This is a genomic window from Variovorax sp. UC74_104, from assembly GCF_044055375.1.
Lineage (GTDB): Bacteria > Pseudomonadota > Gammaproteobacteria > Burkholderiales > Burkholderiaceae_C > Variovorax.
Window position 1 is genome coordinate 1,128,294 of record NZ_CP171978.1, and the last position, 228,482, is coordinate 1,356,775.

The following is a 228,482-nucleotide window of genomic DNA, read 5'->3' on the forward strand; positions in this document are numbered from 1 at the left end:
AAACACTTTGGTTTGCAAACCGGGCTTATTCGGTAAGGCAAAGCGGGTAATTCCCTATGCACTGAGGCGGTGCGTGCCCCTAAAGTCTGCGCACTCGCGAACGGGCCCTGCTCGTGTGCCGAGGGTCCGAGGAGACAAACCCCCCAAGCAACAATAAAAATTCTTCAAAGGCTCCGTACGAGATGCCTGTCCAAGCTTGAAAGGCGCCGCTGGTCGGCGCCTTTTTTATTTGCGCGGGGCTTGGGGCATCGGCCTTTCAAGCTACTTTTTCGATAGCACCGGGGTGAGACAATCCACGCCCTATGGAAATGCTGGTGGTCACGGGCGCCTCTGCGCTCGCGGGTTTTGTCGATTCGATCGTGGGCGGAGGCGGGCTGATCCTGGTGCCTGCGCTGTTCGCCGTTTTCCCGGGTGCACCGCCGGCGACCCTGCTGGGCACCAACAAGAGCGCTTCCATCTGGGGCACGGCCGCCGCCGCGGCCCAGTTCAGCCAGCGGGTGCAGATGCGCTGGGGCGCGCTGTGGCCGGCCGCGCTGCTCGGCTTTGCCGGCTCGATGCTGGGCGCCTGGGGCGTCACCATGTTCCCGGGCGACTTCCTGCGCAAGGCGCTGCCGCTCATCCTGCTGGGCGTGCTGCTCTACACGCTGGCGCGCAAGGACATGGGCCGCATGCACGCGCCGCGCTTCTCCGGCCACGCCGAGACGCTGGCGGCCTGCACCATCGGCCTTTGCATCGGGCTGTACGACGGCTTCTTCGGCCCGGGCGCGGGCAGCTTCCTGGTGTTCCTCTTCGTGCGCTGGATGGGCTACGACTTCCTCAACGCCTCGGCCTCGGCCAAGATCATCAACACGCTGACCAACGCCGCCGCGCTGATCCTGCTGGCGGCCAAGGGCCACGTCTGGTGGCATTACGGGCTGGTGATGGCGGTGGCCAACGTGGCCGGCAGCGTGCTGGGCACGCGGGTTGCGCTCAAGCACGGCGCGGGCTTCGTGCGGGTGGTGTTCATCGTGGTGGTGAGCGCGCTGATACTGAAGACCGCCTACGACGCATTCCTGAAATAACGAAGCAAGAAAGAAAGTCGCCCGATGTCCTCTCCCCAAGATCCCGTCGAGCGGCCCGCTCCCGTCGGCTTCTGGCAGGCCTTCGCCTACTGGCTCAAGCTGGGCTTCATCAGCTTCGGCGGCCCGGCCGGGCAGATCGCGCTGATGCACCAGGAACTGGTGGAGCGCAGGCGCTGGATCTCGGAGAAGCGCTTTCTCCACGCCCTCAACTACTGCATGCTGCTGCCCGGCCCCGAGGCCCAGCAGCTCGCCACCTACATCGGCTGGCTCATGCACCGCACCTGGGGCGGCATCGCAGCGGGGGTGCTGTTCGTGCTGCCCTCGCTCTTCATCCTGATCGCGCTCTCGTGGATCTACATGGCCTACGGGCAGGTGCCGGCGGTGGCGGGGCTGCTGTACGGCGTGAAGCCGGCGGTCACGGCCATCGTGCTGTTCGCGGCCTGGCGCATCGGCTCGCGGGTGCTGAAGAACCCCTGGCTCTGGGCGATCGCCGGCGCGGCCTTCGTGGCGATCTTCGCGCTGCAGCTGCCATTTCCGCTGATCGTGCTGGCAGCGGCGGCCATCGGCTACGTCGGCAGCCGGGTGGCGCCGCATCGCTTCGCGCCGGGCGGCGGCGGGCATGGCGCGGCGGGGGCGGCGGCCATCGGCCCGGCGCTCATCGATGACGACACGCCGACGCCCGCGCACGCGCGCTTCGGCTGGGGCCGCTTCTGGCGCGTGCTGGGCGTGTTCCTCGTACTGTGGCTGGGCGGCATGGGCGCGCTCATGGCGCTGTACGGCTGGCAGGGCACGCTCACGCAGATGGGCTGGTTCTTCACCAAGGCGGCGCTCATGACCTTCGGCGGCGCCTACGCGGTGCTGCCCTACGTGTTCCAGGGCGCGGTCGACCACTACGGCTGGCTCGGCGCCACGCAGATGATCGACGGCCTCGCGCTGGGCGAAACCACGCCGGGGCCGCTGATCATGGTGGTGTCTTTCGTGGGCTTCGTCGGCGGGTGGAACCAGGCGCTCTTCGGCGCCCACTCGCTCTTCGCGGCGGGTGCGGTGGCGGCGACGGTGGTGAGCTTCTTCACCTTCCTGCCGTCGTTCCTGTTCATCCTGCTGGGCGGACCCTTCATCGAATCGACGCACGGCAACCTGAAGCTCACCGCGCCGCTCACGGCCATCACGGCGGCGGTGGTGGGCGTGATCGTCAACCTCGCGGTGTTCTTCGCCTGGCACGTGCTGTGGCCCAAGGGAGCGGGCGGGGGCTTCGACGCGGCATCGGCGGCGATCGGGCTGATCGCCGCCGTGGCGCTGTTCCGCTTCAAGGCGGGGGTGATCCCGGTGGTGCTCGGGTCGGCCCTGATGGGGCTGGCGTGGCAGCTGTTGCTGCTGCCTTTGTTCGTGAGCTGAAGAGGATCAGTCCTCGACGAAGGCTTCTTCCCGCTTCGCCTTGATCGCCGGCAGCAGCACGATGCCCAGCAGCAACGCAGCCGCGACCAGCAGCCCCGCCGACAGCGGCCGCGTGACGAACACGCTCCACGCCCCGCGCGACAGCAGCAGCGCCCGGCGCAGGTTCTCTTCCATCATCGGCCCCAGGATGAAGCCCAGCAGCAGCGGCGCGGGCTCGGTGCGCAGCTTGATGAAGAGGTAGCCGATGAAACCGAAGGCCGCCACCATCCACACGTCGAAGGTGTTGTTGTTGGTCGAGTACACGCCGATCGCGCAGAACAGAACGATGGCCGGGAACAGGAACTTGTAGGGCACCGTCAGCAGCTTGATCCACATGCCGATCAGTGGCAGGTTCAGGATGATCAGCATCGCGTTGCCGATCCACATCGAGGCGATCAGGCCCCAGAAGAGCTCCGGATTGCTGGTCATCACCTGCGGGCCCGGCTGGATGTTGTGGATGGTCATCGCGCCCACCATCAGCGCCATCACGGCGTTGGGCGGGATGCCCAGCGTCAGCAGCGGGATGAAGGAGGTCTGCGCGCCGGCGTTGTTGGCCGACTCCGGCGACGCCACGCCGCGGATGTTGCCCTTGCCGAAGGGCACTTCGCCGGGGCGCATGCGGATCTTCTTTTCCAGCGCGTAGGAGGCGAAAGAAGCCAGCAGCGCGCCGCCGCCCGGCAGGATGCCCAGCGCCGAGCCCAGCGCCGTGCCGCGAAGCACGGCGGGCAGCATGCGCTTGAAGTCGTCCTTGGTGGGCCACAGGCCCTTGACCTTGTGCGTGAACACCTCGCGCTCGTCGTCGGGCTGCGAGAGATTGCCGATGATCTCGCCGTAGCCGAACACGCCCATGGCGATGACCACGAAGCCGATGCCGTCGGTGAGCTCCGGAATGTCGAAGCTGTAGCGCGCCACGCCGGAGTTGACGTCGGTGCCCACGATGCCCAGCAGCAGGCCCAGCACGATCATCGCCACCGCCTTCAGCAGCGAGCCCGAAGCCAGCACCACGGCGCCGATCAGGCCCAGCACCATCAGCGAGAAGTATTCGGCCGGGCCGAACTTGAAGGCCAGCTCGGTCAGCGGCGGCGCGAAGGCGGCCAGGATCAGCGTGCCCACGCAGCCCGCGAAGAACGAGCCGAGGCCGGCGGCGGCCAGCGCCGGGCCCGCTCGGCCCTGCCTGGCCATCTGGTAGCCGTCGATGCAGGTGACCACCGAGGACGACTCGCCCGGCAGGTTCACCAGAATGGCCGTGGTGGAACCGCCGTACTGGGCGCCGTAATAGATACCGGCCAGCATGATCAGCGCCGATACCGGCGGCAGCGCGTAGGTTGCCGGCAGAAGCATCGCGATGGTCGCAACGGGCCCGATGCCCGGCAGCACGCCGATCAGCGTGCCCAGAATGCAGCCGATCAGGCAGTACAGCAGGTTGGTGAAGGTGAACGCGACGCCGAAGCCGGTCGCGAGGTTGTTGAAGAGTTCCATGGCTGTGTTCTCCTCAACCCGAGATGAAGGTGGGCCAAACCTGGATCTGCAGCTTGAGCGCCCAGATGAACGCCACGTAGCTGCCGGCCGCCAGGATGGTCGCGAGGATCAGCACGTCGCGCAGCTTGAAGTGCTCGCCCGCCATGCTGGAGATGATGGTGAGCGCGTAGATCGCGATGATCATCCCCATGGCCGGCAGCCCGATGCTGGGCAGCCCGCCCAGCAGCACGCCGAAGGCCAGGTTCGCGCCGAGCACGAAGGCCAGCGGCTTCCAGGCCCACTTGCCGATCGGGTCGCCGTCGGTGGTCTCCACCACCATCGCCTGGAACATGATGATCGCGCCCAGCACCGCCAGCAGGATGCCCAGCATGAGCGGGAAGTAGCCCGGCCCCATGCGCGCGCCGTCGCCGATGGTGTAGGTGGTGGCGCCGATGGCGAAGGCGCCGCCCACGGTGGTGAACATGACCCCTGAAAAGAAGTCGGCCTGACTCTTTATGCGCATGTCTCGCTCCTCTTGTTATGGAGGAAGGAGGGTCGATCCGCGGGCCTGACCGTTGGCTGACCAGCGCGGTACGAACAAATGCGTACCGCAGGGCAAGGGTTCTTCCCGGTTCGCGCGTTTTCCCCAATGAAAAAAGCTCCCGAAGGAGCTTTTTTCATTCAAGGGCCCGAAGGCCCTGGAGGCAGGAGGGGAGGGCTCAGTAGCCGCCGCGGCCACCGCCGCCGTAGCCACCACCGCCGCCGCCGTAGCCGCCGCCACCGCTGCGGTCGCCGCCGTAGCCACCGCGGTCGCCGCCGTAACCACCGCCGCCGCTGCGGCCGCCACCACCGTAGCCGCCGCCACCACCGCCGCCGCCGTAGCCGCCGCCACCGCTGCGGGGGGGACGGGCTTCCATCGGACGGGCTTCGTTCACCGTCAGGGCGCGGCCCTGCAGGGGCTGGCCGTTCATGGCTTCGATGGCTGCGAGTGCTTCGGCATCCGTGCCCATTTCGACGAAGCCGAAGCCCTTCGAACGGCCGGTGTCACGTTCCATCATGACCTTTGCGCTGACGATCGAGCCGAATTCGCCGAAGGCTTGCTCCAGATCGTTGTCGCGGATCGAGTAGGCGAGGTTGCCCACATAAAGTTTCTTGCCCATCAAGGGACTCCTATCAAACCAACAAAAAAACAAAAAGCGATGGAGTCCCAGAATCACAACAAACAAGAACTGCGCTGTGGCGCGAAACTGACCGATCACCGAATTACGTGCACGGGAGCCGCGGGGGCCCACTGACACGTAGCAACGATTATCCCGCCCGAATTGCAAAAATTGCGGCGAAATCTTGCGTCATCGGGTAACTCCCGGGTCGGAAGGGCGGTTTCGCAACGGTTTCAGCAGGCCGGAAAGCCCGTTGTGGTCTATTTCATGCATCAGCGCGAGCAATCGGCCAATTTCTCCCGAGGGAAAACCCTCGCGTGCAAACCAGCTCAGGTAATTGCCGGGCAAATCGGCAATCAGCGTGCCCTTGTACTTGCCGAAGGGCATTTCGAGCGTCACCAGCCGCTGCAGGTCTTCGGGGTTCATCGCGTGCTCAGCCTCCCGCGCGCTTGACCGTGTGGCCCAGCTTCGAGAGCGCGGCGATCACCGTCTCGCGGTGATCGCCCTGGATCTCGATGACGCCGTCCTTCACCGTGCCGCCCGTGCCGCAGGCCGTCTTGAGCTGCTTGCCCAGCGCCAGCAGCGCCGCCGCGTCGAGCGCCACGCCCTTGACCACCGTCACGCCCTTGCCTTTTCTGCCCTTGGTCTCGTGCGATACACGCACAATGCCGTCGGTGGCCGGCGCGCGGGCCTGGCTCGCGAGTTCCTTGCAGCGGCATCGGGCCACGGGCTCGCCGCAGCCGGGGCACATGCGTCCGCCGCCGTCGGTGGAATACACCAGGGTGCTGCTGCCGGCCTGGCCGGCGCGCTGCTGTTTCATCGTCGACATCCGATACGCCTCTTCGTACTTTCTTTCGCTGGTTCCTGTTCTTCGCCCGCCGCGCTCATCAAACACATGTCATTCGATTCACTGGGCCTGTCCCCCGCGCTCGTGCAGGCTGCCGCCCGCCGCGGCTATGCCGCGCCGACCGCCATTCAGGCCGCGGCCATCCCCGCGATTCTGCAGGGCCGCGACCTGCGGGGCTCGGCGCAGACCGGTTCCGGAAAGACGGCCGCATTCTCCCTGCCGCTGCTGCAGCGCCTGGTTTCGGAGCGCCCGCAGGGCGCGCGCCGCGTGCGCGCCCTGGTGCTCGTGCCCACGCGCGAGCTCGCGGCCCAGGTCGGTGAGACTCTGCACGACCTGGCCCGGGACCTGCCCGAGCGCCCGAAGATCGTCACCGCCTACGGCGGCGTGTCGATCAACCCGCAGATGATGAGCCTGCGCGGCGGCGCCGACATCGTCGTCGCCACGCCGGGCCGGCTGCTCGACCTGGCGGACCACAACGCGCTGAGGCTCGACGGCGTGGCCATGCTCGTGCTCGACGAGGCCGACCGCCTGTTCGACCTGGGCTTCGCCGACGAACTCGGCCGCATCCTCGAACAGCTGCCGAAGCGGCGCCAGAACCTGCTGTTCTCGGCCACCTTCCCGGGTGCCATCCAGGCGCTGGCCGACGGCATGCTGCACGAGCCGGCCCTCGTCGACGTGCAGGGCGAGCCCGGCACCGCGCCCGACATCGTGCAGCGCGTGATCGAGGTCGACCCCGGCCGCCGCACCCAGCTGCTGCGCCACCTGCTCAAGCAGCACGAGAACGAATGGGGCCGCGTGCTGGTCTTCGTCGCCACGCAGCACGCCGCTCAGACCGTGGCCGAGAAGCTCTACAGGAACGGCATCTACGCCGTGCCCTTCCACGGCGACATTGCGCAGGGCACGCGCGCCGACATCCTCTCGCAGTTCAAACAGAGCCGCTGGGACGTGGTCGTCGCCACCGACCTCGCGGCGCGCGGCATCGACATCGCGCAGCTGCCGGTGGTCATCAACTACGACCTGCCGCGCTCGCCCGCCGACTACATCCACCGCATCGGCCGCACGGGCCGCGCCGGCGAGAGCGGCCTGGCCATCAGCTTCGTGAGCGCGTCGACGCAGGCGCATTTCAGGGTGATCGAGAAACGCCACGGTCTGAAGCTGCCGCGCGAGCGCATCGAAGGCTTCGAGCCGGTGGAGGTGGCGCCGCCGCTGGTCGACGCGTCGGGCACGGGGGGCATCAAGGGCAAGCGGCCGAGCAAGAAGGACAAGCTGCGGGCGGCGGCGAAGGCCGCGCAGCCGCACGACGGCGAGGAATCCTGAAGAAATCCCTCGTCGGGCGTCAGCCGATTTGGAAGGACGCCGGCGGATGCTTTGCCAGTTCCGCGAGGAGCAGCGTCCATGCCCGCGTCCCTTGCCGGATCGACGCCAGCCTGAAGAACTCGTTCGGCGCGTGCACGTCCTCGTCGGGCAGGTTGAAGCCGAACATCAGCGTGTCGATGCCCAGCATCTCCTTGAAGATCGACGTCACCGGCACGCTGGCGCCGAGCCGCACGTGGATGGGGCGACGGCCGCTCTCGCGCTCCAGCACCGCCTCGGCCGCGCGCACCAGCGGATGGTGCGGCGCGAGGGTGGAGGCGGGCGAGCCGTCGTTCATTGCCACCACGTCGAGCGTGCAGCCCGGCGGGCAGTGCCGCTGCAGGTGGCGCAGCACAGCGTGGATCACGGCGCGCGGGTTTTGCCCCGCGACGACGCGCGTCGTGAGCTTGGCCTGCGCCTCGCAGGGCACGATGGTCTTGCCGCCGCCGCCCGTATAGCCGCCCCACAGGCCGTTGACGTCGAGGGCTGGGCGCAGCGTGATGCGTTCGCGCGCCGTGTAGCCGGGTTCTCCATGCGCGCTGCCGCCGACGTCCGAGAAGAACGCGGCCTCGTCGTACGGGAACGCAGCGGTGTCCGCGCGCTGTCTTTCCGTGGGCGGCGCGGCGCCGTCGTGGAAGCCCTCGACCGCCACGCCGCCGTCGGCATGGTGCAGCGACGCGACCAGCCGCGCCATCTCGTGCAGCGCGTTGCGCACGCCGCCGCCGTAGCGGCCCGAATGCAGGTCCTTGTGGGCGGTGCGCAGCCGCACCTCCAGCTGCGCGTTGCCGCGCGCGCCGGTGTTGATCGTCGGCACCTCCGCGCTCGCGCGTCCGCCGTCGGCGGACAGCACCGCGTCGCAGCGCAGCAGCGCACGATGGCGCTCGACGATGGTCCGCAGCGAGGGACTGCCCGTTTCCTCCTCGCCTTCGAGGAACACCTTGATGTTCACCGGGCAGCGGCCCTGCACCGCGAGGAACGAGGCGATCACCTCGAGCGCGATCGCGGTCGAGCCCTTCACGTCGGACGTGCCGCGCCCGTAGAGGCGGCCATCCACCTCCGTCGGCTCGAACGCAGGCGTGCGCCACTGGTCCAGGGGATCGGCCGGCTGCACGTCGTAATGGCCGTACACCATCAGCGTGGGCCGGCCGGGCGCGCCGTTCCATTCGCCGTAGACGGCGGGCTCGCCGCCGCCGTCGAGCAGGCGCACGCCCGACAGGCCGATCCGCTGCAGCCGCTCGACGAGGAAGCGCCGCGCCTCGTGCATGTGCGGCGCGAAGGACGGGTCGGCGCTCACGCTCGGGATGCGCAGGAAGGCCTTGAGCCAGTCCACGATCTCAGGCTGGCGGGCGTCGAGATGGTCGATGACGTGTCGTTCGTTCATGGGCGGGTCGATGCGGTTCGTTCTTCGGTCAGTACAGCGGTGGGAACACGTCGGGCCCCCACAGCGTGTCGCACTTGTGGGTGTGCTCGAACGCGTTGCTCGATGTCCTGACGGCGGGATAGGTGAACTCCATCAGCGCGCGGTCCGAAGGACCCATGGAGCGCGGCCAGCGCGTCGCGACGCTGCGGCCGTCGCCGTTCGGGTCGCCGTTCTTCGCGAAGTTGAGCAGGTACGCGACCATCTGCGCCGACAGCGCCTTGCGCTGCGCCGTGGTGGCCGCGTCGGGCGCGGCACCGCCCGGGTCGAAGTAGGGGTAGGTGGGCAGCGAGTCGACCGTGCCGGTCAGGTAGTAGCTGTCCATGCCGTGCGCCGTGCCGTAGTAGAAGGCCGCGGGATTCGACGGAAACGACAGCTGCGGATCGGTCATTTCCCAGCCGTACACCGGCACCCAAGCCGCGAGCGCGTCGCGCCGCGCGCTGTTGCCGCAGGCGTACATCGCGTCGCCCATGGCTCGCGCGATGCCTTGCGCCGGCACGGCGTAGTTGCCGATCGGATAGGCCGCCTCGATGGCCGTGGTGTCGTAGCCGGCCGGCGCGAGCCCGCGCAGGTACAGAGGGTAGTAGGCCGCGCTCAGCTTCATGTCGACGAACAGCGTGCCCTCGTCGTACACGCCGCCGATCATCACCGGCACCTGGTTGAAGTTGCCGGTCGCGAAGGCGCGCGCGGGCACCTGCGTGATGACCTGCGCGTCCACCGTGGGACGCCACTTGAGCCCGCCCTGCGCGAGCAGCGCGGACACCGGCAGTGCGCGCAGGCAGGCCACCACGTCGGCGGCGCCGCCGCATCCGAGGTTCTGCACGGCAGTGTCTCCCGCCGCCAGCGAGGTGTCCATGCTGGGGTTCGAATACTCGGCCGCGCCGCCGCTTTGCATCACCGCGCGCTGGAACAGCCCCTTGGCCCTGGGCGATTGCAGCAGCGAGAAGCTCTGCGTCGCGCCCGCCGAGGTGCCCCACAGCGTGACGTTGCCCGCGTCGCCGCCGAAGGCCGCGATGTTCCTCTGCACCCAGCCGAGCGCGGCAAGCTGGTCCATCACGGCGAAGTTGCCGAGGCTGCCGTCCTTGTTGGCCGCGCGCAGCGCCTTGTTCGCGAGATAGCCGAGCGCGCCGAGCCGGTAGTTGATGCCGACCACCACCACGCCGCGGCTCGCCAGCGGGCTCGGGCCCATCTCGCCCGAACCCAGCGTGAACGCGCCGCCGTGGATGTAGAAGATCACCGGCAGCCTGTCGCCTGCCTTCGTGCCGGCCGGCTTCCACACGTTCAGATAGAGACAGTCTTCGGCGATCGGCGACGACACCGCTCCCGGTGCCTGTGGGCATGCGTTGCCGAAGGCCTTCGCCTGCAGCGTCGCCGCGCGGGCGGCCGGCGGTTGCGGCGGCGCCCAGCGCAGCGCGCCCACCGGCGGCTGCGCGTACGGAATGCCCAGGAACGACACGAGGCCGTTGCCCGCGTTGCCGGCGACCTTGCCTTCCGTGGTGACCGCGACCGTGGGGTCGTCCTGCGCGGGAGCGGGGGCCGGTGCCGGCGCGGGGCTCGCGGCCGGCGGCAGCCCGATGCCGCCGAAACCCGCACCGCCGCCGCCGCCACCGCCGCATGCGGAAAGCGACAGCGCGATCGCCAATGCCAGTGTGTTGATCTGTCTCGTCTTCATGGATGCACCTCTTCTTCCGAAAGGAAACGGGACTCAGGGCGACTCGTAGCCGATGGTCTTGACAAGGTCGCGATAGCGCGCGATCTCGGCCGCATAGAACTTCTCGCCGGCCTCCAGGCTCATCGGCTCGAAGACGGTCTTGGCCTGCGACTCCAGCTGCGCGCGCGCCTGCGGGTTCTTCAGCGCGGCGGCGATCGCGGCGTTGAGCCGCTCGGCCACGGGCCTCGGCGTGCCCTTGCGCACCATGTAGGAGGTCCAGATGCCGAAGTCGAAGTCCTTCATGTCCTTGCTCTGCGCGCTGGTCTGCAGCGTGTCGAAGGGCGCGGGCAGCCGCCTGCCGGGCGACAGCGAACCGATCACGCGCAGGCGGCCCTGCTTCACGTAGTCGGCGTAGAAGGCCTGGTAGGGCATGAATGCGAAGTCGATCTGCCCGCCGATCAGGTCCTGCAGGATGGGCGCGCCGCCCTTGTAGGGGACGTGCGTGACGGTTGCGCCCGTGCGCCTGGTGAAGAGTTCGCCCAGCAGGTGGTAGAGCGTGCCCGGGCCCGGCGTGCCGTAGCTCAGCGGCGCGTCCCTGCGCGAACGCGCCAGTGCCACGAACTCGTCGAGCGAATGGGCCGGCAGCTGGCTGTTGACCACCAGCACCAGCGGCGAGGTGGCCACCGGCGCGATCCACTGGAAATCCTCGGGCTTGTAGCGCGTGCTCCTGTTGACCAGCCCCGACAGGATCAGCTCGTTGGGCGATCCCTGGAACAGGTAGTGGCCGTCGGCCGGCGCGGCCAGCACCTTGGCCGCGGCAATGGCGCCGCTCGCCCCTCCGATGTTCTCGACGATCACCTGCCCGCCGAGCTCCTTGCCGACCAGGTCGTTCAGCGCCCGCGCAGTGAAGTCGCTGGCTGCGCCCGCCGGGTAGGGAACCATCATCGTGACGACCTTCGAGGGATAGGGCGCCTGTGCCTGTGCCACGGTGCCGCAGCCCAGGAAGACCAGCGTGCAGAGCCATCGATCGAACCGCTTCATGGGGAAATTCCTTGGTCCAAAGTAGTACGCGATGGATGCTAGGAATCGGGGTTCTATCTGTCCAATGCATTGTTTTTGTAATTACCATGAGCATCACTCATGCACATGACGAACACAGCCAGCCATGAACCTCCAGCAACTCGACCACCTGCTCGCGCTCGCGGAAACAGGCTCATTCAGCCGCGCGTCCGAGAAAGTGCACCTGACCCAGCCGGCGCTCAGCCGCAGCATTCAGATGCTCGAGCAGGAACTCGGCATGCAGCTCGTCGACCGCGTCGGCAAGCGAAACGAGCTGACGCCTTTCGGCGCGATGGTGCTGGCGCGCGCCAAGCGCATCTCGATGGAGACGCACGAGCTCAGGCGCGCCGCCGCGCTGCTGGCCGACGGGCAGGCGGGCGTGGTGCGGCTGGGGCTCGGCGCGGCGCCCGGGGCCTTGTTCTCGTCGCCGCTTCTCATCCACATGCTGCGAAACCATCCGCGCGTGGGCCTGCAGCTGCACGGCGGCGGGCCCGAGCTGCAGCTGGCGGCGCTGCGCGCGCGCACGCTCGATGCGCTGGTGCTGACCTACCGGGCGGTGTCGCCACGCGAGGACCTGCACATCGACGTATTGCCGACGCTGCGCTCGGGATTCGTCTGCAGGCGCGGCCATCCGTTGCTGGCGTCGCGGTGCGGCAAGCCGGTTCGCTTCGACGAGCTCGTGCGCTATCCGGTGGTCTCGACGATGGTCAGCGACGACGTGGCGCGCATCCTGGTGGAGCGCTACGGCAGCGATGCGAGTCCGCAGCGCTGGCTGCACGTGTCGTCGGAAGACATCGGCGCGCTGATCGAGGCCGTGCGCAACACCGATGCGGTTTTCCTGGGAGTGCTCGCGGCCACCCGGGCGCTGCAGGACAGCGGCGATCTGGCCGAGCTCGAGGTGGAGCCTGCGGCGGGGCTCAGCGCGCAGTTCGCCTTCGTCACGCTCGAAGGCAGGACCGAGGCGCCAGCGCTGCGGCTGGTGCGCGAGTTCTGCGTCGGGCTCGCGAAAGCCGGGGCCGATCAGTCGGACGCGTAGTCCACCTGATGCCGCGCGATCCGCAGGTCGCCCAGTTCCTCGCGCACGCGCAGGTGCGCGGGATGCTTGGCATAGCCGTCGAGCGAGGCCTGGCTGTCGAATTCGCTGTAGAGCACCACGTCGCAGGCGTAGTCCACGCGGCTCGAATCGACGCCGACTTCGAGGTGCAGCAGGCCGGGGATCTGGCCGCGCAGCGATTCGAAGCTGTGCTTCAGCAACTGCACGGCCTGCGCCTTTTCCTCGGCGGAGTCGCCGCGCAGGTTCCACATCACGATGTGCTTCAGCATCGCGGTCGCACGCCTGCGGCAGGCTCGCCGGAAAGAAGAGGAATGAAGGTCACGCGGGCTCCTGCTGCTTGGTGCGACCGATGGTAAGCACCGTACCGGGCGCGGCGGGCTGCGCCGGTGAAGAACAGTTTTCCGTTTTCCCTTCTTCTTCTTTTTCTCCTCCTCCTCTTCCTCTTTCCTCTACAGCCATCCCATCTGCCTGGCCGCCAGCTCCTTCATGATCTCCTCGGCCCCGCCGCCGATCATCATCACCTTCACCTCGCGGTAGATGCGCTCGCTGGCGGTGCTGCGCATGAAGCCCATGCCGCCGAGGATCTGCACCGCCTGGTCGGCGCAGAACTGCATGGTCTGCGTCGCGTGGTTCTTCAGCATGCAGATCTGCGCTACCCATTCGGGCGCGTTGTGGCGGCCGGCCGCTTCGAGCGCATCGCCTTGCGCCGACACGGCCTCTGTCCACGCTTCGGTGGACGCGATGCGCATCTGCATGTCGACCAGCTTGTGGCGCACCGCCTGGTGCCCGATGAGCGCGGCGCCGAAGGCCTTGCGCTCGCGCGCCCAGGCCAGCGCCTCGTCGAGGCAGGCCTGCGAGAAGCCCAGCGCACCCGCGGCGAGGCCGATGCGCTCGCCGTTGAAGTTGCCCATGATCATGCGGAAGCCTTCGCCTTCGTGCCCCAGCAGGTAGCGCGCGGGCACGCGCACGTTGTCGAAGTGCAGGGTGGCGGTGTCGGAGCACAGCCAGCCCATCTTCGACAGCCGCGTGCGCGTGAGGCCCGGCGCGTCGCCCGGCACCAGCAGCATCGAGATGCCGCCCGCGCCGCGGCCTTCGCCGGTGCGCACGGCCACGGTGATCCAGTCGGCGCGCATGCCCGAGGTGATGAAGGTCTTCTCGCCGTTGACGACGTAGTGGTCGCCGTCGAGCCGTGCCGTCGTGCGAAGGGCAGCCACGTCGGAGCCGCCGCCGGGCTCGGTGATGGCGAGCGCCGCGATCTTCTCGCCGCGCAGCACCGGCGGCACGACCTCGCGGCGCACCGCGTCGCTCGCGTGCAGTACCACGGGTGGCAGGCCGATGTTGTGCGAGAACAGGCTCGCGAGCACGCCGCCGCTCTTGCCGTGGCGCGCGAGCGCGACCCATGCTGGCAGCTTGAGCGCATACGTGGCGGGCGTACCGCCGAGCTCTTCCGGATAGCCCAGGCCCAGCAGGCCGAGCTCGGCGGCGCGCGTGTAGAGCTTGCGCGGAAACTCGCCCGCGTCGTCCCATGCCTGCACGTTCGGCGCGATCTCGGTTTCGGCGAAGCGTCGCACCGTGTCCGCGAGCGCGGCGCGGTCGGCTTGCAGTTCGGCGTCCATGCAGTGTTCAGCCGCGCGGCGGCCGCTTGGCGATGCCCATGGTCTTCGCGAGGATGCCCAGCATCACCTCGTCGGCGCCGCCGCCGATGGAGCCCAGGCGGCCGTCGCGGTACAGCCGCGAGACGCGGTTCTCCAGCGTGAAGCCCATGCCGCCCCAGAACTGCAGGCAGGTGTCGGCCACCTGGCGCGTGAGGCGGCCGGTCTTGAGCTTGGCCATCGAGGCGAGTTCGAGCACGTCCTCGCCCTTCACGTGCAGGTCGCAGGCGCGGTAGGTGAGCGCGCGCAGCGCCTCCACCTCGGTCTTGAGCTCGGCGAGCTTGAACTGAACCCACTGCTGGTCGGCCAGCGTGGAGCCGAACATGCTGCGCTGCTGCGCCCATTCGATGGTCTGCGCGATGCAGTCTTCCATCGGCTCCAGCGAACTTGCGGCGGCCCAGAGCCGTTCTTCCTGGAACTGCTGCATCTGGTAGACGAAGCCCTGGCCCTCCTCGCCGATGCGATAGCGCTGCGGCACGCGCACGTTGTCGAAGTAGATGAGGCCGGTGTCGCTGGAGTGCATGCCGATCTTGCGGATCTTCTTCGCCTTCTCGATGCCGGGGCTGTCCATCGGCACCATCACGAGCGACTTGTTGCGGTGCACGGGGCCGTCGCCGGTGTTGACCAGCATGCACATCCAGTCGGCCTGCAGGCTGTTGGTGATCCACATCTTCTGGCCGCTGAGGAGGTAGTCGCCGCCGTCCTTGCGCGCATGGCTCTTCAGGCCCGCCACGTCGCTGCCCGCGCCGGGCTCGCTCACGCCGATGCAGCCGACCATGTCGCCCGCGATGGCGGGCGCGAGGAACTCGCGGCGCAGCTCGTCGCTGCCGAAGCGTGCGAGCGCGGGCGTGCACATGTCGGTCTGCACGCCGATGGCCATCGGCACGCCGCCGCAGGAGACGTGGCCCAGCGCCTCGGCCATGGCCATGGCGTACGAATAGTCCAGGCCCGCGCCGCCGAAGGCCTCGGGCTTGTTCAGGCCCAGCATGCCGAGGTTGCCGAGCTTCTTGAAGACTTCGTGCGCGGGAAAGATCTCGGCTTCTTCCCACTCGTCCACGTGCGGGTTGATCTCGTCGTCGATGAAGCGGCGCAGGGTCTTCTGGATCTCGAGGTGTTCGTGGCTGTACTGCATGAAATGGTCTCCGATCGTTCGTTCTCTACTTGTCCTGGAACACGCGCGGCGCCTGCGCCAGGTGGAAGCCGTCGAAGGGCTTCACCGCCGCACGCTGCTGCGCCTGCGCATCGGGAATCGCCATCGGCCAGCCCATGCGCACCTGCGGGCGCGCGCCGTCCACGCGCAGCACGCTGCCGCTGATGAAGCTCGCGGCCGGGCCCAGCAGGAAGACGATGGCGGCCGAGGTCTCGGCCTCGTTGCCGAAGCGCCCGGCCGGCACGGTCTTGCGCATGGCGCGCAGCATGTCGCCGGCCTCGGGCGGGTAGTGGTCCATGCCGCTGGATGCGATGTAGCCCGGCGCCACCGCGTTCACGCGCACGCCGCTCGCGGCCCATTCGAGCGCGGCGGTCTCGGTGAAGCTCACCATGCCCGCGCGCGCCGCGCCGCTGTGGCCCATGTTGGGCATGGAGCCCCACATGTCGGCCACGATGTTGACGATGGCGCCGCCATGGGCCTGCATGCTCTGCAGGTAGCACTCGCGCGCGACCAGGAAGCCGCCCGTGAGGTTGGTGTGGATTACCGCCTCCCAGCCCTTGGCCGTGATCGCATGCAGCGGCGTGATGTACTGGCCGCCCGCGTTGTTGACCAGCCCGTCGATGCGGCCGTGCGCGGCAACCACGGCGGCGATGGCCGCGCGCACCGCGTCCTCGCTGCGGATGTCGAAGGCCTGCGTGGAGGCCTTGCCGCCGGCGGCCTCGATTTCGGCGCGTACCGCGTCGAGCTTCTCGGGCTTGCGCCCCACCAGCACCACCTGCGCGCCCAGCGAGGCGAGCTCGTGCGCGGTGCAGCGGCCGATGCCGGAGCCGCCGCCGGTGACGACGACGACCTGCCCGTCGAACAGGCCGGGAGCGAAGACGGAACGGTAGTGGGAAGAGGATGAAGTCATGCGGTTGGCTCTGGTAAGGATGCGGGGCCGGTCCCCGTCATGCATCGGCGACCTGTGCGACGACGTGGCGCGCCGCCACCTGCGTGCCCACCGCGACATGCAGGGCGACGCGTCCGGCACGCGGTGCGCAGTGCACGTGCTCCATCTTCATCGCCTCCAGCGTGACCAGCGGCTGGCCCGCGGCGACGGCCTCGCCCTCGGCCGCCAGCAGCGCGATCACGCGGCCGTTCATGGAGGCGCGCAGCAGGCCGTCGCCTCCGTCAGCATCGGCGCGGGTGGTCGGCAAGTGGGTGAGGTCGTCGAGGCGGTGGGCTTGTCCGTCGTGGTGGAAGAAAACACGGCCGTCGTGCCGCGCGACGAAGGCTTGCGCGGAAAGCCCGTTGCACGAGAAGCGCAGGCTGCCGTCGCCGGGCATGCCGAGCAGCGCGAGCTGCTCCGGCTCCTGGCCGTCCAGCGCGATGTCGAAGCGGCCGGCGCCGCGCGGCGTCACGCGTGCGGCGTGCACCGTGCCGTCGAGCTCGAAGCGCAGGGCATTGGGCAGCGTATGCGCCAGCGGCGAAGGCCAGCCGCGTTCGCCGAGCTGCAGCAGCAGCGCGGCGATCAGCGCGGCCCGGTCGCGGCCTGCTTCGTCGGTGGCGAGCAGCGTGTCGATGTGGTCGGCCACGAAGGCGGTCGTCGCCTCGCCGCTTGCGAACACCGCGTGCGAAAGCGTGCGTTCCAGCAGTCGCTGGTTGGTCGGTATGCCGAGCGCGACGGTGTCCTGCAGGCCGGCCAGGAGCCGCTGCCTCGCGTCCTCGCGCGTGCGGCCGTGGGCGACCAGCTTGGCGATCATCGAGTCGTAGAAAGGCGGCACCTCGGCACCGTCGCGCAGGGCGTGCTCGGTGCGCAGCGCGGCAGAAGGTCGCCAGGCCGCCAGCGTGCCGCCCTGCGGCATGAAGCCCTGCTGAGGATCTTCGGCGCACAGGCGCACTTCGATCGCGTGGCCTGAGAAGCGCACGTCCTGCTGCGCGACCGGCAGCGGCTCGCCGGCCGCGACGCGCAATTGCAGCTCCACCAGGTCGAGGCCCGTCACCGCTTCCGTCACCGGGTGCTCCACCTGCAGGCGCGTGTTCATCTCCATGAACCAGTAGCGGCCCTCGGCATCGAGCAGGAATTCGAGCGTGCCCGCGCCTTCGTAGGCGATGGCCTTCGCCGCGGCGACGGCGGTGGCGCCCATGCGTTCGCGCAGCGCTTGCGAGACGGCGGGCGAGGGCGCTTCCTCCACCACCTTCTGGTGCCTGCGCTGCACCGAGCAGTCGCGCTCGCCGAGGTGGATGGCGTTGCCGTGCCGGTCGGCGAACACCTGCACCTCGACGTGGCGCGGCGCGACGATGGCGCGCTCCAGGATCACGGTGGCATCGCCGAAGGCGTTGAGCGCTTCCGACTGCGCGCTGCGCAACTGCTCGGCGAAGTTCGCGGGCGAGCTGACGAGCCGCATGCCGCGCCCGCCGCCGCCGGCCGTGGCCTTGATCATCACCGGCCAGCCGATGCGCGCGGCTTCGGCGGCGAGCGTCTTCTCGCCCTGGTCCTCGCCCTGGTAGCCCGGAATGCAGGGCACGCCCGCCGCCTGCATCAGCCGCTTGGCGCCGGCCTTGTCGCCCATCGCACGGATGGCCTCGGGCGAAGGGCCGATGAAGACCAGGCCGGCGTCGCGGCAGGCCTGCGCGAAGGCAGCGTTCTCGGCGAGGAAGCCGTAGCCGGGATGCACCGCGTCGGCGCCGCTGGTGCGCGCGGCCTCGACGATCGCGGCGATGTTCAGGTAGCTCTGCGCCGGGAGCGGCTCGCCGATGTGTACCGCCTCGTCGGCGAAGCGCACGTGCTCCGAGGCTGCATCGGCAGTGGAGTAAACGGCCACGGTGCGAAAGCCCATGGCGCGCGCGGTGCGCATCACGCGCACGGCGATCTCGCCGCGGTTGGCGACCAGGATCTTCCGGAACCTGGCGATGGTGGTGGTGTTGCTGCTGCTCATGGACGTGCCACCCCGAACTGCATGGGTTGCGTCGTGCGCGTGTCGGCGTCGCGGCAGATCGAGAGAACCTCGGCCAGCACGGCGCGGGTGTCGCGGGGGTCGATCACGCCGTCGTCCAGCAGCAGGGCGCTGGTAGTGAACACGCTCATCTGCCGGTCGAAGCGCTCGACGACCTGCTGCTGCATCGCGTCGATCTTCGACTGGTCGACCGCGCCCTTTCGTGCCATGCCGGCCTCCATCACGATGGCCATGGTCTTCGCCGCCTGCTCGCCGCCCATCACGGCGGTGCGCGCGTTGGGCCAGCTGAAGCAGAAGCGCGGCGCGAAGCCGCGGCCGCACATGCCGTAGTTGCCCGCGCCGTACGAGGCGCCACACAGCAGCGTGACCTGCGGCACGGTGGCGTTCGACACCGCCTGGATCATCTTCGCGCCGTGCTTGATGATGCCGGCCTCCTCGTGCGCGCGGCCCACCATGTAGCCGGTGATGTTCTGCAGGTAGACGATGGGCGTGCGCGACTGGCAGCAGGCCTGGATGAAGTGCGTGGCCTTGGTGGCGCCGTCGGAGTCGATGGGGCCGTTGTTGGTGATGATGCCCACCGCGTGGCCTTCGAGCCGGATGTGGCCGCAGACGGTGGCGCTGCCGTAGTGCTCGCTGAAGGCCAGGAACTCGGAGCCGTCGGCGATGCGCGCGATGACCTCGCGCATGTCTACCGGCCGCTTGCCGTCGCTGGGCATGATGCCCAGCAGTTCCTCGGCGTCGTGGCGCGGCGGCGCGAAGCTGCGCGGCGCTTCGTCGCGCCCCCAGTCGATGCCGCCGAGGATCGTGCGCGCGATGCGGATGGCGTCGCGGTCGTCCTCCGCGAGGTAGTCGCCCAGGCCCGAGACGTGGGTGTGCATCACCGCGCCGCCCAGTTCTTCTTCCGTGGCGATCTCGCCAGTGGCGGCCTTCAGCAGCGGCGGCCCCGCGAGGAAGGCGCGCGTGCGGTCGCGCACCATCACGATGTAGTCGGAAAGGCCGGTCTGGTAGGCGCCGCCTGCGGTGGAGGAGCCGTGCGTCACCGTCACCACCGGCAGCCCCGCGGCCGACAGCCGCGCGAGATTGCGGAAGATGTTGCCGCCGCGCACGAAGTCCTGCACGCGGTACTGCATGAGGTTGGCGCCCGCGCTTTCCACCAGCTGCACGTAGGGCAGCCTGTTCTCCAGCGCGATCTCCTGCACGCGCAGCTGCTTGTCCAGGCCCATGGGCTGCAGCGCGCCGGCGTCGATGCCCGAGTCGGAGGCGTTGACCATGCAGCGCACGCCCGCGACGTAGCCGATGCCGGAGATCAGGCCGCCGCCGGGCACGCTCCTGGAAAGATCGGGGTTGTCCTGGCCGAGGCCGGCGAGCGAGGCCAGCGGCAGGAAGGGCGCGCCGGTGTCCAGCAGCAGCGCGAGGCGCTCGCGCGGCAGCAGCTGCCCGCGCCTGGCGAAGCGCTCGGCCGAGGCCGCGGAGGCCGCGACGGCGCGGGCCTCGTGCTCGCGCACCTGGCCGAGCAGCGCCAGCATGCTGGCCCGGTTGGCCTGGAAGGTGTCGCTGGCCGCTTGCAGCCGGGATTCGATGACTGGCATGAAAAGAGTCCGTGCAGATCGCTTGTTTCTTCGCCCTGCACGGACTCTAGGTCGCGGGCGCGGCGCCCGCTTGCGCTGACTGGCTGATGCCTGCCGGCAGCTCCAGCCCGCTCAGCCCGCGCGGGCGCGCCGGGGCGCAGCGACCGGGGCGTCGAGGCTGCTGCCCGTGACCACCCAGTAGATGAAGATCAGCACCGCGCCGGCCGTGCCGAACACCGTCAGGCCCATGTAGCTGCCGCCGATGGCCAGCGCATCGACCGGCGCCGCGGCGGTGCAGACCATGCTGGCCGCGCTCATGCCCACGTAGTGCATGGTGCAGACCGCCACGCCCATCACGGCGGCGGCCGCGACCTTGTGCGTGAACCTGCGCAGGTTGAAGGCGAGCCAGAGGGCGGCTCCGGCTGCCGTGACGGCGATCAGCACCGACAGCCCGACCGTCGCCAGGTCAAAGTTCATCGAGGCGCGCATGTTCATCGCGAACATGCCCATGTAGTGCATCACGCACACGCCGATGCCCGCCAGCAGGCTGCCCGCGAGCCAGCCCGGCTTGCTGAACTTGCGCCGCCCGCCCGCCATGTACAGCGCGATGCCCGAGATCAGGATCGCCGCCACCAGCGACACCACCGTGAGCGGCATGTTGTACGAAATGGCTACTGGCAGCCGGTACGCCAGCATGCCGATGAAGTGCATCGACCAGATGCCGATGCCGCCCAGCGCCACAGCCGCGCAGGTCACGACGGCGAGGTTGGGCTTGCCGTCCGCGCCGACCATTCGGCCGGCGCAGATCAGGGCCACCAGCGAGCCCGCGAAGGAAATGAGGAAGGAGAGCGCCACCATGCCCAGGGAGTACTCGGGCGACAGGATCTGGCCTACGACGAGCGGAGTCATGGGATGTCCCTTTCAGGTCAAAAGAGCGTTTCGCGGACCCCCGGTCGCCGGATGCGAGCGGGACGCCGCAAGACGTCCCGCGCAGTCTGTAATGTTTGTTTGTAAAAGTAAACCGAAATTTACACTTATTGTTACCCTACCTTACGGGGCGGATTCGATATATCGCATTGTTGCGGTCGGCCGCCATGTAGATCGTGCCGTCGCCGCCCACGGCGACGCCCGTGACCACGTATGGCGGCGGCAGACCGGGGCCGGCCGGGACGCCGATCGGCAGGTTCTCGGCGATGGTGCGGCGGCTGCCGTCGGGCACGATTTCCACCAGCCGGCGCGCCGCGCTCTCGGCCACGACGAAGCTGCCCCAGGGCGTCTGCGCCACGCCCTCGGGCAAGGCCAGCCCCTCGGCCACGGCGCGCAGCGGCGAACTGGCGTCCAGCGGAATGCGCAGCAGCCGGCCGGCCGCCTCGGTCACGTAGAGCGCGCCGTCCTGGCCGACGATCATCTGCACCGGGCCGTTCAGGCCGCTGGCGAGCACTGACTTTTCTGCGAACTTCGGCCCGCTGGCGCGCGTGATGCTGCCGGTGGCGATCTCGGCGTAGATCACGCTGCCGTCGGGCATGGGAATGGCATCGAAGGGCGTCTTCAGGCCGTGGATGGTCTCGACCGTCTTCAGGGTCCGGCGGTCGACCAGCTGCACCGTGCCGGTGAACCACGAGCTCAGCGCGAAGAGCTTGGGCGACAGGCCGACCGCGAACGGGTAGTCGAGCTCGGGGTCGCGCTGCATGCGGAACACGTCGCGCACCTCGCCGTTGCTCACGTCGACCTGGCGGAAGCCGAAGACGTCGGCCACCCAGAGGTCGTTGCCGTCGATCTTCATGCCGGCGGGCGCCGCCACCTTGCCGCTGGTGAGCGTGCGCAGCTCGCCGGTGGCGGGGTTGAAGGCCTGTACCTCGTTGTTGGCCATGTTGGAGACGTAGATGGTCCCGTCGGGCGTGTCCTTGGCGATGGCCAGGTTGTCCAGGGACGGCCGCAGCTGCTTCGCGACCGTCTTGCGGCCGGTGGACAGTTCCACCCGCACCAGCTCGCCGCTGCGCGTATCGACCACCCACAGGTTGCCCTTGCCGTCGAGGTTGGCGGCCGCCGGGATCTTGAAGCCGTCGGCGATCACGGTCATGTTGCCGTTGGCCGGGTCGATCTTCACCACCTGGCCCTTGAACCACAGCGGCCCGTAGAGCATGCCGTCGGGCCCCACCTCGAAGCCGTTGAAGCCGCCCATGTCCTTCTTGATGAGCCTGGGCGACTTCTGGCCCTCGCGGTCGATCTCCCACAGCGCGTCGCCCAGGAACACCTGCGAGGCGTAGAGCCGGCCGCTGCGGCGGTCGAAGTCGAGCGAGTTGATGCCGGGCAGGTCCTTGGCCAGCACGCGCATCGGCGCGACGTCGCTCTCCCGGTAGCGCACGATGCCCATCAGGTAGTTGGTCCAGGCGAGCTCGCCCTTTGGCCCCACGGCGATGTCGTCCGCCTGGCCTTCGGGCGCGTCGACGAACACCTTCGCCGCGCCGGTATTGCGGTCGACCTCCCACATCGTGTTGCCGAGCACGGAGCCCGCCAGCAGCCGGCCCTTGGCGTCGATGGCCAGGCCGTGCACGCCCATGAAGGCCGAGGGCGCGACCAGCGCCTCGGGCGCCGCCCAGGAGGCGGGCCGCGTGGGGGGCTTGGTGGACGTTGGCGGCGCGAGGCTGCCGCAGGCGCCCAGCAGGGCGAGGGTGGCGGTCAGCGCAATGGCGCCGAGACTGCTTCGACGGGGCATGGTTGGCGTCTCCTCTTGTTGATGCGCGAAGCAGTCTAGGAGCGCGGCCGGGCCGCCGAGTCCCGCCGGGGACAGGATGCGGACTTTCGTCCGCTGTGGATTACCCGCGGCCCTCAGGCGGGGTTTTCAGCCGCGCAGAAGCTGCGTCGCCGTATGGATCAGCAGCCCCACCAGCCCGCCCACCAGCGTGCCGTTGATGCGGATGAACTGCAGGTCGCGCCCGATGTGGCGCTCAAGCTCGACCGTCATCTCCTGCGCGTTCCACTCGCCCACGCGCTCCTCGATGTAGCGGCGGATGTCCTCGCGGTAGCGCTCGATGGCCAGCGGCGCGGCGGCCTCGATCTGCTCGTTGATCCAGCGGCGGATGGCCTCGTCACCCTGCAGCCGCGCGCCCAGCGCGCCCGCCATGGCCGCGATGCGCCGGCGGATGGTCGAATCGCCGCGGCCCAGGTCGTCGTGAAGCCACGCGAGCAGCTCGCCCCACAGCCCGTGCAGGTAGTCGCCCAGCGCGGGGTGCGCCACCAGCTCGGCGCGGATCTGCTCGCCGCGCTGCTGGAACTCGGGGTCGAGCTTCAGGCGCACCACGAAGTCGTCGACGAAGTGGTCGAAGCGCTTGCGCATCGGATGGTCGGGCTCGGCCGCGAGCTCGCCGATGGTGCGCGCCACGGCCGCGACGATCTTGCGCGTGGCCAGCTTGGCAGCCACCTGGTCGAGGCCCACGTAGCGCAGCGTCTTGATCTCGCGCGCGATGGCCTCGGTGATGTGCGCCTGCACCTCCTCGCCTTCGAGCAGGCCGGCCACCTGCTGCAGCACGTCGTCGAGCAGCGCCTGGTGGCGCCCGCCGGCGGTGAGTGCGTCGAGCGCCTGGCCGGTCAGGCGCGAGAGGTCGATCTTCGCGAGGCCGGCCGCGACGGCGCGGCCCATGAAGTCGCGCACGCGCTCGTCGTCGAAGGCCGAGAGCCCGTAGCGCGTGGCGGCCACGCCCCATTCGCCCAGCTTCTCGCCGCTCGCGGGCCGGGCCAGCCAGTCGGCGATGCGCCCGGCCGCGTCGAACTGCCGCAGCTTGCCGAGCACCTGTTCGGTGCTCAGGAAGTTGTCGCAGATGAAGCCCGCGAGCTTGGCGCCGATGCGGTCCTTGTTGCTCGGGATGATGGCCGTGTGCGGAATCGGCAGGCCCAGCGGATGGCGGAACAGCGCCACCACCGCGAACCAGTCGGCGATGGCGCCCACCATCGCGGCCTCGGCGAAGGCCGCCACGTAGCCCCAGGCCGGATGTTGCCCATGCAGCACGCTCGCCACCGCATAGAGCAGTGCGGCGGCGCACAGCAGGCCGAGCGCGACGCGCTTCATGCGCCGCGATGCGTCGTCGTTGGTGCCGGCTTCAGCCAATGCTCGGCGTGGATGCCAGGCGCTCCATGAACAGCTCGCAGCGCGCGAGCTGTTCGAGGCTCACGTACTCGTCGGGCTGGTGCGCCTGCTCGATGCTGCCGGGGCCGCACACCACGGTGGGGATGCCGGCGTTCTTGAAAAGACCCGCTTCGGTGCCGAAGGCCACCAGCGTGGTGCGCTCCTCGCTCGCCAGGCGCTGGGCCAGCAGCGTGATGGGGTCGTTGGCTGAGCCCAGGAAGCTGGGAATCTCGCAGATGGTCTCGAAGCTGAAGCCCGCATCGGGCGCCACCTTCTTCATCGCAGGCTCGAGGCCGCCCGCGTAGGCGACCACCTCGGCCTGCATCTTCGCGGCATCGGCGGTGGGAAGGTCGCGGAATTCATAGCGGAACTCGGCGTCGCGCGGCACCACGTTGTCGGCGATGCCGCCGTGGAACTGGCCCACGCTCGCGGTGCTGAAGGGCACGTCGAAGCCCTCGTAGCGCGGCTCGCTGCGCTCGAAGCCCTCGGCCATGTCGCGCACCTTGCCGATCACGCGCGCGGCCATCTCGATGGCATTGACCGACTTCGGCGTGAGCGAGGAGTGCGCCTCCTTGCCGCGCACGCAGCACTTGTAGCGGTACACGCCCTTGTGCGCGATGGCGGGCACCATGCTGGTGGGTTCGCCCACGATGCAGGCCAGGGGCTTGATGCCGGCGTCGCGCATGTCGGCGATGAGCTCCTTCACGCCGAAGCAGCCGATCTCCTCCTCGTAGCTGAAGGCGAAGTGCACTGCGAAGGGGGAGTCGCTCTCAAGGAAGCGCTTCGCGTTCGACAGCGCAATGGCGATGAAGCTCTTCATGTCGGCCGAGCCGCGCCCGTAGAGGCGCTCGTTCTGGACCACGGCGGAGAGCGGGTCGACGCTCCAGTCCTGCCCGTCCCAGGGCACCGTGTCGGTGTGGCCCGAGACGATCACCCCGGCCGGCTTGCCCTCGCCCAGCGTGGCGAAGAGGTTCGCCTTGGTGCGTTCGGCGTTGTAGGTGATGCGGCTCTTGACGCCCAGGGCCGCGAGGTGGCTCTGGGCGAAGTCGATCAGTTCGAGGTTGCTGTTGGCGCTGACGGTGTTCATGCGCACCAGCGTCTGGGCCATCAGCAGGCTTTGGGGGGAAAGCGTATGGAGCATGCAACACATTCTCCCGGAAGTCGGCGCCGCGCGTGCATGGATGTCCAAGCTGTCACGCGAAACGGGTACCCTGCGCCTCTTCATTCCGGACGGAGAACCTCGACCATGCGCACCTCTCTTCAGATCGCCCTGACCGCCACCGCAGCCCTTGCACTGGCAGCCTGCAGCAGCACCGGACCTTCCGGCGGCAACAAGCTGCTGACGCTGGACGGCAACCCGCCGCTGGTCATTGCCCATCGTGGTGCATCAGGCTATCTGCCGGAAGAAACGCTCGAGGCCTACACGCGCGCCATCGAACTCGGCGCCGACGTGATCGAGATGGACCTGATCTCCACCAAGGACGGCGTGCTCATCGCCCGCCACGACCCCAACCTCGCCATCAGCACCGACGTGGCGAAGCACCCCCGCTTCGCCTCACGCAAGAAGACCATCAAGGTCGACGGCGAAACGCAGACCGGCTGGTTCAGCAACGACTTCACGCTGGCCGAGATCAAGACCCTGGGCGCCATCTCCACCGACGCCGAGCGTCCGCAGGAATTCAACGGCAAGTACAAGGTGCCGACCTTCCAGGAGATCATCGACTTCGCCAAGGCCAAGTCGAAGGAAACCGGCCGCACCATCGCCATCTACCCCGAGACCAAGAACCCGACCTACTTCCGCGAACTCGGCCTGCCGCTGGAAGACAAGGTCGTCGCCGCCATCAACGCGGCCGGCTGGAACAGCAAGACCGCGCCCATCTACGTGCAGTCCTTCGAGCCGGGCAGCCTCAAGTACATGAAGAGCAAGGGCCTGAACACCAGGCTCATCCAGCTCATCGACGGCGACAGCGTCGACCTGAAGACCGGCGCCGTGACCTTCGCCGTGCCCAGCGACCGCCCCTACGACTGGACCAAGGCCGGCGACAAGCGCAACTTCGACGCCATGGTCACGCCCGCGGGGCTGGCCGAGATCAAGACCTACGCCGACGGCATCGGCCCCTGGAAGCGCTACATCGTGAGCATCAAGGGCACCATCGGCGCGGACGGCAAGCCGGTGGACGTCAACAAGGACGGCAAGATCAACGACGCAGACGCCACCTCCATGGCGCCCACCTCGCTGATCGCCGACGCGCACAAGGCCGGCCTCTTCGTGCACCCCTTCACCTTCCGCAACGAGCCGCGCCGGCTGGCCTCCGACTACAACAAGGACGGCAAGAACGAATACGGCGTGTACTACAAGCTCGGCGTGGACGGCGTGTTCACCGACTTCACCGACACCGCGCTGGCCGCGCGCGCCGACTACCTCAAGAGCATCGGCCGCTGACCGGCCCGGGTTATCGTCCGCGCATGACCACCGACGACCTCTCCCCGCGCGACCTCGAACTGCTTCGCATGGCCATCCGCCTGTCGGACGAATCGAAGGCGCGCGGGCGCCATCCCTTCGCCGCGCTGGTGGCGAACGAGCACGGCGAGGTCGTCGTCACCGCGGGCAACAACTCGATGCCGCCCGAGGGCGACCCCACGCAGCACGCCGAGCTGGTGGCCGCCGCGCAGGCCGCGCGGCTCCTCGGCCCCGAGGAACTCGCGCGCTGCACGCTCTTCACCAGCGCCGAGCCCTGCTGCATGTGCGCGGGCGCGATCTACTGGACCAACATCGGGCGCGTGGTCTACGCGCTCTCGGAGCATGCGCTGCTGGGCCTGACCGGCGACCATCCCGAGAACCCGACCTTTTCGCTTCCCTGCCGCGAAGTCTTCGCGCGCGGGCAGCGGCGCGTCGAGGTGGTGGGGCCGCTGCTCGAGCAGGAAAGCCGCGGCGCCGCACCTGGGTTTCTGGACCGGCGCGCACTGAGGAACCGAGAAAGGGCCCCTGCAGCCACTCGGGCTGCGTGCTTTCTGGGGTGCCTCCCGGAGCCAGAGTGGATAGACTGGCGTTTTGAGACGGTCCATCCCCCATGAAACTCATCGACTCGATCGTCACGCAGGCGGCCGGCATCGCCGCCGTCCGACGTGACCTCCACGCACACCCCGAACTCTGCTTCGAAGAAGTCCGCACCGCCGACGTGGTGGCAGGCAAGCTCACCGAATGGGGCATCCCCATCCACCGCGGCCTGGGCACCACCGGCGTGGTGGGCATCGTCAAGAACGGCACCAGCAACCGCGCCGTCGGCCTGCGCGCCGACATGGACGCACTGCCCGTCACCGAGCTCAACACCTTCGCCCATGCCAGCAAGCACCACGGCAAGATGCACGCCTGCGGCCACGACGGCCACACGGCCATGCTGCTCGCGGCGGCGCAGCACCTCGCGAAGCACCGCAACTTCGACGGCACCGTCTACCTGATCTTCCAGCCCGCCGAAGAGGGCGGCGGCGGCGCCCGCGAAATGATCAAGGAAGGGCTCTTCGAGAAATTCCCCATGGATGCCGTCTTCGGCATGCACAACTGGCCCGGCATGAAGGCCGGCCAGTTCGCGGTGAGCCCCGGCCCGGTGATGGCCTCGGGCAACAAGTTCTTCGTCAACGTGGTGGGCAAGGGCGGCCACGCGGCGCTGCCGCAGACCGGCATCGACCCGGTGCCGATCGCCTGCGAGATCGTGCAGGCCTTCCAGACCATCCTCACGCGCAAGATGAAGCCGACCGATTCGGCCGTCATCTCCGTCACCACCATCCACGCGGGTGAAGCCAACAACGTGATTCCCGACAACTGCGAGCTGTCGGGCACGGTGCGCACCTTCTCCATCGAGGTGCTCGACATGATCGAGGCGCGCATGAAGCAGATCTGCGACCACATCTGCGCCGCGCACGACGCCACCTGCGAGTTCCGCTTCGAGCGCTACTACCCGCCCACCATCAACACCGAGGCCGAGGCCGACTTCGCCCGCCGCGTGATGGCCGGGGTCGTGGGCCCCGAGAACGTGCTGAAGCAGGAAGCCGCCATGACCTCGGAAGACTTCGCCTTCATGCTGCAGGCCAAGCCGGGCGCCTACGCCTTCATCGGCAACGGCGACGGCGCGCACCGCGACGTGCACCATGGCGAGGGCCCGTGCACGCTGCACAACGCGAGCTACGACTTCAACGACGACCTGATCCCGCTGGGCGCGACCTGCTGGGTGCAGATCGCGGAGCAGTTCCTCAAGCCCGGCGGCAGCGCCGCCTGATCGCCGCCGCCTGATCCACCGAGAGAGGTCCCGCGCCACATGATCGGAATCGCCGAAGCCTTTTCGCCGCGCTATTCGCAGGCGCGCCAGAAATTCCTGCAGGGCTGCGTGAGCGCCGGCCTCACGGTCGAGCCGCATGCGCACCCGCTCAAGGGGCGCGAGGGCGAGGAGCTCTCGATGGACGTGGCGCTCGACGGCGCGCCCGACGCGCAGAACCTGCTGGTTGTCAGCAGCGCCTGCCACGGCGTCGAAGGCCACTGCGGCAGCGGCGTGCAGGTGTTCGCGCTGCACGACGCCGAGTGGCGCGAGAAGGCGAAGGCGCAGGGCGTGGCGGTGCTGTACGTGCATGCGCTCAACCCGCACGGCTTCTCGTACGGCCGGCGCGTGACGCACGAGAACGTCGACCTCAACCGCAACTTCATCGACTTCTCGAAGCCGGTGCCGGTCAACGAGGCCTACGCGAAGCTGCACGAGCTGCTGCTGCCCGACACCTGGCCGCCCACGCCCGAGAACCAGGCGGCCATCGAGAAGTGGATCGGCAAGCACGGCACCACCGCCTACCAGGCCGCGGTGACCAGCGGCCAATACCAGTTCGAAGACGGCCTCTTCTACGGCGGCAAGGCGCCGACCTGGAGCAACAGGACCATCCGCGAGGTGCTGCGCCGCCATGCGGGCCGCGCGAAGCGCATCGCCTGGATCGACCTGCACACCGGGCTGGGCCCGAACGGCCTGGGCGAACGCATCTTCGCGGGCCGCGACGACAAGACCGCCTATGCGCGCGCCAACGGATGGTGGGGCACGCCGGCTGCGCCCGTCACCTCCATCTACGACGGTTCGTCGACCTCGGCACTGCTGCGCGGGCTGATGTGGGATTCTGTGTACGAGGAGTGCCCGCAGGCCGAGTACACCGGCATCGCGCTCGAATACGGCACGCTGCCCATCCTCGAAGTGACCGGCGCGCTGCGCGCCGACCACTGGCTGCACAAGCATCCGCAAGCGCCGGCCGACCTGGCCGACGGCATCCGCGCGCGCATGCTGGAGGCGTTCTACACGGACACCGACGCCTGGCGCGGGCAGATCGTCAGCCAGGCGCGCCAGGCCATGTTCCAGGCCGTGGACGGCCTGACTAGCTGAGGCCGCAGCCGAAGAAGCTCAGGTCCTGACGCGGCCGTCGCCCGTCAGCATCGAGAGCTCGACGAACTTCGAGCCCACGTGGTTCCTGGCCGAGAACGACACCTCGAAGCCGCCGAACTGCTGGCGGTCGATGCTTTCCAGGCCGGCAACGATGCTCTCGCGCGTGGGCTTGCCCGGCGCCTTGCGCAGGCCTTCCACCAGCACCTTCGCGGCCAGGTAGCCCTCCATGCTCGAGAAGTTGATGCCCATGGTGCCGCCGGCCTTGCGCGCCGCCTCGGCGAACTCGCGCGCCAGCGCGTTGGCCTGGTTGTAGGGCGAGGGCACCACCTGCGTGATCATCACGCCGGCCGCGTCCTTGCCCAGTTCGTCGGCCAGCGCCTGCGTGCCCACGAACGACAGGTTGAAGAAGGTGCCGCCGAAGCCGGCCTTGCGCGCCTCGCGGATGAAGGTCGCGCAGGCCTTGTACGCGCCCACCTGCACCACGGCGTCGGGCCGTGCCGCCACGATGCTCTTCACCGCCTGCGCCACGTCGGCCGAATTGCGCTCCACAGTGGCCAGCGCGACCGGCTTGAGCTGCTGCTCGGCGAGCGCCAGCGTCACGCCGTCGAGGCCGGCCTTGCCGTAGGCGTCGTTCTGGTAGAAGACCGCGATCTTCTTCAGGCCCAGGTGGGTGAGCTGCTTGACCATCAGCGCCGTCTCGTCGTTGTACGAGGCGCGCAGGTGGAACACGTTCTTCTGGAACGGCTCGCGCAGCGACATCGCGCCGGTGAAGGGCGCCACGAAGGGCACCTTGTCCTTCACCGCCAGCGGCAGCGCGGCCAGGCTGGTCGGGGTGCCGACATAGCCGAACAGGGCGAAGACATCCTCCTCGATCAGCTTCTGCGTGTTGGCCGCGCAGCGGTCGGGCTCATAGCCGTCGTCCAGGTTCTTGATGACCACGTTGCGGCGGCCCGGCTGGGCGTTGTACTGGTCCAGGAACAGCTTGGCGCCCTGATTGAACTGGATGCCCAGCTGCGCCGCCGGCCCGGTGAAAGGCGCCGACTGGCCCAGCACCAGCGGCGTGTCCTGCGCCCGGGCGATGCCGAAGCCGCCCAGCGTGGCGGCCGCACCGGCGGCCAGGGAAAAACGACGTCGATTCAACATGATGAAAACCCACTCCCGCGCTCTGATTCGCGCACAAATTAGACTTGTCCGATGGCCCACGCACCGGATACCTCGCTCGAAGAAGCGCCCTCCCAGCCCGCAACCAGCACCGTTCTGGGCGCATGCCCGCACGACTGTCCGGACACCTGCGCGCTGGTCACCACCGTCAGGGACGGCGTTGCGGTGAAGCTGCAGGGCAATCCCGCCCATTCGCACACGGGCGGGGTGCTGTGCACCAAGGTGTCGCGCTACATCGAGCGCAACGACCATGCGGAACGGCTGGTTCAGCCTCTCAGGCGCGTCGGCCCCAAGGGAAGCGGCCAGTTCGAGCCGGTGAGCTGGGATGCCGCTTTGGACGACATCGCGGCGAATCTTCAAGTATTACAGGGAAAACCCGAAGCTATTGTCCCCTATAGCTATGCGGGCACCATGGGCCTGGTGCAGGGCGAGTCGATGGACCGGCGTTTCTTCCACAAGCTGGGCGCCAGCCTGCTGGACCGAACGATCTGCTCCATGGCCGGCGGCGAGGCCATGCTCTACACGCTGGGCGGCAAGGTCGGCATGCGCATCGAGTTCTTCGCCGAGGCGAAGCTGATCCTGATCTGGGGCAGCAACTCCATCGCCAGCAACCTGCATTTCTGGCGCCACGCCCAGGCCGCCAAGCGCGCCGGCGCCCGGCTGGTGTGCATCGATCCGCGCAAGACCGAGACCGCCGACAAGTGCGACGAGCACATCGCGCTGCTGCCCGGCACCGACGCCGCGCTGGCGCTGGCCCTGATGCACGAACTGATCGTGCACGACTGGCTCGACCACGACTACATCGCGAATCACACCCTGGGCTGGGAGCAACTGCGCGAGCGCGCGCTGCAATGGCCGCCGTCGCGCGCGGCGCAGGTCTGCGGCATTCCGGAGGAACAGATCGTCTCGCTCGCCAAGGCCTACGGCACCACGAAGCCGGCGGCCATCCGCCTGAACTACGGCATGCAGCGCGTGCGCGGCGGCGGCAATGCGGCGCGCGCCGTCGCCTGCCTGCCGGCGCTGGTGGGCGCCTGGCGCGACCGTGCCGGCGGCCTGCTGCTGAGCAGCTCCGGCCACTACCCGGTGGACCGCGCAACCCTGCAGCGCCCCGACCTGCTGGCCGGGCGCAAGCCGCGCACCATCAACATGAGCACCATCGGCGACGCGCTGCTGGACACCGCCAACCCGGTGAAGGCCATCGTGGTCTACAACAGCAACCCGGTGGCGGTGGCGCCCGAGTCGGCCAAGGTGGCGGCGGGCTTCGCGCGCGAAGACCTCTTCACCGTGGTGCTGGAGCAGTTCCGCACCGACACCGCCGACTACGCCGACTACCTGCTGCCCGCCACCACGCAGCTGGAGCACTGGGACATCCACTGCAGCTACGGCCACACCGACGTGCTGCTGAACCGCCCGGCCGTGGCGCCGCGCGGCGAGGCCCGCAGCAATGCCTGGGTGTTCCGCGAGCTCGCGAAGCGCATGGGCTTCACCGAGCCCTGCTTCTCCGATTCCGACGAGACGCTGTGCCGCACCGCCTTCGCCGAAGGCAACATCGACTACGCCGAGCTGGTGGCCCAGGGCTTCAGCAGCCTGAAGCTGCCCGAGGCGCCCTTCGCCGAAGGCCGGTTCCCCACGCCCTCGGGCCGCTGCGAGTTCTTCAGCGAGCGCCTGCAGGCCATGGGCATGGACGGCCTGCCCGACCACGTGCCCAACTGGGAGCCGGCAGGCAGTTCGACCGAATTCCCGCTGGCCATGATCTCGCCGCCCGCGCGCAACTTCCTCAACTCGACCTTCGTCAACGTGACCAGCCTGCGCGCCATCGAGGTCGAGCCGCTGCTGGAGATCCACGAGGCCGACGCCGCCGCGCGCGGCATCGAGGACGGCGCCACGGTGCGCGTGTTCAACAAGCGCGGCGAGCACCGCTGCCGCGCCGAGATCTCGCGCCGCGCACGCCAGGGCGTGGTGCACGGCATGGGCATCTGGTGGCGCAAGCTCGGCATGGACGGCACCAACGTCAACGAGCTCACCAGCCAGCGCCTGACCGACATCGGCCGCGGGCCGACCTTCTACGACTGCCTGGTCGAAGTCGAGAAGGTGTGAGGCGCTTTCGCTTTCTTCCGGGCCTTCCGGTCCTTGCGCTGGCCGGCTCGCTGCTCCTGCTCACCGGCTGCGCCGACCTCGGCTACTACTGGCAGTCCGCGAGCGGCCACATCGGCATCATGCGGGCCGCCAAGCCGGTGCCCGAGTGGCTCGCCGACCCGTCGGTTTCGGCGGCACTGAAGGCCAAGCTCGAGCTCACGCAGCGCATCCGCCGCTTTGCCTCGGCCGAACTAGGGTTGCCGGACAACCCCAGCTACAAGTCGTACGCCGATCTGCACCGCCCCGCCGCCGTGTGGAACGTGGTGGCGGCGCCGCACTATTCGCTCACGCTCAAGAGCTGGTGCTTCCCAGTGGCGGGCTGCGTTGGCTATCGCGGCTACTACAGCGAGGAAGCGGCCAAGGCCGAGGCCGAGGAGCAGAAGAAGCAGGACCTGGAAGTGGCCGTGTACCCGGTGCCCGCGTACTCCACGCTGGGCTGGATGAACTGGGCCGGCGGCGATCCGCTGCTGTCGACCTTCATCGGCTACCCCGAGGGCGAGCTCGCGCGCATCGTGTTCCACGAGCTCGCGCACCAGGTGCTCTACGTGGCGGGCGACACGGTCTTCAACGAGTCCTATGCCACCGCGGTCGAGCGCATCGGCGGCGCGATGTGGCTGCAGCGCGAGGCCGGCGATACGGCGCGTCGCGAGTACGCCCAGTTCGACGCGCAGCGCCAGGAGTTCCGCGCGCTGGCGCTGGACACCCGCCGCGCCCTGACCAGGGTATATGAGTCGCCCGAAGCCAAGGCCGGGGACTGGACGAAGGTGGAAGCCATGAAGCAGGCCGCCATGGCCGACTTCCGCGAGCGCTATGCCAGCCTGAAGGCCGGCTGGTCAGGCCCGCGCCAGAACGCCTACGACGCCTGGGTGGCGCGCGCCAACAACGCGGCCTTCGGCGCGCAGGGCGCCTACGACGACCTCGTGCCCAGCTTCGAGAAACTCTTCGAGCGCGAAGGCCGCGACTGGCCGCGCTTCTATGCCGAGGTGCGGCGCATCGCGAAGCTGCCGACCTCCGAGGAACGCCGCGTCGCCCTGCAGGCAGCGACGGGTATCCTCCAGACCCAGACCACACCTGAACACGACAAGACCGGAGATCGCGGTGCCTGACATCCACATCGAACGCAACCACACACTGGGCATCGCACGCGCGCGCGTCGTCGCGCGCAAGTGGATCCAGCAGGCCGAGCAGGAGTTCGGCCTCGAATGCGTCTACACGCAGGGCGATGGCTGCGATACCGCCACCTTCACGCGCGCCGGCATCGACGGCACCGTCGAGGTCACCGACACCACCTTCAAGCTCGAGGCGACGCTGGGCTTCCTGTTCAGCAGCTTCAGCGAAATGATCGAGCAGAAGATCACGCGCAACCTCGACGCGATGCTCGAATCGTCTTCCCGGGGCGGCACCCGCCTCGCCTGAGCCCACGCTCTTGCCCTCGCTGCGCCGCGCCCGCCGGCTCAGACGATGGTGTAGCCGCCGTCCACCGGCAGCGCCACGCCGCTCACCATCGAGGCGCCATCGCCCAGCAGGAAGAGGATCGGCGCCACCACCTCATCCACCTGCGCGAAGCGGCCCAGCGGAATGTTCTTCAACGCGGCCGCGCTCTTTTCCGGATCGGACCAGGCCTGCTCGGCCATCGGCGTGAGCGTGACGGTGGGGTTCACGCTGTTCACGCGGATGCCGTGCGGGCCGAACTCCAGGCACAGCGAGCGCGTGACGGCGTCCATCGCGGCCTTCGAGGCGCAGTAGCAAAGGTGCGCGTCGAGCGCGACCAGCGAAGCCTGGCTCGACACGTTGACGATGCTGCCGCGCACGCCGGCCGCGATCATCGCCTTGCCGCAGCGCGAGGCCACCAGTGCCGCCGCGCGCGCGTTGACGGCCATCACCGCGTCGAAGCTGTCGGCCTGCATCCCGGCGGCCGGTTCGAGCAGCGCGATGCCGGCGCAGTTCACCACGAGGTCGAAGGCGGGCAAGGCGGCGAGCGCGCGCTCCAGCGCCGGCGCATCGGCCACGTCGAGCACCAGCGGCGTGCAGCCGGCTTCCGCGTGCAGCGCCGCCAGCGCCGCGGCATTGCGCCCGATGGCAGTCACTCGCGCGCCCGCCTGCGCGAGCCGCACCGCCACCGCGCGGCCGATGCCGCTGCTCGCGCCGGTCACGAGGGCGCGGCGTCCGGAGAAATCGAAGGAGGTCGTCATGTCAGCCGCTGCATCGCATCGCGCAGCGCGGGGTAGAGCGATTTGTAGATCTTGAAGCGCTCGCGGTACACGGCCTGCGCGCGGGGCTCGGGCCGCGCCCGCTCCACCAGCGTGACCCAGCCGCGCTCCGCGGTGGCCGCATCGACCAGCCCGGCGCCGAGCGCCGCGAGCATCGCCGCGCCGAGCGCGGCTTCCACTTCCTGCTCGATGGTGAACACCGGGTAGCCCGTGATGTCCGCCACGATCTGCATCCAGAGATCGGAGTGCGCCGCGCCGCCGACCACGATCAGCCGCTCGTCCAGCGGCTGGCCGCTACGGCGGCCGGCCTCGATGTTGTGCTGCAGCGCGAAGCTCACGCCTTCGAGCACCGCGCGGTAGAGGTGCGCTCGGCTGTGCGCGAGCGAAAGCCCGATGAAGGCGCCCTTGGCCTGCGCGTCCCAGATCGGGCTGCGCTCGCCCATGAGGTAAGGCAGGAACACCAGGCCCTCGGCGCCGGGCGGCACGTCGACCGCCTTGCGCTCGATGAGTGCGTGCGCGTCCTCACCGGTGCGCGCGGCTTCCGCGATCTCGGCCTGGCAGAAGGCCTCGCGGAACCAGGTGACGGCGGCGCCCGCGGTGATCGCGCCGCCGAACACGTAGCTGCGGTCGGCGCCGCGGTACACGTGCGGCATGCTGATGAGCCTGTGCCGCGCATCGAACGTGGGGCTCACGAAGCCCCAGCACATGCTGGTGCCGATCATCGCCACGTGGTCGCCGCTGCCGGTGACGCCCGCGCAGAAGGTGGCCACCGCCGCATCGACACCACCGGCCATCAGCGGCATGCCCGCGGCGAGGCCCAGCTTCGCGGCCCACTCGGCGCCCAGCCCGCCGACCACGTCGCTGGCTTCCACCAGGCGCGGCGGCATCATGCGCGGCGGAATGCCGAGCATCCCCATCGCTTCTTCCGACCATTGCCGGCGCGCCGCGTCGTACACGCCGCCGATGTTGCCGGCCGAGCTGTGGTCCACCGCCAGCTCGCCCGTGAAGCGCCAGTTGATGTAGCTGTTGGGCGGCAGGAAGTGGCGCGTCTTCGCCCACACCTCGGGCAGGTGCTCGCGCACCCACAGGATCTTGGTGAAGCCGTAGTAGCTGTCCACGCCGTTGCCGGTGATGGCCTGCAGCCGCGCCACGTCGACGCTGGCGTTCACCGCATCGACCTCGGCGGTGGCGCGGCGGTCCATCCATATCAGGCAGGGGTGCAGCGGACGCATGGCCTCGTCGACCGGGATGCCCGCGCCGCCGTAGAGGCTGCTCACGCACATCGCGGCGATCTCCGACGGTGCGACGCCGCTCTTCGCCACGCAGGCACGCACGCTCTCGCACACCGCGTCGAACCACACCTCGCAGTCCTGCTGCGCCCACAGAGGCTTCGGCGTCTCCGGCTGGTAGGCCACGCTGTGCTGCGAATGCACCTTGCCGTCGATGCCGACGAGCAGGCACTTGGTGCTCTGCGTGCCGATGTCGACGCCGATCACGTATTTCATGATGTCCTCTGGCTGGTTGTCTCTCGGGATCGGGGCTGCGGTCTCAGCAGCACCTTGATGGAATCCAGCGAGTTTGCCAGCGCGAAGGCGCGCTCCCATTCGGTCAGCGGAAAGTCGTGCGTGACGATGCCCTTCGAGGTGACCAGCCCGCGCGCCAGCAGGTCGATGGCCACCGGATAGCAGTACGGCCCCAGGTGCGCGCCGCGCACGTCGAGCTCCTTGCGGTCGCCGATGATCGACCAGTCGGCGCTGGTCTCCGAGCCGAACACGCTGAACTCCACGAAGCGGCCGAGCTTGCGGATCATTTCCAGGCCCTGCGTCACGCCTGCGGGCACGCCGGTGGTCTCGATGTACACGTCGCAGCCGTAGCCGCCGGTCAGGCCCTTGACGACGGCATCGGCGTTCTCGGTCTTCGGATTGACGACCACGTCCGCGCCGTACTGCTTCGCGAGCGCGAGGCGTTCGGGCACGAGGTCGATCACGACCAGCTTCCTGGGCGTCTTCAGCGCCGCCACCTGCACCATCATCAGCCCGAGCGGACCGGCGCCAGCGATCACCACCACGTCGTCGAGTTGGATGTCCCCGCGGTTCACCGTGTGGATCGCGCACGACAGCGGCTCGATGATGGCCGCGTCTTCCAGCGGGATGCCATCGGGAATCCTGTGCACGCGCGCGGTGGGCGGCAGCCGCATGTAGTCGGCCATGCCGCCGTCGGCCACGATGCGCTGGAAGCCGAAGATGTTGTGCACCTCGCACATCCAGTACTTGCCCGAGGTGCAGAAGCGGCACTTGCCGCAGGGCACGATCTGCTCGGCGATCACGCGGTCGCCCTTCTCCACGCCGAAGTGCTCCGCCGCGCCTTCGCCCAGCGCCTCGACGTAGCCGAAGAACTCGTGGCCCGGAATGACGGGCGCCTTCACCCACGAGGGCTGCCCGTCGCCGCCCCAGAACATCTTCGCGCCCGAGTGGCACTTGCAGTCGGAGGCGCAGATGCCGCAGGCGGCGATGGAGATCAGCAGCTCGTTCGGACCGACGGCGGGCATGTCGACCGTCTCCAGCCGGTAGTCCCTGGGGCCGTGGCAGACGACGGCCTGCATGGAGGCGAGTTGCGAGATGGCGCCCGAGGGGCCGGGCTGGAGCTTTTGATAGGACACGGGATTCCTTGAGGTCTTGGAGGGGAACGAGGGGGCAGGCGACGGGGAAGTCAGCGCTTGGCTTCCCGGCTGATGAAGATGGCCAGCAGCACGATGCCGCCCTTGATGATCAATTGCAGGTACGGCGACACGCCGATCATGTTGAGCCCGTTGTTCAGCACGCCCAGCAGCAGCGCACCGACCAGCGTGCCCACGATGGCGCCGCGTCCGCCTGCGATGGAGGTGCCGCCCATCACCACCGCCGCGATGGCGTCGAGCTCGAAGCCCACGCCCACGCCGGGCTGCCCGCTGGTCACGCGCGAGGCCTGCACGATGCCGGCCACCGCGGCGGTGAAGCCGCTGAGCGCATACACCAGCAGCTTGTAGCGCGACACGCGCACGCCCGAGAGCCGCGTGGCTTCCTCGTTGCCGCCGATGGCGTACACGTAGCGGCCGAAGGGCGCCATGTTCAGCAGCACGTAGGCCGCGAGGTAGGTCGCCAGCACGAGGAGGATCGGCACCTTGATGCCCGCCAGCACGCCGCCGCCGAGGAAGGCGAACGAGTCGGGCAGCCCGTCGATGGGATAGCCGCCGGTGTAGATCAGCGCGATGCCGCGTGCGATGCCCATGGTGGCCAGCGTCACGATGATGGGCGGCATGCGCAGGTACGCCACGCAGTAGCCGTTGAACAGGCCGATCACCACGCCCACGCCCAGGCCCAGCGGCACCGCGAGCATCGGCGGCAGCCCGAACTGCACCATCAGCCCCGAGGCCAGCGTGCCCGACAGCGCCACCACCGCGCCCACCGAGAGATCGATGCCGCCGGTGAGGATCGCCGCCGTCATGCCCACCGCGATGATCGCGTTGATGGACGACTGCAGCGCGATGTTCTGCAGGTTGCCCCACGAGAGGAAGTTGTCGGTCGCCACGATCATGAAGACCGAGATCGCGACCAGGCCCACCAGTGGAAGAAAGGCCGTGGAGCGGCGCAGCCGGGTGAGGAGCCCGCCGGCGGGAACCGGCGGCACGGGATGGGTGGCGGTGGCGCTCATTGCAGGCCCCCTCTGGTTGCGTGGCGCATGATGTCGCCGGAGTTGATGGAGTCGCCCTCGAGCGTGGCCACGATGGCGCCGCCCGAGAACACCGCGACGCGGTCGCACATGCCGACGATCTCGGGCAGCTCGCTGGAGATCATCACGATCGATTTGCCCTGCCTGGTGAGCTCGCGCATCAGCCCGTAGATCTCGGCCTTGGCGCCCACGTCGATGCCGCGCGTGGGCTCGTCGAAGATCAGCACCTCGCAGGCGTGCCCGAGCCAGCGCGCGATCACCACCTTCTGCTGGTTGCCGCCCGAGAGCGTCGCCACGCGCGTTTCGATGCCGGGCGCCTTCACGCCCACGCGGCGCGAGAGCTCGGCGGCCGAGCGCTCTTCCGAGGCCCTGTCGACCAGCCCCGCGCTGCGGTGCCTGTCCAGGTTGTTCAGCGAGATGTTGAAGCGGATCGTGAAGTCGGTGATGAGCCCTTCCACCTTGCGGCTCTCCGGCAGCAGGCCGATGCCGTTCTCCAGCGCCTGCGTCGGGTCGTCCAGCCGCACGGGCACGCCGTTGCGCAGCACCGTCTTGCGATGGGTGCGGTCGGCGCCCATCACGCCCAGCGCGAGCTCGGTGCGGCCCGAGCCGACCAGTCCCGCGAAGCCGAGGATCTCGCCCTCGTGCAGGTCGAAGGCGTTGACCGGCCCGCCCCTGGAAAGCTGGATGTGCGGCACCTCCAGCACCTTGCGCCCGCGCGGCGCGGGCTGCGGCTTCGGCGGAAAGCTGTGCTCGATGCGGCGGCCCACCATCATCTCGACCAGCGCGTCCACGTTCGTCGCGCCCACTTCGGCGTGTCCCGCGTTGGCGCCGTCGCGCAGCACGCTGATGCGGTCGCACACCTCGAAGATCTCGTCGAGGTGGTGCGAGATGAAGATCATCGCCACGCCCCTGGCGCGCAGCTCGCGCATGATGCCGAACAGGTGCGCGGCCTCGTTCGGCGTGAGCGTGGCGGTGGGTTCGTCGAGCACCAGCAGGCGCGCCTTCAGCGACAGCGCCTTGCCGATCTCCACGAACTGCTGCTGCGCCACCGAGAGGCGGCAGATCGGCGCGCCGAGGTCGATGTGCACCCCCAGCTCGTCGAACAGCTCGCGCGCCGAGCGCTTCATCGCCGCCCGGTCCATGAGCCCGAAGCGGTTCTTCAGGTAGCGGCCGAGGAAGATGTTCTCCACCGCGTTCAGGTACGGGATGAGGCTGAACTCCTGGAAGATGATGCCGATGCCCGCCGCGATCGCGTCGTTGTAGCCCGCGAACCGGCGCTCCTCGCCCTCGATGAGGATGCGCCCCTCGTCGGCCTGGTGGATGCCGCCGAGGATCTTCATCAGCGTCGACTTGCCCGCGCCGTTCTCGCCGAGCAGCGCGTGCACCTCGCCCCTGCGGATCGAGAGGTCGATGCCCGAGAGCGCCTTCACGCCGGGAAAGCTCTTCGAGACGCCTTCGAGCCGCAGCATTTCGGCGGTGTCTTCCATGGCCATGCCTCGCTCCGGATGCGCCTTACCAGCTGAAGGTCTTCGCGCCTTCGGCGTCGATCAGCTTCACGTCCACCGGCACCGCGGCCGGCACGTTGGCGCCCCACTTCTTCGCGAGCGCGATGCCGATGGCCAGGCGGATCTGGTCGCGCGGGTACTGCGCGGTGGTCGCGATGAACTTCGAGCCCGGCTTCTGCATCGCCTTGATGGCCTCCGGCGCGCCGTCCACGCTGGCGAGCTTCACGTCCCTGCCGCTGGCCTCGATGGCCGCGAGCGCGCCCATGGAGCCGCCGTCGTTCACGCTGAAGATGCCCTTGAGCTCCTTGTTGGCCTGCAGGATGTTCTCGGTCACCGTGAGCGCGGTGGCGCGCTCCTGCTTGCCGTTCTGCGTGCTCACGACCTTGATGCCGGGGTACTTGCCGAGTGCTTCGCGGCAGCCCTTCACGCGCTCCAGGATCGGCACCACCGGGATGCCGTCGAGGATGGCCACGTCGCCCTTCTCGCCGATGTTCTTCGCGAGGTAGTCGCAGGCCAGACGGCCGGCGTCGGTGTTCTTGGAGCCCACGAAGGAATCGACCGGTCCCTGCGCGTTGGCGTCCACCGCCACCACCACCAGGTTCGCCTTCTTGGCCGAGCGCACGGCCGACTGCACGCCGGTGGAGTCGGTCGGGTTCAGGAGCAGGATGTCGACCTTCTTCTGGATCATGTCCTCCACGTCGCCGATCTGCTTGGCCACGTCGTGCCGCGCGTCGGTGGTGACCACGGTCGCGCCGATGCTGGCGGCGGCCTCCTCCAGCGCCTGCTTCATGGTCACGAAGTAGGGGTTGTTGAGCTCCTGGAAGGTCATGCCGATGCGCAGCGGCTGCTTTGCCGGCTGGGCCTGCGCCTGCGCGGCCGAGGTGCCGCAGACCAGCGCGGCGATGCATGCGGCGAGCGCGGCGGCTTTGGGAAGGTTCGTCATGGTGGCTGTCTCCTTGAGGTTGTCTGGCTGTCGATGAAAAACGCTGGCAAAGGTCCGTCCCGCGCGGCGCCTCGGTGCGCCGCGCCGGAAACGACGCGGGGAAAACGGGTGGTGGCGGGCGGTGCCGTGCGCTACGGCGGACTGGCCGCGCGCGAGGCGGCTGCCTGCATTCGGTGGAACTGGCGGAACTTGGTCGGCGGCATGCGCTTGTGCAGCAGGAACTGCCGGTTGAAGTTCGACACGTTGTTGAAGCCCACGTCCATGCAGACGTCGAGCACGGGCTTCTCGCTGCTGGTGAGCAGCTCGCAGGCGCGGCTGATGCGCAGCCGGTTCACGTAGCGCACGAACGACTGGCCCGTGTGCTTGCGGAACGAGCGCGAGAAGGCGCTGGGGCTCTGGCCCACCAGCTCGGCCAGCATCGGCTCGCGCAGGTCGTCGCCGAGGTTGGCGGCGATGTGCGCCAGCACGTTGTTGATGGCGTGCGACATGAAGGCCTTGGGGTCGGGCCTGAAGGCCGGGCTCGCGAGGCGCTGGCGGTCCTGTCCGTCGGCCAGCAGCTCGAGCAGCGACAGCAGCAGCACCACGCGCCGCAGGCCGCGCGCCTCCAGCAGCGATTCCATGATCGGCTTGGCCGCGGCGGCGGTATCGGCCGAGAACAGGAGCCCCGAGCCCGACTCAGCCAGCAGCGGCGCGACGCGCTCGAACTCGGGGAAGGTCGCGGCCATGCCCTGCACCAGCGAGGCCGGGAACTGGATCACGATGCCGCGCCGCTCCACGCTCTGGCCGGCGGGCACGTCGCTGATCCAGTTGTGCGGCAGGTCGGGGCCCATCAGCACCAGGTTGCCCGGCTCGAAGTGGCCCACGTGGTCGCCCACGAAATACACGCCCTGGGTCTCGACGATGAGCTGGATCTCGTACTCGGGATGGAAGTGCCAGCGCACCGTGCGGTACGGGTAGCCGTGCGCCCAGCAGGTGAACGATTCGTCACCTCGGACTTCGACGATTTCCAGGTCGGGTTGCATGGGGCGGACTGTACGAACCGCTCCCGACGCCAACAACCAGAGATAGCGCCCGGAATCGATACTTTCTTGACCTTGCCGGAGGCCGTGGAGATCGATGCCGCGGGCCGCATTGCGCCGCAGCAAGACCCTTTCTCCCCGAGGAAGGAGGCGCGTGACAGCGCCGATTGCTGCACTGCGGCGCAGGCAGGGCCGGCGGCGTCAAGAATTCATAGGTGTTTTCCCTTCCCGATGCGGCGGGCGGCACACTCTGGCGCCATGACGACGACCACAAGCACACCCTCATCCACCCCGGCCGGCCCGCTGGCCGGCCTCAAGGTCATCGAGCTCGGGCAGCTCATCGCCGGGCCCTTCGCCGCGCGCACGCTGGCCGACTTCGGTGCCGAGGTCATCAAGATCGAGCCGCCCGGCGCGGGCGATCCGCTGCGCACCTGGCGGCTGCTGAAGGACGGCACTTCGGTCTGGTGGCAGGTGCAGTCGCGCAACAAGCGCTCGCTGGCGCTGGACCTGCGCGAGGCCGAGGCCCAGGCGGTGGTGCGCAAGCTGGCGGCCGAGGCCGACGTGCTGATCGAGAACTTCCGCCCCGGCGCGATGGAAGGCTGGGGCCTGGGCCCCGACGAGCTGCTGGCCGCCAACCCCGCGCTCGTGATGCTGCGCATCAGCGGCTACGGCCAGACCGGCCCGTACCGCGACCGTCCCGGCTTCGGCGTGGTGGCCGAGGCCATGGGCGGGCTGCGCCACCTCACGGGCGAGCCGGGCCGCGTGCCGGTGCGCGTGGGCGTCTCGATCGGCGACACGCTGGCCTCGCTGCACGGCGTGATCGGCGTGCTGATGGCGATGCAGCACCGGCATGCGACGGTGAGCGCCGAATATCCGAAAGGGCGCGGGCAGGTGGTCGACGTGGCGCTGTACGAGGCGGTCTTCAACTGCATGGAAAGCCTGCTGCCCGAATACAGCGCCTTCGGCGCGGTGCGCGAGGCGGCCGGCAGCGCGCTGCCCGGCATCGCGCCGACCAACGCCTACCGCTGCGCCGACGGCGGCTACGCCATCGTCGCGGGCAACGGCGACAGCATCTTCCGCCGGCTCATGGAATGCATCGGCCGGCCCGACCTCGCCGCCGACCCGGCACTGGCCGGCAACACCGGCCGCGTGGCGCAGGTGGGGATGCTGGACGCCGCCATCGGCGACTGGGCCGCGCAGCGCACCGTGGGCGAGGTGCTGGCCGCGCTCGACGCGGCGCACGTGCCGGCCGGGCGCATCTACACCATCGCTGACATCGCGGCCGATCCGCACTACGCCGCGCGCGGCATGCTGCAGCGGGTGCGCATGGCCGACGGCAGCGACCTCGCGGTGCCCGGCTTCGTGCCCAAGCTGTCGCTCACGCCCGCCAGCCACCGGCACAACGCGCCGGCGCTGGGGGAGGACACCGATGCGGTGCTGAAGGAGATCGGACTGAGCGCGCAGCAGATCGCCGCGCTGCGCGAGCGCGGGATCGTGGGATAGCTCCGCAGGGACTATTCACCGGGGTGAAACCGTCCTCATGCGATAAACCGGCAATAAGGAGAGAGTCCATGGCTGCAGCAGCGAACGAGCGACGCGAGGCACCGAGGCGTATCCAGCACCAGCCCGTGAAGAGCGAGCTGTCGAAGTCGGACGAGCAGAAGCTGGAGCGCCTGCTGCAGGAGCTGCGCCTGCGCCGCATGGCGGTGGAGCCCAAGTTTTCCGACGACGTGATCGTCTGGCCCCCGCGCAGCGCAGCCGCCGACGGCGCCGAGCTGGCGACGCTGAGCGCCATCAACCTGGGCAATCCGGCGGACGCGATCGGGCAACGGGTGGAAGGCCGTGGCATTCCCCGGATGAAGCTTCTCAAGCAGGTCGAGGGCGTGTCGGTGATGAGCGCCAACTCGGCCGCGCTGCTGGCGATGCGGCGCAACACGCCCGGGCTGCGCATCGCGCCGGCCGCGTGGGCGTATCTCCAGTACATCCGGCCGCTGGGCGACGAGCTGGAAACCAGCGCGATCCAGGTCGCGGCGGGAACCAAGGTCAAGCGCTTCGAACTGCGCCTGGCCGATCCGCAGGGCAGGCCCGTGGCGGGCGTGCGGGTCAAGGCGCTCGTGGACTGGGACGGCGCGCACGTGCCGGCGGTGACCGACAAGGAGGGCATCGCGAGCATCGGCGTTCCCGTGCTCTATCCGCGCGTGGAGATGATCCTGGTCGAGCCGGAGCACACGCACTGGTCCGTCTTCCTCAAGGGATTCGAACGGACGGCTGCGCCGAAGCGGCTGGACGTGCGGGCGCTGCCGCTGGCGCCCGATTCGTTCCGGCTGCTGTCGCACTACGCGCCCTACGACCCCCAGGCGGGGGCGGGCGTGACGGTGGGCGTGATCGACAGCGGCGTCGGGCCGCATCCGGACGTCGCCGTGGCCGGCGGCGGCTGCTTCGTCACCGGCGAGAACCCGGCCGACTTCCTGGACAACGGCATCGGCCATGGCACGCACGTGGCCGGCATCATCGCGGGCCGGATGGCGGAAGGTACCGGCATCCACGGCCTCGCGCCGGCCTGCCGGCTGATGGCCTACCGCGTCTGCCCGAAGAGCGGCGAGCGCGGGCGCGCCAAGTCGACCGACATCGCCAGCGCGCTCGACCGCGCCATCGCCGACGGCTGCCACATCGTCAACATCAGCATGGGCAGCCTGGAGCCGATGCCGGAGATGCCCGACATCCTCGAGAAGGCGCGCAATGCCGGCGTGGTGGTGTTCGCGGCCACCGGCAACGACGGCCAGCCGCTGCTGCGTTTTCCCGCCCGCTACAGCCACACCCTGGCCGTGGGCGCGCTGGGGCGCGACGGCACGTTCCCGGCGGACTGCCCCGAGAGCTTCCAGGAAAGCGAGATCCGCCGGAAGAAGGAGTTCGTCGCCGAGTTCTCGAACCACGGGCTTTCCACCGATTTCATCGGCCCCGGCGTGGCGGTGCTGTCGACCTTTCCGGGGGGCAGGTACGCGATGATGTCCGGCACCTCGATGGCCACGCCGTACTCCTCGGGCATGGCGGCCCGTCTGTTGTCAGGGAATCCGAAGCTGCTTACCATGCAAAACGGCCCTGAAAAGGCCGACGCCATCGTCAGGATGCTGTCGCAGACGGCGCAACGGGTGGGTTGGCCGGCCGAGTACGAAGGATTTGGAGTTCTGAAGTGACCAGCGTCGTGTTGACCTACACAGGCAGCCCCGGCAAGAAGTTGTCGGCGAAGGCGCGGCTGCGCCGCCGCGTGCCGGGCGTCGTCCTAACGGCCAAGACCAGCACCCTGCTGGAAGCCCAGGTCGACGAGGAGCAGCTGGCCGCGCTCGAGCAGAACCCCGAGTGGGCGGTGTCCCAGCCCAGCTTCGCGGAAATCCGCAAGCCTGCCTTCAACCTGAAAAACGCGCGCGCCAAGCTCGCGAAGTAGTCGCGCAGCACGCATTCACCGGGGCCGAAGACGGCCCCGTCGTTTTTCTGGAGGAAGCTTTTCCATGTCCGACGCAGACATCCAGGTCGTGAGCAGTTCGTGGGCCGGCATCCAGCGCGTTGCCGCGACGCCGAAGCCGCCGGAGTTCTTCGAGGGCCGCCAGGGCTATTCGGCCGGTTTCCTGGGCCCGGACGCGCACGTGGCGCTGCCGGCCATCGGCGAGCCCGTTTCCATGGACGACATCGCGAGGCTCGAAGACGGCTCCTTCGAGCTCAGGTATCAGCACTTCAGCACCGTGCAGTGCATCTCGCGGCGCGTGCCGCTCTATTCGGCCTGCAACATCGACGGCGGGAAGTCGAAGAACGTGCCGCGCCACGACACCTGGAACTACGACGGCCGCATCAGGAAGGAATACCAGATGCTGCGCGAGGCCTACGGCCCGGGGCAGGAAGGCAAGTTCTCGCGCGGCCACATGACGCGCAGGCAGGACCCGAACTGGGGCCCGCTGGCGACGGCCCGCAGGGCCAACATCGACACTTTCTTCGCCACCAACGCCTGCCCGCAATGGCAGCCGTTCAACGAGGGGCTGTGGGGCGACCTGGAGGACTACGTGCTCGGCAACGCGCAGGGCGACGACAAGCGCATCAGCGTCTTCACCGGCCCGATCCTGCGGCCGGACGACCCGGAGCGGTTCGGCATCCGCATTCCGCGCGACTTCTGGAAGGTGGTCGCCTTCGTCAGCGAGGCGACCGGCGAGCTCAGCGCGATCGCCTACCTGATGAGCCAGGGCACCTGGCTCGATTCAGGCGTGGCGCGCGACCTGGAAGACTTCGGCACTTCGCAGCGCCCGCTGGCCTTCATCGAGGCCGAGACCGGGCTGCGCTTCGAGAGCCTGCAAGGCCGCGACGTGCTCGACGGCGCGGACCTCGCCTTCGTGCAGCCCATTCGGCGCTTCGCCGACACGAAGCTGCCGGCCTGATTCGGCCCGGTGGCTTGCCGGACGGTCAGCCGCGCAGCGAGTCGATCAGGTCGATGTACTTCTGCTTGGCCTCGTCGGCGCTCAGGCCCTTCTGGGCCGTCCATGCGTCCCACTTGGCGCGCGCGACGATGTCGCTGAAGCTGGGCTTCTTGGCGGTGTTGTCGCCTTCGGTGGCCTGCTTGAACAGGGCGTAGATCTTCAGCAGCGTCGGGTTGTCGGGGCGCTCGGCGAGCAGCTTGGAGTTGGCCTGGGCGGCTTCGAACTGGGCGTTGAGATCGGACATGGCGGTCTGGGGGATGTGAAGCGGAAAGCCCGCATCTTAAGTCCTGCGGTACACGGTCGTACCGATACCCCACCGATACTGTTCAGTCCCGCAATCCGGCCCGCGCCAGCTCCACGTCCAGCCGCTCCCGCGCGTCCGCCGGCTTGAGCGCCGCCGCCTTCTCGTAGAGCCGCGTCGCCTCGGCCATGCGGGCCTCGCCGTGCAGCATCAGCTGCGCGCGGGCGTACTCCATCAGTCCGGCGGCCGAATGGGGGTGCAGCTCGAGCCCGCGCTCGAACAGCTCGATCGAGGTTTCTGAGCGCACGCCGTAGGTCATGCGCCCGACCAGCGCGCCCACCTTGTCGATCACCTCGGCGTGGAAGGAGGCCAGCGCGAGGTGCGCGTCGGCGTGCCGCGGCTGCAGTTCGATCACCCGCTCCAGCGCGCCCTTGAGCTTGCTGCCCAGGCCCTGCGCCAGCGCGCGCGCCACGCTGATGCCCTGGCTGTAGCGGCCCAGCGCATACGACTGCCAGTAGAGCGCCTGGCAGTTGTCCGGCTCTGCGGCCGCCTGCGCGCCCGCGCGCTCGATCACCTGGCGGAACATCGCGAGCCGCACCGATTCGCGCGGCTCCAGGTAGTTGGCGTAGATCGCGGTCGCCTGGTTGGCCAGCGCCATGCCCTCGGCGCCATGCTGCAGCCCGATGGCGGCGGCGCGTTCGAACTCGCCGCTGTGGTACAGCGCCCAGCCTTCGGCGAGCGCCGAGCCCTCGGCCGGCGGCGGCAGCTCGTGGCCGGCGTGCAGGCGCGGCCAGTGGGGCAGCACGCTGCGCGCGTCGTAGCGGGGGGAGTCGGCCCAGGGCAGGGGGGTCCAGGGTTCGGTGCCGGCGCCGGGGTTTCCGTTGGCCGCACCGGCGGACATCAGCGAGAGCGGTTTGAAATCGGAATGGGGCATGGTTCTAGACCGCCATGTCGACAGGAGTGGCCGCGGCGCCGGAGTCTTCGCCGTTGTAGGCATTGCCCAGCGCCAGCAGGTGCCGCCGCTGTTCAGGGCCGAGGTAGGGCGCGAGCAGGTGCAGGGCATGGAGCCCGCCGCGCATCAGTGCGCCCTGCGCATGCCCGGGCTCCAGCGCCTCGCGCGGGTTGCGCACGTATTCGTAGCTCAGCCAGTAGGTCAGCACCACCACCATGCTCTGCGCGAGCGTGTCGACCTCGTGCACGTCGATCTCCAGGTGGCCCGCGCGGCTCAGGCCGGCGATCAGCTGGCGGATGGCGCGCGCCTTGTTCTTCAGCACCAGCTGGAACTGGGTCTCCAGCCGGCGGTTCTTGCTGAGCAGGTCGTTGAGGTCGCGGTAGAGAAAGCGGTAGCGCCAGATCAGCTCGAACAGGCTGTGCATGAAGAACCACGCGTCCTCCACGTCGTGCACGCCCTCGCTGGCGTGCAGCAGTTCGTCGAGTTCGGCCTCGTAGGCCTCGTAGAGCTTGTTGATCAGCTCTTCCTTGGCCGGGTAGTGGTAGTACAGGTTGCCCGGGCTGATGTTGAGTTCGCCCGCCACGAGCGTGGTCGAGACGTTCGGCTCCCCGAAGCGGTTGAACAGATCCAATGCGGCTTCGAGGATGCGTTGCGCTGTTCGGCGTGGCGCCTTCTTTGCCATGCTGGTGCCCCCGGATGTCTCGTGATCTCTTGGGAGCACTCTAGCGTATGTGCACCGCACCATGGACGGTGCGGGACATGTTTTGCGGCGCCGATTTTCTTGTGCAGCGCCGCAATGCGGGCCGCTCAGCCCGCCTTGCTGCGGCGCAGGGTCTTCTCGGCCGCGGGCGCGGCCGTCTTGCGGGCGGTGGCCTTGCGGGGCGCGGCGGCCTGCTGCGATTTCTTCAGCTGGGCCTCAAGAGCCTCCACGCGCGCCTGCAGCGCGGCCATGTCGGCGGCGCTGGGCGCGCCGAGCTTCTCCATCGCGCGTGCCACGCGCTCCTCGAAGATGTTCTCCAGCTTGCCCCACTGGCCGGCGGCCTTGGTGCCGAACTCGCTGGCGAAGCCCGCCATGCGCTGCTGGGCCTGGGCCAGGGTTTCCTCGGCGGCCTGCTGGGTCTTCTTCTGCATGCCGGCGCCGTCCTTGACCAACGCCTCGAAGGCCTTGCTGCCTTCCTGCTGCATCTTGGCGAAGGCACCGAGGCCGGCAAGCCAGATCTGCTGGGCGGAATCCTTGATGCGGTCGGCGGCCTTGCCGTTGCTGTCGTCGTCCTGGGTAGCCATGCGATTTCTTCCTTTGCTTGCAAACGATCGCCTGACTCTAGCCGCCCGGCGCGCTCTTCATTAGAGCTTCGCGTCTATGGGGCGAAGCTCCCCGGGCGGGGCTCAGGGCGTGTTGCCGGCCGCGCGGCTTGCGTCCAGATGCGTCTTGGCGCGCTCGGCCAGCGCCATTTCGCCAGGCGTGCCGGGCACGTACGGCACGACCGGCAGCGGACGTCCGTGCGAGTCGACCGAGACGAACACGATCAGGCATTCGGTGGTCTTTTCCATCGCGCCGCCCTTCATGTCGCCGCTGCGCACCTCGACCGAGATGTTCATGCTGGTATTGCCGGTGTAGGCGAGGCGGGCCTCCACCTCGACGAGGTCGCCGATCATGATCGGCCGGTGGAAGCGGATGCTGCCGATGAAGGCGGTGACGCAGTAGCGCTTGGCCCAGCTGGTCGCGCACGCGTAGCCGGCCTCGTCGATCCACTTCATGACGGTGCCGCCGTGGACCTTGCCGCCGAAGTTGACGGTGTTGGGCTCGGCGAGAAAACGCAGGGTGATCGAGGACATGGGAGGCCGCCTTTGGTGGTGAATGTGGCTGTGACTATGGAGTGGGGAGCCGCGATTATGCGAGCGGGCACCCGCTTGCGGATGCCGCCGGTCGCCCCGGCGCGCACGCTCGGCTAGCTGCCGCTGAACAGCTGCGCCAGCGTGCGCCGCAGCCAGGCATTGCCCGGATCGGCATGGAAGCGCTCGTGCCAGTGCTGCTTCACCGCGTAGTCCGACAGCGCGAAGGGCGGCTCCAGCAGCTTCACCGGCTCCTGCGTGGCCAGCACCTTGCCCAGGATGCGCGGCACCACCACCAGCAGCTCGGTCTGCGCCACGATGCGCGCCACGCTCAGAAAGCTCGACAGCCGCACCACCACGTTGCGCTTCAGCCCCAGCCGCGCGAGTGTGGTGTCGACGATGGCGTGCCCCGTGCCCGAGGTCGACACCACCGCATGCGCCTCGGCCTCGAAGCGCTTGCGCGTGAGCTTCGTGCCGATGCGCGGATGGTTGCGCGCCGCGAGGCACACGAAATTCTGCATGAAGAGCGTCTGCTGGTAGAAGCCCGCGTCCAGCTGCGGCATGAAGCCCACGGCTAGGTCGACCTCGCCGTCCTGCAGCCGGCGGCCGCTGAGCGTGGAGATGATCTCCGTCTCGATGTGCACTCCCGGCGCCGCCTGGCGCAGGTGGTCGAGCAGGCCGGGCAGCAGCACCACCTCGCTGATGTCGGTCATGCAGATGCGGAAGCGCCGCTGCGCCTGCGCCGGGTCGAAGCTGCTGCGGTTGCCCTGCGCCTGGGCGATCTGGGCCAGCGCCTCGCGCAGGTTCGGGTAGATGCGCTCGGCGTGCGGCGTGGGCTGCATGCCCTGCGCGGTGCGGGTGAACAGGCGGTCGTCGAAGTGCGCGCGCAGCTTGTTCAGCGCGGTGCTGGCCGCGGCCTGCGCCATGCCCAGCCGCTCGGCCGCCTTCGAGACGTTGCCGGTCTTGTAGACCTCGTCGAACACGGCGAGCCATTCGAGATCGAGCTTCGACATGCGAGCCTCCTGTCTGCTTACGGCGAAAGGCACCATTATCGAAATTTCGAATTCCGTGTATTGGCTGTCGGTCTTGAGGAAATAGTGGTGCGGGCCAACAATGCCGCCAACGGAGACAACCGCCCCATGAAACCCGCCCCCTCGAATGCGGCCGAGCGCCGCGACTACTACGACCGCATCCGCCCGCTGCACCTCACCCCGCTGTGGGAATCGCTGCACGCGCTGGTGCCGCGCGAGCCGCAGACGCCATGCGTGCCCGCCCTGTGGCGCTACGACGAGATCCGCCCGCTGCTGATGGAGTCGGCCGACCTCATCACCGCCGAGGAGGCCGTGCGCCGCGTGCTGGTGCTCGAGAACCCGGCGCTGCCCGGCAACTCGTCGATCACGCAGTCGCTCTACGCGGGGCTGCAGCTCATCATGCCGGGCGAGGTCGCGCCCTCGCACCGTCACGTGCAGTCGGCGCTGCGCTTCATCGTCGACGGCAAGGGGGCGTACACCACGGTGGGCGGCGAGCGCACCACCATGTACCCGGGCGACTTCATCATCACGCCCTCGTGGGCCTGGCACGACCATGGCAACGAGGGCATCGGCGGCAGCGTGGAGCCGGTGGTGTGGCTGGACGGCCTCGACATCCCCATGCTGCGCTTCTTCGACGCCGGCTTCGCCGAGAACGACGACTCCAAGGTGCAGCACGTCTCGCGCCCCGAGGGCAACAGCCTCGCGCGCTTCGGCCACAACATGGTGCCGGTGCGGCACGACCACGCATCGGCCACCTCGCCGATCTTCAACTACCCCTATGCGCGCAGCCGCGAGGCGCTGGCGCAGCTGCAGAAGCAGGAAGCGCCCGACGCCTGGCTGGGCCACAAGCTGCGCTACATCAACCCGCTGACCGGCGGCTCGCCGATGCCGACCATCGCGACCAACCTGCAGCTGCTGCCCAAGGGCTTCGCCGGCAAGGCGCACCGCGCGACCGATGGCGCCGTCTACAGCGTGGTCGAGGGCCACGGCACGGCCGAGATCGGCGGCCAGCGCTTCGGTTTTGGCCCGCGCGACACCTTCGTCGTGCCCTCGTGGGCAACGCTGAAGCTGTCGTCGCCAAGCGAAGACGCCGTGCTCTTCAGCTTCTCCGACCGCCCCGTGCAGCAGGCCATGGGCATCCTGCGCGAAGCCTTCCTCGAAGACGCCTGAAGCCCGGGCGCGCAGTTCCGATTCTTTTTTCTTTCTGACCGTGTGCCGCCGCGAGCGGCAGGAGCCTTCCATGTCCTTCGTCTTCACGCCTCCTTCCATCGTCGGCCTGCCCATCGTCGGCTCCGACCAGCAGTTCCCCGTGCGCCGCGTCTACTGCGTGGGCCGCAACTACGCCGCCCATGCGCGCGAGATGGGCTTCGACCCCGACCGCGAGCCGCCCTTCTTCTTCTGCAAGCCCAACGACGACGCCTCGGTGGTGCCGGTGCCCGACGGCAAGGGCGCCTCCATTCCCTATCCGCCGCTCACGAGCAACTACCACTACGAAGCCGAGCTGGTGGTCGCCATCGGCAAGGGCGGCGCCGACATCCCGGTCGAGCAGGCCGCCAGCCACATCCACAGCTACGCCGTGGGCCTGGACATGACCCGCCGCGACCTGCAGATGAAGATGCGCGAGCAGGGCCGCCCGTGGGAGATCGGCAAGGCCTTCGACTTCTCCGCGCCCATCGCGCCGCTGCGCACGCTGGCCGACGTGGGCGAGATCAACGCCGGCGCCATCGTGCTCGAAGTCGACGGCGAAGTGCGCCAGAAGAGCGACATCACGCACCTGATCTGGTCGGTGAACGAAGTCATTGCCAACCTCTCGACCCTCTTCACGCTGCAGCCCGGCGACCTGATCTTCACCGGCACGCCCGAGGGCGTGGGCGCGGTGAAGCCGGGCCAGACCATCAAGGTGAGCATCGAGCGGCTGCCGTCGCTGACTGTGCATATCGACTGATCTTCTTCACCGCACGGGCCCGCCATGACTTCATCGAAGAACCCTCCCACCGTGCTGCTGGTCGGCGGCGGCATCGGCGGCATGGCCGCCGCGCTGGCGCTCGCGCGCCTGGGTGTTTCCATCGACCTGCTCGAGCAGAGCGCCACCATCGGCGAGATCGGCGCCGGCCTGCAGCTCGGCCCCAATGCCTTCGCGGCGCTCGACGCCCTGGGCGTGGGCGAGGCAGTGCGCCGGGGCTCGGTGTTCACCGACAGGCTGGTGATGATGGACGCGGTCGACTGCAGCGAAGTGGCCTCGGTGCCGGTGGGCGAGGCCTTCCGCGCGCGCTTCAGGAATCCGTATGCGGTGAGCCACCGCGCCGACCTGCACGGCGCGATCCACGAGGCGGTGAAGCAGCATCCGCTGATCCGCTTCCACACGTCGGCGCAGGTGGAGTCCATCGACCTGGGCGGGCAGGGCGTCACCGCAACGACGCGCGACGGCCGCAGCTTCAAGGCCGATGCCATCGTCGGTTGCGACGGCGTGAAGTCGGTGGTGCGCAGCAGGCTCATCGGCGACGCGCCGCGCGTGTCGGGCCACGTGGTGTACCGCGCCGTGGTGCCCGCAGCCGACATGCCCGCCGACCTGCGCTGGAACGCGCCCGTGGTCTGGGCCGGCCCGAATTGCCACCTGGTGCACTACCCGCTGCGCCACGGCGAGCAGTACAACCTGGTCGTCACCTTCCACAGCCGCGAGAAGGAAGAGTGGGGCGTGACCGACGGCAGCAAGGAAGAAGTGCTCTCGTACTTCGAAGGCGTGCATGCGCGCCCGCGCCAGCTGCTCCACCGCCCGACCTCGTGGCGCCGCTGGAGCACCGCCGACCGCGACCCGGTCGAGCGCTGGAGCGAGGGTGCCGCCACGCTGCTGGGCGACGCGGCCCATCCGATGATGCAGTACCTCGCGCAGGGCGCGTGCATGGCGCTGGAAGACGCCGTGACGCTCGGCGAGGCGGTGAAGGCCTGCGGCTTCGACATGCCCGCCGCCTTCAAGCTCTACGAGGCGGCGCGCGTCGCCCGCACGGCGCGCGTGGTGCTGTCGGTGCGCGAGATGGGGCGCCTCTACCATGCCAAGGGCGTGGAGCGCCTGGTGCGCAACAGCCTGTGGCCGGGCCGCACGCCCGAACGCTTCTACGATGCGGTCGAGTGGCTCTACGCCTGGCGGCCCGAGCGCTGCCTGGACGATGCGCCCGAGTCGCTGCGTCCTTCGGCCGCGGCCGTCACCGAAGCCGCGGCCGTGCTTTCGCGGCATTGAGGCAGTTTTCCTTCAGCATTCACAACCACAGAGGCGGCCATTCAGGTCCATGCCCAGGAGACAAGAGAAATGAACTTTTCGCGCGCACTGCTGACGGGCCTGCTGGCCCTGACGGCCACCACCGGGGCACTGGCACAAGCAGCCGACTATCCGAGCAAGCCCGTGACCCTGGTCACGCCCTTCGCCGCCGGCAGCGGCCCCGACGCGGTGCTGCGCCTCGTCTCCGACAAGCTCTCGCGCCTGTGGAACCAGCGCGTGGTCATCGACAACCGCCCGGGCGGCGGCGGCTTCATCGCTATCGACCAGGCCCGCCGCGGCGCGCCCGACGGCTACACGCTGCTGCAACTCGACAGTGAACACATCGCCGCGCTGCCGCACCTGTACAAGTCGCGCAACTTCGTGACGCTGCAGCATTTCGACCCGGTGGCCTCGCTGTTTCGCACGCCCTTCTTCGTGGCGGTGGGCACCGACTCCAAGTGGAAGAACATGGGCGACCTGATCGCCGCGGCCAAGGCCAACCCCGACGGCATCGTCTACGGCTCCTGGGGTGTGGGCAGCCCGGGCCACCTAGGCGCGCAGCAGCTGGAGGCGCTCACCGGCATCCGTATGCGCCACGCGCCGTACCGTGAGGTGTCGCAGCTCTACTCGAACGTGGGCACCAGCGAGGTGCCGTGGGCCTTCGCGAGCATTCCGTCGAGCCAGGGCATCTACAAGGCCGGCAAGCTGCGCTACATCACGGTGGCGGCGACGAAACGCATCCCGCAGATGCCCGACGTGCCGACCATGGCCGAAGCCGGCGGACCTGCATCGCTGGAGGTGAACTCCTTCGTGTCGCTGCTCGCGCCCAAGGGCGTGCCGGCGGCCATCAAGGCGAAGATCAATGCCGACGTGGCCAAGGTCATCGCCGACCCCGAGATCCGCGCCCGCTTCGATACCTTCGCCTTCGAGCCGCTCGCATGGTCGCCCGAGGAAATCGAGCGCAACGCCGAGGCCAAGTCGAAGGTGTACGGCGAGCTGGTGCGCAGGGGCAACATCAGCCTCGAATAGCGAGGGCACGCCGGACTTCGGTCTTGCCCGCCGTCTTGCGCGGCAGTTAAGCTGGCCCTCTTTGGTTTTTTGACGACTTTTTCACACTTTTTCTCCATGCACGCCACCAAGAGAGCCCTTTTGATCGCCTGCGGCCTGGCCACCGCCGCCGCCATGCTGCCGCTGAGCGCCAACGCAGACAACGCCGCCTGGCCGACCAAGCCGATCCGCCTGCTTGTGGGCTTCCCGGGCGGCTCCACGCCCGACATCGCCGCGCGCACCATCGCCGAGCCGCTGGCGAAGGCGCTGGGCCAGCCGGTGGTGGTCGACAACAAGGCCGGCGCCTCCGGCAACATCGCGGCCGACCAGGTGGCCAAGGCCACTGACGACCACACGCTGGGACTCGTCATTAACGGCAACCTCACGTCGTCGAAGATGCTGTATCCCAAGCTGCCCTACGACCCGGCCAAGGACTTCACGTACCTCTCGCTGATCGCGACCGCGCCGCTGGTGCTGGTGGCGCAGAACAACCTGCCCTCGGGCGCCGCCTTCTTCGACGAAGGCCGAAAGGCCGGCGACAAGTGGAACTACGGTTCGGTGGGCATCGGCTCCGTCGGCCACCTGGGCATGGAGCTGCTCAAGACCCGCGTGCCCGGCTTCAAGCCCGAGCACGTGCCCTACCAGGGCAACCCGCAGGTCATCACCGCGATGCTGGGCGACCAGGTGCAGATGGGCCTGATCCCGCCGGGCGTGGCCATGCCGCAGATCAAGGCCGGCAAGCTCAAGGCCATCGGCCTTACGGGCGGTCGCAGCGCGCTGGTGCCCGAGATCCCGCCGCTCGCCGATGCCGGCGTGAAGGACTTCAACCTCGAGGTGTGGGTGGCGCTGCTGGGGCCGGCCAACCTCTCGAAGGTGGCGCAGGCGCGCATCAGCCGCGAGCTCGAGATCGTGATGAAGAACCCGACGTGCGCCGCAAGCTCTTCGAGCAGGGCTGGCAGGCCGTGGGCACTTCGCCGGACGGCATGCGCACGCGCGTCAATGAAGAGGCCGCGATCATGACCAAGATCATCTCGGCCCGCGGTATCAAGTTGCAGTGATGGCAGTCCAGACATTGAGCGAACCGGCGCGCGCGCTGCCGGTGTTCGGCGAATACGACGTGGTGGTGGTCGGCGGCGGCCCCGCCGGCATCGCGGCCGCCGTGAGTGCTGCGCGCCACGGCGCCAACACGCTGCTGGTGGAACGCTACGGCTTCCTCGGCGGCATGGGCACCGCAGGCGGCGTCACCAACTTCGCGGGCCTGTACGGCAAGCGCAAGGGCGAGATGACGCAGCTGGTGCGCGGCGTGGTCGACGAGCTCATCGACCGCATCGCCGCGCTCAACGGCATGAACCAGCCGCAGAACGGCATGGGCGGGCGCATCTGCGTGCGCTCGTACGACACCTCGGCCTACAAGCTCGCCGCCGACCAACTGCTGGGCGACGCGGGCGTGAAGCTGCTGTTCCACGCGCTGGCCGCGGCCGTGGTGCTCGACGGCAAGCGCATCGCGGCGCTGGTGGTCGAGACCAAGTCGGGCCGCCAGGCGATCCGCGCCAATGCCTTCATCGACGCCAGCGGCGACGCCGACGTGGCCGCCTTCGCGGGCGTGCCCTTCGAGGTGGGCGACGGCCACGGCAGCGGGCTCTTCCCGACCACCATGTTCCGCATCGGCCAGGTGGATGCGCCGGCCGCGCTGGAGGCGGTGGGCGAGTTCAAGGCCATCAACGACTTCATGGCGCGCGCCGAGCAGCACAAGCCCGGCGTCTACAGGTTCCCGCGCGAGGGCGCGATCCTGCGCCCCAACAAGGACCCGCGCGAGTGGCGCGCCAACGTCACGCAGATCCGCAATTCGCAGGGCCGCGCGATGAACGGCGTCGATGCGCGCGAACTCTCCGAGGGCGAACTCGAAGGCCGCCGCCAGATCGGCGAGTACTTCAGGTTCCTGAAGGCCGAAGTGCCGGGCTTCGCGCAGTCGGCCATCGTCGAGATCGCACCGCAGGTCGGCATCCGCGAGACGCGGCGCATCCAGGGCCTGTACGCGCTCGGTCGCGAGGACATCCTGGGCTCGGCCAAGTTCGACGACAACATCGGCCTGAACGCCTGGCCGATGGAAATGCACGCCGACGGCCGCATCGAGTGGGCCTTCCCGCGCGACGAAGCCAACGCCTACAACCACCTGCCCTGGCGCATGCTGGTGCCGCAGACGCTCGACAACCTGCTGGTGGCCGGGCGCTGCGCGTCGATGACGCACGAGGGCCAGTCGGCCGCGCGCGCGAGCGGCGGCTGCTTCGTCATGGGGCAGGCCGCGGGCACGGCGGCGGCGTCGCTGGGCGCGGCCGCGTTCGCGGCGGTCGACATCCCGGCGCTGCAGAAAAAGCTCGCCGCCGACGGCGTCGACCTCGACCGCTGAGCGCGCGCAGCGTGCGGGATGGCGCTAGAGTCCGGGGCTTGATGAACTCGAACCCCGGACGAAACGTGCACTTCCCCTCGCTGTCGACACCCGCGACACCCGCGCGCCGCACCCTCCTGGCGCTGTCCTGCGCCGCCATCGGCCTCTCGCTGGCCGGCTGCGCCAGTACGCCCGAAGGCGAGCCGGTGCACGGCAAGGACCGGCTGCTGAGCTTCCTGGCGGCCAAGGACGGCCGCAAGGTCGCCATCGCCGGCGAGAACTACCACTACGTGTTCGACGGCGATCCCTCCGTGGCGGCGCTGCTGCGCTGGGAAGGGCGCACCAAGGTCACGCCCGCGCTGCTGGGCGAGTTCAAGGTGGCGCGCAACCAGAGCTTCGAGGGCCAGTACGTGCTGATGGCCTTCGACGCCGACCTGACGCCCGAGGAGAGGGCCTTCCTGATCCAGACCGGCTTCGCCAGGACCGACGCGAAATACGGCGACCGGCCCGGCCCGTCGCTGCGCTACTTCGGCACCGTCTACGGCAAGCGCTACGCGGCGGTGCCGCTGAAGTCGGCCGACACGGTCGACTTCTCCCGGCGGCAGTACCTGGGCTACGTCGAGCAGGAAACGCTCAGCGCCCCCTTCAGCAAGGCCGCGCCTTCGCCGCTGGTGTATGCCGACGACGGCTCGCTGCTGCTGGCCGGCGTGCCGGTGCGCGTGGTGCAGGGCGGCACCGACTACGGCTGCCGCGCCCGCCTCATGGGCGTGTGCTTCTACAAGTAGCGGGAGGCTGCTGACAGGCCCGCGACAGCCTTCGGGCGCGGGCTTTGCTATGGTCGAGGGCTGCCTCCTTTCGACAGTTCTGCCTCCCTTCCCGATGACCACCGATCCCGCCACCGCCTCCCGCCTCGTCAACGAACTCGTCGCGCTCATGCAGCTCGAGCCGCTGGGCGGCGACCGCTTCCTGGCCCAGAGCGAGGACATCGGCACGCCCGCCGTGTTCGGCGGCCAGGTGCTGGGCCAGTCGCTGATGGCCGCGAGCCTTACCGTGGGCGCCGAGCGGCCGGTGCATTCGATGCACGCCTACTTCCTGCTGCCGGGCGAGCATGCGCCCATCGAGTACAGCGTCGACCGCGTGCGCGACGGCCGCAGCTTCACCACCCGCCACGTGGTGGCGCGCCAGCAGGAGCGCATCATTTTCGAAATGTCCGCCTCGTTCCAGACCGTGGACGAGGGCGTCGAGCACCAGTTCGACATGCCCGAGGTGGAAGGCCCCGACGGGCTCGTCAGCGAGCTCGACCAGCGCATCGCCCTGGGCGACCGCCTGCCCGAGCCCTGGCGCACCAAGGCGATCCAGCCGCACGGCATCGAGTACCGCCGCGTCGATCCCGAGGACCTGATGGCGCCGCTGCCGCGCCCAACCTCGGCGCAGAGCGCCATCTGGATGCGCGCCATCGCGCCGCTTCCCGACGACCCGATGGTGCACCGCGCGCTGCTGGCCTACGCCTCCGACCACGGCCTGCTGCGCGCCGCGATGCTGCCCCACGGCCTGAGCTTCATGAGCGGTCAGGTGCGCCCGGCCAGCCTCGACCACGCGATGTGGTTCCACCGCGACTTCCGCATGGACGACTGGCTGCTGTACGTGCTTGACTCGCCCAGCGCGGGCGGCGCGCGCGGCCTGTGCCGCGGCAGCCTCTACTCGCGTGATGGCCGGCTCGTGGCCTCGGCGGCGCAAGAGGGCATGCTGCGCATCCGGCGCAAATAAGCAGGCAAGCGAGCAAGCAAACAACCAACCCCGGGACGTCGCACCATGCAGATCTTCTTTTCCCCCGCTTCCCCCTTCGTGCGCAAGTGCATGGTCGTGGCCCACGAACTGGGCATCGCCGACCGCATCGAGAAGCTGCCCAGCGCGGCCGGCCCGGTGAAGCGCGACGCCACCATCATCCCGAAGAACCCGCTCGGCCAGGTGCCCACCTTCATCACCGACGACGGCCAGGTGCTGTTCGACAGCCGCGTGATCTGCGAGTACCTGAACGCCGCGCAGTCGGGCAAGCTCTTTCCCGCGGACGGCAATGAACGCTGGGCGCGCCTCACCGAACTCGCGCTGGCCGACGGCATGACCGGCGCCGCATTGCTCGCACGCTACGAGAACGTGCTGCGCCCCGAGGAACTGCGCTGGGCCGACTGGACCGACGGCCAGCTCGCCAAGGTGCGCACCGGCCTCGAGTGGCTGGAGGCCGCCGCGCCTTCCTTCGGCGACCGCGTCGACATCGGCACCATCGCCTTCGGCTGCGCGCTGGGCTACATGGACTTCCGCTTTCCTTCCGTCGACTGGCGCGCCGAGGCGCCGAACAGCGCGAAGTGGTTCAAGGCGTTCAACCAGCGGGCTTCGATGCAGGCGACCTTGCCTGTAGCCTAATTTCCGTTCGATTCTTTTCGGGCGCGATCACGCCGACGGGGTACCTCGCTCCGCGAATGTCCCCCGGCCTGCGGCCTCCTCCTTTATTTCGCTGCGCAAGGCACCCCATCGGCGTGATCGATGGGCACTGCGGTCGAACCGCCGGCATGAGCAGAGCGTCCATGTGCGAATGGCACCGGGTGCTCCCCGCAGCGAAATAAAGGAGGAGGGCCGCAGGCCCGGGGGACATTCGCGGAGGGGAGTACCCGGTGCCATTCGCACGCGCCCGAACCGGAATGCAAATCCCCGCTTGGCAGCGGAAGCGATTCCTTGGCTAAATGCGAGGCTCCGCATGAACGAACCAAGGAACCAAGCATGTCTTCCGAAGAAAACAAGAAAGTAGCCATCGTCACCGCTGGCGGCAGCGGCATGGGCGCCGCCGCGGCACGCAAGCTCGCGGACGACGGCTTCCGCGTGGCCATCCTGTCGTCCTCGGGCAAGGGCGAGGCGCTGGCCGCCGAACTCGGCGGCATCGGCGTGACCGGCTCCAACCAGTCGAACGACGACATCAAGCGCCTAGTCGACAAGGTCGTGGCCCAGTGGGGCCGCGTCGACGTGCTTGTCAACAGTGCAGGGCACGGGCCGCGCGCGCCCATCCTCGACATCACCGACGAGGACTGGCACCGCGGCATGGATGTCTACCTGCTGAGCGCGGTGCGCCCCGCGCGGCTCGTCGCGCCGCTGATGGTGCAGCAAGGCGGCGGCGCGATCATCAACATCTCCACCTTCGCGGCCTTCGAGCCCGACCCCGTGTTCCCCACCTCGGGCGTGTTCCGCGCAGGCCTCGCGGCCTTCACCAAGCTCTTCGCCGACACCTACGCCGCGAAGAACGTGCGCATGAACAATGTGCTGCCCGGTTTCATCGACAGCCTGCCCGAGAAGGCCGAGTTCCGTTCGCGCATTCCGATGGGCCGCTACGGCAGGAGCAGCGAGATCGCGGCCGTCATCGGCTTCCTGGCGTCGGAAGGCGCGGGCTACATCACTGGCCAGAACCTGCGCGTGGACGGCGGCATCACGCGATCGGTGTGAGGCCTCCATGAAGATCCCCGCACAGGCGCTGGAGAACGCGCGCCGCACCATCCAGTCCTACGACGCGCATGCCCGCGAGTACAACGCGATCGTGGCGGAGCATCCGCTGCAGCCCGAGATCGCGGATTCGATGCGGCGGATGATGGAGTACGTGCCCGCCGGCGGCAGCGTGCTCGAGATCGGCTCCGGCCCGGGGCGGGACGCCGACTTCGTCGAGTCCCTGGGCGGCGTGGTCCGTCGCACCGATGCCGCGCAGGCCTTTCTCGATCTGCAGGCGCAGCGGGGCAAGAAGGGCGAGCTGCTCGACGTCGTCACCGATGCGCTGGGCGGGCCCTACGACGCGGTCCTCGCGATGTGCGTGCTGATCCACGTCGATCGCGCGCAGGTCGCCCCGGTGCTGCGCAAGGTGTTCGATGCCCTTAGGCCCGGCGGCGTCTTCCTGGTGTCCATGCGCGTCGGCGAAGGCGAGAAGAACGGCGACTACCACACGGTGTGCTGGAAGAAGGACCGGTTCGCCGCGGCGCTCGTGGCGGCCGGGCTGCATCCCTGCTGGGAGATGGAGCGCGTCGGCCGCAACGACGAGGCCTGGGTCTACTTCCTGGCGCGCCGGCCGCAGCAGCCGTGAACCGGCGGCGAATCTTCTTCTACACGCCCAGGTAACGCGTCCACAGCGACCGGTCGGCATTCAGCGCTGCCGAGTCGCCCTGCCAAACCACGCGTCCGCGTTCGAGGATCACATGGCGGTTGGCCAGCGGCAGCAGGCGCTGCACGTACTTGTCGACTACCAGGATCGCCTCGCCCTCCGCCTTGAGCGTGGCGATGCAGTTCCATATCTCCTCGCGGATCACCGGGGCTAGGCCTTCGGTGGCTTCGTCGAGGATCAGCAGGCGCGGATGCGTCGACAGCGCGCGTGCGATGGCCAGCATCTGCTGCTCGCCGCCCGAGAGCTGGTTGCCTGCGTTGGCCTTGCGTTCGGACAGGCGGGGGAACAGGCCGTAGAGCGCATCGAGGGTCCAGCGCGGCGCGCTGCCGGGACGTGGCCTTGCGAAGGCGCGCAGGTGCTCGTCGACGCTGAGGTTCGGAAACACGTGCCGGCCCTCGGGCACGATGGCCACGCCGCGCCGAGCGATGGCGTCGGGCTTGTGGCCACCGATGGCAGCGCCGCCGAAGTGCACGCTGCCGCGCATCGGCGGGAGCGTGCCCGTCAGCACCTTCAGAAGGGTGCTCTTGCCCATGCCGTTGCGACCGAGCAGCGCGAGCACTTCGCCGGGGCGGATGTCGAGGTCAATGCCGAACAGCACCTGGCTTGCGCCGTAGCCGGCTTCGATGGATTTCGCTTCGAGCAGCATCTCAGTACCTCGTCGCACTCTGAAGTACGAGGTGGGTGTTTCCGATTCGTGGAACACCGCGGAGCCGGCTTTGCCGGGCCGCAGGTGTTGCCCCCGGAAGGGGGTTGGCGAAGCCACACGCAGTGCGCGCAGCCTGGGGGGCGAGTCATGTATGCCCCTCTGCTTCGGTGCCGAGGTAGACGGCCTGCACGTCGGGGTGGCCCCGCACTTCGTCGGCGGTGCCGCTCATCAGCACCTTGCCTTGCACCAGCACCGTGAGCCGGTTGGCGAGGCGGAACACCGCGTCCATGTCGTGCTCGATCAGCAGGATGGCCATCGACGCGCGCAGCGATTCGATGAGTTCCACCATGCGCGCCGATTCATCGGGGCCCATGCCGGCCATCGGCTCGTCGAGCAGCAGAAGCTTGGGTTCGGCCGCGAGCGCCAGCGCCACGTCGAGCGCACGCTGCGCGCCGTGCGGCAGAGTGCCCGCGATGCGTGCGCGCTCGGCGCCGAGGCCGACGCGGTCGGCCAGCGCCATCGCGCGATCGACAAGGTCGCGCTCCTTCGCGCGCGGCGCCATGAAGCGCAGGCTGCTGCCTGCATGGGCCTGCGCTGCGAGCATCAGGTTGTCGTGCACGGTCTCCTTCGGGAACACGCGCGTCACCTGGAAGCAGCGCGACATGCCGGCGGCCACGCGCTGGTGGTCCTTCAGCCTGGTGATATCGGCCTCGTCGAGCAGGATGCGGCCGGCATCGGCCTTCAGCAGGCCGGTGATCAGGTTCACCAGCGTGGTCTTGCCGGCGCCGTTCGGCCCGATCAGCGCATGCACTTCGCCGCGCTCCACGGTGAGGCTCACATGGTCGGTCGCCAGCAGTCCGCCGAAGCGCTTGACCAACCCTTCGATTCTGAAAAGGCTCATGGTGCTTTGCTCCCTGGCCCCTGCGGGGAGAGGGTCGGGGTGAGGGGCAGGCGTCGCCTGTACAGGGCGGCAAGGCCTTTAGGCGCCCACAGCGCCACGGCGATCAGCAACAGCCCCAGCGGCATGTGCCAATGCTCCGTGTGCTGCTTCAGGGCCTCCTCGAGCACCAGCCAGACGACGGCGCCCACCGGCCCGCCCCAGCTGCGCCCGAGCCCGCCGATGACCACCATCACCAGCAGCGTGGCCGACTGCGTCCAGTGCATCGTCGCCGGGCTCACGAAGCCGTTGCCGCCCGCGAGCAAGGCGCCGGCCAGCCCCGCGATGGCGCCCGCGATGGCGAAGGCCACCAGCTGCAGCCGGAACACCGGATAGCCCAGCGCCCGCATGCGCGTCTCGTTGTCGCGGATGCCCATCAGCGCATGGCCGAAGCGCGAACGCGTCGCGCGGTGCAGCCACCACAGCGCGAGCGCCACGATGGCCAGCACCACCCAGTAGAAGTTGGCTTCGTTGCCCAGGTCCAGCTCCGGTAGCAGCGTGGGCCGCGACATCAGCGTGTAGCCGTCGTCGCCGCCATAGCGGCGCAGCGACACCACCACGAAGTACAGCATCTGCGCGAAGGCCAGCGTGGTCATGATGAAGTACACGCCGCGCGTGCGCAGCGCCACCGTGCCGATCAGCGCAGCGACGAGGCCGGCCACCAGCGCCGCGGCGGGCCACATGATCCAGCCCGACATCACGCCCGCGTCGCTGAGCGCCACCATCGTGTACGCCCCCACGCCGATGAAGCCCGCGTGCCCCAGCGCCACCATGCCGCCGAAGCCGAGGATGAAGTTGAGGCTCGCGGCCGCCAGCGCCACAATGAGCACGCGCCGCACGAAGCCGATGTAGAACTCGAGCCCGAAGATGGGCGCGACCAGCGGAAACGCCGCGAGCAGCACGAGGAGCAGCCCGAGGCCGATGTAGCTTGAGGATGTCTTCATGACCGTGCTGAGAAGAGCCCCGAGGGCCGGAAGATGAGGACCACTACCATCAGCGCGTACATCGCGACCTCGGCGAACAGCGGGCCCAGGTCGGCCGCGGTTGCCGGCGGCAGCGTGGCGCGCAGCAGCATCGGCACGAAGGCGCGGCCCACGGTGTCGACCACGCCCACGAGCAGTGCGGCCACGAAGGCGCCGCGCACCGAACCGATGCCGCCGATCACCAGCACCACGAGCGCCGGGATCAGGATGGCCTCGCCCATGCCGACCTGCACCGCGACGATGGGCCCCATCAGTGCGCCCGCCAGCGCGGCCAGCGCCGCGCCGAGCAGGAACACGCCGTTGAAGATGCGGCCCACGCGCACGCCCATCAGCTCGGCCATGGGCCGGTCGGAGGCGCCCGCGCGCACACGCATGCCAATGCGCGTGTGGTTCACCAGCAGGTACAGCGCCAGCGCAACCAGCAGGCCGCCGACGAGGATCACGAGGCGATAGGCCGGGTAGGGTAGGCCCTCCACCAGGTCGATCGGGCCCGAGAGCGCGGCGGGCGTTGGCGCCATCACCGGCGAGGGGCCCCAGGCCATCTTCACGATGTCGTCGGCCACCAGGATCACGCCGAAGGTGGCGAGCACCTGCGCGAGATGATCGCGCGTGTAGAGCCGCCGCATCAGCAGCACCTCGAGCAGCAGCGCCACCACCACCGTGACCGCCACCGCGATGACGATCGCCGCCGCGAACGAGCCGGTGCGCGTGTGCGCCTCGGCCGCCACGTAGGCGCCGGCCATGAAGAGCGAGCCGTGCGCGAGGTTCAGCACATCCATGATGCCGAACACCAGCGTGAGCCCAGCAGCCAGCAGGAACAGCATCAGCCCGTAGCCGAGGCCGTTGAGCAGCTGCTCGAGAACAAGAATTCCACTCATAGAAGAACCAACAGGTGTGCCCGCGTTGTCATTCGAGAAACACCGAGGAACCGGCTTTGCCGGGCCTCAGGTGTTGCCCCCGGCAGGGGGGAGGAGAAGCGGACACGAAGTGCCGCGAAGCCTGGGGGGTTACTTCAGCCCGCACTTCTCGGCGTAGCTGTCGCCGTAGTTGGTCAGCACCGTGTTGATCAGCTTGTTCGTGACCTTGCCCTGCGCGTCCTTGCCGATCACGCGCAGGTAGAAGTTCTCGATGGGATAGTGGTTGTTCGCGTACTTGAAGCTGCCGCGCGTCGATGCGTAGTTGGCCTTCTTCAGCGCGGCCACCACGGCCTCGCGGTTCTGCGCGTTGCCGCCGGCCTGCTTCACGGCGGCGTCCATCGCGAGGATCGCGTCATAGGCCTGCGCCGCGTACACCGACGGGTAGCGGCCGTTGTATTCCTTGCGGAACGCGGCCACGAAGGCCTTGTTGGCGGCGTTGTCGAGGTCGTGCGCCCAGTGCGAGGTGTTGAACAGGCCGAGCATGGGCTCGCCCACGGCGCCGATCACGTCCTCGTCGGCCGAGAAGCCGCTGGTCACGAGCGTGATGTCCTTCGACAGGCCCGCGCCCACGAACTGCTTGATGAAGTTGATGCCCATCGCGCCGGGCAGGAAGAAGTAGATCGAGTCCGGCTTGGCCGCGCGCAGCTGTGCGAGTTCGGCCGCGTAGTCGATCTGGCCGAGCTTGGTGTAGAGCTCGTCGGCCACCTGGCCCTTGAACTGGCGCTTGAAGCCGCCCAGCGCGTCCTTGCCGGCCGGGTAGTTGGGAGCGATCAGCACGATCTTCTTGAAGGCACGGTCCTGCGCGAACTTGCCGGCGGCCTCGTGGAACTGGTCGTTCTGGTAGGCGGTGCCGAAGAAGTAGGCATTGCACTGCGCGCCCGCGAACTGGCTCGGGCCGGCGTTGGCCGAGAGGTACGGCACCTTGGCGTTGAAGAGCGTCGGGCCCACGGCCAGCGCCACGTTGGAGCCGATGGGGCCGCTGAAAAGGTCGATCTTGTCGCGCTGGATCATGCGGTCGACCAGCTGCTTGGCCTGGTCGGGGCTGCCGGCCATGTCGGCCTGCAAGAACTCGACGTCCTGCCCGCCGAGCTTGCCGCCCAGCTGCTTGATGCCGAGCGCGAAGCCGTCGCGCGCCTCGGCGCCCAATGCCGCGAAAGGCCCGGAGATGTCGAGGGCCAGGCCCACCTTGACGGGGGCGGCGGTGGCGGACACCGCGGCAGCGAGGGCCGAGCCGCAAAGCAGCAGCGAGAGCAGGGTGCGCGGCAGCGCGGGCGACTTCGGGGGCAGGTGGCGCATGGATTCTCCGGCGGGAAGGATGCAGACAACGCACCGGCACCGCCCCATGCGGCACCGGCGACATCAAACCGTTGATAGCTAAATACTTTAGCTGTAAACAATTTGGTGTCAACAGTGCTAGCACGAATGGTGCCAAAGCGCCGTCCTGTTCCTGCTCAGCCGAAGGGGTTGGCGGTCGCGAACCACAGGCCGATGCCGGTGGCGATGATGAACGCGCCGTCGGTCACGCCCGCCACCAGGAAGAACTTGGTCTGCAGCGTGTCGACCAGCTCAGGCTGGCGCGCGGTGCTCTCCAGGAACTTCTGGCCGACCAGCCCGATGCCCAGGCACGAGCCGAGGGCGGCGACGCCGATCAGCAGGGCCACTGCGAGGGGAAGGATGTTGAAGCCGGTCATGTGTTTTCTCCTGGTTGGTTGGTGAATCGAGGCACTGGTTGCTTCCTCGATGGACGTACTTTCCCAGAGCGCCTGCGCACGGTCCATGACGTGAGAGGTCATGGCCGGTGCGCAGCCGATACGGCGTCACGGAAAAAAAAGCCGCCCGTGAAAACGGGCGGCTCCTTCGTGGAACACCGCCGGAACCGGCTTCGCCGGGCCGCAGGTGTTGCCCCCTGCAAGGGGGTTGGCGCAGCGACACGAAGTGCGCGAAGCCTGGGGGTTTACTGAAGCTGCGTCCAGTTCTGGTTGTTGCCCCCGTTGCAGGTCCAGGTGATCAGCGCCGTGTCCTGCGTCGTCGCGTTGTTCGGCACGTCCAGGCACGAGCCCGAGGCCCGGTTGCGCAGGGTCGAGCCGACCAGGCTCCACTGCGTGGTGTTGCCGGCCGAGCAGGCCAGCTGCACCACCGCGGCGTTGGTCGTCGCGGTGCCGCTCTGCGCCAGGCACAGGCCGCTGTGCTCGACCTTGAACTGCACGAAGCCGTCGCCGGTCTGCGTCATGGTGAAGCGCTCGTTGCCGGCGTTGCCGCACGGCCACTGCACCACCGTCGCGCCGCTCGCGGTCGAGGCGCCCTTGACGTTCACGCACAGGTTGCTGTGGTTCGAGCGGATGCGCGAGACCACCGGCGTCGGGTCGTTGTCGAGCGAGCGCACGTATTCGCGCAGGGCCACCACGTCGTTGGCCGGCAGGCTGGAGGCGTTGCCGTGGCCGCCGGTGAGAACGTCCTGCAGCGTTGCCGCCTGGCCGTTGTGGAAGAACGCGGTGGTGTTCCAGGTGCCCAGCAGCGTCGGCGTGTCGAAGCCCACGCCCGCCAGCGGCTGGTTAAGGCCCTTGCCCGAGGATGCCTGGATCGTGCCCACGTCATGCCGCACGCCGTCGCGGAAGGTGGCGCCGGTGTGGCAGGTCGCGCACTGCGCCGTGTTGAACACGGTCTGGCCGCGCGCCGCGTCCACGCTGAGGCTGCCGTCCGCCGCACGCGCCGGGCTGCGCATGTACTTGGTCAGCGAGCTCAGGTAGGCCGCGAGGTCGTCGAGCTGAGGGCTCTTGCCGGCCTTGGGCGCGCCCAGCGGGTCGGAGGTGGCCGCGAAGTCCGCATTCGTCAGGAAGCCGGTGCCGCCGAACTCGTTGCGGATGTCGTTCTCGAAGTCCTGCACCTCGTCGAAGTTGGCCGTCCAGTGCAGCTTGCCGTGGCCCAGGCCGCGCCGGCCCTGCAGGCTGATGGTGCGGCGCAGGCCCTCGCCGCGCTGGGTGAAGTCCCACACCATGCCGTCGTCGCCGCCGTCCGCGTGGCAACTCGCGCAGGAGATGTAGTTGTCCTTGCTCATGCGGCGGTCCGATGCGTTGTAGAACACCTGCTTGCCGCGCAGCGCCGCTGCCGACATGGGTTCCGCGGCCACCGTCGACACGGTCTGCAGGAAGGTCGGCACATTGGTCTCCGACGACAGCACTGTCGCCACGTCGTGCACCGTCACCGAGCGCGCCAGGAAGTTGTTGACGAAGAGGCGCTTGCGCACCGCATCGAGGTACAGGCCGTGCGGCGCGCTGCTGGCGTTGATCTCGCCGCGTACCGCGCGGCTGTACGGATCGACGATGGCCACGCGGTTGCCTTCCATCTGCGCGACGAACAGGTAGTCGCCCGAGGGGGAGAAGAGCGCCGCACGCGCCGGTGCCCGGTCGTCGAAGTCGATCTGCTCGCCGAACACTTCCGCCGCCGTCTGCAGGTTGACCTGCGACAGGATGGAGCGCACCGTCTGGTCGTGCACCAGGTTGTTGCCGTCGCGGAATTTGCCGCGCACGATGTTGTCCTTCTTCGAGGGCAGCACGGCACGGGCGCCGTCGGGCGAGATCACCACCTGGCTCAGGTAGTTGGCCACGCCGCGCGCACGGTTCTCGGTGTCGATGGTGGTGGTGTCCACCGGCAGCGCGATGGTGCTCATGGCGCTCATGCTCTGCAGGTTCACTTTGTGCAGCTGGCCGCCCGTCATTTTCGACTTGAAGCGCGTGACGTAGGCCACCTGCGAGCCCGACTCGACCGCGATGCCGCGCAGCGCGCCGTCGAGCGCGACCGCGCCGGTGGTGGTGCCGTTGCTCGGGTTGAAGCTCATCAGCACCGACTTGCTTTCCATCGTCAGCAGGCCCTTGGTGCCGTCGGGCGTGAAGGCCACGCCGTAGGGGCCGCTGCCGTAGGCCAGCGGCACGGTGGCCGAGAGGCTGCCGTCGGCGGCGTTGAGCACCACCAGCTTGTCCTCGCCCTGCACCGTGACCCAGATGCGTCCGTCGGGGCCCACGGCCAGCGTCTTCGGCTCGTCGCCCACGCGCACTTCCCAGCGCTTGACCAGGCTCTGCGAGTCGATGGCGGCGACCGTGCCGCTGTCGGGGTTCACCGAGTACACCGAGTTGGCGTCGCCCGCGATGTTGGTGCTGTGCGTCGGCGCATTCGGCGTCACCGGCATGATCACCGTGAGGTTGTAGGTGTAGAAGGTCTCGCGGCCGTTGGCGTCCTTCACCGTGAGCGTCACCGTGAAATGGCCGGGGCGCGTGTAGGTGTAGCTGTAGTTCGCCTGGTTCGAGTAGGCCGTCTGCGTGCCGTCGCCGAAGTTCCAGCGGTACTGCGCGCCGCTGCTGCCCAGCGTGGCCGGGTTGAACACCAGCTGGCCGTTGACCAGCTTCGGACCGCCGCCGATGCCGGGGTCGCCGATGACGGCCTGGCTGCGCAGCGTGCTCACGTCGGTGTCGCTCAGCACGCGGCCGTAGACGCGCACTTCCGCCAGCGTGCCCTTGAAGAGCGCCGCGTTGCCCTGGATCTGGCCCAGCAGCGCGAACTTGTTCGACAGGCCCTTGTTGCCGGTGGGGCCGGTGGAGGTGGTCTTCGCGCCGTCGACGTACAGGGCCTGCGCGCCGGAGGCGGCATCGCGCGTCATCACGACGTGGTGCCAGGTGCCGTCGTTCACCGCCGCGGTGGAGGCGGTGCCGGCGTCGTTGCCCACCGAGAGCTTGATGCGCCCGCCGTTGTCGAGCCAGCCCCAGAACACGTCGTCGGCGCCGGCAGGCTGGTCGCGGCCGAAGATGCCGGGTGCCGTCCAGGAGTTGGCGCCGCCGGCCTGCGTGGTCTTCATGTAGAAGCTCACCGAGGCGCTGCCGCCGAGCACGGTGGCCACGGTGTCGCTCTTCAGCGTCACGCCGGCCGTGCGGTTCGCGAAGTTCAGGCCGATGCTCTCGAAGGCGTCGCCGGTGGCGGGCGTGCCGTTGTTGGCGCTGATCTGGTCGGAGAGGTTGCCCGCCAGCGTCCAGTAGTGCATCAGGCCGATCTCGGCGGCGTTGCCGGTGTGGAACACCGACTTGTAGTCCGCGCCGATGGCGTTGCCCGCATAGTCCTTCACGCCGTTGGCCGGCAGGAACACCTCGTAGCTGGTGCCCGGCTGCAGCGGCTGCGCGGGGTGGAAGTTGATGATGCCCAGCTGCACGCTGTAGGTGCCCGCCAGCGTGTTGCCGCCCACCGGGCGCACGATGAAGGTGTTGGAGTTCACGCTCTCGGACCGGATGCTGTCGCTCATGCCCAGGCCGATGCGCGAGGTCAGCGCCTGCTGCTTCGCGTTGTTGGCGGGCGAGACTTGCCGCACTTCCGGCTTGGTGGTGTCGGGGTCGACCTGGTGCACCACGAAGCCGCTGCCGGAGCCGTGGTCGTTGCCCACGAAGATCAGGTTGCCGAAGGCGGCGACCTGGCCGTTGTCGGAGTGCGAGAAGTTCGGGTCGTCCTCGCGCAGGATGCTGCCGCGGCCCACCTCGACGTGGTTCAGCGGATTGCTCACGTCGACCTTGTGGATGTAGGTCTGCGCGCCTTGGATGACGTAGTTGTCCTGCGTGGCGCAGTAGAGCTGCTCGTCGATGACGAGGCGGTTGTCCTCGGCCACGAACTTGGAGCGGTCGCTCAGGTCGTAGCTGTACATCTTCGCGCCGCCGCCGCGCGCCGATGCGTGCAGGGTCTTGCCGTCGAAGCAGGTGGCGTAGTAGTTGGGGTTCGATCCGATGGCGTCCAGCACCTTGGGGTTGAGCGGATCGGAGATGTCGAGGCTGGAGAAGCCGGCGGTGTTGTCCATCGAGGTCAGCACCATGTGGTTGCCGATGGTGAAGATCGGGCCGACGCGGAAGCCGCCGAGCTCGCCCGTGGGCACCGGATTGGGCTTGTTGGCGCCGCGGTTCGCCACCACCGCGTTCACGGGGTCGGTGGCGTCGACGATGAAGATGCCGCGGCCCGCCGAGGCCACGTACAGGTAGGGCGCCTGCCACCAGAGCTGCCAGGCCACGTTCTCGTAGTCGCCGCCGTTGACGCCGGGCAGCGCGAGCTTCTTGACCTGCTTGATGTCGTTGACGTCGGTAAAGTCCCAGAACTCGACGCCGTTGATGCTGGGCAGCACCACGTAGGTCTTGCCGCCGATCTTCGCGGTGCCGAAGGAGTGCGTCTCGCGGAACTCCTGCGTGCGGCCCTCGGGCTCGTAGATCTTCTTCACGAGCTTGATCTGGCGCGGGTTCGAGATGTCGTACAGCAGGAAGCCGCCCGGGCCGAGGCCGCTGTCCGGCGCGAAGGAGGTGAGGAAGTAGCCGTTGACCATGATGCCGGCGTTCATGCCGTAGTCCTTGCGGCCCGGGTAGGTGGCGGGCACCTCGCGCGACTCGTAGGCGCTGCTGTGCGCCGGGTCCAGCGGATGCGCGGCGCTGGTGATCATCGACACGGGCTTGAACAGCTCGGCCGAGGTGTAGGTGAGATTGCCAAGGCCCGGCCCCTGCAGCGGCAGCGGGTCGGCCACGGCTTCGGCCATTGCCGTCGCCATGTTGTTCAGGGTCGTCATCGGACTAACCCCGGTGATTGCCGCGTGCGTCAGCAGCGTGACGAACGGCAGCAGGAACGCCATCAAGTAATACCGGATTTTCATCGTCGCCTCCAGGTTGTTTGAAGTCCGCAGGGGAACCGTTTTCTTCTCGGCCAACTAACTCCGTGTTGCTCTTGTCGCTTGTCTCTCTCGTCTCTTCCTTGCCTGCCTGCGCGCGTGGCAGAAAACGCGCGCGCAGGACGCACCCCGGCGGGCGACGCATCCGCCGCCCGCCGTGAGCTCTCTTCCTTCTTTTTTCCCTCCTAGAGAGGGCGCGTCTTCGTCATGTCATTTCGCGCCACCCGATTCGTAGATGTCCCATGCCTCCTTGGCGCTGGCGCCGCGGTGGATCATGGCCATCAGCGCGTCCACCACCGCCGACGGATTGCCGTGCTGGTAGACGTTGCGCCCGTACACCATGCCGACGGCGCCTTCGTCCATCAGTACGCGCGAGCGCGCGAACACCTGCTGCAGATCCTCGCGGCCGCCGCCGCGCACGAGCACGGGGCAGCGCGCGGCCTGCACCACGCGGTGGAAGTCCTTGGGGTCGGTGGTGGGGTCGGCCTTGACGATGTCGGCGCCCATGTCGCGCGCGAGGCGCACGAGCGTGACGATCTTCTCGGCGTCGCCGTCCACCGAGTAGCGGCTGCCGGCCGAGGGCGCCTGCATCACCAGCGGCTCGATCATCAGCGGCATGCCGTAGCGGTCGCAGTCGGCGCGCACGCGCGCGATGTTCTGCACGCATTGGCGGAACAGGTCGGGTTCGTCGGGCAGCATGAAGAGATTGACCACCACGCAGGCGGCGTCCTGCTGCACTGCCGGCAGCACCGGGTCGTGCTCGTTCTGCAGCACGGCCCACATCACGCGGTGGCGCGTGGCGTTGTAGGGGTTGCCCATGTCGATGCGCATCACGAGGGCCGGCTTGTCGCGGCCCGGGCGGTCCTGCAGCAGGTCCGACTGGCCGTAGTTGAGCTGGATCGCGTCGGGGCGCGCGACCACGAGGCGGTCCATCACCGCGGGCATGTCTTCGAGGCCTTCGAGGAAGCTGGGCTCGTTGCACACGCCGTGGTCGAGCGCGATGTCCAGGCAGCGCCCGTTGTTGAGCAGCCGGTTCAGGCGTGCGGTCTTGTCCTTCGACATACGGAAAGAAGTCCTTGCTTGTTGATGTGTGACAGAAAAAAAGAGCCTCAGGCCAGCGAGTTCAGGTGCCTGCCGGCGGCCGCGTCGATCAGCTCCAGCGCGGCGTCGTGCAGCCGCACCGAGCCGGCGCCCGCGTTCTCGATCGCCTGCTTGCTCGCGCGCGCACCGCACAGCGCCACCGACACGCTGCCGCGTGCCAGCGTCCAGGCGATCATCAGTTGGCCGAAGGAGCATTCGAGCTGCGTGCGCAGCGGCTCCAGCTCCTCGAAGAACGCCTTGAGCTTCGCGCGGTTCTCGGCACTGAAGCGCGGGTTGGTGGCGCGCTGGTCGTCGCCGGTGAACTTGCGCTCGGGGTCGATGGGGCCGGCGAGCAGGCCCAGCGCGAGCGAGGAGTAGCCCAGCACCGCCACGTTGTTCTCCGTGCACAGCGGCACCAGCGTCTGTTCGATCTCGCGGTCGATCAGGCTGTAGCGCTCCTGCGCGGCATCGACCGGGCCATAGCGCAGGTACTCGGCCAGCGTCTCGGGGCTCACGTTGCTCACGCCGATGGCGCGGATCTTTCCCTGCTTCTTGAGTTCGAGCAGCGCGTCCATGGTCTCGGCCACGGGCGTGGTGGCGTCCTGCCAGTGCGTGATGTAGAGGTCGATGTAGTCGGTCTGCAGGCGCTTCAGGCTCTCTTCGGCTTCATGGAAGATCGACTCGCGCCCGAGGTAGCGGTACACCGGGTGGCCGTCTTCTTCGAAGAAGTGCGTTCCCTGTTGGGTGTGCCACACCAGACCGCACTTGGTGGCGATAACCGCCTCGTGGCGGCGGCCCTTGAGCGCGGTGCCCACGATGCTCTCCGAACGGCCCAGGCCGTAGGCCGGCGCGGTGTCGATCAGGTTCACGCCCGCGTCCAGCGAGGCCTGGATGGCGAGCACGGCGGCCGCGTTGTCGCCGCCGCCCCACATCCATCCACCCATGGCCCAGGTGCCCAGGCCGATGGCCGAGCATTCGATGCCCGAGGGGCCGAGAACGGTCTTCTTCATGTTCGATGCATTGATGCTGCTCATCGCTTGGTCTTTCTCGTGTTCATGAGGTGGTCGATGGTCACGGCCGCGAGCAGGATCAGGCCCTTGATCACGTCCTGCCAGTAAGGCGACACGTCCAGCAGGATCAGCGAGCTGGTCACCACCGACAGCAGCGCCAGGCCCAGCACCGCGCCGAGCACCGTGCCCGAGCCGCCCTTGAGGCTGGCGCCGCCGATCACCGCCGCGGCGATCACGTTGAGCTCCATGCCCACGCCGAAGGTGGGCGTGGCGGCGCCGAAGCGCGCGGTGTAGATCACGCCCGCGAGCCCGGCCGATGCGGCGCACAGCACCGTGACCCAGAACTTGACGTGGCCCACGCGAATGCCGGAGTAGAGCGCTGCCTTCTCGTTGCTGCCGGTGTAGAACACGCGGCGCAGCAGCGAGGAGCGGCGCAGCACGAAGTCGCTCACCACCACGATCGCCAGGAAGATCAGGATCACCGCCGGCACGCCGAAGAGCGTGCCCTGGCCGATGAACTTGAACTCGGCCGGCAGCGAGAACAGCGACTGCGGCGTGCCCTGCGTGAGCGCCAGACACAGGCCGCGCACGATCACCATGAAGGCCAGCGAGGCGATGAAATGATTCAGCCCGATGCGCGTGACGCAGCCGCCGATCATCGCGCCGATCATGGCGCTGGCCGCAATGGCGATGAGCCCCGCCGTCCACGGATCGAAGCCCATCAGGAAGAGCTTGCCGGTGACCACCATCGCGAAGCACACCACCGAGCCCACCGACAGGTCGATGCCGCCGACGATCAGCAGGATGGTCATGCCGACCACCACGATCCCCTCGATGGAGAACGACAGCAGCATCGCGCGCACGTTGTCCCAGGTGAGGAAGTAGGGCGATGCGAAGCTCATGCCCACGCACAGCGCGGCGATGATGATCAACAGGCCCAGCTCGCGCATGCTGGCGAGCCTGCTGGCGGGTTTTCCGGGATCTCCTCCCGACTGGCGTGGCTGGAGGCCAGGGGCGGCCCCCGCATCGAGTTGTGCTGGGTAATTCATGCTGTCGCTTCCTCTTCGCAAAGTCCCGAGGCCAGCCGCAGCAGGGCCTCTTCCGTCATGTCCTTGTCCTGCACCTCGCCGGCGAGCCTGCCGTCGCGGATCACCAGCGCGCGGTCGCACAGGCCGATGATCTCGGGCAGCTCCGAGGAGATCACGATCACGCCCACGCCCTGGCTGGCCAGGTCGCGCAGGATGTGGTGGATCTCCGACTTGGCGCCCACGTCCACGCCGCGCGTGGGTTCGTCCATCAGCAGCACCGACGGGTTGGTGGCCAGCAGCTTGGCGATGGCCACCTTCTGCTGGTTGCCGCCCGACAGGCTCGCCACGTCGATGTCCACGCCGTCCGACTTGAGCTTGAGCCGCGCGCCGAGGCTCACGGCCAGCTTGTGCTCGGCGGCGCGCTGCAGCAGGCCGAAGCGCGAACTCACGCGCGCGAGCGCCATCGACGCTATGTTCTGCGCGATCGGCAGCTCCAGGTACACGCCCGCCGCCTTGCGGTCCTCGCTGAGGTAGGCAATGCCTTCGCGCAGCGCGTCGCTGTACTTTCGGATCGTGAGCGGCCTGCCGCGCAGCCGCACGCTGCCGCCGCGCGCGGTGCGCAGGCCGCAGATGGTTTCCGCGAGTTCGCTGCGGCCCGCGCCCATCAGGCCCGCGATGCCGAGGATCTCGCCGCGCTTCAGCCTGAACGACACGCCGTGCACGCGCTCGCCGTCGGCGATGTCGGTCACTTCCAGCACGTGTTCGCCCGATGCCGGCTCTTCCTGCTTGGGCGGGTAGTAGTTGCCCAGGTCGCGCCCGACCATGCGGCGCACCAGGCCGTCGGCATCGAGCTCGGCCAGCGGGCCGGTGTGCACGTTGCGCCCGTCGCGCAGCACGGTGACGCTGTCGCAGTTCGCGAAGATCTCCGCCATGCGGTGGCTGATGTAGATGATGCCGATGCCCTGCGCCTTCAGGTCGTGCAGCACCCTGAAGAGCGCGGCCGATTCGTTGTCGGTGAGCGCGGCGGTAGGCTCGTCGAGGATCAGTACCTTGCAGTCGAGCGTGAGCGCCTTGGCGATCTCGATGAGCTGCTGCGTGGAGATGCTCAGGTCCTTCACCAGCGCGGCGGGGTCGATGTCCTGCCCCAGCCGCCGCAGCACCTTGGCGGCGCGTTCGTTCAGGCTCGCGTAGTTCATCCACGCGCTCCTGCCGGCATTGATCTCGGGCATGAAGATGTTCTCGGCCACCGTGGCGTCGCCGCACAGGGCGATCTCCTGGTGGACCAGGCCGATGCCCAGGCGCATCGCGTGCGCGGGGCCGTCGATGGCCACCGCCTGGCCGTCCAGCGAGATGGTGCCCTCGTCCGGCTGGTGGATGCCGTCGATGATGTTCATCAGCGTGGACTTGCCCGCGCCGTTCTCGCCGCAAAGGGCGTGGATCTCGCCGCGGCGCAGCGAGAAGTCCACGTCCGTGAGCGCGCGCGAAGCGCCGAAGCGCTTGCTGATGCCGCGCAGTTCGAGCAATGCGCTCACTGCGTTCACTCGCCGATTCCCTTGGTGCCGCGGCGGGCGAGGTACTTGTCCCAGTAGAAGTCGTCGGCGTTGGCCTTGCTGACCACCGACAGGCCGTTGTCCAGGAAGGGCACCGACATGGGGTTCGTGCCGTTGCGCTTGGCGTCGTTCATCGGGTCGATGAGCCCGGGGTTCTTGGCCAGGAACAGCATCATCATGCCCATGTAGCCCTGCATGCCCTGGTTGGGGTTGATAGCGCCGAACACGTCGCCCGACTTGATCATGTCGAGGATCTTGGCGTTCACGTCGCAGCACATCACCTTGATGTTCTTCTTGGTCTCCACCTTGGCCTGCGCCGCGCCGAGGGCCGAGTTGGCCTCGGGCATGAAGAGGGCGCCCAGGTTCGGGTTGGCCTGCGCGAGACTCAGCACCGCCTGGTAGGCCTTGTTCGGGTCCTGGTTGCTGGCGGCGCGGCCGACCAGCTTCATGCCCGGGTGCTTGGCCTTCATGCGGTTGACGAAAGCCGTGATGCGGCGGTCGTGGTTGTCCTGGCCGGGGTTCTCCAGCACCGCGTATTCGCCCTTGCCGCCCAGCGATGCGGCGATGGCGTCGGCCGCCTGGTTGCCTTCGCGGTCGTTGTCTGAAGTGACGAAGGACGTGCGCTTGGAGTTGGGCGAGTCGGCCGCGAAGGTGACGACCGGGATGCCCATCGCCGCGGCGCGGTTGATCGGCTCGATGAACGGGTCGGGGTTCATCGGGTGCAGCAGGATGCCGGCCGGCTTGCGCGCCAGCTCCTGCTCGAAGGACGCGAGCTGCTTGTTCACGTCGTACTCGGGCGTGCCGGTGTAGCGGGTGCGAACGCCCAGCGTGCGGCCGAGCTGCTTCATCATTTCGTAGACCGGAAACCAGTACTCGACCCCCGACACCATCACGTTCATCACGTAGACGTCGCTGGGGTTGCCGCGCAGGCCGCCGCCGGCCGCGGGGGCAGCCGCCTGCTGCTGCGCGAACGCGCTCGCGCCGGCCAGGCCGATGCCGGCTGCGGCGGCGGACTTCAGGAAATTACGCCTCATTCTTTGTCTCCTCACGTTGGGTGCACAGCTTGTGGATGCCGCTTTTCAGGGCAGCTCTCTGAACCTCTTTGTCACATCAGTTGTTATGACAGGATAGAATGTACGCGCTGGCCATTTGGAGGGATAACTAGGGGAAACGCTACTGGCAGGCCGCTTTTATTCAGCCGAAGCTGTTATGACATGAAGCCAAACATACTGATCGGCATCGACATGGGATCGAGCAGCCTGAAAGCCCTGGCCCTCGAAGCCGGGAACGGCCGCAGCGTCGCCCTGTCACGAATGCCATTGCCGCACGACCGGCTGCCCGGAGGGGGATGCGAAGTGGGGGCCGCGGCCATCCGCGCGGCATTGACCCACGTGCTGCGCGACGTCGCCCATCAACTCGGAGACCGCGTGTCGGAGGTCCGCGCCATCGGCTGCACCGGCCACGGCGCGGGGCTGTATGCGCTCGACACGCGCAACGAGCTTGTGGGCGGACGGGCAGTCGCCTCCACCGACCAGCGCGCCGACGCGCGCGCCCGCTCCCTGGCGCTCGGCCACGGCCCGGCGCTCTTCGCCGACGTGGGCTGTCAGCCCTGGCCCGGCCAGCCCACGGTGATCGCCGCCGAGCTGCTGGGCACCGACGCCGTGCAGCGCGGTGCGGTGCGCCGGCTGATGTTCGCGAAGGACTACCTCGGCTTCCTGCTGACGGGCGAGATCGCCACCGACGCCAGCGACGCGAGCACGGCGGGGCTGGTGTCGATCGCCACGGGCACGTGGTCGCAGGCGGCATTCGATGCTTCAGGCATCGCCGATCTCGGCCCGCACGTCTTCGGTCCGCTGGTGCGCAGCGGCGAACTCGTCGGCAGGCTGCGGTCTTCCGAAGCCGCGCTGTGCGGCCTGCCAGCGGGCATTCCGGTGGCGATGGGCGCCATCGACCTGCTCGCCTCGATGACCGCGATCTGCGCCGAAGGGCGCTCGCGCGCGGTGTCGGTCTTCGGCACCTGGTGCGTCAACGCCGTCATCGGCCCGGTGATCGAGCCCAAGCCCGCGGTGGCCGCCGTCGTGAATTTCGGCCGCGAGGACAAGCGGCTCTACATGGAGAACAGCCCCTCGTCGATGGCCAACATCGCGTGGCTGGCCGGTGTGCTGGGCTTGCCCGATTCGCGCGCGGTGGTCGACCTCGCGATGTCGGTGCCGCTGGGCGCAGGCGGCCTGCGCTTCCTGCCCTTCGTGAACGGCGGCGGTGGCGTGACGGCGGGCTTCGTCGGCCTCAAGAGCCACCACACGCGCGGTGACATGGCGCGCGCGGTGGTCGATGCGGTCGCGGCACTGCATGCGCGCCACCTCGCGCGGCTCGCGGCCTGCGGGCTGCCGGTGTCCGCATGCACCGTGCTCGGCGGCGGCGCGAGCGACACGCGCCTCGTGCGCCTGCTCGCGGGCCTGCTCGGCCATCCGGTCGAGCGCTGCGCCGACGACGAGACCGGCGCGCGGGGCGCCGCCATCTACGCCGCCATGTCGCAGGGCTTCGACCGTGCGGAGCAGGGCAGCCCGCTGCTCGCGCCCTGCGACACCGTGGAACCCGACGCCGCCCTGGCGCGCGCCCATGCCGACTTCAACGCCGGCTTCAACGAACTGATCGACACCATGTCTCCTGTGTTTTCCCATCTGGCGGGAGGTGCCCGATGAGCGCGTGGCAACTGCCCTTCGTGCGCCCCGCATCGCTGGCCGACCGTCATTTCTCCACCGTCATCATCGGCGCCGGCATCAACGGCGTGGGCGTGTTCCGCGACTTGTGCCTGCAGCGCGTCGATTGCCTCATCGTCGACAAGGGCGACTTCAGCGCGGGCGCCAGCAGCGCGCCCTCGCGCATGATCCACGGCGGCCTGCGCTACCTGGAGAACGGCAGCTTCTCGCTGGTGGCCGAGGCCACGCGCGAGCGCAACCTGCTGCTGCGCAACGCGCCGCACCTGGTGCAGCCGCTGAAGACGGTGGTGCCGCTGTCGAGCTTCTTCGGCGGGCTGATGAGCAGCGCGCTGAAGTTCTTCGGCCGCAAGCCGCCGCAGCGAACGCGCGGCCTGCTCGCGGTGGCCGCGGGCCTTCGCCTGTACGACCTGCTGGGCCGCCGCCAGCGCGTGATGCCCAACCACCGCATCAGCCGCGTGCCGCCGGGCGACCGCAGCCTGTTCCGCTCCGCGGTGCGCTGGACGGCCACCTTCTTCGACGCATGGATCAGCCACCCCGAGTGGCTCATCCTCGAACTCATCGGCGACGCCTGCCGCGACCAGCCGCGCTCGGCCGCGGCCGAACTACTGCCGCGTGATGGGCTGCGCGGGCAACATCATCACGCTGCGCGACGAGATCACCGGCGCGCTGGTGCGCGTGACGGCCGACACCGTGGTCAACGCCAGCGGCGCGTGGCTGGACCGCAGCACGGCAGTGCTCGGCGGCGCCGGCCCGCGCGTGATGGGCACCAAGGGCTCGCACCTCGTGCTCGACCATCCCGCGCTGCGCGATGCGCTGCAGGGCCGCATGGCCTACTTCGAGGCGGTGGACGGGCGCGTGTGCATCGTCTATCCCTTCCTCGACCGCGTGCTGGTGGGCTCCACCGACATCCCCGTGGACGATCCCGACAGGATCGAGACCGAGCCCGAGGAGGTCGACTACCTGCTCGAAGTGCTGGCCGAGGTGTTCCCCAACCTGCGCTTCGGCCGCGGCGACGTGGTCTACACCTACGTCGGCGTGCGGCCCCTTGCGCGCTCCGATGCCGACAAGCCGGGGCAGATATCGCGCGACCACTCGGTGGTGCTCGATCCGCCCAGCGCCACGCGCGACATTCCGGTCGTCGGCCTGGTCGGCGGCAAGTGGACCACCTTCCGCGCCCTCGCCGAGGAGGCCACGAACGAAGTGCTGAAGCAGCTGGGCCGTCCGCGCACGGCGTCGACGGACATGCTGCCGATAGGCGGCGGTGCCGAGCTGCCGGTGGATGCGCAGGCCGTCGAGCGTTTTCTCGATCGCCTGGTCGCCGCATCGGGCATGAGCCGCACGCGCGCGCAGGTGCTGCTGAAGCGCTACGGATCGAAGGCGCTGCCGCTGGCCCAGCGGCTCGCCGCGTCCGGAGACATGCCGCTGCGCCATGCGCCGGGCTATTCGGTGGCCGAGCTTTCGTACCTCTGCCTCGAGACCGGCGTGGTGCACCTCGACGATCTCGTGATCCGGCGCACGCTGCTGGCCATCCGCGGCCTCGTCACCGATGCCGCGTTGGCCGAGATCGCGGGCATCGCGGCCGATGCGCTGGGCTGGGACGCGGCGCAGCAGCATGCCGAGCTGCACGCCTGCGCCACCGCGCTGCGCGAGCGCCACGGCGTGCGGCTTTCGCCGGTGGCCGCCGATGCGCCTGCATCTTTCGATGCATCATTGATGACTCCTCAGGCCCTGGGCCAAGCTTCGACGTGAACTCTCCGACCGAAATTTCGACCGTGCTCGACCGCGACTCCGAGTCCCCGCTGTGGGCCCAGTTCCGCGACGCGCTTCGCATGCAGATCCTGCAGGGCGTGCTGCCCATTGGCGCCAAGCTGCCGTCCGAGGCCGAACTGGGCGAGCAGTTCGGCATCTCGCGCATCGTGGTGCGCGAGGCGCTGGCCGACCTGGTGCGCAACAACCTCATCTACAAGATCAAGGGCCGCGGCGCCTTCGTGTCGGCCCGCGAGCGCGACGAAGACTTCGTCTCCACCGTGCTCGGCTTCTCCGACGAGATGGAACGCAAGGGCCGCTCGGTGCGCACGCAGATCCTCACGCAGGAACTGCGCGCGCCCACCGAGCAGGAAGCGGCCTCGCTCGGCCTGACCGACGACACGCAGGTGGTGGCGCTCAAGCGCCTGCGCAGCGTCGACGGCGAACTGCGCCTGCTGGTGGAAACCGTGGTGCCCGCCGACCTCGCGCCGGGCCTGCACCGCACGCGCCTGGACGACCGCTCGCTCTACGACGTGCTGCGCCGCCAGTACGGCCTGCGCCTGGTGCGCGCCGAACGCTGGATCGACGCCGTGCTGCCCGACGCCGAGACCTGCGACCTCCTCAACCTGCCGCAGCCCGAGCCGCTGCTGCGCATCGAATCGATCGCCTACGGCGCCAACGGCCGGCCGCTGGAGCACTACCGCGCGCTGCACCGCTGCAAGACGAGCCGCCTGCACGTGCAGACGACGACCTGAAGTTCTGCGTTCAGCCCCTGGCCACCTTAGAGGGCCAGAGCACCGAGGCGATGGACACCATCATCAGCGCCACCGCCACCCAGTCCTGCCAGTGCACGGCCTCGCTGAGCCACACCGCGCCGCTGAAGACGCCGAGCACCGGGATGAACATCACGCTCAACGTCGATGCGATCGGCGGCAGGCCGCGCGCAAGGTAGAACCACGCGGCATGCGCGAAGCCGAAGATCAGCACCGCGTTGTAGAGGATCGACCCCCATGCCACGCGGCCCGGCCAGTAGAGCTGCTCGCGCTCGAAGAGCAGAGAGAGCGCCGTCATCACCACGGCCGTCATCGCGGTCATCCAGAACGAGAGCGTGAGCGTCGGCAGGCCGATGCGCGTGTGGCGCAGCAGCTGCGTGCCCAGCGCCCATGTGGCTGCCGCGACCAGCGCGAGCGCCACGTAGCCGGGCCGGCCCGACAGGTTCGTGAGCTCGTGCCACAGCAGCAGCCCCACGCCGACCGCGCAGGCGCCCACGCCCAGCCAGGCGCGCCGCGTGAGCGTGGCGGAGAACAGCAGCGCGCCGATGACGGCCGAGAACACCGGCATCGTGTAGCCCAGGATCGCCGCGCGCCCGCCCGACAGCGCCTTCACCGCGAGGATGATGCAGGCGTGCCAGACGAACATGTTGGTGGCGCCCAGCCACAGCAACTCGGGCCACGCGCTGCGCGGCACGCGGAACGGCACCTTGAGCCACACCAGCGCGAGCGCCAGCACCGGCAGGCCGAGCCAGATCGAGATCGCGCGAAAGCTCAGCGGCGGATAGTCGGCCACGCCGAGCTTCATCACCGGCCAGTTGAAGCCCCATGCGAGGGTCAGGAGAACGAGGATGACGAACTGGCGCGGGGTGAAGGAAGGCATGGGGCGCGATTGTGGCGCGGCCTGTGCATTCGTGCCTGCGATGGATCGATGCTCGCAAGTACCTCTACGAGGAAACGGCTTCGGAACCTAAAATGCCCGGATGGAAGCGCAAGAGTTGCTTATAGCGTTGCATGACGAGTCGGCGGGATATGAAATCTCGCCCGACCGTATGCCCCTGTCCATACTCCGCAACTTTGCGAAGGATGTGGACGAATTTCTCCGGGGCGATGGCAACGACATCGATACAAGTGCGCTCGATGTTTCCATCAAGAAGGGTTCTTTCGCCATCCGGACGGCACCCATAGCCAATCCAATTCTGTTGAACGACCTGCGCAAGCTCGCTCACAGTCAGGAGATGGATGACATCGGTCCGAAGCGGCGCGCGGTGATCGAGAGGTGGCAGAAGAATGCGCGCGGTGGCCGTCGCTGGCGCGTGAGCATCGGAGCGGGTTTTCTGCCTGCTGCCATCGTGATCAGTGCCGAGTCCGATTTTCACGCCGACGATGCCGACCAGTGGGTGCGTGTCGAACGCTATGTGCGTGGCGAGATCGAAGACATGGGCGGACAGTCGAAACCGAATGCCCATATTCGTCTTCCGGACGGCAAGATATTGCTTGTCGATGCAGCGCGTGAAATGCTGCGCGACGAGAAGGTCAATCGGCTCTACAAACCGGCCATGGTTCGGATCGTTGCCGAGTACAACGTCAGAACGCGCGAGTATCGAGGCGCAAGACTGCTGGAGTTCGTCGAGCACGAAAGCCGATTCAACGAGAAGGACCTCGAGCGCCTGACCCAGCGAGGAGCCAAGGCCTGGCGCGACGTGCCTGACGCTGGAGCATGGATCGACGAACTCCGTGGAGGCAAGGAGTGAGCGCGATCCTGCTCGACACGAGCTACCTGATCTCCCTGGCTGATCCGGCCCGTGCTCATCATCGAGCTGCGGTCAGCTATTTGCGAGAAGCCTTGAAGCGTGGTGTTCCGCTCTACCTTTCGGCCATTGCGGCATCGGAGTTCCAGGTCAAGCAGGCGGTGACCGATCTGCCCCTGCGCAATTTCGAGGTGCTTCCGTTCAACATCGACCATGCAATGACCGCCGGGTTGCTCATGCGCGATCTGCAGCGGGATAGCGGTGATGACCGAAGCGCCGTGAAGGACGACATCAAGCTGATCGCCCAGGCGATCTGCGAATCGCTGACGCACATCCTCACGGAAGACGCTCAAACGCTTGTGAAGTACTTGCGCAGGCTGAACGACGCCGGCACCAGCGTCGTCAAGCCGATCCTGTTGGCGGATGGCTTCGATTCAGCGTGGTTCGAGAACGGTCAGAGAGGCTTGTTGGGGGATTGACGATCGGACGCGAGCGAATGCGCCCGTCGATCAGCTCGCCAGCAGCCGCTTCAGATACCGCCCCGTATGGCTCGCCTCGTTCGCCGCGATGTCCTCGGGCGTGCCCTGGCCCACCACCGTGCCGCCGCCGGCACCCCCTTCGGGGCCCATGTCGATCAGCCAGTCGGCGGTCTTGATGACGTCGAGGTTGTGCTCGATGACGACGATGGTGTTGCCCGCGTCGCGCAGTTGGTGCAGCACCTTCAGCAGCAGCTCGATGTCTGCGAAGTGCAGGCCGGTGGTCGGCTCGTCGAGGATGTAGAGCGTGCGGCCGGTGTCGCGCTTGCTGAGTTCCAGCGCGAGCTTCACGCGCTGCGCCTCGCCGCCGGACAGCGTGGTGGCCGACTGGCCCAGCTTGATGTAGCTCAGGCCCACGTCGAGCAATGTGCGCAGCTTGCGTTCGATGGTCGGTACGGCTCGCAGGAAATCGTGCGCGGCCTCGACGGTCATCTCCAGGATCTGCGCGATGTTCTTGCCCTTGTAGAGCACTTCGAGCGTCTCGCGGTTGTAGCGCTGGCCGTGGCAGACCTCGCAGGGCACGTACACGTCGGGCAGGAAGTGCATCTCGACCTTCACCACGCCGTCGCCCTGGCAGGCCTCGCAGCGCCCGCCCGCCACGTTGAAGCTGAAGCGCCCCGGCCCGTAGCCGCGCTCGCGCGCGGTGTTGGTCTCGGCCATCAGCTCGCGGATGGGCGTGAACAGGCCCGTGTAGGTGGCCGGGTTGCTGCGCGGCGTGCGGCCGATGGGGCTCTGGTCGACGTTGATGACCTTGTCGAAGTACTCGATGCCTTCCACCGACTCGTGCGCGGCGGGCTCTTCGTGCGCGCGGTACAGCGTGCGCGCGACGGCGCTGTAGAGCGTGTCGTTCACCAGCGTGGACTTGCCCGAGCCCGACACGCCCGTCACGCAGGTCAGCAGGCCGACGGGAAAGGCCACGCTCACGTTCTTCAGGTTGTTGCCGGTGGCGCCGACCACGCGGATCTCCTGCAGGTCGGTCTGCGTGGCGAGGTGCGCAGCCTCGCGCGCGGCGCGGCGCTCGGCGGCGGGGCTCGGCGGAAAGCGAGGGGGCTTCCTGCCTTCATGGAAGGCGGGCTGCTTCGTCGATGGAAGCCACGCGGTGCGGTGCTTCGGCACCTCGATCTTGCGCGCGCCCGAGAGGTACTGGCCGGTGAGCGAGTCGGGGTTGGACGAAACCTCGGCGTACGTGCCCTGCGCCATCACGCGGCCGCCGTGCACGCCGGCGCCGGGGCCCATGTCGATCACGTGGTCGGCGGCGTGGATCATGTCCTCGTCGTGCTCGACCACGATCACGCTGTTGCCGATGTCGCGCAGGTGCTTCAGCGTGCCGATGAGCCGGTCGTTGTCGCGCTGGTGCAGGCCGATGCTGGGCTCGTCGAGCACGTACATCACGCCGGTGAGGCCGGAGCCGATCTGCGAGGCCAGCCGGATGCGTTGCGCCTCGCCGCCCGACAGCGTCTCGGCGCTGCGGTCCAGGCTCAGGTAGTTCAGGCCCACGTCGTTCAGGAACTTCAGGCGCAGGCCGATCTCGCGCACCACCTTGTCGGCGATCTCGGCCTTGGCGCCGCGCAGCTTGAGTTTTTCGAACCAGCCGAGCGAGTCGCGCAGCGTGAGGCGGCTGAGCTCGAAGATCGCCATGCGCGGGCGCTCGGCGCCGTTGTCGGATGCGCTCTCGTCGACCAGGAACACGTTGCGTGCCTCGGGGCGAAGGCGCGAGCCGCCGCAGTCGGGGCAGGGCTGCATGTTGCGGAAGCGCGCGAGGTCTTCTCGCACCATCACCGAGTCGGTCTCGCGGTAGCGCCGCGTCATGTTCGGGATGATCCCCTCGAAGGGATGCTTCTTCGTGAGCTTCTTGCCCGCGAAGTTGCCCGACTCCATGGTGTAGTTGAACTTGATCTCCTCGGCGGCCGAGCCGTGCAGCAGCACCTGCTGCACCGAGGCCGGCAGCGATTCGAAGGGCGCGTCGACGTCGAACTTGTAGTGCTTGGCGACGCTCTCGATCATGCTGAAGTAGTAGCCGTTGCGGCGGTCCCAGCCCTTGATGGCGCCGCTGGCCAGCGACAGCGAGGGGAAGGCCACTACGCGCGCCGGATCGAACACCTCGCGGCTTCCAAGGCCGTCGCAGGTCGGGCACGCGCCCACGGGCGAGTTGAACGAAAAGAGGCGCGGCTCCAGCTCCGACAGCGAGTAGTGGCAGATCGGGCAGGCGAACTTGGCGTTGAACAGGTGCTCCTTGTCGGGAGCACCCTCGGCTCCCAGCTCCAGCGCGATCGCGCGGCTTTCGGCCAGGCGCAGCGCGGCTTCGAAGCTCTCGGCCAGGCGCTGCTGCATGTCGGGGCGCGCGCGAAGGCGGTCGATGACGACGTCGATGTCGTGCTTCTCGGTCTTCTTGAGCTTGGGCAGGTCGTTGTATTCGTAGATCTGGCCGTCGACGCGGAAGCGCACGTAGCCGGCGGCCTGCATCTCGGCGAAGAGCTCGACGAACTCGCCCTTCTTCTCGCGTGCCACGGGCGCCAGGATCATCAGGCGCGGCTCGTCGGGAATGGCCAGCACCGCATCGACCATTTGCGACACGGTCTGCGCCTGCAGCGGCAGGTGGTGCTCGGGGCAGATAGGGCGTGCCGGCGCGCGCGTAGAGCAGGCGCAGGTAGTCGTGGATCTCGGTCACCGTGCCCACGGTGGAGCGCGGGTTGTGGCTGGTGGCCTTCTGCTCGATGCTGATCGCGGGCGAGAGGCCCTCGATCACGTCGACGTCGGGCTTGTCCATGAGCTGCAGGAACTGCCGCGCATAGGCCGAGAGGCTCTCGACGTAGCGCCGCTGCCCTTCGGCATACAGCGTGTCGAAGGCCAGGCTCGACTTGCCCGAGCCCGACAAACCGGTGATGACCACCAGCTTGTTGCGCGGGATGTCGAGATCGACGTTCTTCAGGTTGTGCGTGCGCGCGCCGCGGATGCTGATGCGCTGCTGCGCCAGCACTGCGCCGAGGTAGGTGTTGCGTTCGAGTTCCGCGTCGCGAGCGCTTTCCGCGTCGGCTGCGCCGCTGGTGGTGCGGGCGGCGCGGGTGCTGCGGGCGGTGGGTGCGGTGGCTTTTGAATTCAAGGCAGGCGATCGTCCGAGGGCAACCGGACATGATAGACCGCCCACGATTTCATGGCGAGCCTGAGGGAACCGGCGGTTCGGACTTCGGGGTTTCTGCCGGCGGCGGGTGCACCGCTTCGGTGCCGGTGGAGGTGCTGATTGCCTTGCCCACCATGTGCTCGGCCAGCGTGTCGTAAAGCGGCCGGCTGATCATGCGCGAGACCAGGCTGGCCAGCATCGCGGCGGCCATCAGGCTCAGCACCATCGAGTGGCCGTCGACCATCTCCATCACGATGATGAAGGCGGTGAGCGGCGCCTGCGTCACCGCCGCCAGGAAGCCGGCCATGCCCATGGCGATGAGCGCCGGCCCCTGCTCGCTGCTGGCGAGCCGGGCCACCGCGTCGCCGATGCCGGCGCCGATGGACAGCGACGGCGCGAAGATCCCGCCCGGCACCCCGCACCACGCCGTGAGCCATGTGGCGACGAACTTGAGCACCGTGTACAGCGGCGTGAGCTCGTCATGCCCCTGCAGCATCTGCTTGACCGCCTCCGAGCCCGCTCCGAAGGTGACGCCGCCCGTGACCAGCCCGATGACGGCCACAGCCAGCCCGCCGACGGCCGCGAAGCGCACCGGAAAGCGCGCGCGCCAGCGATTGAAGCGCCCGGCCGTGCCGGTGAGCGAGGCGATCAGCAGCCGCGCGAACAGCCCGCCCGCGGCGCCGCTGAGCAGCGTGACCAGCAGGCCGGGCCCGAGCACGTCCCAGCCCAGCCGCGGCACGCGGATCACGCCGAAATAGCTGACGTTGCCGAAGGCCGAGACCGCCACCAGGCCCGCCAGCACGATGGCCGTGATGATCAGCCCGCTGGAGCGCGCCTCGAGCCGCCCCGACAGCTCCTCGATGGCGAACACCACACCCGCCAGCGGCGCATTGAAGGCCGCCGCGATGCCGGCCGCGCCCCCCGCCACCAGCAGCGCGCGCCCGTCGATGGCCGTGTTGGGCGAGAGCCAGCGCCGCGCATGCTGCATCACGCCCGCCGCCACCTGCACCGAAGGGCCCTCGCGCCCGATCGACAGGCCCGCCGCGAAGCCGGCCACGCCCAGCCCGATCTTCGCGACCGTCAGCCGCAGCGAGGCGAACACGAAGCGCCGCTCGCCGGGCAGGGCCGGGTGCAGGGCGGCCTTGATCTGGGGAATGCCCGAGCCGCCCGCGCCCGGAAAGAAGCGCAGCGTGAACCAGACGATGCCGGCCGTGATCAGCGGCGTGGTCAGCAGCAAGGCCCAGGGCCAGGCGCGGTAGAAACGGTGGAACTGGCCGAAGACCCAGTCGCTGGCCAGCGTGAAACCCACCACGAAGAGGCCCGCCGCGATGGCGTAGCCCAGCACGATCGCGCGGTCGAGCCAGACGCGCCCGCTGGACAGCTCGGCGCGCAGATGCTCGAAAAAGTCGGGTTCGCGGTTCATCGGTGCGGGCCATTCTGGCACCGCAGGGGATTGCGGGCAGCCGCCTTGGGGCACAATCGAGGGTTCTTCTCAACCTTCTCCTCCATCTACTTATCAGGGGCAGTGCATATGGCATCGGTCAATAAAGTCATCGTCGTCGGCAATCTGGGGCGCGACCCCGAGATGCGTACATTCCCGAGCGGCGACCAGGTCGCGAACGTCACAGTGGCCACCACCGATCGCTGGAAGGACAAGCAAAGCGGCGAAATGCGCGAAGCCACCGAGTGGCACCGCATCGTCTTCAACGGCCGCCTGGCCGAAATCGCCGGCCAGTACCTGCGCAAGGGCTCGCAGGTGTATGTCGAGGGAAGCCTGCGCACGCGCAAGTGGACCGACAAGGACGGCATCGAAAAGTACACCACCGAGATCCGCGCAGACCAGATGCAGATGCTGGGCAGCCGCCAGGGCCAGGGCGGCCCGTCGGGCCCGAGCGATGACGACGGCTACGGCGGCGGTGGCGGCGGCGGTTACTCGCAAGGCGGCGGCGGCGGTGGTGGCGGCTACGCCCCGCGCGCACCTGCTGCTGCACCGCGCGCTCCGGCGCCGGCTCCGCGCCAAGCACCGGCCAAGTCGTCGTCGGGCTTCGACGATATGGACGACGACATTCCGTTCTGAAGCCGGTCGACCGGACCAGTCGCTGAAGGCCTGCTCTTCCGGGAGCAGGCCTTTTTTCATTGCCGGCGGCCTTCAGCCGGCTTGCGCAACGGGCTCCTTGCGCGCAGCCGCACCGGCGCCCAGGAACTCCAGCACCAGCTCGACGAAGCGATCGCCCTGCTCGACGTTCGACAGGTGCACCACCGGCAGCAGTTCGAAGCGTGCCCCGGGAATGCCCGCCGCGAGCTCCTCGCCATGGCGGGCCGAGGTCACGGTGTCGTGCTCGCCCGCAATGACCAGCGTGGGGCTCTCGATGAGGCGCAGCGTCCTGCGCAGGTCGGCGTCGCGCACGGCGGCCCAGCTGCCGGCGATGCCTTCCCTGGGCGTGCGCAGCAGCGTCCGGTGGAACGCCTCGATGGTGGCGCCGCGGGCCTCCAGCATGCGGGCGGGAAACCAGTTGCGCAGGAACGTTTCGGCCGTGGCCGTCATGTCGGGCGCGGCCATCAGCCCGGCGATGGCCTGGTCCCACTGGCCGGCCGGGCCCAGCCAGGCGGCGGTGTTCGACAGCACCAGCCGGTCGACGCGCTCGGGCACGTGCACGCCCAGCCACTGGGCGACGATGCCGCCGAGGGACAGCCCGAGCACGTGCACGCGTTCCAGCCCCAGCGCGTCGAGCAGCTCGACGACGTCGCGCCCGAGCCGGTCCAGCGAGTAGGGCATGGCCGGTGCGCCGGACGCGCCGTGGCCGCGGGCGTCGTAGCGCAGCACGCGGAAGTGGCGCGCGAGCCGCGGCACCTGCGCGTCCCACATGTGCAGGTCGGTTCCGATGGAGTTCGACAGCAGCAGCACCGGCAGGCCGGCGTCCCCGTCGAAGCGATAGGCAACGGAAACGCCGTCGCCGGTGGTGAAGAAGGAAAGGTTCGAGTCCATGCCGGGTGGCCTTGCGATGAGTTTGACGATGGCTTCATCGTAGGCAGGCACCCGCGCGGCGGATACTACAAAGTTCAGACCATCCTTGTACGAATATCCAACGATGTCATCGACCTTCACGCTCCACGACCTGCAGTGCTTCGACGCCGTCCTGCGCCACGGCGGTTTCCAGGCCGCGGCGCAGCGGCTGCACCGCACGCACCCTTCCGTGATCGCCTCGGTGGCCAAGCTGGAGCAGCAGCTGGGCATCGCGCTGCTGGACCGCTCCGGCTACCGCGTGAAGCCCACGGACGCGGGCCGCGCGCTGCATCGCAAGGCGGAATCGCTGCTTCGGGAGGCGGGCGACCTGAAGACCTACGCCGAGCAGCTGGCCATGGGGCAGGAGGCCGAGCTGCGCGTCGTGCTCGGCGACCTGTGTCCGCTGGCGCCCGTGCTGCAGCTGCTGGGCCGCTTCTTCGGCGCGTGGCCGCAGACGCGGCTGCACCTGCAGTTCGAATCCGTGACCGGGCCGTGGGAGCGCCTGCTCGACGGCGAGGCCGATCTCATCGTGCACCGGGTCGCCAAGAGCGACGTGCGCTTCGACTGGCTCGATCTCGGCAAGGTGGCGATGGCGCCGGTCGTGGCCGCGGGCTTCCTGCCGTTCCCGGTCACGGCGTCGATCACGCCGCAGCAGATGCAGCGCTTCACCCAATGCGTGATCCGGGACTCCGCCCGCCGCGCGCCCGAGACGCAGCACTACGTGGTCGAAGGCGCGCCGCAATGCTCGGTGCCCGACATGCTGATGAAGAAGGAGCTCATCGCGAACGGCATGGCCTGGGGCCACCTGCCGCGCTTTCTCGTCGAGCCCGAGCTGAAGGACGGGCGGCTGCAGTCCATCGCGGGGCGGCACTTCCCGGGCATCGTCGAGGACCTCGTCGCCGCGCGGCTGCGCGACAGGCCGCACGGCCCCGTGGCGGCTGCGCTGTGGGACTTTCTCGGCAGCCACGCGCCGCTCCTGAAACCGGCGCTGGGGCAGGTGCCGCGGGCAAGCAGCCGGGGCGCGGATCGGCCCGCGAATGCAGGACGCAAATCGACACGATGAAGCGCAAGTCGCCGCCGGATAATGCGGGCTTTTTTGCCCCAGCAGCAAGCCAAGGATGAGTGCCGCGGATTTCCTTTTTTCTCCCGAAGTGCAGAAGCTCCTCGCGATCCTGTACGCGGCACCCGATCAGCAACTCCCGACCAGCGACCTTGCGCGGCGCTCGAAGCTCGGCGAGGCCGATGCGGCGCTCACCGTGGAGCATCTCGTCAAGAGCGGCATCGTGAAGCGGCAGGCGGCGAAGGCCGAGCAGGCCGAGACCCTGCAGGTCGATCGCTCCTTCGTCTTCCACGACGAGCTGCGGCGCATCGCGTTCAAGTCGTTCGCCGTGGCGGAGCCGATCCGTTCCATGCTGCGCTCCAGGTTCAAGGACTCGGTCGTGCGCGCCTTCGTGCTCGGCGAGGACGCGCAGGGCACCGTGGAGCTGCTCGTCGTGCATGGTCAGCTCGTGCCGGACGAGGCCGCGATGGCGGCGGCCTGCCAGAAGCTGTCGAAGAGCATGGGGCGCCACCTCAAGGTGCACGTGGTTCCGCACGGCAGGCTCGACGGCATGTCGCCGCGCGATCCGCTGGCCCCGAAGCTCGCCGCGGGCAGCGCGCACGAGATCATCGCGCTCGGGGACACCAAGGCGCAGCTGCCCGTCGAGAAGGGCGGGCTGCTGCAGGCGGCCAGGAAGAAGCTGGCGACGCTGGCCCGGCCCTCGGCCTGACAGGGCTTAGCCGGCGGAGCGCTTCATGCGCCGCGCCGTCTCGACCACGGCGCCGCGCAGCGATCGCACCGTGGGGTGCGTCTCGAGTTCCTTCAGCGTGAAGAAGCTCACCGGCGGCAGGTTCCAGCTCAGCCGGTAGGGCAGCGCGGCCCAGTGGCCCGCGGGCTCCATGCCGGCCAGCACGTCGCGCGCGAAGATGGTGACGGCGTTGGGCTCCTGGCGCAGCACCGTCTCGATGCTGCGGATCGCGGTGGTCTCCAGGATGGGCAGCGGCGGCTGGACGCCCGCGCCGACGAAGATCGCGTTGTAGGTCCGGCGCATGGGCGTGTTGGGCGGCGGCAGGATCCAGTCGAGCTGCGCGAGGCGCGCCCAGTCCAGCGGCCCGCGCGAGAGGCGCTTGACGTTCTTCGCGCCCACCACGAGGCAGGGCTCCTGCTCGTGGATCGCTTCCTGCACCAGCCCGCTCGCGTCGCCGTCGTAGGAGCGGCCGATGGCGCAGTCGAGTTCGCGCGCGACGAGGCCGGCGACCAGCTCGTCGGTCGTGCCTTCGCGCACCATCACCGAGATGCGCGGCGAGCGGTCGAGCAGATGCGTGAGCGCGGCCGACATGAGCTGCTGCGGCACCTGCTGCGTGAGGCCCAGCCGCAGGCGACCGCTGCGCCCGGCTTCCAGCGAGGTGAGCACGCGCGTGGTCGCCTCGAGCTCGGCCAGCCAGCGCCGCGCGTAGTGCAGCACCGCGTCGCCGGCGGCGGTCGGCACCAGCCCCCTGCTGGAGCGCTCGAAGAGCGTGCTGCCGAAGATGTCCTCGACCTCGTGCAGCGCCTTGGTGATCGCCGGCTGGCTGAGCTGCATCTCGGCGGCGACGCGGCTGAGCGTGCGATGCCGGTCGATGGCCTGCAGCAGCGAAAGCTGGCGCAGCTTGAGGCGCGAGAGCAGCGCGTGCTGCAGCTCGACGGCGGGGTCGCGGGCAGTGGACAAGGCCATAACTCCATGGTTATCGGGCTATCAGAAATTATTTCACTTTGGTGAATTGCGAGTCCTAGACTTTTCCCATGGACCCGATCAATGCACCGATGACGACGAAGACCACCGGCATCACGGCCGGCTTCCTGGACGCCCTGGCCGAGGCGGCAAGCGCCGAAGAGGCGCTGCGCCTGATCGACGGCTGCCGCCTGCGGATCGCGCCGGGCAGCATCTTCAGCATCCAGCAGAACGTGACGACCGGGCGCGACGCGGCCGGCCAGGTCCTGCTGCGCCGCTTCTATTCGTCGGAGGCCGGCACCTTCCCGGTCAACGGCGCGAAGCGCAAGACGCGCACGCCGTGGACCGAGCGTCTCTTCATGCAGGGGCGCGTGTTCGTGGGCGAGGGCGAGCAGGTGCTCGCGCGGAACTTCGACGACTTCGACCAGATGCGCGCCTACGGGCTGCGCAGCGTGGTCAACGTGCCGATGCTGCAGGGCACGGTCTGCTACGCCACCTTCAACGTCTTCGGCACCCGCGAGCGCTGGCTGCCGGAGGAGCTCTTCGGCATTCGGCTGCTGGCGCTCGCCGCCGCGCGGTGGGTGCCTGCCGTGCCCGGGCTCGCCTACAGCTTCGAGGAGACGCCATGCCTGTGACCGCCTTGCACCACTTCACCATCCGCTGCACGCCGGACGAGCTGCCGCCGCTGGTCGATTTCTACACGCGCGTGATGCGCCTCACGGTCGGCGCGCGGCCGGAGATTCCCGCGCCCGGCGCGTGGCTGTATGCGGACGGCCAGCCCATCGTGCATCTCTACGCGCACCTGTCGGCGCCCGACCGGCCCGGCGATGCGGGCGGGGCCGTCACGGGCCACCTCGACCACATCTCGTTCCGCTCGCACGGGCTGGCCGAGATGCGCGAGCACCTTCGCGCACTGGGCGTTCCCTTCGCCGAGGCGCCCATTCCCGGCTGGGCGATCCACCAGCTCTTCCTGCACGATCCGCGCGGCCTGAAGATCGAGATGACCTTCTGGATGGACCAGGAAGAAGGGAGCGCCGCATGACGCACTTCGTGCAGGCGGGCGAGTTGCGCATCGCCTTCGATCGCGAGGGCGACGGCCCGCCGCTGCTCCTGATGCACGGCGCGGAAGCCTCGCGGCAGATGTTCTCGGCGCTGGTGCCGCTTCTGTCGAAGCACTTCACCGTGATCGCCTACGACCAGCGCGACTGCGGCGAGACCGAAGGGCCGGAGCGCGCTTCGACGCTCGCTGATCTCGCGGACGACGCGCAGCGGCTCATCAAGGCGCTGGGCTTCAGGCGCGCGCATGTGTTCGGCTCGTCCTTCGGCGGCCGGGTCGCGCAGGCGCTGGCGCTGATGCACCCGCGTTCGGTCGATCGCCTCGTGCTGGGCAGCACCTGGCCGCTGCCGAGGCCGTACGAAGAGCTGTGTCCCGACGCGCGGCGCCTGGGCGAACTGCGCCGCGAACTGCCGGCCACGGCGGAGGAACTGGCGACCTGGTTCTTCCCCGAAGCCTTCCTGCAGCAGAGGCCCGATCTGCGGCGCATTTTCGCGAGCGCGCGGCCCGGCTCGGTGCGTTCCGCGCGGCGGATGGCGACGGCGCTGACCGCCATCGAGAGGGGCGTGGCCGACATCCTCGCGCCCACGCTGGTGCTGGCGGGCGAACTCGACCGCGTGGTGCCGGCGAGCGTCACGCTCTCGATGGCCGGCCGCATCCGCGGCGCCGATGCGGTGCTGCTGCCCGGCGTCGGCCATGTCACGGCGATGCAGGCGCCGCAGATGCTGGCGCATCACATCGTCCGCTTCCTAAAGACCTGACACAGACCACCTGAAACCCGAAGGAGCCAGGCCATGAGCACGAACCACGACCGCGCGCGCGGCCGCGCCGACTACATCCGCATCGAAGGGCTCTCCAAGCACTTCGGCGACGGAAGCGAAGGCGTGCTCGCGCTGAAGGACATCGACTGCAGCATCGAGCAGGGCAGCTTCGTGACCATCGTGGGGCCGAGCGGCTGTGGCAAGAGCACGCTGCTGCGCATCCTCGCGGGCCTGCTCGACTACGACATCGGCCGCGTGGTGCTCGACGGCCAGCCGATCCGCGGCACGCGGCGCGATGTGGGCGTGGTGTTCCAGAGCTCGATCCTGCTGCCCTGGCGCACCGTCCTCGAGAACGTGATGCTGCCGGCGGAGGTGCTCGGCATTCCGGCGAAGCAGGCGCGTGAGCGGGCGATGCAGCTGCTGCAGATGGTCCGCCTCGAAGGCTTCGAGCACAAGCTGCCGCGCCAGCTGAGCGGCGGCATGCAGCAGCGCGCCTCCATCGCGCGGGCGTTGCTGCACGATCCCAAGATCCTGCTGATGGACGAGCCCTTCGGCGCGCTCGACGCGATGACCCGCGAGCGCATGAACCTCGAGCTGCAGCGCATCTGGATGGAAAGCGGCAAGACGGTGGTGCTGATCACGCACTCGATTCCCGAGGCGGTGTTCCTCGGCGACAGGGTCTTCGTGATGTCGCCGCGCCCCGGCACGCTCGAGCGCGTGCTGCCCGTCGACCTGCCGCGTCCGCGCTCGATGGACGTGATGTCGCATCCCTCGTTCGCCGCCGCGTCCGCGTCGATCCGCGAGCGCTTCTCGCATGCGGCTTCGTTCGACTGATTCCGTTCGATTCAAAGAGGCCATCAGATAACCACCGCCATGCTCGCCAAGTCCGACCCCCCTGCGCTATCCGGCGACCGTGCGCCGGCTCCCGCGAAACCCAAGCCGCGTCGCCGCGCCAATCCGCTCGCGTCGACGCGGGTGCAGTCGATCCTGCTGCTCGTCGCGCTGCTCGGGTCGTGGGAAGGGGCCGTGCGGCTCTTCAAGGTGCCGCAGCACCTGGTGCCGCCGGTGAGCGACATCGCGGTCGCGCTGTGGCGCGGCCTCGCTACCGGGCCCCTGGCCAAGGACGGCTTCTGGTACCACGGCGGCGTGACGGTGGCGGAGATTCTTCTGGGCTTTCTCATCGGCAGCGGCGTGGGCCTTGCGATCGGCATCGTGGTGTCGCAGATGCCGAGGGTCGAGGCGCTGCTGGAGCCCTACGTCGCCGCGCTGCAGAGCGTGCCCAAGGTGGCGGTCGCGCCGATCATCGTGGTGTGGCTGGGCTTCGGCATCGGCTCGAAGGTGATGATCATCTGCCTGCTCACCTTCTTCCCGGTGCTGGTGACCAGCATCGCGGGCTTCAAGGCGGTGGACCCGGACCGCATCGACCTGCTGCGCTCGCTCTCGGCCACGCAGTGGCAGATCTTCCGCAAGGCGAAGTTCCCGAGCGCGCTGCCCTACATCTTCGCGGGGCTGAACATGGCCGCGGCCTTCAGCGTGGTCGGCGCGGTGGTGGGCGAGTTCGTCGGCGCGCAGGCCGGACTCGGCGTGCTCATCCTGCAGATGGAAGCGCAGGCCGACACCGGCGGCAGCTTCGCGGTGTGCGTGGTGCTGTCGGTGATCGGCATCGTGCTGAGCGACCTGCTGCGCCGCATCCAGCGCCGCGTGCTGCACTGGATGCCGGCCGACGCCTCGCGGCAGCGGACGGTGAACGTCTGACCCGCGCATTCCTGCATTCCCCCATTCCCGTATTTCTTTCCGCATGAAGAAGGAGCGAGCCATGTTGACGCGACGCGATTTCGGCCTGGGCATCGGCGCCCTCGGCCTTGCAGCCGGCCTCCCGGCATGGGCGCAGGGCCTGAGGGTGATGAAGGTGGCGAACACCGCGGCGGTGAACGATCCGCAGCAGTGCTTCACCACCGCGGGCCAGCACCCCAGGCTGAACTTCTACAAGTCGAAGGGCGTGGACGTGGAGTACGTCAACATGTCGAGCATGACGCAGGCGCTGCAGAGCCTGCGCGCCGGCCACGTCGACTTCGGGCCGGCGGTGCCGGGCATCCTGCTGCCCGCGATGGCGAAGGACCCGTCGCTCGACCTGGTGAGCGTCTACAAGTGGCTGCCGCGCAATGCGAACGCGATCGTGGTGAAGCCCGGCAGCCCGATCAGGTCGGCCGCCGACCTTGCGGGCAAGCGCATCGGCGTGCGCAGCCAGGGAGACACAGGCATCGTCATCACGAAGATCATGCTGGCCGAACTGGGGCTGAAGGACGACGGCTGCGAATACATCGCCATCGGCGACGGTGCGCCGGCCGGCGCGGCGATCGACAACGACCGCGTGGACGCGATGGTGGCCTTCGACACGGCGGCCGCCCGCATCGAGCTGGTGGGAACGAAGCTGCGCTACGTGCCGCTCACGCCGAAGTTCGCGCAGCTGGGCTCGGGCTGGCTGTGCGTGCCGCGCAGGCTGCTCAAGGACGACCGCAAGGCGCTGGTGGCGCTGTTCCAGGGCATTGCGAAGTCGACGCTCTTCTCGAACGCGAACCTCGACGCGGCGATCGACCTGCACTGGGCCACCTACCCCGAGAGCCGGCCCAAGGGCCGCAGCGAGGACGAGGCGCGCAAGGAGCTGGCCTTCATCCTCAAGGACCGCAGGAACAGCTGGATGCGCCGGCCCGACGATCCGGACCAGCGCATGGGCGCGTCGTCGGTGGCCGAGTGGAAGGCCAACATCGAGATGACGGCCGAGAGCAGCAAGAACCCGAAGCTGGCCAGCGAGCTCGGCGACCCGAACCGGCTGTTCACCAACGAACTGATCGACGACATCAACGCCTTCGACAAGCAGGCGGTGATCCAGATGGCCAGGGAATTCAGGCTTTGACAGGCGCAAGGAGCAGCAGGCCATGGACGTTCTCATCTCCGGCGCCAGCATGGCTGGCCTCTCGGCGGCCTACTGGTTCGCCCGCCTCGGCCACCGGGTGACGGTCGTCGAGCGTGCCGACGGCCTGCGTCCCGGCGGCGCACCCATCGACGTTCGAGGACGCGCGCTCGCCACCGCGCAGCGGATGGGCATCCTCGCGAGGATCGAGGAAGAGAAGGTCGCCGTCATCGAGCCGGCGCCGGTGCTCGACGGCACGGGAGCGCAGGTCGCGACGCTAGACCTGCGCTGGTTCGCCAACGAGACCGACGACGACATCGAGATCACGCGGGACCGGCTCAACCGGATCCTGCTGGACGCCATACCCGACGGGGTGGAGTTCCGCTTCAAGGCTTCCATCGCGGCGATCGCCGACGGGATGGGTGGCGCGGGCGGCGTGGATGTCGCCTTCGCGGATGGGCGGCGTGCGCGCTACGACCTCGTCGTGGGCGCCGACGGGCTGCACTCCAACGTGCGCAGGCTCGCCTTCGGGCCGGAGAAGGACTACGTTCGGCACTTCGGCCACTACGTCGCTCTGGTCGATCTTCCGGCCGGCCGGACGTGGCACCGCGCCATGCTCAACGTGCCGGGCCTCACGATCGCCGTGCGCGATGCGGGCGACGGCCCGCAGGGAATGATGCTCGCGGCCAGCCCCGAGATCGACTACGACTACCGCGATCTCGATGCGCAGCGCCGGCTGATCGACCGGCTCCTCTCCCGCGTCGACGCGTGGCAGGTGCCCGCGATGCGCGAGGCCTTCGCCGATCCCGGCGCCAGGGGCTTCTACTTCGATTCGGTCAGCCAAACCCGCATGCCGGGCTGGACGCGCGGCAACGTCGCCGTCATCGGCGACGCGGGCCATTGCGCCGCGCTGCTGTCGGGCATGGGGACGACGCTGGCGATGGTGTCGGCCGAACTCCTGGCGAACACCTGGACCGAGGCCGGCGGCGACATGGAGGCGGCATCGCCGCTCTATCACGACCGCCTGCGGCCCTATGTGGAGCAGTGCCAGGCATTCGCTGGCGAAGGCGCCCCGATCATGGTGCCGCCCACGCAGGAGGCGCTCGACGAGCGCAACGCGATGTTCCGCGAGTACGCGATCCGGTTCGCGAAGTGAGCTGAGCCGGGAACCGGCCGCTCCCCGCGGGCGGCGCCGGCAGGCCGCGGCCTCGAGACCGGGCTCGCGGCGATCCGCGATGTCGCCTTCTCACCCCGCGGCCGTCGAAGCAGCCGGCGAGTTTGCCTGCGGGGAATTCGAATTGCAGCGTGCCGCAATAGACGCTGGAAATCCTCTTCTTTCCTCTTTGCGTATGCACCCGAAGCGGAGGCTATTGTTCGGTCAATTGGGTATTGCGTGAGTCGATGGTGACGCTTTGGCGATCTCGATCAATAAGTTGGAATTACATTCCATCGGTTATTGCCGGTCATTGTTTCGTGGGCGAAGACAATCACGGTAATTGATGTGTGGCCTGACGGAAATTAATTCCAAGGTATTAATAAAAACTCGATTTGAAAGCCGATTGCATTCGGCCGTCGCGCGTGCGGGCGCGCCTAACCGGCAATCTGCAGCAAGACAAATGACTTTTTCATTGCCATTGATATCAAAATAATGATTACGAAAAATAACTGAATCAGTCGGCAAAAAAATACGATGTAAGTGATTAATTCAGTCGTATCTTCGTATTACTATTGAGTGATGATGGTCAATTGAAAATTTTCTCCAATTCGACTTTATGACTCCAAAATGAGACATCGGTAGTTGCTTAATTCCATCCTCTTTTTAAGATTTATTTGTTGGGGCTATTCCAAGAAAAAAGCAGGGAGCTGAATGGTTTTCAACCGTTCGATAGATCTTTCAAACGGATGGATGGAGTTGATGAACAAGACTTACCGCTCTCTATGGAACGAATCCCTTGGCGCCTGGGTTGCGACGTCGGAAACGACCTGTGCCCGGGGCAAGAAAAGCGCAAGCCGCGTGGCAGCCGCCGCAGACGGTGCGCTCGCACGGCCCTCCTCGGGGCGATGGCGCGCGGGACTCATGACGACCTTGCTCGCGATGGGCGGGCTCGGATGGTCTTCCGTGGCGCAGGCGCAGTCGGTCGATTGCTCGGCATCGCCCTTCAATGCGTACAACAGCACTGCCTCCTGCATGGGATTGCAATCGAAGGCCTCGGGGATCGGGGCAACCGCGCTTGGTTCTCTTGCGCAAGCCCAGCAACTCGGGGGCCTCGCAGTGGGGTACAACTCCCTCAGCTCTGCGCAGAATTCGATTTCCCTGGGCTTCCAGGCCTTCACCTCCGGCGTCAATTCCATCTATCTGGGCGCCCGCACCGGGCCCACCACGGGTGCGCTGGCTGACGGTGCCATCGGTATCGGCACTGATGTGACCGCGAGCGCCGGCAGCACCATTGCCGTGGGTTCCTTGTCCCAGGCGACCGCGCTGCGCGCCGTCGCGGTGGGAAACCAGGCAGCGGCAATCGACGAAGCCGCCACCGCCTTCGGGAATGGCGCGCGGGCGCAAGGAAATAGTTCGGTCGCGCTCGGAGCCCAGGCGGTTGCAAGCGGAGCCAGCACAGTCGCGGTCGGCCAGGGCGCAGGCGCGGGCTCGACGGCCGCCAACACGGGGTCGGCCGCAGTGGGCATCGCCGCCGGCACGCTGGTCACCGGCGCACAGAACACCGCCATGGGCGGAGGCATTGCGAGCGTGATGCGGGGCGCGGGGTCGGGCGTCACGGGAACGCGCAACATCGCCCTCGGCGCGGGCGACAGCACCGTTGCCTACGACGCCACCTTGAAGGCTTCGGCCGGCAACCTGGTCAGCGGCAACGACAACATCGCCATCGGCACCAACGCCGGCATTGGCGTCGCGAGCAACGCGACGACGTCGATCGGCCTGAACGCGAAAGCGAGCGTGGGCAACGCGATCGCCATCGGTACCCAGGCAAGCGCTTCGGCACTGGATGCCGTCGCGCAAGGCAGCAGCGCCAGCGCAGGCGGCCGCAATGCCATTGCGATTGGCTTCCAGGCGATCGCCTCCCAGATCAACTCCATCAATCTTGGTGCGCGCACGGTTGCAGGAACAGGTGCCACGGCCCAGGGCGCGATCGCCGTCGGTACAGATGTGGAGGCATCCCAGGATCGCGCTGTCGCCATGGGTGTTGCAAACCACGCGACCGGCGTCGACGCGCTTTCGATCGGTACGCGGACCAACGCGGGTGCCGACAACGCCACGGCGCTCGGTTCGGGCGGGACCACCGCCGCGACCGCCGTGCGTGCCACCGGCACCGGTTCCGTGGCGCTGGGCGGCAACGCGACCGCAGGCGCCAATGCAGCGGGAACCAATGCCATCGCCGTCGGCGGAGAGTCGTCCGCGACCCAGACGGAGGCGATCGCAGTGGGCCGTCTGTCCAGCGCCTCGGCGCTGAACACCATCGCCGTCGGCAGCAACGCCCGGGCGGATTCGGCCCAAGCGGTTTCAATCGGCACCAACGCCACCGCCACTGGTGGCAAGGCCGTCTCGATCGGCTCCGGCAACACTGCCTACGGCGATGGCGCCGTGGCCATCGGCGACCCGAGCTTTGCGAGCGGCACCGGCGCGTTCGTCGGCGGCGCGGACAACATCGCCAACAGCGACGGCACGGCCTCGGCCACCGCCGCCAACCAGGCCAATGGTGCGGTCGCCATCGGCAATGGCAACAAGGCCATCGGCCAAGGATCGGTGGCATTGGGCAATGGCTCCACCGCCGGTGCCGTCGGCAAGGCGGGCAGCGTGGCTGTTGGGGATGCCGCGACGGCGGCGGCCAACGCGGGCGACGTCGCGCTGGGCTCCGGTTCGGTCACCGCCACGGCGGTTGGAACGCCCAGCGCGACCATCGGCGGCACGGTCTACAACTTCAAAGGCACCACGCCGACGAGCACTGTGAGCGTGGGCAGTGTGGGCGCTGAGCGCACGATCACCAACGTGGCTGCCGGCCGGATTTCCGACACCTCGACCGATGCCATCAACGGCTCGCAGCTGAACGCCACGAACCTGCAGGTCACGAAGAACACCGCCGACATCACCAACATCAATGCCGGCGGGGGCATCAAGTACTTCCACGCCAATTCGACCCAGCCCGACTCGCAGGCGGTCGGAGCGGAATCTGTCGCCATCGGCCCGAACGCAGTGGCCAACAACGCCGGCGCCGTGGCACTGGGCTCAGGCTCGGTGACTGACGTGGCCGTGGGCACTGCCAGCACGGTGATCGGTGGCACGACCTACAACTTCGCCGGCACCACGCCGACGAGCACGGTCAGCGTCGGTGCCGTCGGCGCTGAGCGCACCATCACCAACGTGGCCGCAGGCCGGCTCTCCGACACCTCGACCGATGCCGTCAACGGCTCGCAGCTGAACGCCACGAACCTGCAGGTCACGAAGAACACGAACGACATCACCAACATCAACGCTGGTGCGGGCATCAAGTATTTCCACGCGAACTCGACCCAGCCCGACTCGCAGGCGCTCGCGACGGATTCCGTCGCCATCGGGCCGAACGCCGTGGCCAGCAACGCCGGCGCCGTGGCGCTGGGCTCCGGGTCCACCACGGCTGCTGCCGTCGGCACGGCCAGCACGGTGATCAACGGCACGACCTACAACTTCGCCGGCACCACGCCGACGAGCACGGTCAGCGTCGGTTCCGTCGGCGGCGAACGCACGATCACCAACGTGGCGGCCGGCAGACTCTCGGGCTCGTCGACCGACGCTGTCAACGGCTCACAGCTGTTCTTCACCAACCAGTCGATCGAGAACCTGAGCACCACCGTCACCGCCAACAAGATCAGGTACTACAGCGTCAACTCCACCGGCGGCGGCAACGAAAACAACAACGGCGCGACAGGTGCCGACGCCATCGCCTCCGGCAAGGATGCGAGCTCGACCGTCGACGGCGGGGTCGCACTCGGCTCTGGTTCCATCTCCGACCGCGCGATCGCAGGCAGCACCGGCAACATCCCCGCGGGCAGCTCCTTGATCCCGTTCAACACGACAGACCGCACGCTGTTGGGCGCACTCTCCGTCGGCAGTGCCACCACCTACCGCCAGATCACCAACGTCGCCGACGGCACGCAGGCGCAGGACGCGGTCACGGTGCGGCAGCTCAGCGGGGCGCTGCAGTCCTTCGCGGTCACGCCGATCCAGTACTTCCACGCCAACTCCACGGCGGCGGACTCGCTGGCCATCGGCGCGGAGTCGGTGGCGGTCGGGCCGCAGACGGTGGTCAACGGCAACAACGGCGTCGGCATCGGCAACGGCGCGGTGGTGCAGCAGAGCGCGCCGGGCGGCATCGCGATCGGCCAGGGCTCGACTTCGCACCTGGCCGACTCGATCGCGCTGGGCACGCAGTCGTCCGCCGCGGCGGTGCAGGGCGTGGCGCTGGGTGCGGGCACCAGCGTGACGCAGGCCGGCGGCGTGGCGCTGGGCGCGGGCTCGGTGGCTTCGACGGCCGCAGGCGTGGCGGGCTACGTGCCGCCCACCGCGACCGACGCGCAGCGCATCGCCATCGGCGCGACCACCAGCACGCTGGCGGCCGTGTCGGTGGGTAATGCCGCCAGCGGCCAGTTCCGCCAGATCACCGGCGTGGCGGCGGGCACGGCCGACAGCGACGCGGTCAACGTGTCGCAGCTGCGCGGCGTGCAGGGCCAGGTGGCGGTGATCGACCAATCCACGGTCAAGTACGACACCAACTCCGACGGCTCGACCAACTACAACAGCGTGACCATGGGCGGCAGCAACGCCACGGGCCCGGTCACTGTGCACAACGTGGCGCCGGGCGTGGCGGGCACCGACGCCGTCAACGTCAACCAGCTCAACGCGACCAGCGCGGGCCTGAACAACCGCATCAACGCCCTGGGCGACCGCCTCGACGGCGTCGAGAAGAACGCCTACGCCGGCGTGGCGGCGGCGATGGCGCTTCAGATGCCGGGCAGCTACGTGCCGGGCAAGACGGTCATGCGCATCGGCGCGGGCTCCTTCAAGGGCCAGAACGCGGTGGGCATCAGCTTCCGGCGCACCGCGGAGAACAACGCCTGGAGCATCACCGGCGGCGTGGCCACCAGCCGTGCCGGCGTGGGTGCCACCGTCGGCGCGGAATGGGTCTTCAACTGAAGGGAAGGCGACACAGATGAACCGGACGAACCCCATCATGAACAAGCTTCTTCGCGCCAGAGCCCTTTCGACCATTTCCGCGCTCGCCATGGCCGCGCTGCTGGCCGGCGGCTGCGCCAGCCCGAGCTACACCGTCACGCCCGAGATGCAGGCACGCGCCGCCTCGGAAAACCCGGCACCGCCGAAAGACGACGAGTTCCCGCGCCCGGCTCTGCCAAGTGGCAGCAAGGCGCCTTCCCGAGCCTCGATGCCCTGCGCGCCATGCGCACCGGCATGGGCAAGGACCAGGTGCGCGAGCTGCTGGGCTTTCCGCACTTCAGCGAAGGGCTGGGCGGCGTGCGCGAGTGGAACTACATCTTCCATTTCCGCAAGGGCGCCGGCCCGGAGTACCTCACCTGCCAGTACATGGTCCGCTTCAACGCGGACGTGCTGACCAACGGCATGTACTGGAAGGGGCCGGGCTGCGCCGACCTGCTCAGGCCGCTGCCGGCGGCGGCCGCGCCTGCCGTCGCTGTCGCACCCGTGGCGGCCCCGACGGCCAGGACGACGCTCGGCGCCGACGGCCTGTTCCGCTTCGATGGCCGCACGCTGGCCGACCTGCTGCCCGAGGGCCGCCGCAAGCTCGATGCGCTGGCCGCCGGCATCGGCAGCGGCGCATCGGTGGAAGCCGTCAGGGTCACGGGCCACACCGACCGGCTCGGCAGCGACGCCTACAACCAGGCGCTCTCGCTGGCCCGCGCCGGCACCGTGCGCGACTACCTGGTGCAGGCCGGCGTGCCGGCGCGCAAGGTCCAGGTCCAGGGCAGGGGCGCCTCGGAGCCGAAGGTGCAGTGCGCGCGGCAGGCGTCGCGGACGGCGCTCATCGACTGCCTCGCCCCGAACCGCCGCGTCGAGATCGAGGTGTTCGCGGGACGCTGAACGAAAGCCCGAAGGCCGCCGCCCCGCACGTCCGAGCGTCCGTCCGTCAGAGCAGCGGCGTGTAGGGCGAGGTCATCGGCCTCAGCGTGGCGCCGCCGCCGTCGTACGCGGGCACGCCGATGCTGCTCGAGCCGCCGAACACGTAGCGCAGGTAGACGCTGCCGGTGAACTGCCGGTAGTTCTGCGCGTTGTTGAAGCCCAGCGAGCCGCCCAGGAACATCTTCGGCGCCAGCTGGTACTCCATCACCGCGGCCAGGTTGTAGGCGAGGCCGGTCTTGGAGCTGCTGGCGTACATGTTGTTGTAGTTCGAGCTGCTCAGGCCCAGCGCCAGCGCCTGGTAGGCCGCGTTCGAGGCCGCGGCGTTGCGCGACGGGTCCGTCGGGAAGTAGGGCGACGCCTTCTGGTTGAACGACTGCACGCCCAGCGAGGCGTTCACGCGCCACGAGAGCCGGTCGCTGCGCCCGCTCCAGTCGACCGGGAAGGCCACGCTCACGAAGCTCTGCGGGCTGAAGTAGCCGCCCTGCCCGAAGGTGTAGTAGCTCAGGTTCTTCTGGTAGCCCATCAGCCCGATGTTCATGCCCAGCGTGAGCTTGGAGTTCGGGTTGTTCAGCAGGTGCAGGTAGGCGCCGCCGCCGGTCTCCACGCGCGAGTTGCTCTGCACGTTCCTGCCGGTGATGCCGTGCGCCGCGAGGTAGCTGTACACGCCGTAGGTGCCGTCGTCGTAGCCGATGTCGCCGCGCACGCCGGTGGCGACCACGCCGCCCCAGCGCTCGTTGGTGCGCTCGTCCTTCGCGCCGGCGAACGACAGCACGCTGTCGGTCACCGCGCGGCGGGAGATGTCGGCCTTGTAGTTCCAGGAGTCTCCGAAGCCGCCCTTGAAGGTCACGTTGCCGACCACGTTGGTGGTGGGAAAGCCCAGCGGCGTGGTGCCGATGCCGGCATCGATGTTCTTGCCCTCGTAGCCCACGTTCAGGCCCACGCCAGACGCGTTCTGCTGGCCGGCAGAGCTGCCGTTGCGCAACGCGCCGAGGGCCGCGGCCGGGCCGCCGCCGAAGCGGCTGCCGGTCGAGTAGTCGCTCGCGGGCGTGCCGGCATCGAGCACCGTGGGCGTCACGCCCACGACGATCTTGCCTTCGCCGACCGGGAAGCGCGCCTGCACCGGCAGCTGGAAGTCGGAGAGCCGGCTCAGGCCGGCCTCGCCCGCGCGGTTGCGGTAGACCGTGCCCGCGGTGAGGCTCACCGCGCGCTGCGATTCGAGCTCCTGCACCTCCGAGGCCAGCGTGCTCGCAGGCGCGCTGCGCAGCGGCGCGTTCCAGCTCGGCTCGGGTCGCGCCGCGTTGGCCTGCGCGTAGGCGGCATTGGCCTGGGGATAGGCCTGCGGATAGGCCGGATAGCCCGCGGGCGCGGCGGCGGCCTGCGCCTGCGGGATGTAGACCGGCGCGACCTGCCGGCTGCCCGGCACCGGGTACTGCGGCACGGGTTGCATCGACGGCGTGACATAGGCCGAGGCCTGCGGCACGTTGTTGCCGTTGTTCGGGTTGTTGCGCGCCGTGCGCGTCGATGCCTTCGCGCCCGACTGGCGGCCCTTTGTGCCCGAAGCCGCCGGTGCGGCGGAATCCCACGGCAGCGAGACCGGCGCGGCCGCGACCGGGTAGCCCGGGTATGGCTGCTGCGCCGCAGGGTAGGGCGATGCAGCCGGATAGGCCCCCGCCGCCGCAGCCGGATAGACCGCCGGCTGCATGCGCGCCTGCGCGAACGGGTTGCCGCCGGCCGGCACGCCGCCTGTGGGCACGGCGGTGCCGGGCGCGCCGCCGGTCATGCCGGCAAAGGGATTGGCGGGCGGCATCTGCTGCATCGGCACGCCGCCCGGCGCGAAGCCGCCGGAAGCGACCTGCCGTTCGGCGTCCAGCGCCGCGCGCAAGTACTGCTCGGCCTTGCGGCTCTCGCCCGCGTTGCGGTAGACGCGCCCTGCGGCAGCCAGCACGCGCGACTGGTCGGGCGCCTGCTTCAGCGCGGCCATCACGTAGTTCTCGGCCTGGCTGTGCTCGCGCTGCGCGCTGGCGCTGGCCGCGGCGGCGAGCAGGGTGTCGAGGTCGGTCGGGCTGCGCTGCAGGATGCGCTGGTACAGCGCCAGCGCCTGTCCCTCGTCGCGGGCCGCCGAGTAAAGGCGCGCCAGTGCGGCCAGCGCCTGCGGATCCTCCGGCCGCTCGGCGAGCACCGGCGCCATCGCGTTGTAGGCGGCCTCGAGGTTGCCGGCTTCGCGCAGCGCGTCGGTCTGGCGCAGCGCGAAGGCGATGCGCAGGCTGTCGAAGTCGCTGCGCTGGGCGGCCGTCATGCTGGTGCCCGCGAGCTGGCGCAGCACGGCCGACAGCTCGATGTCCTGCTTTGTCTTGAGCAGCACCGACGCATAGAGCAGCCGGTCGCCGATGCCCGGCACCGGCGTGCGCGCCAGCAGCTGGCGGCTCATGGCAAGGGCGCGCGGCGCATCGCCGATCTCGGCATAGGCGCCCGCGAGCTGGCCCCACAGCTCGGCCGGCATGTCGGCGCCCAGCGTGGCCTCGGCCTGCGCGAGCACGCCGCGCGCGGCGTCCGCCTGGCCCTGGCGCGCCAGCGCAAGCGCGCGCGCGGCCTGCGACTGCGCCCACAGGCGGCGTTGCAGCGCCGCCATGTCGCGCGTGCGCGAGCCCGCGGGAATGCGTTCGAGGTACTGGATGCCGGCGGCGGCGTCGCCCGTCTCCGAGGCGAGCAGGGCGCTGGCGTAGAGCGCGTCGGGCATGTCGGGCTGCGACATCAAAAGCCCTTCCATCACGCCGCGCGCCTCGGACACCAGCCCCTGCCTGCGGTAGATGTTGGCCAGGTCGAGGCGCACCCACGGGCTGTCGGGCGCGGCGAGCATCGCGTCCTCGAGCGTGCGCTGCGCGCCGGCCGCGTCGCCGGCGTCCGCCTGCTGGCGGGCGCGGTTGCGGGCCTGGTCGACCTGCAGGTTGCGCAGGCCGCCGAGCTGCGTGGCCTGTTCGGGCGTGAGGCGGCGCGACAGCGCCAGCGCCTCGTCGGCGCGGCCCGTCTGGCCGTACAGCGAGATCAGGCCGTTGAGCGCCTGCGTGTTCTGCGGCTTGCTCTCGAGCACGCGCTTGTAGCCCTGCTCGGCCTGGGCGTAGTCGCCGGCGGCCAGGCGCAGGTCGGCCAGCGCGTTCTGGCCCACGGCCTCGCGCGGGTCGATGCGCACGGCGCGCTCGTAGAGCGACTGCGCACCGCGCGCGTCGTTCTTCGCCTGCGCGGCGCGGGCCTGGCCCACCAGCGTCCAGTAGGTGGCGCTCTGCAGCGCCGAATTCCACTTGCTGCCGCCGCCGCGCGCCGCGCGTTCCAGCAGCTCCTGCGCCTCGGCAAAGCGTTCCTGGCGCAGCCGCACGAGGCCGAGGCCGCCCAGGGCCTCGCTGTCGTCCGGCTTGGTGCGCAAGGCCTGCTGGAAGCGCTGCTCGGCCGTGCCCGGGTCGCCGCGGTCGAGGGCCTGGAAGCCTTCGCCCACGGGCACGCCGGGCGCGTTCGCGGAGGCCGTCTTCGCCTTGGTCAGCGTCTCCAGCCGCGCGGCCACGGCGGCGTCGTTCTGGTTGCTGCCCAGGTACTCCTGGTAGAGCGCGGCGTCGGGCTGCCGCGCGTCGAGCCAGATCAGCGCCTGGCGCCATGCGGCGCGCGCGGCCGGCGCAACGGCGGGCTGCTTCGCCAACTCGACCAGCTCGCGGATGCCGGCGCGGCGCGTGGATTCGCTGTAGGTCTTCTGCTGCGCGAGCGCGAGCCGGTAGTTCGCGTTGTCCGGGTGTTCCTTCACCAGCTGCTCGAGGCCGCGGCGGCCTTCGTCGGCGCCCTGCGGCGTGCTGGCCAGCACCTGGTAGTACTCCAGCGCGAGCGCCTCGGGCGGCGGGCGGTTGTCGAACTGGCTGCGATACAGCTCCACCGCCTCGGCGGCACGGCCGGCGCGCGCGGCGGCGCGGGCGCGCTGCAGCGTGCTCTGCTGGCCGCCGGGCTGCTGCGCCTGCTGCTGCAGGCGCGCCAGGCGGGCGTCGTTGGGGCTCGCGCTGCGCAGCCGCGCGATCCAGCCGCGCGCCGCCTCGGTGTTGCCGCGCGACAGCTCGACCTGCGCCATGCCGTACATCGCATCGGTCGACTGGGGCTGGATGCTCAACAGCTTCTTCCAGCTTTCCTCGGCGAGCTCGGCGCGGCCCTGGGCCTGCCAGTAGCTGCCCTGCTCGGCCAGCGCCGCGCCGGCGTCGACTTGCGCCTGCGCCCGTGCGATCCCGGGCGCGGCGGCGCCCAGCGCCGCGAGCATGCCGAAGCAGGCCATCCATTGCCGCGACGGGGCCGACAGCGCGAAGGGCCGCGCGGCGGAGGTGCCGGAAGAACGTGGAAGGCGGCGCCCCGGCTTCAGGCCGGTCGATCTCAAGCCGGTCGATCTCAGGCCGGTCGATTGGGACGGCATAGCGTTCTCCATGAGGGTTGCAGCTGGCCGTTGCGGCCGAATTCGTATCGGCCGTCGAGCCAGGCCTGACCGAAAAGGAGCAGGCATTGTTCGTAGTAGGGCAGGGGCGGCGTGCCGGGCGCGGCCGGTGCGGCGCGGCCGCCGGGCACGCGCGCGACCTGGGTCGCCAGCGCGTCGGCGGCGCCCACCGCCTTGAGGTAGGGCAGCATCGCGCCCGCGAAGCCGAGCGGCGCCATGCCCCGCCCGGCGCCGCTGGCGGTGTCGACGTATTCGGGCAGGGGCTGTCGCTCGGCCAGCAGCTGGCCCGGGCCGCGCAGGTTCAGCAGCAGCATCCTGCGCGCCGGGTCCTTGTCGGAAAGCATGCCCGCCCAGAGATAGTTGCGGATGGCGTCGTAGCTGCCGGTCGGCCCCTTCTGCGGGTCGGCCACGAAGGCGCGCTCGTCCGAGGACCATGCGCACCAGTCGGGCGCGAAGCCCTTGGGCGTGACCGCGCCGAACATGCGCAGCGTGTTGTCGGTGACTTCGCCCCAGGGCCCCGTGGGGTCGGCCTGCTGGAAGTAGCGCAGCAGCTGCAGCGGCATGTAGCTGGGGTTGAGCCGCCACTGCGGGCCGCTGGCCACCGACTTGGGCCAGGGCAGCAGCATGCGGCCCAGGCCGGGCAGCGCCACCACCTCGTCGCGCACGACCAGCGCGAGCAGGCTGCGGCCGAGCGTGCGGTAGCCGGCGTCGTTCCACAGCCGGCCGCCTTCCATCAGCGCATAGGCGATCCAGAGGTCGGCGTCCGACGCGGCATTGGCGTCGAGCACGCCCCAGCCGCCTTCGGGCTTGCGGCCCCATTGCCAGGCGGGCAGCTTCTTCGCGAGGCTGCCGCCCGCGAGGTTGGCCTCGGTCCAGGCCAGGATGCGCGCGAAGGCGGCGCGGTCGTTGTGCACCAGCGCGAAGAACATGCCGTAGGACTGGCCTTCGGAGGTCGACTGCTGCTGCGGCGTGTTGAAGTCGATCACCCGGCCGTCGGCCTGGACGTGGCGCGCCGCGAAGGCGGCCCAGTCGGTGGCCGGATGGCAGGTGGCGGGCGCCGGCTCCTGAGGCTGCGCGGCCGCGAGCCTCGGCAGCGCCAGCGCGAGCCCGGCCGCGCCGAGCAGGGCGCGCCGGTCGGCGGATGGGGTCGGCAGTCGTCGCATGGTTCGCCTGCCTACTTGTTCTTCGGGCTGCCCACCGACAGCCGGCGACGCGCGCGCAGCTGCAGGCCGGCATACGACACGGCCGCGCCCAGCAGCGCCAGCACGAGCACCAGCCCGGCCAGCATCAGCGGGCTGCGCGACAGCGTCCACTGCACCCAGGCGACGGGCGGCAGGCGGCCGACGTAGTAGGTGTCGCCGCCGAGCACGCTGTTGACCTGCGTGTCGCGCATGATCGTCATGCTGCCCTGCACGCGCCGCAGCAGCTCGGGCGTCATCAGCGTGTTGAGCAGCGCCTCCTTCGAGTCGGGGCCGGTGATGGCGGCCACCACGCTGCGGCCGCCGCGCAGCGGCGACTCGAAGCCCGCGAGCACGGCGTCGCGGCCGTCGCCGCTGATGCCGATCTGCATCGAGCCCGGCAGGTCCTCGCGCGTGCGCGCGCCGATCACGAAGTCGATGGTGTTGTCGATCCAGCTGCCGAGCTTGATCTCGGGCGCGGCGCCGTTGCGCTTGAGCGGCATCCTGTCGGCCCACTGCGTGAAGAGCGGCTGGCTCTGCAGGTTGCCGATCACCAGCAGGTCCTTGTCGGCGAGCTGCGCGGCCTCCTGCGGCGTGCCCACCTTCACGCGCAGCGCCGGGTAGCCGGTGGAGCGGCCGATCTGGCCGAGCAGGCCCAGGTAGGTCTCGGTGTCGGCGCTGTCGGGCTGCGCGGGCAGGATCACCGCGGTTTCCGACAGGTCGGCCATGCGCGAGAACGGGAAGCCGCCGTTGGCATAGGCCGCGAGCTCGGGCATGGCGATGAAGTGCGGGAAGCCCGACACGTCGATGGTGGAGGTCGGGTCGATCGCGCCGCGCACGTTGTCCAGCTGCGGCACGCAGCGCCCGCCCACCGGCTCGAAGTAGTAGTGCAGGCGAAGCTGGCTGCGCGGGCCCATGGCCAGCGGCGGCAGGATCACTTCCTTGTGTTCGGCCAGCGTGCCGTCGGGCATCAGCTTCACGGCCAGCGGGTTCCACCAGCGGTCGCCGGCCGGGTTGGCCGAGCGCAGCGGCAGGCCGCCCACGAAGTTCTCGTTGACGTTGACGTTCAGCGTCGACTGGTCGGGCCGCACGCGCGGCGTGTAGCGGTAGTTCAAATCGAGCGGAATGCCGCGGCTGCGCCAGGTGAACAGGTCGGGCGGCAGCTGCAGGTTCACGCGGACCACGTCGGGGTTGTAGCCCGACACCGAGAGATCGGCCGCCGTCGTCAGCTCGCCGAACTGCAGCGGGCGATCGCTCGGCACCCAGCGCGGCGCGTCGTAGGGCTTGCGCGCCGGCGGCTCCTGGAAGGCGGTGACCGGCGCCGCGGCGCCCGCGAAGGCCTGGCTGTTGAGCGTCAGCGCGGCGGCGGCCGTGCGCAGGTCGGCCGGCGTGCGGCCCATCACCAGCAGCAGCTTGCCGGCGGCGTCGCGCGGGTTGTCGACCACGGCCAGGCCCGGCCCCTGGATCGCGGGCAGCGCGAGGCCGGGAATGTTCGACTCCGGCGTGACGAACACCACCGCGTGGCCCGTGGGCAGCTCGCCGCCCGACACGGGGAAGGTCGCGCCGCGGTAGTCGGCCAGCGCGCCGAACCACGACGACACCACGCCCGCCGCCTCGAGCACCGGGCCTGCGGCGGCGGTGCCGAAGACGAAGGGAATGCGCGCGCGCTGCACGTCGCGGCGGTCGAAGAAGGGCAGCGGCAGCTTGGCCAGGTCGTTCGCGAGCTTCAGCGGCGCCACCGTCAGCTTCAGCGCGCTCGACGCGTCGATGTGCGCCCACAGGCTGGTGTGGGCCGGGTCCTCGCATTCGCGGGTGTAGTGGCCCACGAGCTGCACGTTGATGCGGTTGAACTCGGTGATCAGGCGCCTGTCGATAGGGATCTCGGCCGTCTGCGGCTTGCCCGCATCGGCGCGGTTCACCGGCAGCGTGGCCACCAGCACGTCGTTGACCGTGACCTTCAGGTGCGAAAGCTCCGGGATCAGCGAAGGCGAGTACGCATAGTTCAGCTTGAACGACGCGGCCGTGACCAGCTCGTCGGCGCGCACGTTGAACGGGATGCCGATCGTGCCGCTGATGCCGCGCAGCTGCACGGCGTAGTCGATGCCCAGCTGCGTGAGGTTGAGCTCGCGCACGCTGGCGGCGGCTGCCGCACCGCCTGCCGCCGGCGGGGCGGCCGGGGCCGGCTGCGCGACCGCGTCCGTGGCGCCGATGACTCCCATGGCGCAGGCGAGGGCCGCGGCGAGCACCACGGCGGTGGCGGCGCGCGACGGCGCCCGGACGAGAGGCGCGTCGGGACGAGGCGCGCACAGGGTGGACATCACGTCGATTCCTTCGCTTTGACGGGACGCAGCCGCGAGGCGGCCGCACGGTAGTAGTGGCTGAACATGTCTCGGAAACCGGTGCCGCTGATGCTGATGATGTGGCCGAGCACGCGGTGGATCGGCACGCGCGGGTGGTTGCCCCAGCGCGCGGCCCAGATGTCGGCGCGCGCGGTCGTGCACTGCACCAGCGCGCGCTCCTGCGCGAAGCTCATCGGCGCGAAGCGCAGGCCCAGCCGCCTGCCGCCGCTGAAGCGCACCGTCGCCGCGAAGCGCGACTCCTGTTCGTTGCGGTAGAGCGCGATCTCCACCGGGGTCTCCGCGTCGAGCTTCATGTCCTGCGGCAGCTCCACGCCGAGCCCGCCGCTGGAGAAGTCGAAGGTGTTGCAGCGAAGCGAGCGGCCGTCCGCAAAGTACAGCGTGGCCGGGAGGCTGAGTTCCACACGGTGCGAACTGCGCAGTTGGCGCGACTCGTTGGCGGCGGCCACGCAGGCGCCCAGGATCATCATGTTGTAGACCGTCCAGGCCAGGTTGAGCCAGACGGTGGCGATGTTCTGCGGGTCGACCCAGCTCAGGCGCCACAGCCCCAGGCACACGCCCACGAAGTTCAGCGCCAGCAGCACCAGGCTGGCCTTGGCGATGCTGCTGTCGAAATACTCCTGCTGGATCAGGCCGCCCTTGGCCGTCACGTTGAAGCTGCCCAGCTTGGGGTTGATGAGCGCCACCAGCGTCGGGCGGAAGATGTACCAGGCCAGCACCGCCTCGTAGACCTCGTTCCACAGCAGGTAGCGGAAGCGCCCCTGGATGCGGCTGTTGGTGAGATTGGCGTGCAGGATGTGCGGCAGCGCGAACGCGAAGATCATCGACGCCGACGCGTGGATCACGCTCGCGCCGAAATACAGGTAGGCCAGCGGCGCCGTCAGGTAGATGAGCCGCGGCAGGCCGTACAGGAAGTGCAGCATCGCGTTCACGTAGCAAAGGCGCTGCGCCCAGTGCAGGCCGCGTCCGAACAGCGGGTTGTCGATGCGGAAGATCTGCGCCATGCCGCGCGCCCAGCGGATGCGCTGGCCCACGTGGCCCGACAGGCTCTCGGTGGCCAGACCGGCCGCCTGCGGCAGCGCCAGGTAGGCGGTGGTGTAGCCCAGTCGGTGCATCTTCAGCGCGGTGTGGGCGTCCTCCGTCACGGTCTCCACCGCGATGCCGCCCACCTCCTCGACGATGGTCCGGCGCAGCACCGCGCAGGAGCCGCAGAAGAAGGTGGCGTTCCACAGGTCGTTGCCGTCCTGGATCAGGCCGTAGAACAGCTCGCCCTCGTTGGGCACCGTGCCGAAGGTGTCGAGGTTGCGCTCGAAGGGGTCGGCCGAGAAGAAGTAGTGGGGCAGCTGCACCATGCCCAGCTTCGGGTCGCGCCCGAACCAGCCCATGGCGATCTGCATGAACGAGCGCGTGGGGATGTGGTCGCAGTCGAAGATCGCGACGAACTCGCCCGTGGTGTGCTTCAGCGCGGCGTTGATGTTGCCGGCCTTGGCGTGGCGGTTGTTGTCGCGCGTGACGTGGGTCACGCCGACCTGCTCGCAGAACACCCGGAATTCGTCGCGGCGGCCGTCGTCGAGCACGAAGATCTTGAGCTTGTCGCGCGGCCAGTCGATCAGCTGCGCGGCCAGCACGGTGGAGCGCACCACCGACAGCGACTCGTTGTAGGTGGGAATGAACAGGTCGACCGTGGGCCACTCGGCCGGGTCCGCCGGCAGCGGCACCGGCTTGCGCTCCAGCGGCCAGGCGGTCTGCACGTAGCCCAGCAGCAGCACCACGAAGGCGTAGAGCTCGGCCATCAGCAGGCCCACGCCGAGTACGAAGTCGACCGGGTTGTCCATGAACATGGTCTCGGTCACGCGCCAGTAGGTGTAGCGCGAGGACACGACGACCGACAGGAAGATCAGCACCAGGCCGGCGAAGCGACCGCGAAACCGGTTGGTGACGAGGGCGGCCAGGAATATGCCCACCGACAGCGCGATCTGCTGCTCGAAGCTCATGGGCGCGATGATCAGCGCCGGCAGCGTCGCCAGCACGGCGATCCAGCCAAGGATGCGCACCGGCAGCAGCCGCAGGATGGCCGGGGCGGGCCGCGGCTCGGGTTGCTGCAGGGGAGCGGACGGGGCGCTTTTCATCGGTTCGGTTCCATGGTCCGCAGGGAGGGAAAGGCAGCGGCCTGCCGGGCGGTCTCGATGCGCTCGAGCACCCGGTCGGCGCAGGAGGAGAAGTCTTCCGCGGCCTGGCTCATCGGCGCGTAGCGCTGCACGGGCAGGGCCGAGGCCAGCGCCTCCGGAACCGCCTGGTCCAGGTGGAGCACGCCCAGCAGCTCGGGCCGCAGCCGCTGGCGCAGCATCTCGAAGACGTCGTTGTTCAGCCGCTTGCCCGGGTCGATCTGGTTCACCACGTAGCCGGTGCCGAGGTAGTCGGCGCGCGGGGTGGCGTACTTGCCGATCATGCGTTCGACGATCGGCAGCGTGGCGAAGGAGCCGGCGTCCGCCAGCACCGTGACGACGCCGAAATGCGCGGCGCGCAGCGCCTGCTGCAGGTAGACCGAGGCGCCGGGCGGCGTGTCGAGCAGCACCAGCGTGCCCTCGGGCAGCCCGAAGCGCTGCAGCGTCTCGGCCAGCCAGCCCGGGTGGCGCGCCAGCTGCTGCTCGAACGAGACCTGGCGTTCGTCGTCGACCTCGCCGAAGGGCAGCAGCATCGCGCCGCCGCTGGCCGGGCGGATCGCGTGGGCCCACGGGATCAGCCCGGTGGCGGCTTCCACCAGGCCGCTGTCGCAGGCCTGCGGTTCATTGGCGATGTGGAAGCGCAGGGCGTTCTGCGGATCGAGGTCGATCGCGAGCACCTGCCGGCCGCGCTGCGCGAGGGCAGTGCAGAGATTCGCGGCAATCGTGGTCTTGCCTACGCCACCCTTGGAGGAAATGACGGGGATGACGACCATCGTCACGTCGGCCTTCGCCAGCGTGACATGGGACCCGGCGCCGCGGCCGGCCTTTGCGGACCTGCCAGGCGCGCAAACAGTTGCTCCAGCGGCGTCGGCGCGGAACCCGGGCCGGAGCCGGCGCCGGCCGAAGGCATCGCCACGGCGGCCGGAGCCGGCGGGGGCTCGGGCGCGAACGCGGCGGGGGGCGGGGGCGCGAAGACCGGGAGCGAGGCCGGTGCGGGAACCGGAGCCGGTGCGGGCGAGGGCATCGCAGCCCCGACCGGAACGGATGCGGGCACCGGCGCGGGCTGGGGCGCGGCGACCGCCGGCGAATGGACGATCTTCTCGCCCGACAGCAGCGGCCACGCGCGCGGCGCCTCGGCGTCGGGGGGCGCGAATTCCCTGTAGCCGGTGCCGTTGCCGCCGAACTTGCCGAACAGGCCGGCAATGTCTTCGGGCAGGTGTTCTTCCGAACTCATGCGCCGACCCTCGACAGTCGCAGGTCGATGTGCGGGCCGGTCTCGGCCCTGGGCGGCAATGCCTGCACGCGCAGCGTCGTCGGCATGCGCTGCGCCTCGAACCAGGTCTGGTAGGCGCCTTCGAAGAAGCCCACGCTCCAGTCGGTCGATTCGGGGCCGAAGGCGGCGGCGACCGGGCTGCAGGCGTGGGTGATGGCGACGCCGTCGGCCTCCTCGTTCAGCACGGTGAAGCCCCAGTCGATGCCGTCCCACCGGGCGTTGAACTGGTCCTGCAGTTCATCGAGCGTGCTGCACGGCGCGATCGGCAGGGCATGCGCGAGACGCTGGCCGATGCGAAAGAAAAGCTGCCTCAGGTCCTCCGGAGGCAATCCGGCGCTCAACTCGGCGGCCATGCCGCGGTTGAATTCCAACCATTGCGCGCTGCAGGATTTCTTTTCGTAATAGTCGATATACGTCGCACCAGTTTCCATGCCGAGGCATTTTCTTGGATCAGTTAACCATTGACAATGAATGTGAACTAATTAGTACGAAAGGACTGTCTTTGACGGACCCGACTGTATGAATTCGGGGACGACCCAGGCCCCGAACCTTGCCGGTCGAGAAGCCTGTACGTCGCGCAGAGGCGATCGGATTTGTTTTTTTGGGGGAGCTTCAGTCCCGCTGCATCGGGGACGAGCACAGGCGCCGCCGCGGGCGCCTGTTTTCCGGTTCAGGGCCGCTCAGCGCGATTCAGCGCGGCTCAGCCCGAAACGGCTTCGCTGGCGCGATGCTGCATGCCGCGCCGGCTGCGCTTGACCGCGTACATGGCCTCGTCGGCCTGGCGCAGCGCCTGCGCGGCGGTGGTGGCGCGCGGGTCGACCGCCACCACGCCGACGCTGGCGCCGGCGTAGGCCAGCGTGGCGCCCTTCAGGCGCAGCTCGCCGGCGGTGCATTCGCTCAGCCGGTCGGCAAGCGCCCGCGCCGCCGCGGTCGTCGCCCCGCCGATCGCGGGGCCGGCGCCTATCACCACGAACTCGTCGCCGCCGCTGCGCGCCAGCAGTTCGCCGGCACGCAGCGAGGCCGACATCCGCCCGGCCATGGCCACGAGGAACTCGTCGCCCACGTCGTGGCCGTGCGTGTCGTTGATCTTCTTGAAGCCGTCCATGTCGATGAAGCCCACCAGCACGCTGCGCTCGTCGCGCTGGGCCTGCGCGAGCAGCCGGCGCAGGCCGTCGATGAGCGAGCGGCGGTTGGGCAGGCCGGTGAGCGCGTCGGTGGCGGCGAGGGTGACCAGCTCCGCGTGGGCCTTCTCGAGCTTGCGGTAGAGCAGCTCGCGCTCGACTTGCTGGCCGATCAGCCGCGCGAACAGCTGCAGCACAGGCTCGGCGTGCGGCGCCAGCGGATGCTGCTCGGCGCTGGCGGCGCAGAGGGTGCCGAACAGGCCGCCGCTCTCGGTCTTGACCGGCGTGCTCACGTAGGTCTGGATGCCGAGTTCCCGCGCGGCGCCGGAGTCGCCCCAGCAGCTCGCGACGTCGCCGGTGTAGGTGCGGCCTTCTTCCATGGCGCGCTTGCACAGGGTGTCGGACCAGGGCACCGTGAGGCCCTCGGGGATGCTCAGCTGCCGCACGTTGCGCGAGAAGAGGATGTGCTGCTGCCCCTTGTCGAGATCGATGGTGGTGAGGTAGGTCGATTCCAGTCCGGTCACCGCCTCGAGCATCTCGAGCATCGGGCGGGTCAGGTCCTCCAGCGTCCTGGCCGAAGCCACCGAGCCGGAGAGTTGTTCGATCAGGGATTCCATGCCCGCCATTCTGACGGCGAACATGACTTTGGGCACTTACGGGGTGGTTCGGCCGGCCCATAGCATCCGGCCATGACAGCGACCGACAGGACCTCATCTCCGATTCCCGAGGCGGCGCGGGATCCCGCGAGGCCGCGCGCCATCCTGGTCGTGGACGACCACGACCTCGTGAGGATGGGCGTGTGCGCGCTGCTGCAGGCCAACGTGTCGGCGACGCCCATCGAGGTGCTCGAGGCGGGCGACCTCGCGCAGGCGCTGGCCGTCTACGAGGACAACCAGGACGCGATCGAGCTGGTGCTGCTGGACCTCGCGCTGCCCGACACGCAGGGCCTGAGCGGCCTGATGGAATTCCGCTCGCGCCATCCCGCCGCGCGCATCGTGGTGCTTTCGGGTACAGGCACCACTTCGCTCGCGCAGGACACGCTGGCGCAGGGCGCGATGACGCTGGGCGCCTTCGCCTTCCTGCCGAAGTCCGCGACGCTCAGGGAAGTCGTGAGCTTCATCCGCGCCTGCGGGCTGCTGGGCGGCGACGCCGTGAACTACCCGGCCTTCCCAGCGCCGGCGGCCGTGGACGTTGCGCAGCCCTCGTCCAGCAATGCCCGCCACAAGCTGACGAAGCGGCAGCTGCAGGTGCTCAACTGGCTGCTGGAAGGAAAGAGCAACAACGAGATCGCGCTGCTCGCCGAGATCAGCGAGGGCACGGTGAAGAACTACGTCGCCGGCATCCTGCTGCAGTTCGGGATGCGCTCGCGCGCGCAGCTGATCAGCAGCCTGCGCTGAGTCCCGCCGCGGCAGGCGAGAAAACGGGGCTCGCGCAAGACCCCGCAGGGAGACAGAGGCAATGAACGACCAGACCCCCGGGCGCCTGCCCGTCGACGCCACGCTCGAGATGCGCGTGCTGCGCGAGCACGTGGCCTCCGTGTACGCGGGCAACACCACGGCCATTGCCGCGCACATGGGCTTCGCCATCGTGATCGGCTGCTTCGGCTACTTCTACGTGAACCCGGATTTCAGGCTGCTGATCGTCGCGCTGATCACGGTGATCGTGCTGGTGGACCTCTACGCGATGATCACGCCGCGCTGGACGCCGGCGGTGCCGCTGTCCGAGACGCCTTGTTGGGAGCGGAAGTACACCCGCATCGTCACCGTCATCAGCACCGTCACCGCGCCCAGCAGCCTCTTCCTGGTCAGCATCCAGGAGCCGATGCTGACCACGCTCGTGACGGTGGTGATCATGGGCAGCTGGACCCGCGCCGTGCAGGCCCGCTGGCCGCTGAAGAGGGCGATGTTCGGCTACGGCATCCCGATGATGAGCGGGCTGATCGTCTCGCTGGCCTGGTACGGCGGCGCGCTCAACTGGTTCCTGGCCGGCTTCGCTTTCGTCAACCTGGTGCTGACGCTGAGCGAGGGCGTCAAGCAGAACAAACGGCTCACGGCATCGCTGATCCTGCAGTTCGAGAACGAAGCCCTCGCGGCCCAGCTGCGCGAGCAGATCGCCGCCACCGAGCGCGCGAGCGCCGAGAAGACCCACTTCCTGGCCGCGGCCAGCCACGACCTGCGCCAGCCGATGCATGCCATTGCGCTCTTCGGCGCCGCCTTGGGCAACACGCTGCGCCATCGCCCCGAGGTCAGGAACGTCGAGCGGCTGATGCGCGCGGTCGACGCGCTCGGCGCCTCGCTGGACACCATGCTCGACATCTCGCGCCTCGACGCGGGCGTGGTCCAGCCCATGCCGCACGCGCTGGAACTCGACGAGCTGTTCCTGCCGCTGCACAACACCTTCTCGGTGCTGGCCGAGCGCAAGAGGCTGCAGCTGCGCGTGCGCGCCAGCGGCCTGTGGGTGCGCAGCGATCCGCAGCTGCTTTACCGCATGCTCTCCAACCTCGTCGACAACGCCCTGAAGTACACGCGCCACGGCGGCGTGACGGTGGTCGCGCGCAGGCGCGGCGAGCAGGTGTGGATCGAAGTGCGCGACACCGGCATCGGCATCGCGCCGGAACAGGCGGACCGGATCTTCGAGGAGTTCTACCAGGTGAACAACCCGGGGCGCGACCGCTCGCGCGGCCTGGGCATCGGCCTGTCGATCGTGCGGCGCCTCGGCCGCCTGCTCGGCCATGCGGTCGAGCTGCGCTCGCGCCCCGGACGCGGCACGCGCTTTCGCCTCGCCGTGACGCTGGCCGAGCCCACCGATGCGTCGCAGGACAGCCTTCCGCTGCAGGAACTCGAATCGCCCGTGCGCCACTTCTTCCAGGTGCCGGAGCTCGGCGGGCGCGTGCTGCTGATCGACGACGAGGAAGACATCCGCGAAGCGATGACCGAGCTCATGCGCGCCTACGGCATCGAGGTGGTGGCCGTGGCCGGCGAGGCCGAGGCCGTGGAGGTGCTCATGCAGCCCGACGCGGAACTGAACCCCGTGGCATTGCTGATGTGCGACTACCGCCTGGGCGAAGGTGCCGAGGGCCTGCAGGTCGGGCTGCGGCTGCGTGAGCGCTTCCGGCTCGATGCGCCGATGCTGCTGATCACCGGCGAGACCGCGCCCGAGCGCCTGCAGCGCGTGCGCGAGTGGGGCGTGCCGGTGCTCTTCAAGCCGGTCAGCGCGGCCACGCTGATGCAGGCCATCGTGGAGCTCATGCAGGTCGAGGCGCATGCGGACAGTGCGTGAGCCCGCTGCGCATCGCCTCAGCTGCTGTGCCGCACCACCAGCTCGAAGCCCAGGTCCACGGTGCGCTCGGCCACCGTCTCGCCGCGCATCAGCGCCAGCAGCATGGAGGCCGCGCGTTCGCCGATCTCGCGGCGCGGCGTGCGCACGGTGGTCAGCGGCGGCAGCATCTGGTCGCTGCCGCCCAGATCGTTGAAGCCGGCGATCGCCACGCGCTGCGGCACCGAAACTCCGGTGCGCAGCGCGGCCAGCAGCGCGCCCTGGGCGAGGTCGTCGTTGCAGTAGAAGATGGCGTCCACGTCGGGGTGGCGCGCGAGCAGGTCCTCGAACTGGCGGCCGCCCAGCGCCATGGAGGTCGGGCCCGGCACCAGCAGCTCGAGCGCCGGGTCGTGGCAGCCGGCCGCGCGCAGCGCGTCGCGATAGCCTTCCAGGCGCATCATCACGCGCGGATCGAGCTGGCCCGCGGCATAGGCGATGCGCCGGCGGCCGCCTTGCAGCAGGTGCTGCACGATGGCGCGGCCCGCGTCGCGCTGCGAGAAGCCCACGCTGTGCACGCCCGCATCGGCCGAGGTTTCCATCAGGTACACGCAGGGCGCGTTGCTGCGCTCGAGCATCTGCACGGCGGCGGCGCTTCGGTCGAAGCCCGTCAGCAGCACGCCCGCCGGCCGCTGCGAGAGGTAGCTGCGCAGCAGCGCCTCTTCCTGCTTCGGGTCGTAGTGCGTCACGCCGATGAGCGACTGGAAGCCGTGCGGCGACAGCGCGTCCTGCACCGCCTCGAGCAGCTCCACGAAGAGCTGGTTGGTCAGCGAGGGAATCAGCACCGCCACGTGCGAGCTGCGCGCCGAGGCCAGCGCGCGCGCCGCCACGTTGGGCACGTAGCCCAGCTGGTCCGCCGCCGCCTGTACGCGGACCTGCAGCTCGGGCGCCACGTTGCGCGCGCCCCGCAGCGCCCGCGACACCGTGATCGGGCTCACACCGCAGGCGCGCGCCACGTCGTCGAGCGTGACGTGGCTGGAAGAGCGGGAGCGCGGGCGTTCAGGGGCGTCGGCCATGTTCGGTCGTTTCTCAGGGTTAATACCAATCCAGCTTTGGATAGCGCTGTCCTAGGATAGCGCTATCCCAGCCCGTGCCCGATTCGGAAAAACCCGAGCGCGCACCGGAGCTGGCTTTTTTTGAATTGTGCGGGACAGCGCTATCCAGACTGCCGTCCCACCCGCCGGGTTACCTTCGCGCCTTGCAGGCGAGGCCCGGATCCAGGAGACAACCCATGTTCGGAATGAGCCAAGAGATCTTCCTGCTCGTCGACGCCCTCGTGGCGATCCTCGGGCTGATCCTTCTGATCACGCGCTGGCGCGTGCACCCCTTCATCGCGCTGACGCTGGCCGCCGGCTTCCTGGGCCTGACCTCGGGCATGCCGGTGGACAAGGTGATGAAGTCCTTCCAGGACGGCTTCGGCGGCGTGCTGGGCTTCGTGGGCATCGTGCTCGGCCTGGGCACCATGCTCGGCAAGATGATGGCGGAGTCGGGCGGCGCCGACCGCATCGCGCGCACGCTGATCGACGCCTTCGGCCGCGAGCGCGTGCACTGGGCGATGATGTTCGCGGCCTTCCTGGTGGGCATTCCGCTGTTCTTCGAGATCGGCTTCGTGCTGCTGATTCCGCTGGTGTTCATCGTGGCGCGGCGCACCGGCGTGTCGCTCATCCGCATCGGCATTCCGCTGCTGGCGGGCCTGTCGGTGGTGCACGGCCTGGTGCCGCCGCATCCGGGGCCGCTCCTGGCCATCGGCGTGTTCGGCGCCGACATCGGCAAGACCATCTTCTACGGCCTGATCGTCGGCCTGCCCACCGCGATGATCGCGGGCCCGATCTTCGGCAAGTTCATCTCGAAGTACGTGCCCGGCGAGGCCTCGCCCGAGCTGATGGAACAGCTGGCGCGCGAACCCGAGGCGCGCGAGCTGCCCGGCTTCGGCATCACGCTCATTACCGTGCTGCTGCCGGTGGCGCTGATGCTGCTGAAGACCTTCGCCGACGTGGCGCTCGACGAGAAGAACATCGTGCGCCAGTGGATGGACTTCATCGGCCACCCGATCACCGCGCTGCTGGCGGCGCTGCTGCTGTCGCTCTACACCTTCGGCACCGCGCGCGGCTTCACGGCCAAGCAGATCATGAAGTTCGTCGACGACAGCCTCGCGCCCACCGCGGCCATCGTGCTGATCATCGGCGCGGGCGGCGGCTTCAAGCAGATGCTGGTGGCCAGCGGCGTGGGCAACGCGATCGGGCAGATGGCGCTGCATGCGCAGGTCTCGCCGATCCTCCTGGCCTGGCTGGTGGCGGGGCTGATCCGCATCGCCACCGGCTCGGCCACGGTTGCCACCATCACCGGCGCGGGCATCGTCGCGCCGCTGGCGACCATGGTGCCGGGCGTCAACCGCGAGCTGCTGGTGCTGGCCACCGGCGCGGGTTCGCTGATCCTCTCGCACGTCAACGACGCGGGCTTCTGGCTGGTGAAGCAATACTTCAACATGAGCGTGGCCGAGACCTTCAAGACCTGGACCGTGATGGAAACGCTGATCTCGGTCGTGGCGATCGTCTTCATCATGCTGCTGAGCATGGTCGTCTGAGGAGAAAAGCATGGGTCGCATCGTCATCGGCGTCGACATCGGAACCACCAGCACGAAGGCCGTGGCCTTCACGCCCGCCGGGCGCGTGCTGGCGCACGACGCGACCGAATACCCGCTGCTGCAGCCCGAGGCGGGCGCCGCCGAGCAGGACCCGCAGCAGATCTTCGAGGCCGTGCTCTCGGCGATCGCCAGCTGCGTGAAGCAGGCCAAGGCCGCGCCCGCCGACGTGCTCGCCGTGTCCTTCAGCGCTGCGATGCACAGCCTGATCCTGGTCGACGACGCAGGCGTGCCGCTCACGAACAGCATCACCTGGGCCGACCACCGCGCCTCGGCCTGGGCCGTGCGCATCCGCGACGAATGGGACGGCCTCGCGATCTACCGCCGCACGGGCACGCCGATCCATCCGATGTCGCCGCTGGCCAAGTTGGTGTGGCTGCGCCACGAGCGCGCCGAGCTTTTCTCGCGCGCCGCGCGCTTCGTCGGCATCAAGGAGTACGTGTTCTTCCGGCTCTTCGGGCAGTGGCAGGTCGACCACTCGATCGCCTCGGCCACGGGGCTCTTCGACATCGGCCGGCTCGACTGGGACGAAGGCGCGCTCGCGCTCGCGGGCGTGCGCGCCGATCAGCTCTCGCAGCCGGTGCCGACCACCTGGCACGTCGAGGGCCTCGCGCCCGACGTGGCCGCGCGACTGGGCCTGTCGCGCGACACGCCCTTCGTCGTCGGCGCCAACGACGGCGTGCTCTCCAACCTCGGCGTGAATGCGGTGGCGCCCGGCGAGGTGGCCGTGACCATCGGCACCAGCGGCGCGATGCGAACCGTGGTCGACCACCCCATGACCGACCCCGAGGGCCGCACCTTCTGCTATGCGCTCGCCGAGCGGCGCTGGGTGGTGGGCGGCCCGGTGAACAACGGCGGCATCATCCTGCGCTGGGTGCGCGACGAGTTCGCGTCGGCCGAAGCCGAGACCGCCAAGCGCCTTGGCATCGACACCTACGAGGTGCTCACGCGCATCGCCGAGCGCGTCTCGGCCGGCTCCGAAGGGCTGGTGTTCCATCCCTTCCTCACCGGCGAGCGCGCGCCCTACTGGAACGCCGACCTGCGCGGCTCCTTCTTCGGGCTGGGCATCCACCACCGCAAGGAGCACATGATCCGCGCGGTGCTCGAGGGCGTGATCTTCAACCTGCACAGCATCCTGCCGGCGGTCGAATCCATCGCCGGGCGCAGCGCCCGCATCAAGGCCACCGGCGGCTTCGCGCGCTCGGGCATGTGGCGCCAGATGATGGCCGACGTGTTCGACCGCGAGGTGGTCGTGCCCGAGAGCTTCGAGAGCTCCTGCCTCGGCGCCGCGGTGCTCGGCCTGTATGCGCTGGGCCACGTCGATTCGCTCGACGCGGTCGCGGGCATGGTCGGCGCCACCCATCGCCACACGCCCAACGCCAAGAACGCCGCGCTCTACCGGCAGCTGCTGCCGGTGTATCTGTCGCTCCCGCGCAAGCTCGGCGAGGAGTACAGGCTGCTCGCCGCGTTCCAGCAGCAGACGGTGGTGCCGGCGCCGGCGCGGCGAAGCTGACGACTTCCGGGTCGTCGTTGTCCATCGGAGATTTGCTGGAGGAACCCTGGTCTTGCTCAACACGATGACATCGGCCCTTGCCACCCAGGCCCATGCGAGGGCCCTGCTGCCCGCGGCGCCGGCGCGGCGGCATGTTTCGCGCGGCATGGACACGCTCGCATGGCGTGCACCGGCAGCTCCGGCAGCTTCGGCACAGGCCCGCGGCGAGGCGAGCGAGCTTTCCGCCACGGTCCGATGCGAGGCCGCCGCCGCGCCTTCGGCCCAGGCGGGCGCGGCACGCTGCCTGCACGATCACGAACTGCACCTGATCGGCGCCGTGCCCGCGCGCCTTCGCATCGGCATCGGCGCCGACGAGGAGACGCACAGCTTCGCTCCCGGCACCGTCGTGCTGCTGGGCCCGCGGCTGCCGCGCAGCCTCGCGTTCGAGCATCGCGCGCTGCCGGGCGGCAGCTGCGGTGGCAGTGGTGGCATTGGCTCGGGCGGACTGGTGCTGCGCTTCAGCGACGAGCCGCTCAAGCGCGGCATGGCGCTCTTTCCGGAACTCGCCGACGCGGGGCCGCTGCTGGCCCGCGCCCGGCTGGGCGTGCAGTTCGTCGGCCTGGAGGCGGGCACGCTCGCGCGCCTGCGCCGCATCGAGACGCTGCAGGGGCTCGCGCGCTTCTCCGAATTCACCGCGCTGCTGAACGAGCTGGCCCAGTGGGGCGACTATCGCGTGCTCTCCGGCGTGGCGCTGGCCGGCGAGGGCCTGGGCGAAGACATGCAGGCGCTGCGCATCCACAAGGCGCTCGACCACATCCGCGAGAACTATGCGGAGGCGCTGTCGCTGGCCGAAGTGGGCGCGCTCGTGGGCATGCGCGAGAACGCCTTCTCGCGCAGCTTCCGCCGCGCCACGGGGCAGACCTTCACCGACTTCGTGATCGGCCTGCGCGTGGCCAAGGCCTGCCGGCTGCTGGCCTCCACGCGCCAGCACGTGAGCAGCATCTGCTACGAGGTGGGCTTCAACAACATCTCGAACTTCAACCGGCACTTCCGGCGGATCGAGGGGATGACGCCGGGCGAGTTCCGTGCCCGGAGGCACGGGAACAGCGCCTGATCAGGCCAGCCCGCCCTGGCACACGGACTTGATGTGCATGTAGTCCTCCAGCCCATGCACCGAGCCCTCGCGGCCGTAGCCCGACTCCTTCACGCCGCCGAAGGGCGCCGCCTCGGCCGCCAGGGCGCCTTCGTTGATGCCGACGATGCCCGACTCCAGCGCATCGGCCACGCGCCAGATGCGCTTCACGTCCGTCGAATAGAAATACGCCGCGAGCCCGAAGGGCGTCTCGTCGGCCGCGGCGACCACCTCGGCCTCGTTGTCGAAGCGCGTGACCGGCACCACGGGACCGAAGGTCTCCTCGCAGCTGCACTCCATGGTCGAGTCGGCATTCACTAGCACCGTGGGTGCGTAGTAGTTGGGGCCGTCGCAGCGCGCGTCGCGCAGCCGCTTGCCGCCGACCACCACGCGGGCGCCGCGGGAGACGGCGTCGCGCACGTGGCGCTCGATCTTGTCGACCGCGCGCGCGTTGATCATCGGCCCGATCTGCGAGGACTCGTCGCTGGCAGGCCCCACGCGCAGCGCGCCGACCCGCGCGGCCAGCTTGTCGACGAAGGCATCGTGCACGCGTGACTGCACGAACACGCGGTTCGGGCACACGCAGGTCTGGCCGCCGTTGCGGAACTTGGCCGCCATCAGGCCTTCCACTGCCGCATCGATGTCGGCGTCGTCGAACACGATGAAGGGCGCGTTGCCGCCGAGCTCCAGCGAGAGCTTCTTCAGCGTGTCGGCCGAGCGGCGCGCGAGGTGCTTGCCCACGGGCGTCGAGCCGGTGAAGGTGATCTTGCGCACGCGCGGGTCGTCGAGCCATGCGTCGACCACCTCGGGCGTGCGTTCGCGCGAGGCGGTCACGATGTTGAGCACGCCCGGCGGCACGCCGGCGTCCTGCGCCAGCTTCACCAGCGCGAGCGAGGTCAGCGGCGTGTCCTCGGCCGGCTTGCACACCACCGTGCAGCCGGCGGCCAGCGCCGGCGCGATCTTGCGCGCGATCATCGCGGCCGGGAAGTTCCACGGCGTGATCGCGGCGACCACGCCCACGGGCTCGCGCAGCGCGAGCATGCGCCGGCCGGTCACCGGCGCGGGAATGATCTCGCCGTTGGCGCGCGTGGCTTCCTCGGCGAACCATTCGATGTAGCTGGCCGCGTAGGCGACCTCGCCTCGGCCCTCGGCCAGCGGCTTGCCCTGCTCGCGCGAGATGAGGCGGCCCAGGTCTTCCTGGTGCGCCATCACGAGGTCGTTCCAGCGCTTGATGATCTGCGCGCGCTGCTTGGCCGGCACGGCGCGCCATGCGGGAAAGGCGGCGTGCGCCGCGTCGGTGGCGGCACGTGCGTCGGCGGCGGTGCCGTCCGGCACGCTCGCGAAGACGGTGTCGGTCGCGGGGTCTCTGACGTCGAGGCGGCGCGCATCGCCGGCTTCGCGCCATTCGGCGCCGATGAGATGCCGCCCGGGCATCAGGTCCTGGTGTTGCAGTTCGAGTGTCATGGTCTGGGGATCCTTCTTCAGTTCATGGCGCCGAAACGCGCTCGGCGATGGCGATGCCCACCTCGGTGGTGTTCGCCGAGCCGCCGAGGTCGCGCGTGTGCGGACCTTCGCGCAGCACCGCCTCTATCGCGCCCAGGATGGCGTCGTGCGCCGCGCGGCCGGCGCCCTGGCCCTGCGTCAGGAAATCCAGCATCAGCGCGCCCGACCAGATCATCGCGATGGGGTTGGCGATGTTCTGGCCGTAGATGTCGGGCGCCGAGCCGTGCACCGGCTCGAAAAGCGACGGGAACCTGCGTTCCGGGTTCAGGTTGGCCGAGGGCGCGAGGCCGATGGTGCCGGTGGTCGCGGGCCCGAGGTCGGAGAGGATGTCGCCGAACAGGTTGCTCGCCACCACCACGTCGAGGCGCGTGGGCTGCAGCACGAAGCGCGCCGACAGGATGTCGATGTGCTGCTTGTCCGCCGTCACCTCGGGGTAGTCGAGGCCGATCGCGTCGGCGCGCGCGTCCCACCAGGGCATGCTGATCGCGATGCCGTTGCTCTTGGTGGCCACCGTCAGGTGCCGGCGCTTGCGTGCGCGCGCGGCCTCGTAGGCGAAGCGCAGCACGCGGTCGGTGCCGTGGCGCGAGAACACCGACTCCTGGATCACGATCTCGCGCTCGGTGCCCGCGTACATCACGCCGCCGAGCGAGGTGTATTCGCCCTCGGTGTTCTCGCGCACCACGAGGTAGTCGATGTCGCCCGGGTTGCGCCCGGCCAGCGGGCAGGGCACGCCCTCGAACAGGCGCACCGGGCGCAGGTTGATGTACTGGTCGAACTCGCGGCGGAACTTCAGCAGCGAACCCCAGAGCGACACGTGGTCGGGCACGGTCGCCGGCCAGCCGACGGCGCCGAAGTACAGCGCGTCGACGCCCTTGAGCTGCTCCTTCCAGTCGTCCGGCATCATCTGGCCGTGCGCCGCGTAGTAGTCGGCGCTGGCCCAGTCGAAGACGCGGCAGTCGAGCTCGAAGCCGAAGCGTGCCGCGGCGGCCTGCACCACGCGCAGGCCCTCGGGCATCACTTCCTTGCCGATGCCGTCGCCGGGAATCACGGCGATGCGGAATGTGGGTGTCATCTCGGTCTTTCTCATGATGCGATGGCGGCGGCAGCCGCTCTGTCAACGTCGTCGAGCCAGCCCTGGCGCAGCTCGGGCACCGAGCGCGCGAGCAGCTCGTAGTAGGGGTGGTGCGGGCCGCGGTCGTAGTCGGCGCGCGCCACCTGCGCGAGCTTGCGGCCGTGCTGCATCACCACGATCTCATCGCACACCGCGCGCACCGTGTGCAGGTCATGGCTGATGAAGAGGTACGACACGCCCAGCTCGCGCCGCAGCTCCGCCATCAGGTCGAGCACCGCGGCGCCCACCACGGTGTCGAGCGCGGAGGTCACCTCGTCGCACAGGATCAGGTCGGGCTCGGCCGCGAGCGCGCGCGCGAGGTTCACGCGCTGCTTCTGCCCGCCCGAGAGGCCGCCCGGCAGGCGCCCGGCCACGGTCTGCGGCAGCTTCACCAGGTCGAGCAGCTCGCGGATGCGCCGCCGCAGCGGCTCGCCGCGCAGGCCCTTGTAGAACTCCAGCGGCCGCGCCAGGATGCGCTCGATGGTCTGCGAGGGGTTCAGCGCCGTGTCGGCCATCTGGAACACGATCTGGATGCGCCGCAGCTCGTCGCGCTCGCGCTGCTGCAGCGTCGGCTTCAGTTCGCGGCCGTGGAACAGCACGCTGCCGCTGCTGGGCTTCAGCAGCCCCGCCACCGCGCGCGCCAGCGTGGTCTTGCCCGAGCCCGATTCGCCGATCACGCCGATGGCCTGGCCGCGATACAGCTTCAGGTCGATGTCCTGCAGGATCGGCTTGGCGGGCCGTCCCTGCGCGTCCACCGGGCCGTAGCCGGCCGACAGCTGGCGCACCTCGAGCAGCAGCTCGCGGCCGTCGTCCGGCGCGGCGCCCGATGCGCGCGGCGCCGGCCGCGCGGCGGCCAGCAGGCTCTTCGTGTAGTCGTCGGCCGGCGCGGCGAGGATCCGGCCGGTCGCGTTCATCTCGCGCATGCCGCCGTTGCGCAGCACCAGGATGTGGTCGGCCATCTGCGCCACCACCGCGAGGTCGTGGCTCACGTACACCGCGGTGGCGCGGCGCTCGCGCACCACGCGGCGGAAGGCGCGCAGCACCTCGATCTGCGTGGTCACGTCGAGCGCGGTGGTCGGCTCGTCGAGGATCACCAGGTCGGGGTCGGCGATCAGCGCCATCGCCGCCATCAGCCGCTGCAGCTGTCCGCCCGAGACCTGGTGCGGATAGCGCGAGCCGATGCCTTCCGGATCGGGCAGCGCCAGCTCGCGGAAGAGCTGCACCGCCTTCGCCTCGGCCTCGGCGCGCCTGCACAGGCCGTGGATCACGGTCGGCTCCACCACCTGGTCCATGATCGTTCGCGAGGGGTTGAAGGAGGCCGCCGCGCTCTGCGCGATGTAGGCGACGGTGCGCCCGCGCAGCGCGCGCTGCGCGCGGGCATCGAGCGCCAACACGTCCGTGTCGCCGATGCGCACCCGCCCGGCCGAGATGCTGCAGCCGTGGCGCGCATGGCCCATCAGCGCGAGCGCGGTGGTGGTCTTGCCGGAGCCCGACTCGCCGATCAGCGCCAGCACCTCGCCGGGCTGCACCGAGAAGCTCAGGTTGTCGACCAGCGTGGCGGTGCCGGCACGGATGCTCAGGTTTTCGACGATCAGGTTCGCGCCCATGTCATTGGCTCCCGTTTGCGCCAGGAACACCGTGGAACCGGCTTTGCCGGGCCACCGGTGTTGCCCCCGGCGAGGGGGTTGGCGGCCACACGAAGTGGGCAAGCCTGGGGGTGGGTTTCATCAGCGTGCTCCTCGTTCGCGCGCGGCACGGCCGGGCAGGTTGTCGATGACGAGATTGACCGAGATGGTGAGGCTCGCGATGGCCAGCGCCGGCACGATCACCGAGGCGCCGCCCATGGCCAGCGCGCCGATGTTCTCGCGCACCAGCGATCCCCAGTCGGCGGCAGGCGGCTGGATGCCCAGGCCCAGGAAGCTCAGGCTCGCCAGCAGCAGCACGATGTAGACGAATCGCAGCCCCAGGTCGGCCAGCATCGGGCCGACGATGTTGGGCAGGATCTCGCGCAGCATGATGTAGAGCGTGCCTTCGCCGCGCGTGCGCGCCACCGTCACGTAGTCGAGCGCGTTGATGTTCACGGCCAGCGAGCGCGCGATGCGGAAGGCGCCCGGCACGTAGATGATGGCCGCCGTGACCACCAGCATCGGCACCGAGGAGCCGAAGCCCGCCACCATGATGAGCGCGAACATCTTGCTCGGGATGGCCGTCAGCGTGTCGAGGCAGCGGCTGAGCGTCGCGTCGGTCCAGCGGCCGCTGGCGGCGGCCAGCAGCGCCAGCGTGGTGCCGGTGCCGCTGGCCAGCAGCGTCGCCAGCAGCGCCACGCCGACGGTGTAGCGCGCGCCCTCGATCACCAGCGCCAGCATGTCGCGGCCCAGGTAGTCGGTGCCCAGCCAGTGCGCCGCGCTGATCGGCGCGAAGACGTTCGAGGTGCCGGCGCCCGCCGAGCTGTGCGACAGCAGCCAGGGGCCGAACGCCGCCGCGAGCAGCCAGAAGAGCAGCACCGCGAGGCCGAGCAGTCCGGTGAAGCCGAAGCCCGCGAGCCAGCGAAGCGGGCTGCGACGGGGCGCGGGCGGCAGCGCGGGGGCGGCCGTGTTCAGGGCGGGGGAGGAAGTGGACGATTCCATGATGGCTCTGCCTCGTCAGCGGTGCCGCAGCCGCGGGTTGGCGACGATGCCGCAGACGTCGGCCGCGGTCACCAGGATCAGGTAGGCGCCGCAGAAGATCATGGCGCAGGTCTGCACCAGCGGCATGTCGCGCTGCGAGACGCCGTCGACCATCAGCTTGGCGATGCCCGGGTAGTTGAAGATGGTCTCGACGATGATCACGCCGCCCAGCAGGTACGACAGGCTCAGCGCCACGGCGTTGGCGATCGGCCCCACCGCGTTGGGCAGCGCATGCGCCAGCACCGTGCGCATCGGCGACGCGCCCTTGAGCCGCACCATCTCGATGTAGGGCGCCTCCAGCTGGTCGATGACGGCCGCGCGCGTCATGCGCATCATCTGCGCGACGATCACGCAGCACAGCACCAGCACCGGCATCGCGAAGGCCTGCAGCATCTGGCCGAGCGAGTCGATATCGCTGACGAACGAAAGCGCCGGCAGCCATCGCAGCTTCACCGCGAACACCAGCACCGCCAGCGTCGCCACCAGGAACTCCGGCACCGACACCACCGCCACCGCGGAGGTCGAGACCGCCCGGTCGAACCACGAGCCGCGCCACACCGCCGACGCGATGCCCAGCGCCAGCGCGATCGGCACCGAGAAGAGCGCCGTGACAGCAGCCAGCAGCAGCGAGTTGGGCAGCCGGCTCGCGACCAGCTCCGACACCGGCATCTGCGTGGTGGCCGAGCGGCCGAGGTCGCCCTTCGCCATGCCCAGCAGCCACTGCGCATAGCGCTTCGGCGCCGGCACATCCAGCCCCATCTGCGTGCGCAGCGCGGCCAGCGCCTCCGGCGTGGCGTCCTGCCCGAGCTGCTCCTCGGCTGCGTCGCCGGGCAGCACCGCGGTGATCGAGAACACGATCACCGACACCGCCAGCAGCGACAGCAGCGCGAGCGCGATGCGCTGTGCAAGGAGCTTGAGGATCAATCGATTCATCTCAGCAATCCAGTTTCATCGATGGCAACGCATCGACATGGCCGGCGAAGCCGGGCCCCTTCGGGAAACACCGCCGGAACCGGCTTTGCCGGGCCGCAGGTGTCGCCCCCTGCAAGGGGGTTGGCGCAGCGACACGAAGTGCGCGAAGCCTGGGGGTGTGCTCATGCATCCAGCCAGACGTTCTCTGCGAAGTTGTAGCCCATGAGGCCGCCGAGCGGAATCGGCGACAGCCCCTTGAGCTTCGAGCTGTGGCCGTCGATGCTGGCCAGGAACAGCGGAATGCCGATGCCCGCGTCCTGGTGGATCATGGTCTGCATGTCGGCGTACATCTGCTTGCGCTTGGCCAGGTCGGTCTCGGCGCGCGAGGCCAGCAGCAGCTGGTCGAACTTCTCGCTCTTCCAGCGCGATTCGTTCCAGGCCGCGCCCGACTGGAAGAACTGCGTGAGCAGCACGTCCGCGCTCGGGCGCGGGTTGACGTTGCCGAAGCCCACCTGGCTGTTGAGCCAGTGGTTCGACCAGTAGCCGTCCGCCGGCATGCGCTTGATGTCGATCTCCAGGCCGACGCGCTGCGCGGTCTGCTGCAGCATCAGCGCGATCTCCACCGAGTACAGCGCCGCGGGCGAGGCCACCATCGGCACCTTGCCGGTGATGCCGGCCTTCTGCAGGTGGAACTTCGCCTTCTCGGGGTCGAAGGGGCGCTGCGGCAGGCCCGCGAAGTGGAAGCGGTTGGTCGGGTCGATCGGCTGGTCGTTGGCGACCACCGCGTAGTCGAGCGCGATGGTCTTCTTCATCTGCTCGCGGTCGAACAGGTGCTTCATGCCGAGCACGAAGTCGGGGTTGGCGCCGGGGCCCACGTCCTTGCGCATCACCAGGTCGGAGTACTGGCCCGACTGCGTGACGAAGATGCCGAAGCCGGGCGTGCCCTTCACGCGCTCCACCGAGCGCGGGTTGACCGAGCCCACCAGGTCCATGCCGCCCGACAGCAGCGCGTTGACGCGCGCGCTCTCGTCGCCGATGCCAACGAACTCGATCTCGTCGAGGTACGGCTTGCCCGGCTTCCAGTAGGCATCGTTGCGCACCACCACCGAGCGGATGCCGGGCTTGAATTCCTTGAGCTTGTAGGGGCCGGTGCCGATGCCGGCGTTGAAGTCGGTGGTGCCGTCCTTGACGATGTGGAAGTGGAAGGTGCCCAGGATCACCGGCAGGTCGGCGTTGGGGGCGCTCAGCACCACCGTCACCTCGTTCGCGCCGGTGGCCTTCACGCTCTCGATCTGGTCGGCGAGCACCTTGGCCTTGGAGGCGGTGGCCGGGTCCTTGTGGCGCATCACCGAGAACACCACGTCGGCGGGCGACAGCGCCTTGCCGTCGTGGAACACCACGCCCTTGCGCAGCGTGAACACCCAGGTCTTGGCGTCCTTGGTGGTGAACGACTCGGCCAGCGCGGGCTGCGGCGTGAGGCTGCCGTCCAGCGAGGTGAGGCAGTTGTAGATCATGTTGCCGCGCGAGTAGTCGGTCTGGTTCGACTGCTTGGCGGGGTCCAGCGTGTCGGTGGCCGCGGCGGTGGCGCCGGCCACCCGGATGCGGCCGCCGCGCCGCGGCGCCTGCGCGTGGGCCGAGACGGCCACGCCCGCGAGGCTGCCCGCCAGCGTGGCCTGCATGCCGCCGGCCACCAGCATCGACAAAATGTCGCGCCGCGTGGCACCGCGTCGAAGCGATGCCATCACGCGAAGGCTTTCGTCGGGGCCGACGAGGTTCTGGAAGCTCTTGTAGTCGCTGCTGCTGTCGCTCATGGTGAGTGCTCCTGGGGGGCCGTGGGGTGAAAGAAACCAGTCGAAAGAAAGAACGAACGCCGGACAGCCTGCCCTCAGGCCAGCCTGTCCTTGAGCCGGTAATACAGGCCCACCGCCGGCAGGAACCACGGCGGGCCGAAGTGGCCGGGAATGGCGGGCCAGTCGCGGCCCTGCCAGGGGTTGGCTTGCGCGTCGCCGCCCATCACGGCGGCCATGCGCTGGCCCATGTGCACCGACATCTGCGTGCCGTGGCCGCTGTAGCCCATGGCGTAGTAGAGGCCGTCGCGTTCGCCGGCGTGGGGCAGGCGGTCCTGCGTCATGTCGACGAGGCCGCCCCAGCAGTAATCGAGCCGCACCGCGCCGAGCTGCGGGAAGGTCTGGGCCAGGCCCGCGCGCAGGATCTCGCCGCTGGCCGCGTCCGACTGCGGGCTCGAGATCGCGAAGCGCGCGCGCCCGCCGAACACCAGCCGGTGGTCGGCCGTGAGCCTGAAGTAGTGGTGGATGTTCGCGATGGTCGTGTAGGTGCGCCGGCCCGCGAGCAGCTCCCGCGCGCGCTGCTCGCCCAGCGGCTCGGTCACGACGATGAAGCTGCCGATGGGCACGATGCGCCGGCGCAGCCAGCCGAAGCTGCCGTAGCCGCCGTGGCGCGTCGCGCCGGTGGCCAGCAGCACCTGCTGCGCCGCGACCGTGCCGCGCGCGGTGTGCAGCCGGTGCGCATGGCCGCTGCCCACGCGCTCGATGCGGCGCACCTCGGTGCCGGTGTGGATCTGCGCGCCGGCGCGCTGCGCGGCCGCGGCCAGCCCGTGCGCGAAGCGGCCCATGTGCATCTGGCCGCTGCGCTTGTAGAGCAGGCCGCCGTGGAAGCGATCGCTCTGCACTTCCGCGCGCACGCGCGCCGCGTCGAGTATCTCCACGTCGCAGTCCACGCCGTCGTCGACCAGGCGCCGCACGCTGTGCTCCAGCGCCGCCATCTGGTTGGCCCGCGTGGCGAGCTTGAGCTTGCCGTGGCGCATGAAGTCGCAGTCGATGGCTTCCTCGCGCACCAGCCGCGCCACGGTGTCGACCGCGGCGTCGTACGCGTGGTACCAGCCCGCGCGCGCGCTCCACGCCGACCTTGGCCGCCACATCGGCATAGTCGACGGCCAGGCCGTTGTTGACGTGGCCGCCGTTGCGCCCCGAGGCCTCGGCCGCCACCCGCGTGCCGGCTTCCAGCGCCGCGACGCTGGCACCGCGCCGGGCCAGTGCCAGCGCCGCCGACAGGCCGGTGAAGCCGCCGCCGACGATCGCGACGTCGACCTGCGCCGGAAGCTCGCGGGCTTCGGGCACGAAGGCCGGGGCCGAGTCGGTCCAGTAGGAGTCGAGCTTCATGGCGAGGCTGCTTCCGGCAGGAAAGATCAGAGACCCACGACGCCCGGCAGGCCGCCGATGTCCTTGATTTCCGTGTAGCGGTAGGCCGGGTTGCCGGGGCCGTGGCCACGGTTGACGAACACCTTGTTGACGATGCCCAGGTCGTCCGCCGACATCAGGTCGTAGCGCAGGCTGGACGACACGTGCAGCACGTCTTCGGGGTTGCAGCCCAGCGAGTCGAGCATGTACTCGAAGGCCGTCAGGCGTGGCTTGTAGGCCTGGGCCTGCTGCGCGGTGTAGACGCGGTGGAAGGGCGCGCCCAGCAACGCGACGTTCTTCTGGATCTGGTCGTCCGAGGCGTTGGACAAAATCACCAGCGGAATCTCCTTGGCCACCTTGGCCAGGCCGGCGGGCACGTCGTCGTGAGGGCCCCAGGTGGGCACGGCGTCGTAGATGCGCTGCGCGTCGATGTCGAAGTACTGGATCTTCCACTTGCGGCACAGGCGCCGCACGGCGTTCTTCAGCACCACCTCGTAGGGCTGCCACGCGCCCAGCACCTCGTCGAAGCGGTAGGCCGAGAAGTCGGCGATGAACTGCTCCATGCGGTCGGCCGGAATGCGGTCGGAGAAGAACTCGCGCGCCAGCTCCTTCATGCGGAAGCGGGTCAGCGTTCCGTAGCAGTCGAAGGTCACGTACTTGGGCTTGAAAGTCATGGTCTCGGGTCCTTTGTTTCGGTGGTTCGGTGGTTGTCCAAAAACCGGCCGCCGGCCTCTTCTTCAGATGGCAATTGCGACAAGCAAATTACGGATTGATTGCAGCACGCAGTCGCTCGGCAGTTGTAGGGAAATACGTTGCCTGCCGCGACGAAGCTGCGGTTTGGAGGGCCGGCGACGGCATGCCATGCGGTCTGCCCTCCATGCGTGCGGCGGTGCACCTCGGTGCGTCGCGGCGAAGTCGATGAGCACGCTTTTGAAGCGCGGATGGGCCGCGGCCAGGCGGCGCCCCGGGCCCTTGCAGATGGCCGATGGGTGGTAACCCCCGGTAGGAATCGCGAAGCCGCCGCCGCTGCACGGCGAAGGCGCGGCCCGAAGGCAAGTGGATCTGTCGCAGGTCGAAGGCTTGCATGGACTTGGATCTATAGGGCACCGCGGAAGCGGCGATCGATCCTAGGCAGCTTGCCGCAGCATTTGTATGCGTACGCCGGCGCCTCACCGCAGCGAATTGCAAAACCCGGGCGCGCGGCAGCCGAAGCTTGCAAGTTGCGCCGGGGCGCTATTTCGGTCTGGCCTCGCGCGCCGATGTCGTCCAAGATGGCAGGGACATTTCCTCGCCGAGAGACTCTCCGATGCCCGACCAGACCCCGAATGCACCCGCCGGCGACGGCGTGGTGCTCAGACCGATGACGCCCGCCGATCTGCCGTCCACCCACGCGCTGACGAACCTGCTGCGCTGGCCGCACCGGCTGGCGGACTGGGAGCAGGTGTTCGCGCATGCCGAAGGCATCGTGGCCGAGCGCGACGGCGAGATCGTCGGATGCGCGCTGCGCTGGCTCTGGGGCGAGCGCCACGCCACCGTCGGCCTCGTGATCGTGACGCCGGCCTGCCAGGGCCGCCGCATCGGCCATCGGCTGATGAGCGCCGTGCTCGAAGGCCTGGAAGACCGCACGGTGCTGCTGCACGCCACCGCCGAGGGGCGCGGCCTCTACGAGCGGCTGGGCTTCGTGCGCACCGGCGAGCTGCGCCAGCACCAGGGCATCGCGCAGCCCGCGCCGCTGGTGGCATTGCAGCCCGGCTGGCGCTTGCGGCCTGCCGGCGTGAACGAGGTCGCGGCGCTGCAGGCCCTCGATGCCGCCGCGCGCGGCATGCCGCGCGATGCACTCGTCTCCGACCTGCTGGCCAGTGCCGATGCCTGCGTGGTGCTGGACCACGACAACCAGCCGCGCGGCTTCGCAATGCTGCGGCGCTTCGGGCGCGGGCATTCGATCGGCCCCGTGGTGGCGCCCGACCTCGATGGCGCGAAGGCGCTGATCGCGCACATGGCCAGCGTCAATGCCGGCAACTTCACGCGCATCGACATCGACTTCGACACCGGGCTGGCCGAGTGCCTGGAAAGCATCGGCCTGCTGCGCGTGGATGCGCCCACGACGATGGTGCGCGGTGCGCCGCTCGTTTCGCCGGCCGGGGGGCCTTCCCTCTTTGCCATCGTCACGCAGGCTGTCGGGTGAGCGCCTGTCGTTGGGGGCGCGATCACGCCGACGGGGTACCTTGCTCCGCGAATGTCCCCCGCCCTTCGGGCTCCTCCTTTATTTCGCTGCGCAAGGCACCCCATCGGCGTGATCGACGGGCGCTGCGGTCGAACCGCCGGCATGAGCAGAGCGTCCATGTGCGAATGGCACCGGGTGCTCCCCGCAGCGAAATAAAGGAGGAGCCGAAGGCGGGGGACATTCGCGGAGGGGAGTACCCGGTGCCATTCGCACGCACCGTGAACGTGTTCCGAGTCGAGTTCTGCCAATCATGAAAACCACCTTCCTCTACAAATCCGACCCGGCCAGGGGCCGCCTCTGGGCCGACGTGTTCCGCCGCCGCGCTCCCGACATCGACTTCCGCATCTGGCCCGACATCGGCGATCCCGCGCAGGTGCGTTTCCTCGCGGCATGGGAACCGCCAGACGACCTGGCTGCGCGCTTTCCGAATCTGAAGGTGCTGTTCTCTTCCGGCGCGGGTGTCGACCAGTTCGACTTCACGGCACTTCCCGCCGAGTTGCCCGTGGTGCGCATGGTCGAGCCCGGCATCGTGCGCGGCATGGTCGAGTACGTGACGCATGCGGTGCTCGGGCTGCACCGCGACATGCCGCAATACCGGCGCCAGCAGCAGGAGGGCCTGTGGAAGCCGCTGCCCGTGCGTACCGCCCGCGAGCGGCGCGTGGGCGTGCTCGGGCTGGGCTCGCTCGGGCAGGCGGTGCTGGAGCAGCTCGTCGCGCTGGGCTTCGACTGCGCGGGATGGAGCCGTTCGCGGCATGAAGTGGCAGGCGTGCAATGCCATGCCGGCGCCGGCGAGCTGCCGGCCTTCCTCGCGCGCACCGACATCCTCGTGTGCCTCCTGCCGCTGACCGATTCGACGCGCGGCTTCCTGGACGCGCGGCTGTTCTCTCAACTGCCCGAAGGCGCCGGCCTCGTGCACGTGGGGCGCGGGCCGCAGCTGGTCGACGCCGACCTGCTGGCCGCGCTGGAGAGCGGCCGCATCGGCGACGCCGTGCTCGACGTGACCGACCCCGAGCCGCTGCCGCGCGAGCACGCCTTCTGGCGCCATCCGCGCGTCCAGCTCACGCCGCACATCGCGAGCATGACGCAGCCGCTGAGCGCGGCCGAGGTGGTGCTCGACAACCTCGAGCGCTTCGAGGCGGGCGAGCCGATGCTCGGGCTGGTCGATCGCGCGCGGGGCTACTGAGCGAAGAAAGAGCCGCCGCACGATCTGCTGCGCGCCGCACGCACAACCGCAGCCTGCTTCGTGCGACGCCCCCAAAGCAGCACCACCTCATGCGATGCGCGGCCTAAGCTGAAGGCATCGAAAGCTCCTTCCGCTCTCGCACCTTCACACCCCATGACGCACCCCACCGCACTGCCCCAGCAAGCCGCGCTCGACGCCATCGACCGCGCGCACCTCATCCACCCCGTCTCGCCCTGGCGCGTGCACGAGCAGCGCGGGCCCACCGTGCTGGCCTCGGGCAAGGGCGCATGGCTCACCGACGGCAACGGCCACCAGCTGCTCGACGCATTCGCGGGCCTGTGGTGCGTGAACGTGGGCTACGGGCAGGAAAGCGTGGTGCAGGCCGCCACCGAGCAGATGCGCCGGCTGCCGTACGCCACCGGCTACTTCCACTTCAGCAGCGAGCCGGCGATCCGCCTCGCCGAGAAGCTGGTGCAGATCACGCCCGCGTCGTTGACGCGCGTGTACCTCACGCTGGGCGGCTCCGAGGCGGTGGACGCGGCCGTGCGCTTCGTCGTGCAGTACTACAACGCCACCGGCCGTCCGTCGAAGAAGCAGTTCATCTCGCTGGAGCGCGGCTACCACGGCTCATCGTCCACCGGCGCGGGGCTCACCGCGCTGCCGGCCTTCCATCGCGGCTTCGACCTGCCGCTGCCCACGCAGCACTACATCGCGTCGCCCTATGCCTACCGCCACGAGCACGGCGCCGATCCGCAGGCTTTGATCGCTTCCTCGGTCGCGGCGCTGCGCGCCAAGGTGGCCGAGCTGGGCGCGGACAACGTGGCCGCCTTCTTCTGCGAGCCGATCCAGGGCTCGGGCGGCGTCGTCGTGCCGCCCAGGGGCTGGCTCAAGGCCATGCGCGACGCCGCGCGCGAGCTCGACATCCTGTTCGTGGTCGACGAGGTCATCACCGGCTTCGGCCGTACCGGCCCCATGTTCGCCTGCGAGGCCGAAGGCGTGGAGCCCGACCTCATGACCATGGCCAAGGGCCTGACCGCGGGCTACGTGCCGATGGGCGCGACCATGATGTCGGAGAAGGTCTACGCCGGCATCGCCGACGGCGCGCCGTCGGGCGCTCCCATCGGCCACGGCGCGACCTATTCGGCGCACCCGGTCGGCGCCGCCGTCGCGCTCGAAGGTGCTGCGGCTCTACGAGGAGGGCGGCATCCTCGCCAACGGCCAGCGCGGCGCGGACCATTTCGCGGCCGGCCTCGACGCGCTGCTCGACCATCCGCTGGTGGGCGATTCGCGCCACCGCGGCCTGCTCGGCGCGCTGGAGCTCGTGAGCGACAAGGCCACCAAGCGACGCTTCGACGCGTCGCTCGGGCTGTCCGACCGCATCTTCGCGGCCGGCTACCGCAACGGCCTGGTGTTCCGCTCCTTCGGCGACCACATCCTCGGCTTCGCGCCCGCGCTCACCTTCACCGAGGACGAGTTCGCGCAGCTGTTCGCGCGGCTGAAAAAGACGCTCGACGAGGTGCTGGCCGCGCCCGACGTCCGCGCCGCGCTGGCCGCCTGAAACGGCGCCGCCCAGCACCCGCAAGACACCCGCAAGATCCGGCCGCCGACGCAGAATCGGGATCTCTCGTTTCGTTATCGGGCACCGCCATGACAGAAGCTTTCAAGATCGACCGACTCGACCTGCGCATCCTGGCCCAGCTGCAGAAGAACGGGCGCATGACCAACGTCGACCTGGCGGATGCGGTCGGCCTGTCGCCCAGCCCCTGCCTGATCCGCGTGAAGCGGCTCGAGCAGGCCGGCTACATCGCGGGCTACGGCGCGCACCTGCGGCTCGAGAAGCTCGGCGACACGCTCACCGTGTTCACGGAGGTCACGCTGCAGGACCACCACCGCGAGGACTTCGTGCGCTTCGAGGCCGCGATCCGCGAGGTCGACGAGGTGCTCGAATGCCACCTCGTGAGCGGCGGCTACGACTACCTGCTGCGCTTTCTCACGCGCGGCGTGAACCACTACCAGGAAGTGATCGAGGGGCTGCTCGAACGCAACATCGGCATCTCGAAGTACTTCAGCTACATCGTCATCAAGTCGCCGTTCATCAAGACGCACTGTCCGATCGAGCGGCTCTTTCCCCACGAGCGCTGAAGCGGCGCTCCCCCGACCCTTTCCCATGCCCGAATCCCCGCCTCGCTCCCGGCCGCCGGCCCGCTTCGTGCGGCTCGCGGAAACCGACCGGCCCGCGCTGACCCTGCACATCGACGGCGAGGCCCGCACCGCGCTGGCCGGCGACACGCTGCTGGTGGCCCTGCTGAGCAACGGGCGGCGGGTGCGCGACAGCGAGTTCGGCGACGGTTCGCGCGCCGGCTTCTGCCTGATGGGCGCCTGCCAGGACTGCTGGGTGTGGACGCCGGCCGGCGAGCGCCTGCGCGCATGCTCCACGGCGGTGGAGGAGGGCATGTCCGTGCTGACCCGCCCGCCGGCGCGGCAGTGGCCCGTCACGCCGGACCTGCGGCAGTCGCTCGCGCGGCATGCCGCGGAGGCCGGGGCATGAGCGGCGAAGCTGCTTCCTCCCCGCGCATCGTCGTGGTCGGCACCGGCCCGGCCGGCGTGCGCGCCGCGCAGGCGCTGGTGCAGGCCGGCGTGCGGCCGGTCGTCGTCGACGAGGGCCGGCGCGACGGCGGCCAGATCTACCGGCGCCAGCCCGAGGGCTTCAAGCGCCCCTACGCCAAGCTCTACGGCACCGAGGCCGCGAAGGCGCAGGCGCTGCACGGCGACTTCGACGCGCTGCGCGAGCGCATCGACTACCGCGGCGACACGCTCGCCTGGAACGTAAGCGCGGGCGAGCTTCACGTGGTGCATGCCGGCGAGCCGCGGACGCTGCCCTTCGAAGCGCTGCTGGTGTGCAGCGGCGCCACCGACCGCCTGATGCCCGTGGCGGGCTGGCACCGCGCCGGCTGCTACAGCCTGGGAGCCTCGCAGATCGCGCTGAAGGCGCAGGCCTGCGCGATCGGCTCGCGCGTGGTCTTCATGGGCAGCGGCCCGCTGCTGTACCTCGTGGCTTCTCAATATGTGCAGGCCGGCGCCAGGGTGGCGGCGGTGCTCGACACCGCGCCGGCTTCCAAGCCCTGGGGCGCGGTGGCGGGATTGCTCGCGCGGCCGCGCCTCGCGCTGCGCGGCCTCGGGCTGATCCGCGGCCTGCGCCGCGCGGGCGTGCCGGTGCTGCAGGGCGTCGTTCCGCTGCGCATCGACGGCGACGACAGCCTGGGCGTGCAGGCCGTGGCGGTGCGCGATGCCGATGGACGCGAGCGTCGCTTCGAGTGCGACGCCGTCGGGCTCGGCTGGCACCTGCGCGCGGAGACGCAGCTGGCCGACCTGGCGCGCTGCGAATTCGAGTTCGAACCCGTGAGCCGCCAGTGGCTGCCGCGCATCGATGCCGACGGCCGCAGCAGCACGCGGGGCGTGTACCTGGCGGGCGACGGCGTTCGCATCCTCGGTGCCGACGGTGCCGAGGCGGCCGGCCGGCTGGCCGCGCTCGCGGCGCTCAAGGACCTGGGCCACGCGCAGGGCAGCGCTTTCCACGCCGCCGAATCCGCCGCGCTGCGCCGCACGCTGGCGCAGATGGACCGCTTCCGCCAGGGCCTCGCGCGCGCCTTTCCGTGGCCGCACGCGCAGGCCGCGTCGCTGCCCGACGAGGCCATCGTGTGCCGCTGCGAAGCCGTCACGGCCGGCGAGCTGCGCCGCTGCGTCGACGAGATGGACAGCCGCGAAGTCAACCGCGCCAAGGCCTTCAGCCGCGTCGGCATGGGCCGCTGCCAGGGCCGCTTCTGCGGCCATGCATCGGCCGAGATCGTGGCGCAGGCCAGCGGCGTGCCGGTCGAGCTGGTGGGGCGGCTGCGCTCCCAGGCGCCGGTCAAGCCGCTGATGATGGACACGCGCGAGGTGCAGGCATGAGCGGCGCGACGACAACGACCGACACCGACGTGCTGGTGCTCGGCGGCGGCCTCATGGGCACCACCGCGGCCTTCTTCCTGCGCCGCCAGCACGGCCTGTCGGTCACGCTGCTCGAGCGCGAGCTCGTGGGCCGGCAGGCCAGCGGCACCAACTTCGGCAACGTGCGCCGCCAGGGCCGCGCGCTGGAACAGATGCCGCTGGCCAACCGCGCGCGCGCCGTCTGGGGCCGCGTGAAGGAACTGCTGGGCGAAGACCTGGAATTCGTGCCCTACGGCCACCTGCGCGTCTGCTACACCGAGAAGCAGGCGGCGGTGCTGGAGCAGCACGCGAGGGACGTGAAGCCGCTGGGCCTCGACCTCGAACTGTTCGACGCGGCCGGCCTCGCCAGGCGCTGGGGCATCTTCGCGCCCGGCATCGTGGCGGGCTCGCTCTCGCCGAACGACGGCCATGCCAATCCGCGCCTGGCCGGCCCGGCCTTCGCGCGCGCGGCGCGGCGGGCCGGCGCGAACATCGTCGAGCATGCCGAGGTGATGCACGTGGAGCGCGATGGCCATTCGGGCTTCGTCGCGCACACGGCCGACGGCCGGCGCTTTCGCGCGGCCCAGCTCTTCGTGGCCTGCGGCGCTTGGTCGAACCGCATGGCCGAACAGTTCGGCGAAGGCGTGCCGATGGAGGCTCGCGGCCCGCAGATGGGCGTGACCGAGCCGCTGCCCCATGCCATCGGTCCGTCCATCGGCATCTCGTCGCCCATCGAGCACGAGGGCCTGTACTTCAGGCAGATCGCGCGCGGCAACATCGTCTTCGGCGGCGGGCTCAAGGGGCCGGCGCACGCGGACCACATCCGCGCCTACGTGAAGCCCGACAACGTGCTGCGCCAGATGCGCGAGCTGCGCCGCTTCGTGCCGGCCTTCGCGCACGTGCAGCTGATCCGCGTGTGGAGCGGCATCGAGGGCTACACGTCGGACTGGCAGCCCGTGATGGGCCCGAGCGCGCGCGTGCCGGGCCTGTACTACGCCTTCGGCTTCAACGGCGAGGGCTTCGCGATCAGCCCCGGCGTGGGCGAGACGATGGCCGAGCTGATCGCCACCGGATACACCTCCACGCCCATCGAGAGCTTCTCGATCGGGCGCTTCGCGAACGAACTGGCGCAGCAAGCGGCCTGAGTTCAAGGGGTGCCCTTCCAGGCATACCGTGGAACCGGCTTTGCCGGGCCACCGGTATGGCCCCCTGCAAGGGGGTGGGCGGCTACACGAAGTGAGCAAGCCTGGGGGTGAGCCCTAAGCCATGACGACGAAGACCTTGCGCAGGGTCTCTTGCACATGCCACTCGCCGGTAGTGTGCGCCGGAAAGAACAGCGTGTCCCCCGCGCGGATCTGCAGCGCCTCGCCGCCCGTGGGCGTGAAGGTGCAGGCGCCGGCCAGGATGTGCATGACCTCGGCGTTGGCGAGCTGGCGTTCGAAGCGGCCCGGCTCGCATTGCCAGATGCCACTCTTGTTGTCGCCCGCGCTGGCGAGATCGACGTCGATGCCGCTCAGCCCGCAGGGCGGCTGGCTGAGCGGCCGCGCGGGCGTGCCCTGGTCTTCGAGGCCGCCGATGGTGGCCGACTGGCGCAGGATGGTGATGCCCGTCATGCCCATCAGCGTCCCGCCTCGACGGCATCCGCCAGCTCGGCGAGCGTGCGGAAGTGGTAGTCGGGCACGGTGTGCTTCGACTCGATGGTGCCGCCCGAGCCCTTCTGCGCGTGGCGCCGCTCGATCCAGCAGGTGGTGATGCCCAATTGCTTCGAGATGCCGATGTCGTGGTACTGGCTCTGCGCCACGTGCAGGTTGTCGGCCTGCCTGAAGCCCCAGGCGCCCTCGAAGCGGCCGCGTGCATAGGCGAAGTAGCGCGCGTCGGGCTTCTCGCACAGCGCGTCGTCGCAGCTCAGCAGCATGTCGAAGGGCGAGCCCAGGGTCTTGTCGAAATGCGCGAGCGCCCAGGCCTGGGCGTTGGTCATGGTCACCAGCTTGAAGCGCTTGCCCAGGCGCTCGAGCGCCTCCACCGAGTCGGGGAAGGCCGGCCATTGCGAGACCGAATCGCGCAGCCCGCGTGCGATGGCATCCGTGTCGGGCAGGCCCAGCGCGGGAGCCACGGCATGCCAGCAGCGCTCGAGGTCGTCCGGATACCAGCCGGCGTTGCCGTCGCGCGCGCGCGCGCCGGTAGGCGGCGAGGAAGTCGTCGTCGCTCACCTCGGCATCGGGCGCCACGCTGCGCAGGTAGGCGAGCATGCCGCCCTCGAAGTCGATCAGCGTGCCGACGACGTCGAAGGTGAGGACCTTGAAATCTTGCAGGGACATGGTGGAAGCGCTCCAGGAGGATGAAGTGGGAATGGCTTCATCGAGCATAGGTGCGCTGCCCGGATGCACGTTCCGAACTGAAGGCGCCTGGTGGCACAGGATGCGGTTGTGCCGGCGCGGCCGGCATCTTCTTGCGCGGTGCGCTCAGCCCCCGCCGGCGTGGCCCTGGTGCTGCGGCAGGTCGTCCGTGATCGTGAACCACGGCGCCTTCGAGCCCACGAAGATGTGCGCGCTCGGGCGGATGGAGGGCGCATCGACCAGCGTGCCCAGCGTGACGTGCACGTACTGCCCCTCGCGCACCACCGAGCACAGCAGCGAGCCGCACTTCGCGCAGTGCAGGTCGCCCGCATCGGGCTTGCCGTAGATCGTCAGCCCGTCCGCTCCCTGCGTGATGGCGAACTTGCCGCGCTCGATACCCGCGAAGGGCTTGAAGGCCGAGCCGGTCGCGCGCCGACAGTCCGAGCAGTGGCAGTTCAGCGAGTAGGCGAACTCGTCCGCCACCTCGTAGTGAACGGCGCCGCACAGGCACCTGCCGGAAAGCATGCTCAACCTGCCAGCCCCACGTACACGTTCTGCACGTCGTCGTTCGCGTCGATGGCGGCGAGGAAGGTTTCGACTTCCTCCAGCGCCTCGGCGCTCAGGCTCGCCGGATCGATCGGGTTCTTTGGTTTGTAGCCCAGCTTGGCCGACAGCACCGTGAAGCCCTGTGCGGGCAGTGCGCGGCTCACGAGGTCGAGGTCGGTGGGGTCGGTGAGGAAAACGGCGGGATGGTCCTCGCCGGCCGGCTCGAAGTCCTGCGCGCCGGCTTCGATGGCGGCCACTTCGGCATCGGCGTCGGGCCCGGCGGGTTCGGCCTCGATCATGCCGACGTGGTCGAAGTCCCATGACACCGAGCCCGAGGTGCCGAGCTGGCCCTTGCGGAACAGCACGCGCATCTCGGGCGCTGTGCGGTTCACGTTGTCGGTGAGACATTCGACCATCACCGCCACGCGGTGCGGCGCGAAGCCTTCGTAGATCACGTGCTCGTAGTTGACCGATTCACCCGTCAGGCCCGCGCCCTTCTTGATGGCGCGGTCGAGCGTGTCCTTGGGCATCGAGGCCTTGCGGGCCTGTTCCACCGCCAGCCGCAGGCGCGAGTTGGAGGCGGGGTCGGCGCCGTTGCGCGCGGCCACCACGATTTCCTTGACGAGCTTGCCGAACAGCCGGCCCTTGGCGTTGGCGGCGATGTCCTTGTGCTTGGCTTTCCACTGGGCGCCCATGTCGTTTCCTTGAATGAATATGTATTGCTTGCGGCCTTGTCTGGCTCTTTTGAAGAAAGAAGGGCTCGATGACCGGGAGGGGCGACTACTGTAGCCTTCTTCCCATGACCGCTCCACAAGACACCTCGTACGTCACGCCGTTCGAAGCAGGCAACGGCAACCAGACCGCCACCTGGGCCGAATGCATCGCCTTCTACGAGCGGCTGGCCAGCGACTTCCCCGGCGTGCTGCGCTGGGGCGAGATCGGCACCTCCGACACCGGCGTTCCCCTTCATGCCGGCGTGGTCACTTCAGATGGCGTGTTCGACCGCGAGACACTCAAGCAGCAGGGCCGCCCGGTGTTCTTCAACAACAACGGCATCCACCCCGGCGAGCCCGAGGGCATCGACACCTGCATGGCGCTGGTACGCGATTTCTGCACGCAGCCCGACAGGCTGGCAGCGCTCGGCCGCACGGTGTTCCTCTTCATCCCGGTCTACAACGTGGACGGCTGCATCCACCGGCAGAACACCTCGCGCGTGAACCAGCTCGGACCGGAGTCCTTCGGCTTCCGCGGCAACGGCCGGCACCTGGACCTCAACCGCGACTTCATCAAGTGCGACAGCCTCGCCGCGCAGGTGTTCAACCGCTTCTTCACCGCCTGGGACCCGGACGTGATGGTCGACACCCACACCTCCAACGGCGCGGACTACAGCTACACCATGACGCTGATCCCGACCCAGCCCGACAAGCTCGGCGGCGGGCTCGGCGCCTTCCTGCGCGAGAACATGCTGCCCGCGGTCTACGCCGGCATGGAGCGGCGCGGCTGGCCCACCTGCCCGTACATGAACCTGCTGGCCGAGACGCCCGACGACGGCATCGAGGACTTCCTCGACACGCCGCGCTTTTCCACCGGCTACGCCGCGCTTCACCACACCATCGGCTTCATGCCCGAGACCCACATGCTCAAGCCCTTCGCCGACCGCGTGGCCTCGATGCGGGCGCTGGTGGAGACGGTGCTCGACTTCAGCATCGCGAATGCGGCGCGCATCCAGGAACTGCGCCGCGAGGCGAAGGCGAAAGCCGCACGGCAGGCGCGCTGGCCGCTGACCTGGCGCAACGACCGCAGCCGGCCCGCCAGCCTGCGCTTCAAGGGCTACAGCGCGGTCCGCACGCCCAGCCTGCTGGGCAGCTACGAGCGCCTGGCCTACGACCGCAGCCAGCCGTGGGAGAAGGACATCGTCCATTTCGACCGCTGCGTCGAGGAAGCGACGGCCGCCGCGCCGAAGGCCTACCTCGTGCCGCAGGCATGGCGCGAAGCGATCGAGCGGCTGGCGTGGAACGGCGTCGAACTGCAGCGGCTCGACGAAGACCGGCTCTTCGACGCGGTGCGCGTCTACCGTATCCGCGACGTGACCTCCCGCCCCAACGCCTACGAAGGCCACATGTTCCACGACGAGGTGGTGCTGTCGGAAGGCACCGAGCCCTTCCAGGCGCGCGCGGGGGACGTTCTCGTCTCGCTGGACCAGCCGCAGGCCCGCTACGCGGTCGAGACGCTGGAACCGCTCGCGCACGACAGCTTCTTCCGCTGGGGCTTCTTCAACAGCGTGCTGGAGAAGAAGGAGAACTTCTCGGCCTACGTCTTCGAGGACACCGCGCTGCGCATGCTGGAAGACGAGCCCGGGCTGAGGCGCCTGTTCGAGCAGTGGAAGGCGGACAACCCCGACAAGCTGGGGCGACCCGCGGGCGGTGCTGGGCTTCATCTTCGCGCACGGCCGACGCCATGCGGAAGCGGGGTGGCGACGCTATCCGGTCGTCGCGCTGACGTAGCCGGGGCTCACCCCGCCGGCCTGAACCCCGGCAGCGCGTGCATGCGCCGCCGCAGCGCTTCCACGAAGGCCGTGACCCGCGCCGGCCGGTACAGCCCCGGCGGCAGCGCGACGTGCACGCCGATGGGCTCCAGCCACCAGTTGGGCAGCACGCGCTTGAGGCGGCCGGCCTGCATGTCGTCATGGCACATCCACGGCGCCGCCGCCCCGATGCCCGCGCTGTTGAGGATCGCGCGGTAGCTCGCGAGCAGGCTGTCGGTGCGGATGGGCGTGTCCAGCGGCACGATGCGCGAGCGGCCCGCGCGATTGATGAGCCGCACGTTGCCCGTCACGTACGGGATCAGCCCCACGCACGGCACCTGGGATAGCCGGGCGAGCGTGACGGGGCCGGTGCGCTTGAGCAGTTCGGGCGTGGCGATCAGCACCCGCTCCATGCGGCCCACGGTGCGGCAGACGAGGCCGGGGTCGCGCACCTCGCCCACGCACACCCAGCACTCGGCACCCGAGGCCGCGAGGTCGACCACGCGGTCGGTCAGCGTGAGCTCCACCCGCAACTGCGGATGCGCGGCGCGCAGGTCGGTCACCGCGTCGGTGAGGAAGCCCGTGCCGTAGCCCGAGGGGCCGATCACGCGCAGCGTGCCCTCGGGCCGGCTCTGGCCGCCGCGCAGCCGCTGCGACAGGCCCGACCAGCGGTCGGTCAGGTCGTGCGCCTCGGCCAGCAGCGAGCGGCCTTCGTCGGTGAGCGAGAAGTTGGCCGTGTTGCGGATCGCCAGCTTGCAGCCCAGCAGGCGCTCCAGCTCCAGCAGGCGGCGGCTCACCGTGGGCTGCGTGGTGTCGAGCAGCCGCGCCGCCTTGCTGAGCGATCCGCTCTCGCCGATGCGGATGAAGGTCTGGAGCAGGTCGAGCCGGTCGTGGGTGTTCTTCATGCGCCAGACGTATAGCACTTCATCGGACCATACGTCTACCCGCGAGGGCTGGCCATGCCTATCGTCTGAGGCCTTCAAGACCTGCGAACGAATGGATTACCCACCGATGAGCGCCTCGATCGAAGACAACACCCCCCGCACCGTGGGAGACACGGCCAAGGGCGGTTCCGTGCTCGGCTTCTACGCCGCCAGGGGTACGCCGCGGCCGCCGCGCATCGCGCGCGGCGAGGGCGTCTACCTGTGGGACGAGGGCGGGCGCCGCTTTCTCGACGCCACGGCCGGCGCGGTGGTCGCCAACATCGGCCACGGCAATCCGCGCGTGCTGGCCGCCATGCAGGAGCAGGCTGCGCGCGTCACCTTCGCCTATCCGCGCTTCTTCGAGAGCGAGCAGAGCATCGAGCTGGCCGACCGCGTCTGCGCACTCGCCGGCGAAGGCTTCGACCGCGCCTTCTTCGTCTCGGGCGGCTCTGAGGCCAACGAGTCGGCGATCAAGCTGGCGCGGCAGTATGCGGTGGTCACGGGCCAGCCGAGGCGCGCCAAGGTCATCTCGCGCAACCCGAGCTACCACGGCTCCACGCTCGGCGCGCTGGCGGTGACGGGCGATGCGCACACCCAATCGATCTACGGGCCGATGGTGCGCGAGATGCCGAAGGTCAGCGCGCCGCTGTCCTACCGCGTTCCCGCGGGCCACACCGCCGAGAGCCATGCGATGGCCTGCGCCGACGAGCTGGAGGCCACCATCGTGCGCGAGGGCGCCGACACGGTGCTGGCCTTCATCATGGAGCCGATCGGCGGGCTCTCGACCGGCGCGGCGGTGGCGCCCGCCGCCTACTTCGAGCGCGTGCGCTCCATCTGCGACCGCCACGGCGTGCTGCTGATCTACGACGAGATCATGAGCGGCGCGGGCCGCACTGGCGCCTTCCTCGCGGCGCACCACTGGGCCGGCGCACGGCCCGACCTCGTCACGCTGGCCAAGGGGCTGGCGGCGGGCTACACGCCGCTGGGCGCACTGCTGGTGCCCGACCGCATCGTCGATGCGGTCGCGGGCAGCGGCGGCTTCGTGCACGGCCACACCTACTTCACCAACCCGCTGTCGTGCGCGGTGGCGAACGCGGTGCTCGGCGAGGTGATCGAGCAAGATCTCGTGAGCCGCGCACGCGACATGGGCGAACTGCTGATGGCGCGCCTGCGCGAGGTGGCGGCGCGCTCGCCCATCGTGGGCGACGTGCGCGGCAAGGGGCTCTTCACCGCCGTCGAGATCGTGGCCGACAAGGCGACGAAGCGGCAGCTGCCGGCAAGCTTCAACGCGCCGGCGCGGCTCACCGAGCACGGCCTGAAGCACGGCATCGCGCTGTACAACCGGCGCGCCAACCTCGGCGCCTTCGGCGACTTCCAGATGATCACGCCGCCGCTGACCATCACGCCCGCCGAGATCGACGAACTGGCGGACCTGCTCGAACGCTCGCTGCGCGGCCTGGCCGACGAGATCGCGGCCAAGGGGCTGGCCACCGCGGCACGATGATGCAGCAGCAAAAGATTCTTCCGCCCCACCGCAGCCTGCAGGTGCCCGGCGTGCACGGCTACACCGACCGCAAGAGCGTGGCCGCCGGCGAGGTCGTGCGCTTCCACATCAGCAGCGACGTGCCCTACACGCTCTCGGTGTGCCGGCTCGGCCCCGACACCGAGGGCCGCACTGCCGACACGGTGCTGCACGCCTTCGAGCCCTCCGCGCCGCGCGTGCACCCGATCCACCCCGGTTCCTATGTGCGTGTCGAGCGCGGCCTCGACCAGCCGCTGCGCGCGCTCACGCTCGAATGCTGGGTGCAGGTGTGGAGCCTGGGTACGCGCCAGAGCGTGATCGGGCAGTTCGACCTGCCGGGCGCCTGCGGCTACGGGCTCTTCATCGATGAGGACGGACGCGCCGTGTTCTATCTTGGCGATGGCGGCGCGTTCCGTGCCGGCGGGCAGCTCTCGGGTGGCACGCTGCAGCCCAGGCGCTGGCATCACGTCATCGCGACGTGGGACGGCAGCGAGACGGTGCTGTGGCTCGACGGCGAGGCCGTCGCGCGCGGCCGCTTCGACGGCCCGCTGCAGCCGGGCCGCGCGCCGCTGCGCCTTGGCAGCAGCGGCATCGATGGCCTGGCGGACGCATTCCTCGAAGGCGACATCGTCATGCCCGCGATCTATTCGCAGGCGCTGCGGCCGGACGAGGTGCGCGCGCGTTTCGCCGACCGCGGCCTGCACACGCCGCGCGGCCGCTCGGTGCTCGCCTGCTGGCCATTGCGCGAGGAGCGCGGCGACGTGGTGGCCGATGCCAGCGGCCACCAGCGCACGGGCCGCATCGTCAACCACGGCACCTGGATGATCGTCGGCCCCGCCTTCGAGCCGGCGCGCGTGAACGAGTTTTCGGACGACGGCTACGACCCGCTCGCCGACCCCACGCGCGGCCACGGCCTGCGCCTGGCGAGCGACGACCTCTACGACTGCCGCTGGCCTGAGAGCCATGCGTGGCGCATTCCGGCGGACGCGAAGTCCGGCGTGTACGTGGGGCGCGTGAGCTTCCTGCTCGACGGCCGGCCCGCCGAATACGACATCGCCTTCATCGTGCGCCGCGCAGCGAACCGCGCTCCCGCGCCGGTGCTGGTGCTGTGCGCCACCAACAGCTGGCTGGCCTACGCGGCCACGCCCTTCGCGAAGAACGTCGCGAGCGACCCGGTGTGGCCGCGCCGGTCCGCCGGCCTGGAGAACAGCCACCCCGAGGCGCCGGCCTTCTGCAGCTACACCTACCACCGTGGCGGCCAGCCGACCTACCAGGTCGGGCTGCGCATGCCCTGGCCCAACGCCAGCCCCAACGCGCTTTACGACCCGGCCGATGCCGGCTTCAGCCAGTGGACCCGGCTGGAGCGCCGCCTGCACGTGTGGCTCGACCGCTGCGGCTACGACTACGACGTGGTGAGCGATCTCGACCTGCACCGCGACCCGGGCCTGCTGAAGGCCTACAAGACGGTCTTCATCAACGGCCACAGCGAATACTGGTCGCAGCCGGCCTGCGACGGGCTCGACGACTACCTCTCGAACGGCGGCACGGCCATCGTGCTGTCGGGCAACACCATGTACCTGCGCGTGAGCTACGACGAGGAGTGCACGGTGATGGAGCAGCGCAAGGTGCGCGGCCCCGGCGACGAGGACGGCGCGGAGTCGGTGGAACTGCGCCCGCCCGCCGGCCCCTACGGCGAGCAGTACCACTCGCAGGACTGGGCGCGCGGCGGCCAGTTCAGGCAGGCCGGGCGCTCGTGCGCGGAGCTCATCGGGCTCGAATCCGTGGGCTGGGCCTTCGCCGACGGCGACGACTTCGGCGTGTACCACGCGACGCAGCCGGGGCACTTCCTGTTCACGCAGCCGCATCCGCTGGGGCTCGAGGAAGGCTCCACGTTCGGCCACGCGCCGGGCGGCGGCCTGCCGAGGGCCATCGGCCACGAGTGGGACCTGAGCGTCGCGACGCTGCGCCGCATGACGCGCACGCTGCCCGCCGGAGAGAGCCTGCCCGAGCCGCAGCGCGGAATCCAGGTCATCGCCGAGGGGCGCCGGCAGAGGCCGGGGCGCCTCGACGCCTACCTCGACTACTACTCGCAGCCGACCGATTCGCTGGGCGGTCTCTCGGCCGAGATGATCTATTGGGAGCGCCCGCAAGGCGGCCGCGTCTTCAACGCAGGGGCCGTCGGCGCGAGCTGGGTGCTTGGCGCCGACCCCTCATTCGAAGGGCTGCTGCGCAACGTGCTGCACCACTTCGGCGTCCGGCCCGCGACGGGCGCGGACCTTGCAGTTCAACCATCCCTGGAGCACGCAGCACCATGAGCACACTCGCCCCACGCACCGCCGACCTCTCAGAACCTACGGGGCCGGCCTCCCGTCAGAGCACGCTGCGGGTCATCACCGCCATCTCCATCGGCAATGCGCTGGAGTGGTTCGAGATCGTGATCTACGGCTTTCTGGCCGTCACCATCTCCAAGCTCTTCTTCCCGGCCGAGAACGACACCGTCTCGCTGCTCATCACGCTGGGCACCTTCGGCGTGACCTTCGTGATGCGCCCCATCGGCTCGCTGGTGCTGGGCGCGTACGCCGACGCCAGGGGGCGCAAGAACGCGCTGACGCTCTCGATGGCGCTAATGCTGTGCGGCACGCTGCTGATCGCGGTGGCGCCGACCTTCGCGCAGATCGGGCTGTGGGCGCCGGCGCTGGTGATCCTTGCGCGGCTGGTGCAGGGCTTCGCCGCGGGCGGCGAGTTCGGCAGCGCCACCGCGCTGCTGGCCGAGCAGGACCCGCGCCGGCGCGGCTTCTTCTCGAGCTGGCAGTTCGCGAGCCAGGGCGTCACCACCTTCCTGGCGGCCGGTTTCGGCATGGGGCTCAACGCGCTGCTGACGCCCGAGCAGCTGCTGTCGTGGGGCTGGCGCATTCCGTTCTTCTTCGGCCTGCTGATCGGGCCGGCGGGGCTGTACATCCGCCGCCATCTCGACGAAGGCCTGGAGTTCAAGCGCGCCGCGCAGGAAGCCGCGCCCGTGCGTGCCACGCTGGTCGACCAGCGCGGCCGCACGCTCGCGGCGATGGGGCTCATCATCCTCGCGACCATCGTGGCCTACACGGGGCTTTTCATGCCCACCTTCGCGGTGCGGCAACTGGGCCTGCCGCCGTCGATGGCCTTCGCCGGCACCTTCTGGTTCGGCGTGCTGCAGTTCGTGCTGGTGCCGCTGTTCGGCAGCATGTCGGACCGCGTGGGCCGCATCCCGGTGATGCGCGCCGCGGCGCTGGTCATGCTGGTGATGATCGTGCCGCTGTTCTACCTGCTGGTGAACCATCCGTCGGTGCCGGCGCTGATGCTGGCGCTCACCGCGATGGGCGTGGTGGCTTCGGCCTACTGGGGGCCGATCTCGGCGGCGATGTCGGAGCTGTTCCCGGCTGCCACGCGCGGCACGGGGCTGTCGGTGAGCTACAGCTTCGGCGTGGCGATCTTCGGCGGCTTCGCGCCCTTCATCAGCGCCTGGCTCATCACGGCCACCGGCAGCAAGATCGCGCCGGCGTTCTACGTGGGCTTCGGCGTGGTGGTGAGCCTGATCGCGCTGCGGGCGGCGCGCGGCTACGGCGTGAAATGAAATAGCAGTTTTTTCCAAGCCGGGGCGGCGGGCCGCTTCTAAGCTGCGGTCATTCCACAACTTGCCGAACGGATGACCATGCGAGCCAGCGACGCGCAGCAAAAGACAGAGACATTCCATCGACTGCACGCCGGCCCCGAGCCGCTGGTGCTCGTCAACGCCTGGGACGCCGCCAGCGCCCGCATCGTGGAGCGTGCCGGGGCCGGCGCCATCGGCACCACCAGCGCGGGCATGGCCTGGTCGCTGGGCTACGCCGACGGCGAGCGCATGCCGGTCGATGAACTGCTCGCGGCCTGCGCGCGCATCTGCCGCGTGGCGAGCGTGCCGGTGAGCGTGGACATCGAAAGCGGCTTCGGCGACAGCGCGCAGGCGGTGCGCGAGGTCGCTGCCGAACTGATCGGCATGGGCGCGGCCGGCATCAACATCGAGGACGGCACCCGGCCCGGTACGCGCGAGCTGGCATCGCCCGAGGCGCTGCGCGAGCGCATCGCGGCCATCCGCGGGCTGGATGCGCGCTTCTTCATCAACGCGCGCACCGACGTCTACTTCGTGCCATGGGAAGACCCCGTGGCGCGCTTCGAGGAGGCGCTGCGCCGCGCGAAGCTCTATGCGGCGGCGGGCGCGGACGGCATCTTCGTGCCGGGCATGTCCGACCCCGACGAGATCGCGCGGCTGGCCGGCGAGCTGCGGCTGCCGATCAACGTGTACGCGGGCTATGCAGGGGCGCCATCGGCCGATGCCTTCGCGCGGGCCGGGGCGCGGCGCATCAGCCTGGGCTGCGGGCCGCTGCAGTCCGCGCTGGGGCTGGTGAGCCGCATCGCGGGCGAAGCCTTCGGGCAAGGCCGCTTCGGCACGATGGGCGAGGGGATGCTGTCGGTGGGCGAGCTCAACGCGCTCTTTCCCGCCACTGCCTGAGCCTCGCCTGAACCCCGAGCCCGCGAGGCGGGTTCGGGTACAGTGGGCGCCCCTTGCCGCAGCCCAGTCCGTCAGAAACCGTCTCCTCGCACAGCATCCGCCTCGATGCGGTGACGCTGGTGCGCGGCAGCCACCGCGTGTTCGAGGGGCTGACGCTCGACCTGCAGGAGATGCGCATCGGCCTCGTCGGCGACAACGGCGCGGGCAAGAGCAGCCTGTTCCGCCTCCTCAGCGGGCTCGACCAGCCGCAGCAGGGGCGCGTGGTGGTGCATGGCTGCGACACGCAGGCCGATCGCGGCCAGCTCGCGAAGCACGTCGGGCTGATGTTCCAGAACCCCGACGACCAGATCATCTTCCCGACCGTGGCCGAGGAGCTGGCCTTCAGCCTCACCGCGCGCGGCGAGACGCGGCAGGCGGCCAGGCAGCAAGCGCGCGACTTCCTCGCGCGGCGCGGGCTCGAAGCCTGGGCCGCGCGCGCGGTGAGCGAACTGAGCCAGGGCCAGCGCCAGCAGGTGTGCCTGCTGGCCCTGCAGATCAGCGAGCCGGCCACGCTGCTGCTCGACGAGCCCTTCGCCAGCCTCGATCTTCTGAGCCAGGCACGGCTGGCCGCGCAGCTGGAAGAGAGCGACCATCAGATCCTCGTGTCCACGCACCTGCTCGAGCATGTCTACGACTTCGAGCGCGTGCTGTGGCTCGAACAGGGCAGGGTGCGCGCCGACGGGCCGGGCCGCGAGATCTGCGAGGCCTATGCCGAGGACGTGCGCGAGCGCGCGGCGGCCGAGCGGGGGCGCCATGCGTAGCCTCTACTCGGAACAGCCGACGTGGCTGCATGCGATTGCGGCATGGATCAAGCTCGCGGTGCTGTCGGTGTGCGGCACGCTGCTGGTGCTGGTCGAGCGGCCTGCGTACCTCGCCTTCGCCTGCGCGGCGGTGCTGCTGATCTTCGCGTCGCTCGGGCCGCCCGCATGGCGCCGCGTGCGCATGCTGCTCGGCGTGGCCATCGCGGGCGGGCTGATCGTCGGCTTCCACTGGGCGATGGGCACCACGCTGCTCGGCGTGGCGAGCGCGCTGCGCCTGGCCAGCGCGGCCACGCTCGCGCTGATGCTCACGCTCACTACGCGCTTCGAGGACTTGCTTGCGGTGCTCGAAGCGGTGCTGCACCCGCTGCAGCGCGTGGGCGTGCCCACCGAGCGGATCGCGCTGGGCCTTGGCCTGATGCTGCGCTTCGCCGAAAATTTCTACGTGCAGTGGCAGCGCCTCGACGACGCCTACCGCGCCCGCTCCGGCCACGGCGGCGGCCTGCGGCTGCTGGCGCCGCTGACCATCCGCACGCTGCAGACAGCGGAGCGCGTTGCCGATGCGCTGGCCGCGCGGCTCGGGCGCTGATTCTTCCCGTCTTCTCTTCTTTTCGATTGCCATCGCCATGACCACCACTTCAGGCTCCCTCGCTTCCTCCCGCTCGCTGGCGTACATCGCGCTCTTCGCGGCGCTGATGGCGGTGTTCGGCCTGATCCCGAAGATCGACCTGCCCTTCGGCGTGCCGATCACGCTGCAGTCGCTGGGAGTGATGCTCGCGGGCTGCCTGCTGGGGCCGCGCCGGGGCTTCCTGGCCATCGCGCTGTTCCTGCTCGCGGTGGCGCTGGGCCTGCCGCTGCTGCCCGGCGGCCGCGGCGGGCTGAGCGTGTTCGTGGCGCCGGCCGGCGGCTTCCTGTTCGGCTGGATGTTCGGCGCCTTCGCCTGCGGCCTGCTGATGCGCCTGGCGGTGCGCCGCATCGGCGGGGCGACGGGGCTTGCGCTGCTGGTAGCGGCTTTCCTCTCGGCGCTGGTCGGCGGGATCGTCGTGGTCTACGCCTTCGGCATCGTCGGGCTCTCGTGGATCGCCCACATGTCGCTGTCGCAGGCCGCGCTGGCCATGCTGGTGTTCATTCCGGGCGACCTCATCAAGTGCGGCATCTGCGCGGTGCTGGTGCAGACCGTGATGCGCGGCATGCCGGCGTGGCGCCTCGACCGCGACTGAGCGGCTTTCCTCAGCCTCGCCGGCTGAAGACAGTTTCCGAAAGGTAGTCCTTGCGCGGGCCGTGCACCACGTGGCGGATGGTGAAGGAGCCGTCGGGCAGGAAGCGGTAGCTGCTGTCGTAGGTGTCGGGCGTGCACAGGTGCGTGGCCGAGCCGGCGAGCGCCTCGCCGTCGCGCACGATGGCGATCGCGTGGAAAAGGCGCGGCGGCGTCTCGGCGAAGTGCACTGCGAAGCCGCCGGGCGCGCGTTCGAAGACGTATTCGCGGTGCCCTTCGAACTCCTTGCCGTCGGCCAGGCGGATGCGGCCTTCCTCGCGGTAGCTGAGCATTCCCTTGGCTTCCAGCGGCGTGAACCTGGCGACGCCGCTCATGGTCGCCTGGCCTTCGATGTTGCGCTGCAGCTTCCATTCGCCCGCCAGCCGGTCGAACACGGTGTCGGGGCTTCCCCAGAAGGACGGATGGGGTGAAAGGGCGGGGGCTGGCTCGCTCATGCGGGGACTCTACGACAGGCGCCGATCCGCCTTCCTGGCGGTCGATTGTTTCCAGGGTGTGAACACCGTGGTTCCATTGTCTAAGGGTTTTTACTTAGACAACGGGCGCACAATTCTTCCCATGGACCAGCCCTTCAGCTGATCCAGACCAAGAACCAGAACCGAACCAATTGAAGGACACATCCAAATGACCGCCTCGAAGCTCCTCTCCGCTGTTTCCCTCGCTCTGCTGGCCGCTGCCGGCGCCGCCCACGCCGAAAGCTATGAAGGCGTGCACCAGCTGACCTCGGCCGCCAGCCGCGCCGATGTTTCCGGCCAAGCCGTGGTTGCCGCCCACAGCGCCAACCCCTACGCCACCGGTGCCAACGCCGGCCCGGCACAAGTGATCGCCTCGACGGCCAACCGTGCTGCCGTTCGTGCCGAAGCCGTGGCTGCCGCCCGCAGCGGTGACCCGTACGCCGAAGGCGCTTCGTCGGGCGTGGCCCCGATCGTGGCCAGCTCGGTGGATCGCGCAGCGGTTCGTGCCGCAGCCCGCGCTGCCGCTCACGGCGACGCACTGCCGCTGTAATCCACTGCAGAGTTGAAGACTCGAAGGCCGGGCCATGCGTATGCATGGCCCGGCCTTTTTGCGTCCGTCTTCCGGATCAGCGTGCGGGTAGCAGCCGCAGCTGCGCGGTGAGGATGGGCGCGCCGCCGTCGTCCGACGCCTCGCGCAGCTCGACGGACCACCGCGAGGCATCGAGCCCGGCCTCCGCGCGCAACTCGCAGGCATAGAGCAGCCGGCCGTCGCGTGTCTCCTCGCGCGAGGCGATGGCTTCGCAGCAGCATTCGCCGGCCGCGTCGGCTGTGCGGTGCCGCATCAGGTGCACCGAAATGCGTTCCGGCGCCACCGTGCGCTCGTCCTCCTGTGCGGCCGGCACCGTCGCGCGCAAGCGCAGTTCCAGCGGCTCGCCCACGCGAAAGCCTTCGCCGCGCTCCAGCGAGATGTTCTCCAGCGCCACCCGCACCCGGCGGCGTTCGCGCAGCCTCATGACGACGGCCAGCACCGACAGCACCGAGAAGACTCCGAAGAACGGCAATCCCACCAGCATCCAGAGCCATTGCCATCCGCCGGCCAGCGACCAGCGCATCGCCTGGAAGCCGAAGACGGCCATGAACACCAGCACCGCCAGCGCGACCAGCCAGGCGATCCGGTCGGCGGCCGTCCTTTGCATGCGCTCCGTGGCCGGCGGCATGGCGGAGGTCCACGAGGTGGGAAGGCGCTCGTCGGCCGATGCGGGGGCGGGGTCTGGGAGGCGGTGTTGCTGCGGCATGGAGAGCCGCCGAGCATAGCCAGCGGCCCCGGGGCTAACCCGGCCTTATGGCGGAGCCGGCTTCGCCATAAGGCGCATTGCCTTGCCATGGCGCATCCTTCATGATGGTGCGATACGGAAGGGGTGGCCGTCGGACATCATGCTTTCGCATTACCGCGTCATCGTGGTGCGCCCGGGTGAAAATACCGGCACGCTTCCGCCAGGAAAAAAGAAAGCATGACCCGTTGCCGCCGAGGCGGCAGCCCAACACGCATGGCACTCACTCTCGACCCCGAAGACACGCGCGGACGCATCCACGACCTGGTGTGGAGCGGCTTTTATCCCGATGCCGATGTCGAGTGGATGATCACCGACGAGTACCTCGACCCCGACGAAATCACCAGCGAAGACCGTGCCTGGGTCAAGGCCGAGGCGGCGAGCGCATGCGCCGCCAAGCGCGCCGCCGAGGCCGCGTGGCCGGCGCAGACCGAATACGACCGGCTCGAGGCCGTGTTCGCGCAGCTGCGCAGCGAGAAGATCATCGCGCTGCATCGCGCGGGCAACACCCTCGCCGACGGCCACGACGACGTGCGCGAGCAGTGGCGCGCCGCCGGCCGGGCGGAGTCGGGCATCCGGGGCTGCTGCTTCTATCACGCACAGGACCTCGAACGGGCGGTGCGCACCGGCCGCCTGCACTTGGCCTTCAGCGGCGGGATGATTCCCGAGATCGACCAGCGCGAGGCCAACACCATGGCCGTGGGCCGCCGCATCGTCGACTTGCTGCGCGCGGCCGGCTTCGGCGTGCAGTGGAGCGGCAACATCGAGGAGCGCATCGAAGCCGACCTCGGCCAATGGCGCAAGCGAGGCCCCTCCGCGTGAGCGTGCAGGCCTGGCAGCCGCCGCGCCGCATCGACGCGATCGACTTCTGGCTGCGCTCGCGGCTCCTGGCCACCGCCCACGCGCTGCGCGAGACGCTGCGGCCCTCGGCTCGCCGGTGGACCGAAGGCAGCCACGCACTGGCCGATGCGCCGGTGCTCGCCCACTACCGCACTCCGTTGTGGACCGACGGCCGCGCCGACGAATTCCCGCTCGTGGCCGGCAAGGTGCAGAACCTGCGCGTCGCGCGCCGCGCCTTCGATGCCGTCGAGGTACCGGCCGGCGAGGTGCTGAGCTTCTGGCGGCAGCTGGGCAGGCCCGCCGCGTGGCGCGGCTTCGTGCAGGGCCGCGAGTTGCGCGGCGGCTGCGTGGTGCCGACGCTGGCCGGCGGGCTGTGCCAGCTGTCGAACGCGCTCGCCACGGTGGCGTCGCGTGCGGGCTTCGAGCTGGTGGAGCGGCACGGGCACACGGCGCGCATCGAGCAGGCCGGCGAGCCGGGCTCGGATGCCGTCGACGCGACGGTGTTCTGGAACTACGTCGATCTGAAGGTGCGCGCCAGGCACGCGTGGCGGCTCGAAGTGGAGCTGACCGGCTCGGAGCTGGTGCTGCGCATCCGCGGCCGCGGAGCATCGGCCGTGCCTTTCGCGCCCGTCACGATGCGCCGCACGAACGAAGACGCGAGCGCCCCTCTGCCGGTGGCGCGCGGCTGCCTCAGCTGCGACCAGACGGCCTGCTTCCGCCATCGCCCGCAGGTCGATGTCGGCCCGCAGGGCCTCACCGTCGCGCTGCTCGACACGTGGACGCCGGAGTTCGCGCGCTACCTGCGCGAGGAACATCCGAGCGCGCAGCGCATGCAGCCGGTGCCGATGCGGCTCGCCTTCTGGCGCCGGCCCGCGACGGGCTGGCACCGCGAGCCGGCGGCCGTGGCCCCGCAGACACCGTGGGCACCGTGGGCACCGTGGACCGCAAGCCTGCGCCGCGCGCTGTGGCAGCGGCTGTGGGCCCGGCGCGCGGGACGGCGCCAGGCCAGCCTGATCGACGGCCAGCGCTGGCTCGCGCAGGCTTTCGCGGCGCGGCTGAAGCCGGAGCACACGCAGCTGGTGGTCGAACAGTCGCTGCTGCCGCACTTGCAGCGCCTCGGCGCGCTCGACGGCCGCAGCGTCGTCGTGCTGGCAGGCGCGCTGCCGATGGCCGACATCGAGCAGCGGTTGGACGAGGCCTCGCGGCGCTGGCCCGATGACGCCACCTTGCGCGACTTCCGCGCCGATCCGTCGCTGGTGCGTGCGGAGTCGCTGGCAATGGCGCGCGCGTCGGCCATCGTCACGCCGCATGCCGAAGTCGCACGGCGGCTGGCGGCCCTGGCTCCGCAGGCGATGCTGCGGAAGCTCGAATGGGCGCTGCCTCGGGCCGGGGCCGTCGTTCGTACGGATGCCGATCACCCGCTCATCGTCTTCGCAGCGAGCGCGCTGGCGCGCAAGGGCGCGCGCGAGCTGGCCGCGGCGCTGCAGGACTGGCCGTGCCGCCTGCGCGTGCTGGGCTCGCCCTCGGACGATGCGCGGCTCTGGCAGGGCATCGGCCACGTGGAACACATGAACTGGCAGGGCGACTGGCTGGCCGGCGCCCACGTCGTCGTGCTGCCGGCGCATGTCGAGCACTCGCCGCGCGCGCTGCTGCGCGCCGTGGCGGCCGGCGTGCCGGTGGTGGCCTCGACGGCATGCGGCCTGGGCGCGCTGCCGGGCGCGCGCGAGGTCGCACCCGGCGACGTGGAGGCGCTTCGCACTGCGCTGCGGGCGGCGTGCCGGGCCGACGATCTTGCCGATGCCTTCGGTTGGTAGAGCGCCGCGGCAATAGAAAAAAAAGGGAGCAGCATTTCAGACATGACCATCGATCTCCAGACGCTCAAGTGCGGCGAATGCGGCAGCAGCGTGCTCAAGCGCACCGGCCTCAACGAATACACCTGCGAGCACTGCGGCTCCGTCACGCTGGTGGAAGACAACGTCTCCGACCGGCTGGAGCGCGTGCTCAACCAGGTGAAGAACGAGGCCGGACGCCGCCTCGCGGCCGAAGAGGCGCGCAGGCAGGCGCTGATGATGCGCAAGGTCGGCATCGGGGTGGCCGTCGCGGTGGGCGCGGTGGTGCTCTTCGGCGTTGTGGGCGTGTTCCTCGGCAGCCGCAATGCCGACACGCGCGGCACATCCGCACCGCAGCGTGTGGCGGCCGCCGTCGACCGCACCATTCCCGTCGAGGGGCTGAAGCTCGACGAGCCGCGGCAAGTACTCGTGGGCAGCGGCAGCTCGGCCACCCCCAAGCTGCTGGTGGTGGCGCGCAACGAGACGGGCAAGCCGCTGTCGCGCGCGGGCATCCGCGCCGTGTACTACGACGGCGAGAGCAAGCTCGACGAACGCAGCGAGACGCTTCCGGTCGCCGTGCTCGAGCCCGGCGAAAGCGCTCCGGTGCTGGTCGACATGCCCAGCGGCAAGAACGTCACGCGGCAGGAGCTGCGCGTGCAGAAGCTGGCCGAGCCCTACAGCGCGGTGAAGGGGCCGCGCATGGCGTTCTCGCGCGTGCGGCTGGTGCAGCAGGGCGACCGGGTGCGGCTGGTGGGCCGCATCGTCAACGACCGCAAGGACGCCACCGTGCTCGGCGGCTTCGAGGTGCTGGTCACGCTGTACGACGACGCGGGGCAGGTGATCGGCTTCGGCCACGGCTACGGGCAGGCCAACGAGATCCAGCCCGGCGGGCGGACCTCGGTGGACGTGAGCATCTCGCGCTTCGGCCGCGCGGCGGCCATCGCGGCGTGGGACTACCGCATCGGCTACAGCACCGTCGAGGCCTCGGGCGGACGCACGCCGGTGCTGAACGCGGAGCGCGTGATCCGCACCGCGGGCGGACCGGAGAGCTTCAACCCCGAGCTGCGCCTGGGCACCGACGACCTGCTGGCCGACGACAGCGAGCGCTTCGACGAGAAGCAGCTCGAGCTGCTGCCGCTGGTGGACGGGCGCAACAACATCCAGCAGCGGCTCTTCCTGGGCGAACTGGTCAACCGCAGCACCGATGCCGTCGTGCTCGCGCCGGGCGGCGTGATCTCGCGCTTCAGCGGCAGCAAGGCGCACGGCACGACCACGATCTCGGGGCTGGCGTACCTGTATCCCGGCGAGCGCTTTCCCATCTACCTGGAGCCGCAGGACATGGAGCGCATCACCGACACGCGCATCGAGTGGAAGCCGATGCGCCGCGCGGCGCTGCCCGGCCCGCGCAAGCCGCTGGAGGTGAAGGTGGCGGGCACCAAGGCCGAGATCGGCAGCGTGCTGCTCAACTTCAGCCAGCGCTTTTCGTACAAGTACGTGGTGGTCAGCGGCAGCGTGAAGAACCCGGGCACGGGCATCGTCGGCAAGGTGCGGCTGTGGGTGAGCCTGCGCGACCGCAACGGGCAGCTCACGGGCTTCAAGCTGGTGGACAACCTGCCGGCCATCGCGCCGGGCGAGAGCGTGCCCTTCCAGGCGAGCGTGGAGCAGAACGGCCGCGACTTCGCGAGCGTGACCACGCTATACCAAACCGAATAGCCCCTGCGGCGACGGAAATGGGCGCTTCGCGCCATGATCGCGCCCATGATTCCGTTCTCCATCCTCGACCTTTCCCCGATCACCGAGGGCAGCGACGCCGCGCAGTCGTTCCGCAACTCGCTCTCGCTGGCGCAGCATGGCGAGAAGCTGGGCTACACGCGCTACTGGCTGGCCGAGCACCACGGCATGCCGGGCATCGCGAGCGCGGCCACCGCCGTGCTGCTGGCCTACGTGGGAGCGGGCACATCCACCATCCGCATCGGCGCCGGCGGCGTGATGCTGCCGAACCACTCGCCGCTGGTGATCGCCGAGCAGTTCGGCACGCTGGAGTCGCTGTACCCGGGGCGCGTCGACCTCGGCCTGGGGCGCGCGCCGGGCTCCGACCAGCGCACCGCGCGGGCCCTGCGGCGCAACCTGGAGTCGGACGCCGACCAGTTCCCGCAGGACGTGATCGAGCTGATGGACTTCATGTCGAAGAACCCGCAGCAGCCGGTGCGCGCCGTGCCCGGCGCGGGGCTGGAGGTGCCGGTGTGGATCCTCGGGTCGAGCACCTTCGGCGCGCAGCTCGCGGCGCACCTGGGGCTGCCCTATGCCTTCGCATCGCACTTCGCGCCGCAGCAGATCATGCAGGCCATCCAGATCTACCGCGAGACCTTCAAGCCGTCGGCGCAGCTGCAGAAGCCGTACGTGATGCTGGGCTTCAACGTGTTCGCGGCCGACACCGACGAGGAGGCCGGGTTCCGCGCCACCTCGTGGCAGCAGGCCTTCGTGAACCTGCGCAGCGGCCGGCCGGGGCGCCTGCCGCCGCCGGTGGAGGGCTACCGGCAGAAGGTCGGTCCGGCGGAGAACGCGCTGCTCGATTCGGTGCTGTCGTGCTCGGCGGTCGGCTCGGTCGAGACGGTGAAGAAGGGCGTGGAAGCCTTCGTCGCGCGCACCGGCGCGGACGAGCTCATGATCACCTCGCAGGTGTTCGATCACGTGGCCCGGCTGCGCTCTTACGAGCTGCTTTCCGAAGCCTTCGGCCAGAAAAAGCGGTAACAGCCCTCAGGCCCGCTTGCGAGCTTCCTCGTCGACGAGGTCCTTCTTCGAGAGCTTGCCCACGGCGGTCTTGGGCAGCTCCGCGCGGATCTCCAGCGCGCCGATCATCTCGTGCTTGCCCAGGCGGTTCTTCAGGAAGGCCTTGAGTTCGTCGAGCGTCAGCTCGGGCGCGCCGTCCTTCAGCTTCACGAAGGCCTTAGGCGAGTGGCCGCGGTACTCGTCCGGAATGCCGATCACGCAGACCTCGGCCACCGAAGGGTGCTCGTACACCGCCTCCTCCAGCACGCGGGGATAGACGTTGTAGCCGCCGCACAGCAGCATGTCCTTGGTGCGGTCGACGATGTAGAGGTAGCCGTCGGCATCCATCTTCGCGACGTCGCCGCTGCGGAAGTAGCCGTCGGACGTCATCGAATCGGCCGTGGCCTTGGGGTTGTTCCAGTAGCCCTTCATCACGTTGGGGCCCTTGATGCAGAGCTCGCCCGCTTCGCCGAAGGCGGTCACGTCTTTGGAGGGATCGTCCAGGCTCACCAGCTTGATGCGCACCTGCGGCAGCGGCATGCCGCACGAACCGGCCTTGCGCAGGCCGCGCGCGGGCGTGAAGGTGCCCACGGGCGAGGTCTCGGTCATGCCCCAGCCTTCGTTGAGGTGGCAGCCGGTGAGCTCGAAGAAGCGCTGCTCCACCTCCACCGGCAGCGGCGCACCGCCCGAGCCGCAGAACTTGAGCGAGCGCAGGTCCATCTCCCTGGCCTTGGGGTGCGAGAGGATCGCGGTGTACATCGTCGGCACGCCGGGGAACACGCTGATGCGGCTGGCGGCGAGCTCGTTCATCACCGCGTCGACGTCGAAGCGCGTGTGCAGCACCAGCGCCGCGCCCAGGCGCACGCCGAGCAGCATCGCCGCGCTCAGCGCGAAGATGTGAAAGAGCGGCAGCACCACCAGGAAGCGCTCCTTGCCTTCGGCCAGGATAGGCGGCTCGCCCCGGGTCGATTCGTAGTATTGCGCGGAGGCCGACGTGAGATTGGCGTGCGTGAGCATCGCGCCCTTGGGCAGGCCGGTGGTGCCGCCGGTGTACTGCAGCACCACGATCTCTTCGGCGAGGTCGCCCAGCGGATAGGTCCTGTGCGCGCCTTCGCTTTTCAGCAGGTCGGCGAAGCGCACGTGCCGGTCGTTCACGGGCACCGGGGCGATCTGGCCTGCGCCCTGCAGCTGGGCCTGCACCTTGTCGCCCATCGCGCCGTAGTCGCCGAGGCTGCCGACCACCAGCGTCTTCAGGCGCGAGCTGTCGAGCAGGCGTGCCATCTGCGGGTAGAGGTTGACGAGGTCGAGCGTGACGAGGATGTCGGTGCGGCTGTCCTCGATCTTGTGGGCCAGCACGCGCTCGGCGTCGAGCGGCGAGTAGTTGACGACCGTGCCGCCGGCCTTCAGCACCGCGAAGAAGGCGATCGGATAGTGCGGCGTGTTCGGCAGGTAGAGGCCGACGTGCACGCCGGGCTTCACGCCTAGGTCCTGCAGGCCCTTGGCGGCGCGCTCGACCGCGGCACCGAGCTCGCGATAGGTGATGGCCTGGCCCATGAATTCGACCGCCGAACGGTCGGGCCAGCGCTCGACGGCCTCGTCGAGCATCTGCTGCACCGGCTTCACGGGAAGCTCCGCGTCCCAGCGCATGCCGGGCGGATAAGCGCTGATCCAGGGCGTGCTTTCGCCGAAGGAAGCTGGGGAAGGGGTGGCCATGCGTCTTGTCTCCGCTGGTTGTCGTTGCTGCAAATCGCCTGGCGGATCTGTGCCGCCTTCGTCCGAAGGCACTTTAGCGCCGGCCTTCCCGCCGCGAACCGGGCTGCTGACAAACCGGCGACACGGGTTTTCCCGATTTCCCACACGCCACGGCCCCCTTGCGCGGGGCTGGGACAATAGGGGGCTTATGGCAAAGCATCGGATCGTTGTGGGACTCAGCGGCGGAGTGGACTCCGCGGTGACGGCGCACCTGCTCAAGCAGCAGGGGCACGAGGTGGTCGGCATCTTCATGAAGAACTGGGAAGACGACGACGACAGCGAGTACTGCTCGTCGAACATCGACTTCGTGGACGCCGCCAGCGTGGCCGACGTGCTGGGCATCGAGATCGAGCACGTCAACTTCGCGGCCGACTACAAGGACCGCGTGTTCGCCGAGTTCCTGCGCGAGTACAAGGCCGGCCGCACGCCCAACCCCGACGTGCTGTGCAACGCCGAGATCAAGTTCAAGGCCTTCCTCGACCACGCCATGCGCCTGGGCGCCGAGAAGATCGCCACCGGCCACTACGCCCGCGTGCGGCTGAACGAGGCCACCGGCGGGCACGAGCTGCTCAAGGGGCTCGACCCGTCGAAGGACCAGAGCTACTTCCTGCACCGCCTGAACCAGGCGCAGCTGTCGAAGACGCTGTTCCCGGTCGGCGAACTGCACAAGACCGAGGTGCGCCGCATCGCCGAGGAAATCGGGCTGCCCAACGCGAAGAAGAAGGACTCGACCGGCATCTGCTTCATCGGCGAGCGGCCGTTCCGCGAGTTCCTGAACCGCTACATCTCCAAGGAGCCGGGCCCGATCAAGGACGACCGCGGCCGCAAGCTGGGCGAACACCAGGGGCTGAGCTTCTACACGCTGGGCCAGCGGCAGGGGCTGGGTATCGGCGGGGTGAAGGAAAAGGGCGCGCAGCGCGGCTCGGGCGACCATTCGCCCTGGTTCGTGGCGCGCAAGGACGTCGAGAAGAACACGCTGTGGGTGGTGCAGGGGCACGACCACCCGTGGCTGCTGTCGTCGCAGCTGAAGGCGGACGACGCGAGCTGGATTTCCGGCGAGCCGCCGGTGCCGGGCGGCTACGGCTCGAAGGCGCGCTACCGGCAGGCGGATGCGGCTTGCGAGATGGAAGCGGAAGCGGGAGAGGCCGGCACTTTCGGCCTGCGTTTCGGCCAAGCGCAGTGGGCGGTGACGCCGGGCCAGTCGGCCGTGCTCTACGACGGCGAACGCTGCCTTGGCGGCGGCGTCATCGTCTGAGCCTCCTCGATCAGGGCGCGGACCGCACCGATTCGTCGACGTGGACGACGTCCAGCGGGTGGCGCTTGCCGGCCAGGTGGTCCTCGATGCACTGCAGCAGCAGCGGGCTGCGATGCCGGGCGACGCTGGCCCGGATTTCATCGGCCGTCATCCACAAGGTGCGCACGATGCCTTCGTCGAGCGCACGGTCTGACTCGAAGGCGCCCAGCGTGCCCGTGAACGCGAAACGCATGTAGATGGTGTCTTCGCCGCGCTCCGCCAGCGGCCGGGAACGCGCCATATAGATGCCGATGAGCGCCGTTGGCGTGAAATGATGGGCCGTTTCCTCCAGCGTTTCGCGCGCGCAACCCTCGGCGGGTGATTCGCCGGGGTCCAGGTGCCCGGCCGGCGTGTTGAGCCGCAGGCCGTCGCTGGTCTGCTCCTCGACCAGCAGGAAGCGCCCGTCGCGCTCGATCACCGCGGCCACGGTGACGTTGGGTTTCCAGCGCGGACCTGCCATGTTTTCTGTTCCCCTATTTCAGTGCGTAGCCGCTGAAACGCCAGACGCGGTCCTGGTCGAGATGGAAGCTCACGAGTTCGCGCACCGTGCCGTCTGGCTTGCTCGCGAACCGGGTCTCGTATTCGATGCTGACGTACTGGCCGGCCGTGTCGCTGTCCGGGGCGGTAACGACCTGGCGGTTGACTGACACCCAGGTGCGCATCTGCGGCATGCCGATCTGTGCCCGGCTGCGGGCGACCTGGCTGACGAACTCGGCGCGCGTCACCCGCTTGCGCGTGGCCGGCGCGGCGCCGTCCCACAGCTCGCCGGTCTTGCCCTGGTCGATCATGTCGATCGCCTGCATGCCGCCGCGCACCATGTCGCTCGCCTCCAATATTTCCTGCGCGGCGGCCGGACCGAGCCAGCTCCAGAGCAATGTGGCGGCGAGCAGCAGCCGGATCATCGGATTCATTCGTCTCTTTCCTCGTGGCGTCGGGCGAATCGCCGCAGGCTACTTTAGCTCGCCGGAAATTCCGGGGTCAGCGTGCGTTGACTCCGGGCAACGCGTCGGCCTCGATGGTCTCGAGCCGGTAGCCCAGGCCGTAGATGGCCAGCAGCAGGAAGCCGTTTGCGGGGCGCAGGTCGAGCTTGGTCCGCAGGCGCGAGATGTGGGTGTCGAGCGAGCGCGAGAGCGCCTCGATGCCCAGGCCCCAGACGGCTTCGTGCAGATGCTCCCGCGAGAGCAGTCGGCCGAGGTTCTGGAACAGGAAGAGGGCGAGCTCGTACTCGCGGTTCTTCAGCTCGACCTGCACGCCGCGGACCTTCAGCACGCGCGAGGGCGGATAGAAGTGATACGGGCCGAAGACCAGTTCGGCCTCGTGCTGCGCCGGATAGGAGCGGCGCAGCAGCGCGTTCACGCGGGCTTCGAGCTCTCCGGCGCGGGCCGGCTTGGCCATGAAGTCGTCCGCGCCGGCGTTGAGGCCTTCGACCATGTCGGCCTCGCCGGGCTTGTCGGACACGAAAAGAATGGGAAGCCGGCTGTTGAGATCCCGGCGGATGGTCGCTACCACCTCGGGGCCCTTCATGTCGGGAAGTTTCCAGCCGAGTATCAGCAGATCGAAGGTCTGGCGGCGCATTGCCTGCAGCAGTGCCTTTCCTTCCGTGTAGGGATGGCACTCGTGATCGAGTGCCGCCATGGTCCGACTGATCCGCTTGAAGTGATCAACACCTTCATCGAGTACCGCGATTCGCATTCCTACCCCTTCTTCCTCCCTTCGTCAGCTTCCGTGAACTGGCGATTGTTAGTAGAAGTGTATCTATCTGCGACTAAGGTAAAGTTTTTGGATTTCCAAATAATGCACGCAAATCGAGTATTTCAACTTGCTTGTTAACGAAGTTAACAGCAGTTGGATACAAATGGAGATTTCGATTCACGGGCTTCCGTCAGTCATTGGAAGTACTTCGCCGGCGCTATCCGGCCGGAATCGGGCCTGCCTGCCTCGTAATGCCCGCCGACTCTTCCCGTGGACCGCTATCGAATACCCGGGTTCGCTATCAATTGAATAGCGGAAGTTATAGTATCCATAAGCTCCTCGAAGCTTTGGGATGAAAACGACAGAGCACTCCGGGGACAGCGATCGGCTGTAATCTTGCTGTAAGCTGCCGGCATTCCCCCTGTGCCCCTTGCTCTGAGGAGATCTCTATGCTGATAGGCGTGCCCGCCGAGACACTGGCAGGCGAAACCCGCGTGGCTGTTACACCTGAGACGGTGAAGAAACTTGTCGCCTCAGGGCACACCGTACGGGTGCAGTCGGGGGCAGGCGTCGCGGCCAGCGTCACCGACGGCGCCTATCAGGCCGCAGGTGCGGAGATCACCGACCAATCGGGTGCCTTCTCCGCCGACATGGTGCTCAAGGTGCGCACCCCGACCGAATCGGAAACCGCGCTGCTGAAGTCCGGGGCCGTGGTCATCGGCATGCTCAATCCCTTCGACGCGGCCGGCCTGCAGCGCCTGGCCGCAGCCGGCGTCACCGGCTTCGCGCTCGAAGCCGCGCCGCGCACCACGCGCGCCCAGAGCATGGACGTGCTCAGCTCCCAAGCCAACATCGCAGGCTACAAGGCCGTGATGATCGCGGCCGACAAGTACCAGCGCTTCTTCCCCATGCTCATGACGGCGGCCGGCACGGTGAAGGCCGCGCGCGTGGTCATCCTGGGCGTGGGCGTGGCGGGCCTGCAGGCCATCGCCACGGCCAAGCGTCTGGGCGCCGTCATCGAGGCGTCCGACGTGCGCCCGAGCGTCAAGGAGCAGATCGAGTCGCTGGGCGGCAAGTTCATCGACGTGCCCTACGAGACGCAGGAAGAGAAAGACGCGGCCGAAGGCGTCGGCGGCTACGCGCGGCCCATGCCCGCGAGCTGGCTCACCCGCCAGCAGGCCGAGGTCGCCAAGCGCGTGGCGCTGGCCGACGTGGTCATCAGCACCGCGCTCATTCCGGGGCGCGCCGCGCCGACGCTCATCACCGAGGACATGGTCAAGTCGATGAAGCCGGGCTCGGTGATCGTCGACATCGCGGCCGGCAAGGGCCCCGACGGCGTGGGCGGCAACTGCCCGCTGTCGGAAGCCGACAAGACCGTCGTGAAGCATGGCGTGACCATCGTGGGCGAGACCAACCTCGCCGCGCTCGTGGCGGCCGACGCCTCGGCGCTCTATGCACGCAACGTGCTCGACTTCCTCAAGCTCATCGTCACCAAGGAGGGCGCGCTGAAGATCGACCTCGAGGACGACATCGTCGCCGCCTGCCGCGTCACGCACGACGGCCAGGTCACGAAGAAGTAACGAAACAAGCAACGCCGTCGAGGAGAAGAACATGGACATCGTCTCTCACACAGTCATCAACCTGATCATCTTCGTGCTGGCCATCTACGTGGGCTACCACGTCGTGTGGACCGTCACACCCGCGCTGCACACGCCGCTGATGGCCGTGACCAACGCCATCTCGGCCATCGTGATCGTGGGCGCCATGCTGGCGGCCGCGCTCACCGACACGCCGCTGGGCAAGACCATGGGCGTGCTGGCCGTGGCGCTGGCCGCGGTGAACGTCTTCGGCGGCTTCCTCGTCACGCGGCGGATGCTGGAGATGTTCAAGAAGAAAGAAAGGAAGGCCGCACCCGCAGCCAACGCCGAGGGAGTCGCCAAGTGAGCATGAACCTCGTCACGCTGCTGTACCTCGTCGCCAGCATCTGCTTCATCCAGGCCCTGAAGGGCCTGAGCCATCCCACCACCTCGATCCGCGGCAACATCTTCGGCATGACCGGCATGGCGATCGCCGTGCTGACCACGGGCGCGCTGATCTACAAGCTCGCCAGCGGCAACCTCAACGGCCTGGCCTACGTGCTTGTCGCACTGGTCGCCGGTGGCGGCCTGGGCGCCTACATGGCCAACAAGGTCGAGATGACCAAGATGCCCGAACTGGTCGCCTTCATGCACAGCATGATCGGCCTGGCGGCGGTGTTCATCGCGGTGGCCGCCGTGGCCGAGCCGCATGCCTTCGGCATTGCGCTCAAGGGCGACCCGATCCCGAGCGGCAACCGGCTCGAGCTGTTCCTGGGCGCGGCCATCGGCGCCATCACCTTCAGCGGCTCGGTCATCGCCTTCGGCAAGCTCTCGGGCAAGTACAAGTTCCGCCTGTTCCAGGGCGCGCCGGTGCAGTTCGCGGGCCAGCACATGCTCAATCTCGTGCTGGGCCTGGCGACCATCGGCCTGGGGCTGGTGTTCGTGTTCACCGAAAGCTGGCCGGCCTTCTTCGCGATGCTGGCGCTGGCCTTCGTGATGGGCGTGCTCATCATCATCCCGATCGGCGGCGCCGACATGCCGGTGGTGGTGTCGATGCTCAACAGCTACTCGGGCTGGGCGGCCGCGGGCATCGGCTTCAGCCTGAACAACGCGATGCTGATCGTGGCCGGTTCGCTGGTGGGCTCCTCGGGCGCGATCCTGAGCTACATCATGTGCAAGGCCATGAACCGCTCGTTCTTCAACGTGATCCTGGGCGGCTTCGGCGGCGACGCGGCCGCGGCCACGGGCGGCGCGAAGGAGCAGCGCCCGGTGAAGAGCGGCAGCGCCGACGACGCGGCCTTCGTGCTCGGCAACGCCGAGACGGTGGTGATCGTGCCGGGCTACGGCCTTGCGGTCGCCCGTGCCCAGCACGCGGTGAAGGAACTCGCACAGAAGCTCGTCGAGAAGGGCATCACCGTGAAGTACGCGATCCACCCGGTGGCGGGCCGCATGCCCGGCCACATGAACGTGCTGCTGGCCGAGGCCGAGGTGCCCTACGACCAGGTGTTCGAGATGGAGGACATCAACGGCGAGTTCGGCCAGGCCGACGTGGCGATCATCCTGGGCGCCAACGACGTGGTGAACCCGGCCGCGCACACCAAGGGCAGCCCGATCTACGGCATGCCGATCCTGGAGGCCTACAAGGCCAAGACCGTCATCGTCAACAAGCGATCCATGGCCGCGGGCTACGCCGGCCTGGACAACGAGCTCTTCTACATGGACAAGACCATGATGGTCTTTGGCGATGCCAAAAAAGTAGTGGAAGATATGGGCAAGGCCATCGAATAGGCCGAAGGTCCCCGTCCGCGCAGCGGACGAGCTCTTCGCGGCGCCACTTCGTGCGCCGTTTTCGTTTTCAACAGTCCGACTCCCGGAGGAGACAAATCCAATGACCGATCGTCCCTGGCTCAGCAGCTATCCGCAGGGCGTGCCTGCCGATATCGATGCCTCGCAGTACCCCTCGCTGGTCGCGCTCATGGAAGAGAGCTTCACGAAGTACGCGGACCGCACGGCCTACAGCTTCATGGGCAAGGACATCAGCTATGCCGAGACAGACAGGCAGAGCAAGTCCTTCGCGGGCTACCTGCAGGGGCTGGGCCTGGCCAAGGGCGACCGCGTCGCGGTCATGATGCCCAACTGCCCGCAGTACCCGATCGCGGTGGCGGGCATCCTGCGCGCCGGGCTGATCCTGGTCAACGTGAACCCGCTGTACACGCCGCGCGAGCTCGAGCACCAGCTCAAGGACTCGGGCGCGAAGGCGATCGTCATCATGGAGAACTTCGGCACCACGCTGCAGCAATGCATCGCGAGCACGCCGGTCAAGCACATCGTGCTGGCTTCCATGGGCGACCGCCTCGGTTTCCTGAAGGGCGCGCTCGTCAACTACGTGGTGCGCAACGTCAAGAAGATGGTGCCCGCCTTCAGCCTGCCGGGCGCGGTGCGCTTCAACGACGCGCTCGACAAGGGCGCGGGCGCCTCGCTCAAGCCAGTGGCCATCGGCCCCGACGACGTGGCGGTGCTGCAGTACACCGGCGGCACCACCGGCGTGTCGAAGGGCGCGGTGCTGCTGCACCGCAACGTGATCGCCAACGTGCTGCAGTCCGAAGCGTGGAACGAGCCGGTCATGAACAAGGTGCCGGCCAACGAGCAGCCCACGGGCGTGTGCGCGCTGCCGCTGTATCACATCTTCGCGTTCACGGTCGGCATGATGCTGAGCATGCGCACGGGCGGCAAGCTGATCCTGATCCCGAATCCGCGCGACATTCCCGGCGTGCTGAAGGAGCTGTCGAAGCACACGATCCACAGCTTCCCGGCCGTCAACACGCTGTTCAACGGCCTGGCAAACCATCCCGACTTCAACACCGTCAACTGGAAGAACCTGAAGGTGTCGGTGGGCGGCGGCATGGCGGTGCAGGCCGCGGTGGCGAAGCTCTGGCTCGAGAAGACCGGCTGCCCGATCTGCGAGGGCTACGGCCTTTCCGAAACCTCTCCCTCGGCCACCTGCAACCCGACCAACAGCACCGCCTACACCGGCACCATCGGCCTGCCGCTGCCGAGCACCTGGCTCAAGCTGCTCGACGACGAAGGCAACGAGGTGCCCGCCGGCGAGCGCGGCGAGATCGCCATCAAGGGCCCGCAGGTGATGGCGGGCTACTGGCAGCGCCCCGACGAGACCGCCAAGGTCATGACGGCCGACGGCTACTTCAAGAGCGGCGACATCGGCGTGGTCGACGAGCGCGGCTACTTCAAGGTGGTCGACCGCAAGAAGGACATGATCCTGGTGTCGGGCTTCAACGTGTACCCGAACGAGGTCGAGGACGTGGTCGCACTCATTCCGGGCGTGCTCGAATGCGCAGCGGTCGGCGTGCCCGACGACAAGACCGGCGAGGCAGTGAAGCTCGTCATCGTGAAGAAAGACCCTTCGCTCACGGAGGCTCAGGTGCGCGAATACTGCAGAGCAAACCTTACGGGTTACAAGCAGCCGCGCATCGTAGAGTTTCGTACCGACATGCCGAAGACGCCGGTCGGCAAGATCCTTCGCCGCGAGCTGCGCGACGCCAAGAAGTAAGCGCGCGAGCACGCGCTGAAGTAAGGGTTCGGCCCGGGTGGGGCCAAGGCATCGATCTTGCATATTCGCGGGTCGATGCTCAGGTTTGTCTTTACCCGTTTGAGTCTGTTGGTGCCGACCTTCTTCGGCATGACACTGCTCGCCTTCTTCCTCATCCGGCTGGTGCCGGGCGACCCCATCGAGACCATGGCCGGCGAGCGCGGGATCGACCCCGCGCGCCATGCCGAGCTGCGCACCGCCTACGGCTTCGACAAGCCGGTGATCGTGCAGTACGGCATCTACATCGCCCGCGTTCTGCATGGCGATCTGGGCAAGTCGCTCATCACGCAGGACACGGTGATGAGCGAGTTCCTCTCGCTCTTTCCGGCCACCGTCGAGCTCGCGGTGTGCGCCATCCTCTTCGCGCTGCTGCTGGGCCTGCCGGCCGGCATCCTCGCGGCGGTGCGGCGCAATTCCATCTTCGACCACGGCGTGATGGCCACCTCGCTCACCGGCTACTCGATGCCGATCTTCTGGTGGGGGCTGCTGCTGATCCTGTTCTTCTCGGTGCAGCTCGGATGGACGCCCGTGTCGGGCCGCATCGCGGTGCAGTACTACGTCGAGCCCGACACCGGCTTCCTGCTGATCGACGCGCTGCGCGCCGGCGACACCGACGCCTTCTGGTCGGCGCTGCACCACCTGATCCTGCCGGCCGTGGTGCTGGGCACCGTGCCGCTCGCGGTGATCGCGCGCATGACGCGCTCGGCCATGCTCGAAGTGCTGGGCGAGGACTACATCCGCACCGCGCGCGCCAAGGGGCTTTCGCGTTTTCGCGTGGTGGGGCTGCATGCGCTGCGCAACGCGCTCATTCCGGTCGTGACCGTCGTCGGGCTGCAGGTGGGCGCGCTGTTCACGGGCGCCATCCTCACCGAGACCATCTTCTCGTGGCCGGGTGTCGGCAAGTGGCTCATCGAAGCGATCGGCCGGCGCGACTACCCGGTGCTGCAGGGCGGCATGCTGCTGCTCGGCGGCATCGTGATGCTGGTGAATCTTCTCGTCGACGTGGCTTACGGCGTCATCAACCCGCGGATCAGGCGCTGAGCTCATGGCGATCACGACACAAACCGTTTCGACCCATGGCGTGAAGAGCGCCGCACCCCCCGGCCCCTGGCGCGAATTCTGGACGGCCTTCTCGGCCAACCGGGGCGCGGTCATCGGGCTCGCCACCATCGTCGTGCTGCTGCTGGTCGCGCTGTTCGCGCCGTGGATCGCGCCGCACGCGCCGAACGAGACCAACAGCGCCGTCTTCCTCCAGCCGCCGGCCTGGCAGCAGGGCGGTTCCATGAGCTACCTGCTGGGCACCGACGCCATCGGCCGCGACATTCTTTCGCGGCTCATGTACGGCGCGCGGCTGTCGCTTTCGATCGGCGTCGCGGTGGTGGCGCTGTCGGTGGTCGTGGGCGTGGTGCTGGGGCTCGTTGCGGGCTTCTTCCGCGGGGTGATCGAGATCGCGATCATGCGGCTGATGGACATCGTGCTCACGCTGCCGAGCCTGCTGCTGGCCATCGTGATCGTCGCGATCCTCGGGCCGGGGCTCATCAACGCGATGCTCGCGGTGGCCATCGTGGTGTTGCCGCACTACGTGCGCATCACGCGCGCCGCCGTCATCGCCGAGGTCTCGCGCGACTACGTCACGGCCGCGCGCGTGAGCGGCGCCGGCACGCTGCGGCTGATGTTCCGCGAGGTGCTGCCCAACTGCGCCGCGCCGCTGATCGTGCAGGCCTCGCTCGGCATCTCCACCGCCATCCTCGACGCGGCGGCGCTCGGCTTCCTCGGCCTCGGCGCGCAGCCGCCATCGCCCGAATGGGGAACCATGCTGGCCGACGCGCGCGAGTTTGTGCTGCGCGCGTGGTGGGTCGTCACCTTTCCCGGCATGGCGATCCTCGCGGCCGTGCTCGCATTCAATCTTCTGGGCGACGGGCTGCGCGATGCCCTCGACCCCAAGCTCAAGCGCTAGCATGAAGCACACCCCCAGGCTTGCCCACTTCGTGTGGCCGCCAACCCCCTTGCAGGGGGCAACACCAGCGGCCCGGCAAAGCCGGTTCCGCGGTGTTCCTGGAACAAGCCTTTCGGGCCGGAGTCACTGAGATGCCCTTGTTGGAAATAAAGGATCTGCACGTCGAGTTCCCGACTCAAGGCGGCGTGCTGCATGCGGTCGACGGCGTGAGCTTCAGCCTTGAGGAGGGCGAGGTGCTCGGCATCGTCGGCGAATCGGGCTCGGGCAAGAGCGTCACGATGATGGCGCTGATGGGGCTCGTCGGCTTCCCGGGCCGGGTTCGTGCGGAGCACATGCGTTTCGCCGGCAACGACCTGCTCGGCATTTCCGACAAGGCGCGCCGCACGCTGGTCGGCAAGGAGGTCGCGATGATCTTCCAGGAGCCGACAACCAGCCTCAACCCCTGCTTCACCATCGGCTTCCAGCTGATGGAGACGCTGCGGCTGCACCTGAAGCTCGACAAGCGCGAAGCGAAGAAGCGCGCGACCGAGCTGCTGGAGCAGGTGGGCATTCCGGCCGCATCGTCGCGCCTGGGCAGCTATCCGCACCAGCTCTCCGGCGGCATGAACCAGCGCGTGATGATCGCGATGGCCATCGCCTGCAATCCGCGCCTCCTGATCGCCGACGAGCCGACCACGGCGCTCGACGTGACCATCCAGGCGCAGATCCTCGACCTGCTGCGCGACCTGCAGAAGGAGCGCGGCATGGCGCTGGTGCTCATCACGCACAACATGGGCGTGGTCAGCGAAATGGCGCAGCGCATCGCCGTGATGTATGCGGGCCAGGTGATGGAGCACCAGCGCGTCGACCGGCTCTTCGCCCAGCCGCAGCATCCCTACACCGAGGCGCTGCTGGCGGCGCTGCCCGAGCGTGCCGCGCCCGAGGGACGCCTTGCCACCATCAGCGGCGTGGTGCCCGGCGTGCACGACCGGCCCGCGGGCTGCCTGTTCGCGCCGCGCTGCAGCTACGTCACCGAGCGCGCCTGCCAGGTGCGTCCGGCGCTGCGCGAGTCGCACGGCGCCGAGGTGCGCTGCCACTTCCCGCTCGGCGATCCGGGGCGCGCGCAAGCCATCGCGAGCGATCCGCCGAAGCACCGGACGGTAGAGGTCGCGGCATGAGCGAAGCATCCACCGAAGTGGTGGTCGAGGCGAAGAACCTCCAGCGCACCTACGACATCCGCCGCGGGCTGTTCCGCGCGCCCTCGCAGCTGCGCGCGGTGGGCGACATCTCCTTTCGCATCGAGCGCGGCCGCACGCTGGCGGTGGTGGGCGAATCGGGCTGCGGCAAGTCGACGCTCGCGCGGATGGTCGCGCTGATCGAGAAACCCACGGCGGGCCAGCTCACGCTGGTCGGCGCGGACGCGGTGAGCCCGCCGGCGGAGCGCAAGCGCGAGCTGCGCCAGGCCGTGCAACTGGTTTTCCAGAACCCCTACGGCTCGCTCAACCCGCGCAAGAAGATCGCGACGGTGCTCGAAGACCCGCTGGCCATCAACACCAGCATCGGCAAGCAGGAACGCGCGGCCAAGGCGCGCGACATGCTCGCGCGCGTGGGCCTGCGGCCCGAGTACGCCAACCGCTATCCGCACATGTTCTCGGGCGGCCAGCGCCAGCGCATCGCCATCGCCCGCGCGCTGATGCTGAGCCCGCGCCTGCTGGTGGCCGACGAGCCGGTGTCGGCGCTCGACGTGTCGATCCAGGCGCAGGTGCTGAACCTGCTGGCCGACCTGCAGGCCGAGCTGGGTCTGGCGTATCTCTTCATCTCGCACGACCTGGGCGTGGTGCGGCACATCGCGCACGACGTGCTGGTTATGTATCTCGGCCATGCGGTAGAGCAGGGGCCGAAGGCGCGCATCTTCGCGCGGCCGCTGCATCCGTACACGCAGGCGCTGCTGGCGTCCACGCCGGGGCTCAGCAGCCAGCGCATCGTGCTCAAGGGCGAGCTGCCGTCGCCGCTGAATCCGCCATCTGGCTGCGTGTTCAGCACGCGCTGCCCGCACGTGCAGCCGCGCTGCCGCGAAGAGCGGCCGCTGCCGCGCATGCTCGACGAGCGGCTGGTGGCCTGCCACTTTTCGGAGAAGTTCCTCGAAGGTGCGCCGCCCGTGCGAGCCGATGTTCCCTCCGCCGCCTACGTCGCGACGGCGGCGAATCCGTAGTGTTCCCTCAGTTCCCGTTCCCGCAGTTCTTTCAACCGTGAATCAAGGAGTCCACATGAAGACCCAGCCCACCGTTTCGCGCCGCTCAAAAAGCCTGGCGCTCCTGGCACCGACAGCGCTTGCAGCCCTTACCCTGGCCTGCGGCGCGGTGTCCGCCAAGACGCTGGTGTATTGCTCGGAAGGCAGCCCGGAGAATTTCTATCCGGGCATGAACACCACCGGCACCTCGTTCGACGTGACCACGCAGGTCTACAACACCATCGTCGAGTTCGAGCGCGGCGGTACCAAGGTCGTGCCCGGCCTCGCCGAAAAGTGGGACATCTCGGCCGACGGCACGGTCTATACCTTCCACCTGCGCAAGGGCGTGAAGTGGCACACCACGAGCAAGAGCTTCAAGCCCACGCGCGACTTCAACGCCGACGACTTCATCTTCATGCTGGAGCGGCAGTGGAAGGAGAGCGACCCCTTCTTCAAGGTCACGAGCCAGAACCACTCCTACTTCAACGACATGGGCATGCCCAAGCTGCTGAAGACGGTGGACCGCATCGACGACTACACCGTGAAGATCGTGCTGAACCAGCCCGAGGCTCCGTTCCTCGCGAACCTGGCGATGCAGTACGCGGGCATCCAGTCGAAGGAATACGCCATCGCGATGCTGAAGGCCGGCACGCCCGAGAAGGTGGACCAGGACCCGATCGGCACCGGCCCCTTCTACCTCGTGCAGTACCAGAAGGACGCGATCATCCGCTTCAAGGCCTTCCCGCAGTACTGGGGCGGCAAGGCCAAGATCGACGACCTCGTGTTCGCGATCACGCCCGACGCCTCGGTGCGCTGGGCCAAGCTGCAAAAGGGCGAGTGCCACGTCATGCCCTACCCGAACCCGGCCGACCTCGACGCGATCCGCAAGGACCCGAACGTGCAACTGCTGGAGCAACCCGGCCTGAACGTGGGCTACCTCTCGTACAACACGACGAAGAAGCCCTTCGACGACGTGCGCGTGCGCAAGGCCATCAACATGGCGATCAACAAGAAGGCCATCATCGACGGCGTGTACCTGTCGACCGGCGTGGCCGCGAAGAACCCGATTCCGCCGACCATGTGGTCCTACAACGACGCGGTGAAGGACGACCCGTACGACCCCGAGGCCGCCAAGAAGCTGCTGGCGCAGGCCGGCTTCCCCGACGGCTTCTCCACCGACCTGTGGGCCATGCCGGTGCAGCGCCCGTACAACCCGAACGCCAAGCGCATCGCCGAGCTGATGCAGGCCGACCTCGCCAAGATCAACGTCAAGGCCGAGATCAAGAGCTTCGAGTGGGGCGAGTACCGCAAGCGCCTGCAGGCCGGCGAGCACCAGATGGGCATGCTGGGCTGGACCGGCGACAACGGCGATCCGGACAACTTCCTCTACACGCTGCTGGGCTGCTCGTCGGCCAAGTCGGCCAGCGGCAGCAACATCTCGAAGTTCTGCTACCAGCCGTACGAAGATCTGGTGGTGAAGGCCAAGAGCGCCACCAAGCAGGCCGACCGCGACGCGCTCTACAAGAAGGCGCAGGTCATCTTCAAGGAGCAGGCGCCGTGGTTCACCATTGCGCATGCGGTGCAGCTCAAGCCGGTGCGCAAGGAGGTCGTCGATTTCAAGCTGAGCCCGTTCGGCCGCCATACTTTCTACGGTGTGGATATCAAGCAGTAAGCCGGACGTGAGTGTCGCGCCCATCGCGATCGTTGCGGCCATGCACGAGGAGCTGGGCGCGTTCCTCGCGCTGATGCCCGACGAGCAGCGCGTGCGCGTTGCGGGCCGCGACTTCTGGGTGGGCCATTTGCATGGCCGGCCGGTGGTCGCGGTGCTGTCGCGCATCGGCAAGGTCGCGGCGGCGATCACGGCCACGGTGCTGCTGGAGCGCTTCGGCGCGCGGGCCATCGTGTTCACCGGCGTCGCGGGCGGGCTCGCGACGGGCGTGAACGTGGGCGACGTGGTGGTTGCGACGCAACTGCTGCAGCATGACCTGGACGCCTCGCCGATCTTTCCGAAGTACGAAGTGCCGCTGATGGGGCTGTCGCGCTTCGCTGTCGACGCTGCCATGTCCGACGCGCTGGCGGCCGTTGCCGAAGAGACGCTGCGCGATCCGATGGCCCTGGTGGGGCAGGAGACCATCGACGAGTTCGGCCTTCGTTCGCCGAAGGTGCATCGCGGCCTGCTGGTGAGCGGCGACCGCTTCGTCTCGACCACCGCCGAGAGCGCGGCGCTGCAGCGCGCCTTGCCCGATGCGCTCGCGGTCGAGATGGAGGGCGCCTCGGTCGCGCAGGTGTGCCACGACTACGGCGTGCCCTTCGCGGCGATGCGCACGATCTCCGACCGGGCCGACGATGCCGCGCACGGTGATTTCTCGCGCTTCGTCGTTTCGGTCGCGAGCCGCTACAGCCTCGCGCTCGTCGATGCGTGGCTCGCTTCGCTGCCGGCGGAACTCGGCTGAATTCAGCCGAGCGAGGGCGTGCGGCGGCGCGGGATATCGCGCAGCAGCGGCGGGATCGACAGCGCCAGCAGCAGCGCCGCCAACGGCACCACGCACACGAAACCCACGTACTTGAAGCCCAGCGCGCCCACCGCGCCGCCGAGCACGAACATGCCGACCAGCCCGCCCGCGCGGCGCATGCGGCTGCGGTCGTGGCGCACGGGCAGGATCGGCGCCGGTGCCGACTTCGGGCGGCGGTTCCAGTAGAGCATCTTGCCGATCTCGATGCCCATGTCGGTGATGTTGCCGGTCATGTGCGTGGTGCGGATGCTGCCGCCCGATGTCTTGGACGCCACCGCGTTCTGCAGCCCCATGATGAAGGACAGCAGCAGCACGGTGAGCGGCACCGCGAAGGGCGTCGCCCAGGTCAGCGTGATGGCGCCCATGAGCCCGAAGGGAAACATCAGCGCCGCCTCCAGCATCAGCGGCAGGGCGTACACCCCGTGCATGCGGTGCTGGCGGCCCCAGTTCACGAGCACCGCGCAGACGGCGGCGCCGCTCAGGAAGGCCAGGATCGCGCCCAGCGCATTCAGCAGCAGCTTGACGTTGCCCAGCACCATGCCGTCGGCCAGCTGCGAGGCGAAGCCCGTCATGTGCGAGGTGTACATGTGCAGGACGAGGAAGCCGCCCGCGTTGATTGCGCCGGCATTGAAGGCCAGCAGCAGGCCCAGCGCGATGTTGGTCGACGGCGCGCGGTGGCGGTTGGTGAGGAAGCGGATTCTGCGCACTGTGGCTCTCCAGGTCAGCGCTTGCTGCCGGCCACTCTAGCACCGGCCGCGCGGCGCTTCTTCTCTTCTTCCTACTTCAGCCAGCCGCGCCGGCGGAAGTACCACATCGGCACCAGCGCGCTGGCCGCCATCAGCACGATGGCATAGGGGTAGCCCATGGCCCAGTCGAGCTCGGGCATGAACTTGAAGTTCATGCCGTAGATGCTGGCGATCAGCGTCGGCGGCAGCAGCGCCACGCTGGCCACCGAGAAGATCTTGATGGTCTTGTTCTGGTTGATGTTGATGAAACCGACGGTCGCATCCATCAGGAAGTTGATCTTGTCGAAGAGGAAGGCCGTGTGGTTGTCCAGCGACTCGATGTCGCGCAGGATCTGGCGCGCTTCCTCGAACTGCTCGGCGTTGAGCATCTTGCTGCGCATCATGAAGCTGACGGCGCGGCGCGTGTCCATCACGTTGCGGCGGATGCGCCCGTTCAGGTCTTCCTGCCGCGCGATGGCGCCGAGCACCTCGCCGGCCAGCTCGTCGCTGACGTTGCCCGACAGCACCTTCTTGCTGGCGGCCTCGAGCTCGTCGTAGATGTTCTCCAGCGAGTCGGCCGAGTATTCGGCGTCGGCGTCGAAGAGCTTGAGCATGACTTCCTTGGCGTCCTCGATCAGCCCCGGCGCGCGGCGCGCGCGCATGCGCAGCAGGCGGAACACGGGCACGTCCTCGTCGTGGATCGAGAACAGCACGCCGCGGCTGCGCAGGTCGGTGTTGTGCTGGTTGAGGATGAAGGCGACGCGCACGGTGCGCGGGGCCTCGTCGTCGTCGATCAGGAAGTCGGAGCGGATGTGCAGCTCGCCGTTGTCTTCCTCGTAGAAGCGCGCGGACTCCTCGATGTCCTCGTCCATCGCGTCTTCGGGAATGGACAGGCCGTAGTACTGCTTGATCCAGCGCTTTTCCTCGAGCGTGGGCGATTCGAGGTCGACCCAGATCGGCTGGAACTTGGAGAGCTCTTCGAGGGCCTCGATCTCTTCCTGGACGAGGCGGCCGTTGGCGAGCGTGAAGATGTTGAGCATGGGGCTCACTCCCGGGAATGACTGACTGGACGATGGGCGAGGGAGGGGGCGCTTTCAATTCCCCGGCCCGACGCGCGCGGCAAGCGCGAAAGAAACGTCAGCGAAAGGGAGTTGAAAGCTGCCGAGACGGGGCGGTTTCCATTGGAAAAATCTCCGGGTTGCAGCGAGGCGCGATTATGTCACCGGCCACATGTAGCCAGGGTGGCCGGACTGGACGGGCATACAGTAAAGTCGTGCGCCATGCAGACCACTGCGCTCCCCGTTTTTCCACCCGTGCCGAAGACCCAGGCCGAACGCCTGGCCGATGCGCTCGCCTCGCTCAACGAGGCGCAGCGCGCCGCGGTCGAGCACGGCGTGAGCGCCGCCACCACGGGGCGCGACGAGCGGCCGCTGCTGGTCATCGCGGGCGCCGGCTCGGGCAAGACCAGCACGCTGGCGCACCGCGTCGCAACCCTCATCGCCGGCGGGGTCGATCCGCAGCGCCTGCTGCTGCTGACCTTCTCGCGCCGCGCCGCACAGGAAATGGAGCGCCGCGCCGGCCGGGTGCTGGCGCAGGTGCTCGGGCTGAAGTCGGAGGCGCCGCCCGCGCTGCCGTGGGCGGGCACCTTCCATGGCATCGGCGCGAGGCTGCTGCGCGAGTACGCACCGCAGATCGGACTCGACGAGAACTTCACCATCCACGACCGCGGCGACGCCGAAGACCTGATGGGGCTGGTGCGCCATGAACTCGGGCTGTCTTCCACCGTCAACCGCTTTCCGCGCAAGGGCACCTGCCTGTCGATCTATTCGCGCTGCGTGAACACCCGCGCGCCGCTGGCCGACGTGCTGAAGGAAGCCTTTCCCTGGTGCGGCGAGTGGGAGGCCGAGCTGAAGAAGCTGTTCGGCGCGTACGTCGAGGCCAAGCAGCGGCAGAACGTGCTCGACTACGACGACCTGCTGCTCTACTGGGCCGAGATGGCGGCCGAGCCCGCGCTGGCCGCGCACATCGGCGCGCGCTTCGACCATGTGCTGGTCGACGAATACCAGGACACCAACCTGCTCCAGGCGGCGATCCTGCTGGCGCTCAAGCCCGACGGACGAGGCGTGACGGTGGTGGGGGACGACGCGCAGTCGATCTACTCATTCCGCGGCGCCACGGTGCGCAACATCCTCGACTTTCCCTCGCAGTTCACGCAGGACGCGCGCGTGGTCACACTGGAGCGTAACTACCGCTCGACGCAGCCGATCCTCGACGTGTCGAACCGCGTCATCGCGCAGGCCGCCGAGCGGCATGCCAAGACGCTGTGGACCGACAAGCCCTCGGCCGGCAAGCCGCTGCTGGTGCTCGTGCCCGACGAGGCGGGGCAGGCGCGCTGGGTGGCCGACAAGGTGCTGGCGCACCGCGAGGGCGGGCTGGCGCTGAAGTCGCAGGCGGTGCTGTTCCGCACCTCTTCTCACAGCGCGGCGCTCGAACTCGAGCTGGCGCGTCGCAACATCCCGTTCGTGAAGTTCGGCGGGCTCAAGTTCCTGGAGGCCTCGCACGTGAAGGACCTGCTCGCGGTGCTGCGCTTCGCGCAGAACCCGCGCGGGCGCATGGCGGGGTTCCGCGTGACGCAGCTGATACCGGGCATCGGCCCCGCCACCAGCGCACGCCTGCTCGACGCGATGGAGCAGGCCGCCGACCCGGCCGCGGCCGTGCGCGACTTCGTGCCGCCTTCGGCCGCCCGCGCGCAATGGGCCGACTTCGTCGAAGCCTATGCCGCCCTGCGCGCGCCGGGGCTCAGGTGGCCCGCCGACGTCGAACTGGCGATGGACTGGTACCTGCCGCACCTGAAGCGCCTGTACGAGGACACCTCCGGCGTGCGGCGCGCCGACGTGGAGCAACTCGCGCGCCTCGCGGCAGGGTATGCCTCGCGCGAACGTTTTCTTACCGAACTCACGCTCGATCCGCCCGAAGCCACGAGCGACCGCCCGGGGCCGCCGCTGCTCGACGAGGACTACCTGATCCTCTCCACCATCCATTCGGCCAAGGGTCAGGAATGGAATTCGGTGCACGTGCTCAACGTGGTCGACGGCTGCCTGCCGGCCGACGTGGCCCAGAGCGCGCATGAGCTGGAAGAGGAGCGGCGCCTGCTCTACGTGGCAATGACCCGGGCGCGCGACCACCTTCACCTGCTGGTGCCGCAGCGCTTCCACATCACGCAGCAGGCGGCGCGGGGCGACCGGCACCTGTATGCCAACCGCACGCGCTTCATCGCCGATGCCGACCTGGAAGGCTTCGAGCAGCAGACCTGGCCGCCCCCGCCGGAGCGGCCGCCGGCGGTGCCGCCGCCCAGTTCGGTGATCGACCTGCGCAACAGGATGCGGGCCGCCTGGCGCTGAGTTGGGGACGGCATGGGCAGGCCCTTGTGCCGGCATGGTCACCGGCTCGCCGGCACTGAAACACTTGTTTCCAAATCGCGGCATCGCCAGTCCCGCGCGTGCCCGCAGCTATCGATTCGCTAGCGTGTGAAAAGCTGCTTACGAAGCGGCAAAACCCCGGGCAACTCAGGTATTGCAATACCGTGACAGCTTGGGCATAGTGAATCGACCTTCCCCTCTTTCTCATCTCTTCCCACCCCCTCTTTTCTTCTTTCTCAAGACCCCCAGAGAGAACTCCCGTTTCGTTTCGCCGGCCAAGCCGCATTCCGCGGGGCGGCCATTTCCCCAACCGTCAATTCCAGGAGGTCATTCATGAATTTGACGATCAGCGGTCATCACCTCGACGTCACACCTGCCTTGCGCACCTACGTCACGAGCAAGCTGGACCGGGTCATCCGACATTTCGACCAGGTGGTCGATGTGAAGGTGATCCTCACGGTGGAAAAGCAGAAGGAAAAGGAACGCCGCCAAAGGGCGGAATGCAACATCCACGTCAAGGGCAATGACATGTTCGCGGAGTCGAGCCACGCTGATCTCTACGCTGCGGTCGATGAACTGGTCGACAAGCTCGACCGCCAGGTGGTGCGCCACAAGGACCGCCTGCAGGACCACCATCACGCTGCGCCCAAGCGCGTGATGTAGGAGCCCCCGGGCTCGCATCGAAGGCCGCCTCCGGGGCGGCCTTTTCTTTTTCCGACTGTTGCACTAGGGTTTTTGGCAGGCGTCCAGAGAGGAGCGCGAGGCCTTCAGGCAACGTGTAGACAGAAAGTAAATAGGGGGACTGGGGGTTTTTACCAAGCGGGTGCATAATCGCCCCCGCTCTGCACCCACCATGAATCGACTCGCGTCCATCCTGCCGCCCGCTCAAGTGCTTGTGAGCGTTGACGCTACCAGCAAGAAACGTGCTTTCGAAGAAGCCGGCCTGCTGTTCGAAAGCCTTCACGGTCTGGGCCGTGCCCTCATCACCGACAGCCTGTTCGCGCGCGAGCGCCTCGGCTCCACCGGCCTGGGCCACGGCGTTGCCATTCCGCATGGCCGCATCAAGGGCCTCAAGTCGCCGATGGCCGCTGTGTTCCAGCTGGCCAACCCCATCGGCTTCGACGCCCCCGACGAGCAACCCGTCGCATTGCTGATCTTCCTGCTGGTGCCCGAAGCGGCCACGCAGAAGCATCTCGAAATCCTCTCCGAAATCGCCGAGCTGCTGAGCGACGCCAGCCTGCGCGAGCAGATCAAGTCCAGCACCGACGCCACGGCCCTGCACGACCTGATCGCCGGCTGGCAATCCACGCAGGTCGCCTGAGCGCATGCGTTGGCGCGCGCGGCTGCTGATAAGCTGCGCGGCTCCTTCTTCCCTCATTCCACCGCAAAGCCGGCGCCTGCGCGCCGTCTCCTGAACGCATGAAGCCGACCGTCATCAGCGCCGATGCCATGTTCGAGGAGTTCCGTGGCTCGCTCCGCTGGGAATGGCTCGCGGGGCTGGGCGCGTCGGAGCGCCAGTTCGATCCCGAGGTCATCAGCCGCGCCCAGTCGGCCGCCGACCTGGTCGGCTACCTCAACTACATCCACCCGTACCGCGTGCAGATCCTCGGCGCCCGCGAGGTGGCTTACCTCACGCGCGGCAGCGAGGAAGACTGCGCGCGGCGCATCGCCCGCATCGTCACGCTGGAGCCGCCGATGCTGGTGCTGGCCGACGGCCAGGCCGCGCCCGACGAGCTGCTGTCGATCTGCGAGCGCGCCCAGCTGCCGCTCTTCGCGACGCGCGAGTCGTCGGCCTTCGTGATCGACCTGCTGCGCGCCTACCTGTCCAAGCACTTCGCCGAGCGCACCTCGATGCACGGCGTGTTCATGGACATCCTGGGCATGGGCGTGATGATCACGGGCGAGTCGGGCCTGGGCAAGAGCGAGCTGGGGCTTGAGTTGATCTCGCGCGGCAACGGCCTCGTGGCCGACGATGCGGTCGACCTCTACCGCATCAACCAGAACACCATCGAGGGCCGCTGCCCCGACCTGCTGCTGAACCTGCTGGAAGTGCGCGGCATCGGCCTGCTGGATATCCGCGCGATCTTCGGCGAGACGGCGGTGCGCCGGAAGATGCGGCTCAAGCTCATCGTGCACCTGGTGCGGCGCGACAGCTTCGAGCGCGACTACGAGCGCATGCCATCGGCGCCGCTCACGCAGGACGTGCTGGGCATCCCGGTGCGCAAGGTCATCATCCAGGTGGTGGCCGGGCGCAACATCGCCGTGCTGGTGGAGGCCGCGGTGCGAAATTCGATCCTGCAGCTGCGCGGCATCGACACGTATGCCGACTTCGTGGCGCGGCACCACAAGGCGATGGAAAACTCCCGCGACGGGGATTGATCGACTCGTCGGATGCGGCCGCCTCCGGGGCCGCGTTTCCTGCTTCGGTATGTATCAGCGCTTCTTGGCGCAGTCTCCACACAAACCGTAAAGCGACATGGCGTGATCCTGCAGGATCCAGCCCTTGTCCTTGGCGATCATCTGCTGGCGGCGCTCGATCTCGGCGTCGTAGAACTCCTCGACCTTGCCGCAGGAGGTGCAGATCAGGTGGTCGTGGTGGGTGCCTTCGTTCAGCTCGTAGACCGCCTTGCCGCTTTCGAAGTGGCTGCGCTCCAGGATGCCGGCCTGCTCGAACTGGGTGAGCACCCGGTAAACCGTGGCCAGGCCGATGTCGGAGTGTTCGTTGAGCAGCACGCGGAACACGTCTTCCGCCGTCATGTGCCGCTGGCTGCCGGTCTGGAAGATCTCCAGGATCTTCAGGCGGGGCAGGGTGGCCTTGAGGCCGGTGTTCTTGAGTTCGTCGATGTTGGCCATGTTGGTTCCTGCGCCCCTGGCGGGGCCGCGGCGAAAGGCCCCGAAAAGGCCAGCCGCTACAATGGCCGATCATATCGCTACCCCCTTTTCCTCCCATGCCTGCCAACTTCCAACGCCGGCCCTGGCTGCTGGCTGTCGCCGTCGCGGCAACGCTCGGCCTCGGTGCCTGCAGCGGTTTCACCGAACGCACGCGTGGCGCGCTGGCCGCCGTAACCCCCTACAAAGTCGAGGTGGTTCAGGGCAATTTCGTGTCGAAGGAACAGGTCGCGGCGCTCAAGCCGGGCATGTCCCGCCAGCAGGTGCGTGAAATCCTCGGGACCTCGCTGCTGAACGACGTGTTCCATGCCAACCGCTGGGACTACGTCTTCACCATCCGCCGCCAGGGCGTCGAGCCGCAGGAGCGCCGCCTGACGGTGTACTTCAACGGCGAGATCATGGACCGCTTCGAGGGCGACGAGATGCCCAGCGAGGAAGAATTCGTCGCCACGCTCGATACCCGCAAGAAATCCGGCAAGGTGCCCGCGCTCGAAGCCTCGGAAGACGAGCTCAAGAAATACGCGCCCAAGGACGACGAGAAGAAAGCCGGTGCCTCCAAGGACGCGACGTCGGCTTCCCTGCCGCCGCTGCCGGCCGCCTACCCCCCGCTCGAAGCCGCGCGCTGAGCGCGCAGGAGCATCGGCGGCTGCGGGCGGCGCCCGCCAGTCGGGCGGCGTCCGTTCCGTGTCCATGCATGCCATTGGCCGTTTCGAAATTCCCGAAGACTGAACCAGCGTGACCGAATCCACCTCCACCCCCTCCGCCAATTCCGCCTCCGCGCCGCGCCGCGTCGCCATCGCCGGGGCTTCGGGCCGCATGGGCCACATGCTGATCGAGGCCGTGCGCAACGCGCCCGACCTGCGCCTGGCCGGCGCCCTCGACATCGCCGGCAGCCCGGCCCTTGGCACCGATGCCGGCGCCTTCCTGGGCTTCGACAGCGGCGTGTCCATCGTGTCCGACCTGCGCGCCGGCCTGAAGGATGCGCAGGTGCTCATCGACTTCACCCGCCCCGAAGGCACGCTCGCGCACCTCGCGGTCTGCCGCGAACTGGGCGTGCAGGCCGTCATCGGCACCACCGGCTTCAGCGACGCGCAGAAGGCCGAGATCGCCGAGATCGCCAAGGACATCGCGATCATGATGGCGCCCAACATGAGCGTGGGCGTCAACGTCACCTTCAAGCTGCTCGAGATGGCGGCCAAGGCCATGGCGACGGGCTACGACATCGAGATCATCGAGGCGCACCACCGCCACAAGGTCGACGCGCCCTCGGGCACCGCGCTCAAGATGGGCGAGGTCATCGCCGACGCGCTGGGCCGCGACCTCAAGGACTGCGCGGTGTACGCCCGCGAAGGCATCACCGGCGAGCGCGACCCGTCCACCATCGGCTTCTCGGCCATCCGCGGCGGCGACATCGTGGGTGACCACACCGTGCTGTTCGCCGGCACCGGCGAGCGCATCGAGATCACCCACAAGTCGTCGAGCCGCGTCACCTACGCGCAGGGCAGCCTGCGCGCGGTGCGCTTCCTGGCCGGGCAGCGCGCGGGCCTGTTCGACATGTACGACGTGCTCGGTCTTCGCTGACCGCGCGGCACCCACCAAGGACCGCCGATGAGCGTGCTCGAACTGCTGGCCCACGGTGACGGCGTCAGCCGTTCGGTGGCCGCGCTGCTGCTCGCGATGTCGATCGCGAGCTGGGTCATCATCCTCTGGAAGGCGTGGCTGCTGCGCGGCGGCACACGCGACGTGCTGCGCAGCATCGCGGCGTTCTGGCAGTCGTCCACGCTGGCCGACGCCGAGCAGAAGCTCAAGGCCTTCGACCGCGCGACGCTGGTGTCGCCCGCCGTCTCGGCCATCCGGGGCGTCGCCGCGGGCGAGCCGGCCGGCACGCTGGGCGCCACGGTCGACCGCAACCAGCGCCTCACGCGCGTGCTGCGCGACGCCCTGCACGGTGCGCTGCGCCGGCTGCAGGCGGGGCAGATCCTGCTGGCCACCGTCGGCGCCACCGCGCCCTTCGTCGGGCTGCTGGGCACGGTCTGGGGCATCTATGGCGCACTCACGGGCATTGCCGGCCAGACCGGCGGCTTCACCATCGACAAGGTGGCGGGCCCGGTGGGCGAGGCGCTCATCATGACGGCCTTCGGCCTGGCCGTGGCCATCCCGGCCGTGCTGGCCTACAACGTCTTCGGCCGCGTCATCGGCCGCATCGAAGCCGAGCTAGAAGGCTTCGCGCACGACCTGCTGGGCAGCTTCGCCGCCCCGCCTGCTCCCGTCGCGCCGCCGCCCGCGCGGCCGATGCCGGTTTGAGCACATAGAACGGCCGGCATTCATCATGGCCTTCGGTCGCACATCACTGGGCAGCGCCACCGGCGGCGGCGGGCGCGCCATGGGTGCGGGCGCGCAGCGGCCGCTGTCCGACATCAACGTCACGCCGCTGGTCGACGTGATGCTGGTGCTGCTGGTGATCTTCATCATCACCGCGCCGCTGATGGCCAGCTCGATCAAGCTCGATCTGCCGCAGACCGACGCCGGCCAGCCCAACGACGCGCCCAAGTTCGTGAGCCTGTCGGTTGACGCCTCGGGCAAGGTCTTCCTCAACGACAAGGCCGTGACCGATGAGGAACTGGCGCAGCAGCTCGAGAAGGCTGCCGCCGACAGCAAGGACACCGAGGTGCAGCTGCGTGCGGACCAGACCGTGCCTTATGGCAAGGTGGTGGCCTTGATGGGCATCGCGAACAAGGCGGGGCTGAGCCGCATCGGGTTCGTGACGGAAGCCGAGCCAGCGCAGCAAAAACCGCGCTGAATTGCCTTGCTCCTTCCCCCTCTGGGGGAAGGTTGGGATAGGGGCGGGCAGAGCGTCCCTGATGAGCGCCGCTTGCCCCCACCCCTGCCCTCCCCCAGCGGGGGAGGGAGAAATGCGGGAGCGCTCAGCCCAGCACCACTGGCTTTGTGTGCCAGATCTCGTGCGCGTACTGCGCGATGGTGCGGTCCGACGAGAACACCCCCATCCCCGCCACGTTGAGGATCGCCTTGCGCGTCCACGCGTCCGAATCGCGGTACAGCGCGTCGACCTCCGCCTGCTTCGCCACGTAGCTCGCGTAGTCGGCCAGCAGCAGGTAGTGGTCGCCCCAGTTCACCAGCGCGTCGTAGATGCCCTGGTAGCGCGACGGTTCGCCCGGGGAGAAGGCGCCGTCGCGGATCGCGTCCAGCACGCGCTTGAGCTCGGCGTTCTCCTCGTAGATCTCGCGCGGCTGGTAGCCGCGTGCGCGGATGTCGGCCACCTCGGGCGTGGTGTTGCCGAAGATGAAGATGTTCTCGGGCTCCACGCTCTCGCGCATTTCCACGTTCGCGCCGTCCAGCGTGCCGATGGTGAGCGCGCCGTTGAGCGCGAACTTCATGTTGCCGGTGCCCGACGCTTCCGTGCCCGCCGTGGAGATCTGCTCCGACAGGTCGGCCGCCGGCATGATGATCTCCGCCAGGCTCACGCTGTAGTTCGGCAGGAACACCACCTTCAGCAGCTTGCCCACGCGCGCGTCGGCGTTGATGGTGGCGGCCACGTCGTTGATGAGCCTGATGACCAGCTTGGCCATCGCATAGGCCGACGCCGCCTTGCCCGCAAACACCACCACGCGCGGCACCATGTCGATGGCCGTGCCCGCGGCCTGCGCGTCGAGGATGCGGTGGTAGCGCGTCACCACGTGCAGCACGTTGAGCAGCTGCCGCTTGTATTCGTGGATGCGCTTGACCTGCACGTCGAACATCGCGTCCGTGTCGATGTCGATCTTCAGGTGCTGCTCCACCCAGTTGGCCAGCCGCAGCTTGTTCTCGCGCTTGGCGTGGCGGAAGGCGCGCACGAAGGCCGGCTGCGAGGCCATGGGCTTGAGCGCCTCCAGCTGCGAGAGGTCGCGCCTCCAGCCCTTGCCGATGCGCTGGTCGAGCAGCGCCGCCAGCGGCGGGTTGGCCTGCGCCAGCCAGCGCCTGGGCGTGACGCCGTTGGTCTTGTTGTTGAAGCGCTCGGGAAAGATCTTCGCGAAGTCCGAGAAGATCGACTGCTTCATCAGCTCCGAATGCAGCCCCGACACGCCGTTGACCGAATGGCTCGCGAGCACCGCCACGTAGGCCATGCGCACGCGCCGTTCGCCGGCCTCGTCGACCAGCGAGAGGCGGCGCATCAGCTCCACGTCGTTGCCCACCTTCTGCGTCACCGTGGCAAGGAACTTCGCGTTGATGTCGTAGATGATCTGCAGGTGCCTCGGCAGGATGCGCCCCAGCATCTCCACCGGCCAGGTCTCCAGCGCCTCGTGCATCAGCGTGTGGTTGGTGTAGCTGAACACCTTCTGCGTGTGCGCCCAGGCCACGTCCCACGCGAGGCCGTGCTCGTCGAGCAGGAGGCGCATGAGCTCGGGCACCGCCAGCACCGGGTGCGTGTCGTTCAGGTGGATGCTGACCTTTTCCGAAAGCTGGTCGAAGGTCTTGTGGTTGCGCAGGTAGCGGCGCAGCAGGTCCTGCACGCTGGCGCTGCAGAAGAAGTACTCCTGGTGCAGCCGCAGCTCGCGGCCCGAGGGCGTGGAGTCGTCGGGGTAGAGCACGCGCGAGACGTTCTCGGAGTGGTTCTTGCTCTCCACCGCCTGCATGTAGTTGCCGCGGTTGAAGGCCGAGAGGTCGATTTCCTCCGTGGCGCGCGCCGACCACAGCCGCAGCGTGTTGGTGGCCTGCGTGCCGTAGCCGGGGATGATGGTGTCGTAGGCCACCGCCAGCACGTCGTGCGTGTCGACCCAGTCGGCCGCGCCGCTCGGCACGTTGGCGCCCTCGCGCTTCTGCACGTGGCCGCCGAAGCGCACGCGGTAGTTCACCTCGGGCCGCTGGAACTCCCACGGGTTGCCGCGCGTGAGCCAGTAGTCGGGCGTTTCCACCTGCTGGCCGTCGACGATGCGCTGGCGGAACATGCCGTACTCGTAGCGGATGCCGTAGCCCATGCCCGGCACGCCCAGCGTGGCCATCGAATCGAGGAAGCAGGCGGCCAGCCGCCCCAGGCCGCCGTTGCCCAGCGCCGCATCGGGCTCGCGCTCGGACAAGGCCGCCATGTCCACGCCGAAGTCGGCCAGCGCCTCGCGCACGGTGTCGTACAGGTCCACCGCCAGCAGCGCATTGGTGAAGGTGCGCCCGATCAGGAACTCCATCGACAGGTAGTAGACGCGCTTGAGGTCCTGCGCGTAGTTGGCGCGCGTGGTCATCATCCAGCGCTCGACCAACTGGTCGCGCACCGCCTGCGAGGTGGCGTTGAGCCAGTCGTCCTGGCTGGCGGCGACCGGGTCCTTGCCGACCGCGTAGATCAGCTTGTTGGCCACGGCGCGCTTGAAGGCCGCGACGTCGCGGTCAGGGTGGTCGTAGGCGAAGTCTTTGATCGTCATGGGAACGCTCCCGGGTTGTTCATCTATTGCTGGATGCTCTGGCGGTAGACATCGATGTACTGCGCCGCCGCCGTGGCCCAGTCGGCCGGACGGCGCATGGCGTTGCCGCGCACGCGGCGCCAGTCGGGCGCGCGCTCGTGGAGGGCGAAGGCGCGGCGTACGGCGCGTTCGTAGTCGGCCACTTCGAAGCGGTCGAACACGAAGCCGGTGGCCTCGCCGCTGGCCAGGTCTTCCAGCGAGCTGTCGACCACCGTGTCGGCCAACCCGCCCACGCGGCGCACCAGTGGCAGGGCGCCGTACTTGAGGCCGTACATCTGCGTGAGGCCGCAGGGCTCGAAGAGCGAGGGCACCAGCGTCACGTCGCCGGCGCCGAACATCTGGTGGGCCAGCGTCTCGTTGTAGCCGATGGTCACGGCCACCGACTGCGGCGAGGCCGCCGCACGCTGGCGGAAGGCTTCCTCCAGCCAGGCCTCGCCGCTGCCCAGCAGCGCGAGCTGGCCGCCCTGGGCGAGCAGCGCGTCGAGCCCGCCGAGCACCAGGTGCAGGCCCTTCTGCTCGGTGAGCCGGCTCACGACGATGAAGAGCGGCGCGTCCGGCCGCTCGGCCAGCCCCAGCTGGTGCTGCAGCACCGACTTGCATCGTGCCTTGCCGGCCATGTGGCGGCCTTCGGGCGTGTGATAGCCCTGGATCAGCGCCGTGTCCGTGGCGGGGTTCCAGACCTTGTCGTCGACCGCGTTGAGGATGCCGCTCAAGACCGCGCTGCGCTGGCGCAGCAGGCCGTCGAGCCCGCAGCCCTGCTCGGGCGTCTGGATCTCCAGCGCGTAGGTCGGGCTCACGGTGGTGAGCCGGTCGGCGAAGTACAGGCCGCCCTTCATGAACGAGACCTGGCCGTGGTATTCGAGGCCGTTCATCTGGAATGCCGAGCCGGGCAGGCCCAGCTCCGGAAAGTGCCACGGCGCGAAGATGCCCTGGTAGGCCAGGTTGTGCACGGTGAAGACGCTGCCCACGCGCGGACCGCCGGCCTGCCGCGCGAAGTGCAGGTAGGCCGGCGCGAGCGCGGCGTGCCAGTCGTGCGCATGCACCACCTCGGGCTGCCACTGCGGATCGAGCCCCTGCGCCAGCTGCGCCGCCGCCCAGCCGAGCAGCGCGAAGCGGCGGTGGTTGTCGCCGTAGGGCTGGCGCGAGATGTCCTCGTAGGGGTTGCCGGGCCGGCCGTAGAGCGCCGGCGCATCGATCACGTAGGCCGGGATGCCCGGCGTGCCGTCGATGTCGATGTGCCCGAGCCGCAAGCCGAAGCCTTCGCCCCAGGGCGCCTCGAAGGCGGCCACCGGCGCGAGCTCGCGAACGCCGGCCACGATGGCCGGAAAGCCCGGCAGCAGCACGCGCGCGTCCTGCCCTTCGGCAATGAGCGCCAGGGGCAGGGCGCCGGCGATGTCCGCCAGTCCGCCGGTCTTGAGGAGGGGAAAGAGTTCTGCGCTGACCTGGAGGATTCGCATCGTGGGGGGATCAGGCTGCAGCCAACCGTTTGAGCATCTCGCGGGTGACCAGCACCACGCCGTTCTCGGTGCGCTCGAAGCGCGCGGCGTCCGCCTCGGCGTCTTCGCCGATGACCATGTCCTCGGGGATGACGCAGGCGCGGTCGATCACCACGCGGTTCAGCCGCGCGCCGCGGCCGACTTCCACGTCGGGCAGCAGCACGGCCTCGTTGATCTCGCAGAAGGAATGCACGCGCACGCCCGAGAACAGCACCGAGCTGCTCACCTTGGAGCCCGAGACGATGCAGCCGCCCGAGACGATGGTGTTGACCGTCATGCCGTGCTGGCCGTTGCGGTCGAGCACGAACTTGGCCGGCGGCAGCTGCCGCTGGTAGGTCCAGATGGGCCAGTCCGTGTCATAGATGTCGAGTTCCGGGGTGATGGAGGCCAGGTCGAGGTTGGCTGCCCAGAATGCATCAATCGTGCCCACGTCGCGCCAGTAGGTCTTGGCCTCGGGTCCGCGCGAGGCCCGCGTGACGCAGGACATGCCGAACGGGTGGGCCAGCGCGCGGCCCTGGGCCACGGCGCGGGGAATGATGTCCTTGCCGAAGTCGTGGCTCGAATTCGGGTTGGCGTTGTCTTCTTCCAGCAGCTGGTAGAGGTACTCGGAGTCGAACACGTAGATGCCCATGCTCGCCAGTGCGATGTCGGGCTTGCCGGGCATGGCGGGCGGGTCGGCGGGCTTCTCGAGGAAGTCGGTGATCTGGCGGCCGTCGTCCACGGCCATCACGCCGAAGGCCGTGGCCTCCATGCGCGGCACCTCGATGCAGCCGACCGTGCAGCCCAGGCCGTGCTCGGCGTGGTCCTTCACCATCAGCGAGTAGTCCATCTTGTAGATGTGGTCGCCGGCCAGCACCACCACGTAGTCGTGTTTGGTGGATCGGGTCTGGATGATGTCCAGGTTCTGGAACACCGCGTCGGCTGTGCCGCGGTACCAGTGCTCGTCGCCCACGCGCTGCTGCGCGGGCAGCACGTCGACCATCTCGTTGAGCTCCGCGCGCAGGAAGCTCCAGCCGCGCTGCAGGTGGCGCATGAGCGAGTGCGACTTGTACTGCGTGACCACCGCCATGCGCCGGATGCCCGAATTCAGGCAGTTGGACAGCGCGAAATCGATGATGCGGAACTTGCCGCCGAAGTACACCGCCGGCTTGGCGCGCCGGTCGGTCAGCTGCTTGAGGCGGGAGCCGCGCCCGCCGGCCAGCACCAGCGCGATGGTGCGGCGCACCAGTTGATGGGCCTGCAGCTCCTGCTGTTGTGGTGGCTGCGGTAGTTGCTGCGCTTGCGGTGTGGGGTTGTCCATCCTGAAGTCTCCGTTCGTTGGTATGTTGGCTGGCCGGAATGCGCCGTCGGATACGCCGTCAGATTTACGCCTTACGCCGTCAGAGTTTCTGCATCGAGACTAGCACCGCGCCGTGCGGCTGGCTTCTACGATCTTGCAATCCCGATGCTCGAGAAAGGCACCTGCAGCGCATCGGCCAGCGCCTGGCCCTCCGCGTTGTCCGGATCGCTTTCGGGATCGCTGGACAGGCAAAGGCGCCACGCGCCCGCCGGCAGCGTGAACGACACGGCTTCGGGGCCCGCGTTCACCATCACCAGCCATGAGCTTCCATCGCCGCCTTTTTCTTCTTCTGCATGGCCGAAGTGGATTGCAAGGGCCGTGCCCGTGCTCCAGTCGGCGGGCGACATCGGCTCGCCGTCGGGGCGCAGCCAGCGGATGCCGGTGGACGAGGCTCCGGGCGGCGGCTCGGCCGGCCACCAGCGCGTGCTGCGCAGGGCGGGGGCCTCGCGGCGCAGCGCGGCGAGGCGCGCGATGAAGGCGCTCATGCGCGCCGCGTCGCCGCCGGGCGCGGAGGTGCCGATCCACGCGAGCCAGGTTGTCTCGTTGTCCTGGCAGTAGGCGTTGTTGTTGCCCTGCTGGCTGTGGCCGAGCTCGTCGCCGGCCAGCAGCATCGGCGTGCCCTGCGACAGCATCAGCGTGGCGAGCAGCGCGCGCCGCAGGCGGGTGCGCAGCGCCAGCACCGCAGGGGCGTCGCTCGGGCCCTCGACGCCGCAGTTGTTGCCCAGGTTGTGGGCGTGGCCGTCGCGGTTGCCCTCGCCGTTGGCGAGGTTGTGGCGCTCGTCGTAGCTCACCAGGTCGCGCAGCGTGAAGCCGTCGTGCGCGGTGATGAAGTTGACGCTCGCCGTCGGCGCGCGGCCATGGTGCGCGAACTCGGTGCTGGAGGCCGTGAAGCGATGCGCGAAGTCGCCCAGGCCGGCGCGGTCATCGGCATGCGCCTGCCGCAGCCAGAAGCCGCGCTGCGTGTCGCGGTAGCGGTCGTTCCATTCGAGCCAGCCCGGCGGGAACCCGCCGAGGCGGTAGCCGCCGGGGCCGATGTCCCAGGGCTCGGCGATCAGCAGCGTGCGCGACAGCACCGGGTCCTGCGCGATGGCGGCGAAGAAGGGCGCGCGCGGATCGAAGCCGCGCTGCGCGTCGGCGCGCCCGAGGACAGGGGCGAGATCGAAGCGGAAGCCGTCGACGCCCATCTCGCAGGCCCAGAAGCGCAGGCTGTCCATCACCAGCTGCAGCACGCGCGGCTCGCCGAGGTTCAGGCAGTTGCCGGTGCCGGCCCAGTTCTCGTAGAGCGAGCGGTCGTCTTCGCGCAGGTGGTAGTAGAGCGCGTTGTCGATGCCGCGCATCGACAACGTCGGGCCGAGCTCGTCGCTCTCGGCGCTGTGGTTGTAGACCACGTCGATCACCAGCTCCATGCCGCGCGCGTGGATCGCGTCGGCCATCGCGCGGAACTCGCTTGCGGGCGTGGTGCCGGGGCGGCCGCTCCAGTAGCGCGCCTCGGGTGCGAACCAGCCGATGGTGTTGTAGCCCCAGTAGTTGCTCAGGCCCATGCGCAGCAGGCGGGGCTCGTCGGCACGGTGCTGCACGGGCATGAGGCTCAGGGTGGTGACGCCCAGGCGCTGGAGGTGGTCGAGCAAGGCGGGCTCGGCGAGGCCGGCGTAGGTGCCGCGCAGCGGTGCGGGGACCGCGGGGTTGAGCTTGGTCTGGCCCTTGACGTGGAGTTCGTAGAGGACGCGGTCGCCTGGTGCGATGCGGGCGTGGCCTGCGGTTGCTGCTGGGGCTGGAGGGGTTGCTACCCGGGCCTTGAGGGCGACTGCTGCGTTGTCTCGGGGGTCTCTTTTTTCCGGGTTCGCGGGGTCGTGGCCGAGGAAGAGGTCGCTGCCGTCGTAGGTGCCTGTGATTTCGCGGGCGTAGGGGTCGAGGAGGAGCTTCGATGGGTTGAAGCGGTGGCCTGTTTTCGGATTCCAAGGGCCGTGGACTCGGTAGGCGTAGATGAGGCCTGGCTTGCCGCTGGGGAGGTGGGCGTGCCAGATGCCGTCTGTTTGTTCTTTCAGGCTCAGGCGTTGTTGTTCGTTTTTGCCTGTGGCGTCGAAGATGCAGAGGTCTACGGCTTCTGCCGTCGGAGCTGCGATAGCGAAGTTGACGCCTTGTTGTGACGCGGTTGCGCCTAAGGGGTAGGGCTTGCCTGGGCTCAGCATGCTGTTGGCTCCTCAGGGCTGTTGCTTCCCGAGGCCGGGACTCGCCCCGGCAGGCGACCTACTTTTCTTTGCTTCGCCAAAGAAAAGTAGGCAAAAGAAAGGCGACCCCACTGTCTGCGACCCCTGCGCTTCGCTCCGGGGCAACCTGCGGTGCTCGCGTTTCGCGGGGTCTCGCAGAACTCGCTTCGCTCAAACAGCTGCGAGCCCTTATCCGCGAAACGCTGCGCTCCTCGGCGCAGCCAGAGGGGAGGGGAGACGTACGGGCCTTTGCTTCGCTCGGCCGCGGGTGCCCAGCAGGCGCCTCGCGCCTGCTGGGCTTGGAATAGGGCGGCGGGGGTGTTGGACTTGTGGGCGCGGTTGGCGCTGTCAAGACCAGTTCTGACCCTGCATCCAGGGCCGAGCGAAGCGAAGGCCAGTCCAGGCTGTTCCCAAAGCCGAGCGAAGCGACGGCGCGGGGCGCTCCCTTCTGGCTGCGCCGAGGAGCGCAGACGTAGGAGGGATAAGGGCCGCAGCTGTTTGAGCGCAACGAAGTGGAGCGAGTTCTGCGGACCCCCTCCTACGTCGAGCACCGCAGGTTGCCCGTAGCGAAGCGAAGGGACGCAGACAGTAGGGTCGCCTTTCTTTTGCCTACGTTTCTTTGGCGAAGCAAAGAAAAGTAGGTCGGCCGCCGGGCCGAGACCCGGCCTCGGGAAGCAACCACCCAACAGCGTCTCACTCAGGCAAAGCCAGCGCAATGAGTCGCCCGCCGGCCCGAGCCCCGCCCCCGGAAAGCAACTCAACCCAAAAATCAAACCAGCACCCACATCAAGGTACCCAACGGAGGCAGATCGATCAAAACCGAATCCGCCTTCCCATGCCACGCAACAGGAGAGCTTTCAACAACCCCGTTCCCCACACCACTACCCCCATAAACCGCCCCATCCGTATTGATGACCTCCCGGTAGGACCCGGCAGAAGGCACCCCCAACCGATACCCCATCCGAGGCACAGGCGTGAAGTTGCAAACCACGACAACGAATGCCCCGTCACGAGCCCGCCGCACAAAAGCAAACACCGACTGATCCGAGTCGTCATGCACAACCCACTCGAACCCCCGCCCCTCATGGTCGAGCTCATGCAACGCCGGAAAGTGCCGATAAACGTTGTTCAGGTCCCGCACCAGCCGTCGAACCCCCTGGTGCGACGCATGCTCCAGCAGATGCCAATCCAGGCTGCGATCCGCATTCCACTCCGCGTACTGCGCAAACTCTCCACCCATGAACAGCAGCTTCTTCCCCGGATAGGCCCAGAGGTACCCATACAGGTTGCGCAACCCCGCGAACTTCTGCCATTCGTCGCCCGGCATGCGCCCGATCATCGAGCCCTTGCCGTGCACCACTTCGTCGTGCGACAGCGGCAGCACGAAGCTCTCGCTGTGCGCGTACATCAGGCCAAAAGTGATCTGCCGGTGGTGATGCTTGCGGTAGACCGGATCGGTGCCGGCATATGCCAGCGTGTCGTTCATCCAGCCCATGTTCCACTTGTAGTGGAAGCCCAGGCCGCCGTCTTCGGGCGGGCGGGTCACGCCGGGAAAGCTGGTCGATTCCTCGGCGATGGTCACCGCGCCGGGCCGCTCGACACCTACCACGCGGTTCATGCGGCGCAGGAATTCGATGGCTTCCAGATTCTCGCGGCCGCCGAGTGCGTTGGGAATCCACTCGCCCGACTTGCGGCTGTAGTCGCGATAGAGCATGGAAGCCACGGCATCGACGCGCAGGCCGTCGACGCCGTAGCGCTCCAGCCAGTACAGCGCATTGCCGACGAGGTAGTTGCGGACCTCCGTGCGCGCGTAGTTGAAGATCAGCGTCTGCCAGTCGTTGTGGAAGCCTTCCCGCGGATCGGCGTACTCGTACAGCGCGGTGCCGTCGAATCGGCCCAGGCCGTGGGCGTCGGTGGGGAAGTGCGCGGGCACCCAGTCGAGGATCACGCCCAGCCCGGCCGCGTGCGCCGCCTCGACGAAATGTCGGAAGTCGCCTGGCGTCCCGAAGCGCGAGGTCGGTGCGTAGAGGCCGATGGGCTGGTAGCCCCACGAGCCGTCGAAGGGGTGCTCGCTCACGGGCAGCAGCTCGATGTGCGTGAAGCCCATGTCGCGCGCGTACGGCACGAGGGTGTCGGCCAGCTCCCGGTAGTCCAGCCACTCGTGTCCGTTCTTCCGGCGCCAGGAGCCCAGGTGCACCTCGTAGATGCTGATGGGCGCGTCGCGTCCGTTGGCGGCGGCACGGCCCTCGGGCATCTTCACCGGCGCGGGCAGGGGCTGCACGACGCAGGCGGTGTCGGGGCGCAACTGCGCCGAGAAGGCGAAGGGGTCGGCCTTGCGCAGCACCTCGCCTTGCGCCGACAGGACCTCGAACTCGTAGCTGTCGCCCACGGACACGTGCGGCGCGAAGATCTCCCACACGCCGCACTCGCGGCGCAGCCGCATCATGTGGCGCCGGCCGTCCCAGTTGTTGAAGCTGCCGACCACCGACACGCGCCTCGCGTTCGGCGCCCAGACCGCGAAGGCCACGCCCTTCACGCCGTCGATCTCGCGCAGGTGCGCGCCCAGCCGCTCCCACGGACGCAGGTGCGTGCCCTCGGCCAGCAGCCACACGTCGGTCTCGCCGAGCACGAACGGAAAGCGGTAGGGGTCTTCGAGCCGCGAGGTGTGGGTGTCCCAGTCGACCTGGAAGGAATAGCCCATGCGCGCCTCGGCGGCCGGCACGAGGCCGCTGAAGAGGTCGGATTCGGGATGGCGCGTGAGTATCGACAGCGGCCAGCCGGTGCGCGAATGCACCACCGCCACGTGCTGCGCGCCGGGCAGCAGTGCGCGCACGACCAGGCCCTCGGGCGTCTCGTGCGGGCCGAGCACGGCGAACGGGTCGCCATGCTCGGCGCGCATCAGCGCGTGGATTTCGGACTCTGGCAGCGGTTTGAGGGGCATGGTGGTCGGGGCTCGGCTTCAACCTTCCCCGGCAGGCGCGCCGAAGAAGACGCCATAGGGCGCCAGTTGCAGCATGCGCTTTCCGTCTGAGGTGTGCATGACGGAGGTCGCCGCCAGCGGCTGTCCGACAAGAGGCGCAAGGCCGTCCGGCAGCGGCATCGACACGGGCTCGCTGCCGAAGTTGAAGATCGCCTGCAGCGACGAAGTGCCGTCGCCGTGCCTCTCGAAGTGCAGCAGCTGCGGCGCCGGCGTGTCGAAGAAACGGATGCCGCCGGTGCGCAGCAGCGGCTGGGTGCGTCGCCAGTGCAGCAGGGTGCGGCTGAAGGCGAGCATCGAGTCGGGGTCGGTGGCCTGGCGCTCGATGGCCAGCGGCAGGTGCGGGCCGTACACCGGCAGCCAGGGCGTGCCGGTGGTGAAGCCGCCGTGGGGGGCTTCAGGCGTCCACGGCATGGGCGTGCGGCAGCCGTCGCGGCCCTTGAACTCGGGCCAGAAGGCGCGGCCGTACGGGTCCTGCAGCAGTTCGAAGGGCACCTCGGCTTCGGGCAGGCCCAGTTCCTCGCCCTGGTAGATGCTGGCGCTGCCGCGCAGCGAGAGCAGCAGCGCGAGCCAGAGCCGGTCGCGGCGCGTGTCGGGCGCGCCGCCACCGCTCCAGCGCGTGGCGACGCGCGGCACGTCGTGGTTCGACACCGCCCAGCAGCCCCAGCCGCTCGTGTGCGCGAGCGCGCTGTCGAGCGCCTCGACCTGGTGGCGCAGGTGCGCGGGGCTGTGGTCGGCCGTCAGCAGGCTGAAGCTGTAGGCCAGGTGCAGGCGCTTGCCGAGCTCGGTGTACTGGGCCATGACTGGCGGCGCGTTCTCGTCGCCGACTTCGCCCAGCGCCACCGCGCCGTACTCGTCGAGCAGCCGGCGCAGCCCTTCGAGGAATGCCAGGTTCTCGTGCTGGCTCTTGTCGTACAGGTGCTGCTGCATCGCGTACGGGTTGTCTGCGCGCACCGTGCTGACCTCGTCGATGGAAGCCAGCGTGGCCGGCGGGTTGTCGCGCAGCAGCGCGTCGTGGAACTGGTGGTTGCAGGCGTCGAAGCGGAAGCCGTCCACCCCGCGCTCGCACCAGAAGCGCACCTCGCCCAGCAGCGCCTCCTGCACTTCGGGGCAGTGGAAGTTCAGGTCGGGCTGCTCGGCCAGGAAGCTGTGCAGGTAGTACTGGCGCCGGCGCGAGTCCCACTGCCAGGCCGGCCCGCCGAAGACCGACAGCCAGTTGTTCGGCGGCGTGCCGTCGGGCCGGGGGTCGGCCCACACGTACCAGTCGGCCTTTGGGTTGTCGCGCGAAGACCGGCTTTCGGCGAACCAGGCGTGCTGGTCGGAGGTGTGCGAGAGCACCTGGTCGATGATGAGCTTCAGGCCCAGCTCGTGCATCCGCGCCAGCATGGCGTCGAAGTCGGCCAGCGTGCCGAAAAGCGGATCGACCGCGCGGTAGTCGGACACGTCGTAGCCGAAGTCCTTCATCGGCGAGCGGAAGAAGGGCGAGACCCAGATGGCATCGACACCGAGGCTGGCCACGTGCTCCAGCCGGGACGTGATGCCCGGCAGGTCGCCGATGCCGTCGCCGTTGCTGTCCATGAAGCTGCGCGGGTAGATCTGGTAGATCACCGCGCCGCGCCACCATTCGCTGTTGCTGCCGTCGGTTTTGCTGCTGGCCATGCCGGTCCCTGTGGTCTGAAATCATTGTGGCATGCGAAATCCGGGCCAGTGGGGCCGGTGGAACCGGTGACGCGGCCATGCGGGGCGGCGCAGCAGGGCGTGGGGCTTCGCGAAGCTTTCTACACTGGACGCCGTTTCCGGTTTTCAAAATGACGATTCCAGATCCCGTTCCCCCATCTTCATCCCTGGCCGCGCTCGAGGCCCGGCTCGCCCAGGACCTCGCCTACCTCGGCTGGCCCGCCCGCAGCTGGATGCCGCCGCGGCAGGCCGCTGGCGGCGAAACCATGATCGACGTGGCCATCGTCGGCGGTGGGCAGGCCGGGCTGGCCGCTTCGGTGGCGCTGGCGCAGCTGGGCATCCGCGCCGTGATCTTCGACCGCTCGCCCGCCGGCAGCGAAGGCCCCTGGGCCACCACGGCCCGCATGGAGACGCTGCGCTCGCCCAAGGAACTCACCGGTCCCGCGCTGGGCCTGCCCGCGCTCACCTTCCGCGCCTGGTTCGAGGCCCAGTTCGGGCTGGAGGCGTGGACCGCGATGGACAAGATCCCGCGCCTGCAGTGGATGGACTACCTCGTCTGGTACCGCCGTGTGATGAACGTGGACGTGCGCAACGGCATGGCGGTGACAGCCATCCACCCCCTGCCCGACGCGACCGGCGTGCGCCTCGAACTGCGCTCCAGCGAGGGCGAACGCAGCAGCGTGCTGGCGCGCCGCCTGGTACTGGCCACCGGGCGCGACGGCCTCGGCGGCCCGGCGGTGCCGGCCTTCGTGAACGCACTGCCGCGCTCGAAATGGGCCCATTCCTCCGACGAGATGGACTACGGCAAGCTCAAGGGCCTGCGCGTGGGCGTGATCGGCGCGGGCTCCTCGGCCATGGACAGCGCCGCCACCGCGCTGGAGGCCGGCGCCCACAGCGTCGAGCTGCTGATCCGCCGCCCCGACCTGCCGCGCGTCAACAAGGGCAAGGGCGCGGGCGTGCCCGGCCTCACGCAGGGGCACTACGACCTGCCCGACGAGCTCAAGTGGCGCATCCGCCACTACATCAACGTGCTGAACGTGCCGCCGCCGCACGGCAGCACGCTGCGGGTGTCGCGCCATCCCAATGCCTTCTTCAACTTCGGCTGCCCGGTGCTGTCGGTCGAATCGAAGGGCGAGGGGATGGTGGTGAGCACGCCCAGGGGCGATTTCGAATTCGACTTCCTGATCGTCTCCACCGGCTTCAAGGTCGACTGGCCGAACCGCCCCGAGTTCGCCGCCATCGCGCCCCACGTGCGCACCTGGAAGGACCGCTTCACGCCCGCCCCCGGCGACGAAGACCAGGAACTGACCGACTCCCCCGACCTCGGCCCCGCCTTCGAATTCAAGGAGCGCTCGCCCGGCGAATGCCCGGGGCTCGCGCGCATCCACTGCTTCTGCTATCCGGCGGCGCTCTCGCACGGCACGGTTTCGGGCGACATCCCGGCCATCAGCGACGGCGCCAGGCGGCTGGCCGGCGGTATCGCCAGCCTGTTCTACCGCGAGGACTTCGACCAGCACTGGGCCTACCTCCAGGAGTTCGCGGAGCCAGAGCTTTTCGGGGACGAATGGACGCCCGCGCTGCCGCCCAAAGAAAGAAATTGAGAAGAAACCGAACCATGACAAGCACTACCGATGTGATCGATGCCGTCGTCCCCCTGGCGCCGGACCAGCCCACCTGGGCGCTGCGCCGCCAGCGCGAGAAGGTGCTCGCCGCGACGCAGGGCAGCTACGACGCGATGTTTTCCCCCTCCGTCGAAGGCATTTCGGTGACCGAACGGCTGTTCGTGGCGCTGCATGCCTGCCGCGTCTCGAAGGCCGACAGCCTGGCCGAGCACTATCGCGACCGGCTCGTGGCCGAAGGCGCCGATGCGACCGTGGTCGCGGCGGTCGATGCCGGCAAGCCCGTGGCCGACGCGCGCCTGCAGGCCATGCTGGCCTTCACCGGCAAGCTGATCGAGCGCCCCATCGAGGGCGACAAGGCCGCCGTGCAGTCGCTGGCCGAAAGCGGCCTGTCCACGCCGGCCGTCGTGGCGATGAGCCAGCTGATCGCTTTTCTGTCGTACCAGATCCGCGTCGCCGCGGGGCTGAAGGCGTTGGCGGCGCTGGAGGTGACGGTATGAGCGCGCCGATCCGCATCAAGGGCTTCACCAACGAAGTGCTCAAGTGGAAGCCGTGGCTCGACACGGTGGACGTCGACACCGCCACGCCCGAGCAGCTCGCGGCACTGGACGAGATGAGCCCGCAGGCGCGCACCTCGCCGTATTTCCTGGTGCTGGCGCACCAGCCCGAGATATTGCTGCAGCGCTCCATCGCCTTCAACGCGATCATGTTCGCGCCGGGCGGCATGCCGCGCGCCGAGCGCGAGCTGGGCGCCACGGTGGAGTCGCGCGTCAACGGCTGCGTGTACTGTGCCTCGGTGCACGCCCAGCGCTTCGAGCAGCTGGCCAAGCGCAACGACGTGATCTCGCAGGTGTTCGAGCAGCCCGAGGGCGCCGGCACCACGGAACGCGAGAAGGCCATCGTCGAGTTCTCGATCCGCCTTGGCGCCGAGCCCGACAAGGTCTCGGCCGACGACGTGCGCAAGCTCAAGGACGTGGGGCTGGGCGAGCTGGAGATCCTCGACCTGATCCACTCGGTGGCCATCTTCGCCTGGGCCAACCGGCTGATGCTCAACCTCGGGGAGCCCGTGTTCCCCGAGACCGACGCCTCCGAGGCCTCATAGGCGCCCGAGCAGGCCGGCGACGGTCTCGTCCGCCAGGCCCAGCGGCCCGACGAGGTCGTTCTCGCGGCGGTAGTCGATGCCGTTGACCAGCGAGGCCGCGTCCACGATGGTCCGCGTTGCGGGCGTGGGCACGCCGGCGATGGCCCCCAGCGCCTCGACGAAGGCCAGGCCGTAGGGCATGTCCTCGCTCAGGTAGCGCGTGTCCGTCTGCGTGGGGCCGGGCGGACCGCCGCGCTTGGCGTGCAGCTCGGCGGCGATGTCGGCGAGCTTTTCGGAGGTGGTGCCGAAGGAGCGCGCGAAGTGCGCCTCGATGGGGCCGAGTTCGATGCCGAAGGCAGCCGCCACGGCGCGGCGCTCGGCATCGAGCGCCTCGATCGCGCGCGACACGCCGGGCGTCATGCAGTGGTACTGCGGCCAGTTCTCGGCGCGCTCGATGCGCGTCCAGTTGAAGACCGCGAGCGGTCCGTGCGACTGCGGGTTGACGTTTGCCAGGGCGCTGGCGAGCGCGCTGCCCTGCGCCGAGAAACCTTCGCCGAAGAGATCGGTGCACAGCGCGACAGCTTCGTCGATCCGGGCGCCGGGCAGCGCGGAGACGCCGACCGCCTTGCGCCGCGTCATCACGCGGACCTGCGTGGCGGAGTCGCGGCGCGCCGTCAGCACGGTGGTGCCGAAGCTGGCGACGGTGAGCTGCACTCCGGCGCGCACCGTAGCTTCATGCAGGTAGAGCGACGACAGCGAGGCCATCGAGCTGACGATCACTGTCTGGCCATCGCGCAGGAAAGGCAGCAGCGCGTCCATCACGCGCCTGTGGCCGTTGACGGGCAGGGCGATCAGCAGCACCTCGGAGGCGGCGCAGAGCGCGGCTGCGTCGTCGGCGACCTCGACGCTCACCGAAAACGACTCGATGCCGCCGGCCTCCAGCGGCTGCGTGCGCAGTGCATCCGCGCCCCGGCCGCCCGGCGACCAGATCGTGACGCCATGGCCCGCCCGCCGCAGCCATGCCGCGCTGGCCAGCGCGATCGCTCCGGCGCCCGCGATGCCGACGCTGTACTTCTTGCCTGCAGCGGCCTCAGTCAACCTTGATTCCGCCCTGTTTGATCACCTTGGCCCAACGCTGGCTGTCCTCGGTCACGACCTTGCCGAGCGCTGCAGGCCCGCCGCAGGTGTTGACCGCGCCCAGTTGGGCGAAGCGCTGCTTCGTCTCCGGCAGGTTGCACACCTCGACCAGCGCCGCCGACAGCTTCTCGATGCTCGCCGCCGGCATGCGCGCCGGGGCCATCACGCCGACCCAGACCGGCACTTCCATACCCGGCAGGCCCGTCGCCTCGCCGATGGTCGGGGCGGAGCCCATGCTGGGCAGCGCGGCGCGCGAGAAGGTACCCAGCACGCGGGCCTTGCCGCTGGCGACCATGGGCTCGATCGAGGCCACGCTGGTCACGATGGTCGCCACCTGGCCGCCCAGCAGGTCGGTGAGGGCCGGCGCGGCGCCGCGGTAGGGCACATGCAGCAGGTTCACGCCGCTGGCCTGCGCCAGCAGCGCACCGGTCAGGTGCGAGACGGTGCCGTTGCCGGTCGAGGCGTAGGTCACTTGGCCGGGCTTGGCCTTGGCGTCGCGCAGCACGTCGGCCACCGTCTTGTAGGGGCTTTCGGTGCGCACCGAGAGCGTCATGGGGGTGTCGGCCACCAGGGCGACCGGCACCAGCTCGTGGACCGGGTCGTAGGGCAGCTTGGCCTGGAGGTGGGGCGCGATGGTTACCGCACCGCCCGTGGCCAGCAGCACCGTGGCCCCGTCGGTCGCCTTGGCCACCGCATCGGCGGCCACGATGCCGCCAGCGCCGGCCTTGTTGTCGATGATGACCGGCTGGCCGAGCTTGTCGGTGAGCTTGGCGCCCAGGTAGCGGGCGATGACGTCCTGTGCGCCGCCGGTGGCGAAGGGCACGACGATGCGCAGGGGCTTGTCGTTCTGCTGGGCCCAGGCGGAGGTGGCGGCAAGGCCGGCGGCGGCCGCGAGGGCCAGGGCGAGGTGTTTGAGGCGCAGTTTCATGGTGCTCGAGGGGGCGCGGAAAGCCTGCCGGGCGGCAGGCGTTACCCGCGCAACACGCAGGTTACGTGCCCCGAGTCTAGAGTCTGCGGGCCGGGGCTTCGCCCGGGCGCGATAATCCCGCGTTCCCGGCCGCTCCGAGCCGGGCTCTTGCCGAACCGCCATGAATCCCAGCTACAAACCCAGCGACGTCGAGTCCGCTGCCCAGGCGCAATGGAGCGCCGCCGATGCCTACCGCGTCACCGAGGACGCGAGCCGCAAGAAGTACTACGCCTGCTCGATGCTGCCGTACCCCAGCGGCAAGCTGCACATGGGCCACGTGCGCAACTACACGATCAACGACATGCTCACGCGCTACCTGCGCATGAGCGGCTACAACGTGCTGATGCCCATGGGCTGGGACGCCTTCGGCCTGCCGGCCGAGAACGCGGCGCTGAAGAACGGCGTGCCGCCGGCCAAGTGGACCTACGAGAACATCGCCTACATGAAGGGCCAGCTCCAGGCCATGGGCCTTGCCATCGACTGGAGCCGCGAGATCGCCACCTGCGACCCCAGCTACTACAAGTGGAACCAGTGGCTGTTCCTGAAGATGCTCGAAAAGGGCATTGCCTACCGCAAGACCCAGGTCGTCAACTGGGACCCGGTCGACCAGACCGTGCTGGCCAACGAGCAGGTGATCGACGGCAAGGGCTGGCGCACCGGCGCGACGGTCGAGCGCCGCGAGATCCCCGGCTACTACCTGAAGATCAGCGACTACGCCGAGGAACTGCTCGAGCACACCCAGCACAAGCTGCCGGGCTGGCCCGAGCGCGTCAAGCTGATGCAGGAGAACTGGATCGGCAAGAGCGAGGGCGTGCGCTTCGCCTTCACGCACGACATCAAGGGCGCCGACGGCAAGCTGATCCAGGACGGCCGCATGTACGTGTTCACCACGCGTGCCGACACCATCATGGGCGTGACCTTCTGCGCCGTGGCGCCCGAGCATCCGCTGGCCGCGCACGCCGCCACGCTCGACCCCAAGGTTGCGGCCTTCATCGAGGAGTGCAAGAGCGGCGGCACCACCGAGGCCGAGCTGGCCACGCAGGAAAAGAAGGGCGTGCCCACCGGCCTGACGGTGACGCACCCCATCACCGAGGAGCAGGTGCCGGTGTGGGTCGGCAACTATGTGCTGATCAGCTACGGCGACGGCGCCGTGATGGGCGTGCCCGCGCACGACGAGCGCGACTTCGCCTTCGCCAACAAGTACGGAATCGAGATCATCCAGGTGGTGCTGGTCGACGACGAGCCGCACTTCGACTATCACAAGTGGCAGGACTGGTACGCCGACAAGCAGCGCGGCGTGACCATCAACTCCGACAACTTCAGCGGCATGAGCTACAAGGAGGCGGTGGCCGCCGTGGCGCACGCGCTGGGCCAGAAGGGCCTGGGCGAGTTGCAGACCACCTGGCGCCTGCGCGACTGGGGCGTGAGCCGCCAGCGCTACTGGGGCACGCCGATCCCGATCATCCATTGCGAAGAGCACGGCGCGGTGCCCGTCCCCGAGAAGGACCTGCCGGTGGTGCTGCCCACCGACTGCGTGCCCGACGGCTCGGGCAACCCGCTGCACAAGCACGAAGGCTTCCATGCCGGCGTGGTCTGCCCCGTGTGCGGCAAGCCCGCGCGTCGCGAGACCGACACGATGGACACCTTCGTCGACTCGTCGTGGTACTTCATGCGCTACTGCGACCCGAAGAACGACGAAGCCATGGTGGCCGGCGGCGCCGACTACTGGATGCCGATGGACCAGTACATCGGCGGCATCGAGCACGCCATTCTTCACTTGCTGTACGCGCGCTTCTGGACCAAGGTGATGCGCGACCTGGGCCTGGTGAAGGCCGACGAGCCCTTCAGCAAACTGCTGACGCAGGGCATGGTGCTCAACCACATCTTCTATTCGCGCAACGAGAAGGGCGGCAAGGACTACTTCCCGCCCTCCGAAGTCACGCCCGTGCTCGACGCCCAGGGCCGCATCGTCGGCGGCACTACCGCCGACGGCACGAAGGTCGAATACGGCGGCGTCGGCAAGATGGGCAAGAGCGAGCGCAACGGCGTCGACCCGCAGGACCTGATCGAGAAGTACGGCGCCGACACCGCGCGCCTGTACACCATGTTCACCGCGCCGCCCGAGGCCACGCTCGAGTGGAACGACGCGGCCGTCGAAGGCAGCTACCGCTTCCTGCGCCGCGTGTGGAACTTCGGTGCGGCGCTGGCGGAGATGCCCGTTTCGCTGAGCGGCCCGCCGGTGTATGGCAAGAGCGCGCAGGCGCTGCGCCGTGAAGTGCATACGGTGCTGCGTCAGGTCGACTACGACTACCAGCGCATGCAATACAACACGGTGGTGTCGGGTGCGATGAAGCTGCTCAACGCACTGGAAGGCTTCAAGTCCGAGGGGACGCCGGGCGACCTGGCCGCACTGCGCGAGGGCTTCGGCATCCTGCTGCGCTGCCTGTACCCGGCCACGCCGCACATCGCGCAGCAGCTTTGGAACGAGCTCGGCTACGACAAGGACCTGGGCGGCCTGCTCGACGCGCCCTGGCCCACGGTCGACGTGGGCGCGCTGGTGCAGGACGAGATCGAGCTCATGCTGCAGGTCAACGGCAAGCTGCGCGGCAAGCTCAGCGTGCCGGCAGGCGCCTCGAAGGACGAGATCGAGAAGCTCGCGCTGGCCTGCGACGACTTCGTCGCGTTCGCCGAGGGCGCGCCGGCCAAGCGGGTGATCGTGGTTCCGGGCCGTCTGGTCAACGTGGTCATCTGAAACGCCGGACGAACGGCTCAATCAACCAAGCAAGCATGAACACTCGCAATGTCTCGCTGCCGCGCCGCGGCTTCCTTCTCGGCCTGACGGCGGCCGGTGCCTCGCTGGGCCTGGCCGGCTGCGGCTTCAAGCTGCGCGAGGCGCCCGTCTTTGCGTTCAAGTCGCTGTCGGTGTCGGGCAACTCGGCCATGATCAACCAGATCCGGCGCGAGCTGAGGGCGACCGGATCGGTGACGGTGCTGCCGCCGGAGGATGCGTCCAAGGCGGACGTCATCCTGGAAATCCTGGGCGAGGACCGCAACCGCATCGTGATCTCGACCAATTCGGCCGGCCTGGTGCGCGAGCTGCAGCTTCAGCTGAAGGTGCGCTTCCGGCTGCGCACACCGGCCGGCAAGGACTTGCTGACGGCCGGCGACGTTTCGCAGACGCGCGACCTGAGCTTCAACGAGACCAACGCGCTGGCCAAGGAAGGCGAGGCAGACCTGCTGTTCCGCGACATGCAGTCGGACATTGCGCAGCAGCTGATGCGCCGGCTGGCGGCGGTCAAGGAAATCTGAGGCGGCTCCTTCTCGTCCATGCAACTTGCCAGCGCACAGCTCGCGGCCCATCTGCAGAAGGGCCTGAAGCCGCTCTACACGATCCACGGCGACGAGCCGCTGCTCGCGCAGGAGGCGGCCGACGCCATCCGCGCGGCAGCGCGCGCGCAGGGCTACACCGAGCGCAGTTCGTACACCGTGGCCGGCGCGCACTTCGACTGGAGCGCGGTGCTTGCGGCCGGCGGCTCGCTTTCACTGTTCGCCGACAAGCAGATGGTCGAAATCCGCATTCCTTCGGGCAAGCCCGGCAAGGACGGCAGCGCGGCCCTGCAGCAACTGGCCGAGTCCGCGGCCGGCAACGACAGCACGCTCACGCTGGTGATGCTGCCCAGGCTGGACAAGGCCACGCGCACCGGCGCCTGGTTCTCGGCGCTGGAGAACAACGGCGCGAGCATCCAGGTCGATCCCATCGAGCGCAACGCGCTGCCGCAGTGGATCGCGCAGCGCCTGGGCCAGCAGGGCCAGCGCGTGATGCCCGGCGACGAAGGCCAGCGCACGCTGCAGTTCTTTGCCGACCGCGTGGAGGGCAACCTGCTGGCCGCGCACCAGGAGATCCAGAAGCTCGCGCTGCTGCATCCGGCGGGCGAACTGAGCTGGGAGCAGGTGGAAGGCGCGGTCAACAACGTGGCGCGCTACGACGTGTTCAAGCTCTCCGAAGCCGTGCTGGCCGGCAATCCGCAGCGCGTGGCGCGCATGCTCGACGGGCTGCAGGCCGAGGGCGAGGCCGAAGTGCTGGTGCATTACACGATCGCCGAGGACATCCGCGCCCTCAAGCGCGTGAAGGACGCCATGGCCTCGGGCCGCCCGCTGCCGATGGCGCTGCGCGAGAACCGCATCTGGGGGCCGCGCGAGCGCGCCTTCGAGCGCGTGCTGCCGCGCCTGGACGACCGCATGCTGGCGCGCCTGCTGCGCGCCGCGCACGTGGTGGACGGCATCGTGAAGGGACTGAAGCAGCCCGACTGGCCCGCCAGCGGCTGGCAGGCCCTGCAGCGGCTCGCGCTGATGCTGTGCCGCGCCTGCGGCGGTGCGGCCGGCGCCGCGCGGCGCGCCTGACCGGGCGGCCGGGGCGATCACGACGGCTCCAGCCACCAAAAGACCTGCGCCAGCCGGTCCGGGGATGGCGTGGGAAAATACGCGGATGAACGCGTTCAACGTAAACGAACACATGCAGGCGCTCGGCCTGCAGGCCAAGACCGCCGCATTCCTCATGGCGCGTGCCGATGCGGCCAGCAAGAACAAGGCGCTGAAGGCGCTGGCCCGCCGCCTGCGCGAGGCCGGCCCGGTGCTCTCCGTCGCCAACCAGAAGGACCTGGAGCGCGCCACGGCCGCCGGCCTCTCGGCGCCGATGGTCGACCGTCTCAAGCTCACGCCCAAGGTCATCGAGACCGTCGCCCAGGGCTGCGAGCAGCTCGCCGGCATGGCCGACGTGATCGGCGAGATCATCGGCATGAAGCAGCAGCCCAGCGGCATCCGCGTGGGCCAGATGCGCGTGCCGATCGGCGTGTTCGGCATGATCTACGAGAGCCGGCCCAACGTGACCATCGAGGCCGCGAGCCTGGCGATCAAGAGCGGCAACGCCGCCATCCTGCGCGGCGGCTCGGAGGCCATCGAGTCGAACAAGGCGCTGGCGCTGCTGGTGTCCGAGGCGCTGGCCGAGGCCGGCTTGCCGATCGAGGCGGTGCAACTGGTGCAGACCACCGACCGCGAGGCCGTCGGCCAGCTGATCGCCATGCCCGAATTCGTCGACGTGATCATTCCGCGCGGCGGCAAGGGCCTGATCGAGCGCATCAGCCGCGACGCCAAGGTGCCAGTCATCAAGCACCTGGACGGCAACTGCCACGTCTACGTGGACGACTCCGCCGAGTTCGACATGGCGCTGCGCATCGTCGACAACGCCAAGACCCAGAAATACAGCCCCTGCAATGCCGCCGAAGGCCTGCTGGTGTCGGCCGCGGTGGCTGAGGACTTCCTGCCCGAGATCGCCGCCATCTTCGCGGCCAAGGGTGTGGAAATGCGCTGCGATCCGGCGGCGGCGGCCATCCTGCGTGCCGATGCGGCGCTCGACCCGAAGGCCAAGGTGGTCGACGCGGTCGAGTCGGACTGGTCGGAGGAATACCTTGCCGCGGTCATCAGCATCAAGGTGGTGGCCGGCGTGGACGAGGCCATCGCCCACATCAACCGCTACTCGAGCCACCACACTGACGCCATCGTCACGCGCGACCACGTGCACGCGCAGCGCTTCCTGCGCGAGGTCGATTCGGCCAGTGTGATGGTCAATGCGAGCACACGCTTCGCGGACGGCTTCGAGTTCGGGCTGGGTGCCGAAATCGGCATCAGCACCGACAAGTTCCATGCGCGCGGCCCGGTGGGCATCGAAGGACTGACCTCGCTCAAGTACGTGGTGCTGGGGCAGGGCGAAGTCCGGACCTGATGGACCTCTGATGAAAGCGGTCGGTCCGATGCGTCCGCGCGCGGCCTTGTCATTGGGGCGACCAGCCCCAAATCCTACAATTCCACTCCACCTTTAAGCACAAAACCAACAAGGCCGCTGCATGGTTCCGCATCTAGTCACCGCCCTGACCGGCCCGATCAACGAACTGGAGCAGCGGGTGCTCGACTCGATGCCCGCCATCGAGCGCTGGTTCCGGCTCGAGTGGATGGAGCACACCCCGCCGTTCTACAGCGCCGTCGACATCCGCAACGCCGGTTTCAAGCTGGCTCCGGTCGATACCAACCTCTTTCCCGGTGGCTGGAACAACCTCACCAAGGAAATGCTGCCGCTGGCGGTGCAGGCCGCTCAGGCGGCCATCGAGAAGATCTGTCCGGAGGCGCGCAACCTGCTCGTCATTCCGGAAAACCACTCCAAAAACACCTTTTACCTTGCCAACGTCGCGCAACTGGTGCGCATCTTCCACATGGCGGGGCTCAACGTACGCATCGGGTCGATCGATCCGGCCATCAAGTCGCCCAAGAAGATCGAACTGCCCAACGGCGAGACCGTGACGCTCGAACCCGTCGTGCGCAGCAAGCGCCGGCTGGGGCTCAAGAACTTCGATCCCTGCACAATTCTGCTCAACAACGAGCTTTCCGCAGGAACTCCAGGCATCCTCGAGGATTTGCACGAGCAATACCTGCTGCCGCCGCTGCACGCGGGCTGGTCGGTGCGCCGCAAGAGCAACCACCTGCACAGCTACGAGGAGTTGTCGAAGCGCTTCGGCAAGCTGCTGGGCATCGACCCGTGGCTCATCAATCCGATCTATGCGCGCGCCGAGGGCGTCGACGTGGCCGAGGGCCGCGGCATCGACGTGCTCACGAGCCACGTGGACGCGGTGCTGACCAAGGTGCGCCGCAAGTACAAGGAATACGGCATCAACGAGAAGCCCTTCGTGGTCGTCAAGGGCGGCCACAGCGGAAGCGGCAGTCCCGGCGTGGTGACGGTGCGCGACGCCAAGGACGTGGAGGCGCTGATCGGCAAGCCGCGCGGCGGCGCCGGCGCCAGCGTTCCTACGGCATCCGCCAGGAACGCCGCCGGCCGCGACCTGCGCGAGCCGACCGAACTGATCGTCCAGGAAGGCGTGCTCACCAACGAGCGCGTGCACAACGGCGTGGCCGAACCGGTGGTCTACATGATGGACCGCTACGTGGTCGGCGGCTTCTATCGGGTGCACGCCGAGCGCGCCGCCGACGAGAACCTGAAGCTGCCGGGCGCCAGCTTCGTGCCGCTGGCCTTTTCTGAAAGTGCGCACTTGCCACAGCCGGGAGCCAAGCCCGGCGCCAGTGCGCCGAACCGCTTCTACATGTACGGGGTGGTCGGACGGCTGGCCATGGTGGCCGCCAGCTACGAGATGGAAGCGACCGATCCGGACGCCGAAATCTACGAGTGATTCCCGAGGGCGGCTTGCGGCGATGGCAGCCGGCGGCAAAATAGCGGCCCCACAGCAAAGGAAACAAAAGGGCGGGAGGTCCTGCAGGTGGACTAAAGTTCACATCTGTCACACCCCCGGCGTGCCTGACGCGTCGAATCGCAGCCTGTCCCTTTTCCCATCGACTTCGTGTCAGCCCCCAAAAATCTCTCAGCCGGCCTGATCGTCGGCGCCATCGGCGTCGTCTATGGCGACATCGGCACCAGCGTGCTGTACGCCGTCAAGGAAGTGTTCGGCCACGGCCACGTGCCTTTCACTGTCGAGAACGTCTACGGCATCCTGTCGATGTTCTTCTGGACGCTCACCGTCATCGTTTCCATCAAGTACGTCGTGCTCGTGCTGCGGGCCGACAACGAAGGCGAGGGCGGCCTGGTCGCCATGCTGGCGCTGGCATCGCGCGCGGTGCACGACAAGCCCAGGCTGCGCCACCTGCTGCTGGTGGTCGGCATCTTCGGCACCTCGCTCTTCTACGGCGACGGGGTCATCACCCCGGCCATCTCGGTGCTCTCGGCGGTCGAGGGCCTGGAGGTGGTGTCGCCGCACTTCACGCACTACGTCATTCCGCTCACGCTGGTCGTGCTGTTCTGCCTCTTCGTGGTGCAGAAGCGCGGCACGGCGGGCATCGGCAAGTTCTTCGGGCCGGTCACGCTGACCTGGTTCCTCGCGATCGCGGTGCTGGGCGTGTCGCAGATCCTGCACCACCCCGAGATCCTGAAGGCGCTGAACCCGTTCTACGCGCTGAAGTTCATGTGGGACAACCCCGGCACCAGCTTCATCCTGCTGGGCGCGACCGTGCTGTGCGTGACCGGAGCCGAGGCGCTCTACGCCGACCTCGGCCACTTCGGCAAGAGCCCGATCCGCATCGCGTGGTTCTCGGTGGTGATGCCGGCGCTCACGCTCAACTACTTCGGCCAGGGCGCGCTGCTGCTGGAGAACCCCGAAGCGGTGAAGAACCCGTTCTTCATGATGGCGCCCGAATGGGCGCTCATTCCGCTGGTGCTGCTGGCCACTGCCGCCACCGTGATCGCGTCGCAGGCCCTCATCACCGGCGCCTTCAGCGTCACGCGCCAGGTCATCCAGCTGGGCTACCTGCCGCGCCTGAACATCGAGCACACCAGCGTGCGCACAGCCGGCCAGATATACATTCCGCTGGTCAACTGGGGCCTGTTCGTGGCCATCGTGCTGGCGGTGGTGATGTTCCGCTCGTCGAGCAGCCTGGCCGCGGCCTACGGCATCGCGGTGACCACCGACATGCTGATCACCACGGTGCTGACCTTCTTCGTGATCCGCTATGCGTGGAAGCTGCCGCTGGCGCTGTGCATCGGCTCCACCGCGCTCTTCTTCGTCGTCGACTTCCTGTTCTTCGCGTCGAACCTGCTCAAGCTCTTCGAGGGCGGCTGGTTCCCGCTGCTGATCGGCGGCTTCGTCTTCACGTTGATGATCACGTGGAAGGAAGGCCGCCGTCTGATGGGCGAGGCGCAGCATGCCGACGCCATCGACCTGAAGTCCTTCCTCGATTCCGTGTTCGTGAGCCCGCCCGCGCGCGTCGACGGCACGGCGGTGTTCCTCACGGCCGAGCCGGGCGTGGTGCCGAACGCGCTGCTGCACAACCTGAAGCACAACAAGGTGCTGCACGAGCAGAACATGTTCGTCACCGTGCGCAACCACGAGGTGCCGTGGATTCCGATGGACAAGCGCATCGAGATCGAGGCGCTGGGCCACCACTGCTGGCAGATCATCGTGCACTACGGCTTCAAGAACGACATCGACCTGCCGCGCGCCCTCGAGAACGCGCGCATGCGCGGCTGCCAGCTGGAGCAGATGACGACGAGCTACTTCCTGTCGCGCGACGTCGTCATTCCCACGCTGGGCAGCGGCATGGCGCCGTGGCGCGAGAAGCTGTTCGCGCAGATGCACCACAACGCGAGCGGTGCGGCCGCCTTCCTGGGGCTGCCGAACAACGCGGTGGTGGAGCTGGGGTCGAAGATCGAGATCTGAGCCCGGGCGCGGCTCAGTCGAATTCCCCCGGCCGCTCCTTCTCGAGCCCGGCCACGTGCGAGGCGATCGCACCGGGCGTGGTGAACCAGATCTCGCCCCGGTCGCGCGCCTGCGCCAGCCGTGCGAGCGCCGTGCGCAGGTGCCGTAGCCGATAGGGCTGCCCCACGATGTACGGATGCAGCGCCACGCCCATCACCAGCGGCTGCGCGCGCGACTGATCGAGCATTTCCTCGAAGTTGTCGATCACCATCGCGCTGAAATCCTTCGCGTCCATCAGGCGGCCGACGATCATCGGAATGTCGTTGAGCTCCTGCGGGTACGGCACCGACCAGAGCGATCCGCCGCCGCGCGTGCGCATGCGCAGCGGCTGGTCGTCGTGGCACCAGTTGAGCGTGTAGCCGTAGCCGGTCTCGGCCAGCAGGTCGGGCGTGACGGCGCTTTCGGAGATCCACGGCGAGAGCCAGCCCGCGGGCGCCTGTCCGCTCTCGCGCAGCATCCGCTCGCGGCAGCGCAACAGCAGCGCGCGCTCGTGTTCCTCGTCGAGCACGCCCTGGCGCTCGGCGTTGCTGTGGCCATGGCCGATCAGTTCGTCGCCGCGCGCCACGAGCGCCTGGACCAGCTCCGGGCAGTGGTCGTACAGCGCGGTGTTGACGAGCGCCCCGGTCGGCAGCGCGAGCGAATCGAACAGTTCGAGACAGTGCCACGCGCCCACGCGATTGCCGTATTCGCGCCAGCCGTGGTTGAGCACGTCGGGCTGCGGCGAGGCCGGGCCGATGCATGCGCCCAGCCCGTCGCCGAAGGCGAAATGCTCGACATTGAAGCCGATGTACACCGCCAGCCGCGCGCCGTTCGGCCATGCGTAGTCGGGCCGCCGGGTGATCGGCCGGTAGTCGAAGCGGTCGTGCGTGGGGAGCCGGTCGGGCCAGCGCGTGCTCATTCGGGTGGCCTCATCACAGCGCGGCGAGGCCGGCGCGCACCAGCAGCCATTCGGCGCTGTCGTTCCACACGTCCATCTGCACGATCAGGCCGTGGCGCACCACGTAGCGGTCGACGTACCGGTTGCCCTCGAAGGCCGTGCCGTCGGGCCACGCACCGTAGAGCGTGCCGAGGCTGTAGACCACCGTTTCCTCGGGCGTGCCGCCGGCCACCGTTTCGGTGCGCTCGATCTTCTTCTTGACCCAGGCGTAGCGCCTGGCGTTGAAGGCCGAGGTGTCGGCCGGCGCGTGCATCGGGCGGTTGCCGGTGAAGCGGATGCGGATGTCGGGCGCCGTGAAGCGCGAGGCCGACTGCGGGTCCGGAATCATCACCAGGCGCAGGAATTCGTCGACCACGGCGGCGGGATCGAGCGCAGGGCCGCCCTGCGAAATGGATGTGTCCACGAGGTTCTCCGGGAGTTGTCGGAGGTGGAGACACGCAATTCCCGTGCCGGATGGTTGACTTTATCGGGTGCAGATTGTTGACCATCCTGTGCCGTCGGGCGCCCGGCACAATCGCCCGGATGCGCGCTGCGCGTCCAGGCCGGCCGCGGCGGGCCGAGGAGAAAAAAGCCCCCGTCGGCAAGGACATCGCCGCTTCCGGCAACATCGCGCCCCGATACCCATGCCAATGGCCGCCGCGCCCCGGCAACGCAAGAAAGAACGCCTGATGAAAAACATCCTCTTCGTCGCCGATCCGCTCGATCACTTCAAGATCTACAAGGACACGACCTTCTCGATGATGCGCGAGGCGCAGCGCCGCGGCTACCGGATCGCCGCCTGCCTGCCGCAGGACATCCAGTGGAAGTCGGGCGGCGTGGTCACGGCCACGGTGCAGCAGATCACGCTGACCGGCGACGCGAAGGACTGGTACCGCGTCGACATCTCCGAGGCCAAGGCGCTGAAGGATTTCGACGCCGTGCTCATGCGCAAGGACCCGCCCTTCGACGCCGAATACATCTACGCCACGCACCTGCTGGAGCAGGCCGAGCGCGAGGGCGCGCACGTGGTGAACAAGCCGCGGGCGCTGCGCGACCACCCCGAAAAGCTCGCGATCATGGAGTTTCCGCAGTTCACCACGCCCACGCTGGTGACGCGCAGCGCGCAGGCCGTGCGCGACTTCCACGCGGAGCACGGCGACATCATCCTCAAGCCGCTCGACGGCATGGGCGGCATGGGCATCTTCCGCGTGAAGCAGGACGCGCTGAACCTCGGCTCCATCGTCGAGACGCTCAACAAGGAGGGCGCTGAAACCATCATGGTGCAGCGCTTCGTGCCCGAGATCTCGCAGGGCGACAAGCGCATCCTCATCATCGCCGGCGAGCCCGCGCCCTTCGTGCTGGCACGCATTCCGCAGGGCACGGAGGTGCGCGGCAACCTGGCGGCGGGCGGCAAGGGCGTGGCCCAGCCGCTCACGCCGCGCAACCGCGAGATCGCCGAGACCGTGGGCCGCGCGCTGGCGCCGCGCGGGCTGCTGCTGATCGGGCTCGACGTGATCGGCGACTCGGTCACCGAGATCAACGTGACCAGCCCGACCTGCTTCCAGGAGATCACCGAGCAGACCGGCTTCGACGTGCCGGCGATGTTCATCGACGCGCTCGAAGCGACCCTGCGCTAGCAGGGCCGCTGCTCGGCGCGCCGCGGCGATCGATCAGAAGTCGATCGTGCCGCTCACCGCGAAGGTGCGCGGCGCACCCAGCACCAGGTAGTTGCTGCCCTGCGTGCCGCCCACCGAGGCCCAGTACGACTTGTTGAACAGGTTGTCGATGCGCGCGCGCAGCGTGAGCAGGCGGCCATTGCCCAGGTCGACCAGGTAGCGCGCGCCCACGTCGAAGCGCGTCCACGACGGCACCGACTGCGTGTTGGCGGCGTTGGCGTACTGCTTCGAGGTGTAGAGCACGCGGGCGTTCAGCGACAGGTTGCGCACGCCGGGCACGTCCCACTCCGCGCCGAGGTTGGCCTGCTGCCTGGCCACGCCGATGGCTGTCAGGCCGTCGGTGGCGCCGCCTTGCGTGTTCTTCTGCTTGGCGTCCAGCAGCGTCAGCCCGCCGAGCAGGCGCAGGCCCTTGGCGGGCTGGCCGAACACCGACAGCTCCAGGCCCTGGTTGCGCTGCTTGCCGTAGAGGCCGTAGGTCTGGCCCGAGTAGTAGTAGGTGGGCTGGTCGGTCGTGAAGAACACAGCGCTCGCGCCCAGCGTGCCGCCGTCGTACTTGACGCCGATTTCCTTCTGCTTGGCCTGGTACGGCGCGAAGATCTCGCCCGCGTTGGTGACGGGCAGGCCGTTGACCGTACCCGGTGCCACGTTGCCCTTGACGAGGCCTTCGATGTAGTTCGCGTAGGCCGAGACGGTCGGCGTGATCTTGAACACGACGCCGGCCACCGGCGTGGTCTTGCTCCTGTCGTAGGTGCTCGACTGCTTCAGCGTGGTGTAGGCGTAGCTGGTCTGCTCGATGGTCTGGCGGCGCGCGCCGAGCGTGACGAGCAGGCGGTCGTCCATGAACGACATGGTGTCGGCGACGGCCACGCTCGAGGTGTCGATCCGGTCGGTCAGGCGCGGGTCTTCCAGCGTGTTGCCGGTGAAGGAATTGGCGATGGGGTAGGGCGACGCGTAGGGCGCGTAGATGTTGTTGCGGATGGTGCCGCGCGAGATCGTGTAGGCGTTGTCGCGGTCGTTGCTGTACTTGGCCGCCGAGATCACCACGGTGTGCTTCACCGGGCCGGTCGCGAAGTTGCCGCGCACGCCGATCTCGGCCGTTCCGATGCGGTCCTTGCGGGTGTTGCTGAAGCGCGTGTTGCTGGTGTTGCCGAAGGCGTCGGCGAGCGTGGGGTTCGACAGCACGTTGTCCTCGTCGCTCCGGCGCACGCCGCCGGCGGCCCAGGCCGTGATGTTGTCGGTGATGTCGACTTCGCCGCGGAAGGTGGCGAACTTGTCCTTTTCCTTCGAATAGGTCCAGGGCTGGGCGAAGTTGGTGCGGGCGTCGGGTGCACGCGGGATCGGCAGCGTCGACGAAGGCGTCAGGCTCGGGCGGCCGTCCTTCAGGTCGTAATCTTGATAGCCGAAGTCGGCCGACAGTCGCACGTTGCGGTTGTGCCAGTCGAGGCCGACGTTGAAGGCGCTGAGCTGCTGGCTCTCGTTCTTCACGCCGGTGCCGCCTTCGCGGCGCACGGCGTTCAGGCGCACGCCCAGGCTGTCGTCGGGGCCGAAGCGGCGTGCCAGGTCGAGATTGACGTAGCCCTGTCCGCCGGTCTGCACGCCGAAGCCGACGCGGGTGAGCGGCTCGTTGGGCGCGCGCTTGGGCAGCAGGTTGATCGCGCCGCCGATGCCGCTGCCGCCGGGGGCTGCGCCGTTCAGGAAGGTGTTGGCGCCGCGGAAGACTTCCACGCGCTCGAAGAATTCAGAGGCAATGTACTGGCGCGGCAGCATGCCGTACAGGCCGTTGTAGGCGACGTCGTCGGAATACACCGGGAAGCCGCGCACCACGTAGAGCTCCTGGAAGTTGCCGAAGCCGCGTGCCTGGCGCACCGAGGGGTCGTTGAGCAGCACGTCGGCCACGCTCTTGGCCTGCTGGTCCTGGATCAGCTCGTTGGTGTAGTTGGTGCTGGAGAAGGGCGTGCTCATCATGTCCTGGTTGCCCAGGATGCCGACGCGCCCGCCGCGGGACACCTGTCCGCCGGCGTAAGGCTTGGTCAGACCCTCGGCCGAGGCGTCGGCGCTGGCTTCGACGGTCACGGTAGAGAGCGTGCCGCCGCTGGAAACCACCGGCCCCGCGGGTTCTGTGGCGGTGGTCTGCTGGGCCAGGGCCGCTGCCGCGTTCAGCGCGAGCAGCGTTGCGGCCACGGTCGGCCGGAGATGGAAAAAGGAAGCGGGCATGAACGGTTCTGTTTGCAAATGAGAACCGTTATTGTTTACTTTTATGAACCCGCCCGTCGATACTTTCGTGCAATGCCGCCAAAAAATGTCGGGCTAAAGAGCGGCTTCGGCCTCAGCGTCCGACGCGCTGCCCGTCCACGAACACCTGCAGTTCGCCCGGCGCGAACTGCGTCCACGTCTCGTTGGTGGTGAGCGGCGCGGTCACGACCACGGCGACGCGGTCGTTGGGCGTGGTGTGCTGCGCGAAGTCGATCTCCAGGTCTTCGTCCGACAGCTGCGCCGTCACGAAGGGGTGGCGGCGCTCCACGTACCAGAGGTTGGTCGAGGCATGCGCCCACAGCGCCTGCCCGTTGGACAGCATGAAGTTGAAGGTGCCGTGGCCCGCCAGTTGCGGTGCCAGTTCGCGCAGGGTGAGCGTCAGCTCCTCGATGCTCGGCACGCCCGCGTGCGACTTGGCCAGCTCCTGCATGATCCAGCAGAAGGCATGCTCGCTGTCGGTGTTGCCCACCGGGTGGAAGTTGCCGTGCAGGCGCGGGCGGAACTCCTTCAGGTCGCCGTTGTGGGCGAATACCCAGTAGCGCCCCCACAGCTCGCGCACGAAGGGGTGGCAGTTCTGCAGGTTGACCTCGCCCTGCGTCGCCTTGCGGATGTGGGCGATGACGTTGCGGCTCTGGATGGGGTAGCGCCTGATCAGATCCGCCACCGGCGATTCGCTCGCCGGCTGGTGATCGACGAAGTGGCGCAGCCCGCGGTCCTCGAAGAACGCGATGCCCCAGCCGTCGGCATGGTGGTCGGTGCGGCCGCCGCGCTGCGCGAACCCCGTGAAGCTGAAGGTCACGTCGGTCGGCGTGTTGCAGTTCATTCCTAGCAATTGGCACATGGCGCTATTAGAGCGCGAGTGCCGGCCGACCGGACGGCGGATCCGTTCGCCGTTCAGCGCACGAAGCGGCCTTCGGGCGTGACCCGCACCATTTCGATGAAGCGCGAGCCGGTGGCGTTGCCGGTGGAGAAATCGATGTCCATGCCGGCCAGGCGGAGCTTGAGCGCGCGCAGCGTCGCATGCAGGCGGGCGCGCGTCAGGTCGCGGCCGGTGCGCTTGAGCGCCTCGATCATCACCAGCCCGTTCAGGTAGCCCTCGAAGCTGCCGTAGCCCACCGGCACCTGTGCCCGCTCCGCCAGCCGGCGATAGTCGCGCGTCACGGTCTCCACCTCGCCCCAGGGATAGGGCATGACTTGCGAGATCGCGAGGCCGCCTGCCTGCAGGGCCACCACCTTGGCCGTGACTTCGCCCGGCACGATCGACATGCCGTAGAACATCGGCTTGCTGCCGGCGGCGTAGGTGGCCTTGATCACTTCGCCGGCCACGGTGCCGGCCAGGTACATCAGGATGGCCTGCGACTGGCTGTCTGCCAGCGCTTTGCCGGCTGCGGCGGCGTCGGAGCCGTCGCCCTTGGCGACCACCTTGGCCGTCGGCACCAGCTTGTGGGGGACCATGGCCGCCTCGATCAGCTTGACCGCCTCGGCGCCGCCGGGGTTGTCGAGATGGGCGATCGCGATCTTGTTCACGCCGATGGTCGCCAGGTGCTCGACCAGGGCCTGCGCTTCACGGGCGTTGCTGGCGCGCACGAAGTAGGCCGAGCCCGCGACGCGTTCGCGCGCGCTGTCGCCCACCCCGTAGCCGCCCACGCTCGGTGCGCCGCTCTGCTGCAGCAGCTTGGCGGCGGCGGCCGTGGTGCCCGAGCCCACGCAGCCGAAGAAGGCGAACACGCGATGGTCGTTCAGCAGCTTGGTGTAGTTTTCCAGCGCCTTGTCGGCCTTCAGTTCGTCGTCCAGCGCCACCATCTTGATCTTGCGCCCGTTCACGCCGCCCTGTTCGTTGACGGCATCGAACGCCAGCGCGGCGCCGTTGTGCACGACCTTGATCTGCGATCCGAGCGGACCGCTCAGGACGGCCGAACTGCCGAGCACGACTTCACCGTCGCTCACCCCCGTTTCGGCGGCTTGCACGGAGGAGAGCCGAGCGAGCCCGGCGGCGGCCACCGCCGTCGAGGCGATAAAACTTCTGCGTTGCATGTAACACCCATCCCAGCTGATTTAACAAATTCTCACAATTAGAGATGATGGGTGCTTTCGTGCTACTTGGTGCTTACCCTTGTTGTGGCGTGCGGCGCAACTGCCACGCCGCGCAGATGGCCAGCGCGCAAAGGCCGGCGAGCATCGCGAAGACCTCGTCGAAGGCCGCGAGCCGCGCCGGGCTGGTCATCGGGTTGGCCAGCGAATCGCCGTGCGCCGCGAGGCGCCACTCCAGCACGATGGCGCACAGGCTCACGCCCGCCGCGCCGCCGAGCATGCGCACGAAGTTGATCGCGCTCGCGCCCTGCGGGATCAGCGGCTTGGCCAGCGGCCGCATCGAGCCCAGGTTGAGCGAGGGCAGGATGAAGCCCAGCCCGATGCGCCCGATGATCGCGAACGCCACCAGCAGCCACAGCGCGCTGTCGAGCCGCAGCACCATCATCAGCGCGAACGAGGCCGCCAGCAGCGCGAGCCCGATGGTCACCAGCACCCAGGTCGGGTGCTTGTCGGCCAGCCGGCCCACGCCCGCGATGGTGAGCGCCAGCACGACGCCCGCCGGCAGCAGGATGGTGCCCACGTGCGAGGCCGACAGGTGCAGCCCCACCTGCATGTACACCGGCAGCAGGTAGGTCGAGCCGAAGAGCGCCGTGCCGTAGATGAAGGCCACCACGCTCCCCATCGCGAACTGCCGGTAGCGGAAGAGCGCAAGGTTCATCAGCGGCGTGCCGCCCGAGGCCGCCAGCCGCCGCTGCCACCACACGAAGACGCCGAACGATGCCAGCGCGCCTGCCAGCAGCAGCGCCGCCTGCAGCGGCGAATCGCCGCGCAGCGCCACAAGGCCGTTGAGCAGGCACAGCGTGCCGACCGTGCCCAGCGCCAGTCCGCGTGCGTCGAGGCCGTCGCCGCGCGCGGCTGCCACGCCGCCGGGCGCGGTCTTGGGCACGAACTTGTAGGCCAGCCACAGCGACGCGAGGCAGAACGGCACCACCATGAAGAAGATCGAGCGCCAGCCGAACAGATCGACCAGCACGCCGCCGATGCTCGGCCCGATGGCCGGCGCCAGCACCACGCCCATGCCGAAGATGCCGCTCGCGCGGCCCTGCTCGTGCGGCTCGAAAGCGCGCAGGATGATGATGGCCGGAATGGGCTGCACCACGCCCGCGGCCAGCCCCTCGGCCACGCGCGCGAACAGCACCAGCGAGAAATCGTTGGCCACGCCGCCCACGATGCCGCCCACCAGCAGCAGGACCATCGTGCCCACGTAGGTGCGGCGGTAGCCGTAGCGCGACAGCAGCCACGGCGTGGTGAGCATCGACACCGTCATCGCCACCATGAAGCCCGAGCTCACCCACTGCGCGCGTTCCTGGCCGAGCGAGAAGTGGTGGCTCATGCCCGGGATCGCCACGTTGACGATGGTCGAGGACATGATCGACGCCATCGTCCCCACCATCACCGACAGCAGCAGGTACCAGCGGTAGCGTTCGCCATAGCGCTGGCGCAGCGTGCCGATGGAGGGCGGGGCCGGCGTGCTCGCGGCTTCTGGGGTCTGAGGGGAGGTCATGGGGGCGGCGGAATGTCTCGGGTCCGTCGTCCTACAAGCATATCGGGCTTTGCGCGGCGGGAATCGCAGCGGGCAGGCCCAAAATCCCAGCGCTGTCCCCTCTGCGTCAAGAAGATGAACCAAGTCGACAACAGCATGAACGCTTCATCCGGCGAACAAGCCGATGCCCAGCCCGCCGCGCCAGGAGACGCGGAAGGCGCGATCACTCCCGCGGCCGGGCAGGCCGCACCCGCTCTCGCGGCCGAGCCGGCCGCGTCCACCCTCGCCACCGAACTCGCCGCGCCCACCGTCAGCCGCGCCTACCGCTGCCAGTGCGAGCGCCCCATCTTCCTGCGCAACAGCGAATGCCTGGCCTGCCATACGCCGCTGGGCTACGTGATCGAGCGGCTCGGCGTGATGCCGCTCGCGCCGGCAGCAGGCGAGGGCGCGCAGCCCGACACCTTCACCGTGTTCGGCGATCCGCACGGCAAGACCTACCGCCGCTGCGCGAACTTCCTGACGCCGGCCGGCTGCAACTGGATGGTGCCCGCCGCGCGCGAGGGCGAACAGTTGCCGCCCGATACCCACGGCCTCGCGCCCGGCTACTGCCTGGCCTGCAGCGTCACGCGCACCATTCCCGATCTTTCGGTGGAAGGCAACGGCGAGCTGTGGCGCAAGCTGGAGACCGCCAAGCGCAGGCTGATCTCGCAGCTGCTCGCGCTGGGCCTGCCGGTGGTGAGCCGCCACGCCGATGCCGTCCACGGGCTGGCCTTCGACTTCCTCAGCAACACGCCGGGCGGCCCGCACGTGATGACCGGCCACCAGGACGGCGTGATCACCCTCAACGCCGAGGAGGCCGAGGACGCCGTGCGCGAGCGCATCCGAGCCGAGATGCGCGAGCCCTACCGCACGCTGCTGGGCCACTTCCGCCACGAGGTCGGCCACTACTACTGGGACCTGCTGGTGCAGCCCACGCAATGGATCGACGACTTCCGTGCGCTCTTCGGCGACGAGCGCGCCGACTACGCCGCCGCGCTGCAGACGCACTACGAGCAGGGCCCGCCGCCCGACTGGGCCGACCGCTTCGTGAGCAGCTACGCAAGCACGCACCCGTGGGAAGATTGGGCCGAGACCTGGGCCCACTACCTGCACATGGCCGACACGGCCGACACGGCGATCAGCTTCGGCGTCGACGCGACCAACGTCGAGCTCACGAGCGACCTCTTCACTCCTGCCGACCTGTGGCAGCCCGACGACCCCGACGCCGGCAAGTTCCTCGACTTCATCAACGGCTGGGTGCTGCTCACCAACGTGCTCAACGAGCTGTCGCGCAGCATGGGGCAGCCCGACTACTACCCCTTCGTGCTGCCGCGCGCGGCGGTGGGCAAGCTGCAGTTCATCCACCGCGTGATCACGCAGCAGCGGCCGGGCGATGCGCCCTCGATGGTGGTGGCCGCCGACGTGGCCGAGTCCGCGCCGGAGCCGGCGCAAACAGAAGCGCCGCAGCTGGCCCCTGGTCAGTCCTGAGGCGCGGCGCCCGTCGCGCAGCGCATGCAGATGCATGCGAGCCCGCGCATCTCTTCCGGCAGGTTGGTGAGCGGCGCCTTGCTGAAGTCGACCTGCATGCACCAGCACGGCGGCTGCGCCTGCCCGGTCTCGCGCTCGATCTCCATCGCGCAGCGGTTCGCCTCGCCGCACAGCGGGCAGCGCGTGGCGTCGATCAGGCTGGCCGGAGCCTCTGCCGTGGTGGACATCATGAAATCTCGAAGGCCGGCAGCTTCTTCGCGACGATGCCGTTGCGCAGCGTCGCGTACATCGGCAGCCCGCCGCTGTAGGCGGGGTAGTCCTCGCCCTCGATCAGCGGCAGCAGGTAGCGGCGGCACTTCTCGGTGATGCCGTAGCCGTCGTCGGAGATGAAGTCGCGCGGCATCGGCTTCTCGACGTTGGCGACCGATTCGAGCGGCGCGCTGCCCAGGCGGTAGGCGTAGGGCGCGTCGGAGATGCGCTCGATGGTCGGCATCACCGCGTTGCGGCCCTCCAGCGCGAGTTCGACCGCGCGCTGCCCCAGTTCGTAGGCCTGCCGCACGTCGGTGGCCGATGCGATGTGCCGCGCCGCGCGTTGCAGGTAGTCGGCCACGGCCCAGTGGAACTTGTGGCCCAGCGCGTCCTTGACCATCTGCGCCACCACCGGCGCCGCGCCGCCGAGCTGCGCGTGGCCGAAGGCGTCGCGCGTGCCCTGCTCGGCGAGGAAGGTGCCGTCGGGGTGATGGCAGCCCTCGGACACCACCACCGAGCAGTAGCCGTGTTGCTTCACCAGCTCGTCCACGCGCGCGAGGAAGCGCGCCTTGTCGAATTCGATCTCGGGGGAACAGCACCACCACCGGAATGCCCTGGTCCGCCGCGAGCCCGCCGGCCGCCGCGATCCAGCCCGCGTGCCGCCCCATCACCTCGAGCACGAACACCTTGGTGGAGGTGGCCGCCATCGAGCGCACGTCGAAGGAGGCCTCGATGGTCGACACCGCCACGTACTTCGCGACCGAGCCGAAGCCGGGGCAGCAGTCCGTCAGCGGCAGGTCGTTGTCGATGGTCTTGGGCACGTGGATGGCCTGCAGCGCGTAGCCCATCGACTGCGAGAGCTGGCTCACCTTGAAGCAGGTGTCGGCCGAATCGCCGCCGCCGTTGTAGAAGAAGTAGCCGATGCCGTGCGCCTTGAACACCTCGATCAGCCGCTCGTACTCGCGGCGGTTCTTTTCCAGCGACTTGAGCTTGTAGCGGCACGAACCGAAGGCGCCCGATGGCGTGGTGCGCAGCGCCGCGATGGCTTCGGCCGATTCGGCGCCGGTGTCGATCAGCTCCTCGGCCAGCGCGCCGATGATGCCGTTGCGCCCGGCGTAGAGCTTGCCGATGCGGTCAGGGTGGCGGCGCGCCGTCTCGATCACGCCGCAGGCCGAGGCGTTGATGACCGAGGTGACGCCGCCCGACTGGGCGTAGAAGGCGTTGGGGATGGACATGCGCGGCATTGTCCTGCAGCCCCCAGGCCGGCGCCAGTGGACGCCGGTGTCGGAATGTCAGCGGTTCTCGAAGACCGGCGGGCGCTTCTGCAGGAAGGCGCTCACGCCCTCGCGGA

The 228,482-nt window shown here is 68.9% G+C and carries 186 protein-coding genes and 10 pseudogenes (1 of these 196 only partly in view); 99 read left to right on the top strand and 97 right to left on the bottom strand.

Annotated elements, in window-relative coordinates; translation table 11 throughout:
• Positions 1-302: 302 nt before the first annotated feature.
• Complete coding sequence (locus tag ACHMXA_RS05450) at positions 303-1,061, top strand: sulfite exporter TauE/SafE family protein (protein WP_395319131.1); 759 nt, start codon at positions 303-305, stop codon at positions 1,059-1,061.
• Between the two features lie 24 nt (positions 1,062-1,085).
• Entirely contained in the window at positions 1,086-2,456 is a 1,371-nt protein-coding gene (gene chrA, locus ACHMXA_RS05455) for a chromate efflux transporter (protein ID WP_395319133.1), read from the top strand.
• Between the two features lie 6 nt (positions 2,457-2,462).
• On the opposite strand, the gene ACHMXA_RS05460 is transcribed toward chrA, so the two are convergent.
• The 5 genes from ACHMXA_RS05460 to ACHMXA_RS05480 all read right to left on the bottom strand — a co-directional run bounded on the left by ACHMXA_RS05460 (position 2,463) and on the right by ACHMXA_RS05480 (position 5,942).
• Positions 2,463-3,974 carry a tripartite tricarboxylate transporter permease gene (locus ACHMXA_RS05460; RefSeq protein ID WP_176665801.1) on the bottom strand — a complete coding sequence of 504 codons (1,512 nt, stop codon included), beginning with the start codon at positions 3,972-3,974 and terminating at the stop codon, positions 2,463-2,465.
• Between the two features lie 13 nt (positions 3,975-3,987).
• A complete protein-coding gene (locus tag ACHMXA_RS05465; RefSeq protein WP_176665802.1) occupies positions 3,988-4,476 on the bottom strand; it encodes a tripartite tricarboxylate transporter TctB family protein in 489 nt (162 codons plus the stop codon).
• Between the two features lie 196 nt (positions 4,477-4,672).
• The gene (locus ACHMXA_RS05470) at positions 4,673-5,113 is read right to left on the bottom strand and encodes an RNA-binding protein (RefSeq protein WP_126022355.1); all 441 of its coding nucleotides are present in this window, start codon (positions 5,111-5,113) and stop codon (positions 4,673-4,675) included.
• 189 nt (positions 5,114-5,302) lie between these two features.
• Positions 5,303-5,539 carry a DUF3820 family protein gene (locus ACHMXA_RS05475; protein ID WP_176665804.1) on the bottom strand — a complete coding sequence of 79 codons (237 nt, stop codon included), beginning with the start codon at positions 5,537-5,539 and terminating at the stop codon, positions 5,303-5,305.
• Between the two features lie 7 nt (positions 5,540-5,546).
• The gene (locus ACHMXA_RS05480) at positions 5,547-5,942 is read right to left on the bottom strand and encodes a translation initiation factor Sui1 (RefSeq protein ID WP_176665805.1); all 396 of its coding nucleotides are present in this window, start codon (positions 5,940-5,942) and stop codon (positions 5,547-5,549) included.
• Positions 5,943-6,008: 66 nt separating this feature from the next.
• Here ACHMXA_RS05480 and ACHMXA_RS05485 point away from each other — a divergent pair, with 66 nt between their 5' ends.
• Positions 6,009-7,277: a DEAD/DEAH box helicase gene (locus ACHMXA_RS05485; protein WP_395319137.1), complete on the top strand. Its 1,269-nt coding sequence runs from the start codon at positions 6,009-6,011 to the stop codon at positions 7,275-7,277.
• Between the two features lie 19 nt (positions 7,278-7,296).
• Here the strand turns inward: ACHMXA_RS05485 and ACHMXA_RS05490 are convergent, their stop codons facing one another.
• Genes ACHMXA_RS05490 through ACHMXA_RS05500 form a run of 3 tightly spaced genes read right to left on the bottom strand, consistent with a single transcriptional unit; the run spans position 7,297 to position 11,422 of the window.
• On the bottom strand, positions 7,297-8,694 hold the full coding sequence (locus tag ACHMXA_RS05490) for a dipeptidase (protein ID WP_395319139.1): 1,398 nt from the start codon (positions 8,692-8,694) through the stop codon (positions 7,297-7,299).
• Between the two features lie 28 nt (positions 8,695-8,722).
• Positions 8,723-10,402 carry a carboxylesterase/lipase family protein gene (locus tag ACHMXA_RS05495; RefSeq protein ID WP_395319141.1) on the bottom strand — a complete coding sequence of 560 codons (1,680 nt, stop codon included), beginning with the start codon at positions 10,400-10,402 and terminating at the stop codon, positions 8,723-8,725.
• Between the two features lie 33 nt (positions 10,403-10,435).
• Positions 10,436-11,422, bottom strand: a complete 987-nt coding sequence (locus tag ACHMXA_RS05500) for a Bug family tripartite tricarboxylate transporter substrate binding protein (protein ID WP_395319143.1) — start codon at positions 11,420-11,422, stop codon at positions 10,436-10,438.
• Positions 11,423-11,546: 124 nt separating this feature from the next.
• On the opposite strand from ACHMXA_RS05500, the gene ACHMXA_RS05505 reads away from it, so the two are divergent.
• Positions 11,547-12,476 (top strand): LysR family transcriptional regulator, encoded by a 930-nt coding sequence (locus tag ACHMXA_RS05505; protein WP_395319145.1) that lies wholly within the window; start codon positions 11,547-11,549, stop codon positions 12,474-12,476.
• Here ACHMXA_RS05505 and ACHMXA_RS05510 read toward each other — a convergent pair.
• The 10 genes from ACHMXA_RS05510 to argE form a co-directional block, all read right to left on the bottom strand.
• Positions 12,461-12,763 (bottom strand): Dabb family protein, encoded by a 303-nt coding sequence (locus ACHMXA_RS05510; protein WP_395319147.1) that lies wholly within the window; start codon positions 12,761-12,763, stop codon positions 12,461-12,463. The genes ACHMXA_RS05505 and ACHMXA_RS05510 overlap by 16 nt on opposite strands.
• A gap of 180 nt (positions 12,764-12,943) precedes the next feature.
• A complete protein-coding gene (locus ACHMXA_RS05515) occupies positions 12,944-14,110 on the bottom strand; it encodes an acyl-CoA dehydrogenase family protein (protein WP_395319149.1) in 1,167 nt (388 codons plus the stop codon).
• Positions 14,111-14,117: 7 nt separating this feature from the next.
• The gene (locus tag ACHMXA_RS05520) at positions 14,118-15,278 is read right to left on the bottom strand and encodes an acyl-CoA dehydrogenase family protein (RefSeq protein WP_395319151.1); all 1,161 of its coding nucleotides are present in this window, start codon (positions 15,276-15,278) and stop codon (positions 14,118-14,120) included.
• A 25-nt stretch (positions 15,279-15,303) separates the two neighbouring features.
• Positions 15,304-16,206 carry an SDR family oxidoreductase gene (locus ACHMXA_RS05525; RefSeq protein ID WP_395319153.1) on the bottom strand — a complete coding sequence of 301 codons (903 nt, stop codon included), beginning with the start codon at positions 16,204-16,206 and terminating at the stop codon, positions 15,304-15,306.
• 37 nt (positions 16,207-16,243) lie between these two features.
• Positions 16,244-18,214, bottom strand: a complete 1,971-nt coding sequence (locus ACHMXA_RS05530) for an acetyl/propionyl/methylcrotonyl-CoA carboxylase subunit alpha (protein ID WP_395319155.1) — start codon at positions 18,212-18,214, stop codon at positions 16,244-16,246.
• A complete protein-coding gene (locus tag ACHMXA_RS05535) occupies positions 18,211-19,821 on the bottom strand; it encodes an acyl-CoA carboxylase subunit beta (RefSeq protein WP_395319157.1) in 1,611 nt (536 codons plus the stop codon). Before ACHMXA_RS05535 ends, ACHMXA_RS05530 begins: the two co-directional genes overlap by 4 nt.
• A gap of 111 nt (positions 19,822-19,932) precedes the next feature.
• The gene (locus ACHMXA_RS05540) at positions 19,933-20,709 is read right to left on the bottom strand and encodes an MHYT domain-containing protein (protein WP_176665817.1); all 777 of its coding nucleotides are present in this window, start codon (positions 20,707-20,709) and stop codon (positions 19,933-19,935) included.
• A 136-nt stretch (positions 20,710-20,845) separates the two neighbouring features.
• Complete coding sequence (locus tag ACHMXA_RS05545) at positions 20,846-22,516, bottom strand: hypothetical protein (protein WP_395319159.1); 1,671 nt, start codon at positions 22,514-22,516, stop codon at positions 20,846-20,848.
• A 126-nt stretch (positions 22,517-22,642) separates the two neighbouring features.
• Positions 22,643-23,905, bottom strand: coding sequence for a DUF445 domain-containing protein (locus tag ACHMXA_RS05550; protein ID WP_395319161.1), 1,263 nt, complete (start codon positions 23,903-23,905; stop codon positions 22,643-22,645).
• On the bottom strand, positions 23,898-25,064 hold the full coding sequence (gene argE / locus ACHMXA_RS05555; protein ID WP_395319163.1) for an acetylornithine deacetylase: 1,167 nt from the start codon (positions 25,062-25,064) through the stop codon (positions 23,898-23,900). Before argE ends, ACHMXA_RS05550 begins: the two co-directional genes overlap by 8 nt.
• 105 nt (positions 25,065-25,169) lie before the next feature.
• Here argE and ACHMXA_RS05560 point away from each other — a divergent pair, with 105 nt between their 5' ends.
• The 4 genes and pseudogenes from ACHMXA_RS05560 to ACHMXA_RS05575 all read left to right on the top strand — a co-directional run bounded on the left by ACHMXA_RS05560 (position 25,170) and on the right by ACHMXA_RS05575 (position 29,331).
• The gene (locus ACHMXA_RS05560) at positions 25,170-26,366 is read left to right on the top strand and encodes a glycerophosphodiester phosphodiesterase (RefSeq protein ID WP_395319165.1); all 1,197 of its coding nucleotides are present in this window, start codon (positions 25,170-25,172) and stop codon (positions 26,364-26,366) included.
• A 23-nt stretch (positions 26,367-26,389) separates the two neighbouring features.
• A pseudogene (locus ACHMXA_RS05565) lies at positions 26,390-26,891 on the top strand (nucleoside deaminase).
• Positions 26,892-26,994: 103 nt separating this feature from the next.
• Positions 26,995-28,197: a M20 aminoacylase family protein gene (locus tag ACHMXA_RS05570; RefSeq protein WP_395319167.1), complete on the top strand. Its 1,203-nt coding sequence runs from the start codon at positions 26,995-26,997 to the stop codon at positions 28,195-28,197.
• Between the two features lie 39 nt (positions 28,198-28,236).
• Positions 28,237-29,331 (top strand): M14 family metallopeptidase, encoded by a 1,095-nt coding sequence (locus tag ACHMXA_RS05575; RefSeq protein WP_176665823.1) that lies wholly within the window; start codon positions 28,237-28,239, stop codon positions 29,329-29,331.
• Between the two features lie 18 nt (positions 29,332-29,349).
• Here the strand turns inward: ACHMXA_RS05575 and ACHMXA_RS05580 are convergent, their stop codons facing one another.
• On the bottom strand, positions 29,350-30,474 hold the full coding sequence (locus tag ACHMXA_RS05580) for an ABC transporter substrate-binding protein (protein WP_395319169.1): 1,125 nt from the start codon (positions 30,472-30,474) through the stop codon (positions 29,350-29,352).
• A 51-nt stretch (positions 30,475-30,525) separates the two neighbouring features.
• Here ACHMXA_RS05580 and ACHMXA_RS05585 point away from each other — a divergent pair, with 51 nt between their 5' ends.
• Genes ACHMXA_RS05585 through ACHMXA_RS05595 form a run of 3 tightly spaced genes read left to right on the top strand, consistent with a single transcriptional unit; the run spans position 30,526 to position 34,044 of the window.
• Positions 30,526-32,589 carry a molybdopterin-dependent oxidoreductase gene (locus ACHMXA_RS05585; RefSeq protein ID WP_395319171.1) on the top strand — a complete coding sequence of 688 codons (2,064 nt, stop codon included), beginning with the start codon at positions 30,526-30,528 and terminating at the stop codon, positions 32,587-32,589.
• Complete coding sequence (locus ACHMXA_RS05590) at positions 32,586-33,734, top strand: aminopeptidase (protein ID WP_395319173.1); 1,149 nt, start codon at positions 32,586-32,588, stop codon at positions 33,732-33,734. Before ACHMXA_RS05585 ends, ACHMXA_RS05590 begins: the two co-directional genes overlap by 4 nt.
• A complete protein-coding gene (locus tag ACHMXA_RS05595; protein WP_395319175.1) occupies positions 33,727-34,044 on the top strand; it encodes a polyhydroxyalkanoic acid system family protein in 318 nt (105 codons plus the stop codon). Before ACHMXA_RS05590 ends, ACHMXA_RS05595 begins: the two co-directional genes overlap by 8 nt.
• Positions 34,045-34,082: 38 nt before the next feature.
• On the opposite strand, the gene ACHMXA_RS05600 is transcribed toward ACHMXA_RS05595, so the two are convergent.
• The 7 genes from ACHMXA_RS05600 to ACHMXA_RS05630 form a co-directional block, all read right to left on the bottom strand.
• Positions 34,083-34,820 carry an SDR family oxidoreductase gene (locus tag ACHMXA_RS05600; protein ID WP_395319177.1) on the bottom strand — a complete coding sequence of 246 codons (738 nt, stop codon included), beginning with the start codon at positions 34,818-34,820 and terminating at the stop codon, positions 34,083-34,085.
• Positions 34,817-36,343, bottom strand: coding sequence for an FGGY-family carbohydrate kinase (locus tag ACHMXA_RS05605; RefSeq protein ID WP_395319179.1), 1,527 nt, complete (start codon positions 36,341-36,343; stop codon positions 34,817-34,819). Before ACHMXA_RS05605 ends, ACHMXA_RS05600 begins: the two co-directional genes overlap by 4 nt.
• Positions 36,340-37,440, bottom strand: a complete 1,101-nt coding sequence (locus ACHMXA_RS05610) for an alcohol dehydrogenase catalytic domain-containing protein (RefSeq protein ID WP_395321225.1) — start codon at positions 37,438-37,440, stop codon at positions 36,340-36,342. The genes ACHMXA_RS05605 and ACHMXA_RS05610 overlap by 4 nt, the downstream gene beginning before the upstream one ends.
• A 107-nt stretch (positions 37,441-37,547) precedes the next feature.
• Positions 37,548-38,528, bottom strand: coding sequence for an ABC transporter permease (locus tag ACHMXA_RS05615; protein ID WP_395319181.1), 981 nt, complete (start codon positions 38,526-38,528; stop codon positions 37,548-37,550).
• The gene (locus ACHMXA_RS05620; RefSeq protein ID WP_395321227.1) at positions 38,525-40,033 is read right to left on the bottom strand and encodes a sugar ABC transporter ATP-binding protein; all 1,509 of its coding nucleotides are present in this window, start codon (positions 40,031-40,033) and stop codon (positions 38,525-38,527) included. Before ACHMXA_RS05620 ends, ACHMXA_RS05615 begins: the two co-directional genes overlap by 4 nt.
• A 25-nt stretch (positions 40,034-40,058) precedes the next feature.
• On the bottom strand, positions 40,059-40,994 hold the full coding sequence (locus ACHMXA_RS05625; protein WP_395319183.1) for an ABC transporter substrate-binding protein: 936 nt from the start codon (positions 40,992-40,994) through the stop codon (positions 40,059-40,061).
• Between the two features lie 131 nt (positions 40,995-41,125).
• Positions 41,126-42,016 carry a helix-turn-helix domain-containing protein gene (locus ACHMXA_RS05630; protein ID WP_395319185.1) on the bottom strand — a complete coding sequence of 297 codons (891 nt, stop codon included), beginning with the start codon at positions 42,014-42,016 and terminating at the stop codon, positions 41,126-41,128.
• A gap of 255 nt (positions 42,017-42,271) precedes the next feature.
• Between ACHMXA_RS05630 and ACHMXA_RS05635 the strand changes: the two genes are divergently transcribed.
• The 4 genes from ACHMXA_RS05635 to ACHMXA_RS05650 all read left to right on the top strand — a co-directional run bounded on the left by ACHMXA_RS05635 (position 42,272) and on the right by ACHMXA_RS05650 (position 46,434).
• Positions 42,272-43,516, top strand: coding sequence for a CaiB/BaiF CoA transferase family protein (locus ACHMXA_RS05635; RefSeq protein ID WP_395319187.1), 1,245 nt, complete (start codon positions 42,272-42,274; stop codon positions 43,514-43,516).
• A gap of 68 nt (positions 43,517-43,584) precedes the next feature.
• Entirely contained in the window at positions 43,585-45,207 is a 1,623-nt protein-coding gene (locus tag ACHMXA_RS05640) for a S8 family peptidase (RefSeq protein WP_395319189.1), read from the top strand.
• A complete protein-coding gene (locus ACHMXA_RS05645; RefSeq protein WP_176665830.1) occupies positions 45,204-45,455 on the top strand; it encodes a hypothetical protein in 252 nt (83 codons plus the stop codon). The genes ACHMXA_RS05640 and ACHMXA_RS05645 overlap by 4 nt, the downstream gene beginning before the upstream one ends.
• Before the next feature lie 64 nt (positions 45,456-45,519).
• Positions 45,520-46,434 carry a DNA/RNA non-specific endonuclease gene (locus ACHMXA_RS05650; protein WP_395319191.1) on the top strand — a complete coding sequence of 305 codons (915 nt, stop codon included), beginning with the start codon at positions 45,520-45,522 and terminating at the stop codon, positions 46,432-46,434.
• A gap of 25 nt (positions 46,435-46,459) precedes the next feature.
• Here the strand turns inward: ACHMXA_RS05650 and ACHMXA_RS05655 are convergent, their stop codons facing one another.
• The 6 genes from ACHMXA_RS05655 to ACHMXA_RS05680 all read right to left on the bottom strand — a co-directional run bounded on the left by ACHMXA_RS05655 (position 46,460) and on the right by ACHMXA_RS05680 (position 50,512).
• Positions 46,460-46,717: an acyl-CoA-binding protein gene (locus ACHMXA_RS05655; RefSeq protein WP_395319193.1), complete on the bottom strand. Its 258-nt coding sequence runs from the start codon at positions 46,715-46,717 to the stop codon at positions 46,460-46,462.
• Between the two features lie 82 nt (positions 46,718-46,799).
• The gene (locus ACHMXA_RS05660) at positions 46,800-47,648 is read right to left on the bottom strand and encodes a hypothetical protein (RefSeq protein WP_395319195.1); all 849 of its coding nucleotides are present in this window, start codon (positions 47,646-47,648) and stop codon (positions 46,800-46,802) included.
• A gap of 4 nt (positions 47,649-47,652) precedes the next feature.
• A complete protein-coding gene (locus ACHMXA_RS05665) occupies positions 47,653-48,348 on the bottom strand; it encodes a TetR/AcrR family transcriptional regulator (RefSeq protein ID WP_176665834.1) in 696 nt (231 codons plus the stop codon).
• Positions 48,349-48,473: 125 nt separating this feature from the next.
• Positions 48,474-48,950, bottom strand: coding sequence for a phasin family protein (locus ACHMXA_RS05670; RefSeq protein WP_395319198.1), 477 nt, complete (start codon positions 48,948-48,950; stop codon positions 48,474-48,476).
• A gap of 102 nt (positions 48,951-49,052) precedes the next feature.
• The gene (locus ACHMXA_RS05675; RefSeq protein WP_395319200.1) at positions 49,053-49,502 is read right to left on the bottom strand and encodes an acyl-CoA thioesterase; all 450 of its coding nucleotides are present in this window, start codon (positions 49,500-49,502) and stop codon (positions 49,053-49,055) included.
• Between the two features lie 113 nt (positions 49,503-49,615).
• Complete coding sequence (locus ACHMXA_RS05680) at positions 49,616-50,512, bottom strand: LysR family transcriptional regulator (protein WP_176665837.1); 897 nt, start codon at positions 50,510-50,512, stop codon at positions 49,616-49,618.
• 126 nt (positions 50,513-50,638) lie between these two features.
• Here ACHMXA_RS05680 and gtdA point away from each other — a divergent pair, with 126 nt between their 5' ends.
• From gtdA to ACHMXA_RS05735, 11 genes and pseudogenes are all read left to right on the top strand, one after another.
• A complete protein-coding gene (gene gtdA / locus ACHMXA_RS05685) occupies positions 50,639-51,700 on the top strand; it encodes a gentisate 1,2-dioxygenase (RefSeq protein ID WP_395319202.1) in 1,062 nt (353 codons plus the stop codon).
• Positions 51,701-51,770: 70 nt separating this feature from the next.
• A complete protein-coding gene (locus ACHMXA_RS05690; RefSeq protein WP_395319204.1) occupies positions 51,771-52,475 on the top strand; it encodes a fumarylacetoacetate hydrolase family protein in 705 nt (234 codons plus the stop codon).
• A 24-nt stretch (positions 52,476-52,499) separates the two neighbouring features.
• On the top strand, positions 52,500-53,765 hold the full coding sequence (locus ACHMXA_RS05695) for a 3-hydroxybenzoate 6-monooxygenase (RefSeq protein WP_395319206.1): 1,266 nt from the start codon (positions 52,500-52,502) through the stop codon (positions 53,763-53,765).
• A gap of 69 nt (positions 53,766-53,834) precedes the next feature.
• Positions 53,835-54,812, top strand: coding sequence for a Bug family tripartite tricarboxylate transporter substrate binding protein (locus ACHMXA_RS05700; protein WP_395319208.1), 978 nt, complete (start codon positions 53,835-53,837; stop codon positions 54,810-54,812).
• Between the two features lie 96 nt (positions 54,813-54,908).
• Positions 54,909-55,888, top strand: a pseudogene (locus ACHMXA_RS05705) (Bug family tripartite tricarboxylate transporter substrate binding protein).
• Positions 55,888-57,237 carry an FAD-dependent oxidoreductase gene (locus ACHMXA_RS05710; protein WP_395319210.1) on the top strand — a complete coding sequence of 450 codons (1,350 nt, stop codon included), beginning with the start codon at positions 55,888-55,890 and terminating at the stop codon, positions 57,235-57,237. The pseudogene ACHMXA_RS05705 and the gene ACHMXA_RS05710 overlap by 1 nt, the downstream one beginning before the upstream one ends.
• Positions 57,238-57,302: 65 nt before the next feature.
• The gene (locus tag ACHMXA_RS05715) at positions 57,303-58,001 is read left to right on the top strand and encodes a hypothetical protein (RefSeq protein ID WP_395319212.1); all 699 of its coding nucleotides are present in this window, start codon (positions 57,303-57,305) and stop codon (positions 57,999-58,001) included.
• A gap of 94 nt (positions 58,002-58,095) precedes the next feature.
• Positions 58,096-58,983, top strand: a complete 888-nt coding sequence (locus ACHMXA_RS05720) for an acyl-CoA thioesterase (protein ID WP_395319214.1) — start codon at positions 58,096-58,098, stop codon at positions 58,981-58,983.
• Between the two features lie 45 nt (positions 58,984-59,028).
• Positions 59,029-59,637 (top strand): glutathione S-transferase, encoded by a 609-nt coding sequence (locus ACHMXA_RS05725; protein WP_395319216.1) that lies wholly within the window; start codon positions 59,029-59,031, stop codon positions 59,635-59,637.
• Positions 59,638-59,991: 354 nt separating this feature from the next.
• Complete coding sequence (locus tag ACHMXA_RS05730; RefSeq protein WP_395319218.1) at positions 59,992-60,705, top strand: SDR family oxidoreductase; 714 nt, start codon at positions 59,992-59,994, stop codon at positions 60,703-60,705.
• A gap of 7 nt (positions 60,706-60,712) precedes the next feature.
• Positions 60,713-61,330: a class I SAM-dependent DNA methyltransferase gene (locus tag ACHMXA_RS05735; protein ID WP_395319220.1), complete on the top strand. Its 618-nt coding sequence runs from the start codon at positions 60,713-60,715 to the stop codon at positions 61,328-61,330.
• Positions 61,331-61,349: 19 nt separating this feature from the next.
• On the opposite strand, the gene ACHMXA_RS05740 is transcribed toward ACHMXA_RS05735, so the two are convergent.
• The 12 genes from ACHMXA_RS05740 to ACHMXA_RS05795 all read right to left on the bottom strand — a co-directional run bounded on the left by ACHMXA_RS05740 (position 61,350) and on the right by ACHMXA_RS05795 (position 77,269).
• Entirely contained in the window at positions 61,350-62,054 is a 705-nt protein-coding gene (locus ACHMXA_RS05740; protein ID WP_395319222.1) for an ABC transporter ATP-binding protein, read from the bottom strand.
• Positions 62,055-62,199: 145 nt separating this feature from the next.
• The gene (locus ACHMXA_RS05745; RefSeq protein WP_395319224.1) at positions 62,200-62,955 is read right to left on the bottom strand and encodes an ABC transporter ATP-binding protein; all 756 of its coding nucleotides are present in this window, start codon (positions 62,953-62,955) and stop codon (positions 62,200-62,202) included.
• Entirely contained in the window at positions 62,952-63,935 is a 984-nt protein-coding gene (locus ACHMXA_RS05750; protein WP_395319226.1) for a branched-chain amino acid ABC transporter permease, read from the bottom strand. Before ACHMXA_RS05750 ends, ACHMXA_RS05745 begins: the two co-directional genes overlap by 4 nt.
• Complete coding sequence (locus ACHMXA_RS05755; RefSeq protein WP_395319228.1) at positions 63,932-64,852, bottom strand: branched-chain amino acid ABC transporter permease; 921 nt, start codon at positions 64,850-64,852, stop codon at positions 63,932-63,934. The genes ACHMXA_RS05750 and ACHMXA_RS05755 overlap by 4 nt, the downstream gene beginning before the upstream one ends.
• A gap of 129 nt (positions 64,853-64,981) precedes the next feature.
• Positions 64,982-66,187, bottom strand: a complete 1,206-nt coding sequence (locus ACHMXA_RS05760; RefSeq protein ID WP_395319230.1) for an ABC transporter substrate-binding protein — start codon at positions 66,185-66,187, stop codon at positions 64,982-64,984.
• A gap of 155 nt (positions 66,188-66,342) precedes the next feature.
• Positions 66,343-66,582: a F0F1 ATP synthase subunit C gene (gene atpE, locus ACHMXA_RS05765; protein WP_012745530.1), complete on the bottom strand. Its 240-nt coding sequence runs from the start codon at positions 66,580-66,582 to the stop codon at positions 66,343-66,345.
• 263 nt (positions 66,583-66,845) lie between these two features.
• Positions 66,846-71,552 carry an RICIN domain-containing protein gene (locus tag ACHMXA_RS05770; RefSeq protein ID WP_395319233.1) on the bottom strand — a complete coding sequence of 1,569 codons (4,707 nt, stop codon included), beginning with the start codon at positions 71,550-71,552 and terminating at the stop codon, positions 66,846-66,848.
• Positions 71,553-71,777: 225 nt separating this feature from the next.
• Positions 71,778-72,629, bottom strand: a complete 852-nt coding sequence (locus ACHMXA_RS05775; RefSeq protein WP_395319235.1) for a class I fructose-bisphosphate aldolase — start codon at positions 72,627-72,629, stop codon at positions 71,778-71,780.
• A gap of 47 nt (positions 72,630-72,676) precedes the next feature.
• Positions 72,677-73,657 carry an aldo/keto reductase gene (locus ACHMXA_RS05780; RefSeq protein WP_395321229.1) on the bottom strand — a complete coding sequence of 327 codons (981 nt, stop codon included), beginning with the start codon at positions 73,655-73,657 and terminating at the stop codon, positions 72,677-72,679.
• 20 nt (positions 73,658-73,677) lie between these two features.
• Positions 73,678-74,706 carry an ABC transporter permease gene (locus tag ACHMXA_RS05785; protein WP_395319237.1) on the bottom strand — a complete coding sequence of 343 codons (1,029 nt, stop codon included), beginning with the start codon at positions 74,704-74,706 and terminating at the stop codon, positions 73,678-73,680.
• Positions 74,703-76,226 (bottom strand): sugar ABC transporter ATP-binding protein, encoded by a 1,524-nt coding sequence (locus ACHMXA_RS05790; RefSeq protein ID WP_395319239.1) that lies wholly within the window; start codon positions 76,224-76,226, stop codon positions 74,703-74,705. The genes ACHMXA_RS05785 and ACHMXA_RS05790 overlap by 4 nt, the downstream gene beginning before the upstream one ends.
• Positions 76,223-77,269, bottom strand: a complete 1,047-nt coding sequence (locus ACHMXA_RS05795) for a substrate-binding domain-containing protein (RefSeq protein ID WP_176665860.1) — start codon at positions 77,267-77,269, stop codon at positions 76,223-76,225. Before ACHMXA_RS05795 ends, ACHMXA_RS05790 begins: the two co-directional genes overlap by 4 nt.
• A gap of 180 nt (positions 77,270-77,449) precedes the next feature.
• Between ACHMXA_RS05795 and ACHMXA_RS05800 the strand changes: the two genes are divergently transcribed.
• From ACHMXA_RS05800 to ACHMXA_RS05810, 3 genes and pseudogenes are all read left to right on the top strand, one after another.
• Positions 77,450-78,937, top strand: a complete 1,488-nt coding sequence (locus ACHMXA_RS05800; RefSeq protein ID WP_395319242.1) for an FGGY family carbohydrate kinase — start codon at positions 77,450-77,452, stop codon at positions 78,935-78,937.
• Positions 78,934-80,704, top strand: a pseudogene (locus tag ACHMXA_RS05805) (glycerol-3-phosphate dehydrogenase/oxidase). Before ACHMXA_RS05800 ends, ACHMXA_RS05805 begins: the two are co-directional and overlap by 4 nt.
• A complete protein-coding gene (locus ACHMXA_RS05810) occupies positions 80,701-81,456 on the top strand; it encodes a GntR family transcriptional regulator (protein WP_019655526.1) in 756 nt (251 codons plus the stop codon). The pseudogene ACHMXA_RS05805 and the gene ACHMXA_RS05810 overlap by 4 nt, the downstream one beginning before the upstream one ends.
• 10 nt (positions 81,457-81,466) lie before the next feature.
• Here ACHMXA_RS05810 and ACHMXA_RS05815 read toward each other — a convergent pair whose 3' ends face one another.
• On the bottom strand, positions 81,467-82,354 hold the full coding sequence (locus ACHMXA_RS05815) for a DMT family transporter (protein ID WP_395319244.1): 888 nt from the start codon (positions 82,352-82,354) through the stop codon (positions 81,467-81,469).
• Positions 82,355-82,454: 100 nt separating this feature from the next.
• On the opposite strand from ACHMXA_RS05815, the gene ACHMXA_RS05820 reads away from it, so the two are divergent.
• Both ACHMXA_RS05820 and ACHMXA_RS05825 read left to right on the top strand, forming a co-directional pair.
• Positions 82,455-83,225, top strand: coding sequence for a hypothetical protein (locus ACHMXA_RS05820; protein ID WP_395319246.1), 771 nt, complete (start codon positions 82,455-82,457; stop codon positions 83,223-83,225).
• Positions 83,222-83,701: a type II toxin-antitoxin system VapC family toxin gene (locus tag ACHMXA_RS05825; protein WP_395319248.1), complete on the top strand. Its 480-nt coding sequence runs from the start codon at positions 83,222-83,224 to the stop codon at positions 83,699-83,701. The genes ACHMXA_RS05820 and ACHMXA_RS05825 overlap by 4 nt, the downstream gene beginning before the upstream one ends.
• A gap of 30 nt (positions 83,702-83,731) precedes the next feature.
• Here ACHMXA_RS05825 and uvrA read toward each other — a convergent pair.
• Positions 83,732-86,889, bottom strand: a pseudogene (uvrA, locus tag ACHMXA_RS05830) (excinuclease ABC subunit UvrA).
• Between the two features lie 18 nt (positions 86,890-86,907).
• Positions 86,908-88,299, bottom strand: a complete 1,392-nt coding sequence (locus ACHMXA_RS05835) for a chloride channel protein (RefSeq protein ID WP_395319250.1) — start codon at positions 88,297-88,299, stop codon at positions 86,908-86,910.
• A gap of 108 nt (positions 88,300-88,407) precedes the next feature.
• Here ACHMXA_RS05835 and ssb point away from each other — a divergent pair, with 108 nt between their 5' ends.
• Positions 88,408-88,953 (top strand): single-stranded DNA-binding protein, encoded by a 546-nt coding sequence (gene ssb / locus ACHMXA_RS05840; protein ID WP_395319252.1) that lies wholly within the window; start codon positions 88,408-88,410, stop codon positions 88,951-88,953.
• Between the two features lie 72 nt (positions 88,954-89,025).
• Here ssb and pcaD read toward each other — a convergent pair whose 3' ends face one another.
• Entirely contained in the window at positions 89,026-89,862 is an 837-nt protein-coding gene (gene pcaD, locus ACHMXA_RS05845) for a 3-oxoadipate enol-lactonase (protein WP_395319254.1), read from the bottom strand.
• Positions 89,863-89,965: 103 nt separating this feature from the next.
• Here pcaD and ACHMXA_RS05850 point away from each other — a divergent pair, with 103 nt between their 5' ends.
• Both ACHMXA_RS05850 and ACHMXA_RS05855 read left to right on the top strand, forming a co-directional pair.
• Positions 89,966-90,943 carry a LysR family transcriptional regulator gene (locus ACHMXA_RS05850; protein WP_395319256.1) on the top strand — a complete coding sequence of 326 codons (978 nt, stop codon included), beginning with the start codon at positions 89,966-89,968 and terminating at the stop codon, positions 90,941-90,943.
• A 55-nt stretch (positions 90,944-90,998) separates the two neighbouring features.
• Positions 90,999-91,649, top strand: coding sequence for a hypothetical protein (locus tag ACHMXA_RS05855; protein ID WP_395319258.1), 651 nt, complete (start codon positions 90,999-91,001; stop codon positions 91,647-91,649).
• A 6-nt stretch (positions 91,650-91,655) separates the two neighbouring features.
• Here the strand turns inward: ACHMXA_RS05855 and ACHMXA_RS05860 are convergent, their stop codons facing one another.
• On the bottom strand, positions 91,656-92,627 hold the full coding sequence (locus ACHMXA_RS05860) for a LysR family transcriptional regulator (protein WP_176665869.1): 972 nt from the start codon (positions 92,625-92,627) through the stop codon (positions 91,656-91,658).
• Positions 92,628-92,722: 95 nt separating this feature from the next.
• Here ACHMXA_RS05860 and ACHMXA_RS05865 point away from each other — a divergent pair, with 95 nt between their 5' ends.
• From ACHMXA_RS05865 to ACHMXA_RS05910, 10 genes and pseudogenes are all read left to right on the top strand, one after another.
• Positions 92,723-93,265, top strand: coding sequence for a GAF domain-containing protein (locus ACHMXA_RS05865; protein WP_395319260.1), 543 nt, complete (start codon positions 92,723-92,725; stop codon positions 93,263-93,265).
• Positions 93,256-93,672, top strand: coding sequence for a VOC family protein (locus ACHMXA_RS05870; protein WP_176665871.1), 417 nt, complete (start codon positions 93,256-93,258; stop codon positions 93,670-93,672). Before ACHMXA_RS05865 ends, ACHMXA_RS05870 begins: the two co-directional genes overlap by 10 nt.
• The gene (locus ACHMXA_RS05875; protein ID WP_395319262.1) at positions 93,669-94,445 is read left to right on the top strand and encodes an alpha/beta fold hydrolase; all 777 of its coding nucleotides are present in this window, start codon (positions 93,669-93,671) and stop codon (positions 94,443-94,445) included. Before ACHMXA_RS05870 ends, ACHMXA_RS05875 begins: the two co-directional genes overlap by 4 nt.
• Before the next feature lie 33 nt (positions 94,446-94,478).
• Positions 94,479-95,279 carry an ABC transporter ATP-binding protein gene (locus tag ACHMXA_RS05880; protein ID WP_395319264.1) on the top strand — a complete coding sequence of 267 codons (801 nt, stop codon included), beginning with the start codon at positions 94,479-94,481 and terminating at the stop codon, positions 95,277-95,279.
• A 39-nt stretch (positions 95,280-95,318) separates the two neighbouring features.
• The gene (locus tag ACHMXA_RS05885; protein ID WP_395319266.1) at positions 95,319-96,200 is read left to right on the top strand and encodes an ABC transporter permease; all 882 of its coding nucleotides are present in this window, start codon (positions 95,319-95,321) and stop codon (positions 96,198-96,200) included.
• A gap of 61 nt (positions 96,201-96,261) precedes the next feature.
• Entirely contained in the window at positions 96,262-97,359 is a 1,098-nt protein-coding gene (locus tag ACHMXA_RS05890; RefSeq protein ID WP_395319268.1) for an ABC transporter substrate-binding protein, read from the top strand.
• A 22-nt stretch (positions 97,360-97,381) separates the two neighbouring features.
• Positions 97,382-98,512 (top strand): FAD-dependent monooxygenase, encoded by a 1,131-nt coding sequence (locus ACHMXA_RS05895; protein ID WP_395319270.1) that lies wholly within the window; start codon positions 97,382-97,384, stop codon positions 98,510-98,512.
• Between the two features lie 759 nt (positions 98,513-99,271).
• Positions 99,272-99,394 (top strand): annotated as a pseudogene (locus ACHMXA_RS05900) (ESPR domain-containing protein); the annotation flags it as partial.
• A 39-nt stretch (positions 99,395-99,433) separates the two neighbouring features.
• The gene (locus ACHMXA_RS05905) at positions 99,434-103,537 is read left to right on the top strand and encodes a beta strand repeat-containing protein (protein ID WP_395321231.1); all 4,104 of its coding nucleotides are present in this window, start codon (positions 99,434-99,436) and stop codon (positions 103,535-103,537) included.
• Positions 103,538-103,798: 261 nt separating this feature from the next.
• Positions 103,799-104,455 carry an OmpA family protein gene (locus ACHMXA_RS05910; protein WP_395319272.1) on the top strand — a complete coding sequence of 219 codons (657 nt, stop codon included), beginning with the start codon at positions 103,799-103,801 and terminating at the stop codon, positions 104,453-104,455.
• 46 nt (positions 104,456-104,501) lie between these two features.
• Here the strand turns inward: ACHMXA_RS05910 and ACHMXA_RS05915 are convergent, their stop codons facing one another.
• From ACHMXA_RS05915 to ACHMXA_RS05950, 8 genes are all read right to left on the bottom strand, one after another.
• On the bottom strand, positions 104,502-108,929 hold the full coding sequence (locus tag ACHMXA_RS05915; protein ID WP_395319274.1) for a cellulose synthase subunit BcsC-related outer membrane protein: 4,428 nt from the start codon (positions 108,927-108,929) through the stop codon (positions 104,502-104,504).
• Positions 108,905-110,110 (bottom strand): cellulose synthase complex periplasmic endoglucanase BcsZ, encoded by a 1,206-nt coding sequence (gene bcsZ, locus ACHMXA_RS05920; RefSeq protein WP_395319276.1) that lies wholly within the window; start codon positions 110,108-110,110, stop codon positions 108,905-108,907. Before bcsZ ends, ACHMXA_RS05915 begins: the two co-directional genes overlap by 25 nt.
• Before the next feature lie 11 nt (positions 110,111-110,121).
• Positions 110,122-112,443 (bottom strand): cellulose biosynthesis cyclic di-GMP-binding regulatory protein BcsB, encoded by a 2,322-nt coding sequence (gene bcsB, locus ACHMXA_RS05925; RefSeq protein WP_395319278.1) that lies wholly within the window; start codon positions 112,441-112,443, stop codon positions 110,122-110,124.
• On the bottom strand, positions 112,443-114,611 hold the full coding sequence (bcsA, locus tag ACHMXA_RS05930) for a UDP-forming cellulose synthase catalytic subunit (RefSeq protein ID WP_395319280.1): 2,169 nt from the start codon (positions 114,609-114,611) through the stop codon (positions 112,443-112,445). Before bcsA ends, bcsB begins: the two co-directional genes overlap by 1 nt.
• The gene (gene bcsQ / locus ACHMXA_RS05935) at positions 114,608-115,420 is read right to left on the bottom strand and encodes a cellulose biosynthesis protein BcsQ (protein WP_395321232.1); all 813 of its coding nucleotides are present in this window, start codon (positions 115,418-115,420) and stop codon (positions 114,608-114,610) included. The genes bcsA and bcsQ overlap by 4 nt, the downstream gene beginning before the upstream one ends.
• A gap of 2 nt (positions 115,421-115,422) precedes the next feature.
• On the bottom strand, positions 115,423-115,881 hold the full coding sequence (locus tag ACHMXA_RS05940) for a hypothetical protein (protein ID WP_395319282.1): 459 nt from the start codon (positions 115,879-115,881) through the stop codon (positions 115,423-115,425).
• A complete protein-coding gene (bcsD, locus tag ACHMXA_RS05945; RefSeq protein WP_395319284.1) occupies positions 115,878-116,351 on the bottom strand; it encodes a cellulose biosynthesis protein BcsD in 474 nt (157 codons plus the stop codon). The genes ACHMXA_RS05940 and bcsD overlap by 4 nt, the downstream gene beginning before the upstream one ends.
• Before the next feature lie 269 nt (positions 116,352-116,620).
• Positions 116,621-117,658 (bottom strand): diguanylate cyclase, encoded by a 1,038-nt coding sequence (locus ACHMXA_RS05950; RefSeq protein WP_395319286.1) that lies wholly within the window; start codon positions 117,656-117,658, stop codon positions 116,621-116,623.
• Between the two features lie 72 nt (positions 117,659-117,730).
• Between ACHMXA_RS05950 and ACHMXA_RS05955 the strand changes: the two genes are divergently transcribed.
• Positions 117,731-118,438, top strand: coding sequence for a response regulator (locus tag ACHMXA_RS05955; protein ID WP_395319288.1), 708 nt, complete (start codon positions 117,731-117,733; stop codon positions 118,436-118,438).
• 61 nt (positions 118,439-118,499) lie between these two features.
• On the top strand, positions 118,500-120,320 hold the full coding sequence (locus ACHMXA_RS05960; protein WP_395319290.1) for a hybrid sensor histidine kinase/response regulator: 1,821 nt from the start codon (positions 118,500-118,502) through the stop codon (positions 120,318-120,320).
• A gap of 17 nt (positions 120,321-120,337) precedes the next feature.
• Here the strand turns inward: ACHMXA_RS05960 and ACHMXA_RS05965 are convergent, their stop codons facing one another.
• Positions 120,338-121,369 (bottom strand): LacI family DNA-binding transcriptional regulator, encoded by a 1,032-nt coding sequence (locus ACHMXA_RS05965; protein ID WP_395319292.1) that lies wholly within the window; start codon positions 121,367-121,369, stop codon positions 120,338-120,340.
• 215 nt (positions 121,370-121,584) lie between these two features.
• On the opposite strand from ACHMXA_RS05965, the gene ACHMXA_RS05970 reads away from it, so the two are divergent.
• The 3 genes from ACHMXA_RS05970 to ACHMXA_RS05980 all read left to right on the top strand — a co-directional run bounded on the left by ACHMXA_RS05970 (position 121,585) and on the right by ACHMXA_RS05980 (position 125,600).
• Positions 121,585-122,937 carry a GntP family permease gene (locus tag ACHMXA_RS05970; protein ID WP_395319294.1) on the top strand — a complete coding sequence of 451 codons (1,353 nt, stop codon included), beginning with the start codon at positions 121,585-121,587 and terminating at the stop codon, positions 122,935-122,937.
• A 10-nt stretch (positions 122,938-122,947) separates the two neighbouring features.
• On the top strand, positions 122,948-124,507 hold the full coding sequence (gntK, locus tag ACHMXA_RS05975) for a gluconokinase (RefSeq protein WP_395319296.1): 1,560 nt from the start codon (positions 122,948-122,950) through the stop codon (positions 124,505-124,507).
• Between the two features lie 64 nt (positions 124,508-124,571).
• Entirely contained in the window at positions 124,572-125,600 is a 1,029-nt protein-coding gene (locus ACHMXA_RS05980) for a helix-turn-helix domain-containing protein (protein WP_395319298.1), read from the top strand.
• Here ACHMXA_RS05980 and ACHMXA_RS05985 read toward each other — a convergent pair whose 3' ends face one another.
• From ACHMXA_RS05985 to ACHMXA_RS06020, 8 genes and pseudogenes are all read right to left on the bottom strand, one after another.
• A complete protein-coding gene (locus ACHMXA_RS05985) occupies positions 125,601-127,082 on the bottom strand; it encodes an NAD-dependent succinate-semialdehyde dehydrogenase (protein WP_395319300.1) in 1,482 nt (493 codons plus the stop codon).
• Between the two features lie 22 nt (positions 127,083-127,104).
• Positions 127,105-128,193 carry a tartrate dehydrogenase gene (locus tag ACHMXA_RS05990; RefSeq protein ID WP_395319302.1) on the bottom strand — a complete coding sequence of 363 codons (1,089 nt, stop codon included), beginning with the start codon at positions 128,191-128,193 and terminating at the stop codon, positions 127,105-127,107.
• A gap of 11 nt (positions 128,194-128,204) precedes the next feature.
• Entirely contained in the window at positions 128,205-129,839 is a 1,635-nt protein-coding gene (locus ACHMXA_RS05995; RefSeq protein WP_395319304.1) for an ABC transporter ATP-binding protein, read from the bottom strand.
• A gap of 120 nt (positions 129,840-129,959) precedes the next feature.
• Positions 129,960-130,859 carry an ABC transporter permease gene (locus ACHMXA_RS06000; protein WP_395319306.1) on the bottom strand — a complete coding sequence of 300 codons (900 nt, stop codon included), beginning with the start codon at positions 130,857-130,859 and terminating at the stop codon, positions 129,960-129,962.
• 15 nt (positions 130,860-130,874) lie between these two features.
• Positions 130,875-131,831: an ABC transporter permease gene (locus ACHMXA_RS06005; protein ID WP_395319308.1), complete on the bottom strand. Its 957-nt coding sequence runs from the start codon at positions 131,829-131,831 to the stop codon at positions 130,875-130,877.
• Between the two features lie 161 nt (positions 131,832-131,992).
• Positions 131,993-133,621, bottom strand: coding sequence for an ABC transporter substrate-binding protein (locus ACHMXA_RS06010; RefSeq protein ID WP_176665898.1), 1,629 nt, complete (start codon positions 133,619-133,621; stop codon positions 131,993-131,995).
• Positions 133,622-133,695: 74 nt separating this feature from the next.
• Positions 133,696-134,989, bottom strand: a pseudogene (locus tag ACHMXA_RS06015) (NAD(P)/FAD-dependent oxidoreductase).
• Positions 134,990-135,015: 26 nt separating this feature from the next.
• Positions 135,016-135,681, bottom strand: coding sequence for a haloacid dehalogenase type II (locus ACHMXA_RS06020; protein ID WP_176665900.1), 666 nt, complete (start codon positions 135,679-135,681; stop codon positions 135,016-135,018).
• Between the two features lie 632 nt (positions 135,682-136,313).
• On the opposite strand from ACHMXA_RS06020, the gene ACHMXA_RS06025 reads away from it, so the two are divergent.
• From ACHMXA_RS06025 to ACHMXA_RS06055, 7 genes and pseudogenes are all read left to right on the top strand, one after another.
• On the top strand, positions 136,314-137,192 hold the full coding sequence (locus ACHMXA_RS06025) for a GNAT family N-acetyltransferase (protein WP_395319311.1): 879 nt from the start codon (positions 136,314-136,316) through the stop codon (positions 137,190-137,192).
• A 289-nt stretch (positions 137,193-137,481) separates the two neighbouring features.
• Positions 137,482-138,414 (top strand): 2-hydroxyacid dehydrogenase, encoded by a 933-nt coding sequence (locus ACHMXA_RS06030; protein ID WP_395319313.1) that lies wholly within the window; start codon positions 137,482-137,484, stop codon positions 138,412-138,414.
• A gap of 153 nt (positions 138,415-138,567) precedes the next feature.
• Positions 138,568-139,972, top strand: a pseudogene (locus ACHMXA_RS06035) (aspartate aminotransferase family protein).
• Positions 139,973-140,061: 89 nt separating this feature from the next.
• Positions 140,062-140,556, top strand: a complete 495-nt coding sequence (locus tag ACHMXA_RS06040; RefSeq protein ID WP_176665904.1) for an Lrp/AsnC family transcriptional regulator — start codon at positions 140,062-140,064, stop codon at positions 140,554-140,556.
• A 25-nt stretch (positions 140,557-140,581) separates the two neighbouring features.
• Positions 140,582-140,962 carry a (2Fe-2S)-binding protein gene (locus tag ACHMXA_RS06045; protein ID WP_395319315.1) on the top strand — a complete coding sequence of 127 codons (381 nt, stop codon included), beginning with the start codon at positions 140,582-140,584 and terminating at the stop codon, positions 140,960-140,962.
• Positions 140,959-142,362 carry an FAD-dependent oxidoreductase gene (locus ACHMXA_RS06050; protein WP_395319317.1) on the top strand — a complete coding sequence of 468 codons (1,404 nt, stop codon included), beginning with the start codon at positions 140,959-140,961 and terminating at the stop codon, positions 142,360-142,362. Before ACHMXA_RS06045 ends, ACHMXA_RS06050 begins: the two co-directional genes overlap by 4 nt.
• The gene (locus ACHMXA_RS06055) at positions 142,359-143,525 is read left to right on the top strand and encodes an FAD-binding oxidoreductase (protein ID WP_176665907.1); all 1,167 of its coding nucleotides are present in this window, start codon (positions 142,359-142,361) and stop codon (positions 143,523-143,525) included. The genes ACHMXA_RS06050 and ACHMXA_RS06055 overlap by 4 nt, the downstream gene beginning before the upstream one ends.
• A 114-nt stretch (positions 143,526-143,639) precedes the next feature.
• Here the strand turns inward: ACHMXA_RS06055 and ACHMXA_RS06060 are convergent, their stop codons facing one another.
• The 4 genes and pseudogenes from ACHMXA_RS06060 to ACHMXA_RS06075 all read right to left on the bottom strand — a co-directional run bounded on the left by ACHMXA_RS06060 (position 143,640) and on the right by ACHMXA_RS06075 (position 145,957).
• Complete coding sequence (locus ACHMXA_RS06060) at positions 143,640-143,993, bottom strand: cupin domain-containing protein (protein WP_395319319.1); 354 nt, start codon at positions 143,991-143,993, stop codon at positions 143,640-143,642.
• 5 nt (positions 143,994-143,998) lie between these two features.
• Positions 143,999-144,698, bottom strand: a pseudogene (locus ACHMXA_RS06065) (HAD-IA family hydrolase).
• Positions 144,699-144,842: 144 nt separating this feature from the next.
• Complete coding sequence (locus tag ACHMXA_RS06070; protein ID WP_395319321.1) at positions 144,843-145,241, bottom strand: GFA family protein; 399 nt, start codon at positions 145,239-145,241, stop codon at positions 144,843-144,845.
• Positions 145,242-145,243: 2 nt separating this feature from the next.
• Entirely contained in the window at positions 145,244-145,957 is a 714-nt protein-coding gene (locus tag ACHMXA_RS06075) for a YebC/PmpR family DNA-binding transcriptional regulator (protein WP_395319323.1), read from the bottom strand.
• A 104-nt stretch (positions 145,958-146,061) separates the two neighbouring features.
• Here ACHMXA_RS06075 and ACHMXA_RS06080 point away from each other — a divergent pair.
• A pseudogene (locus ACHMXA_RS06080) lies at positions 146,062-147,766 on the top strand (M14 family zinc carboxypeptidase).
• A 7-nt stretch (positions 147,767-147,773) separates the two neighbouring features.
• Here ACHMXA_RS06080 and ACHMXA_RS06085 read toward each other — a convergent pair.
• Positions 147,774-148,691 (bottom strand): LysR substrate-binding domain-containing protein, encoded by a 918-nt coding sequence (locus ACHMXA_RS06085; RefSeq protein WP_395319325.1) that lies wholly within the window; start codon positions 148,689-148,691, stop codon positions 147,774-147,776.
• A 106-nt stretch (positions 148,692-148,797) separates the two neighbouring features.
• Between ACHMXA_RS06085 and ACHMXA_RS06090 the strand changes: the two genes are divergently transcribed.
• The 7 genes from ACHMXA_RS06090 (at position 148,798) to ACHMXA_RS06120 (ending at position 156,770) form a co-directional block, all read left to right on the top strand.
• Complete coding sequence (locus ACHMXA_RS06090; RefSeq protein ID WP_395319327.1) at positions 148,798-150,213, top strand: aspartate aminotransferase family protein; 1,416 nt, start codon at positions 148,798-148,800, stop codon at positions 150,211-150,213.
• Positions 150,210-152,546: a N,N-dimethylformamidase beta subunit family domain-containing protein gene (locus tag ACHMXA_RS06095; RefSeq protein WP_395319329.1), complete on the top strand. Its 2,337-nt coding sequence runs from the start codon at positions 150,210-150,212 to the stop codon at positions 152,544-152,546. Before ACHMXA_RS06090 ends, ACHMXA_RS06095 begins: the two co-directional genes overlap by 4 nt.
• On the top strand, positions 152,543-153,838 hold the full coding sequence (locus tag ACHMXA_RS06100) for an MFS transporter (RefSeq protein WP_395319331.1): 1,296 nt from the start codon (positions 152,543-152,545) through the stop codon (positions 153,836-153,838). The genes ACHMXA_RS06095 and ACHMXA_RS06100 overlap by 4 nt, the downstream gene beginning before the upstream one ends.
• Before the next feature lie 72 nt (positions 153,839-153,910).
• Entirely contained in the window at positions 153,911-154,753 is an 843-nt protein-coding gene (locus ACHMXA_RS06105; protein ID WP_395319333.1) for an isocitrate lyase/phosphoenolpyruvate mutase family protein, read from the top strand.
• A 53-nt stretch (positions 154,754-154,806) separates the two neighbouring features.
• Positions 154,807-155,553, top strand: a complete 747-nt coding sequence (locus tag ACHMXA_RS06110; RefSeq protein ID WP_395319335.1) for an energy-coupling factor ABC transporter ATP-binding protein — start codon at positions 154,807-154,809, stop codon at positions 155,551-155,553.
• Positions 155,546-156,139 (top strand): energy-coupling factor transporter transmembrane component T family protein, encoded by a 594-nt coding sequence (locus ACHMXA_RS06115; RefSeq protein ID WP_395319337.1) that lies wholly within the window; start codon positions 155,546-155,548, stop codon positions 156,137-156,139. Before ACHMXA_RS06110 ends, ACHMXA_RS06115 begins: the two co-directional genes overlap by 8 nt.
• 37 nt (positions 156,140-156,176) lie before the next feature.
• On the top strand, positions 156,177-156,770 hold the full coding sequence (locus ACHMXA_RS06120; RefSeq protein WP_395319339.1) for a biotin transporter BioY: 594 nt from the start codon (positions 156,177-156,179) through the stop codon (positions 156,768-156,770).
• Between the two features lie 10 nt (positions 156,771-156,780).
• On the opposite strand, the gene ACHMXA_RS06125 is transcribed toward ACHMXA_RS06120, so the two are convergent.
• Entirely contained in the window at positions 156,781-157,260 is a 480-nt protein-coding gene (locus tag ACHMXA_RS06125) for a DUF6314 family protein (RefSeq protein WP_395319341.1), read from the bottom strand.
• A 187-nt stretch (positions 157,261-157,447) separates the two neighbouring features.
• Between ACHMXA_RS06125 and ACHMXA_RS06130 the strand changes: the two genes are divergently transcribed.
• Positions 157,448-157,828, top strand: coding sequence for a helicase SNF2 (locus ACHMXA_RS06130; protein WP_395319343.1), 381 nt, complete (start codon positions 157,448-157,450; stop codon positions 157,826-157,828).
• Between the two features lie 76 nt (positions 157,829-157,904).
• Here the strand turns inward: ACHMXA_RS06130 and ACHMXA_RS06135 are convergent, their stop codons facing one another.
• Complete coding sequence (locus ACHMXA_RS06135) at positions 157,905-158,573, bottom strand: hypothetical protein (RefSeq protein WP_395319345.1); 669 nt, start codon at positions 158,571-158,573, stop codon at positions 157,905-157,907.
• Positions 158,574-158,825: 252 nt separating this feature from the next.
• On the opposite strand from ACHMXA_RS06135, the gene ACHMXA_RS06140 reads away from it, so the two are divergent.
• Genes ACHMXA_RS06140 through ACHMXA_RS06155 form a run of 4 tightly spaced genes read left to right on the top strand, consistent with a single transcriptional unit; the run spans position 158,826 to position 164,029 of the window.
• Entirely contained in the window at positions 158,826-159,431 is a 606-nt protein-coding gene (locus ACHMXA_RS06140; RefSeq protein ID WP_176665918.1) for a DUF6891 domain-containing protein, read from the top strand.
• Complete coding sequence (locus ACHMXA_RS06145; RefSeq protein ID WP_395319347.1) at positions 159,428-161,263, top strand: VanW family protein; 1,836 nt, start codon at positions 159,428-159,430, stop codon at positions 161,261-161,263. The genes ACHMXA_RS06140 and ACHMXA_RS06145 overlap by 4 nt, the downstream gene beginning before the upstream one ends.
• A gap of 42 nt (positions 161,264-161,305) precedes the next feature.
• The gene (locus ACHMXA_RS06150; protein WP_395319349.1) at positions 161,306-162,991 is read left to right on the top strand and encodes an FxLYD domain-containing protein; all 1,686 of its coding nucleotides are present in this window, start codon (positions 161,306-161,308) and stop codon (positions 162,989-162,991) included.
• 45 nt (positions 162,992-163,036) lie between these two features.
• Positions 163,037-164,029, top strand: coding sequence for an LLM class flavin-dependent oxidoreductase (locus ACHMXA_RS06155; RefSeq protein WP_395321234.1), 993 nt, complete (start codon positions 163,037-163,039; stop codon positions 164,027-164,029).
• A 6-nt stretch (positions 164,030-164,035) separates the two neighbouring features.
• Here ACHMXA_RS06155 and ACHMXA_RS06160 read toward each other — a convergent pair whose 3' ends face one another.
• Positions 164,036-165,760 (bottom strand): long-chain fatty acid--CoA ligase, encoded by a 1,725-nt coding sequence (locus ACHMXA_RS06160; RefSeq protein WP_395319351.1) that lies wholly within the window; start codon positions 165,758-165,760, stop codon positions 164,036-164,038.
• A gap of 187 nt (positions 165,761-165,947) precedes the next feature.
• Here ACHMXA_RS06160 and mnmA point away from each other — a divergent pair, with 187 nt between their 5' ends.
• A complete protein-coding gene (mnmA, locus tag ACHMXA_RS06165; RefSeq protein ID WP_395319353.1) occupies positions 165,948-167,054 on the top strand; it encodes a tRNA 2-thiouridine(34) synthase MnmA in 1,107 nt (368 codons plus the stop codon).
• Positions 167,055-167,064: 10 nt separating this feature from the next.
• Here the strand turns inward: mnmA and ACHMXA_RS06170 are convergent, their stop codons facing one another.
• From ACHMXA_RS06170 to ACHMXA_RS06180, 3 genes are all read right to left on the bottom strand, one after another.
• A complete protein-coding gene (locus ACHMXA_RS06170) occupies positions 167,065-167,553 on the bottom strand; it encodes an NUDIX hydrolase (RefSeq protein ID WP_395319355.1) in 489 nt (162 codons plus the stop codon).
• Positions 167,554-167,566: 13 nt separating this feature from the next.
• A complete protein-coding gene (locus ACHMXA_RS06175) occupies positions 167,567-168,004 on the bottom strand; it encodes a DUF4019 domain-containing protein (RefSeq protein WP_395319357.1) in 438 nt (145 codons plus the stop codon).
• A 67-nt stretch (positions 168,005-168,071) separates the two neighbouring features.
• Complete coding sequence (locus tag ACHMXA_RS06180) at positions 168,072-168,785, bottom strand: response regulator transcription factor (protein ID WP_176665925.1); 714 nt, start codon at positions 168,783-168,785, stop codon at positions 168,072-168,074.
• Between the two features lie 449 nt (positions 168,786-169,234).
• Here ACHMXA_RS06180 and ACHMXA_RS06185 point away from each other — a divergent pair, with 449 nt between their 5' ends.
• From ACHMXA_RS06185 to ACHMXA_RS06230, 10 genes are all read left to right on the top strand, one after another.
• A complete protein-coding gene (locus ACHMXA_RS06185; RefSeq protein ID WP_395319360.1) occupies positions 169,235-170,365 on the top strand; it encodes a Re/Si-specific NAD(P)(+) transhydrogenase subunit alpha in 1,131 nt (376 codons plus the stop codon).
• 31 nt (positions 170,366-170,396) lie between these two features.
• Positions 170,397-170,729, top strand: a complete 333-nt coding sequence (locus tag ACHMXA_RS06190) for an NAD(P) transhydrogenase subunit alpha (protein WP_395319362.1) — start codon at positions 170,397-170,399, stop codon at positions 170,727-170,729.
• Positions 170,726-172,150, top strand: coding sequence for an NAD(P)(+) transhydrogenase (Re/Si-specific) subunit beta (locus tag ACHMXA_RS06195; protein ID WP_093203735.1), 1,425 nt, complete (start codon positions 170,726-170,728; stop codon positions 172,148-172,150). The genes ACHMXA_RS06190 and ACHMXA_RS06195 overlap by 4 nt, the downstream gene beginning before the upstream one ends.
• Before the next feature lie 100 nt (positions 172,151-172,250).
• Positions 172,251-173,930 (top strand): long-chain-fatty-acid--CoA ligase, encoded by a 1,680-nt coding sequence (locus tag ACHMXA_RS06200; RefSeq protein WP_176665929.1) that lies wholly within the window; start codon positions 172,251-172,253, stop codon positions 173,928-173,930.
• A gap of 75 nt (positions 173,931-174,005) precedes the next feature.
• Entirely contained in the window at positions 174,006-175,010 is a 1,005-nt protein-coding gene (locus ACHMXA_RS06205; RefSeq protein WP_176665930.1) for an ABC transporter permease subunit, read from the top strand.
• A gap of 4 nt (positions 175,011-175,014) precedes the next feature.
• Positions 175,015-175,926: an ABC transporter permease subunit gene (locus ACHMXA_RS06210; protein WP_395319364.1), complete on the top strand. Its 912-nt coding sequence runs from the start codon at positions 175,015-175,017 to the stop codon at positions 175,924-175,926.
• A 131-nt stretch (positions 175,927-176,057) separates the two neighbouring features.
• Positions 176,058-177,083, top strand: a complete 1,026-nt coding sequence (locus tag ACHMXA_RS06215; RefSeq protein WP_395319366.1) for an ABC transporter ATP-binding protein — start codon at positions 176,058-176,060, stop codon at positions 177,081-177,083.
• Positions 177,080-178,117: a dipeptide ABC transporter ATP-binding protein gene (locus ACHMXA_RS06220; RefSeq protein WP_395319368.1), complete on the top strand. Its 1,038-nt coding sequence runs from the start codon at positions 177,080-177,082 to the stop codon at positions 178,115-178,117. The genes ACHMXA_RS06215 and ACHMXA_RS06220 overlap by 4 nt, the downstream gene beginning before the upstream one ends.
• A 55-nt stretch (positions 178,118-178,172) precedes the next feature.
• A complete protein-coding gene (locus tag ACHMXA_RS06225; protein WP_395319370.1) occupies positions 178,173-179,807 on the top strand; it encodes an ABC transporter substrate-binding protein in 1,635 nt (544 codons plus the stop codon).
• A 40-nt stretch (positions 179,808-179,847) separates the two neighbouring features.
• The gene (locus ACHMXA_RS06230; RefSeq protein WP_395321236.1) at positions 179,848-180,588 is read left to right on the top strand and encodes a 5'-methylthioadenosine/adenosylhomocysteine nucleosidase; all 741 of its coding nucleotides are present in this window, start codon (positions 179,848-179,850) and stop codon (positions 180,586-180,588) included.
• A gap of 2 nt (positions 180,589-180,590) precedes the next feature.
• On the opposite strand, the gene ACHMXA_RS06235 is transcribed toward ACHMXA_RS06230, so the two are convergent.
• The gene (locus ACHMXA_RS06235) at positions 180,591-181,355 is read right to left on the bottom strand and encodes a YoaK family protein (protein WP_395319372.1); all 765 of its coding nucleotides are present in this window, start codon (positions 181,353-181,355) and stop codon (positions 180,591-180,593) included.
• Positions 181,356-181,426: 71 nt separating this feature from the next.
• Positions 181,427-182,413, bottom strand: a complete 987-nt coding sequence (gene corA, locus ACHMXA_RS06240; RefSeq protein ID WP_176665936.1) for a magnesium/cobalt transporter CorA — start codon at positions 182,411-182,413, stop codon at positions 181,427-181,429.
• 240 nt (positions 182,414-182,653) lie between these two features.
• Here corA and ACHMXA_RS06245 point away from each other — a divergent pair, with 240 nt between their 5' ends.
• From ACHMXA_RS06245 to hprK, 4 genes are all read left to right on the top strand, one after another.
• A complete protein-coding gene (locus ACHMXA_RS06245; RefSeq protein ID WP_395319375.1) occupies positions 182,654-184,774 on the top strand; it encodes an ATP-dependent helicase in 2,121 nt (706 codons plus the stop codon).
• A 351-nt stretch (positions 184,775-185,125) separates the two neighbouring features.
• Positions 185,126-185,455 (top strand): ribosome hibernation-promoting factor, HPF/YfiA family, encoded by a 330-nt coding sequence (gene hpf / locus ACHMXA_RS06250; protein WP_125948955.1) that lies wholly within the window; start codon positions 185,126-185,128, stop codon positions 185,453-185,455.
• Between the two features lie 190 nt (positions 185,456-185,645).
• Positions 185,646-186,113 carry a PTS sugar transporter subunit IIA gene (locus ACHMXA_RS06255; protein ID WP_019655574.1) on the top strand — a complete coding sequence of 156 codons (468 nt, stop codon included), beginning with the start codon at positions 185,646-185,648 and terminating at the stop codon, positions 186,111-186,113.
• A gap of 98 nt (positions 186,114-186,211) precedes the next feature.
• The gene (hprK, locus tag ACHMXA_RS06260; protein WP_093203763.1) at positions 186,212-187,171 is read left to right on the top strand and encodes an HPr(Ser) kinase/phosphatase; all 960 of its coding nucleotides are present in this window, start codon (positions 186,212-186,214) and stop codon (positions 187,169-187,171) included.
• 54 nt (positions 187,172-187,225) lie between these two features.
• Here the strand turns inward: hprK and fur are convergent, their stop codons facing one another.
• On the bottom strand, positions 187,226-187,645 hold the full coding sequence (fur, locus tag ACHMXA_RS06265) for a ferric iron uptake transcriptional regulator (RefSeq protein WP_019655576.1): 420 nt from the start codon (positions 187,643-187,645) through the stop codon (positions 187,226-187,228).
• Positions 187,646-187,740: 95 nt separating this feature from the next.
• Between fur and ACHMXA_RS06270 the strand changes: the two genes are divergently transcribed.
• From ACHMXA_RS06270 to ACHMXA_RS06285, 4 genes are all read left to right on the top strand, one after another.
• Complete coding sequence (locus ACHMXA_RS06270; protein WP_176665938.1) at positions 187,741-188,307, top strand: outer membrane protein assembly factor BamE; 567 nt, start codon at positions 187,741-187,743, stop codon at positions 188,305-188,307.
• A 109-nt stretch (positions 188,308-188,416) separates the two neighbouring features.
• A complete protein-coding gene (gene dapB, locus ACHMXA_RS06275; RefSeq protein ID WP_176665939.1) occupies positions 188,417-189,262 on the top strand; it encodes a 4-hydroxy-tetrahydrodipicolinate reductase in 846 nt (281 codons plus the stop codon).
• A 27-nt stretch (positions 189,263-189,289) separates the two neighbouring features.
• A complete protein-coding gene (locus ACHMXA_RS06280; protein WP_395319380.1) occupies positions 189,290-189,985 on the top strand; it encodes a MotA/TolQ/ExbB proton channel family protein in 696 nt (231 codons plus the stop codon).
• Positions 189,986-190,010: 25 nt separating this feature from the next.
• Complete coding sequence (locus ACHMXA_RS06285; protein WP_395319382.1) at positions 190,011-190,481, top strand: ExbD/TolR family protein; 471 nt, start codon at positions 190,011-190,013, stop codon at positions 190,479-190,481.
• Positions 190,482-190,605: 124 nt separating this feature from the next.
• Here ACHMXA_RS06285 and ACHMXA_RS06290 read toward each other — a convergent pair whose 3' ends face one another.
• The 6 genes from ACHMXA_RS06290 to ACHMXA_RS06315 all read right to left on the bottom strand — a co-directional run bounded on the left by ACHMXA_RS06290 (position 190,606) and on the right by ACHMXA_RS06315 (position 202,806).
• Positions 190,606-193,089 carry a glycogen/starch/alpha-glucan phosphorylase gene (locus ACHMXA_RS06290; protein WP_395319384.1) on the bottom strand — a complete coding sequence of 828 codons (2,484 nt, stop codon included), beginning with the start codon at positions 193,087-193,089 and terminating at the stop codon, positions 190,606-190,608.
• 23 nt (positions 193,090-193,112) lie between these two features.
• Positions 193,113-194,585 (bottom strand): glycogen synthase GlgA, encoded by a 1,473-nt coding sequence (gene glgA / locus ACHMXA_RS06295; protein ID WP_395319386.1) that lies wholly within the window; start codon positions 194,583-194,585, stop codon positions 193,113-193,115.
• 10 nt (positions 194,586-194,595) lie between these two features.
• On the bottom strand, positions 194,596-195,924 hold the full coding sequence (glgC, locus tag ACHMXA_RS06300) for a glucose-1-phosphate adenylyltransferase (protein WP_176665946.1): 1,329 nt from the start codon (positions 195,922-195,924) through the stop codon (positions 194,596-194,598).
• 125 nt (positions 195,925-196,049) lie between these two features.
• Positions 196,050-198,152: a glycogen debranching protein GlgX gene (gene glgX / locus ACHMXA_RS06305; RefSeq protein WP_395319388.1), complete on the bottom strand. Its 2,103-nt coding sequence runs from the start codon at positions 198,150-198,152 to the stop codon at positions 196,050-196,052.
• Between the two features lie 787 nt (positions 198,153-198,939).
• Positions 198,940-201,111: a 1,4-alpha-glucan branching protein GlgB gene (gene glgB, locus ACHMXA_RS06310; protein WP_395319390.1), complete on the bottom strand. Its 2,172-nt coding sequence runs from the start codon at positions 201,109-201,111 to the stop codon at positions 198,940-198,942.
• Positions 201,112-201,129: 18 nt separating this feature from the next.
• Complete coding sequence (locus ACHMXA_RS06315) at positions 201,130-202,806, bottom strand: alpha-amylase family glycosyl hydrolase (protein WP_395319392.1); 1,677 nt, start codon at positions 202,804-202,806, stop codon at positions 201,130-201,132.
• Positions 202,807-202,955: 149 nt separating this feature from the next.
• Between ACHMXA_RS06315 and ACHMXA_RS06320 the strand changes: the two genes are divergently transcribed.
• From ACHMXA_RS06320 to ACHMXA_RS06330, 3 genes are read left to right on the top strand one after another with little or no spacing between them, the layout of a single operon-like run.
• Positions 202,956-204,425, top strand: coding sequence for an NAD(P)-binding domain-containing protein (locus ACHMXA_RS06320; protein WP_395319394.1), 1,470 nt, complete (start codon positions 202,956-202,958; stop codon positions 204,423-204,425).
• Positions 204,426-204,439: 14 nt separating this feature from the next.
• Positions 204,440-204,943: a CMD domain-containing protein gene (locus tag ACHMXA_RS06325; protein WP_395319396.1), complete on the top strand. Its 504-nt coding sequence runs from the start codon at positions 204,440-204,442 to the stop codon at positions 204,941-204,943.
• Positions 204,940-205,545 (top strand): peroxidase-related enzyme, encoded by a 606-nt coding sequence (locus tag ACHMXA_RS06330; protein WP_395319398.1) that lies wholly within the window; start codon positions 204,940-204,942, stop codon positions 205,543-205,545. Before ACHMXA_RS06325 ends, ACHMXA_RS06330 begins: the two co-directional genes overlap by 4 nt.
• Here ACHMXA_RS06330 and ACHMXA_RS06335 read toward each other — a convergent pair.
• A complete protein-coding gene (locus ACHMXA_RS06335) occupies positions 205,540-206,622 on the bottom strand; it encodes an NAD/NADP octopine/nopaline dehydrogenase family protein (protein ID WP_395319400.1) in 1,083 nt (360 codons plus the stop codon). The genes ACHMXA_RS06330 and ACHMXA_RS06335 overlap by 6 nt on opposite strands.
• Positions 206,615-207,589, bottom strand: coding sequence for a Bug family tripartite tricarboxylate transporter substrate binding protein (locus tag ACHMXA_RS06340; protein ID WP_395319402.1), 975 nt, complete (start codon positions 207,587-207,589; stop codon positions 206,615-206,617). The genes ACHMXA_RS06335 and ACHMXA_RS06340 overlap by 8 nt, the downstream gene beginning before the upstream one ends.
• 160 nt (positions 207,590-207,749) lie before the next feature.
• Here ACHMXA_RS06340 and leuS point away from each other — a divergent pair, with 160 nt between their 5' ends.
• From leuS to ACHMXA_RS06370, 6 genes are all read left to right on the top strand, one after another.
• Positions 207,750-210,380, top strand: a complete 2,631-nt coding sequence (gene leuS / locus ACHMXA_RS06345; protein ID WP_395319404.1) for a leucine--tRNA ligase — start codon at positions 207,750-207,752, stop codon at positions 210,378-210,380.
• Positions 210,381-210,415: 35 nt separating this feature from the next.
• Complete coding sequence (gene lptE / locus ACHMXA_RS06350; RefSeq protein ID WP_395319406.1) at positions 210,416-210,937, top strand: LPS assembly lipoprotein LptE; 522 nt, start codon at positions 210,416-210,418, stop codon at positions 210,935-210,937.
• A gap of 18 nt (positions 210,938-210,955) precedes the next feature.
• Positions 210,956-212,029 (top strand): DNA polymerase III subunit delta, encoded by a 1,074-nt coding sequence (gene holA / locus ACHMXA_RS06355; RefSeq protein ID WP_395319408.1) that lies wholly within the window; start codon positions 210,956-210,958, stop codon positions 212,027-212,029.
• 85 nt (positions 212,030-212,114) lie between these two features.
• Positions 212,115-213,407: a glutamate-5-semialdehyde dehydrogenase gene (locus ACHMXA_RS06360; protein WP_395319410.1), complete on the top strand. Its 1,293-nt coding sequence runs from the start codon at positions 212,115-212,117 to the stop codon at positions 213,405-213,407.
• Between the two features lie 121 nt (positions 213,408-213,528).
• Entirely contained in the window at positions 213,529-214,860 is a 1,332-nt protein-coding gene (gene gshA / locus ACHMXA_RS06365; RefSeq protein ID WP_395319412.1) for a glutamate--cysteine ligase, read from the top strand.
• Between the two features lie 168 nt (positions 214,861-215,028).
• Positions 215,029-216,897 carry a potassium transporter Kup gene (locus tag ACHMXA_RS06370; RefSeq protein ID WP_176665960.1) on the top strand — a complete coding sequence of 623 codons (1,869 nt, stop codon included), beginning with the start codon at positions 215,029-215,031 and terminating at the stop codon, positions 216,895-216,897.
• A 13-nt stretch (positions 216,898-216,910) separates the two neighbouring features.
• On the opposite strand, the gene ACHMXA_RS06375 is transcribed toward ACHMXA_RS06370, so the two are convergent.
• Both ACHMXA_RS06375 and ACHMXA_RS06380 read right to left on the bottom strand, forming a co-directional pair.
• On the bottom strand, positions 216,911-217,834 hold the full coding sequence (locus ACHMXA_RS06375; RefSeq protein WP_395319414.1) for a polysaccharide deacetylase family protein: 924 nt from the start codon (positions 217,832-217,834) through the stop codon (positions 216,911-216,913).
• A gap of 13 nt (positions 217,835-217,847) precedes the next feature.
• Positions 217,848-218,276: a nuclear transport factor 2 family protein gene (locus tag ACHMXA_RS06380; protein WP_395319416.1), complete on the bottom strand. Its 429-nt coding sequence runs from the start codon at positions 218,274-218,276 to the stop codon at positions 217,848-217,850.
• Between the two features lie 265 nt (positions 218,277-218,541).
• Between ACHMXA_RS06380 and gshB the strand changes: the two genes are divergently transcribed.
• The gene (gene gshB / locus ACHMXA_RS06385) at positions 218,542-219,489 is read left to right on the top strand and encodes a glutathione synthase (RefSeq protein WP_395319418.1); all 948 of its coding nucleotides are present in this window, start codon (positions 218,542-218,544) and stop codon (positions 219,487-219,489) included.
• A 33-nt stretch (positions 219,490-219,522) separates the two neighbouring features.
• Here the strand turns inward: gshB and ACHMXA_RS06390 are convergent, their stop codons facing one another.
• The 4 genes from ACHMXA_RS06390 to ACHMXA_RS06405 form a co-directional block, all read right to left on the bottom strand.
• The gene (locus tag ACHMXA_RS06390; RefSeq protein WP_395319420.1) at positions 219,523-221,742 is read right to left on the bottom strand and encodes a TonB-dependent receptor; all 2,220 of its coding nucleotides are present in this window, start codon (positions 221,740-221,742) and stop codon (positions 219,523-219,525) included.
• A gap of 112 nt (positions 221,743-221,854) precedes the next feature.
• A complete protein-coding gene (locus ACHMXA_RS06395) occupies positions 221,855-222,622 on the bottom strand; it encodes a class II glutamine amidotransferase (RefSeq protein WP_093203832.1) in 768 nt (255 codons plus the stop codon).
• A gap of 53 nt (positions 222,623-222,675) precedes the next feature.
• Complete coding sequence (locus ACHMXA_RS06400) at positions 222,676-223,815, bottom strand: ABC transporter substrate-binding protein (RefSeq protein ID WP_395319423.1); 1,140 nt, start codon at positions 223,813-223,815, stop codon at positions 222,676-222,678.
• Positions 223,816-223,888: 73 nt separating this feature from the next.
• Positions 223,889-225,376 carry a DHA2 family efflux MFS transporter permease subunit gene (locus tag ACHMXA_RS06405; RefSeq protein ID WP_395319425.1) on the bottom strand — a complete coding sequence of 496 codons (1,488 nt, stop codon included), beginning with the start codon at positions 225,374-225,376 and terminating at the stop codon, positions 223,889-223,891.
• Between the two features lie 135 nt (positions 225,377-225,511).
• Here ACHMXA_RS06405 and ACHMXA_RS06410 point away from each other — a divergent pair, with 135 nt between their 5' ends.
• The gene (locus ACHMXA_RS06410; protein WP_395319427.1) at positions 225,512-226,882 is read left to right on the top strand and encodes a putative zinc-binding metallopeptidase; all 1,371 of its coding nucleotides are present in this window, start codon (positions 225,512-225,514) and stop codon (positions 226,880-226,882) included.
• On the opposite strand, the gene ACHMXA_RS06415 is transcribed toward ACHMXA_RS06410, so the two are convergent.
• The 3 genes and pseudogenes from ACHMXA_RS06415 to ACHMXA_RS06425 all read right to left on the bottom strand — a co-directional run.
• On the bottom strand, positions 226,873-227,112 hold the full coding sequence (locus tag ACHMXA_RS06415; protein WP_395319429.1) for a cysteine-rich CWC family protein: 240 nt from the start codon (positions 227,110-227,112) through the stop codon (positions 226,873-226,875). The two genes, ACHMXA_RS06410 and ACHMXA_RS06415, sit on opposite strands and share 10 nt — an antisense overlap.
• Positions 227,109-228,366 (bottom strand): annotated as a pseudogene (locus ACHMXA_RS06420) (6-phosphofructokinase). Before ACHMXA_RS06420 ends, ACHMXA_RS06415 begins: the two are co-directional and overlap by 4 nt.
• 57 nt (positions 228,367-228,423) lie before the next feature.
• Positions 228,424-228,482, bottom strand: the final stretch of a protein-coding gene (locus ACHMXA_RS06425) for an enoyl-CoA hydratase-related protein (RefSeq protein ID WP_395319431.1). The gene runs 757 nt beyond the window's last position; only the last 59 of its 816 coding nucleotides appear in the window; the start codon falls outside the window, past its right edge; the stop codon is at positions 228,424-228,426.

Coding starts and splice junctions, on each gene's coding strand:
- ACHMXA_RS05450 (WP_395319131.1), top strand. CDS start 303: ATGGAAATGCTGGTGGTCACGGGCGCCTCTGCGCTCGCGGGTTTTGTC.
- chrA (WP_395319133.1), top strand. CDS start 1,086: ATGTCCTCTCCCCAAGATCCCGTCGAGCGGCCCGCTCCCGTCGGCTTC.
- ACHMXA_RS05460 (WP_176665801.1), bottom strand. CDS start 3,974: ATGGAACTCTTCAACAACCTCGCGACCGGCTTCGGCGTCGCGTTCACC.
- ACHMXA_RS05465 (WP_176665802.1), bottom strand. CDS start 4,476: ATGCGCATAAAGAGTCAGGCCGACTTCTTTTCAGGGGTCATGTTCACC.
- ACHMXA_RS05470 (WP_126022355.1), bottom strand. CDS start 5,113: ATGGGCAAGAAACTTTATGTGGGCAACCTCGCCTACTCGATCCGCGAC.
- ACHMXA_RS05475 (WP_176665804.1), bottom strand. CDS start 5,539: ATGAACCCCGAAGACCTGCAGCGGCTGGTGACGCTCGAAATGCCCTTC.
- ACHMXA_RS05480 (WP_176665805.1), bottom strand. CDS start 5,942: ATGTCGACGATGAAACAGCAGCGCGCCGGCCAGGCCGGCAGCAGCACC.
- ACHMXA_RS05485 (WP_395319137.1), top strand. CDS start 6,009: ATGTCATTCGATTCACTGGGCCTGTCCCCCGCGCTCGTGCAGGCTGCC.
- ACHMXA_RS05490 (WP_395319139.1), bottom strand. CDS start 8,694: ATGAACGAACGACACGTCATCGACCATCTCGACGCCCGCCAGCCTGAG.
- ACHMXA_RS05495 (WP_395319141.1), bottom strand. CDS start 10,402: ATGAAGACGAGACAGATCAACACACTGGCATTGGCGATCGCGCTGTCG.
- ACHMXA_RS05500 (WP_395319143.1), bottom strand. CDS start 11,422: ATGAAGCGGTTCGATCGATGGCTCTGCACGCTGGTCTTCCTGGGCTGC.
- ACHMXA_RS05505 (WP_395319145.1), top strand. CDS start 11,547: ATGAACCTCCAGCAACTCGACCACCTGCTCGCGCTCGCGGAAACAGGC.
- ACHMXA_RS05510 (WP_395319147.1), bottom strand. CDS start 12,763: ATGCTGAAGCACATCGTGATGTGGAACCTGCGCGGCGACTCCGCCGAG.
- ACHMXA_RS05515 (WP_395319149.1), bottom strand. CDS start 14,110: ATGGACGCCGAACTGCAAGCCGACCGCGCCGCGCTCGCGGACACGGTG.
- ACHMXA_RS05520 (WP_395319151.1), bottom strand. CDS start 15,278: ATGCAGTACAGCCACGAACACCTCGAGATCCAGAAGACCCTGCGCCGC.
- ACHMXA_RS05525 (WP_395319153.1), bottom strand. CDS start 16,206: ATGACTTCATCCTCTTCCCACTACCGTTCCGTCTTCGCTCCCGGCCTG.
- ACHMXA_RS05530 (WP_395319155.1), bottom strand. CDS start 18,214: ATGAGCAGCAGCAACACCACCACCATCGCCAGGTTCCGGAAGATCCTG.
- ACHMXA_RS05535 (WP_395319157.1), bottom strand. CDS start 19,821: ATGCCAGTCATCGAATCCCGGCTGCAAGCGGCCAGCGACACCTTCCAG.
- ACHMXA_RS05540 (WP_176665817.1), bottom strand. CDS start 20,709: ATGACTCCGCTCGTCGTAGGCCAGATCCTGTCGCCCGAGTACTCCCTG.
- ACHMXA_RS05545 (WP_395319159.1), bottom strand. CDS start 22,516: ATGCCCCGTCGAAGCAGTCTCGGCGCCATTGCGCTGACCGCCACCCTC.
- argE (WP_395319163.1), bottom strand. CDS start 25,064: ATGCTCCATACGCTTTCCCCCCAAAGCCTGCTGATGGCCCAGACGCTG.
- ACHMXA_RS05560 (WP_395319165.1), top strand. CDS start 25,170: ATGCGCACCTCTCTTCAGATCGCCCTGACCGCCACCGCAGCCCTTGCA.
- ACHMXA_RS05570 (WP_395319167.1), top strand. CDS start 26,995: ATGAAACTCATCGACTCGATCGTCACGCAGGCGGCCGGCATCGCCGCC.
- ACHMXA_RS05575 (WP_176665823.1), top strand. CDS start 28,237: ATGATCGGAATCGCCGAAGCCTTTTCGCCGCGCTATTCGCAGGCGCGC.
- ACHMXA_RS05580 (WP_395319169.1), bottom strand. CDS start 30,474: ATGTTGAATCGACGTCGTTTTTCCCTGGCCGCCGGTGCGGCCGCCACG.
- ACHMXA_RS05585 (WP_395319171.1), top strand. CDS start 30,526: ATGGCCCACGCACCGGATACCTCGCTCGAAGAAGCGCCCTCCCAGCCC.
- ACHMXA_RS05600 (WP_395319177.1), bottom strand. CDS start 34,820: ATGACGACCTCCTTCGATTTCTCCGGACGCCGCGCCCTCGTGACCGGC.
- ACHMXA_RS05605 (WP_395319179.1), bottom strand. CDS start 36,343: ATGAAATACGTGATCGGCGTCGACATCGGCACGCAGAGCACCAAGTGC.
- ACHMXA_RS05610 (WP_395321225.1), bottom strand. CDS start 37,440: ATGCAGGCCGTCGTCTGCCACGGCCCCAGGGACTACCGGCTGGAGACG.
- ACHMXA_RS05615 (WP_395319181.1), bottom strand. CDS start 38,528: ATGAGCGCCACCGCCACCCATCCCGTGCCGCCGGTTCCCGCCGGCGGG.
- ACHMXA_RS05620 (WP_395321227.1), bottom strand. CDS start 40,033: ATGGAAGACACCGCCGAAATGCTGCGGCTCGAAGGCGTCTCGAAGAGC.
- ACHMXA_RS05625 (WP_395319183.1), bottom strand. CDS start 40,994: ATGACGAACCTTCCCAAAGCCGCCGCGCTCGCCGCATGCATCGCCGCG.
- ACHMXA_RS05630 (WP_395319185.1), bottom strand. CDS start 42,016: ATGCAACCCGACCTGGAAATCGTCGAAGTCCGAGGTGACGAATCGTTC.
- ACHMXA_RS05635 (WP_395319187.1), top strand. CDS start 42,272: ATGACGACGACCACAAGCACACCCTCATCCACCCCGGCCGGCCCGCTG.
- ACHMXA_RS05640 (WP_395319189.1), top strand. CDS start 43,585: ATGGCTGCAGCAGCGAACGAGCGACGCGAGGCACCGAGGCGTATCCAG.
- ACHMXA_RS05650 (WP_395319191.1), top strand. CDS start 45,520: ATGTCCGACGCAGACATCCAGGTCGTGAGCAGTTCGTGGGCCGGCATC.
- ACHMXA_RS05655 (WP_395319193.1), bottom strand. CDS start 46,717: ATGTCCGATCTCAACGCCCAGTTCGAAGCCGCCCAGGCCAACTCCAAG.
- ACHMXA_RS05660 (WP_395319195.1), bottom strand. CDS start 47,648: ATGCCCCATTCCGATTTCAAACCGCTCTCGCTGATGTCCGCCGGTGCG.
- ACHMXA_RS05665 (WP_176665834.1), bottom strand. CDS start 48,348: ATGGCAAAGAAGGCGCCACGCCGAACAGCGCAACGCATCCTCGAAGCC.
- ACHMXA_RS05670 (WP_395319198.1), bottom strand. CDS start 48,950: ATGGCTACCCAGGACGACGACAGCAACGGCAAGGCCGCCGACCGCATC.
- ACHMXA_RS05675 (WP_395319200.1), bottom strand. CDS start 49,502: ATGTCCTCGATCACCCTGCGTTTTCTCGCCGAGCCCAACACCGTCAAC.
- ACHMXA_RS05680 (WP_176665837.1), bottom strand. CDS start 50,512: ATGTCGAAGCTCGATCTCGAATGGCTCGCCGTGTTCGACGAGGTCTAC.
- gtdA (WP_395319202.1), top strand. CDS start 50,639: ATGAAACCCGCCCCCTCGAATGCGGCCGAGCGCCGCGACTACTACGAC.
- ACHMXA_RS05690 (WP_395319204.1), top strand. CDS start 51,771: ATGTCCTTCGTCTTCACGCCTCCTTCCATCGTCGGCCTGCCCATCGTC.
- ACHMXA_RS05695 (WP_395319206.1), top strand. CDS start 52,500: ATGACTTCATCGAAGAACCCTCCCACCGTGCTGCTGGTCGGCGGCGGC.
- ACHMXA_RS05700 (WP_395319208.1), top strand. CDS start 53,835: ATGAACTTTTCGCGCGCACTGCTGACGGGCCTGCTGGCCCTGACGGCC.
- ACHMXA_RS05710 (WP_395319210.1), top strand. CDS start 55,888: ATGGCAGTCCAGACATTGAGCGAACCGGCGCGCGCGCTGCCGGTGTTC.
- ACHMXA_RS05720 (WP_395319214.1), top strand. CDS start 58,096: ATGACCACCGATCCCGCCACCGCCTCCCGCCTCGTCAACGAACTCGTC.
- ACHMXA_RS05725 (WP_395319216.1), top strand. CDS start 59,029: ATGCAGATCTTCTTTTCCCCCGCTTCCCCCTTCGTGCGCAAGTGCATG.
- ACHMXA_RS05730 (WP_395319218.1), top strand. CDS start 59,992: ATGTCTTCCGAAGAAAACAAGAAAGTAGCCATCGTCACCGCTGGCGGC.
- ACHMXA_RS05735 (WP_395319220.1), top strand. CDS start 60,713: ATGAAGATCCCCGCACAGGCGCTGGAGAACGCGCGCCGCACCATCCAG.
- ACHMXA_RS05740 (WP_395319222.1), bottom strand. CDS start 62,054: ATGCTGCTCGAAGCGAAATCCATCGAAGCCGGCTACGGCGCAAGCCAG.
- ACHMXA_RS05745 (WP_395319224.1), bottom strand. CDS start 62,955: ATGAGCCTTTTCAGAATCGAAGGGTTGGTCAAGCGCTTCGGCGGACTG.
- ACHMXA_RS05750 (WP_395319226.1), bottom strand. CDS start 63,935: ATGAAGACATCCTCAAGCTACATCGGCCTCGGGCTGCTCCTCGTGCTG.
- ACHMXA_RS05755 (WP_395319228.1), bottom strand. CDS start 64,852: ATGAGTGGAATTCTTGTTCTCGAGCAGCTGCTCAACGGCCTCGGCTAC.
- ACHMXA_RS05760 (WP_395319230.1), bottom strand. CDS start 66,187: ATGCGCCACCTGCCCCCGAAGTCGCCCGCGCTGCCGCGCACCCTGCTC.
- atpE (WP_012745530.1), bottom strand. CDS start 66,582: ATGACCGGCTTCAACATCCTTCCCCTCGCAGTGGCCCTGCTGATCGGC.
- ACHMXA_RS05770 (WP_395319233.1), bottom strand. CDS start 71,552: ATGAAAATCCGGTATTACTTGATGGCGTTCCTGCTGCCGTTCGTCACG.
- ACHMXA_RS05775 (WP_395319235.1), bottom strand. CDS start 72,629: ATGTCGAAGGACAAGACCGCACGCCTGAACCGGCTGCTCAACAACGGG.
- ACHMXA_RS05780 (WP_395321229.1), bottom strand. CDS start 73,657: ATGAAGAAGACCGTTCTCGGCCCCTCGGGCATCGAATGCTCGGCCATC.
- ACHMXA_RS05785 (WP_395319237.1), bottom strand. CDS start 74,706: ATGAATTACCCAGCACAACTCGATGCGGGGGCCGCCCCTGGCCTCCAG.
- ACHMXA_RS05795 (WP_176665860.1), bottom strand. CDS start 77,269: ATGAGGCGTAATTTCCTGAAGTCCGCCGCCGCAGCCGGCATCGGCCTG.
- ACHMXA_RS05800 (WP_395319242.1), top strand. CDS start 77,450: ATGAAGCCAAACATACTGATCGGCATCGACATGGGATCGAGCAGCCTG.
- ACHMXA_RS05815 (WP_395319244.1), bottom strand. CDS start 82,354: ATGCCTTCCTTCACCCCGCGCCAGTTCGTCATCCTCGTTCTCCTGACC.
- ACHMXA_RS05820 (WP_395319246.1), top strand. CDS start 82,455: ATGGAAGCGCAAGAGTTGCTTATAGCGTTGCATGACGAGTCGGCGGGA.
- ACHMXA_RS05835 (WP_395319250.1), bottom strand. CDS start 88,299: ATGAACCGCGAACCCGACTTTTTCGAGCATCTGCGCGCCGAGCTGTCC.
- ssb (WP_395319252.1), top strand. CDS start 88,408: ATGGCATCGGTCAATAAAGTCATCGTCGTCGGCAATCTGGGGCGCGAC.
- pcaD (WP_395319254.1), bottom strand. CDS start 89,862: ATGGACTCGAACCTTTCCTTCTTCACCACCGGCGACGGCGTTTCCGTT.
- ACHMXA_RS05850 (WP_395319256.1), top strand. CDS start 89,966: ATGTCATCGACCTTCACGCTCCACGACCTGCAGTGCTTCGACGCCGTC.
- ACHMXA_RS05855 (WP_395319258.1), top strand. CDS start 90,999: ATGAGTGCCGCGGATTTCCTTTTTTCTCCCGAAGTGCAGAAGCTCCTC.
- ACHMXA_RS05865 (WP_395319260.1), top strand. CDS start 92,723: ATGACGACGAAGACCACCGGCATCACGGCCGGCTTCCTGGACGCCCTG.
- ACHMXA_RS05870 (WP_176665871.1), top strand. CDS start 93,256: ATGCCTGTGACCGCCTTGCACCACTTCACCATCCGCTGCACGCCGGAC.
- ACHMXA_RS05875 (WP_395319262.1), top strand. CDS start 93,669: ATGACGCACTTCGTGCAGGCGGGCGAGTTGCGCATCGCCTTCGATCGC.
- ACHMXA_RS05880 (WP_395319264.1), top strand. CDS start 94,479: ATGAGCACGAACCACGACCGCGCGCGCGGCCGCGCCGACTACATCCGC.
- ACHMXA_RS05885 (WP_395319266.1), top strand. CDS start 95,319: ATGCTCGCCAAGTCCGACCCCCCTGCGCTATCCGGCGACCGTGCGCCG.
- ACHMXA_RS05890 (WP_395319268.1), top strand. CDS start 96,262: ATGTTGACGCGACGCGATTTCGGCCTGGGCATCGGCGCCCTCGGCCTT.
- ACHMXA_RS05895 (WP_395319270.1), top strand. CDS start 97,382: ATGGACGTTCTCATCTCCGGCGCCAGCATGGCTGGCCTCTCGGCGGCC.
- ACHMXA_RS05905 (WP_395321231.1), top strand. CDS start 99,434: ATGACGACCTTGCTCGCGATGGGCGGGCTCGGATGGTCTTCCGTGGCG.
- ACHMXA_RS05910 (WP_395319272.1), top strand. CDS start 103,799: ATGCGCACCGGCATGGGCAAGGACCAGGTGCGCGAGCTGCTGGGCTTT.
- ACHMXA_RS05915 (WP_395319274.1), bottom strand. CDS start 108,929: ATGCCGTCCCAATCGACCGGCCTGAGATCGACCGGCTTGAGATCGACC.
- bcsZ (WP_395319276.1), bottom strand. CDS start 110,110: ATGCGACGACTGCCGACCCCATCCGCCGACCGGCGCGCCCTGCTCGGC.
- bcsB (WP_395319278.1), bottom strand. CDS start 112,443: ATGTCCACCCTGTGCGCGCCTCGTCCCGACGCGCCTCTCGTCCGGGCG.
- bcsA (WP_395319280.1), bottom strand. CDS start 114,611: ATGAAAAGCGCCCCGTCCGCTCCCCTGCAGCAACCCGAGCCGCGGCCC.
- bcsQ (WP_395321232.1), bottom strand. CDS start 115,420: ATGGTCGTCATCCCCGTCATTTCCTCCAAGGGTGGCGTAGGCAAGACC.
- ACHMXA_RS05940 (WP_395319282.1), bottom strand. CDS start 115,881: ATGAGTTCGGAAGAACACCTGCCCGAAGACATTGCCGGCCTGTTCGGC.
- bcsD (WP_395319284.1), bottom strand. CDS start 116,351: ATGGAAACTGGTGCGACGTATATCGACTATTACGAAAAGAAATCCTGC.
- ACHMXA_RS05950 (WP_395319286.1), bottom strand. CDS start 117,658: ATGGAATCCCTGATCGAACAACTCTCCGGCTCGGTGGCTTCGGCCAGG.
- ACHMXA_RS05955 (WP_395319288.1), top strand. CDS start 117,731: ATGACAGCGACCGACAGGACCTCATCTCCGATTCCCGAGGCGGCGCGG.
- ACHMXA_RS05960 (WP_395319290.1), top strand. CDS start 118,500: ATGAACGACCAGACCCCCGGGCGCCTGCCCGTCGACGCCACGCTCGAG.
- ACHMXA_RS05965 (WP_395319292.1), bottom strand. CDS start 121,369: ATGGCCGACGCCCCTGAACGCCCGCGCTCCCGCTCTTCCAGCCACGTC.
- ACHMXA_RS05970 (WP_395319294.1), top strand. CDS start 121,585: ATGTTCGGAATGAGCCAAGAGATCTTCCTGCTCGTCGACGCCCTCGTG.
- gntK (WP_395319296.1), top strand. CDS start 122,948: ATGGGTCGCATCGTCATCGGCGTCGACATCGGAACCACCAGCACGAAG.
- ACHMXA_RS05980 (WP_395319298.1), top strand. CDS start 124,572: ATGACATCGGCCCTTGCCACCCAGGCCCATGCGAGGGCCCTGCTGCCC.
- ACHMXA_RS05985 (WP_395319300.1), bottom strand. CDS start 127,082: ATGACACTCGAACTGCAACACCAGGACCTGATGCCCGGGCGGCATCTC.
- ACHMXA_RS05990 (WP_395319302.1), bottom strand. CDS start 128,193: ATGACACCCACATTCCGCATCGCCGTGATTCCCGGCGACGGCATCGGC.
- ACHMXA_RS05995 (WP_395319304.1), bottom strand. CDS start 129,839: ATGGGCGCGAACCTGATCGTCGAAAACCTGAGCATCCGTGCCGGCACC.
- ACHMXA_RS06000 (WP_395319306.1), bottom strand. CDS start 130,859: ATGGAATCGTCCACTTCCTCCCCCGCCCTGAACACGGCCGCCCCCGCG.
- ACHMXA_RS06005 (WP_395319308.1), bottom strand. CDS start 131,831: ATGAATCGATTGATCCTCAAGCTCCTTGCACAGCGCATCGCGCTCGCG.
- ACHMXA_RS06010 (WP_176665898.1), bottom strand. CDS start 133,621: ATGAGCGACAGCAGCAGCGACTACAAGAGCTTCCAGAACCTCGTCGGC.
- ACHMXA_RS06020 (WP_176665900.1), bottom strand. CDS start 135,681: ATGACTTTCAAGCCCAAGTACGTGACCTTCGACTGCTACGGAACGCTG.
- ACHMXA_RS06025 (WP_395319311.1), top strand. CDS start 136,314: ATGCCCGACCAGACCCCGAATGCACCCGCCGGCGACGGCGTGGTGCTC.
- ACHMXA_RS06030 (WP_395319313.1), top strand. CDS start 137,482: ATGAAAACCACCTTCCTCTACAAATCCGACCCGGCCAGGGGCCGCCTC.
- ACHMXA_RS06040 (WP_176665904.1), top strand. CDS start 140,062: ATGACAGAAGCTTTCAAGATCGACCGACTCGACCTGCGCATCCTGGCC.
- ACHMXA_RS06045 (WP_395319315.1), top strand. CDS start 140,582: ATGCCCGAATCCCCGCCTCGCTCCCGGCCGCCGGCCCGCTTCGTGCGG.
- ACHMXA_RS06050 (WP_395319317.1), top strand. CDS start 140,959: ATGAGCGGCGAAGCTGCTTCCTCCCCGCGCATCGTCGTGGTCGGCACC.
- ACHMXA_RS06055 (WP_176665907.1), top strand. CDS start 142,359: ATGAGCGGCGCGACGACAACGACCGACACCGACGTGCTGGTGCTCGGC.
- ACHMXA_RS06060 (WP_395319319.1), bottom strand. CDS start 143,993: ATGACGGGCATCACCATCCTGCGCCAGTCGGCCACCATCGGCGGCCTC.
- ACHMXA_RS06070 (WP_395319321.1), bottom strand. CDS start 145,241: ATGCTTTCCGGCAGGTGCCTGTGCGGCGCCGTTCACTACGAGGTGGCG.
- ACHMXA_RS06075 (WP_395319323.1), bottom strand. CDS start 145,957: ATGGGCGCCCAGTGGAAAGCCAAGCACAAGGACATCGCCGCCAACGCC.
- ACHMXA_RS06085 (WP_395319325.1), bottom strand. CDS start 148,691: ATGAAGAACACCCACGACCGGCTCGACCTGCTCCAGACCTTCATCCGC.
- ACHMXA_RS06090 (WP_395319327.1), top strand. CDS start 148,798: ATGAGCGCCTCGATCGAAGACAACACCCCCCGCACCGTGGGAGACACG.
- ACHMXA_RS06095 (WP_395319329.1), top strand. CDS start 150,210: ATGATGCAGCAGCAAAAGATTCTTCCGCCCCACCGCAGCCTGCAGGTG.
- ACHMXA_RS06100 (WP_395319331.1), top strand. CDS start 152,543: ATGAGCACACTCGCCCCACGCACCGCCGACCTCTCAGAACCTACGGGG.
- ACHMXA_RS06105 (WP_395319333.1), top strand. CDS start 153,911: ATGACCATGCGAGCCAGCGACGCGCAGCAAAAGACAGAGACATTCCAT.
- ACHMXA_RS06115 (WP_395319337.1), top strand. CDS start 155,546: ATGCGTAGCCTCTACTCGGAACAGCCGACGTGGCTGCATGCGATTGCG.
- ACHMXA_RS06120 (WP_395319339.1), top strand. CDS start 156,177: ATGACCACCACTTCAGGCTCCCTCGCTTCCTCCCGCTCGCTGGCGTAC.
- ACHMXA_RS06125 (WP_395319341.1), bottom strand. CDS start 157,260: ATGAGCGAGCCAGCCCCCGCCCTTTCACCCCATCCGTCCTTCTGGGGA.
- ACHMXA_RS06130 (WP_395319343.1), top strand. CDS start 157,448: ATGACCGCCTCGAAGCTCCTCTCCGCTGTTTCCCTCGCTCTGCTGGCC.
- ACHMXA_RS06135 (WP_395319345.1), bottom strand. CDS start 158,573: ATGCCGCAGCAACACCGCCTCCCAGACCCCGCCCCCGCATCGGCCGAC.
- ACHMXA_RS06140 (WP_176665918.1), top strand. CDS start 158,826: ATGGCACTCACTCTCGACCCCGAAGACACGCGCGGACGCATCCACGAC.
- ACHMXA_RS06150 (WP_395319349.1), top strand. CDS start 161,306: ATGACCATCGATCTCCAGACGCTCAAGTGCGGCGAATGCGGCAGCAGC.
- ACHMXA_RS06155 (WP_395321234.1), top strand. CDS start 163,037: ATGATTCCGTTCTCCATCCTCGACCTTTCCCCGATCACCGAGGGCAGC.
- ACHMXA_RS06160 (WP_395319351.1), bottom strand. CDS start 165,760: ATGGCCACCCCTTCCCCAGCTTCCTTCGGCGAAAGCACGCCCTGGATC.
- mnmA (WP_395319353.1), top strand. CDS start 165,948: ATGGCAAAGCATCGGATCGTTGTGGGACTCAGCGGCGGAGTGGACTCC.
- ACHMXA_RS06170 (WP_395319355.1), bottom strand. CDS start 167,553: ATGGCAGGTCCGCGCTGGAAACCCAACGTCACCGTGGCCGCGGTGATC.
- ACHMXA_RS06175 (WP_395319357.1), bottom strand. CDS start 168,004: ATGAATCCGATGATCCGGCTGCTGCTCGCCGCCACATTGCTCTGGAGC.
- ACHMXA_RS06180 (WP_176665925.1), bottom strand. CDS start 168,785: ATGCGAATCGCGGTACTCGATGAAGGTGTTGATCACTTCAAGCGGATC.
- ACHMXA_RS06185 (WP_395319360.1), top strand. CDS start 169,235: ATGCTGATAGGCGTGCCCGCCGAGACACTGGCAGGCGAAACCCGCGTG.
- ACHMXA_RS06190 (WP_395319362.1), top strand. CDS start 170,397: ATGGACATCGTCTCTCACACAGTCATCAACCTGATCATCTTCGTGCTG.
- ACHMXA_RS06200 (WP_176665929.1), top strand. CDS start 172,251: ATGACCGATCGTCCCTGGCTCAGCAGCTATCCGCAGGGCGTGCCTGCC.
- ACHMXA_RS06205 (WP_176665930.1), top strand. CDS start 174,006: ATGCTCAGGTTTGTCTTTACCCGTTTGAGTCTGTTGGTGCCGACCTTC.
- ACHMXA_RS06210 (WP_395319364.1), top strand. CDS start 175,015: ATGGCGATCACGACACAAACCGTTTCGACCCATGGCGTGAAGAGCGCC.
- ACHMXA_RS06215 (WP_395319366.1), top strand. CDS start 176,058: ATGCCCTTGTTGGAAATAAAGGATCTGCACGTCGAGTTCCCGACTCAA.
- ACHMXA_RS06220 (WP_395319368.1), top strand. CDS start 177,080: ATGAGCGAAGCATCCACCGAAGTGGTGGTCGAGGCGAAGAACCTCCAG.
- ACHMXA_RS06225 (WP_395319370.1), top strand. CDS start 178,173: ATGAAGACCCAGCCCACCGTTTCGCGCCGCTCAAAAAGCCTGGCGCTC.
- ACHMXA_RS06230 (WP_395321236.1), top strand. CDS start 179,848: ATGCACGAGGAGCTGGGCGCGTTCCTCGCGCTGATGCCCGACGAGCAG.
- corA (WP_176665936.1), bottom strand. CDS start 182,413: ATGCTCAACATCTTCACGCTCGCCAACGGCCGCCTCGTCCAGGAAGAG.
- ACHMXA_RS06245 (WP_395319375.1), top strand. CDS start 182,654: ATGCAGACCACTGCGCTCCCCGTTTTTCCACCCGTGCCGAAGACCCAG.
- hpf (WP_125948955.1), top strand. CDS start 185,126: ATGAATTTGACGATCAGCGGTCATCACCTCGACGTCACACCTGCCTTG.
- ACHMXA_RS06255 (WP_019655574.1), top strand. CDS start 185,646: ATGAATCGACTCGCGTCCATCCTGCCGCCCGCTCAAGTGCTTGTGAGC.
- hprK (WP_093203763.1), top strand. CDS start 186,212: ATGAAGCCGACCGTCATCAGCGCCGATGCCATGTTCGAGGAGTTCCGT.
- fur (WP_019655576.1), bottom strand. CDS start 187,645: ATGGCCAACATCGACGAACTCAAGAACACCGGCCTCAAGGCCACCCTG.
- ACHMXA_RS06270 (WP_176665938.1), top strand. CDS start 187,741: ATGCCTGCCAACTTCCAACGCCGGCCCTGGCTGCTGGCTGTCGCCGTC.
- ACHMXA_RS06280 (WP_395319380.1), top strand. CDS start 189,290: ATGAGCGTGCTCGAACTGCTGGCCCACGGTGACGGCGTCAGCCGTTCG.
- ACHMXA_RS06285 (WP_395319382.1), top strand. CDS start 190,011: ATGGCCTTCGGTCGCACATCACTGGGCAGCGCCACCGGCGGCGGCGGG.
- ACHMXA_RS06290 (WP_395319384.1), bottom strand. CDS start 193,089: ATGACGATCAAAGACTTCGCCTACGACCACCCTGACCGCGACGTCGCG.
- glgA (WP_395319386.1), bottom strand. CDS start 194,585: ATGCGAATCCTCCAGGTCAGCGCAGAACTCTTTCCCCTCCTCAAGACC.
- glgC (WP_176665946.1), bottom strand. CDS start 195,924: ATGGACAACCCCACACCGCAAGCGCAGCAACTACCGCAGCCACCACAA.
- glgX (WP_395319388.1), bottom strand. CDS start 198,152: ATGCTGAGCCCAGGCAAGCCCTACCCCTTAGGCGCAACCGCGTCACAA.
- glgB (WP_395319390.1), bottom strand. CDS start 201,111: ATGCCCCTCAAACCGCTGCCAGAGTCCGAAATCCACGCGCTGATGCGC.
- ACHMXA_RS06315 (WP_395319392.1), bottom strand. CDS start 202,806: ATGGCCAGCAGCAAAACCGACGGCAGCAACAGCGAATGGTGGCGCGGC.
- ACHMXA_RS06320 (WP_395319394.1), top strand. CDS start 202,956: ATGACGATTCCAGATCCCGTTCCCCCATCTTCATCCCTGGCCGCGCTC.
- ACHMXA_RS06325 (WP_395319396.1), top strand. CDS start 204,440: ATGACAAGCACTACCGATGTGATCGATGCCGTCGTCCCCCTGGCGCCG.
- ACHMXA_RS06330 (WP_395319398.1), top strand. CDS start 204,940: ATGAGCGCGCCGATCCGCATCAAGGGCTTCACCAACGAAGTGCTCAAG.
- ACHMXA_RS06340 (WP_395319402.1), bottom strand. CDS start 207,589: ATGAAACTGCGCCTCAAACACCTCGCCCTGGCCCTCGCGGCCGCCGCC.
- leuS (WP_395319404.1), top strand. CDS start 207,750: ATGAATCCCAGCTACAAACCCAGCGACGTCGAGTCCGCTGCCCAGGCG.
- lptE (WP_395319406.1), top strand. CDS start 210,416: ATGAACACTCGCAATGTCTCGCTGCCGCGCCGCGGCTTCCTTCTCGGC.
- holA (WP_395319408.1), top strand. CDS start 210,956: ATGCAACTTGCCAGCGCACAGCTCGCGGCCCATCTGCAGAAGGGCCTG.
- ACHMXA_RS06360 (WP_395319410.1), top strand. CDS start 212,115: ATGAACGCGTTCAACGTAAACGAACACATGCAGGCGCTCGGCCTGCAG.
- gshA (WP_395319412.1), top strand. CDS start 213,529: ATGGTTCCGCATCTAGTCACCGCCCTGACCGGCCCGATCAACGAACTG.
- ACHMXA_RS06375 (WP_395319414.1), bottom strand. CDS start 217,834: ATGAGCACGCGCTGGCCCGACCGGCTCCCCACGCACGACCGCTTCGAC.
- gshB (WP_395319418.1), top strand. CDS start 218,542: ATGAAAAACATCCTCTTCGTCGCCGATCCGCTCGATCACTTCAAGATC.
- ACHMXA_RS06390 (WP_395319420.1), bottom strand. CDS start 221,742: ATGCCCGCTTCCTTTTTCCATCTCCGGCCGACCGTGGCCGCAACGCTG.
- ACHMXA_RS06395 (WP_093203832.1), bottom strand. CDS start 222,622: ATGTGCCAATTGCTAGGAATGAACTGCAACACGCCGACCGACGTGACC.
- ACHMXA_RS06400 (WP_395319423.1), bottom strand. CDS start 223,815: ATGCAACGCAGAAGTTTTATCGCCTCGACGGCGGTGGCCGCCGCCGGG.
- ACHMXA_RS06405 (WP_395319425.1), bottom strand. CDS start 225,376: ATGACCTCCCCTCAGACCCCAGAAGCCGCGAGCACGCCGGCCCCGCCC.
- ACHMXA_RS06410 (WP_395319427.1), top strand. CDS start 225,512: ATGAACGCTTCATCCGGCGAACAAGCCGATGCCCAGCCCGCCGCGCCA.
- ACHMXA_RS06415 (WP_395319429.1), bottom strand. CDS start 227,112: ATGATGTCCACCACGGCAGAGGCTCCGGCCAGCCTGATCGACGCCACG.